The sequence below is a fragment of the Roseobacter sp. OBYS 0001 genome (assembly GCF_019654895.1).
Classification (GTDB): Bacteria; Pseudomonadota; Alphaproteobacteria; order Rhodobacterales; family Rhodobacteraceae; genus Roseobacter; species Roseobacter litoralis.
In genome coordinates this window covers 1-223,854 of sequence record NZ_BPES01000005.1, presented here as the reverse complement: position 1 = coordinate 223,854, position 223,854 = coordinate 1, and the positions used below count along the sequence as shown (strand labels likewise).

Annotated in this window: 227 protein-coding genes, 2 tRNA genes and 1 pseudogene (1 of these 230 only partly in view); 110 read left to right on the top strand and 120 right to left on the bottom strand. The window is 57.3% G+C overall.

Going from position 1 to position 223,854, the window contains the following annotated elements:
* Positions 1-958: the 3' portion of a peroxidase family protein gene (locus K5Q35_RS12985; protein WP_013960246.1), read on the top strand. It extends 605 nt beyond the left edge of the window; only the last 958 of its 1,563 coding nucleotides appear in the window; the start codon falls outside the window, past its left edge; its stop codon occupies positions 956-958.
* An 8-nt stretch (positions 959-966) separates the two neighbouring features.
* On the opposite strand, the gene K5Q35_RS12980 is transcribed toward K5Q35_RS12985, so the two are convergent.
* The 6 genes from K5Q35_RS12980 to K5Q35_RS12955 all read right to left on the bottom strand — a co-directional run bounded on the left by K5Q35_RS12980 (position 967) and on the right by K5Q35_RS12955 (position 5,256).
* On the bottom strand, positions 967-1,428 hold the full coding sequence (locus tag K5Q35_RS12980; RefSeq protein ID WP_220799855.1) for a low molecular weight phosphatase family protein: 462 nt from the start codon (positions 1,426-1,428) through the stop codon (positions 967-969).
* Positions 1,429-1,908 carry a UPF0262 family protein gene (locus K5Q35_RS12975; RefSeq protein ID WP_220799854.1) on the bottom strand — a complete coding sequence of 160 codons (480 nt, stop codon included), beginning with the start codon at positions 1,906-1,908 and terminating at the stop codon, positions 1,429-1,431.
* A gap of 69 nt (positions 1,909-1,977) precedes the next feature.
* On the bottom strand, positions 1,978-3,291 hold the full coding sequence (gene hisD, locus K5Q35_RS12970) for a histidinol dehydrogenase (RefSeq protein ID WP_220799853.1): 1,314 nt from the start codon (positions 3,289-3,291) through the stop codon (positions 1,978-1,980).
* Between the two features lie 45 nt (positions 3,292-3,336).
* On the bottom strand, positions 3,337-3,804 hold the full coding sequence (locus K5Q35_RS12965; RefSeq protein WP_220799852.1) for a DUF2948 family protein: 468 nt from the start codon (positions 3,802-3,804) through the stop codon (positions 3,337-3,339).
* Complete coding sequence (gene murA / locus K5Q35_RS12960) at positions 3,804-5,072, bottom strand: UDP-N-acetylglucosamine 1-carboxyvinyltransferase (RefSeq protein WP_013960241.1); 1,269 nt, start codon at positions 5,070-5,072, stop codon at positions 3,804-3,806. The genes K5Q35_RS12965 and murA overlap by 1 nt, the downstream gene beginning before the upstream one ends.
* A 4-nt stretch (positions 5,073-5,076) precedes the next feature.
* Positions 5,077-5,256 (bottom strand): hypothetical protein, encoded by a 180-nt coding sequence (locus K5Q35_RS12955; protein WP_220799851.1) that lies wholly within the window; start codon positions 5,254-5,256, stop codon positions 5,077-5,079.
* 86 nt (positions 5,257-5,342) lie between these two features.
* Here K5Q35_RS12955 and K5Q35_RS12950 point away from each other — a divergent pair.
* Positions 5,343-5,417 (top strand) — tRNA-Thr (locus K5Q35_RS12950).
* A 249-nt stretch (positions 5,418-5,666) separates the two neighbouring features.
* On the opposite strand, the gene ppk2 (K5Q35_RS12945) is transcribed toward K5Q35_RS12950, so the two are convergent.
* The 6 genes from ppk2 (K5Q35_RS12945) to K5Q35_RS12920 form a co-directional block, all read right to left on the bottom strand.
* Positions 5,667-6,461: a polyphosphate kinase 2 gene (gene ppk2 / locus K5Q35_RS12945; protein WP_013960240.1), complete on the bottom strand. Its 795-nt coding sequence runs from the start codon at positions 6,459-6,461 to the stop codon at positions 5,667-5,669.
* Positions 6,462-6,666: 205 nt separating this feature from the next.
* Positions 6,667-7,230, bottom strand: a complete 564-nt coding sequence (locus tag K5Q35_RS12940) for a histidine phosphatase family protein (RefSeq protein WP_220799850.1) — start codon at positions 7,228-7,230, stop codon at positions 6,667-6,669.
* Positions 7,231-8,307 (bottom strand): ABC transporter ATP-binding protein, encoded by a 1,077-nt coding sequence (locus K5Q35_RS12935; protein ID WP_013960238.1) that lies wholly within the window; start codon positions 8,305-8,307, stop codon positions 7,231-7,233. It abuts the gene before it with no gap.
* On the bottom strand, positions 8,304-10,523 hold the full coding sequence (locus tag K5Q35_RS12930; RefSeq protein ID WP_220799849.1) for an iron ABC transporter permease: 2,220 nt from the start codon (positions 10,521-10,523) through the stop codon (positions 8,304-8,306). Before K5Q35_RS12930 ends, K5Q35_RS12935 begins: the two co-directional genes overlap by 4 nt.
* A 3-nt stretch (positions 10,524-10,526) precedes the next feature.
* Positions 10,527-11,552, bottom strand: coding sequence for an ABC transporter substrate-binding protein (locus tag K5Q35_RS12925; protein WP_013960236.1), 1,026 nt, complete (start codon positions 11,550-11,552; stop codon positions 10,527-10,529).
* Between the two features lie 59 nt (positions 11,553-11,611).
* Positions 11,612-12,079 (bottom strand): NUDIX hydrolase, encoded by a 468-nt coding sequence (locus K5Q35_RS12920; RefSeq protein ID WP_220799848.1) that lies wholly within the window; start codon positions 12,077-12,079, stop codon positions 11,612-11,614.
* 295 nt (positions 12,080-12,374) lie between these two features.
* Here K5Q35_RS12920 and K5Q35_RS12915 point away from each other — a divergent pair, with 295 nt between their 5' ends.
* From K5Q35_RS12915 to recR, 13 genes are all read left to right on the top strand, one after another.
* A complete protein-coding gene (locus tag K5Q35_RS12915; protein ID WP_259650533.1) occupies positions 12,375-13,166 on the top strand; it encodes a DeoR/GlpR family DNA-binding transcription regulator in 792 nt (263 codons plus the stop codon).
* A gap of 31 nt (positions 13,167-13,197) precedes the next feature.
* Positions 13,198-14,172 (top strand): phosphate/phosphite/phosphonate ABC transporter substrate-binding protein, encoded by a 975-nt coding sequence (phnD, locus tag K5Q35_RS12910; RefSeq protein WP_013960233.1) that lies wholly within the window; start codon positions 13,198-13,200, stop codon positions 14,170-14,172.
* Positions 14,173-14,236: 64 nt separating this feature from the next.
* Positions 14,237-15,028 carry a phosphonate ABC transporter ATP-binding protein gene (gene phnC / locus K5Q35_RS12905; protein ID WP_013960232.1) on the top strand — a complete coding sequence of 264 codons (792 nt, stop codon included), beginning with the start codon at positions 14,237-14,239 and terminating at the stop codon, positions 15,026-15,028.
* Positions 15,025-15,846, top strand: coding sequence for a phosphonate ABC transporter, permease protein PhnE (gene phnE, locus K5Q35_RS12900; RefSeq protein ID WP_013960231.1), 822 nt, complete (start codon positions 15,025-15,027; stop codon positions 15,844-15,846). The genes phnC and phnE (K5Q35_RS12900) overlap by 4 nt, the downstream gene beginning before the upstream one ends.
* A complete protein-coding gene (gene phnE, locus K5Q35_RS12895; RefSeq protein WP_220799846.1) occupies positions 15,846-16,661 on the top strand; it encodes a phosphonate ABC transporter, permease protein PhnE in 816 nt (271 codons plus the stop codon). Before phnE (K5Q35_RS12900) ends, phnE (K5Q35_RS12895) begins: the two co-directional genes overlap by 1 nt.
* Before the next feature lie 189 nt (positions 16,662-16,850).
* On the top strand, positions 16,851-17,576 hold the full coding sequence (locus K5Q35_RS12890) for a GntR family transcriptional regulator (protein WP_013960229.1): 726 nt from the start codon (positions 16,851-16,853) through the stop codon (positions 17,574-17,576).
* A gap of 16 nt (positions 17,577-17,592) precedes the next feature.
* Positions 17,593-18,570 (top strand): TRAP transporter substrate-binding protein, encoded by a 978-nt coding sequence (locus K5Q35_RS12885; protein WP_013960228.1) that lies wholly within the window; start codon positions 17,593-17,595, stop codon positions 18,568-18,570.
* Positions 18,571-18,638: 68 nt separating this feature from the next.
* Positions 18,639-19,133 carry a TRAP transporter small permease gene (locus K5Q35_RS12880; protein WP_013960227.1) on the top strand — a complete coding sequence of 165 codons (495 nt, stop codon included), beginning with the start codon at positions 18,639-18,641 and terminating at the stop codon, positions 19,131-19,133.
* A 2-nt stretch (positions 19,134-19,135) separates the two neighbouring features.
* Complete coding sequence (locus K5Q35_RS12875) at positions 19,136-20,413, top strand: TRAP transporter large permease (RefSeq protein WP_220799845.1); 1,278 nt, start codon at positions 19,136-19,138, stop codon at positions 20,411-20,413.
* 12 nt (positions 20,414-20,425) lie between these two features.
* On the top strand, positions 20,426-21,463 hold the full coding sequence (locus K5Q35_RS12870; protein ID WP_220799844.1) for an L-idonate 5-dehydrogenase: 1,038 nt from the start codon (positions 20,426-20,428) through the stop codon (positions 21,461-21,463).
* A gap of 226 nt (positions 21,464-21,689) precedes the next feature.
* The gene (locus K5Q35_RS12865; RefSeq protein ID WP_220799843.1) at positions 21,690-23,444 is read left to right on the top strand and encodes a DNA polymerase III subunit gamma/tau; all 1,755 of its coding nucleotides are present in this window, start codon (positions 21,690-21,692) and stop codon (positions 23,442-23,444) included.
* 65 nt (positions 23,445-23,509) lie between these two features.
* Positions 23,510-23,854: a YbaB/EbfC family nucleoid-associated protein gene (locus K5Q35_RS12860; RefSeq protein ID WP_220799842.1), complete on the top strand. Its 345-nt coding sequence runs from the start codon at positions 23,510-23,512 to the stop codon at positions 23,852-23,854.
* Positions 23,855-23,912: 58 nt separating this feature from the next.
* Complete coding sequence (gene recR / locus K5Q35_RS12855) at positions 23,913-24,506, top strand: recombination mediator RecR (protein ID WP_220799841.1); 594 nt, start codon at positions 23,913-23,915, stop codon at positions 24,504-24,506.
* Positions 24,507-24,615: 109 nt separating this feature from the next.
* Here recR and K5Q35_RS12850 read toward each other — a convergent pair whose 3' ends face one another.
* Both K5Q35_RS12850 and K5Q35_RS12845 read right to left on the bottom strand, forming a co-directional pair.
* A complete protein-coding gene (locus tag K5Q35_RS12850) occupies positions 24,616-24,957 on the bottom strand; it encodes a RidA family protein (RefSeq protein ID WP_013960221.1) in 342 nt (113 codons plus the stop codon).
* A 136-nt stretch (positions 24,958-25,093) separates the two neighbouring features.
* Positions 25,094-25,870 carry a DUF1013 domain-containing protein gene (locus tag K5Q35_RS12845; protein ID WP_013960220.1) on the bottom strand — a complete coding sequence of 259 codons (777 nt, stop codon included), beginning with the start codon at positions 25,868-25,870 and terminating at the stop codon, positions 25,094-25,096.
* Between the two features lie 137 nt (positions 25,871-26,007).
* Here K5Q35_RS12845 and K5Q35_RS12840 point away from each other — a divergent pair, with 137 nt between their 5' ends.
* Positions 26,008-26,637, top strand: coding sequence for a ribonuclease T2 (locus K5Q35_RS12840; RefSeq protein WP_220799840.1), 630 nt, complete (start codon positions 26,008-26,010; stop codon positions 26,635-26,637).
* Here the strand turns inward: K5Q35_RS12840 and K5Q35_RS12835 are convergent.
* The 3 genes from K5Q35_RS12835 to K5Q35_RS12825 all read right to left on the bottom strand — a co-directional run bounded on the left by K5Q35_RS12835 (position 26,634) and on the right by K5Q35_RS12825 (position 29,391).
* On the bottom strand, positions 26,634-27,608 hold the full coding sequence (locus K5Q35_RS12835; protein WP_220799839.1) for a quinone oxidoreductase: 975 nt from the start codon (positions 27,606-27,608) through the stop codon (positions 26,634-26,636). The two genes, K5Q35_RS12840 and K5Q35_RS12835, sit on opposite strands and share 4 nt — an antisense overlap.
* Before the next feature lie 34 nt (positions 27,609-27,642).
* A complete protein-coding gene (locus tag K5Q35_RS12830) occupies positions 27,643-28,629 on the bottom strand; it encodes an NAD(P)H-quinone oxidoreductase (protein ID WP_220799882.1) in 987 nt (328 codons plus the stop codon).
* Positions 28,630-28,692: 63 nt separating this feature from the next.
* Positions 28,693-29,391 (bottom strand): COQ9 family protein, encoded by a 699-nt coding sequence (locus K5Q35_RS12825; protein WP_220799838.1) that lies wholly within the window; start codon positions 29,389-29,391, stop codon positions 28,693-28,695.
* 113 nt (positions 29,392-29,504) lie between these two features.
* Here K5Q35_RS12825 and rpsU point away from each other — a divergent pair, with 113 nt between their 5' ends.
* Together rpsU and K5Q35_RS12815 are read left to right on the top strand one after the other, a co-directional pair.
* Positions 29,505-29,711 (top strand): 30S ribosomal protein S21, encoded by a 207-nt coding sequence (rpsU, locus tag K5Q35_RS12820; protein ID WP_007118112.1) that lies wholly within the window; start codon positions 29,505-29,507, stop codon positions 29,709-29,711.
* A gap of 270 nt (positions 29,712-29,981) precedes the next feature.
* Positions 29,982-30,524, top strand: coding sequence for a hypothetical protein (locus K5Q35_RS12815; protein WP_220799837.1), 543 nt, complete (start codon positions 29,982-29,984; stop codon positions 30,522-30,524).
* A 21-nt stretch (positions 30,525-30,545) separates the two neighbouring features.
* Here K5Q35_RS12815 and K5Q35_RS12810 read toward each other — a convergent pair whose 3' ends face one another.
* Positions 30,546-31,007 (bottom strand): Lrp/AsnC family transcriptional regulator, encoded by a 462-nt coding sequence (locus K5Q35_RS12810; RefSeq protein ID WP_044025164.1) that lies wholly within the window; start codon positions 31,005-31,007, stop codon positions 30,546-30,548.
* Positions 31,008-31,148: 141 nt separating this feature from the next.
* Here K5Q35_RS12810 and ald point away from each other — a divergent pair, with 141 nt between their 5' ends.
* A complete protein-coding gene (ald, locus tag K5Q35_RS12805) occupies positions 31,149-32,267 on the top strand; it encodes an alanine dehydrogenase (RefSeq protein ID WP_220799836.1) in 1,119 nt (372 codons plus the stop codon).
* A 92-nt stretch (positions 32,268-32,359) separates the two neighbouring features.
* Here the strand turns inward: ald and K5Q35_RS12800 are convergent, their stop codons facing one another.
* The 3 genes from K5Q35_RS12800 to K5Q35_RS12790 form a co-directional block, all read right to left on the bottom strand.
* Entirely contained in the window at positions 32,360-32,767 is a 408-nt protein-coding gene (locus tag K5Q35_RS12800; RefSeq protein WP_220799835.1) for a hypothetical protein, read from the bottom strand.
* A 58-nt stretch (positions 32,768-32,825) separates the two neighbouring features.
* The gene (locus K5Q35_RS12795) at positions 32,826-33,971 is read right to left on the bottom strand and encodes an aromatic ring-hydroxylating dioxygenase subunit alpha (protein WP_220799834.1); all 1,146 of its coding nucleotides are present in this window, start codon (positions 33,969-33,971) and stop codon (positions 32,826-32,828) included.
* 131 nt (positions 33,972-34,102) lie between these two features.
* The gene (locus tag K5Q35_RS12790) at positions 34,103-34,759 is read right to left on the bottom strand and encodes a hypothetical protein (RefSeq protein WP_220799833.1); all 657 of its coding nucleotides are present in this window, start codon (positions 34,757-34,759) and stop codon (positions 34,103-34,105) included.
* A 137-nt stretch (positions 34,760-34,896) separates the two neighbouring features.
* On the opposite strand from K5Q35_RS12790, the gene K5Q35_RS12785 reads away from it, so the two are divergent.
* Positions 34,897-35,793 carry a hypothetical protein gene (locus tag K5Q35_RS12785; protein ID WP_220799832.1) on the top strand — a complete coding sequence of 299 codons (897 nt, stop codon included), beginning with the start codon at positions 34,897-34,899 and terminating at the stop codon, positions 35,791-35,793.
* Complete coding sequence (locus K5Q35_RS12780; protein WP_013960208.1) at positions 35,790-36,686, top strand: hypothetical protein; 897 nt, start codon at positions 35,790-35,792, stop codon at positions 36,684-36,686. Before K5Q35_RS12785 ends, K5Q35_RS12780 begins: the two co-directional genes overlap by 4 nt.
* A 99-nt stretch (positions 36,687-36,785) precedes the next feature.
* Here K5Q35_RS12780 and K5Q35_RS12775 read toward each other — a convergent pair whose 3' ends face one another.
* Genes K5Q35_RS12775 through K5Q35_RS12735 form a run of 9 tightly spaced genes read right to left on the bottom strand, consistent with a single transcriptional unit; the run spans position 36,786 to position 52,265 of the window.
* Positions 36,786-38,345, bottom strand: coding sequence for an SUMF1/EgtB/PvdO family nonheme iron enzyme (locus tag K5Q35_RS12775; protein ID WP_220799831.1), 1,560 nt, complete (start codon positions 38,343-38,345; stop codon positions 36,786-36,788).
* On the bottom strand, positions 38,342-39,538 hold the full coding sequence (locus K5Q35_RS12770; RefSeq protein WP_013960206.1) for a hypothetical protein: 1,197 nt from the start codon (positions 39,536-39,538) through the stop codon (positions 38,342-38,344). The genes K5Q35_RS12775 and K5Q35_RS12770 overlap by 4 nt, the downstream gene beginning before the upstream one ends.
* On the bottom strand, positions 39,538-40,317 hold the full coding sequence (locus K5Q35_RS12765) for an ABC transporter ATP-binding protein (protein ID WP_220799830.1): 780 nt from the start codon (positions 40,315-40,317) through the stop codon (positions 39,538-39,540). The genes K5Q35_RS12770 and K5Q35_RS12765 overlap by 1 nt, the downstream gene beginning before the upstream one ends.
* Positions 40,318-40,326: 9 nt before the next feature.
* The gene (locus K5Q35_RS12760; RefSeq protein WP_013960204.1) at positions 40,327-42,234 is read right to left on the bottom strand and encodes a vWA domain-containing protein; all 1,908 of its coding nucleotides are present in this window, start codon (positions 42,232-42,234) and stop codon (positions 40,327-40,329) included.
* Positions 42,235-42,244: 10 nt separating this feature from the next.
* Positions 42,245-43,252 carry a hypothetical protein gene (locus K5Q35_RS12755; protein ID WP_220799829.1) on the bottom strand — a complete coding sequence of 336 codons (1,008 nt, stop codon included), beginning with the start codon at positions 43,250-43,252 and terminating at the stop codon, positions 42,245-42,247.
* A gap of 29 nt (positions 43,253-43,281) precedes the next feature.
* A complete protein-coding gene (locus K5Q35_RS12750; RefSeq protein ID WP_220799828.1) occupies positions 43,282-45,981 on the bottom strand; it encodes a putative virulence factor in 2,700 nt (899 codons plus the stop codon).
* Positions 45,982-46,011: 30 nt separating this feature from the next.
* On the bottom strand, positions 46,012-49,128 hold the full coding sequence (locus K5Q35_RS12745) for a virulence factor SrfB (RefSeq protein ID WP_220799827.1): 3,117 nt from the start codon (positions 49,126-49,128) through the stop codon (positions 46,012-46,014).
* On the bottom strand, positions 49,128-50,417 hold the full coding sequence (locus K5Q35_RS12740) for a hypothetical protein (protein WP_220799826.1): 1,290 nt from the start codon (positions 50,415-50,417) through the stop codon (positions 49,128-49,130). The genes K5Q35_RS12745 and K5Q35_RS12740 overlap by 1 nt, the downstream gene beginning before the upstream one ends.
* Positions 50,418-50,429: 12 nt before the next feature.
* Positions 50,430-52,265, bottom strand: coding sequence for a trypsin-like peptidase domain-containing protein (locus K5Q35_RS12735; RefSeq protein ID WP_013960199.1), 1,836 nt, complete (start codon positions 52,263-52,265; stop codon positions 50,430-50,432).
* 398 nt (positions 52,266-52,663) lie between these two features.
* Here K5Q35_RS12735 and K5Q35_RS12730 point away from each other — a divergent pair, with 398 nt between their 5' ends.
* Positions 52,664-53,986, top strand: a complete 1,323-nt coding sequence (locus K5Q35_RS12730) for a peptidoglycan-binding domain-containing protein (RefSeq protein WP_013960197.1) — start codon at positions 52,664-52,666, stop codon at positions 53,984-53,986.
* Positions 53,987-54,077: 91 nt separating this feature from the next.
* Here K5Q35_RS12730 and mscL read toward each other — a convergent pair whose 3' ends face one another.
* The 8 genes from mscL to rpmI form a co-directional block, all read right to left on the bottom strand.
* Complete coding sequence (mscL, locus tag K5Q35_RS12725; protein WP_013960196.1) at positions 54,078-54,506, bottom strand: large conductance mechanosensitive channel protein MscL; 429 nt, start codon at positions 54,504-54,506, stop codon at positions 54,078-54,080.
* A gap of 169 nt (positions 54,507-54,675) precedes the next feature.
* Positions 54,676-55,125: a YtoQ family protein gene (locus K5Q35_RS12720; protein ID WP_013960195.1), complete on the bottom strand. Its 450-nt coding sequence runs from the start codon at positions 55,123-55,125 to the stop codon at positions 54,676-54,678.
* Positions 55,126-55,181: 56 nt separating this feature from the next.
* On the bottom strand, positions 55,182-57,581 hold the full coding sequence (gene pheT, locus K5Q35_RS12715; protein ID WP_013960194.1) for a phenylalanine--tRNA ligase subunit beta: 2,400 nt from the start codon (positions 57,579-57,581) through the stop codon (positions 55,182-55,184).
* Positions 57,578-57,901, bottom strand: a complete 324-nt coding sequence (locus K5Q35_RS12710; protein WP_220799825.1) for a hypothetical protein — start codon at positions 57,899-57,901, stop codon at positions 57,578-57,580. The genes pheT and K5Q35_RS12710 overlap by 4 nt, the downstream gene beginning before the upstream one ends.
* Complete coding sequence (pheS, locus tag K5Q35_RS12705) at positions 57,898-58,971, bottom strand: phenylalanine--tRNA ligase subunit alpha (RefSeq protein WP_220799824.1); 1,074 nt, start codon at positions 58,969-58,971, stop codon at positions 57,898-57,900. The genes K5Q35_RS12710 and pheS overlap by 4 nt, the downstream gene beginning before the upstream one ends.
* Before the next feature lie 189 nt (positions 58,972-59,160).
* On the bottom strand, positions 59,161-59,829 hold the full coding sequence (locus K5Q35_RS12700) for a PhoP regulatory network YrbL family protein (RefSeq protein ID WP_220799823.1): 669 nt from the start codon (positions 59,827-59,829) through the stop codon (positions 59,161-59,163).
* 382 nt (positions 59,830-60,211) lie between these two features.
* Positions 60,212-60,577, bottom strand: a complete 366-nt coding sequence (rplT, locus tag K5Q35_RS12695) for a 50S ribosomal protein L20 (protein ID WP_013960191.1) — start codon at positions 60,575-60,577, stop codon at positions 60,212-60,214.
* A gap of 18 nt (positions 60,578-60,595) precedes the next feature.
* Entirely contained in the window at positions 60,596-60,796 is a 201-nt protein-coding gene (gene rpmI, locus K5Q35_RS12690; RefSeq protein WP_013960190.1) for a 50S ribosomal protein L35, read from the bottom strand.
* 241 nt (positions 60,797-61,037) lie between these two features.
* Here rpmI and K5Q35_RS12685 point away from each other — a divergent pair, with 241 nt between their 5' ends.
* A complete protein-coding gene (locus tag K5Q35_RS12685) occupies positions 61,038-61,784 on the top strand; it encodes a hypothetical protein (protein ID WP_220799822.1) in 747 nt (248 codons plus the stop codon).
* 34 nt (positions 61,785-61,818) lie between these two features.
* Here K5Q35_RS12685 and pyk read toward each other — a convergent pair whose 3' ends face one another.
* A complete protein-coding gene (gene pyk / locus K5Q35_RS12680; RefSeq protein ID WP_220799821.1) occupies positions 61,819-63,267 on the bottom strand; it encodes a pyruvate kinase in 1,449 nt (482 codons plus the stop codon).
* Positions 63,268-63,484: 217 nt separating this feature from the next.
* Here pyk and K5Q35_RS12675 point away from each other — a divergent pair, with 217 nt between their 5' ends.
* Positions 63,485-63,796, top strand: coding sequence for a DUF1244 domain-containing protein (locus tag K5Q35_RS12675; protein WP_013960187.1), 312 nt, complete (start codon positions 63,485-63,487; stop codon positions 63,794-63,796).
* 140 nt (positions 63,797-63,936) lie between these two features.
* Here K5Q35_RS12675 and K5Q35_RS12670 read toward each other — a convergent pair whose 3' ends face one another.
* The 4 genes from K5Q35_RS12670 to dgcN all read right to left on the bottom strand — a co-directional run bounded on the left by K5Q35_RS12670 (position 63,937) and on the right by dgcN (position 67,396).
* Positions 63,937-64,383, bottom strand: coding sequence for a MaoC family dehydratase (locus K5Q35_RS12670; RefSeq protein ID WP_220799820.1), 447 nt, complete (start codon positions 64,381-64,383; stop codon positions 63,937-63,939).
* Positions 64,384-64,519: 136 nt separating this feature from the next.
* On the bottom strand, positions 64,520-65,386 hold the full coding sequence (locus K5Q35_RS12665) for a D-amino-acid transaminase (protein ID WP_220799819.1): 867 nt from the start codon (positions 65,384-65,386) through the stop codon (positions 64,520-64,522).
* Positions 65,383-66,348 (bottom strand): N-acetyl-D-Glu racemase DgcA, encoded by a 966-nt coding sequence (gene dgcA, locus K5Q35_RS12660; RefSeq protein WP_220799818.1) that lies wholly within the window; start codon positions 66,346-66,348, stop codon positions 65,383-65,385. The genes K5Q35_RS12665 and dgcA overlap by 4 nt, the downstream gene beginning before the upstream one ends.
* A 46-nt stretch (positions 66,349-66,394) precedes the next feature.
* Positions 66,395-67,396, bottom strand: coding sequence for an N-acetyltransferase DgcN (gene dgcN, locus K5Q35_RS12655; RefSeq protein ID WP_220799817.1), 1,002 nt, complete (start codon positions 67,394-67,396; stop codon positions 66,395-66,397).
* A 259-nt stretch (positions 67,397-67,655) separates the two neighbouring features.
* Here dgcN and K5Q35_RS12650 point away from each other — a divergent pair, with 259 nt between their 5' ends.
* Complete coding sequence (locus K5Q35_RS12650; protein WP_013960182.1) at positions 67,656-68,612, top strand: L-malyl-CoA/beta-methylmalyl-CoA lyase; 957 nt, start codon at positions 67,656-67,658, stop codon at positions 68,610-68,612.
* Between the two features lie 15 nt (positions 68,613-68,627).
* Here K5Q35_RS12650 and K5Q35_RS12645 read toward each other — a convergent pair whose 3' ends face one another.
* Positions 68,628-69,080: an Lrp/AsnC family transcriptional regulator gene (locus tag K5Q35_RS12645; protein WP_220799816.1), complete on the bottom strand. Its 453-nt coding sequence runs from the start codon at positions 69,078-69,080 to the stop codon at positions 68,628-68,630.
* A gap of 72 nt (positions 69,081-69,152) precedes the next feature.
* Here K5Q35_RS12645 and K5Q35_RS12640 point away from each other — a divergent pair, with 72 nt between their 5' ends.
* Positions 69,153-69,749, top strand: coding sequence for a LysE family translocator (locus tag K5Q35_RS12640; RefSeq protein WP_220799881.1), 597 nt, complete (start codon positions 69,153-69,155; stop codon positions 69,747-69,749).
* A gap of 58 nt (positions 69,750-69,807) precedes the next feature.
* Positions 69,808-70,770 carry an acetyl-CoA carboxylase carboxyltransferase subunit alpha gene (locus K5Q35_RS12635; RefSeq protein ID WP_013960179.1) on the top strand — a complete coding sequence of 321 codons (963 nt, stop codon included), beginning with the start codon at positions 69,808-69,810 and terminating at the stop codon, positions 70,768-70,770.
* Positions 70,771-70,804: 34 nt separating this feature from the next.
* Here the strand turns inward: K5Q35_RS12635 and K5Q35_RS12630 are convergent, their stop codons facing one another.
* Both K5Q35_RS12630 and K5Q35_RS12625 read right to left on the bottom strand, forming a co-directional pair.
* Entirely contained in the window at positions 70,805-71,455 is a 651-nt protein-coding gene (locus tag K5Q35_RS12630; protein ID WP_013960178.1) for a GntR family transcriptional regulator, read from the bottom strand.
* Between the two features lie 50 nt (positions 71,456-71,505).
* Complete coding sequence (locus K5Q35_RS12625) at positions 71,506-72,195, bottom strand: M48 family metallopeptidase (RefSeq protein ID WP_220799815.1); 690 nt, start codon at positions 72,193-72,195, stop codon at positions 71,506-71,508.
* A 131-nt stretch (positions 72,196-72,326) separates the two neighbouring features.
* Here K5Q35_RS12625 and K5Q35_RS12620 point away from each other — a divergent pair, with 131 nt between their 5' ends.
* The gene (locus tag K5Q35_RS12620; protein ID WP_013960176.1) at positions 72,327-72,653 is read left to right on the top strand and encodes a TIGR02300 family protein; all 327 of its coding nucleotides are present in this window, start codon (positions 72,327-72,329) and stop codon (positions 72,651-72,653) included.
* Positions 72,654-72,722: 69 nt separating this feature from the next.
* Positions 72,723-72,798: transfer RNA gene (locus tag K5Q35_RS12615), tRNA-Ala, on the top strand.
* Positions 72,799-72,902: 104 nt separating this feature from the next.
* Here the strand turns inward: K5Q35_RS12615 and K5Q35_RS12610 are convergent.
* Positions 72,903-74,036 carry an oxidoreductase gene (locus K5Q35_RS12610; protein ID WP_374758620.1) on the bottom strand — a complete coding sequence of 378 codons (1,134 nt, stop codon included), beginning with the start codon at positions 74,034-74,036 and terminating at the stop codon, positions 72,903-72,905.
* 149 nt (positions 74,037-74,185) lie between these two features.
* The gene (locus K5Q35_RS12605; RefSeq protein ID WP_220799813.1) at positions 74,186-74,500 is read right to left on the bottom strand and encodes a helix-turn-helix transcriptional regulator; all 315 of its coding nucleotides are present in this window, start codon (positions 74,498-74,500) and stop codon (positions 74,186-74,188) included.
* Between the two features lie 218 nt (positions 74,501-74,718).
* Here K5Q35_RS12605 and K5Q35_RS12600 point away from each other — a divergent pair, with 218 nt between their 5' ends.
* Positions 74,719-76,047: a c-type cytochrome gene (locus K5Q35_RS12600; RefSeq protein ID WP_220799812.1), complete on the top strand. Its 1,329-nt coding sequence runs from the start codon at positions 74,719-74,721 to the stop codon at positions 76,045-76,047.
* A gap of 6 nt (positions 76,048-76,053) precedes the next feature.
* Here the strand turns inward: K5Q35_RS12600 and K5Q35_RS12595 are convergent, their stop codons facing one another.
* Positions 76,054-76,992, bottom strand: a complete 939-nt coding sequence (locus tag K5Q35_RS12595) for an aminotransferase class IV (protein ID WP_220799811.1) — start codon at positions 76,990-76,992, stop codon at positions 76,054-76,056.
* Between the two features lie 219 nt (positions 76,993-77,211).
* Here K5Q35_RS12595 and K5Q35_RS12590 point away from each other — a divergent pair, with 219 nt between their 5' ends.
* Entirely contained in the window at positions 77,212-79,323 is a 2,112-nt protein-coding gene (locus K5Q35_RS12590; RefSeq protein WP_013960171.1) for a DEAD/DEAH box helicase, read from the top strand.
* 7 nt (positions 79,324-79,330) lie between these two features.
* Here the strand turns inward: K5Q35_RS12590 and K5Q35_RS12585 are convergent, their stop codons facing one another.
* The 4 genes from K5Q35_RS12585 to K5Q35_RS12570 all read right to left on the bottom strand — a co-directional run bounded on the left by K5Q35_RS12585 (position 79,331) and on the right by K5Q35_RS12570 (position 83,792).
* The gene (locus K5Q35_RS12585; RefSeq protein WP_044025161.1) at positions 79,331-80,383 is read right to left on the bottom strand and encodes a fatty acid desaturase; all 1,053 of its coding nucleotides are present in this window, start codon (positions 80,381-80,383) and stop codon (positions 79,331-79,333) included.
* Between the two features lie 227 nt (positions 80,384-80,610).
* Positions 80,611-81,879: an ABC transporter permease gene (locus tag K5Q35_RS12580; RefSeq protein WP_013960169.1), complete on the bottom strand. Its 1,269-nt coding sequence runs from the start codon at positions 81,877-81,879 to the stop codon at positions 80,611-80,613.
* Entirely contained in the window at positions 81,876-82,682 is an 807-nt protein-coding gene (locus tag K5Q35_RS12575) for a taurine ABC transporter ATP-binding protein (RefSeq protein ID WP_013960168.1), read from the bottom strand. The genes K5Q35_RS12580 and K5Q35_RS12575 overlap by 4 nt, the downstream gene beginning before the upstream one ends.
* 111 nt (positions 82,683-82,793) lie before the next feature.
* A complete protein-coding gene (locus K5Q35_RS12570) occupies positions 82,794-83,792 on the bottom strand; it encodes an ABC transporter substrate-binding protein (RefSeq protein WP_013960167.1) in 999 nt (332 codons plus the stop codon).
* A gap of 651 nt (positions 83,793-84,443) precedes the next feature.
* Here K5Q35_RS12570 and K5Q35_RS12565 point away from each other — a divergent pair.
* Positions 84,444-85,835, top strand: coding sequence for an aspartate aminotransferase family protein (locus tag K5Q35_RS12565; protein WP_220799810.1), 1,392 nt, complete (start codon positions 84,444-84,446; stop codon positions 85,833-85,835).
* Positions 85,836-85,925: 90 nt separating this feature from the next.
* Here K5Q35_RS12565 and K5Q35_RS12560 read toward each other — a convergent pair whose 3' ends face one another.
* The gene (locus K5Q35_RS12560; RefSeq protein WP_013960165.1) at positions 85,926-86,165 is read right to left on the bottom strand and encodes a YdcH family protein; all 240 of its coding nucleotides are present in this window, start codon (positions 86,163-86,165) and stop codon (positions 85,926-85,928) included.
* 23 nt (positions 86,166-86,188) lie between these two features.
* Positions 86,189-87,079: a polyphosphate kinase 2 gene (ppk2, locus tag K5Q35_RS12555; protein WP_220799809.1), complete on the bottom strand. Its 891-nt coding sequence runs from the start codon at positions 87,077-87,079 to the stop codon at positions 86,189-86,191.
* A gap of 235 nt (positions 87,080-87,314) precedes the next feature.
* Between ppk2 (K5Q35_RS12555) and K5Q35_RS12550 the strand changes: the two genes are divergently transcribed.
* From K5Q35_RS12550 to K5Q35_RS12525, 6 genes are all read left to right on the top strand, one after another.
* A complete protein-coding gene (locus tag K5Q35_RS12550; RefSeq protein ID WP_013960163.1) occupies positions 87,315-88,796 on the top strand; it encodes a PLP-dependent aminotransferase family protein in 1,482 nt (493 codons plus the stop codon).
* A 93-nt stretch (positions 88,797-88,889) separates the two neighbouring features.
* Complete coding sequence (gene xsc, locus K5Q35_RS12545; RefSeq protein WP_220799808.1) at positions 88,890-90,668, top strand: sulfoacetaldehyde acetyltransferase; 1,779 nt, start codon at positions 88,890-88,892, stop codon at positions 90,666-90,668.
* 41 nt (positions 90,669-90,709) lie between these two features.
* Complete coding sequence (gene pta, locus K5Q35_RS12540) at positions 90,710-91,708, top strand: phosphate acetyltransferase (RefSeq protein WP_220799807.1); 999 nt, start codon at positions 90,710-90,712, stop codon at positions 91,706-91,708.
* Between the two features lie 30 nt (positions 91,709-91,738).
* On the top strand, positions 91,739-94,552 hold the full coding sequence (locus K5Q35_RS12535; RefSeq protein WP_220799806.1) for a molybdopterin oxidoreductase family protein: 2,814 nt from the start codon (positions 91,739-91,741) through the stop codon (positions 94,550-94,552).
* A gap of 85 nt (positions 94,553-94,637) precedes the next feature.
* Positions 94,638-95,396 carry a 4Fe-4S dicluster domain-containing protein gene (locus tag K5Q35_RS12530; RefSeq protein ID WP_220799805.1) on the top strand — a complete coding sequence of 253 codons (759 nt, stop codon included), beginning with the start codon at positions 94,638-94,640 and terminating at the stop codon, positions 95,394-95,396.
* Positions 95,396-96,268 (top strand): DmsC/YnfH family molybdoenzyme membrane anchor subunit, encoded by an 873-nt coding sequence (locus K5Q35_RS12525; RefSeq protein WP_220799804.1) that lies wholly within the window; start codon positions 95,396-95,398, stop codon positions 96,266-96,268. The genes K5Q35_RS12530 and K5Q35_RS12525 overlap by 1 nt, the downstream gene beginning before the upstream one ends.
* Positions 96,269-96,437: 169 nt before the next feature.
* On the opposite strand, the gene dapA is transcribed toward K5Q35_RS12525, so the two are convergent.
* Positions 96,438-97,313, bottom strand: a complete 876-nt coding sequence (gene dapA / locus K5Q35_RS12520; RefSeq protein WP_013960157.1) for a 4-hydroxy-tetrahydrodipicolinate synthase — start codon at positions 97,311-97,313, stop codon at positions 96,438-96,440.
* 126 nt (positions 97,314-97,439) lie between these two features.
* On the opposite strand from dapA, the gene K5Q35_RS12515 reads away from it, so the two are divergent.
* Positions 97,440-99,413, top strand: coding sequence for a lytic transglycosylase domain-containing protein (locus K5Q35_RS12515; protein ID WP_220799803.1), 1,974 nt, complete (start codon positions 97,440-97,442; stop codon positions 99,411-99,413).
* Between the two features lie 25 nt (positions 99,414-99,438).
* Here the strand turns inward: K5Q35_RS12515 and mnmD are convergent, their stop codons facing one another.
* Positions 99,439-100,116 (bottom strand): tRNA (5-methylaminomethyl-2-thiouridine)(34)-methyltransferase MnmD, encoded by a 678-nt coding sequence (gene mnmD / locus K5Q35_RS12510; RefSeq protein ID WP_220799802.1) that lies wholly within the window; start codon positions 100,114-100,116, stop codon positions 99,439-99,441.
* A gap of 63 nt (positions 100,117-100,179) precedes the next feature.
* Between mnmD and K5Q35_RS12505 the strand changes: the two genes are divergently transcribed.
* Positions 100,180-101,211, top strand: a complete 1,032-nt coding sequence (locus K5Q35_RS12505) for an FAD-binding oxidoreductase (protein ID WP_220799880.1) — start codon at positions 100,180-100,182, stop codon at positions 101,209-101,211.
* Positions 101,212-101,257: 46 nt separating this feature from the next.
* Here the strand turns inward: K5Q35_RS12505 and K5Q35_RS12500 are convergent, their stop codons facing one another.
* From K5Q35_RS12500 to K5Q35_RS12490, 3 genes are all read right to left on the bottom strand, one after another.
* Positions 101,258-101,800, bottom strand: a complete 543-nt coding sequence (locus tag K5Q35_RS12500; RefSeq protein ID WP_220799801.1) for an NADPH-dependent FMN reductase — start codon at positions 101,798-101,800, stop codon at positions 101,258-101,260.
* Positions 101,801-101,904: 104 nt separating this feature from the next.
* On the bottom strand, positions 101,905-102,570 hold the full coding sequence (locus tag K5Q35_RS12495; RefSeq protein ID WP_220799800.1) for an OmpA family protein: 666 nt from the start codon (positions 102,568-102,570) through the stop codon (positions 101,905-101,907).
* 126 nt (positions 102,571-102,696) lie between these two features.
* Complete coding sequence (locus K5Q35_RS12490; protein WP_220799799.1) at positions 102,697-103,563, bottom strand: bifunctional helix-turn-helix domain-containing protein/methylated-DNA--[protein]-cysteine S-methyltransferase; 867 nt, start codon at positions 103,561-103,563, stop codon at positions 102,697-102,699.
* Positions 103,564-103,741: 178 nt separating this feature from the next.
* Here K5Q35_RS12490 and nth point away from each other — a divergent pair, with 178 nt between their 5' ends.
* Genes nth through K5Q35_RS12475 form a run of 3 tightly spaced genes read left to right on the top strand, consistent with a single transcriptional unit; the run spans position 103,742 to position 105,968 of the window.
* Complete coding sequence (gene nth, locus K5Q35_RS12485) at positions 103,742-104,386, top strand: endonuclease III (protein WP_220799798.1); 645 nt, start codon at positions 103,742-103,744, stop codon at positions 104,384-104,386.
* Positions 104,383-105,369, top strand: coding sequence for an adenosine kinase (locus K5Q35_RS12480; protein WP_220799797.1), 987 nt, complete (start codon positions 104,383-104,385; stop codon positions 105,367-105,369). The genes nth and K5Q35_RS12480 overlap by 4 nt, the downstream gene beginning before the upstream one ends.
* 2 nt (positions 105,370-105,371) lie before the next feature.
* Complete coding sequence (locus tag K5Q35_RS12475; protein ID WP_220799796.1) at positions 105,372-105,968, top strand: N-acetyltransferase; 597 nt, start codon at positions 105,372-105,374, stop codon at positions 105,966-105,968.
* Here K5Q35_RS12475 and K5Q35_RS12470 read toward each other — a convergent pair.
* Positions 105,965-106,447, bottom strand: coding sequence for an RNA pyrophosphohydrolase (locus K5Q35_RS12470; RefSeq protein WP_220799795.1), 483 nt, complete (start codon positions 106,445-106,447; stop codon positions 105,965-105,967). The two genes, K5Q35_RS12475 and K5Q35_RS12470, sit on opposite strands and share 4 nt — an antisense overlap.
* Positions 106,448-106,663: 216 nt before the next feature.
* Here K5Q35_RS12470 and K5Q35_RS12465 point away from each other — a divergent pair, with 216 nt between their 5' ends.
* Positions 106,664-108,691, top strand: coding sequence for an NADPH-dependent 2,4-dienoyl-CoA reductase (locus K5Q35_RS12465; protein ID WP_220799794.1), 2,028 nt, complete (start codon positions 106,664-106,666; stop codon positions 108,689-108,691).
* A gap of 4 nt (positions 108,692-108,695) precedes the next feature.
* Here the strand turns inward: K5Q35_RS12465 and K5Q35_RS12460 are convergent, their stop codons facing one another.
* Positions 108,696-109,139: a DUF4399 domain-containing protein gene (locus K5Q35_RS12460; RefSeq protein ID WP_220799793.1), complete on the bottom strand. Its 444-nt coding sequence runs from the start codon at positions 109,137-109,139 to the stop codon at positions 108,696-108,698.
* A 452-nt stretch (positions 109,140-109,591) separates the two neighbouring features.
* Here K5Q35_RS12460 and K5Q35_RS12455 point away from each other — a divergent pair, with 452 nt between their 5' ends.
* Positions 109,592-110,497, top strand: a complete 906-nt coding sequence (locus K5Q35_RS12455; RefSeq protein ID WP_220799792.1) for a LysR family transcriptional regulator — start codon at positions 109,592-109,594, stop codon at positions 110,495-110,497.
* A 49-nt stretch (positions 110,498-110,546) separates the two neighbouring features.
* Here the strand turns inward: K5Q35_RS12455 and K5Q35_RS12450 are convergent, their stop codons facing one another.
* The 4 genes from K5Q35_RS12450 to K5Q35_RS12435 are packed head-to-tail and all read right to left on the bottom strand — an operon-like array spanning position 110,547 to position 113,530.
* Positions 110,547-111,506, bottom strand: coding sequence for an OmpA family protein (locus K5Q35_RS12450; RefSeq protein ID WP_220799791.1), 960 nt, complete (start codon positions 111,504-111,506; stop codon positions 110,547-110,549).
* Positions 111,503-112,075 (bottom strand): peroxidase-related enzyme, encoded by a 573-nt coding sequence (locus tag K5Q35_RS12445; protein ID WP_220799790.1) that lies wholly within the window; start codon positions 112,073-112,075, stop codon positions 111,503-111,505. Before K5Q35_RS12445 ends, K5Q35_RS12450 begins: the two co-directional genes overlap by 4 nt.
* Complete coding sequence (locus K5Q35_RS12440; protein ID WP_220799789.1) at positions 112,068-112,808, bottom strand: GNAT family N-acetyltransferase; 741 nt, start codon at positions 112,806-112,808, stop codon at positions 112,068-112,070. Before K5Q35_RS12440 ends, K5Q35_RS12445 begins: the two co-directional genes overlap by 8 nt.
* The gene (locus K5Q35_RS12435) at positions 112,805-113,530 is read right to left on the bottom strand and encodes a molybdopterin-binding protein (protein WP_220799788.1); all 726 of its coding nucleotides are present in this window, start codon (positions 113,528-113,530) and stop codon (positions 112,805-112,807) included. The genes K5Q35_RS12440 and K5Q35_RS12435 overlap by 4 nt, the downstream gene beginning before the upstream one ends.
* Positions 113,531-113,580: 50 nt before the next feature.
* Here K5Q35_RS12435 and sfsA point away from each other — a divergent pair, with 50 nt between their 5' ends.
* Together sfsA and map are read left to right on the top strand one after the other, a co-directional pair.
* Positions 113,581-114,288, top strand: a complete 708-nt coding sequence (gene sfsA / locus K5Q35_RS12430) for a DNA/RNA nuclease SfsA (RefSeq protein ID WP_220799787.1) — start codon at positions 113,581-113,583, stop codon at positions 114,286-114,288.
* A 59-nt stretch (positions 114,289-114,347) separates the two neighbouring features.
* The gene (map, locus tag K5Q35_RS12425) at positions 114,348-115,226 is read left to right on the top strand and encodes a type I methionyl aminopeptidase (RefSeq protein WP_259650538.1); all 879 of its coding nucleotides are present in this window, start codon (positions 114,348-114,350) and stop codon (positions 115,224-115,226) included.
* On the opposite strand, the gene K5Q35_RS12420 is transcribed toward map, so the two are convergent.
* Genes K5Q35_RS12420 through K5Q35_RS12410 form a run of 3 tightly spaced genes read right to left on the bottom strand, consistent with a single transcriptional unit; the run spans position 115,223 to position 117,184 of the window.
* On the bottom strand, positions 115,223-115,405 hold the full coding sequence (locus K5Q35_RS12420) for a hypothetical protein (protein ID WP_220799785.1): 183 nt from the start codon (positions 115,403-115,405) through the stop codon (positions 115,223-115,225). The two genes, map and K5Q35_RS12420, sit on opposite strands and share 4 nt — an antisense overlap.
* Positions 115,406-115,421: 16 nt before the next feature.
* The gene (rsmD, locus tag K5Q35_RS12415) at positions 115,422-115,979 is read right to left on the bottom strand and encodes a 16S rRNA (guanine(966)-N(2))-methyltransferase RsmD (protein WP_220799784.1); all 558 of its coding nucleotides are present in this window, start codon (positions 115,977-115,979) and stop codon (positions 115,422-115,424) included.
* Positions 115,976-117,184: an NAD(P)/FAD-dependent oxidoreductase gene (locus K5Q35_RS12410; RefSeq protein WP_220799783.1), complete on the bottom strand. Its 1,209-nt coding sequence runs from the start codon at positions 117,182-117,184 to the stop codon at positions 115,976-115,978. The genes rsmD and K5Q35_RS12410 overlap by 4 nt, the downstream gene beginning before the upstream one ends.
* Positions 117,185-117,279: 95 nt before the next feature.
* On the opposite strand from K5Q35_RS12410, the gene K5Q35_RS12405 reads away from it, so the two are divergent.
* Complete coding sequence (locus K5Q35_RS12405; protein ID WP_220799782.1) at positions 117,280-117,768, top strand: peroxiredoxin; 489 nt, start codon at positions 117,280-117,282, stop codon at positions 117,766-117,768.
* Positions 117,769-117,824: 56 nt separating this feature from the next.
* On the opposite strand, the gene K5Q35_RS12400 is transcribed toward K5Q35_RS12405, so the two are convergent.
* The 5 genes from K5Q35_RS12400 to K5Q35_RS12380 are packed head-to-tail and all read right to left on the bottom strand — an operon-like array spanning position 117,825 to position 121,426.
* Positions 117,825-118,670: a mechanosensitive ion channel family protein gene (locus tag K5Q35_RS12400; RefSeq protein ID WP_220799781.1), complete on the bottom strand. Its 846-nt coding sequence runs from the start codon at positions 118,668-118,670 to the stop codon at positions 117,825-117,827.
* Positions 118,671-118,676: 6 nt separating this feature from the next.
* Positions 118,677-118,973, bottom strand: coding sequence for a 4a-hydroxytetrahydrobiopterin dehydratase (locus K5Q35_RS12395; protein WP_013960133.1), 297 nt, complete (start codon positions 118,971-118,973; stop codon positions 118,677-118,679).
* On the bottom strand, positions 118,970-120,157 hold the full coding sequence (locus K5Q35_RS12390; RefSeq protein WP_220799780.1) for a GNAT family N-acetyltransferase: 1,188 nt from the start codon (positions 120,155-120,157) through the stop codon (positions 118,970-118,972). The genes K5Q35_RS12395 and K5Q35_RS12390 overlap by 4 nt, the downstream gene beginning before the upstream one ends.
* 49 nt (positions 120,158-120,206) lie before the next feature.
* Entirely contained in the window at positions 120,207-120,971 is a 765-nt protein-coding gene (locus K5Q35_RS12385) for a glycerophosphodiester phosphodiesterase family protein (protein WP_220799779.1), read from the bottom strand.
* Positions 120,968-121,426: a RidA family protein gene (locus tag K5Q35_RS12380; RefSeq protein WP_220799778.1), complete on the bottom strand. Its 459-nt coding sequence runs from the start codon at positions 121,424-121,426 to the stop codon at positions 120,968-120,970. Before K5Q35_RS12380 ends, K5Q35_RS12385 begins: the two co-directional genes overlap by 4 nt.
* A gap of 505 nt (positions 121,427-121,931) precedes the next feature.
* On the opposite strand from K5Q35_RS12380, the gene K5Q35_RS12375 reads away from it, so the two are divergent.
* Positions 121,932-122,663 (top strand): VacJ family lipoprotein, encoded by a 732-nt coding sequence (locus tag K5Q35_RS12375; protein WP_044025154.1) that lies wholly within the window; start codon positions 121,932-121,934, stop codon positions 122,661-122,663.
* A gap of 14 nt (positions 122,664-122,677) precedes the next feature.
* The gene (locus tag K5Q35_RS12370) at positions 122,678-123,277 is read left to right on the top strand and encodes a phospholipid-binding protein MlaC (RefSeq protein ID WP_220799777.1); all 600 of its coding nucleotides are present in this window, start codon (positions 122,678-122,680) and stop codon (positions 123,275-123,277) included.
* 11 nt (positions 123,278-123,288) lie between these two features.
* On the opposite strand, the gene K5Q35_RS12365 is transcribed toward K5Q35_RS12370, so the two are convergent.
* Positions 123,289-125,475 (bottom strand): transglycosylase domain-containing protein, encoded by a 2,187-nt coding sequence (locus tag K5Q35_RS12365; RefSeq protein ID WP_220799776.1) that lies wholly within the window; start codon positions 125,473-125,475, stop codon positions 123,289-123,291.
* Positions 125,476-125,732: 257 nt separating this feature from the next.
* On the opposite strand from K5Q35_RS12365, the gene K5Q35_RS12360 reads away from it, so the two are divergent.
* The 3 genes from K5Q35_RS12360 (at position 125,733) to K5Q35_RS12350 (ending at position 128,238) form a co-directional block, all read left to right on the top strand.
* Positions 125,733-126,071, top strand: coding sequence for a P-II family nitrogen regulator (locus tag K5Q35_RS12360; RefSeq protein WP_013960125.1), 339 nt, complete (start codon positions 125,733-125,735; stop codon positions 126,069-126,071).
* Positions 126,072-126,098: 27 nt separating this feature from the next.
* Positions 126,099-127,409, top strand: a complete 1,311-nt coding sequence (locus K5Q35_RS12355; RefSeq protein WP_013960124.1) for an ammonium transporter — start codon at positions 126,099-126,101, stop codon at positions 127,407-127,409.
* A 232-nt stretch (positions 127,410-127,641) separates the two neighbouring features.
* Positions 127,642-128,238 carry an NAD(P)H-dependent oxidoreductase gene (locus K5Q35_RS12350; protein WP_220799775.1) on the top strand — a complete coding sequence of 199 codons (597 nt, stop codon included), beginning with the start codon at positions 127,642-127,644 and terminating at the stop codon, positions 128,236-128,238.
* A gap of 23 nt (positions 128,239-128,261) precedes the next feature.
* Here the strand turns inward: K5Q35_RS12350 and K5Q35_RS12345 are convergent, their stop codons facing one another.
* The 3 genes from K5Q35_RS12345 to smpB form a co-directional block, all read right to left on the bottom strand.
* Positions 128,262-129,446, bottom strand: coding sequence for an amino acid aminotransferase (locus K5Q35_RS12345; protein WP_220799774.1), 1,185 nt, complete (start codon positions 129,444-129,446; stop codon positions 128,262-128,264).
* Entirely contained in the window at positions 129,446-130,300 is an 855-nt protein-coding gene (sseA, locus tag K5Q35_RS12340; RefSeq protein WP_013960121.1) for a 3-mercaptopyruvate sulfurtransferase, read from the bottom strand. The genes K5Q35_RS12345 and sseA overlap by 1 nt, the downstream gene beginning before the upstream one ends.
* An 86-nt stretch (positions 130,301-130,386) precedes the next feature.
* Positions 130,387-130,875 (bottom strand): SsrA-binding protein SmpB, encoded by a 489-nt coding sequence (gene smpB, locus K5Q35_RS12335; protein ID WP_013960120.1) that lies wholly within the window; start codon positions 130,873-130,875, stop codon positions 130,387-130,389.
* 355 nt (positions 130,876-131,230) lie between these two features.
* Here smpB and K5Q35_RS12330 point away from each other — a divergent pair, with 355 nt between their 5' ends.
* The gene (locus tag K5Q35_RS12330) at positions 131,231-131,611 is read left to right on the top strand and encodes an HIT domain-containing protein (protein WP_013960119.1); all 381 of its coding nucleotides are present in this window, start codon (positions 131,231-131,233) and stop codon (positions 131,609-131,611) included.
* Positions 131,612-131,626: 15 nt separating this feature from the next.
* On the opposite strand, the gene K5Q35_RS12325 is transcribed toward K5Q35_RS12330, so the two are convergent.
* The 4 genes from K5Q35_RS12325 to K5Q35_RS12310 form a co-directional block, all read right to left on the bottom strand.
* Positions 131,627-132,274, bottom strand: a complete 648-nt coding sequence (locus K5Q35_RS12325; RefSeq protein WP_044025492.1) for a DUF1523 family protein — start codon at positions 132,272-132,274, stop codon at positions 131,627-131,629.
* A gap of 13 nt (positions 132,275-132,287) precedes the next feature.
* Complete coding sequence (locus K5Q35_RS12320; protein WP_013960117.1) at positions 132,288-132,551, bottom strand: hypothetical protein; 264 nt, start codon at positions 132,549-132,551, stop codon at positions 132,288-132,290.
* Positions 132,552-132,699: 148 nt separating this feature from the next.
* Complete coding sequence (locus K5Q35_RS12315) at positions 132,700-133,923, bottom strand: M24 family metallopeptidase (RefSeq protein WP_220799773.1); 1,224 nt, start codon at positions 133,921-133,923, stop codon at positions 132,700-132,702.
* 125 nt (positions 133,924-134,048) lie between these two features.
* The gene (locus K5Q35_RS12310) at positions 134,049-134,831 is read right to left on the bottom strand and encodes an alpha/beta hydrolase (RefSeq protein WP_220799772.1); all 783 of its coding nucleotides are present in this window, start codon (positions 134,829-134,831) and stop codon (positions 134,049-134,051) included.
* Between the two features lie 81 nt (positions 134,832-134,912).
* Between K5Q35_RS12310 and K5Q35_RS12305 the strand changes: the two genes are divergently transcribed.
* From K5Q35_RS12305 to K5Q35_RS22930, 13 genes are all read left to right on the top strand, one after another.
* Positions 134,913-136,391: an NAD-dependent succinate-semialdehyde dehydrogenase gene (locus K5Q35_RS12305; protein ID WP_220799771.1), complete on the top strand. Its 1,479-nt coding sequence runs from the start codon at positions 134,913-134,915 to the stop codon at positions 136,389-136,391.
* Positions 136,392-136,764: 373 nt separating this feature from the next.
* On the top strand, positions 136,765-136,950 hold the full coding sequence (locus tag K5Q35_RS12300) for a PLD nuclease N-terminal domain-containing protein (RefSeq protein WP_013960113.1): 186 nt from the start codon (positions 136,765-136,767) through the stop codon (positions 136,948-136,950).
* Positions 136,951-137,033: 83 nt separating this feature from the next.
* Positions 137,034-137,231: a CsbD family protein gene (locus K5Q35_RS12295; protein WP_013960112.1), complete on the top strand. Its 198-nt coding sequence runs from the start codon at positions 137,034-137,036 to the stop codon at positions 137,229-137,231.
* A gap of 146 nt (positions 137,232-137,377) precedes the next feature.
* Entirely contained in the window at positions 137,378-137,872 is a 495-nt protein-coding gene (locus tag K5Q35_RS12290) for a ferritin-like domain-containing protein (protein ID WP_013960111.1), read from the top strand.
* A gap of 330 nt (positions 137,873-138,202) precedes the next feature.
* On the top strand, positions 138,203-138,418 hold the full coding sequence (locus K5Q35_RS12285; RefSeq protein WP_013960109.1) for a DUF2945 domain-containing protein: 216 nt from the start codon (positions 138,203-138,205) through the stop codon (positions 138,416-138,418).
* Entirely contained in the window at positions 138,415-139,377 is a 963-nt protein-coding gene (locus K5Q35_RS12280; RefSeq protein ID WP_220799770.1) for a DNA topoisomerase IB, read from the top strand. The genes K5Q35_RS12285 and K5Q35_RS12280 overlap by 4 nt, the downstream gene beginning before the upstream one ends.
* 57 nt (positions 139,378-139,434) lie before the next feature.
* Positions 139,435-140,817 (top strand): MATE family efflux transporter, encoded by a 1,383-nt coding sequence (locus K5Q35_RS12275; RefSeq protein ID WP_259650532.1) that lies wholly within the window; start codon positions 139,435-139,437, stop codon positions 140,815-140,817.
* A gap of 327 nt (positions 140,818-141,144) precedes the next feature.
* Positions 141,145-142,521: an NAD-dependent succinate-semialdehyde dehydrogenase gene (locus K5Q35_RS12270; RefSeq protein ID WP_220799768.1), complete on the top strand. Its 1,377-nt coding sequence runs from the start codon at positions 141,145-141,147 to the stop codon at positions 142,519-142,521.
* A 56-nt stretch (positions 142,522-142,577) separates the two neighbouring features.
* Complete coding sequence (locus K5Q35_RS12265; RefSeq protein WP_220799767.1) at positions 142,578-143,189, top strand: glutathione S-transferase family protein; 612 nt, start codon at positions 142,578-142,580, stop codon at positions 143,187-143,189.
* Positions 143,190-143,234: 45 nt separating this feature from the next.
* Positions 143,235-143,741, top strand: coding sequence for a lactoylglutathione lyase family protein (locus tag K5Q35_RS12260; protein ID WP_013960104.1), 507 nt, complete (start codon positions 143,235-143,237; stop codon positions 143,739-143,741).
* Positions 143,742-143,774: 33 nt separating this feature from the next.
* Positions 143,775-144,713, top strand: a complete 939-nt coding sequence (locus K5Q35_RS12255; RefSeq protein ID WP_220799766.1) for an NADP-dependent oxidoreductase — start codon at positions 143,775-143,777, stop codon at positions 144,711-144,713.
* Positions 144,714-144,921: 208 nt separating this feature from the next.
* On the top strand, positions 144,922-146,103 hold the full coding sequence (locus K5Q35_RS12250) for an FAD-dependent oxidoreductase (RefSeq protein WP_220799765.1): 1,182 nt from the start codon (positions 144,922-144,924) through the stop codon (positions 146,101-146,103).
* 44 nt (positions 146,104-146,147) lie between these two features.
* Positions 146,148-146,270 (top strand): hypothetical protein, encoded by a 123-nt coding sequence (locus K5Q35_RS22930; protein ID WP_374758617.1) that lies wholly within the window; start codon positions 146,148-146,150, stop codon positions 146,268-146,270.
* A gap of 564 nt (positions 146,271-146,834) precedes the next feature.
* Here K5Q35_RS22930 and K5Q35_RS12240 read toward each other — a convergent pair.
* Positions 146,835-147,815 carry a PRC-barrel domain-containing protein gene (locus tag K5Q35_RS12240; RefSeq protein ID WP_220799764.1) on the bottom strand — a complete coding sequence of 327 codons (981 nt, stop codon included), beginning with the start codon at positions 147,813-147,815 and terminating at the stop codon, positions 146,835-146,837.
* Between the two features lie 294 nt (positions 147,816-148,109).
* On the opposite strand from K5Q35_RS12240, the gene K5Q35_RS12235 reads away from it, so the two are divergent.
* Entirely contained in the window at positions 148,110-149,405 is a 1,296-nt protein-coding gene (locus K5Q35_RS12235) for a mechanosensitive ion channel family protein (RefSeq protein ID WP_013960099.1), read from the top strand.
* Positions 149,406-149,611: 206 nt separating this feature from the next.
* Here the strand turns inward: K5Q35_RS12235 and K5Q35_RS12230 are convergent, their stop codons facing one another.
* Positions 149,612-150,016 carry a hypothetical protein gene (locus tag K5Q35_RS12230; RefSeq protein WP_220799762.1) on the bottom strand — a complete coding sequence of 135 codons (405 nt, stop codon included), beginning with the start codon at positions 150,014-150,016 and terminating at the stop codon, positions 149,612-149,614.
* Between the two features lie 497 nt (positions 150,017-150,513).
* Here K5Q35_RS12230 and K5Q35_RS12225 point away from each other — a divergent pair, with 497 nt between their 5' ends.
* The gene (locus tag K5Q35_RS12225; RefSeq protein WP_220799761.1) at positions 150,514-151,101 is read left to right on the top strand and encodes an exopolysaccharide biosynthesis protein; all 588 of its coding nucleotides are present in this window, start codon (positions 150,514-150,516) and stop codon (positions 151,099-151,101) included.
* A 220-nt stretch (positions 151,102-151,321) separates the two neighbouring features.
* On the opposite strand, the gene K5Q35_RS12220 is transcribed toward K5Q35_RS12225, so the two are convergent.
* From K5Q35_RS12220 to K5Q35_RS12205, 4 genes are all read right to left on the bottom strand, one after another.
* Complete coding sequence (locus K5Q35_RS12220) at positions 151,322-151,438, bottom strand: entericidin A/B family lipoprotein (protein WP_220799760.1); 117 nt, start codon at positions 151,436-151,438, stop codon at positions 151,322-151,324.
* 254 nt (positions 151,439-151,692) lie between these two features.
* Positions 151,693-152,580 carry a mechanosensitive ion channel family protein gene (locus tag K5Q35_RS12215; RefSeq protein WP_220799759.1) on the bottom strand — a complete coding sequence of 296 codons (888 nt, stop codon included), beginning with the start codon at positions 152,578-152,580 and terminating at the stop codon, positions 151,693-151,695.
* 68 nt (positions 152,581-152,648) lie between these two features.
* Positions 152,649-152,822: a hypothetical protein gene (locus tag K5Q35_RS12210; RefSeq protein ID WP_220799758.1), complete on the bottom strand. Its 174-nt coding sequence runs from the start codon at positions 152,820-152,822 to the stop codon at positions 152,649-152,651.
* Between the two features lie 138 nt (positions 152,823-152,960).
* On the bottom strand, positions 152,961-153,689 hold the full coding sequence (locus K5Q35_RS12205; protein WP_220799757.1) for a Crp/Fnr family transcriptional regulator: 729 nt from the start codon (positions 153,687-153,689) through the stop codon (positions 152,961-152,963).
* A 173-nt stretch (positions 153,690-153,862) separates the two neighbouring features.
* Here K5Q35_RS12205 and gdhA point away from each other — a divergent pair, with 173 nt between their 5' ends.
* Together gdhA and K5Q35_RS12195 are read left to right on the top strand one after the other, a co-directional pair.
* A complete protein-coding gene (gdhA, locus tag K5Q35_RS12200; RefSeq protein ID WP_220799756.1) occupies positions 153,863-155,209 on the top strand; it encodes an NADP-specific glutamate dehydrogenase in 1,347 nt (448 codons plus the stop codon).
* Positions 155,209-156,840, top strand: coding sequence for an acetolactate synthase large subunit (locus K5Q35_RS12195; protein ID WP_220799755.1), 1,632 nt, complete (start codon positions 155,209-155,211; stop codon positions 156,838-156,840). The genes gdhA and K5Q35_RS12195 overlap by 1 nt, the downstream gene beginning before the upstream one ends.
* A gap of 81 nt (positions 156,841-156,921) precedes the next feature.
* On the opposite strand, the gene K5Q35_RS12190 is transcribed toward K5Q35_RS12195, so the two are convergent.
* From K5Q35_RS12190 to K5Q35_RS12180, 3 genes are read right to left on the bottom strand one after another with little or no spacing between them, the layout of a single operon-like run.
* The gene (locus K5Q35_RS12190; RefSeq protein ID WP_220799754.1) at positions 156,922-158,607 is read right to left on the bottom strand and encodes a sensor histidine kinase; all 1,686 of its coding nucleotides are present in this window, start codon (positions 158,605-158,607) and stop codon (positions 156,922-156,924) included.
* 56 nt (positions 158,608-158,663) lie between these two features.
* Positions 158,664-159,212 carry an RNA polymerase sigma factor gene (locus K5Q35_RS12185; protein ID WP_220799753.1) on the bottom strand — a complete coding sequence of 183 codons (549 nt, stop codon included), beginning with the start codon at positions 159,210-159,212 and terminating at the stop codon, positions 158,664-158,666.
* Positions 159,209-159,382 (bottom strand): NepR family anti-sigma factor, encoded by a 174-nt coding sequence (locus K5Q35_RS12180; RefSeq protein WP_158308130.1) that lies wholly within the window; start codon positions 159,380-159,382, stop codon positions 159,209-159,211. The genes K5Q35_RS12185 and K5Q35_RS12180 overlap by 4 nt, the downstream gene beginning before the upstream one ends.
* A 99-nt stretch (positions 159,383-159,481) precedes the next feature.
* On the opposite strand from K5Q35_RS12180, the gene K5Q35_RS12175 reads away from it, so the two are divergent.
* Positions 159,482-160,294, top strand: a complete 813-nt coding sequence (locus K5Q35_RS12175; protein WP_013960087.1) for a response regulator — start codon at positions 159,482-159,484, stop codon at positions 160,292-160,294.
* 48 nt (positions 160,295-160,342) lie between these two features.
* On the opposite strand, the gene K5Q35_RS12170 is transcribed toward K5Q35_RS12175, so the two are convergent.
* Positions 160,343-160,993, bottom strand: a complete 651-nt coding sequence (locus K5Q35_RS12170; RefSeq protein WP_220799752.1) for a TrkA family potassium uptake protein — start codon at positions 160,991-160,993, stop codon at positions 160,343-160,345.
* Between the two features lie 2 nt (positions 160,994-160,995).
* A complete protein-coding gene (locus K5Q35_RS12165; RefSeq protein ID WP_259650531.1) occupies positions 160,996-162,417 on the bottom strand; it encodes a TrkH family potassium uptake protein in 1,422 nt (473 codons plus the stop codon).
* 174 nt (positions 162,418-162,591) lie between these two features.
* Between K5Q35_RS12165 and K5Q35_RS12160 the strand changes: the two genes are divergently transcribed.
* On the top strand, positions 162,592-163,440 hold the full coding sequence (locus K5Q35_RS12160; protein WP_220799751.1) for a formate/nitrite transporter family protein: 849 nt from the start codon (positions 162,592-162,594) through the stop codon (positions 163,438-163,440).
* 202 nt (positions 163,441-163,642) lie between these two features.
* Here the strand turns inward: K5Q35_RS12160 and K5Q35_RS12155 are convergent, their stop codons facing one another.
* On the bottom strand, positions 163,643-163,795 hold the full coding sequence (locus K5Q35_RS12155; protein ID WP_169315064.1) for a hypothetical protein: 153 nt from the start codon (positions 163,793-163,795) through the stop codon (positions 163,643-163,645).
* Between the two features lie 296 nt (positions 163,796-164,091).
* Here K5Q35_RS12155 and K5Q35_RS12150 point away from each other — a divergent pair, with 296 nt between their 5' ends.
* Positions 164,092-164,301 (top strand): hypothetical protein, encoded by a 210-nt coding sequence (locus tag K5Q35_RS12150; protein WP_220799750.1) that lies wholly within the window; start codon positions 164,092-164,094, stop codon positions 164,299-164,301.
* Between the two features lie 7 nt (positions 164,302-164,308).
* Entirely contained in the window at positions 164,309-164,686 is a 378-nt protein-coding gene (locus tag K5Q35_RS12145) for a DUF4112 domain-containing protein (protein ID WP_220799749.1), read from the top strand.
* Positions 164,687-164,844: 158 nt separating this feature from the next.
* On the opposite strand, the gene K5Q35_RS12140 is transcribed toward K5Q35_RS12145, so the two are convergent.
* Positions 164,845-165,099, bottom strand: coding sequence for a hypothetical protein (locus K5Q35_RS12140; RefSeq protein ID WP_220799748.1), 255 nt, complete (start codon positions 165,097-165,099; stop codon positions 164,845-164,847).
* Between the two features lie 150 nt (positions 165,100-165,249).
* Here K5Q35_RS12140 and K5Q35_RS12135 point away from each other — a divergent pair, with 150 nt between their 5' ends.
* The 7 genes from K5Q35_RS12135 (at position 165,250) to K5Q35_RS12105 (ending at position 170,304) form a co-directional block, all read left to right on the top strand.
* Positions 165,250-165,438, top strand: a complete 189-nt coding sequence (locus K5Q35_RS12135; protein ID WP_013960080.1) for a PLDc N-terminal domain-containing protein — start codon at positions 165,250-165,252, stop codon at positions 165,436-165,438.
* A 73-nt stretch (positions 165,439-165,511) separates the two neighbouring features.
* Entirely contained in the window at positions 165,512-166,633 is a 1,122-nt protein-coding gene (locus K5Q35_RS12130) for an AI-2E family transporter (protein WP_220799747.1), read from the top strand.
* Positions 166,617-168,158, top strand: coding sequence for a phospholipase D-like domain-containing protein (locus tag K5Q35_RS12125; protein WP_220799746.1), 1,542 nt, complete (start codon positions 166,617-166,619; stop codon positions 168,156-168,158). The genes K5Q35_RS12130 and K5Q35_RS12125 overlap by 17 nt, the downstream gene beginning before the upstream one ends.
* Before the next feature lie 123 nt (positions 168,159-168,281).
* Positions 168,282-168,782 carry a hypothetical protein gene (locus tag K5Q35_RS12120; RefSeq protein ID WP_220799745.1) on the top strand — a complete coding sequence of 167 codons (501 nt, stop codon included), beginning with the start codon at positions 168,282-168,284 and terminating at the stop codon, positions 168,780-168,782.
* Positions 168,779-169,198, top strand: coding sequence for a phage holin family protein (locus tag K5Q35_RS12115; protein ID WP_013960076.1), 420 nt, complete (start codon positions 168,779-168,781; stop codon positions 169,196-169,198). Before K5Q35_RS12120 ends, K5Q35_RS12115 begins: the two co-directional genes overlap by 4 nt.
* Complete coding sequence (locus K5Q35_RS12110; RefSeq protein WP_220799744.1) at positions 169,191-169,952, top strand: DUF3618 domain-containing protein; 762 nt, start codon at positions 169,191-169,193, stop codon at positions 169,950-169,952. The genes K5Q35_RS12115 and K5Q35_RS12110 overlap by 8 nt, the downstream gene beginning before the upstream one ends.
* Before the next feature lie 52 nt (positions 169,953-170,004).
* Entirely contained in the window at positions 170,005-170,304 is a 300-nt protein-coding gene (locus K5Q35_RS12105) for a hypothetical protein (RefSeq protein WP_013960074.1), read from the top strand.
* A gap of 621 nt (positions 170,305-170,925) precedes the next feature.
* Here the strand turns inward: K5Q35_RS12105 and K5Q35_RS12100 are convergent.
* A complete protein-coding gene (locus tag K5Q35_RS12100) occupies positions 170,926-171,405 on the bottom strand; it encodes a CreA family protein (RefSeq protein WP_220799743.1) in 480 nt (159 codons plus the stop codon).
* 852 nt (positions 171,406-172,257) lie between these two features.
* Between K5Q35_RS12100 and K5Q35_RS12095 the strand changes: the two genes are divergently transcribed.
* The 3 genes from K5Q35_RS12095 to K5Q35_RS12085 are packed head-to-tail and all read left to right on the top strand — an operon-like array spanning position 172,258 to position 174,071.
* Positions 172,258-172,590 (top strand): hypothetical protein, encoded by a 333-nt coding sequence (locus tag K5Q35_RS12095; protein WP_220799742.1) that lies wholly within the window; start codon positions 172,258-172,260, stop codon positions 172,588-172,590.
* Positions 172,591-172,615: 25 nt separating this feature from the next.
* Positions 172,616-173,416: a DUF2145 domain-containing protein gene (locus K5Q35_RS12090; protein ID WP_220799741.1), complete on the top strand. Its 801-nt coding sequence runs from the start codon at positions 172,616-172,618 to the stop codon at positions 173,414-173,416.
* Positions 173,417-173,456: 40 nt separating this feature from the next.
* On the top strand, positions 173,457-174,071 hold the full coding sequence (locus K5Q35_RS12085) for a TetR/AcrR family transcriptional regulator (RefSeq protein WP_013960068.1): 615 nt from the start codon (positions 173,457-173,459) through the stop codon (positions 174,069-174,071).
* A 217-nt stretch (positions 174,072-174,288) separates the two neighbouring features.
* Here the strand turns inward: K5Q35_RS12085 and K5Q35_RS12080 are convergent, their stop codons facing one another.
* From K5Q35_RS12080 to K5Q35_RS12060, 5 genes are all read right to left on the bottom strand, one after another.
* Positions 174,289-174,756 (bottom strand): Hsp20 family protein, encoded by a 468-nt coding sequence (locus K5Q35_RS12080; protein WP_220799740.1) that lies wholly within the window; start codon positions 174,754-174,756, stop codon positions 174,289-174,291.
* Positions 174,757-174,969: 213 nt separating this feature from the next.
* On the bottom strand, positions 174,970-175,791 hold the full coding sequence (locus K5Q35_RS12075) for a serine protease (RefSeq protein ID WP_220799739.1): 822 nt from the start codon (positions 175,789-175,791) through the stop codon (positions 174,970-174,972).
* Positions 175,792-175,887: 96 nt separating this feature from the next.
* Positions 175,888-177,213, bottom strand: coding sequence for a glycolate oxidase subunit GlcF (gene glcF / locus K5Q35_RS12070; protein ID WP_220799738.1), 1,326 nt, complete (start codon positions 177,211-177,213; stop codon positions 175,888-175,890).
* Positions 177,214-177,216: 3 nt separating this feature from the next.
* Positions 177,217-178,356 carry an FAD-binding protein gene (locus tag K5Q35_RS12065; RefSeq protein WP_374758616.1) on the bottom strand — a complete coding sequence of 380 codons (1,140 nt, stop codon included), beginning with the start codon at positions 178,354-178,356 and terminating at the stop codon, positions 177,217-177,219.
* Positions 178,357-178,395: 39 nt separating this feature from the next.
* Positions 178,396-179,844, bottom strand: coding sequence for an FAD-linked oxidase C-terminal domain-containing protein (locus K5Q35_RS12060; protein ID WP_220799736.1), 1,449 nt, complete (start codon positions 179,842-179,844; stop codon positions 178,396-178,398).
* Between the two features lie 79 nt (positions 179,845-179,923).
* Here K5Q35_RS12060 and K5Q35_RS12055 point away from each other — a divergent pair, with 79 nt between their 5' ends.
* The 3 genes from K5Q35_RS12055 to K5Q35_RS12045 all read left to right on the top strand — a co-directional run bounded on the left by K5Q35_RS12055 (position 179,924) and on the right by K5Q35_RS12045 (position 181,713).
* A complete protein-coding gene (locus tag K5Q35_RS12055) occupies positions 179,924-180,622 on the top strand; it encodes a DUF599 domain-containing protein (RefSeq protein WP_220799735.1) in 699 nt (232 codons plus the stop codon).
* 12 nt (positions 180,623-180,634) lie between these two features.
* Entirely contained in the window at positions 180,635-181,009 is a 375-nt protein-coding gene (locus K5Q35_RS12050) for a hypothetical protein (RefSeq protein ID WP_220799734.1), read from the top strand.
* Positions 181,010-181,128: 119 nt separating this feature from the next.
* Positions 181,129-181,713 carry a DUF502 domain-containing protein gene (locus K5Q35_RS12045; protein WP_013960060.1) on the top strand — a complete coding sequence of 195 codons (585 nt, stop codon included), beginning with the start codon at positions 181,129-181,131 and terminating at the stop codon, positions 181,711-181,713.
* A 16-nt stretch (positions 181,714-181,729) separates the two neighbouring features.
* Here the strand turns inward: K5Q35_RS12045 and rlmH are convergent, their stop codons facing one another.
* From rlmH to K5Q35_RS12025, 4 genes are all read right to left on the bottom strand, one after another.
* Positions 181,730-182,200, bottom strand: coding sequence for a 23S rRNA (pseudouridine(1915)-N(3))-methyltransferase RlmH (gene rlmH / locus K5Q35_RS12040; protein WP_220799733.1), 471 nt, complete (start codon positions 182,198-182,200; stop codon positions 181,730-181,732).
* 15 nt (positions 182,201-182,215) lie between these two features.
* Positions 182,216-182,584, bottom strand: a complete 369-nt coding sequence (gene rsfS, locus K5Q35_RS12035; RefSeq protein ID WP_013960058.1) for a ribosome silencing factor — start codon at positions 182,582-182,584, stop codon at positions 182,216-182,218.
* A 156-nt stretch (positions 182,585-182,740) separates the two neighbouring features.
* Positions 182,741-183,481 (bottom strand): hypothetical protein, encoded by a 741-nt coding sequence (locus K5Q35_RS12030; protein ID WP_220799732.1) that lies wholly within the window; start codon positions 183,479-183,481, stop codon positions 182,741-182,743.
* Positions 183,482-183,554: 73 nt separating this feature from the next.
* A complete protein-coding gene (locus tag K5Q35_RS12025; protein WP_013960056.1) occupies positions 183,555-184,871 on the bottom strand; it encodes a mechanosensitive ion channel family protein in 1,317 nt (438 codons plus the stop codon).
* Positions 184,872-185,104: 233 nt separating this feature from the next.
* Between K5Q35_RS12025 and leuC the strand changes: the two genes are divergently transcribed.
* Both leuC and K5Q35_RS12015 read left to right on the top strand, forming a co-directional pair.
* Complete coding sequence (gene leuC / locus K5Q35_RS12020) at positions 185,105-186,511, top strand: 3-isopropylmalate dehydratase large subunit (protein ID WP_220799731.1); 1,407 nt, start codon at positions 185,105-185,107, stop codon at positions 186,509-186,511.
* A gap of 260 nt (positions 186,512-186,771) precedes the next feature.
* Positions 186,772-187,416 carry a VPLPA-CTERM sorting domain-containing protein gene (locus K5Q35_RS12015; protein WP_013960054.1) on the top strand — a complete coding sequence of 215 codons (645 nt, stop codon included), beginning with the start codon at positions 186,772-186,774 and terminating at the stop codon, positions 187,414-187,416.
* 166 nt (positions 187,417-187,582) lie between these two features.
* On the opposite strand, the gene K5Q35_RS12010 is transcribed toward K5Q35_RS12015, so the two are convergent.
* The 6 genes from K5Q35_RS12010 to K5Q35_RS11985 all read right to left on the bottom strand — a co-directional run bounded on the left by K5Q35_RS12010 (position 187,583) and on the right by K5Q35_RS11985 (position 194,344).
* A complete protein-coding gene (locus tag K5Q35_RS12010) occupies positions 187,583-188,428 on the bottom strand; it encodes an SDR family oxidoreductase (RefSeq protein ID WP_220799730.1) in 846 nt (281 codons plus the stop codon).
* Between the two features lie 53 nt (positions 188,429-188,481).
* On the bottom strand, positions 188,482-189,261 hold the full coding sequence (locus tag K5Q35_RS12005) for a carnitinyl-CoA dehydratase (RefSeq protein ID WP_220799729.1): 780 nt from the start codon (positions 189,259-189,261) through the stop codon (positions 188,482-188,484).
* Positions 189,248-191,335: an acetate--CoA ligase family protein gene (locus K5Q35_RS12000; protein WP_220799728.1), complete on the bottom strand. Its 2,088-nt coding sequence runs from the start codon at positions 191,333-191,335 to the stop codon at positions 189,248-189,250. Before K5Q35_RS12000 ends, K5Q35_RS12005 begins: the two co-directional genes overlap by 14 nt.
* A 5-nt stretch (positions 191,336-191,340) precedes the next feature.
* A complete protein-coding gene (locus K5Q35_RS11995) occupies positions 191,341-192,504 on the bottom strand; it encodes an acyl-CoA dehydrogenase family protein (protein WP_013960050.1) in 1,164 nt (387 codons plus the stop codon).
* 105 nt (positions 192,505-192,609) lie between these two features.
* Positions 192,610-193,599 (bottom strand): sterol desaturase family protein, encoded by a 990-nt coding sequence (locus tag K5Q35_RS11990; RefSeq protein ID WP_220799727.1) that lies wholly within the window; start codon positions 193,597-193,599, stop codon positions 192,610-192,612.
* The gene (locus K5Q35_RS11985) at positions 193,589-194,344 is read right to left on the bottom strand and encodes a class II aldolase and adducin N-terminal domain-containing protein (RefSeq protein WP_220799726.1); all 756 of its coding nucleotides are present in this window, start codon (positions 194,342-194,344) and stop codon (positions 193,589-193,591) included. Before K5Q35_RS11985 ends, K5Q35_RS11990 begins: the two co-directional genes overlap by 11 nt.
* A 107-nt stretch (positions 194,345-194,451) precedes the next feature.
* Between K5Q35_RS11985 and K5Q35_RS11980 the strand changes: the two genes are divergently transcribed.
* Positions 194,452-195,351 carry a LysR family transcriptional regulator gene (locus K5Q35_RS11980; RefSeq protein WP_308443349.1) on the top strand — a complete coding sequence of 300 codons (900 nt, stop codon included), beginning with the start codon at positions 194,452-194,454 and terminating at the stop codon, positions 195,349-195,351.
* Here the strand turns inward: K5Q35_RS11980 and K5Q35_RS11975 are convergent.
* Positions 195,321-195,740, bottom strand: a complete 420-nt coding sequence (locus K5Q35_RS11975) for a VOC family protein (protein ID WP_220799724.1) — start codon at positions 195,738-195,740, stop codon at positions 195,321-195,323. The genes K5Q35_RS11980 and K5Q35_RS11975 overlap by 31 nt on opposite strands.
* Before the next feature lie 50 nt (positions 195,741-195,790).
* On the opposite strand from K5Q35_RS11975, the gene ade reads away from it, so the two are divergent.
* The 3 genes from ade to K5Q35_RS11960 all read left to right on the top strand — a co-directional run bounded on the left by ade (position 195,791) and on the right by K5Q35_RS11960 (position 199,478).
* On the top strand, positions 195,791-197,593 hold the full coding sequence (gene ade, locus K5Q35_RS11970) for an adenine deaminase (RefSeq protein WP_220799723.1): 1,803 nt from the start codon (positions 195,791-195,793) through the stop codon (positions 197,591-197,593).
* Positions 197,590-199,053 carry an AMP nucleosidase gene (locus K5Q35_RS11965; protein WP_220799722.1) on the top strand — a complete coding sequence of 488 codons (1,464 nt, stop codon included), beginning with the start codon at positions 197,590-197,592 and terminating at the stop codon, positions 199,051-199,053. The genes ade and K5Q35_RS11965 overlap by 4 nt, the downstream gene beginning before the upstream one ends.
* A 137-nt stretch (positions 199,054-199,190) precedes the next feature.
* Positions 199,191-199,478 (top strand): HU family DNA-binding protein, encoded by a 288-nt coding sequence (locus tag K5Q35_RS11960; protein ID WP_011566925.1) that lies wholly within the window; start codon positions 199,191-199,193, stop codon positions 199,476-199,478.
* 154 nt (positions 199,479-199,632) lie between these two features.
* Here the strand turns inward: K5Q35_RS11960 and K5Q35_RS11955 are convergent, their stop codons facing one another.
* Positions 199,633-200,262: a LysE family translocator gene (locus tag K5Q35_RS11955; protein WP_220799721.1), complete on the bottom strand. Its 630-nt coding sequence runs from the start codon at positions 200,260-200,262 to the stop codon at positions 199,633-199,635.
* Positions 200,263-200,398: 136 nt separating this feature from the next.
* Here K5Q35_RS11955 and K5Q35_RS11950 point away from each other — a divergent pair, with 136 nt between their 5' ends.
* A complete protein-coding gene (locus K5Q35_RS11950) occupies positions 200,399-201,268 on the top strand; it encodes a DMT family transporter (protein WP_013960042.1) in 870 nt (289 codons plus the stop codon).
* A gap of 63 nt (positions 201,269-201,331) precedes the next feature.
* The gene (locus K5Q35_RS11945; protein WP_220799720.1) at positions 201,332-202,315 is read left to right on the top strand and encodes a GlxA family transcriptional regulator; all 984 of its coding nucleotides are present in this window, start codon (positions 201,332-201,334) and stop codon (positions 202,313-202,315) included.
* Here the strand turns inward: K5Q35_RS11945 and K5Q35_RS11940 are convergent.
* Positions 202,312-202,953 carry a class I SAM-dependent methyltransferase gene (locus K5Q35_RS11940; RefSeq protein ID WP_220799719.1) on the bottom strand — a complete coding sequence of 214 codons (642 nt, stop codon included), beginning with the start codon at positions 202,951-202,953 and terminating at the stop codon, positions 202,312-202,314. The two genes, K5Q35_RS11945 and K5Q35_RS11940, sit on opposite strands and share 4 nt — an antisense overlap.
* Before the next feature lie 3 nt (positions 202,954-202,956).
* A complete protein-coding gene (locus K5Q35_RS11935; RefSeq protein ID WP_220799718.1) occupies positions 202,957-203,505 on the bottom strand; it encodes a glutathione peroxidase in 549 nt (182 codons plus the stop codon).
* Positions 203,506-203,641: 136 nt separating this feature from the next.
* Between K5Q35_RS11935 and msrB the strand changes: the two genes are divergently transcribed.
* The 9 genes from msrB to K5Q35_RS11890 all read left to right on the top strand — a co-directional run bounded on the left by msrB (position 203,642) and on the right by K5Q35_RS11890 (position 214,523).
* On the top strand, positions 203,642-204,091 hold the full coding sequence (msrB, locus tag K5Q35_RS11930; RefSeq protein ID WP_220799717.1) for a peptide-methionine (R)-S-oxide reductase MsrB: 450 nt from the start codon (positions 203,642-203,644) through the stop codon (positions 204,089-204,091).
* On the top strand, positions 204,088-204,609 hold the full coding sequence (gene msrA / locus K5Q35_RS11925) for a peptide-methionine (S)-S-oxide reductase MsrA (RefSeq protein WP_013960037.1): 522 nt from the start codon (positions 204,088-204,090) through the stop codon (positions 204,607-204,609). Before msrB ends, msrA begins: the two co-directional genes overlap by 4 nt.
* 130 nt (positions 204,610-204,739) lie before the next feature.
* Positions 204,740-207,688, top strand: coding sequence for a LamG-like jellyroll fold domain-containing protein (locus K5Q35_RS11920; protein ID WP_220799716.1), 2,949 nt, complete (start codon positions 204,740-204,742; stop codon positions 207,686-207,688).
* Positions 207,689-207,753: 65 nt separating this feature from the next.
* On the top strand, positions 207,754-209,412 hold the full coding sequence (locus K5Q35_RS11915) for an ABC transporter transmembrane domain-containing protein (protein WP_220799715.1): 1,659 nt from the start codon (positions 207,754-207,756) through the stop codon (positions 209,410-209,412).
* Entirely contained in the window at positions 209,409-211,646 is a 2,238-nt protein-coding gene (locus K5Q35_RS11910; RefSeq protein WP_220799714.1) for a peptidase domain-containing ABC transporter, read from the top strand. The genes K5Q35_RS11915 and K5Q35_RS11910 overlap by 4 nt, the downstream gene beginning before the upstream one ends.
* 1 nt (position 211,647) lies before the next feature.
* The gene (locus K5Q35_RS11905) at positions 211,648-213,009 is read left to right on the top strand and encodes an HlyD family type I secretion periplasmic adaptor subunit (protein WP_220799713.1); all 1,362 of its coding nucleotides are present in this window, start codon (positions 211,648-211,650) and stop codon (positions 213,007-213,009) included.
* A 227-nt stretch (positions 213,010-213,236) separates the two neighbouring features.
* Positions 213,237-213,578 (top strand): transposase, encoded by a 342-nt coding sequence (locus tag K5Q35_RS22925; RefSeq protein WP_374758615.1) that lies wholly within the window; start codon positions 213,237-213,239, stop codon positions 213,576-213,578.
* 613 nt (positions 213,579-214,191) lie between these two features.
* Positions 214,192-214,317, top strand: coding sequence for an IS66 family insertion sequence element accessory protein TnpB (gene tnpB / locus K5Q35_RS22920; protein ID WP_220799711.1), 126 nt, complete (start codon positions 214,192-214,194; stop codon positions 214,315-214,317).
* 11 nt (positions 214,318-214,328) lie between these two features.
* Complete coding sequence (locus tag K5Q35_RS11890; RefSeq protein ID WP_220799710.1) at positions 214,329-214,523, top strand: hypothetical protein; 195 nt, start codon at positions 214,329-214,331, stop codon at positions 214,521-214,523.
* A gap of 321 nt (positions 214,524-214,844) precedes the next feature.
* On the opposite strand, the pseudogene K5Q35_RS22915 reads toward K5Q35_RS11890, so the two are convergent.
* The 5 genes and pseudogenes from K5Q35_RS22915 to fliF form a co-directional block, all read right to left on the bottom strand.
* Positions 214,845-215,072: pseudogene (locus K5Q35_RS22915) on the bottom strand (IS3 family transposase); the annotation flags it as partial.
* Between the two features lie 585 nt (positions 215,073-215,657).
* On the bottom strand, positions 215,658-216,389 hold the full coding sequence (gene fliP / locus K5Q35_RS11885) for a flagellar type III secretion system pore protein FliP (RefSeq protein WP_013960030.1): 732 nt from the start codon (positions 216,387-216,389) through the stop codon (positions 215,658-215,660).
* A 1-nt stretch (position 216,390) separates the two neighbouring features.
* On the bottom strand, positions 216,391-216,684 hold the full coding sequence (locus K5Q35_RS11880) for a FliM/FliN family flagellar motor C-terminal domain-containing protein (protein WP_220799709.1): 294 nt from the start codon (positions 216,682-216,684) through the stop codon (positions 216,391-216,393).
* On the bottom strand, positions 216,677-217,276 hold the full coding sequence (locus tag K5Q35_RS11875; RefSeq protein ID WP_220799708.1) for an ABC transporter ATP-binding protein: 600 nt from the start codon (positions 217,274-217,276) through the stop codon (positions 216,677-216,679). Before K5Q35_RS11875 ends, K5Q35_RS11880 begins: the two co-directional genes overlap by 8 nt.
* Entirely contained in the window at positions 217,276-218,895 is a 1,620-nt protein-coding gene (gene fliF / locus K5Q35_RS11870; RefSeq protein WP_013960027.1) for a flagellar basal-body MS-ring/collar protein FliF, read from the bottom strand. Before fliF ends, K5Q35_RS11875 begins: the two co-directional genes overlap by 1 nt.
* Before the next feature lie 122 nt (positions 218,896-219,017).
* Here fliF and fliL point away from each other — a divergent pair, with 122 nt between their 5' ends.
* The 5 genes from fliL to K5Q35_RS11845 all read left to right on the top strand — a co-directional run bounded on the left by fliL (position 219,018) and on the right by K5Q35_RS11845 (position 223,684).
* A complete protein-coding gene (gene fliL, locus K5Q35_RS11865; RefSeq protein ID WP_013960026.1) occupies positions 219,018-219,509 on the top strand; it encodes a flagellar basal body-associated protein FliL in 492 nt (163 codons plus the stop codon).
* A gap of 10 nt (positions 219,510-219,519) precedes the next feature.
* Complete coding sequence (locus K5Q35_RS11860; RefSeq protein ID WP_013960025.1) at positions 219,520-219,888, top strand: hypothetical protein; 369 nt, start codon at positions 219,520-219,522, stop codon at positions 219,886-219,888.
* A gap of 11 nt (positions 219,889-219,899) precedes the next feature.
* Entirely contained in the window at positions 219,900-220,493 is a 594-nt protein-coding gene (locus K5Q35_RS11855; protein WP_013960024.1) for a MotE family protein, read from the top strand.
* A 66-nt stretch (positions 220,494-220,559) separates the two neighbouring features.
* Entirely contained in the window at positions 220,560-221,429 is an 870-nt protein-coding gene (motA, locus tag K5Q35_RS11850) for a flagellar motor stator protein MotA (protein WP_013960023.1), read from the top strand.
* Positions 221,426-223,684, top strand: a complete 2,259-nt coding sequence (locus K5Q35_RS11845) for a hypothetical protein (RefSeq protein WP_220799707.1) — start codon at positions 221,426-221,428, stop codon at positions 223,682-223,684. The genes motA and K5Q35_RS11845 overlap by 4 nt, the downstream gene beginning before the upstream one ends.
* Positions 223,685-223,854: the final 170 nt, after the last annotated feature.

The following is a 223,854-nucleotide window of genomic DNA, read 5'->3' as shown; positions in this document are numbered from 1 at the left end:
GGGTGCAGATCAAAGCCCTGAGAAACAGGCGAAACTCTTTGCCGTGGGCGGGGACCGGGTCAATTCGGTGCCGCAGGTTGCCATGCTCAACACGCTGTTTCTGCGTGAACACAACCGGCTCGCGGGCGAGATCGAAGTCGTACATCCCGATTGGGATGACGACCGCGTTTTTGAAACAGCGCGCAATACGGTCATCGTGATTTTCATCAAGATCATCGTTGAGGACTACATCAACCACATCTCTCCCCTGCCCTTCACGCTGCGCGCGGACCCGTCCGTGGCGTGGAATGCGCCGTGGAACAAACCCAACTGGATCACCACTGAATTCAGCCTTTTGTACCGCTGGCACGCGCTGATCCCCGATCAGATCCAATGGGGCGATGATCTGCACCCGGTTCATACGACGTTCATGAACAACGACCTGCTGATCCGTGATGGCCTGCTGAAAGGGTTTGCCGGTATATGTGCAACGCAAGCGGCTGAGCTTGGGCCGCGCAACACGGCTGAGCCTTTGTTGAAGGTCGAATTGGCCTCAATCGAGCAGGACCGCTTTTGTCAGCTGGCGGGGTTCTCGGATTATTGCAATTACATGAGTCAGCAAAGACCTGCGTCCTTCAAGGCCATCTCATCTGATCCGGAAATCAGCGATACGCTCGCCAAACACTATGGCGGACCCCGCGATGTCGATTTTCATGTGGGCCTGTTTTGCGAAGACAGGGTGCCCAACAGCCCGTTGCCAAACCTCATTTTGGTCTTTGTCGCGCTGGATGCGTTCAGTCAGGCGCTGACCAACCCGTTGCTGTCACAACATGTCTTTAAACGCGGCACGTTTTCGGCACCGGGATGGAGCGCGATCCGGCAAACAGAATCCCTGCGTGATGTTCTGGACCGCAATGTGGCGGGCGGCGCAGGCGATACATTTATTGCGATGACGCGCAAGGAATGGGTGCCGGAGTAAACGCGCCCTCAGATCAATTCACTTGGGGGGCCAAATCGCGCGATCAGCCGCTCTTTGATCTGATCGCGGGCCTGCCGATACCCAGCCAGCTTGCTCTCGCGCGTCTCACCCAACCCGGTCGGGTCAAGGATCGGCCAGTATTCCACATCAAGGTGATAGAACCGCGTCAATTCCAGCGCGCGGCGCTGGCTGGCCGGGCTCAGGGCAATCACCAGATCGAAAGAACCCAGATCATCGCCCCAGTTTTCCATCTCGTCAAAGCTGCGGGACCGGTGACGCGATAATTCCACATCCAGTTCCTGACAGACCGCGATCGAGAATCCGTCAATCTCAAGATCATTCGTCACGCCGGCGGATTGAACGTATGTGCCGGTGCCGTAGAGCTTTTTCATTATGCCCTCCGCCATCGGAGAGCGCACAGCGTTATGATCACAACAAAAAAGAACGGACTGTGGCGGTTCTTGTGTCATTTAACCGCCAAAGTGCAGAACGCAAATCAGTGTGAACAAACGCCGTGCGGTGTCAGTGTCGATATCGGCCTTACCTTCGAGGCGTTCCTGAAGCACACGACTGCCTTCATTGTGGATACCGCGTCGTGCCATATCGATGGTTTCAATCTGGCTCGGTGGCAGTTTCTTGACCGCATCGAAATAGCTTTCGCAAATCTGAAAGTAGTCTTTGACAACCTGCCGGAACGGCCCGAGCGACAGATGGAATTCCGCCGCTTTTTCTGCTGTTTCCGTGTTCACGTCAAAGACGAGACGCTTGTCGCGGATCGCAAGGCTTACGTGGTAAGGACCGTCGAGAACCGGGCGCCCCTCGCGACTGGGCAGCACAAAAGTATTGTCCTCAAGAAGATCAAACATCGCGACTTTCCGCTCCTGTTCGATTTCAGGCGTCGGCGGCGGAAGGCCGCTGTCATCAAGGGTTATATGCGAGATGCGGGACATTTGAGTACTTCTTGCCGATGGATGTAAGCCGCGCCTGAGTAGCGCGGAAACACCGTTCGGGGCAACCTTTTAGAGCGCTTCACTGTCGTTTAGTTTGCGCAGGCGCGCCGTCACAGAAAGGCCGTGCGCCTCAAGGCTTTCCGAGTTGGCCAGCGTCTCTGCCGCCGGACCGACGGCGCGCAATGCCGCCGGTGTCATCCGCGCCAGTGTTGTACGCTTCATGAAATCAAGCACGGACAGGCCCGATGAGAACCGGGCAGAGCGTGCCGTTGGCAAAACATGATTGGGTCCCCCGACATAATCGCCAATCGCCTCTGGCGTCCATTGCCCCAGAAAAATCGCCCCGGCATGCGTGATCTGCGCGCTCAGGGCATCCGGGTCCGCCACGCAAAGCTCAAGATGTTCAGGGGCGATCCGGTCGGACAATGCAGCCGCTGTCGCCAGATCAGGGACCGTGACGATCGCCCCAAAATCCCGCCAGGACGCACCCGCGATCGCGCGCCGCTCTAGGGTTTCCAACCGCTTTTCAACCGCCGCCGCCACCGCCTGCCCGAACGCAGCATCGGTCGTGATCAATATGGATTGCGCGCTTTCGTCATGTTCCGCCTGGCTCAGCAAATCGAGGGCGATCCAGTCCGGGTCATTCTGCGCATCTGCAATCACCAGTATTTCGGATGGACCCGCAATCATATCAATGCCGACTTTGCCAAACACACGCCGCTTGGCCGCTGCAACAAAGGCATTGCCCGGACCCGTGATTTTATCCACCGGCGCGATTGTCGCCGTGCCGTAGGCAAGTGCCGCCACGGCCTGTGCCCCCCCGATGCGGTAGATTTCATCAACCCCCGACAGACGTGCTGCGGCCAGCACAAGCGGGTTCAAAACACCGTCGGGTGCCGGCACGACCATGGCAAGGCGGGAAACCCCCGCGACCTTGGCAGGGATGGCGTTCATCAGCACCGAGGACGGGTAGGACGCAAGACCACCCGGCACATAAAGCCCAGCTGCCGCCACAGGCGTCCAGCGCCAGCCCAGCATTGCGCCGCTGTCATCGATCCACTCTGCGTCCTCAGGACGTTGGCGTTCGTGGTAGGCGCGGATACGTTGCGCCGCCAGTTCCAGTGCGGCCACCTGATCGCCGGGCGCCGTAGCAACCGCAGCATCCACCTCATCAGGCGTGATGGCGAGGCGATCCGGCGTCAACGTCAGCCGGTCAAACTTTTCCGTCAGGTCGATCAGGGCCGCGTCACCGCGCGCACGGACATCCGCAATGATCTGCGCAACGGTGGCGTCTACATCGGGGCTGTCTTCGCGCTTGGCGCTCAGCAAAGCGCTGAAGCGGGTCTCAAAATCTGGATCGGCAGCATTCAGAAATACGGGCATGGCAGTTTACGACTCGTCTGGGAAAGGGGCAGTGCCGGGGATAGGTCACTCAGGATGCGATGGCGTCGTCTTGGACGGTGCCAGATAGGGTTTTGTGACGTCTTTCAAGGTCGCTTCAATTGCTTCAACCTCAAGACGAATGGCCCCATCCCCCGCAAGCGTGATGACGATATGACCCGAAGGCGCGTCTGCGGCGACAAATTCTATCGTGAGCACAGACAGAATTGTGTCCTTGTCGCCCCGGTCGATCCCGCTGCTGGCAACAGCGGTCACCGTGTCGAAGGCCAATACAGATTGCACCCGTTCAGGGGACATCGCACGTGCCGTGCCCTCTTCCCAGCGAAAACGGTTGAGTAGCAGAGCGAACCGCTGCGCGGCCTTGTCCCAGCGCATTTCGGTTGCCGGAAAAACCGCATCCTGCGTCAGGGACGCCATGACCTTGAGGTCTTCTGCATCGACCGCACCAAGGTTCAGGGGCGCTTCACGCCCGTCTTCGAAACGTGCATCGGTCATTATTCCGCGATCCTTTCGATCTGCGCCCCAACAGCGGAGAGCTTGCGCACCACATGCTCATATCCACGGTCGAGATGATAGACGCGGGACACTTTTGTCTCGCCCTCAGCGGCAAGCCCCGCAAGGATCAGGGAAACGGACGCCCGCAAATCGGTGGCCATCACCGGGGCCCCCTTCAGGCGGTCAACCCCCTTGACTGTCGCGGTCCCGCCATGCACCTCGATATCAGCGCCCATGCGAATGAGCTCAGGCGCATGCATGAACCGGTTCTCGAATATCTTTTCTTCCAGAACAGAGGTCCCTTTGGCGGTGCACAACAGGGCCATCATCTGCGCCTGCAGATCAGTGGGAAACCCCGGAAATGGCTCCGTCGTGACATCGACCGCGCGGATATCCCCATTTGCGCGGGCGACACTCAACCCATTCGCAGTTTCGGTCACCGTGACACCCGCCGCATCCAGCTTGTCACAAAACGCAGCCAGCAGGTTGATGCGTCCCCCCAGCAGTTCCACCTGTCCGCCGCAGATCGCCGGGGCGAGCATATAGGTGCCAAGCTCAATCCGGTCGGTCACAACGCGGTGGGTGGTGCCGCCCAGTCGGTCAACGCCCTGCACCGAGATAGTCGAGGTCCCTTCGCCTTCGATTTGTGCTCCCATGGCGCGCAGGCATTCAACAAGGTCCACAATCTCGGGCTCGCGCGCGGCATTGTTAATGACGGTGGTGCCTTTCGCCAGTGACGCGGCCATCACGATATTCTCGGTCGCCCCAACAGAGGCAAAGGGAAAGTCGATGACAGCCCCCTTGAGCCGTCCGCCCTTGGCCTTGGCCAGCAGATAGCCGTCTTTCAACTCGATCTCGGCGCCCATCTGGCTCAACCCGTCGGTGTGGATGTCCATGGGGCGCGCCCCAATTGCACATCCCCCGGGCAGGGAAACCTGCGCGTGACCTTCGCGCGCCAAAAGCGGCCCAAGCACGAGGTTGGACGCGCGCATCTTGCGCACGATGTCATATTCCGCACGCGTGTTGATCGCCCCGTGACAGGACATTGCCAGCACCTTACCATCCTGCAGCGAGGTCACTTCCGCGCCCAGCGACTGAAGCAGTTGCGTCATTGTGCGGATGTCCGACAAGCGCGGTGCATTGGTTAGCGTCAGTGGTTCTTCGGACAACAATGTTGCGGGCATGAGGGCAAGGCAGGCGTTCTTTGCACCTGCGATCGGGATCTGCCCCTTCAGGCTGCCGCCCCCTTTTACCAATATCGAATCCATGCGCTTATGCGTCCTTATCCTGCCCGGAATTGCCCGGTGTATTGTTTGTTTCCCCATCTGACTGCGCCCGCTCGCGCGACTGCGACTTGCGCCGCGCAAGGTTGGCTTTCAACGCCGCTTTCAGCCGGTCTTCGCGGGAGCCATCGGTTGTGCCTTTGAATTTCGATGGGGTTTTATCTGCCATAAAGGCTGTCTATCGCAGCCACGCGCGCGGGTCCAGATTAGGCTTGCACCAATGTGAGTTTGCGTCTAACCAGCACTCGCACAAAGGCTGCAGTAGCTCAGTGGTAGAGCGCGTCATTGGTAATGACGAGGTCGGGAGTTCAATCCTCCCCTGCAGCACCATTCATCTGTACAAATTTCACGGCTCAAATGAACCGGTAGGGTCGGGTGCCTGTCGACGAAGTACACGTGCTCCAGCCCTCGGCGGGATCGACGGAAGGCTGACAAAAGAATTGGTTCGCGCGTGGTTCCTGAACAGCAGGCGAAACCGGCTCACATTGCCATATTCATTTAGTGGCGTCCCGGCTCACAACCTGTTTAGGGAACACAGCCGTGGGTCTGGTTCTGCAGAACCTTTGCCGAAACGCTGTCCTATTTAAGGTCCAGGTGGACTTCGGGCACGAAGGTTTGGTCCGCCATCGGGGGTCTGACATAGCCCCGTTGCGGCGGGCGTTCTTCAAGGACGACCGGGGGGCGTTCGATTTCCTTGTAAGGGATCAATGACAAAAAGTGATTGATGCAGTTGATCCGGGCGTGCTTTTTCACATCCGAATTTACCACGTACCAAGGCGCCTGCTTGATGTCCGTATGCGAGAACATATCGTCCTTCGCTTTCGAGTAATCCACCCAGCGCTTGCGACTCTCCAGATCCATCGGGCTCAGCTTCCACTGTTTCGTGGGATCGGTCAGGCGCATTTGAAACCGACGTTCCTGCTCTTCGTCGCTGACGGAAAACCAGTATTTGATAAGCTGTATACCTGAACGCACCAGCATGCGCTCAAACTCAGGGCAACTGCGCATGAATTCCTTATATTCCTCTTCGCTGCAGAAACCCATGACACGCTCAACACCCGCCCGGTTGTACCATGAGCGATCAAATATGACGATCTCACCCGCCGCCGGAAGATGCGCGACATATCGTTGGAAATACCATTGCGACTTTTCGCGCTCCGTCGGGGCCGGAAGGGCAACCACCTGACAAATCCGCGGGTTCATGGCTTCGGTGATGCGTTTGATCGTGCCGCCCTTGCCCGCAGCATCGCGCCCCTCAAAGATAACCGCAACCCGATGACCGGTATGTTTGACCCATTCCTGCAGTTTGACCAGTTCGATCTGCAGCCTTGCCAACTCGGCTTCGTAGTCTGAATTTGATATTTTTCCCATCATGGTCTCCCAATGCCCGTTGCGTTAATCTGGTGCAGGTTTCGACGCCGCTTGTACAAGTTTAGCATTGTCAGGCGCAGGGTCGGGCAAAAATTTTCAAGCTACCGGTGCCGATCAAGGCCAGCCCGGTCATTACCAGCGGCCTGAGCATGCAAGTAGTGTGGTGCCCTGTACCACAAGATCCACCCCTCCATACGAAGGCCGCGTGTCAGATCAAGATCCAATGGTGTCTTGGCTTGAGGTCGGAAAGATCTGCGGTCCAATAGTGACCTTGAGAAGGTTGATCATATGCGCGGTTGATCGGCAGACCTTTGAAAGCACAATATAACAACGTCCCCACCGCACCATGGGACACGATTGCAAGATCGCCGGTTTCGTGGTGCGCCGCGATACCGCGCACGGCATTTTCAATCCGACCCTGAGCGGCGCGCGCGGTTTCCCATCCTCGGAATGCGGTGTCGGGGTTCGAAAAGAACTCATCTGCGGCGGCTTCAAATTCGGGGGGCGGCAGAAACCCGGTCGCGGTACGGTCGTTTTCGCCCAGATTACTGTCTGTCTGAAGGGGCACACCAGTCTGCCGCGCAATATAGTCGGCTGTCTGTTGCGCTTTGCGCTCTTCGCTGGCCCAGATACTGGTCACATTTGCCAAGAGCGTTGAACGCGCAAACCCCTCAGCGCGCGCGCAGCCAGTTTCGCTTAGTTCCCAATCCGTCACCGAGCGGGCCGCATCGACCTTGACTTCAGGGTGCGTGATGAAAATCAGGGCGCTCACTTATTTCGCCTCAGGCAGCAGGACTGGCCCCTTGGCGGCAAAGGACATGCGCAGCTCGGCACCAATTTCAAGTGGATCATCGACATCATCCTGAACTGCAAACACCTGCCCGAAACTACCTTCGAGAGTGTATTCCATACGTACGCCGACATAGGTGGCCTTGGCAATACGCACGGCAACCCCATCGCCATGCCCCACGACAATACGCGATGGGCGCACGGCCAAAGTGGCCGGTCCTTGCGTCAAACCACGCGCGGGTAATCGGTGCTGATACCCGTCTATGTCGATGGTTGCGGTATCGCCTTCAACCGCGACGATGGTGCAGTTGATCAGGTTCGCCTCTCCGATGAAATCCGCGACGAAACGGTCGTTTGGCGCATCATAAAGCTGGCGTGGTGTGCCGATCTGGGCGATGGCGGCATTGCGCATGACCACGATCTGATCAGAGACGGCGAGCGCTTCTTCCTGATCATGGGTGACGTAGATGACCGTCAGGCCAAGGTTCTGCTGGATCGCGCGGATGTCCTCGCGCACCTGTCGGCGCAGTTTGGCATCAAGGTTCGACAGCGGTTCGTCAAACAGCAGCACCTGAGGTTCCAGCACCAGCGCGCGTGCGACGGCCACACGCTGCTGCTGGCCGCCGGAGAGTTCCGAGGGCAACCGGTTGTCAAACCCTTTTAGTCCGACCAGATCGAGACCATGCAAGGCCCGCGCGCGCGCTTCCTCCTTGCCAAAACCGGAAAATGTCAAACCGTATTTTACGTTCTCGAGCACGGTCATATGCGGAAACAGGGCGTAGGACTGGAACACCATGGATACGTCGCGATCCGTTGCAGGTAATTTTGTAACGTCCTGATCGCCGATCAGAATACGCCCGGAACTCGCCATCTCAAGCCCTGCAATCATGCGCAATGTCGTCGTCTTGCCGCATCCGGACGGGCCAAGAAGTGTCACCAGCGAGCCCGCATCGACATGCAGATCGATGTTGTCGACCGCGATCACATCCTTGCCAAAGACTTTGGAGACCCCTTCGAAGCGAACCGGTGCTGCCTTGCCGCCGAGTTGCGTTTCATTCATGTCGTTTTCTCCGCTACCTGTTGGGTTCGCCGTCCGATCTGCACCCGACCCACGAGCAATTGCAGCATGCCAACAGCCGTCAGCATCACAAAGATCAGCGTGGTGGAATAGGCAATCGCAAGGCCATAGTCATTATTTTCGACCCGCCCGATGATGTAACTGGTGGCCATGTCATATTCCGCCGAAACGAGGAAAATCACGGCAGAAATTGCTGTCATCGCGCGCACAAAGGAATAGACCAATGCCGCGAGAATGGCAGGCCGCAGCAAGGGCAGGATCACGCGCCGGAACGTCTGCCACGAATTTGCCCCAAGGGTGAGCGAGCTTTCGTCCAGTGATTTATCCAACTGGCTCATCGAGGCGATGCCAGCGCGCACGCCAACGGGCATGTTTCGGAAAATGAAGCTGATGACGAGGATAACGCCGGTGCCGGTAATCTGGATCGGCGGAACGTTGAAGGCCAGAATGTAGCTAACACCGATCACCGTGCCGGGGATTGCGAACGACAGCATCGTGCCAAATTCAAACGCGTTTTTGCCTGCAAAATTCTGGCGCGTCAGCAGATAGGCCGTGACCAGACCCACCGCCGCGGTGAGCGGTGCGGCAATCGCAGCAATGGTGATCGTCGTCCAGAAACTGTCCCAGGCGGCGCCGGTCCAGCGGATGCCTTCCTCTTCGAAACGGACGGAAAAGGCGGTGATGTAGTGTTTGAAGGTCAGCGAATTATTCACGCCCCAGAGTTCGACCACGCTGCCGTAGATGATCATGCCATAAACAACGGCGGTAAATATGGCCCACCCCAGCGCGATCACCATGACAGGCACGGCCAGACCGGTCGGCATCAACGGATGAACCCCTGAATCGCCCTTGCCCGACACGGTGGTGTAGCTTTTCTTACCCAACCATGCGCGCTGCGCGTAAAACGCCGAGAGCGTGAAAAATAACAAAACCATCGCCAGAACGGCCGCACGGCCCTGATCGTATTGCGCGCCGACGATGGCAAAGAAAATCTCGGTCGACAAAACATCGAAATTGCCGCCCAGAACCAGCGGGTTGCCGAAATCGGCCATGCTTTCGATGAAGCCGAGCAGGAAGGCATTGGCCAGACCGGGGCGCATCAGCGGCAGCGAAACCGTGCGAAACGTCTGCCAGCGGTTCGCCCGCAGCGTCTGCGATGCCTCTTCCATGGAGGGGCTGACGCCCTCAACCACACCGATCAGCACAAGAAACGCAATCGGCGTATAGGCCAGCGTTTGCGCGATCATCACGCCCGGCATGCCATAGAGCCACCGGGTCGGTTGCACGCCGAACATCTCGGCAAAGAACACCGTGACGGAACCGGACAGGCCGAACAGCAGGATCAGCGCCAGACCAATCACAAACGGGGGTGTGATGATGGGCAGAACCGTCAGCGCGCGGATCGCGCGTTTGTAGCGAAAGCCCGACCGGGTCACGATCAGCGCAAAGCACAGGCCCAGTGCAGTGGTGAGAAATCCAACCGTTATCGCCAAAAACAAGGAGTTCCACGCCGCCCCGCATTTTGCCCCGGCAAAACACCCAAGGCTCCAGAGCCGGTCATCGAACAGTTTATCCGCAAAAACAGCAATGGAGTATGCCCCATCCTCGGTCACGAATGCCGCGAACAGCATCTTGGCAATCGGGAAAAAGACGAAAACGGCGACGATGGTGATCACGCCGCCAATGGCGCTGACCACAAAGACATCGCCATTGATCGCCCCCCGCGCAGCAACACCCTGCGTGAGCAAAAACAGGAAAGCAGATGCGGTGATCATGCCCCCATAGCCCATGCCGAACTGACGATCCCCAAGGTCACCAAAGGCGGCCTCAAGCCAGTCAGAGTTAAACCCGCGAATGCCGATGCTGAAGCCTTGCGCGATCAACCAGCCAAAGCCAATCGCCCCCGAAAGGATCAGCAGCCGGGCAAACCACGGGTCTGATTTGGGACGCCGCAGTGCAATGAGCGGCAGAATAAGCGCGATCAGCAGAGGCGCCAGCCAGAGCTTTTTGCCCTGCGCGATCAGGAACGCGGCAGGGGCGTAATCCTCATCAAACGGATAGCCATCACGCAGCCACTCGAACGACAGCAGGCCGTCTTCCACCATGTACCATGGCAGAAGACAAAACCCGACCCACCCTGCAATGACCCAGAAGGTCAAAACCGGATGCGTGGTCCGTTCGGATGTGGCGTTTCGCACGGATTACTGCGCGAGCACAGAGACCTCTTCGTCCCACTTTTGCAGCAGCCGCTTGCGTTCATCGGAGGAGCCGTACTTCTTGAAGTCGTAATCAATCAGTTTGATCGTGCTCATATCAGGCGCGCTTTCGGAAGTTTGCGCACTTTTGTTGGATGGCACCTGAAAGGCATCGACCTGCAAAGCAAGGTTCTGCGCCTCGGCACTCAGCGCCCAGTCATAGAACTTTTTCGCTTCTTCAAGGTTGCGGGAGCCATCAATGATCGACATCGATCCGATCTCATACCCTGTGCCTTCGCACGGGGCGACAACCTTGATCGGGAAGCCGGAGACTGCCTGTTTGACCGCGTCATGCATGAAAACGATGCCGATTGTATTCTCGCCACGTCCTGCCGCCTTGATCGGGGCCGAACCGGATTTCGTATACTGGTTCACATTGGCATGAAGCCCTTTCATGAACTCGAAACCCTCGTCCTCGCCGAAAATCTGAACCATAGAAGCCAGTGTCGTGTAGGCCGTCCCCGATGAATTCGGGTTCGCCATCTGCACGTGGCCCTTGTATTCAGGCTTCAGCAAATCCTTCCAGCATGCGGGTTCCGGCAGATTGTTCGCCGCGATCAGGTCGGTGTTATACCCATAGCCCAGCGCACCGGAATAGATGCCAATCGTCTTGTCATCCGCGCTTTCGGCCTGGCTGATTGCCCAGTCGTGTAACTGGTCGCGCATTGGCGAAATATAGGCCATGGTCAGCCCTTCCTCGGCTGCCTGAAGGTGTGGATCGCCCGTACCGCCCCACCACACGTCTCCTTTGGGGTTGGAGGATTCCGCGCGTATCTGGGCAAAGGTCTCACCCGAAGACTTGCGCGTCATGTTGACATCAATGCCTGTCGCATCCTCGAAACTACGCGCCATAAGCTGGCACCATTCTTCCTGCGCGCTGCAGTAGAATGTCAGCTTGTCGGCCTGCGCCGCAGTCATTGACGCGGACAGCGCGATCAAGGACCCCGCCAGCGTGGTTGTAAATTTCTTCATTTTCTTCCTCCCAGTTTATTCGTATGTCCCGGTTTTTCCGGTTCTGATCGGTCAAGCGCCTAGGACGCTTCCCGCAGGTTTTGCATTATCTTCAATTCTCCCGCCCGATCTGCAAGCATTTTGAGGATGCGGGACAGATCTTTTTCATCAACCAGTGTCGCAGCTTTGCCCGGCGAGAACCAATGCCGCTTGCGCTGAAGGCGTTCTTTCCATCGCTTATTCAGCTTTTCGACCACCATTGGATAAAGGGTCACCTCACATGGCATCAGGTCTGTATCGGAGAGACGTTTGTCGTAGTGATAGGTGCCAATCGCATTGTGTGAGATGAAACCGACAGCGCCGGCTTCTTCCAACGCTTCGATCTCCGCCGCGTGCCAAGGCTTTTTGCCATCCATCAGCCAGCCCTTTGGCATGACCCATCTGCCGGTATCGCGCGATGTCACCATCAGCACGCGCAACTTGCCTGTCTTGTCCCACCGTACCGGCAGGGCCGCGATCTGTTTGGCCGTTACCAATTGATCACTCATGGGCAAGTCCGCGCGGTTATGTCGTCACCCGACAAGATTTGTACAAAACACTGGGCCCGGGCTGGTGAAGGCAAAGCGATAAAAGTCATATCGCACCATCATCTTGTGAAATTTCATATTTCAAAACTGTTTAAACACATCTGTTGTTTGATCGTTTATCCCCAAGGTTCAGCACTGACTTGTGGTTTATGCAACAAAATAATTGCAAATCAGACCGAAACACCACAATCATCAGGCCAAATTTAAGTGGGTCAGGTAATTGGCAAAGGCAACTAAACGAGACGCAGGCCCCGATGTGCGCCCGGGCAAAGTTAAGAAATCAGAACGTCGCCGAAAGATTCTTCTGGAGCTAAAATTACGGCCCCATGTTCGGATCAGTGAGCTTGCAAGGCAGTTCAACGCGTCCACGGAAACCCTGCGCCGCGATTTTGACGCGCTTGCCAAGGACGGCCTGATAGACCGCGCACATGGCGGTGCCTCGGCACTGTCGCAGCGCCATTATCCAAATCTCGATACACGCACGGCGGCACGTATTGCAGAAAGGGAAAGCATAGCCCTTGCTGCGGCGTCTCAAGTGCGGGACGGCGAAACGATAATGATCGATTCCGGATCAACAACGATTGAGCTGGCCAAAGCGCTCGCCTATCGCGATGTGTCGTGCACGGTTATTACAAATTCGCTGCCGGTAGCGATGACGCTTGGTTCACGATCCGCAGATGTCATGCTGTGTCCGGGGGAGTATCAGGGCGACGAAAATGCTGTTGTTGGCACTGAAACGCTGGAGTTTCTGCGCGGATTTCGAGTGGATCGCTGCATGATTGGTGCATCGGGATTGTCCGTGGACGGCGTGTCCGAGACCGTTCGGGGGTTTGCGGCAGTTAAAAGGGAGATGCTGCGTCAAGCATCACTTCGCCAGCTGTTGATCGGATCCGAGAAATTCAATCAAAGCGGATTGGCCCGCGTCGTCGGCATCGACGAGCTTCACAGTATTTTTGTTGATGTGAGACCGCAAAACGAATTACTCGCAGCATTAAAGCGTGGTGGCGTTGATATTCACGTTGCAGACACGCCATCACCGAACGCATAATCACGTAAAGAAAACTCAGGGAGGAAATGAAATGAAACTCAATCTTAAACTGCTGCTTGGCGCTTCTGCCATCTGCATGCTGTCGCTGTCCACGAGCGCTTTGGCGCAAGACTGCCCACGCGGTGATCTGGATTCGCGCTTCTGCGATGTTGACGGGGACCTGATCGCTGATACGCCAACTGACCCTGCCGAGCAGCTCGACCCCGACACGCTGATCTTTGCATACACGCCCGTCGAAGACCCGGCCGTCTATAAAGAGGCATGGTCCGATTTTCTGACCCACCTGGAATCAGAGACCGGCAAAGATGTCGTCTTTTTCCCCGTGCAAAACAACGCAGCCCAAATCGAGGCCATGCGCTCAGGTCGTTTGCACATCGCCGGTTTCAACACCGGGTCGAACCCGCTGGCTGTGAACTGCGCGGGCTTCAACCCCTTCACGATCATGGCGTCCAAAGACGGCAATTTCGGGTATGAGATGGAAATCATCACCTATCCCGGTTCCGGAATCGAAACGGTTGAAGACATCAGAGGCAAATCCCTTGCCTTTACGTCGCCCACGTCAAATTCCGGTTTCAAGGCACCCTCTGCGATCCTCAAGGGCGACTTCGACATGCTGCCCGAACGCGATTTCGAGCCTGTGTTTTCCGGCAAGCACGACAACTCCATCCTTGGCGTGGCCAATAAGGACTACGTTGCCGCCTCCATCGCCAATTCGGTCAAATCGCGCATGATCAGCCGCGACGTGATCTCCGAAGACGACGTGAAGGTCGTGTATAAATCGCAAACCTTCCCAACCACAGGATTTGGCACGGTCTACAACCTCAAGCCGGAGCTGAAAGAGAAGATCCGCAATGCGTTCTTTAATTTCGAATGGGAAGGCACCTCACTGCAGGCAGAGTTCGAAAAATCGAACGAAGGCCAGTTCCTTGAGATGACCTATCAGGAATTCTGGGACGTGATCCGCAAGATCGACACCGCAAATGGCGTCAGCTACGCCTGCGAATAAACACTGATCGGGCGGGTCTGTTATGGCCCGCCCTGTCCAATCAAAAATGGTGGGGGGCATGGTGATGCTGCGGCTTGAGAAGCTAGTGAAGACGTATAAAACCGGCGATCAGGCGCTGAAGGAAGTCGACCTTGAGATACCACAGGGTCAGGTGCTGGCGTTGATCGGCCCGTCGGGCGCTGGCAAATCAACCCTTATCCGCTGCGTCAACCGACTGGTGGAGCCGAGCTCCGGTCAGGTTTATCTGGGCGATGTCGAGCTGACCGGGCTGTCATCTGGCGCATTGCGTCGCGAACGCCGCCGCATGGGCATGATCTTTCAGGAATACGCGCTTGTGGAACGTCTGACCGTCATGGAAAACGTGCTGTCCGGGCGTTTGGGCTATGTTGGCTTCTGGCGTTCTTTCCTGCGTAAGTTCCCGCAAGCGGATGTGGACGAAGCGTTTCGCCTGCTTGATCGCGTGGGCCTCGCGCATATGGCCGACAAACGGGCTGACGAGCTTTCTGGCGGGCAACGCCAACGTGTTGGTATCTGCCGCGCCCTCATTCAAAACCCCGCGCTGCTGCTGGTGGATGAACCAACCGCCTCGCTTGATCCCAAAACATCCCGTCAGATCATGCGGCTGATTTGCGAGTTGTGCCGCGAGCGCGGGCTTGCCGCCATTATCAACATTCACGACGTGGCTTTGGCGCAGATGTTCGTGCAACGTGTCATTGGCTTGCGCTTTGGTGCCATGGTTTACGATGGTCCACCCGAAGGACTGACCCCGGACAGGCTGACCGAAATCTACGGTGAAGAAGACTGGGAAGCGACCATCGAACAAATCGACGATGACGAGATCGAGGCAGCCGAATGAGCGTCCCAAATTCCGAGCTGGAAACACTTCTGGGAAAGCCGTGGAAAAAGCCACCTTTCATCCAGCGTCCGTGGCTACGGTGGACCCTTGTCCTTGGGTTCTTCGCCTATCTGATTGCTGCCTATATGACGATCGAGGTCAATTGGGCCCGCGTCTATGTTGGGCTTGAACGCGGCAAACAATTCGTGCTCGCTTTTACAAGCCCGGATTTCACCACCCGGTCCAGCGACATCTATTCGGGGATGCTTGAAAGCATCATCATGACCGTTGCGGCCTCTGTTGTCGGCATCATCATTTCGATTCCAATTGCCCTTGGCGCTGCGCGAAATGTTGCACCCTTGCCGGTCTATTTGATCTGCCGGGGCATCATCGCGATCTCACGTGCGCTGCAGGAAATCATCGTAGCGATTTTGCTGGTTGCGATCTTTGGCTTCGGCCCGCTGGCAGGTTTCCTGACGCTGAGTTTTGCGACAATCGGCTTTCTGTCCAAACTGCTCGCAGAAGACATCGAAAGCATGGACAAGGTGCAGGCAGAGGCGATCAAAGCTTCTGGCGCGCGCTGGACACAGTGGATCAATTACGGCGTGCAGCCGCAGGTCATGCCGCGCCTCATCGGCCTGTCGATCTACCGCATCGATATCAATTTCCGCGAAAGCGCTATCTTGGGTCTGGTGGGTGCCGGGGGCATCGGTGCGACGCTCAACACAGCCTTTGACCGCTACGAATATGACACTGCCGCTGCGATCCTGATCATGATCATCGTGATCGTCATGGCGCTCGAATATATCTCCGGCATTGTCCGGGCGAGGGTACAATAATGCCGATCCGCGAGACAGACAGCCAGAAAACCTGGCAAAGACGCACCGGGCGCGAAAGCCTCTCGCACTGGGCCATGTGGCTCGTTGGCCTGATGATTTTCGCCTATTGCTGGCAGCAGATTTCGCAAGCCACCACATGGTTTTTCGTCTGGGACGCGCCCCGCATTGCGAATGATATCTGGACGCGCGCAACACCGCCGAAATGGGATTACATTGCGCAGCTGGGCGAGCCGATCTGGGATACGCTGAACATTGCGACCCTCGGCACGATCATCGCCCTGTTTCTTGCTGTCCCGGTTGCGTTCTTTGCCGCGCGCAATACCACGCCTTCAGCGCTGTTCGTGCGTCCGATTGCCTTGCTGATCATCGTTTCGACCCGCTCGATCAACTCACTGATCTGGGCATTGCTGCTTATCGCGATTATCGGTCCCGGCGTCTTTGCGGGTGTGATCGCCATCGCGATCCGCTCCATCGGGTTCTGCGCAAAGCTGCTCTATGAGGCCATAGAAGAGATCGACGAAATTCAGGTCGAGGCGATCACCGCGACCGGTGCATCGCGCTGGCAGGTCATGGCATATGGAATTGTGCCACAAATCCTGCCTGCATTTGCTGGCATTGCCGTGTTTCGCTGGGACATCAACATCCGCGAATCGACGGTGCTGGGACTTGTCGGGGCCGGCGGTATCGGTCTGCAATTGTCGGCATCGCTGAACGTGCTGGCATGGCCGCAGGTCTCGCTCATCCTGCTGGTGATTCTGGCGGCTGTTGTGATCTCCGAATGGGTGTCGGCCAAGGTGCGCGGCGCGATCATATAATTAGATCCGGTGTGGCGGCAGTATATGCCGCCCCGCGATCTGGTCTGTACATCGCCGCTAAACACCACTGATTTTACAACATTTACAACGCGATACATCGCGAAACCTATGCGTATTTCCACATGGTACGCTTACTCATGTTGACATGTATGGAAGTATACAAGTAGCTTTCCCGCAAAGGGAGCGGTGATGACGTTGGTGCTGGATGATCTGAGCAAATGGAAGCTTGACCCGCTAGTCGCGGTCAGCCCGCAACTCAGGTTGATCTTGCGCAGCCGCATCATCCGCAATGACCTCAAACCAGCCAGCAGGTTGTCGGAACCGGAGCTTGCAAGAGAATATCACGTCAGTAGGCAACCCGTCCGCGAAGCGTTCATCACCCTCATGAACGAAGGCCTGCTTGAGATCAGACCACAACGCGGCACCTTTGTGAAACTCATCGATTATGATGCGGTCTTGAATGGTCGTTTCGTACGCGAAGCGGTGGAAGCGGATATCGTCAAAAGACTGGCAGACACGCCGCCGGACGGGTTGGTCAAAGACCTGCGCACACAGTTGGACGCGCAAAAAGCGGTTGGCGCGCGCGACCCTGCGAAATTCATCGAACTGGACGAAAGGTTCCACCACACCCTTGCGGATGCCGCCGGTGTTGGCAAAGCCTGGAGTATTCTGGATGCCATCAAGACACAGATGGACCGGGTGCGCTTCCTGACCTTCGAAGAGTTTCCGGTCGCCAAGCTGATTGATCAGCACACCGCGATTGTTGATGCGATCGAACAGCAACACGTGGCAGGGGCCGAGGTCGCGATGCGCACCCACCTGATGGAAATCCTAAGCTCGCTCCCAAAGGTGCAGGCCCTCTACCCCGCGTATTTCGACGGGTCTGCTCAAACAATACCCGATCCCAAGCCTTAACACTGGAGGAAACATCATGAGGCTCTTTACAAAAATCAAAGGACTGGCTGCGGTGACCTGCGTTGCAGCGCTCGCGTCTTCGGCCGCATTTGCACAGGAGATGACCCTGAAACTGGGGCATCTGGCAAATGAGCAAAACGCATGGCACCTCGCGGCCGTCAAATTCGGCGAGGAACTCTCCACGCTGACCGATGGCCGCATTGCCGTCGAGGTTTTCCCGAACGAATCCCTCGGTAAGGAAATCGACCTGATCAACGGCATGCAGCTTGGTACGGTGGACATGACAATCACTGGTGAAAGCCTGCAAAACTGGGCCCCTATGGCTGCGTTGCTGGCCGTGCCCTATGCCTATAAATCCCTCGATCACATGGACGAAGTCGCCTCTGGTGACATCGGCACGCAGATCAAACAGCAGATCATCGAAAAAGCCCAGGTGCGTCCGATTGCATTCTTTGCCCGTGGGCCGCGCAACCTGACATCGCAACGCCCGATCACATCGCCTGCAGACCTTGATGGCATGAAAATGCGCGTCCCGAACGTGCCGCTTTTCGTGGACGTCTGGAGCGCTCTGGGCGCATCGCCAACACCGATGGCATTTTCCGAAGTCTTCACGTCCCTGCAAAACGGCGTGATCGACGGTCAGGAAAACCCGCTTGCCCTGATCCGCTCGGCCAACTTCAACGAAGTGCAGGGCTATGTGAACCAGACCGAACATGTCCGGTCCTGGATTTACCTGACGATCGCGGAATCCACCTGGGCCAAACTGTCCGAGGACGATCAGAACGCGGTCATGCAGGCCGCAGCAACGGCGCAGGAATATGAGCGTGGTCTGCTTCTGGAAAGCCTCGCCGAAGATCGCGGCTATCTCGAAAGCAAGGGCATGACCTTCGTTGAGGTGGATGGCGCCGCGTTTCAGGCCGCTGCCAAGGACGCGGTTCTTGCCAACGTAAGCGAAGAAATCCGCCCCGTCGTGGAATCGCTGTTTTCTGAGTAAAACTTCCGCGAGAGCCGTCGGACCTATCTCCGGCGACTCTTGCACCTCTTTTAATGAAAGTATGACGGATGCAGCGGATAGAACGGATCATCGTGGGTGTCGCCAGCGTCGGTGTTGGCCTGTCCTTTTTCGTTCTCATCTGTGCTGTCCTGACACAGGTTCTGGGCCGGACATTCGGATCGTCGCCCGTCTGGACCGAAGAGCTGACGCGCTATGCGATGCTATACACGGTGACCTTCGGGGCCGGGCTTGCCCTGCGCTCCGGCGATCTGGTGAATGTAGACGTCGTCTGCGAAGCACTCCCGGGCAAGGGGCCATGGCTGTTGCGACTGTTGTCTGCGACCGCAACGCTCGTCCTCTGCATTATCCTGATCCCTGCGGCATGGAAATATGTGTCCATCGGGGCTTTTCAAACCTCGCCCGCCTTGGGCGTGCGCATGGATTATATCCACTTTTCGGTTCTCGCATTGCTAGGCTGCCTCGCGGCTTTCGCCCTGCTCAGGATCGTTTCGATGATCTTTTTCTCCGGCACCGGTGAGCCAGTCAATCGTATGGACAGCTGAACATGGGCTTGCTTATTCTCGTCACCGTTTTCGCCATCGGGCTGGTCGTGGGCATCCCCGTAGCCATCACTCTCGGCCTGAGTTCCCTCTGCTATCTGCTGGTGACGGGCATTCCCGTGGTCGTCATGCCGCAGAAAATGTATGCGGGCATGGATGTTTTCGTATTGCTCAGCATCCCCGGCTTTATTCTCGCAGGCAACCTGATGAACCGGGGCGGTATTACGGAACGGATCATCCGCTTTGCAAATGCGCTGGTCGGTTGGATCAGAGGGGGCCTTGGCCTCACAAACGTGGGCGCGTCGATGCTGTTCGGCGGCATCACCGGCACGGCGGTTGCCGATGCGGCATCCATCGGCGGCGTCATGATACCGGGCATGAAAAAGGCCGGATACCCTGCCGACTTTTCAGCCGCCATCACCGCCGCCTCCTCCACCGTCGGGCCGATCATTCCGCCAAGCGTGCCGATGATCATTGTCGGGGCCTTGTCCGGTATCTCGGTCGGAAAGATGTTTCTTGCCGGGGCGATACCGGGCATTCTGCTGGGTATGGCGATGATGATCACCACCTATGTGATTGCGCGCCGCCGGAATTTTCCGAAACAGGAATGGCAGGGCGTGGGCGAAATCGGGCGGTCCTTCGCGGGCGCGTTCTGGGCGCTCGCGATGACCGCTTTGATCCTTTACGGTCTGCTCAGCGGCGTGGCGACACCCACGGAAACGGCGATCATCGCGAGTGTCTATGCCATGTTCATCGGACTTGTCGTTTACCGCGAACTTCCGTTCCGCGAAATCCCCAAGATCATCGTTGACAGCGCCGTTGCCGCATCGGGGATTCTGGTTCTGGTCGGGTTTGCGAATGTGTTCGGCTGGATCCTCGTCTCTGAGCGTATTCCACAGGCCATCGCCGCCGCTGTCCTGTCGTTCACGGAAAACAAACTCATCATCATCCTGATCATCAACATCCTGTTGCTGATTGTCGGCATGTTCATGGAAACGATTGCGGCCCTGATCATCCTCTTCGTCCCGCTTCTGACGCTTGCCACCTCCGTGGGGATTGACCCGCTGCACTTTGCGACCTTTGCGGTGCTGAACCTGATGATCGGCCTGACAACCCCGCCCCTTGGCGTGTGCCTGTTTGTCTGCGCGGGGATCGCGCGATTGCCATTGACCCCGGTCATTATCGCGATCCTGCCGTTTATTGCGACAAACATCATCGTTCTGTTGATGGTGTCCTACTTCCCCCCGCTGGCGACCTGGTTGCCCTCTGTCCTTATCCCGTAACAGGAGGTTTTCGTGACCACCACAATTTGCCGACTTCACAGCAAAGGTGATCTGCGCGTTGAGGAAATCGCATCACAGCCCCTGGAAACGGGCCAGGTCGCGGTCGAAATCGCGCGCGGTGGCATCTGCGGTTCAGACCTGCATTATTTTCAGCATGGTGGCTTTGGCCCGGTGCGTGTGACAGAACCCATCATTCTGGGTCACGAAATCGCGGGCGTCGTAAAGTCGGTCGCACCGGGCGTCACCGGTTTGGAACCGGGCGACAAAGTAGCGGTGAACCCCAGCCAGCCTTGCAATGATTGCCATTTCTGCGCCCGCGAGGAATACCAGCATTGTCTGCACATGCGGTTTCTGGGCTCGGCCAGAACCTTTCCTCACGTGCAGGGGGGATTTCGCAGTATCTTGCCGGTGCCAGCATCCCAATGCGTCAAAGTGAGCGCGCACACCGAGATCGCACATGCCGCCTGCGCCGAGCCGCTGGCAGTTTGTCTGCATGCTGCAAATCAGGCGGGCGATCTGGCAGGCAAACGCGTTCTGGTCACCGGGGCCGGGCCGATTGGCGCGTTGTGTGTTGCAGTATCCAAGGCACGGGGCGCATCGGATATCGTGGTGACGGATCTCGTCGATTTCACCCTGTCCAACGCGGGTAAAATGGGGGCAACGCACTGCGTCAATATCGCGACATCAGCCGACCTGATGGACGCGTTCAGGTCGCCTGAACAACAATTCGATGTGGTGTTCGAATGCTCCGGCGCTGAGGCCGCGATTGCCATGGCGATTGAATTTGTCCGCCCGCGCGGCACATTGGTTCAGGTCGGCGTCGCGGGGAGCCTGAATATCCCCATCAACGCCATTGTCGGAAAAGAAATTTCGCTGAAGGGCACGCACCGTTTCCACCCTGAATTTGCCGATGCGGTCCGGATGATTGACCAAGGGGTGATCAACGTCGCCCCCATGATCACGCAGGTTTTTCCGGTGGAACAGGCACATGAAGCATTTGCGACCACGCTGGATCGCAACAAATCAATCAAAGTGCAGCTGTCGTTCTAGAGTGTTTGACGAAATACCTGAAATATCAAGCATCACGTAACGCGTTGAAATCTTTCATTTCAGGCAGCATTACGTCATTCAGGTTTTTCGCATGACACTTTAGGGGTGCCACGCAGCGAATTGTCGGGGTCCCTGCGGCACTTCTTTGCCAAGTGGCGTTGTTCTTGGACGCGCTGCGCCTTAGTCTGCAAATCGTCGCTCCGATTCCGTTTCAGCAAGGCTTTTCATGTCCGAGACACCGCACGCCCCCTATCAGGTTCTGGCACGTAAATACCGCCCTGAGACCTTTGCCGATCTTGTCGGACAGGACGCGATGGTTCAGACGCTGAAAAACGCGTTTGAAGCGGATCGCATCGCGCAAGCCTTCATCATGACCGGCATCCGTGGCACGGGTAAAACCACCACCGCCCGGATCATTGCCAAGGGCATGAATTGCATCGGCCCGGACGGCACAAGCGGCCCTACAACCGAACCCTGCGGCACCTGTGAACATTGTACCGCCATCATGGAGGGCCGCCACGTCGATGTCATGGAAATGGACGCCGCGTCCAATACCGGGGTCGCAAACATCCGGGAGATCATCGATTCCGTCCACTACCGCGCCGCCTCGGCCCGCTACAAAGTCTATATCATCGACGAAGTGCACATGCTGTCCACCGGCGCATTCAACGCGCTGTTGAAAACGCTGGAAGAGCCGCCGGAACATGTAAAATTCATCTTTGCCACCACGGAAATCCGCAAGGTCCCCGTGACCGTGCTGTCGCGTTGCCAGCGGTTTGACCTGCGCCGCATCGAACCCGAGGTCATGATTGATCTGATGCGCAAAATAGCAACTGCCGAAGGGGCCGAAATCGCGCAGGACGCCATGGCCTTGATCGCGCGCGCGGCTGAAGGCTCCGCGCGGGATGCGACCTCGCTGCTGGATCAGGCCATCAGCCACGGCGCGGGAGAGACAACAGCCGCGCAGGTCCGCGCGATGCTGGGGTTGGCGGATCGCGGGCGGGTGCTCGATCTGTTTGACATGATCCTGCGCGGGGATACTGCGGGCGCGCTCACCGAACTGTCGGCACAATATGCCGAAGGGGCCGACCCGATGGCCGTGCTGCGCGATCTGGCGGAGATCACCCATTGGGTGTCGGTGGTCAAGATCACCCCCGAAGCCGCCGAAGACCCCACCGTATCGCCCGACGAACGCAGCCGGGGCCTTGAAATGGCAGGCACCTTGCCCATGCGCGTGCTGACGCGGCTGTGGCAGATGCTATTGAAAGCACTCGACGAAGTGGCAAGTGCCCCCAATGCAATGATGGCCGCCGAGATGGCGATCATCCGGCTGACACATGTGGCTGACATGCCAACCCCCGAGGAATTGGTGCGCAAACTGAATGCGGCCGATGCACCTGGAAGCGGCCCCTCAGGCGGCAGTACCCCCACACAGGACACGGCAACGCGCGGCACAACTGCGACGGCCTATGCCTCCGCAAGAAGCCCATCCCCGTCGGGTTCTGGCACCGTTACAGCATTGGCCGAGCAACCGAATGAAGCCCTTGGCCGTTTCATCAGCTTTGATCATGTGGTCGAACTGATCCGCACCAATCGGGACGTAAAGCTCTTGGTTGAGGTAGAAGGCTGCGTGCGGCTGGCGCAATACCAGCCCGGCCGGATCGAATTTGCCCCCACGGAAAACGCGCCCGCCGATCTGGCGCAACGGCTCGGGCAGCGGCTGCAACTCTGGACCGGCAATCGCTGGGCCGTCACAATTGTGAATGATGCATCCGCGCCAACGATTGCCGAAAAGCGAGACGCCGCAGAACTCGACCTGCAAAGCAAAGCGCTTGCGCACCCGATGATGCAGGCGGTCCTCGCCCAGTTTCCGAAAGCCCGCATCACGTCCATCAAAACCCCCCAGCAGATCGCGGCAGCCGCCGTTGCGGACGCTCTGCCAGAGGTCGAGGACGAGTGGGACCCCTTCGAGGACAGTTGAGCCTCTTGCGAGACCGCCCCAAAACACGCATATCAAATGTAACTGAACACATAAGGACACAGCAGATGCTCAAAGGACTAGGCTCACTCGGCGATATGGCCGGCATGATGAAAAAAGCGCAGGAAATGCAATCCAAGATGGCGCAGATGCAGGAAGACATGCAAAATGTGATCGTCGAGGGCGTCTCTGGCGCGGGTCTGGTCAAAGCGACCTGCACCGCCAAGGGCGAGTTGAAAGGTCTGGATATTGACCCGTCGATCTTTAACAGTGACGACAAGGAAGTCGTCGAAGACCTGATCCTTGCCGCGATCAAGGACGCGCAAACAAAAGCCGCCGACAAGGCGCAGGAAAAAATGGCGAAATTGACCGAAGGCATGGGCTTGCCTGCGGATATGAAACTGCCGTTCTGAGCGCCCTCCTCTGCCGCAGACCACTCGCCGCGCGGCCCCCGCAAAACAGGCATGATTTGTGAGCAGCACAAAGGAAATTGACGCGTTAATCGACCTGATGGCCAAGCTGCCCGGGCTTGGGCCAAGGTCTGCGCGCCGTGCCGTGCTGCACCTCATCCGGAAACGCAGCCTGCTCCTGATCCCGCTGGCAGACACGTTGCAAGCGGTCGCCGAGACAGCCCGTGAATGCCTGAACTGCGGCAATGTCGGTACGACGGATATCTGCGACATCTGCACCTCCGAAAAACGCGCCAATGGGGAGCTTTGCGTGGTAGAAGATGTTGCTGACCTCTGGGCCATGGAACGCTCAGGGGTTTTCAAAGGGCGCTATCACGTGTTGGGCGGCACCCTTTCCGCGCTGGACGCGGTCGGACCGCAGGAATTGCGCATTCCCCGTCTGCTGGACCGTGTCCCGAGCGAAGGGATCACCGAAGTGATCCTCGCCCTGAACGCAACGATCGACGGCCAGACCACCGCACATTACATCGCCGACAACCTCGAAGGTCAGGTCCGCCTCACATCACTGGCGCAAGGCGTTCCGATTGGTGGGGAGTTGGATTACCTCGACGATGGCACGATCACCGCAGCGATGCGCGCGCGAAAGTCGTTTTAGAGCGTCTGACGAAACACCTGAAACAACAAGTATCACGTAACGCGTTGAAATCTTTGATTTCAGGCAGCGTTGCGTGATGCAGGTTTTTCGCATGACGCTTTAGACCGGGTCAGTCGTAGGCCGCATCGACAATGATTTCCACCTTCAACTCAGGACGCGCAAGCTTGGCCTCACCACAAGCGCGGGCCGGGGCGTGCCCTTCGGGGACCCACGCGTTCCACACTTCATTCAGCCCGGCAAAGTCACTCATATCCGCCAGCCAGATCGTCGCCCGAAGCATTTTCTCGCGCGATGAACCCGCCTTGATCAAAAGCGCATCCAGACGCCGCAAACACTCTGCGGTCTGATCCTGTATTGTCTCGCCCTCACCAACCTGACCGGTGATGTAAGCAACACCTTGATGTTTCACGATTTTCGATGATCTGATGCCGGTTTCAATACGTTCAATCATGGTGCGTCCTTTTCGATAAGATAGGTAAGGCCTGACCGCTTTCGTGCTGGAACACAAGCCCAAGACAAACCACACAAACGAAAACCCCCGGCGACGGTGCACCGGGGGTTAAACAAGTCAGACGTGACACATGAGTTCAGCGTTTGTCCGCCGCTTCATCTTCGTCTTCATCATCATGCGTGCCATCGGGCAGGTTAAAGAAGCTATCCGCATCGGAGAAATCACCCGCTGACTCTTCGTCTTCATCCTTGGCGCTGTCACCAGACAGAGTAAACGTCTCCAACCCTTCGATGGCGGTCGGAATCTTGGGCTCGGCATCCATGCCGAGGCTTTGTTCCGTGCTGACCAGTTTGCGGCGTTCGTCATCGCTCATCACCGGCGCATCGGCGGCCTTTTTGGCGGCGGCTTTCTGCACGACCATGTCCAGTTCGGATTGCTTGCACAGCCCCAGTGCCACCGGGTCAATCGGTTGAATGTTGCTGATATTCCAATGCGTGCGTTCACGGATCGCCTGAATGGTCGGTTTGGTTGTCCCGATCAGCTTGCTGATCTGGCCGTCTGTCAATTCGGGGTGGAATTTGACCAGCCACAGGATAGATGCCGGACGGTCCTGACGCTTGGACAGCGGCGTGTAACGCGGACCACGGCGTTTTTCCTCGCCCTGTGCGGCAGCGTTGAACTTCAGCTTGAGCTTGTAAAGGGGGTTGCTTTGAGCCGTGTCAATTTCATCTTGGGTCAGCTGGTTATTGGCAATCGGGTCAAAGCCCTTGACGCCCTGCGCCACATCGCCATCCGCAATCCCCTGCACTTCAAGTTCGTGCATTCCGACGAAGTCAGCAATCTGCTTGAAGCTGAGTGTCGTGTTATCCACCAGCCAGACAGCGGTGGCTTTGGCCATAATCGGTTTTGCCATTGTGGTGCTCCTATCAATACGTATTCCCCACGCCGACCCAATCGCCTTGAAGGGCGGTTCCGAAGCTTCGGAACGGTTTCCATTGTGGGGGAACTGCAGCCGTATATAATCAGCAAAATCCTATAAGGAAAGCCCCAATGCGCTGGCTCATTGCCTCACTTATTGCCGCCTTACCGTTTGCCGCTCAAAGCGACACAACAGGCACGTTTGACTACTATGTGCTCTCCTTAAGCTGGTCGCCAAACTGGTGTGCTTTGCAAGGGGATGTGCGCGGTTCAGACCAATGTGATGAGCGCCATGATCACGGCTGGATTCTCCATGGTCTGTGGCCGCAATACGAAAGCGGCTTTCCCGATTACTGTCAGACCTCCGAACGCGCGCCCTCCCGACAGATGACCGCTGGCATGGCCGATATCATGGGCACGTCCGGTCTGGCCTGGCACCAGTGGAAAAAGCACGGCACCTGCGCCGGGTTAAGTGCCGCGCAGTATTTTGACACCTCGCGCGAGGCTTACGCGCGGATAAACCGTCCGGAAATTCTGCGCCGGTTGAGCGAACCTGTGCGCATCGCCCCCCAAGTCGTTGAACAAGCCTTTCTTGAGGCGAACCCCGATTTGCGCCCCGACCAGATCACGATCACCTGCCGCGACGGACATATCCAAGAGGCACGGATTTGCCTGACCCGCGCGCTGGAGCCGCGCCAGTGCGGGCGCGATGTTATCCGGGACTGCAGCGCGAAAAACGCGCTGTTCACCCCGATCCGCTAGAGCGTCAGAATCGTACTGCCCGTGGTTTTGCGTGCTTCCAGCGCGCGATGAGCCTCAGCGACATCCGCGAGGGGAAAGCGCTGATCAATGCGAATCTTCACATCGCCGTTTTGCACCTTTTCAAACAGCTGTGCCGCCATGGCCTGACAGGTTTCATGCTCTGCGATATGGGTGAACAGGGTCGGGCGGGTGATTTTCAGCGACCCTTTCTGGCCCAGAATACCGACAGAAAACGGGGGCACCGGCCCCGACGCATTCCCGAAGGAAATCATCATGCCAAGCGGCTTGAGGCTGTCCAAAGACCCCTCAAAGGTATCTGCCCCGACCGCGTCCATGACCACGTCTACGCCTTTGCCATCGGTAAGCTCACGGACCCGCGCGGCAAAATCCTCGGTTTTGTAGTTGATGCAATGGTCGGCACCGTGCTCCAGCGCGATCGCGCATTTCGCGTCACTCCCGGCGGTCCCGATCAGCGTGATCCCTTCTGATCGCGCCCATTGGCAGGCGATCAGACCAACGCCCCCGGCGGCTGCGTGAAACAACACGGTATCGCCCGCCTTCAGCGGGGTCGTGCGGTGGAACAGATATTGCACCGTGAGCCCTTTGAGCATCATGGCGGCGGCTTCTTCGAAGGAAATCCCATCGGGCAACGGGCAAACCTGTGCGGCGGGCATCACGCGGGCTTGCGCATAAGCACCGGGCGGTGTCGCAGCATAGGCGGCACGGTCGCCGACCTTCAGATGCGTGACACCTGCGCCGACAGCCTCGATCACGCCTGCCGCTTCCATACCGAGGGCATGGGGCAACGCCATCGGATACAGGCCACTGCGTTGATAGACATCGATAAAATTCAACCCGCAGGCTTTGTGGGTGATGCGCACCTCGCCAGCCCCCGGCTCGCCAACAGGTCGGTCCACCACGTGCATCGCCTCGGGTCCACCCGCTTCTTCAATAATTACGGTCTTTACCATCTTTTCTCTCCACTACATCGAATTTGCACGGGCCTCACGAGGCGACTTTCAGAACGATCTTGCCAATATGGCCAGAGCTTTCCATGCGTGTATGCGCCGCTGCCGCCTCTTCGAGGAGGAATTCCTGATCCATCACCGGGCCGATTGTTCCCGCCGATAGCATCGGCCAAACGGTGTCGCGCAGTTCCTGCGCAATGCCAGCCTTTGCCAGATCGCTTTGCGGGCGCAGGGTCGATCCTGTCATCGTCAGACGGCGCGTCATCAGCATCGTGAAATTCACCTCGACCTTGGCCCCGCCAAGGAAAGCAATCTGCACCAGCCGCCCGTCATCCGCCAAGGCCTTGAAATTGCGCGGGATATAATCGCCGCCAACCATATCCAGAATGACATTTGCGCCGCCCTCTGCGCGCATGGCAGCCACAAAGTCATCATCCCGGTAGTTGATCGCGCGCTCGGCACCCAGTTCGACACATGCCGCGCATTTCGCCTCCGAGCCTGCAGTGGCAAACACCCGCGCGCCCAAGGCGTGCGCCAGTTGAATGGCCGTCGTACCGATGCCGGATGACCCGCCATGCACCAGAAAACGCTCTCCCGCTTTGAGGCCACCACGCGTGAACACATTGGACCAGACGGTGAAATATGTCTCAGGCAGGCAGGCCGCTTCGCGCAGGCCCATCCCGTCGGGAACGGCCAAACAATGCGCCGCAGGTGTCGCCACATATTCTGCATAGCCCCCGCCCGGCAGCAGCGCGCAGACAAGATCACCCATCGCAAGGTCATTCACCCCGGCCCCCACAGCGACGACCTCGCCCGAGGCTTCAAGCCCCGGCAAATCGCTGGCCGTGGGCGGTGGAGCATACAAGCCCGCGCGTTGCAGGGCATCAGGCCTGTTCACGCCCGCCCATGCCACTTTGATCACAACCTGATCGTGGGCAGGCTCAGGCATCGGGCGCTGGCACAGCGTCAGAACTTCCGGCCCCCCCGCTTCGCTGATCTCAATTGCGCGCATCATCTGGGCCATGTCATCCGTCCTGTTGTTCATTTTGTGTCCACCATAGACAAGCGCACGACGGGTGCAACGCCATCACTCGCGCGGGGCGGTCCAGCTTCCCGGCAGGTCGGTATTGGGCGTGCTGCGCGGTGCTTTGATCTGGCCCAGCAGCCAATTCGGACCTGTCATCAAACGGCTCAGCGTCGGGCTTTGGCGCACCTTGGCCTTGATTTGTTCAATGGCCATGACGTTCTCGATACGCCGGTCCAGAAAGCCCCATGTGGCCATGTGATCCGGGCTGTCATCGCCCAGCCAATAGAGCACCGTAGACGAATAGACGCCCGACAGGGTGGCGCGTTTCGTATACCAGTTCACATCGTCAGACGTATCGCCCAGCGTCGTCCAGATCGCATCGCAAGTACCCCAGATCAGCTTGGCCCCATCCGCTGCATATTGAGGCAGTGCAAAGAGCGTCGTGCCACGACGCACCGCTTCCTTGTCTTCGATCACTTCCAAACGTATGCGCACCGCCGCTGTCACCTTGTCGCGAAACTTCATCGCGCTGAGGTCGGTTTCGCCCAACCGCTCCAGCATCGCGGCATCACCCGCCTTGTGAAAGGCAATCGCCAGATCAACCGCACCGCGCGGACAGATGGCGCGCGCAACCGATGGCGACAACTCCGCATCCCGCGCGGCAGCCTGAAATGTGGTCTCTGACCAGCCATCGAAAGGCACATGCATCATGGCTGCTTCCAAAAGGGCGGCTTTGGCGGTTTCATACGGCACTGTCATCATCTGGCTCCTGAACGTCGGTATCAACACACTAGACAAGTTAGGGCGTCCTTGCTATATGCCCACTTCCTGCAAATCCTTGCAACTCAACTTAGAAAGGTGGTGAAAACCACATGCAGGTTAGTGTTCGCGACAACAATGTCGATCAGGCCCTCCGGGCTCTGAAGAAAAAGCTACAGCGCGAAGGCGTCTTCCGCGAAATGAAGCTCAAGCAACATTTCGAAAAGCCGTCCGAGAAAAAAGCGCGAGAGAAAGCTGAAGCGATCCGCCGTGCCCGCAAGCTGGCACGCAAAAAGGCACAACGCGAAGGGATGATGTAAATCATCCACGCAATGTGACTTTCAAGAATACGAACCCCCGTGCGGCGCAAGCTGCGCGGGGGTTTCACGTTCTGACGCACCATAATTCTGACGCACCATAATAATGACAAACTCCTGCATAATGGTGCATTGTCTGGTTCTGAAATTGCGAAAGCGTCATACGAAAAACCTGAATTACCCACCGCTACCTGAAATCAAAGATTTCAACGCGTTAGCTGAAATGCGATATTTCTGGCACTTCGTCAGACGCAATAAGGGAGATGTTGCGGCATGACTGAAAACCTGATGCTGCTCGCGCTCTGCGGCCTGATCGGTCTGTGGGTCGCGGTCCTGATCCGGCGCCTTTTGGCGGCGCGTCAGGCTTCGGCCCTCCGGGCCACGCAGAAGTGGGCGATCATCGACGGGTCGAACGTCATGCATTGGAAGGACGGCACACCGCAGATCGCCACCGTCCGCGACGTCGTGTCCCACCTGTCCCAAAAGGGTTTTACCGTCGGGGTCGTGTTTGACGCGAATGCCGGGTATCTTTTGTCCGGAAAATACCAGCACGATGATACGCTGAGCCTTGCCCTGAATGTACCGGAAAGCCACGTCATGGTCGTGCCCAAGGGGCAGCCTGCGGATCCTGCCATTCTGACAATGGCCCGCGATATGAACGCGCGAATCGTGACCAATGACCGTTTTCGGGATTGGGCCGGTGATTTCCCGGAGGTGCGCAAATCCGGTCATTTGATTCCCGGATCGTTCCGGTCAGGTCAGTTGAACCTCAGGCTGTCAAACACCAACAAGCCCCGCAAGAAACGCGCCGCCTGAACCGCGCAGAGGCCCCAAACCTCATGTCACAGGCAAGGCTGTCGTTTTGAACACCGTGCGCAGCGCAAAGCTTGACTGCATTTGCGCCACACCGGGCAGGCGCGCGAGGTATTGGCGGTGGATACGGGCAAAATCATCCGTGTTTTCAGCCACCACTTTCAGCAGGTAATCCGCAGATCCCGCCATCAGGTGACACTCCAGCACATCCGGGATGCGCGCCACTGCTTTCTCGAAGGCATCCAGCACTTCATCCGCCTGCGCCTGCAGCGTAATCTCCACAAAAACGGTTGTCGGCACACCCATCTTGCGCGCGTCCAGAAGGGCCACGTAGTCCTTGATATACCCGTCTTTTTCCAGACGCTGAACACGCCGGTGACAGGCAGAGGGCGACAGGTTGACCGCATCGCTGAGGTCGGCGTTTGACATGCGTCCCGCGCGCTGAAGAGCGCTCAATATACGTTTGTCTGTGGTATCAAGCGTCATTCGCACACAATTCATTCAAATTTGCGTCCATTACCGGTGATTTCTTTCAATTAATCAACCTCAAGCAACGTTTATTTCGCGCCTATTTGCGCCAAAGACGCCGTATGTTTCAGTCACAATGCAACGGAGGAGGAGTGCATCATGATCATCGGGTGCCCAAAAGAGATTAAACCACAGGAGTTTCGCGTTGGCCTGACACCAAACGCCGCCCGCGAAGCCGTGTCACACGGGCACCGGGTTTTGATCGAAACCAACGCAGGCGCCGGTGCCGGGTTTGAGGATGCGGATTACACAGCGGCAGGTGCCGAAGTTCTGCAGACCGCCGCAGAGATATTCGCAACCACCGAGATGATCGTGAAGGTCAAGGAACCACAGGCCGGTGAGCGTAAAATGCTGCGCGCGGGGCAAGTGCTGTTTACCTATCTGCACCTTGCGCCGGACCCGGATCAGACCCACGACCTTATCGCCTCGGGTGCGACGTGCATTGCCTATGAAACGGTGACGGATGATCAGGGCGGCTTGCCGCTTTTGGCCCCGATGTCAGAGGTTGCGGGGCGGCTTGCGCCACAGGTCGGGGCATGGACCCTGCAAAAGGCCAACGGCGGGCGTGGCGTCTTGATGGGCGGCGTGCCCGGCGTCGGGCCTGCCCGTGTTGTGGTGATCGGCGGCGGCGTCGTCGGCACCCATGCTGCCAAAATTGCAGCGGGTATGGGCGCGGATGTCACGGTTTTGGATCGGTCGCTGGCACGCCTGCGATATCTGGATGACGTCTTTGGCGGTCGTTTCAAGACCTCCTATGCCTCTGCGGGCAATACGCTGGAATTGGCACAGGCCGCCGATCTGATCATCGGAGCGGTCCTCATTCCCGGTGCCGCCGCGCCCAAGCTGATCAGTCGGGCACAACTGTCAACGCTCAAACCCGGTGCGGCGCTGGTGGACGTGGCCATTGATCAGGGCGGCTGCTTTGAAACTTCAAAGGCCACGACCCACAGTGACCCGATTTATGACGTGGACGGGATCATGCACTACTGCGTGGCGAACATGCCCGGCGCTGTGGCACGCACGTCAACGATTGCGCTTGGCAACGCCACGATGCCCTTCATGCTGGCCCTTGCCGACAAGGGCTGGCGGCAAGCCTGTCTTGATGATCCGCACCTGTTGAACGGCTTGAACGTACACGCAGGCCAGTTGACCTATTACGCCGTTGGCAAGGCGTTGGGGCTGGATGTCATCTCACCCACCGTTGCGATCAGGCAGTAGGGCGCATGAGGGTTTGGCGACGAGACTTGCGCGTCTGACGGCATGGGCCACGCGTCTGCCACGCTCCGCCGCATGAAGGCACGTGGCCCAACTCAAAGCCCGCCAACCCCCAGGTTCTCCAGCCCCGAGGTATCAATCCCCTTGAGGGCATCGCGCGCATCAATACCATCGGCACCGTGGCTGCTTGACATGCTGCCTGCGAGCGCCGCTCCGATAATGCTTGCCGTCCGTTCATTTTGCGCTTCGGTTTCGCGACAGGTCAGGAAACCGTAATCCCACCCTGTTTTGTAATCGCCCCCGGCGGCATAGGCCACATCATCGCGCGCCGCTTGCTGAAAGCTGTCACCGCCCGCCCGTTTTCCACTTGGGCATCCGTCATGATAGCCCGCGACATAATCCTCCGAATACCCATGCTGGCGAAGTGTTTTTTCGCTGGAGTGTTGTGTCGCGCACCCGGCCAACACAAGACCGGCCAATATCATGGTTCCCGTACGTATCATTTGGTTCCCTTTGACTGTGGTTCGCATGCCAGACGCGGAAATACGGACGCGCATCGTGTCAACTGGCCCGCCCGGCGTCAATCTTGGCCATCAGATATTGCGCGAAATCATAGTTGGGTCGTTCCAGATGGCTCAGGTGTCCGGGCGTTGCTGCATCCGAACAAAGACCACGATAGACCTTTTCGGTGCAGCCGCGATCCTCGACGTTCACATCATCCAGAAGAGCCTTGAGCGCGGCAAAGTTCTCTTCTGTATCGGGGTCATCGGCAAAGTCATTGGACATGCCGCCACCAAAGCGGATGTGTACCTGCCCCGGTCCTTTGGGATGCAGGGAAAGATACCAGAAATAGCCCGGCGTCAGCGTGATCATCAGGCTGGGATAGAGCGCCAGCAAATAGGTCGTGCGCCGCGCGTCCCCCTCCAGCCGGTCATTCTTGGTGGGGTGCGCCATGGCGATGCGCAGCGATTCATCCTTGAGGATCGTGTGATAGTTGAACGCGGCACCACCGGGCGGACAGATCATATCCTCCAGCCTCGACAGACCGCCGATCGTGCCCGCGTGGCACACCGGCAAGTGATAGCTTTCCATGAAGTTCTCGGCCAGAACCTTCCAATTGGTGTCCCAGACATGTTCTTCATAAAACGCTTCGGAATAATTGGTCATGTCATAGCCCGCGATCATCAGCGCGACATCCGATAACTGTTCGGCCACCGGTGCGGCGTTGGGGTCAAGGCAGACAAAGACCCAGCCCAGCCATTCCTCACAACGCACCTGCGGCAGCTTGTACTGATCCCTGCAAAAGCCCTCGTTCCGGGTCATCGCAGGTGCACCGCGCAGCTTACCATCAAGGTTATATGTCCAGGCGTGATACGGGCAAACGATGGTTTTGGCATTTCCGCGTCCGTGCAGCAGGGTGGACATGCGGTGCAGGCACACATTGCTCATGGACCGCAAATCGCCCTCTCGGTCACGCAACACCACAATCGGCTGACCCGCGAGTTCGCAGGATATGTAGTCACCGGGGGCCACCAGCGAATCCGCCCGACCGACGCAGTACCAATCCTTGCGGAAGATATGCTCAAGCTCAGCATCCACGAAGGCCTGCGAAGTATAGACTTCGGTGGGCATGGCCCGTGCACGCTCGAAAGGAACGGACGTATTGTCCCGCAGCGCGGCAATCGGGTCTACATGATCCTTGGGCATCGGCGCACCTCCTTTGGCATTTCTGCACTTACGTTTGAGCGATATGATGCAGCCGCCTGCCCCCAAAGGAAAGTGGTCGTTGGCTTACTCTGGCTTAACCAAAAGATAAGCTGCAACCGGCGCGGCGGTTTTTATTGCCAGCGGCTGAAAGGAACGTCTGCAGCCCCTTCGGTCTCGGGCTGAAGGGTCGCGCAGGCCACGCTGCCCCCCTCGGCGGTGCAGGCGATATCGCGGCGGTGGATATAGCCGCCATCGCTGCACGCAAGGTTACCCCCTTCGCCAAGGATCAGGCGCGCGGGGCTTTCCATACGCGCCTGCACTGGCCCCTCACAGGTGGAGCCATCAACACCCTGCATGACCTGTTTCCCGCGCCCTTGCGTGTCAAAACACATCCGCCACGTGGGGTAAGAGACGATCTTGCCCGTATCCACATCGCGGGTCTGATAGCTGCTGCCCAAGGACCAGCAGCCATAAAGCGCCTCAAGATCATTGGCCGCCAGTTGCGGCTGCGTGATCGGCGCGGTGGAGGACGGCGGCACGGCCTCACATTGGCGCGCGGCCAGCACCGTTTCTCTGTTGAATATCTCATTGCGCAACGCCGCATGTGTCGCGGCGAGCGCTGCCAATTCCGCCTCCAGTGCCAAATCGGCATCAGTCGGGCAACCGCTCACGTCCGAGAGAAACTCAAGGCGCACAGCACAGCTTTGCAAAGCTGCATATGCCGCCGCACCGCTAGCCACGACAAGCACCACTGCGCCAACAGCCGAAAATATTTTGAGCGCGCTCACAAATAACGCTCCTTTTGCTTGGCTGCGGCGCCCGCAGCCTGTGCTGGTTTTTAATAAGGTGTCCGCCCGTAAAGAAATTGGACAAACACAGCCCCAAGGGCCATTCTGTTCCTAACCACCTAAACGGAATTTCTAGGATGCGTAAATATTTAACCGCCACTTTCGGCATTTTTGCTTTGTTTATCGGCTCACTTGCGGCGCAGGCGGAACAAACGGCTGTGCTTTGGTGGGATGGGTCGCCCACCTATGACGGCGCTACCAACGCGCAAGACCGCGCAGCAATGGCAAATTACATCAACCAGTTCGACGGCGGCGCAAGCTATGCTGTCACGTTCAAACATGCGACCCAACGCGGGGCGCTTGCAGCGGCTTTGGCGGGCGCGCCTTTCGATATTATCGTTCTGGACGTGACAACCACGAGCAGAAACTTCACCAACGCGGACCTTGATGCCCTGCGCGCGCATTATGCCAGTGGCAAACGCGCCTTGATGCTGGACGGCACGCTTTGGGTGCGCAACGCGCGGCCCGGACCCAAGACCGTTTTCCCCGGACCAAATGGGGCCAGCGCGGCCCTTTTGATCAATCAGATCGCTGCGCTTGCCGATGCTGGCGGCGGGATCCTGATCGGAACGGATCACCGCGAATTTCAGGCGGGGGCAAATCAATTGCTCGAAGCGATCGTGCCACGCGCGCGCTTTTCGGGTCGCACGAACCCGTCGCGTGATGGGGAGTTCATCGGGGGCACGCTGTTGAATGCGGCCGTGCCGGTGCGGCCATTGGATATCCTGCAACACTGGGAAGAGATACCCAGTCAGGCCGAAGCGCCCGTGGGCCAGTTTACCGATTTCATGGGCAATCCGGTCACGCTCCATACATTGGTCGAGACATCCGACAAGCCGGGCGGCAAAGCCAAACGGCCCTATATCACGGCCAGTTTTGCGCCGGGCGAAGGGCGCACCGCGATTGACAGCAACGCGGAGCCTGAACCCGTGCGCGACTACATGCCGACACGCAAAAGCAAGGTGAGCGAATGAAGTCTCTTTTTCACATATTGGTCGCCCTGATGACCGCCTGCCTGATCCTTGTGGCAAGCACTGCCATGGCGCAACCGATGAAGGTGCTATGGTGGGATGTCAGCGTCGAAGAGCCCTCAACCAAATCCTCGCACAGACAGCGGGTGGCGCGCTTTGTCGATGACTATCAAGGCGGCGCTGTTTTTGATGTCACCTACAAGTTTGAACCACGACGCGGTTCTCTGGCGCGCCATCTGGCGACGCAGGGCGGATACCGGATCATCGTGATGACCGCCACAAACACCAACCGCACGTTCAACGATGCCGACCTTGACGCGCTGCGTGGCTTTTATGCCAATGGGCCGAAATCGCTGATGCTGGATGGGACGCTGTTCATTCGCAACACCAACGCCCATAAACTGGCGAACTGGCCGGGGGTAAATGACTCTTCGGCCAATCTGGTGATCAATCAGATGGAAGCCTTGCGCGCGGCAGGGGGCGGCATCTGGATCGGCACCGATCATGGCCAGTTTCAGCGCCCCGCCAATCAGGCGGTCACCGCCCTTATGCCCGAAGCCAGTTTCAGCCGCACGACGAACCCCTCGCGAGATGGCGAGTTCTTTGGCGAATTGCTATTGGCCTACAAGCAGCCGGTCAAACCGATTGATATCCTGCGCCATTGGGAATCGATCCCCAGTCAGGGGCAGGCCCCGACGGGGACATTCACCGATTTCATGGGGCAGCCGGTCACGCTGTATACGCTGGTTGAGGCGTCGGACAAACCGGGGGGCGGCACGCGGCGCACCTATATTTCGGCCACGCTTGATCCCGGTGACAAGCGGTTTGACATCGCAGGCGATGATGTCCCGGTCATCGACCGCATGCCCACGCGCAAAAGCCTGCCGCAGAACTAAAGCGTCTGACGAAATACCTGAAACATCACGTAACGCTTTAAAATCCTTGATTTCAGGCAGCGTTATGTGATTCAGGTTTTTCGCATGACGCTTTAGGGTTTATCGTACCGCAAGCGCCAGCAAATCCTGTTGGCTCATGTCGGGCTGTTCGCGATATGCTTCCAGATCGCGCCAGAACAGGCGCAGCATCTCAAGAAACGGGACCTGTTCGGCCTCGATCAGGTCCTGCGACAGGGTCTGATAGGCGGTATCCAGCGTTGCACCCTCCACATCATTGGTGAGCGTCTCAAGAGCCGCCCGATAGGACAGCAGATAGGTCGCCTGCCCTTCGCGCAACTGACCCAGACGTTCCAGAGTGTTTCGAAACGCGACCATCAATTGCGGGTGCTGCGGCGTACCGACGGCCACGCGGGCCTGATCGCGCAGTGCGCGCAATTGCAGATCAAGCTGCTGGATCGCCCGCGCGTCTTCGACAAGGGTTTCCACAAAAGCCGCACCGCTGATCAGGGTTGATTTCGCCGCCTGCCGCGTCGATGTCTCCGCCGCTTCACTGGCCAGTCGGAAGCTCAGTTGCAGATCGCTCAGCGCCTGTTTGCGACGTGGGTCGATCTCTTCTTCGAGCAAGGCGGCAAGCGCTGTCAGGGGTTCGGCACTTTCCGACGTTTCACCGGTTTCAACGCGGGCCAGCCAGCCATCCCGGATCGCATCATAATCGGCATCCGTCACGATATGCGCGCCGATCACCGGGCGCAGACCAAAAAAACCGCCGCTTTGCGCCATGCCCGAACGCGGGTTGAACATCGGATATTCGCGTCGCTGTGCGGAATAGATGTTCTCGGGCGTTGTATCAATCGAACCGCCGCGCGTTACCACGCCGCCCGCCTGCCCATGCTGACGGCCGACCGCATTCAGACGAAAGGGCTCAAGCATCAGCTCTTCGGCATTGCCATAGACATCAAACAGCCCCACGGGATTTGGCGCGCGCAGCCCCACGGGACGCAACTTGCCACGCCCCTGACCTGCGGCCTGAAAATGGGCATAGTCAGACAATGCACCGTCCTCAAAAAACCGCCGACCCGGGAACAGCGTCGGGTCCACCTTTGCCCCACCCCGCGTTGCATATTCCCATTCAACCTCAGTTGGCAGCCGCACGAAACCCTTGCGCGTACCCTGCGCAGGCAGGCTGTCGGCTGCGTTTTGCAAAATCCATTCCGTCATCAGGCGGGTCAGGTTCACCGCCTCGAACCAGCTCAAATCGCCTTGGGCAAAACGATCCCTGCGTTCGAACGGCGCATCGCAGTCCCCCGTCAGCGCGCGGTATTGCGCGACATTCATCTCATAGCGCGCGATATAGTAATACGAACCCTCCTGCGTATAGAACGCGCCGCGCAGGAACGCCGGGGTCAGGTAATCTGAAAAGCCGGTGGATTCCTGCGACTGGCCCATGCGAAACGGCCGATCATCAATCGGGTCCGCCACATCGACCGGCACCGCGACCCGCTGAAACGCCATGCCACCGCCACAGGGCAACGGCAGGATCAAATCCGCCCCCCCGGCCGGATCAATCAGATCCGCATCCCATGTCGCGCTGTCCGTTTCCTGTCCAACAGATGCCCCCGCGCTCAGCAAGAGCATCAACAGACCTATGACATGTTTCATGTTGCCCCTTCTCTCAACACCGTTGCCGGATCAATGCGCAGAACCGCACGCGCCGCAAACAGCGACGAGGCGATCACGAAAACACTGACGGCAACCACAATCGCCATGACCTGCCCCGTTGTTATCTGCACCAGTCCGCCTGCGGCCAGACCGGTATCGAACATCTGCTCTGCCACCAATGCAGCAAGGCCCAGCAAGGCAAAGGAGACCACCAAAGCCAGCGCAGAAGACACCAGCGCCTGCACCATCGGAAACAGCCACAAGCGTTGCCCACCCAGCCCCATCAGCGCAAGTGACGCCAAAACCTGCCGCTTGCGTTGCACTTCGCCCCAAAAGCCAAACACCAGCGCTGCGGCCAGTCCCAGACTGGCAACTGATGCGGTCAGCAAGAGCGCAAGGTTGAGGTTGCGCCCAAGGTTCAGGACACCCTGCACCTCAGCGGTGCGGGCTTCGGTGCGGATTCCGAATTCACTTTCAATCCGGTTTTGAAGAGGCGCAAGTTCTTGCAGACCAACGGCGTACACGCGCATACCCTCGAAAACTGCCGCGCGATCCGACAGTGGCTTGCCCTGCGTGATACCATATTCCGGCAGGGCGTAGGCGTCGTAAAACGCCTCGACCAGATCAAGGATATCGATCTGCGCCAGCACGGCGCGACCGGAGGCGCGTTCAGCCGGCAATACCGCCACCACGTCCAGCTGGATACGCAGTTGCCGCGGGCGGTCCTCTGCCTGTGTGATGACATCAATCCGGTCCCCGACGCTGATCTCAAGCTGATCGGCCAGTTGCGCGCTGATCACGGCAGCGCCTGCATCCAGCGCCAAACCTTCGGGCAGGTTGGGATCGCCTGCACCACTGGGGATCAGGATCGCGTCGCGTTTTTGCCGCCCGCCCTCCAGCCGTACATTCACGAAATCGAACTGGCTGCGTGTTTTCAGCGTTACAAATCCAGCCTCGGGCCAGCCTCGAACTGTTTCGGCGTCCGCTGTGGAGAAAGTGGCATTGCCGGAGGTGTCGATCTGCACGGACCTTGGGTTGCTCAGCAACTCCCCGATCAGCGCGTTGTAAACGCCGTTTTTGACACCGAACAAAACCAGAAGCGGCACCAGAACCCCGGCCAGCACCGCGATGTTGCAGATCAGATGAACCTTCTGGAAAAACAGATCACGCAGGGCAAGACGCAGGATCAGCATCAGACGTCTACCCGATCAGATGGCGATGTCGCCCGTTGTTTGTCCATGGCCACAAGGGTGCTGACCACATTCGGGTCATGCGGTGCCGAGGTGATCTGCAACCCCATGCGCCGCATCTCGAATTTTTCCAAGGTGGGGTAGTCGTGGCTCGACAACAGGGTCGCCGTGCCTCCGGCGCGCGCGGCCTCAATCAACAGACCCATGGCGGCTTGTGCATTTTCCGGGTCGAGCGCTGCGGTCGGCTCATCCGCGATCACGCAAAACGGGCGATGCGCAAGCGCGCGTGCAATGGCCACCCGCTGGCGTTGACCGATGGACAGGGCACCGGGGCGCAAATGCGCGATCTGGTTCAGACCCAATTCGCCCAACAACGCCTTGAGCCAGCTTTCGTCAGGACGCTGCGCAATCCGCTGCGTGATTTCGACGTTCTCGGTGACGGTCAGAAACGGCAACAGCCCGCCCGCCTGTGGTACAAAGCCAAAGAACCCCGCACGCGCCCCGGCACAAAGCGCCATGGCATTCGCGTCCCGCCAGAAGCTGTGAAATTCCTGCCGCGTGCCAGCAGTGCCTGTCAGTGGCGTGGCGATATAGCTGCCGCGATCGGGCGCGCGCAACATGCCCAGAAGTTCAAGCAGCAGCGTCTTGCCGGTTCCCGATGGTCCGGTCAACCCAATGACCTCCCCCGCCGCAATCGACCACTGCCCCGCTTGCAGCGTAAAGCGGCGTTCTGCATCGCCAAGCGTTACCGTCAGATCGTCAATTGCGAGCGAATAGGCCATCGCCGCGCCTCAGGGCAAAACGTCAAAGGGCATGGCAAAGACCAGCTCCCCATCATCTGCCCCTTCGTGCAGTGCGGTCCAGACCTGCGGGTCAAACAACCACTTGCGGTATTGCGTCAGCTTCTGGCGCATCCCGTCGATGATGGACCGGCGCAGCATGGCACTTTGCGCCCAGCGGTCTTCGGTCATTTGCAAAAGCTGGCTGCGATAGGGCAGTTGTTCAAGGTATTCCAACGCCCCGCCCAGCGTATCGGCTTGCGTGTTCAGCCGCCGGTCCGGGTTGGTTGCCATATCCGCAATCACGCCCCGCACCTGCGTAAAGAAGTTCATCGCGTCATCACCACCCTGACTTTGCTCCCCCAGACGGATCAGGTTGTCCAGCAGTTCCGCCATTGTCGCCATCTCATTTTTGGTGATCAGCAAGCGCGGTTCAACGGCGAGCGATTGCGGCGCTTCCACCGCCTTGTCACTGACCCACCCGCGGATCACATCGGGGGCCTGCGTGCCGCGTTGTGATCCCAGATAGGCCAAGCGCATGGCGCGGCCCAAGGCCACCAGATCTTCGCCGGCCTCGTCCTCGCTCAGGACCGAGGTTTCACCGCGCGCGGTGCGCACGTGATCGGTGATGGCCGTGACCAGCCGGGTTGCGACACCCTCGAACGCTTCCTCTGATCCGCCCTCGATGGGGAAATAGAACTGACGGCCCGCAAAGGTCGACAGCGCACGGTAACGACCTTCGGCATAGGCATGGTTAGCCTCGCCCCCGGTCGGCGTTTTGAGATGCAGCGTCATCGTCACGATGTTCTTGCCCTCTGCATCGGCTTGCAACTCCTCAACCCCGATCTGCGAGCGTGCATTCGGATCACGCGGGTCTTTTGGCCCGGCATCCGTGACCAGAATGATATAGCGCGCATCAATAGGGTCGCCCGATCCCTCTTGCTGCCAGTCAATCAGGTCAATCGCATCCTCGATGCCAGCCAGACTGTCTTCGTTGAAACCGGGCGAATTGGCGATGGCAACCCGTGTGTTGGCAATCGCGTTCAACACTTCGGACTGGTCATCGCGCCGTTTGATATCTGCAAGGACCTTGGTGCGGTATTCCAGTTCAGGCACAACATCGGTGTTGTCGCGAAACCCGATGGCCCCAAAGTTCACCAGCTTGCCAATCTCGGTCCCTGAAATCTCCTGAACCGTGTTTTGCAGCACTTTCTGCGTGCGCGCGATATAGGTCTCCATCGACTGGGTCGTGTCGAACACAAAGACGATACCGACGTCAAAGGCCGCATTGCCCTGATCCGCGTTGTTTTGCACGCCACTTTCCGCCTTGAGCGGGACAGAGGCCACCTCCATCAACAGAATATCCTCGTAGTTGAGCGGATGCAGGTCTTCGACAAAATCGAGGATCGGCATCACATAGAGGTCTTCGCGGATGTTGACGAACTCTTCCGGCTCAACAGAGACAACACCGTTGTTGCCCTGCGATATCCCCGCCGAGGCCTCGGCCAGCAAACGCTCCTGCACCTGCGGCAAGGCTTCGTGGTTCAACAGCCAGCGCAAATCCTCTTCGCTCTGAAACACCAGCTGGCGTTCTCGCCCGGCGGCATTGGTAAAGGCACCGACGATATTCTGTTTCCATTCAACGGTCTGATCCGTCTTAACCCATCCGGTTGGCTCCTTGGAAATGGACGGTCCGATCTGTTTCCATTCCCCCTGATCCGCAAAGACGTAAAACGGCTGAAACGCGGGGATCTGTTCGATCACAGCGCCGTCAACGGCACTGTGCAGGGTGGCGGCGGGGCGTGTCAGCACGCGCTGAAACACCGTATTGGTGCCCTCCATCAGCAAGGGTTGAGCCGCCAGTGCAGAGGCCCAGAAAGACAGGGCCGCCATGACCATCACCACCAACCGCATGCGCATACCCATCTCCCTAATTGCCACAATAATCGGTGACGGCACCCTGCACCAATGTGTCTGTCATATCGGCCATCCGTGTGCACAAGGCAGCCAGCTTCTCACTTGCCTCAGTGGATCCTGCCGCGACAGCGCGCGCATAATACTCCGCCGCCGTTGCCGGTTCATCCCCGAAGGTCAGACCAATCTGATCCTCGATCACCGCATCCACCGCTTCGCCGTCATAGACCGTGCCGAACAGCACCAAGGCATCCGCGTCCCCTGCCGCCGCCGCACGCTCAACCAGACCAAGGGCCGTATCGGCTGATGCCGTACCCGCACACCCCCGCAGCGCTGCTGATTGTGCCACAAACCCCTCAAGAGCGCGCAGCGCATCTGCCGCGCAGGAATCGCTCGCCTCAGCCACTGGCGCAGGCGCGATCACTGGTTCGGCCACGGGTGTGACAGGTGTGTCGTCCGTCGCAAGCAACCAATAGGCCAGAGCAGCCGCCAAAAGCAGCACAACCACCAGACCGGCGATCAGGCCGCCTTTGCCCTTGGACGGAGGCGTTTCCACCGGTTCCACTGTCGGGGCTGGGGTCGGTTCCGGGATAGGTTCCACCTCGGCAGGTTCAGGCTCCGGTTCCGGCATTTTGGCGCTCAGCGCACTTGCGGCTGTGACTTCTGCGGCTTTCGTGCCCATGATGCCGCCGATTTTCGCAGCGCCCGGTGCAGGAACCACATCATCGGGCCAGCTTACATCCTGTTCGGCATCACCCACCATCAGCTTGACGTTCGCGTATTCCTCGATCTGGTTCACGATCTCGGGGCCGATCACCAGATGCGCCTGCCCCCCTTCGCGCCGTACCGCGTAGGGGCCGAACATAACCTTGACCGGCTGCCAGCCTGATTCCCCCAGAAAGCGTTCGGAATAATTGTCGAAAACAGCAACCTGCGCGGTCTCGCCGACCAGTTTGTCCTCTGGTACCGAAAGCTCCGCATGGCCCCCGCGGGGGTGCGCCGGATCGGGTTTGACTGAAATCACCGCTTTACCTCTCTCGTATTCATCGACCCTTACGCGGCCTGTTCAGCATCAAGCCCATTGACCACGCGCCCGATGGCCATGTTCTGCTCGATGTTGATTTCGCCCGCGTCGCCATCTTTGGCGTTTCCGACAAACAGCGTCTCCAGCATATATACCCAATCCGTCCAGAAGTCTTCGGCGGCAGCGCGTTGTTCCTGCGGCAGATCAAACGCCGTATCAGAGGCCGGGCGCGCTTCAAACGCCATCCGGCTGTTGCCGTCTTGCAATTCGATCACCGGGCGGTCTTTGTCCGACAGCTTTTCCGCACCCAGAGAATGTACGAAACTATTGATTGTCTCGGCGCAGACGATGGCGGCGGGTGGTGCCTGTTTGTCAACGGTCAGCCCGTAATCAATCGCCTTGAGCAGGGTTTTCATGTCCGATGCAACATCAGTGCGCCGGAACCCATGCACCAATTCGCGCACCAGATCCGCCGCCGCTTCAGGGGTCAGACTGAAGGTCGCCAAGCGGTCTGCATCCTCGCGCAACTGGCTTAAGTGTTCGATCCAGATATCAATGGCGGTGTTAGCCTGAAAATCCTCTGACGACATGGTGCGGATCAGCGACGCTGTCTTGGCGGTTGCATCCGTGTCGACCTCAACTGCCACGGGCGCTGGTTTGCCCGGGCGGTTTGGCCTACCGGGGCGCGAGGGGCGTGATGCGCCACCGGGGCGTGGCGGGGATGCAGCCCCGCCGGTGGATGTGCTTTCCATTGCGGAAGAACCTACCGCCTGACTGATCCGGATGGAGCTTGGCACCCGGCTGATCCGATCCTCAATTGCATCCTGATCCACACAGAGCGCGTTTATGAAGGCCCCGAAACGGTGACTTTGCAGCGTCAGCTCAAGGCAGTCGATGATCTGCGCCGCAGCATCCCGCTTTTCTTCAATCCGCGTTTCGATATCGTCAGATACATAGAGATCGCGCAATTCCCCCAGAACGTCGTTCGTCATCTTATCCAACTGAGCCGAGATTTGCCCCATCTTGCTTTCCGGCTTGCAGACCTTCGTCAGCTCCTGCGTCAGATAGCCCACACCCCCATCATTCAGGGTCAGGGCCGCGTCCCATGCGACCTCCGGCTCTTTGAAATGCGATGTCACTGCTTCTGTTGACAGACACCCTTCCTTGAGTTCCGCCACCCGGTCCAGTTTTTCCGCGCGGATTTCCTTTTCCGTCTCATCCTCGTTGTAATTGATCAGACCTTCGACGAAATAGTTCGGATTGCGCAGCCAATAACAGTTCTGGAACGGCTGGCTGGGCGTCCATTTATGCACCCAACTGTCGCGTAATTTGCCAAACGCCTTGAGCAGGGACGCGTCCATCCGCCTTTCGAAGCGTTCTGTCGAAGAGCCGCCGGAGGCGCTTTCGCCCAAGTGTTTGTCAAACTTGGTCATGACAAAAAACAGGATGCAGTCGTTCTTGGCCCGTTCCTGCGGCGTGGCACCATGGGTCATGGAAATCCAGTTTTCGACCAGCCCCGGCAGGCTGACCGTGTCCATATTGCTGTCGGGCACGCAGAGCAGCATGGAAGTGATTTCCTGATTGGCCACGTAGCGGTCGAAGAGATAGGCAACCTTGCCGCGCAAAAGCATGTTGGTCACGCCCTCTTCGGGATTTTCCAGCGTCTTGGTCAGCGGCAATTCAAACCGGTTGCGCGCTCCGGGGAAATCCAGCAAGTCGGTTTCGGCAAAGAAATCTGACGGCTGCTCCGCCATCGGAAAAACCAGTTCGGCTGCGAGCGCACAGACCACCGCGCGGTTCATCTGCGCCACTTTACCCGAGGGTGTGCGGATCGGCAGCGTGTCCTCATTTTCAGGCCCGAAAAGCCCGCTGAGCGTGTTGACGTCAATGATTGACGTCTCGCGCGGTTGCAGCGCCTCAAGGGGGGCATAGACCTCTTCGGCGTTGTCGATCAGCGTCAGGGCGGAGGACAGTTTGACATAAAGGTCCGTCAGCGGCTGATACCCACCCCAGAGGATCGACAGAAAATCGCCACGGTCCTTGATCGACATATTGGGCGCAAGGCTCGCCGCCTCATCCCAAAACCCACGCAAATGGCTGGCATAGGCGACCTTGCCGAATGTGTTTTCGACATATTCGGCGATTTCATAGACCTCTTCGAACGACAGGCCTGGCACCTCTCCCGCCCCGGCCTTGCTGGTATGGGCAGCGAAATGTGCCTTGAGGTCTTCGGGTTCGGGCGGTGTTTCGGACTGATCGCCATCCTCATAAAAACTGTTGATGATGGTGCGCGCGATATCGGCCTCGGACAAGAGGTTCAGCTGGATCGGAAAACCATCGGGCGTCGCGGCCTTGGTCATCGTGAACCGTGTGACCAGACCGGTCGATTCCCCATCCCCCGCCGGGTTCACCTGAGAGATGTAATCAAGCTGCCCGCCGGGTCCGTTGAATTCGGCGGCAAGCCGTCCATCCGTCGGGCGCGCGAGAACCGACACCAGAAAGGATTTACCCGCCTGCGAGGGGCCAAAAACGCTCACCGACATATTGGTGCGGGCCGATTTGCCCAGCCGTTCGGCGCGCCGCGCGCTCTTGCGCAGCAGCTTGGTCAGGCTTTTGTGCCGCGGCCCGACAGTGTCGCTGTTTTCCTCGTGGTTGACCCAGGCAAGCGCGTCGCGTGTCAGTTGCGACACCTCTACGCAGCGATCTGCAAGTATATTATTCTCAGACATCGGACCGCACCATTTCTATCTTGCACATTCTCATATTCTATAGACCCCGGTATCGATCCAATAGTCATCGTCAAAGCCGAGAGTTTGCAGTTTCAGCACCAATTCACTGACCTTCATTTCATCGCCCTCCCCATCCAGCAGCTCAGCGATCTTGAAGGCCTCGCGCAGACTTTCACGGCGCAGCTTGGCGACCGATGTCTGCTCGTCGTCGTCATCACCTTCGTCTTTTTCCAGCGTCACCTGATACGGTGTTGGCCGTTTCTGCGCCCCCGGTGCATTGCTGTTGTTGAAATCCAGTCGGAACAGCGGCGTCGTGGTCCAGCGTTCCAGATCCAACTGGCGTGATCCGATATGAACCGGCGAAAACATCTTGAGTTCCGCCGTCTGGTCCCCGGATTTGCCCTTTTTATCTAGATCAATGTCGGAAAACAGCACGCGTTCCCGCAGGATTTGCCCGTTGCGGTCCATCTCACCAATGAACCGCGCGGTTGAGCGCATCTGAAACGCTTCGGTCGTGACCTTAAAGTTGGGAATACGGCTTTCGGAGAGCGCAATCAGCATGCCGCCCACGGCAACGGTGGATTTCGGATCACCGATGCGTTGCGTGATTGGATCGCGGAACGGATACCAGCGCCCGGTCTTATATTTATGCATCGAGATCAGACGGTGCGGCGGTACGACCATCATCTCTTCTACGATCGAGCGCACAGCCGGCAGACGCGATGGCCGCCCGGTCAGCAACACGATATCACAGCCCAGATGATCTATGACCTCGCACATATTGCTGAGGACCTTCTGGAACACCTCGCGCGAGATCGCGTCCACGTCCTCGCGGGAGGTGCTGAGTACGATATCGGACAGATGCCAGTTTTCAGCGCCACAATCCGCCGCCGCGCGCTCAAGGTAGCTGAGCACCTCAAGCGGGGTAAACGCCTCTAGCTCTTCTTCGGTCGCATCCTCGTCAGGCACCTCAAGTCCGAGCACCTCTGACAGGTTCAGATCAATCCGGTCAAATTCTTCGGAAGCCTCGGAAACAGACAGGATCGCTTCAGCCAAAGGCACCAGCACACGCACGGAAAACTGACGGCGCCGCTGCACGGCCTGTTGGTCCTGACCGCCCCGGTCCCCGCCAAAGAGTTCCCGCATCTTTTCCGCGACATAAGAGCCACCGGCCGCTTCGATGCTTTCCTGCAGGCGCGGGATCACGATGGCGCTGACCACCCGGTGGACCAGATCATCACCCGCCACCCGGAACCCCTCGCGGAAGGTCTGTTCGGGGTGCAGCACGCGGTTGGCCTCGCCCCGGTAGGTCGTGACCATCAGATCGGTTGTACCGCCGCCAATATCGACGCATGCCAGCCTGAGCGTTGGCACCGCCTCCTTTTGCCCTTCAAGCTGACGTTTCTTGCCTTTGAGGGTCAGGAATGTGTCGATGCGGCCTTCAAACTTTTGCGTCAGTTCGCTGTAGAGATAGACAAGCTGCGTGCAACTGGCTTCGTCCCATTCGATTTTCAATTCGGGCTTGCCGGAAATCGAATTCTTGGTGCTGTCCGTAATGCCCAGCATGGACCACACGAGCTGCAACGCCCCTTCGGTGCGGGACCGCATGATCGCCTGTTCCTGAATGGAGGTCGCCGTGGGCAGGCTGAGGATGATCCGGTTGAGTTTGCGCGGCAGATCGCTTTGTGCGCGGCGCGACCTGGACGCCGGATCGTTTACCTGAATAAGCGCATGGGCAATGATTTCCGCCAGCATAAACCCATAGAGCGACGAGCGTGAAAACCGGGGCCGGATCGCCGCCGTGGTGCTGGCGGTCCCGGCGGTGCGCAGACCGCTCTCAATGTCTTTTTGCAACTGCTTGATAACATCGCCCGCTTCATTCAGGTGGCGCATGGCCGCGCGCACCGCCTTGGGCAGGTTGTTGACATCCATGTGATCGTGAAACCGCCAGTCCTGCGAGACCGCCGCATCATCCCAAAGATAGCGTTTGGGCGAGGAGAGACCCGATACCGTTTCGGTTCCTTCTTCTCCCTGCACCAGTCGCACGGCTTCAGGGCCAAGGCGCACAAAGCTTGGCCATAAAAACCCGTTGCGTCGCCCGGACCGGCTGGCAAAGCGTTCATCGCCAAAGCGCAGTTCGGCAAACTCCACCCGGCTTTGGAACAGACCGGAATACATGAATTCGGGGCGCGACAGGTCGCGAATTTCCAGCGGAAAGGAGCGCGCCAGATCAACGCGGCTTTCACCCGCGAACTGCTCGATCAGAATGCCGCAGGTGCGGCTGTTGCCGATGTCGAGCACCAGATCGACGCCGACCGGCATGACCGCATCCCGGTCCGCGACCGTATTCACAAACCGCATCTTGGGCGGCGACACGGCCTGCTGCACGAGGTTGAGATAGGCCAGATACCGCGCCCAGTGCTCAAACTGATGCGGCAGGTTTTCTTCCAGCACAGTGCGCCCCGGACGCGCTGCGCGTTTGAAACTCATGAAGAGTTCCTTGAGCCAATCCGACACCCAGACCTGCAAATCAATCAGGCTGCCGTCTTCGGCTTCCTCAAGGCGGCGCAGGAACCAGTCCATATGCGCAGGCTCCGACACAAGGCGGAAATCGCGCGGCTTTTCGGCATCCGCAACTTCGGGTGCGATGTAATGCGAGGGCTGCCCCCCCGCCATCAGGTTGGTATCAAGTGCGAGTTGCACGCGGTGCGTATGGCCCGTTTCGGGATCGGGGGTTTCAAGTTCAACAATTCGCATCCGCGCCCAGCTTGAGGGGCCGGGATCAAAACGCTCTTCGCCGCTGGGTCCCCGCTGGCTTTTCATCCGCAGCACAGGCACCGGAACCCATTTCTCCAGGAATGGCTCCAGCGCCGCGATGGGCCGGATCGAATAGGCATCATCGGTTTCCAGCGCAGCCTCAAGGATCGGCAGATCACGTTCGTCATTGCCGCTGAGCGGGATCAGCGTGCGTTCCACCTCGCCTGCTTCCTCGCGGGTTACACGCTCGATGAACTTGGATGCCTTGATCTCAAGCGCGTCCAGATCAAAGCCGAAATCGAGCATCTGCACCCCGCTATAGGGCACCAGCGCGATCTCTTCTCCGAAATCAACCAGCTGCTTTAATTGTCCGACACTCTCTTCAAACATCATTTTCCCCCGTACCGGTAGGTATACTGCCAGTTTTCTGCACCCACCGAAACCGTTCCTTTTTGCGTGGTGACCCGGTCCCCTTCGCGGATTTGCAGCGTAAAGCTGCGGGGCGCGTTTCCGTCGCGTTGACGATAGAGATGCACCCGCACGCGGTAATCGCCCGGCAGCGGATCCGTAAAATAGGTATTCTCAACCGGGTCGGGCACAACCTGAAAGCCGTTCATGTCCAGATCCATCTCACCGTTACACTGAACCTTGTCGAGGAAAAACAGCGTATCACCCGCCGGGCAGGTGGTGTGCAGGTCCAGATCATCAGACCCTTCCCAGATCAGCGTGAAGGACAAATCCCCACGTTCCGCACCCGCCCGGTCTGCGCGGTCATCGACCTCCGGGTCAATCGGCAGGCTGGGTTGCACGCCGGTCTCGGGTGGCACCACCGCGTCAGGGTCCGGGATCGGCAGCAGGGCAAAATCAGGCTGGCAGAGGCGATCTTTGATGTGGATTTCCTTTTGCACCTGCGTGATCTGATCCTCCAGCAGCAGCCGCTCTTCATAGAGCGTGTCGGGGATTTCCTCGACACGCTCACAGGTATTGGGCAGCCAGGAAATCCGCAGCGCGCAGGGTTCGATCATCAAATAGATGACCGAAGCAATCAGCAGCGCCAGCAGCAACCAGCCGAGCCAGACCAGCCACCACCAAATGGCGCTGACACCGGCCACCGCCGCTGTTCCCGCGCCCGCCGCCAATGGCATCGCCGCAGCCGCCGCAGGAGGCGGCACATATCCGGGACGTTGTGCCGGGGCGCGCGTGTCCATGCCCGTCAGCACGCCGCGCACCGCCACTTGCGCGTCTTTGGTCCATGCCCAGTTCACCAGAACCGGTTGTGGTGCACCGCCGTCCGCGCCCTGAATGACAAAAATCGCGTCTTCGTCCGGGATTTCGAGCGCATTGGCCAATGCTTCGCCGAGGCGCTGTTTTTCGGCCAGCTTTGAGGCCATCAGCTCATCAGCCAAATCCTTGATCTTGGCCACAAGCCCGGCAAGGACCTCGCGCACCGGCTCGGGATCTTCCAGTGCGGCAAGCGGAACCGCCTGCCCGTCCACCGTGGCGTACCAGTCAAACCGATCCCCGTATTGCGTCGGTACGGGCTCCGCAAAAAGCGCGGCGGCGGCCTCACCGCAAGCTTCGCGCACGGTGTCGCTGACAAGTTCATAGGACCGCTGAGGGGCCGTGCCCAGCGGCTGCAACCCTTCGGTCGAGGTGTTGGTCAGAAAGGATTCATTCATACCATTAACCCGTCACTGCCCCGCCGAAGCAGAAACAGGCGCAGGTCGCGCAACCAAAGGCTCGCAAACATCGCTCGATATGACGGGGGCCGCAGGTGTACCCGCCAAAAATTCCAGCAAGTCATCGATGGAAAGCGCGAAGTTCAGGTTCCGAAGTTCGCCCTGATAGACGAAGGTATTGACGCCCACCACGCGGCCACACATGTCAACCAGTGGCCCCCCTGAATTGCCGCCCGACAAAGGTGCTGAATGGATCACAGCGCGCGCCTGATCCGAAAGCGATTGCTCTGAGTTCACGGTGCCGTCGGTGACGATCAAATCTGGTACGTCAAAATTGTTGCGGCTGCTGAGCGCCTGAAAGTCGCTGTTGATCCGCAATACATCGCCGGGATAGCCCGCAGCAATGACCGATTGCAGCCGCATCGACTGATCGCTTTGCCGCAGCGTATAAAACGGCTGGTTCACATCAAGCACCCGCAGCAGGGCAAAATCCGCACCGACTTCGGCCACAGGGCCCAACGATTTCAACACTTCGACACGCTTGAGCCCATCCATCGCCTTGCTCACCACGAAGATATTCTGCGCATCCGCCCCTTCGACCACATGAAAGTTCGAAACAAGCAAATCCGGACCCACGAAAAACCCCGTGCCCGTGCCTGTGCCCTGATCGGAGACGGCGACCACCATCGCGGTGCGGTCATCAATGTGGTTGAGCAAAGTCGCGGTGTCGGGAATAACCCCGTCCGCCGGAGGGATCATCACCCGATCAGAGGCGGGGGGCAGGATCGGTGTGCGGTCCGCTTTGATGATCTCGCCCGCACGCAACGTGCCTTCATCGAAACCCGGTGGAAGCAAACCTTCAATGGTCATCCCATCCGGCATCAGCAACGTGCCATCCGCACGACAGACAGCGCCCTCAAGCGCCACGTTCAGATCGGCCAGCCGTTGTTCCAGCGCGCGGTTGATCTCGCGGGCGGCCCGCAGTGTATCCTCATCCGTGATTGCAGGTTGCACACCATCATCCGCAAAAATGCGGTTCCCCGGCACCAGCAGCCAGGCCAGAGCCCCCCCGAAAAGCAGCAAGAGCAGAACCAGCGGCACCCAGGCGATCAGCGGTACGCGCCCCCGGGCAGGTCTTTGCTCTGCAACGGGTATTGACGGATCATCGGTTGATCCGCCTGCGGAGGCGCCTGCGCCGGTCGCCACATCCGCCTGCGCGTCAGGCTGGGCTGCATCGGACGTGCCAGCGCTCACTGCGCTGCCCGCCGCCACGCCAGCGATGGCTGAGGCGGCCGCGACCGCGGCGACCTTGTCACCCCGACGCTGTTCCTGTTCCTGTTCCGTCAGGGGTGGTGCGCCATCCATTGCCAGATAAGGTCCGAGCGTGCGCGCGTAATGCATCGAACGGGTCGCAGCGTCTGACCCTTCCGCCGGCATCAAACCCCAGTTCACGATGACAGGATGACCGCCTACCGCCCAGATATCGCCCGCACCGCCGATGTGTAATGCTGCAGCCACAAAAGGCGCGGCCTCGGGATCATCCAACAGGTCCTTCAACGTGGACAAACGCGCGCGCAGGGCCGTTGCAACTTCGTTTTGCTCAGCCGTATCAAGTTTCGACAGGGGCACGCCCTGCCCCGCCCGATCACAATACCACGAGACTGTCGACGCGGCCTGATCATTGCCCTTGCTGACCAATGGTTCAGCAAAAAGCTTGGCAACATCAGGGCCTGCCTTGGCCATCAGCAGCGCGTTGAATGCCTCGTATTGTTCGACCGCAGGTGCCTCGCCCGCATCAATGCAACGGCTCAGGTCAATGCGCGTCTTGGTCAAAAAGTGTTCGGCCATGTCAGGCTCCGCAAAATAACTGGCGCACCGGTAAGCGCCGGTACAAAATCAAAACTGCGCGGTTGAATGCTCCGACCTGCTGTCAGACGCTTAAAGAATGAAGAAAAACAGACGCATGTCACCATGCACAAGATCTACTCCCTTGCTCCCGCGCCTCCAGATAACGGCATAAAAAAATTGACGTCAATCGTCGTGTGGCAATCAGTCGGTGCAATAGGCGCCCACCCGGCCTTTTGGACAAGCGCGGGGTAAATTGGGCGCGGTTTTCGACAGATATCACTTAAATCAGGTGATATTTTGCCGATCAAATCCCCGTAACTGTGGAAAAAAACCGTGCAGCGGAGGGGCGAATCTGATTTAATCAGGCAAATTAAAGATTTTTCTGTGGGGTATTGGATATGAAAAAGCGAAATGGAATTGCGGCTGTTGTGGCAGCTACTTTGATGATCACATCAACAAGCGCAAAGGCAGACAGCACAATCGGGGGCTTTGTCGCCGGGGCCGCCTTGGGCGCTTTGCTCAACAATCAGATTGGCAAAAACCAACGCGCGCAGAAACAACAAAAGCAACGATCATCGATCAGCAACTACCAACGCCAGCAGAACCGTGAAGTGCAGGCATCCCTGAACGGCTTCGGATTTAACGTCGGCGCCGCCGATGGATCCCTTGGGCCGCGCTCGCGTGCCGGAATTTCCGAATACCAGAACTACATGGGATGGCAGCCCACCGGCAGATTGGATGACTGGCAGCGCTCACAACTTGTCGGTGCGCATCAGCGGCTTCAGGCAGGCGGCGGTGCCGCCTATCCGGAGGTTGTCGCGAATGAGGGCACACGGGGCCTGCTCAAGGCCTTCGCTGACCCGAACTACGCCAACCGTTTCCGAAACAATGGTGGTCAGGTAGACAACGTTCAGAATAACAATGGCGTCGTTGACCGCAATGCCAACAACGGCGGCTTCAACAACAATGCGGGCGTACAGCAAGCTCAGGCGCCGCTTTCAATCGCACCGATCACCTTTGGCGCGCAGCAGGCTGTCACCTCCATGGCCAGCCATTGCGAACTGGTATCTGGCATGACGCAAGCCAATCAGGGTGTGATCCTTGCAAACAACATCAACGACCCCGAACAGGCCCTTGGAGAGCAATTCTGCGAGGCGCGTGCGTTCTCAATCACACAAAGTCAGGGGTTGATCAGCCAGACAGGTCAAAACGAAGACGTCTTTGCGGGACAATGCAGTCAGATCGCGCAAGCGATGGCACCGGCAATTGCGCAGATCGGCACTGGCGACGTCAAACTTGTCGCAACACAAGCGCAGCAAGTGGCGGGAAGCGTTTTCCAAGGCAATATGCAGACCGCTGGCGCTTACGGGCAGATTTGTCTGGGCCTCGGCTATCGTCAGGACGACGCGCAGATGGCGCTTGGCGGTGCAGCTTCGATGCTTGCCGCTGGCCAGATGCCTTATAGCGAAATCATGGGCCATCACCTGCGCTGGGGCTTTGGCACTGCGAAGTCACCTGCCGCATCGACCGGCTGGTACCAAACGGCCATCGCCTCAATGGAGCAAGGCGCGCAACCAGTGTTCGTGCCCAGTAAGACAGCCGAGCGCAACGCCATCATCAAGGCCTCAATCACAAGCGCGCCTGTTGGCGGTGTGGCCCCGCTTCAAACCTCGGGACAGGGCGGGCTTGCATTGCCTGCGCTTAACTTGGGCGGGAACTGATACGCCGGCTTTCCGCAGCGCGCGCCCCAGCACATAGCAAAGGGCCTGCCGGTAATTGCCGGCAGGCCCTTTTTTTTATCATGTAGAACGATCAGCTTTGTTTGGCCAAAGCGTCGCGGATTTCCTTGAGAATATCCAGCTCGGTTGGACCGGCGGGTTCTTCGGCGACAGCTTCCTTTTCACCCTCAGCTGCATCTTTTATGCGGTTGACGGTCCTGACCAGCATGAAAACCACAAAGGCGATGATGATAAAGTTGATCACGGCCATGATGAAGTTGCCAAAAGCAAAGACCGGCGCACCTGCTTCAGTCGCCGTTGCAAGTGACGCATATGTTTCGCCGTCCAGCGCATAGAACCACCCGGAGAAGTCGATGCCACCGGTGAAAAGCGCGATAAACGGGTTCACAAGGTCAGCGACCAGAGACGAAACGATGGCAGTAAAGGCAGCACCAATGATGATACCGACCGCCATATCCATGACGTTTCCCTTTGAAATAAAGGTTTTAAATTCGTTGAGCATTTTTCCCTCGTACTGTTAATGACGGCCCTGAACATGGCCGTTAACCTTTGGTTAACATATGAGAGCCGTGTTGTAAGGCGCATCCACGGGGGAAAAACAGGCCCGGCGCGTCAATGAGCGCCGGGACCAGAAAACAGAGCGCAGATCACCTGCGGCTCGGGGCTTTCGGTTACGAAGGCAAAGTGCTGGTCAACACATACCGCAGAATATCAACGACCTGCTTGGGATCTTCCGCGACGGCAAGTGCTGCGGCATCGACCTCTTTCAAAGCATGCGCGTGGTCTGGCCCATGCAGGATAATCAGGGATTTTCCCAAGGCAGACGCATAGCCCGCATCAAAGGCCGCGTTCCACTGTTTGTATTTCTCGCCAAACCGCACGACAACCACATCGGCATCTGCAATCCCCTTGCGCGTCCGGATCGCATTGACCATCGCACCCTTGTGGTCATGCCAGTATTTATTGTCCTCTGCGCCAAGGATCGCAACGCCGCAGTCGTCGCTCGCCGCGTGGTCGGTCACCGGGCTGTTGAAGCTCACATCGAGACCCTGCGCGCCTTCCACGATCTGCTCGCGCCAGTCAGTGTGGATTTCCCCCGACAGATATACTTTCAATGCCATACTGCACCTCCTTTGAATTCATTCACGTATCGCAGCGCCCCACGGGCACAGGCGCATCAGGCGCGCAGCACACCACCCGTAGCCTTGATCACCTTTTCCACGACCTTTGCGCTGACCGCTTCGATGTCTTTATCGGTCAGCGTCTGGGTCGCGGGTTGCATCCGCACCGTCAACGCGAGGGATTTCTTTCCCTCCCCCAAAGAGCCGCCGATAAATTCATCAAAGACGCGCGCGTCCTCGATCAGCGCTTTATCAGCCCCCATTGCTGCGTTGACGAGGGTCAGTGCCTCGACACCGCTATCGACGACAAAGGCAAAATCGCGTTCCACCGCTTGCAGGTCACTGATCTGCAATGCAGCACGGGTCGCGCCACTCTTGCGGGGCAAAGGCACCTCGGCGGGCCAGATCGTAAAGCCCATCGCGGGCCCTTTGACGTCCATCGCCGCCAGCACCCGCGGGTGGATTTCACCGAATACACCCAGGACTTTCTTGGGCCCCAGACAGATCATCCCATGCCGACCGGGATGCCACCATGGGGCCGCACCGCGCAATATCTGCACCTTGGCAGGTGCACCGATGGCCGCCAGAACCGCTTCCGCATCCGCTTTGACATCATAGACGTCAACAGCGCGGGACGCGCCATGCACATCCTTGGGTTCCGTCCGCCCGATCAGCAATCCACTGACCAGCAAATGCTGTTCTCCGGGTTCGCCGCCATGAAAGGCAGGGCCGACCTCAAACAGCGCGAGGTTCATATTGCCCCGCGCCTGATTGCGCGCTGCCGCCTGCAAAAGACCGGGCAGCAATGCGGGACGCATGTGGCTCATGTCGCTGCTGATCGGGTTTTCCAGCCGGGTGACGTCCTCTCCGCCACCGAACAGCTTGGCAGAGGCCTGATCAATAAAGCTGTAGCTGACACATTCGTTGTATCCCAAGGCCGCGCAGGTCCGCCGCGCCATGGCTTCACGCCGCTGGATCGGCGACAGGATCGGGCGCGACACGCCTTCATCCAGCCGGGGCAGCGGTCTGCCTTTCAGCTTGGTCAGCGAGGCAATCCGCGCCACCTCTTCGACCAGATCCGCTTCGCCCTGCACATCGGGGCGCCAGCTTGGCACATGGGCCATGTTGCCTTCAAGGCGGAACCCCAGCGCGGTCAGCGTCTGGCGCTGATTGCTTTCGGGGATGTCCATGCCCACCAGCGACTGCACCCGCGCGGCATCCAGTTTATAGGCCCGGTTGGTGTCAGGTATCTTGCCCGCCACGATCACCTCGGAGGGCTCACCGCCTGCATGTTCAAGGATCATATGCGTTGCATGTTCAATCCCGTAGGGCGTCCATTCCGGGTCGATGCCCCGTTCAAACCGATACCGCGCGTCGGAATTAATCTTGAGCGCGCGACCGGTATAGGCCGTGCGGACCGGGTCGAAATAGGCCGCTTCGATAAAGACATTCGTGGTCTCTGCCGTGCAGCCCGTCGCAAGGCCACCCATGACCCCCGCGATGCTTTCCACATTGGCCGCGTCAGAGATCAGCGTCATGCCTTCTGCAAAGGTATATTCCTTTTCGTCCAGCCCCACGAGGGTTTCGCCACCCTTGGCGCGATGGACCCGCAGGGTGTTGCCTTCGATCTTGTCGGCGTCAAAGACGTGCAGGGGGCGGTTGCGATCATAGGTGAAAAAGTTCGTCACATCGACGAGGAACGAAATCGGGCGCAACCCAATCGCGCGCAGCTTATCCTGCAGCCACTGTGGGCTTGGGCCGTTCTTGACACCCCGGATCACCCGGCCAAAAAACACCGGACACTGCTCCAGCGTATCGGCCTCGATGGTGATGCTTACCGGACAGGGGAAGACCCCTTCGACGGCCGCAACATCGCGCGGCTTCAACGTGCCAAGGCCGCGCGCCGCCAGATCACGCGCGATCCCGCGCACACCCAGCGCATCGGGCCGGTTCGGGGTGATCGCGATCTCGATCACCGGATCAACCTTGGCCGGGTCATGCTCTGCCAGCCAGTCGACGAAAGACTGCCCGACCTCGCCCGAGGGCAATTCGATGATGCCGTCGTGTTCTTCGGACAGCTCCATCTCGCGCTCGGAGGCCATCATGCCAAAGCTTTCGATCCCGCGAATTTTGCCCACGCCGATGGTCGTATCAATACCGGGCACATAGACGCCGGGCTTGGCCACGACGACGGTGATCCCCTCGCGCGCGTTCGGGGCGCCGCAGATGATCTGCTTGTCGCCCTCATCGGTCGCCACCTGACAGACCTTGAGGCGGTCCGCATCCGGGTGTTTTTCCGCTGACTTGACGTAGCCGATGGTAAAGTCCCGTAGTTTGCCCGCGCGGTCCTCAACGCCCTCGACCTCAAGACCAAGGTCGGTCAGCGCATAGGTGATCTCGTCCAGCGTGGCGGTGGTGTCGAGGTGCTCTTTGAGCCAGGAGAGGGTAAATTTCATTGTTTATTTCTCCAATGGTAGAGCCAGTTAACAATCCAATCGAAGCCGCCAATGATATGCCGACGAAAATAAAATCCTATACCGATAACAGCGGCAATGGGCACTAAAATCCACCAAAACAAAGCAACGAACGTCGCGGAAATGAAGGTCCCTGCTATGTAGCCAGAACCCCCGGTCAAAAGGACACCACCCGAGGTATGAGCGACAAGCGAAATTCCAAAAAAGTTACTCAATGCCCAAGTAGCGCCAACCGCGCCAACGCCTGCCCCCCGCCTCCGTGAAGCAATTTTTTTCAAAGACTCGATCAGGAAATCCCTCACCTGCTCAACCCACCATGCAGCGTGGGCTGATCCAGCGATGCGAAACCGTAATGCCGCAGCCAGCGCAGGTCGGAATCAAAGAAGGCCCGCAAATCGGGGATGCCGTATTTCAGCATGGCGATGCGGTCGATGCCCATGCCGAAGGCAAAGCCCTGCCACTGGTCGGGATCAATCCCGCCGGCGGCCAGCACCTTGGGGTGCACCATGCCGGAGCCAAGAACTTCGAGCCAGTCGTCCCCTTCGCCGATGCGCAACTGCCCATCAATCCACGAACACTGGATGTCCACCTCCGCCGAAGGTTCGGTGAAGGGGAAATGCGAGGCGCGGAACCGCGTCTTGATCCCGTCGATTTCAAAGAAGGCGGCAAAGAACTCCTCCAGCACCCATTTCAGGTTCGCCATGGAGATGTCCTTGTCCAGCGCCAGCCCTTCGACCTGATGGAACATGGGCGTATGCGTCTGGTCGTAATCCGCGCGGTAGACGCCACCCGGACAGATGATGCGCAAGGGCGCGCCCTGCGCCTCCATCGTGCGGATTTGCACGGGGGACGTATGGGTGCGCAGCACATGTGGCGGGCGTTCGTCCCCTTCGGCGCGCGTCATGTAAAACGTGTCCATCTCGGCCCGCGCCGGGTGGTGGCCCGGAATATTCAGCGCGTCAAAGTTATACCAATCGGTATCAATGCGCGGCCCTTCGGCGACCGAAAACCCCATCTCGCCAAAGATGGCGGTGACCTCTTCGGTGACCTGACTGACCGGGTGGATCGTCCCGCGCGGACGGTCGCGCGCGGGCAGGGTCACATCCAGCCACTCGTCGCGCAGACGGGCATCCAGTGCAGCATCCGCCAAGCCTGCTTTTTTAGCAGCCAGAGCCGAATTGATCTCATCTTTCAGGGCATTCAGGGCAGGCCCGGCAACCTGTCGTTCTTCCGGGGTCATCTTGCCCAGCTCACGCATTTTCAGGGCGACCTCACCCTTCTTGCCGACAGCCGCCAAGCGGATCGATTCCAGCCCCGCCTCGTCTTGCGCCGCCGCAATCTGGCTTAAGTATTTTTGCTTGAGATCGTCCATATTCCGCGCGTCCCTTGATTTGCCCTGTTTCCTAGCAGAACAGTCCCTGATGGCAAGCCAGCAGTTGCGCGGGGCCGAGGCGTTGACGGCTGAGGCACATTCACACGCAGCTGTGCGCGTCACGCAAAGGACAGCGATCAAAAGAAGCGCCCGGAACCCCTATATGCCCTTTCGACAGCCGGAAATCACCTAACCGGAATTTGAAAAAGCACGCTGATCCGAATTCCACGTGAGACCTGTCTTTCGTGCGATCGTCGCAAACTGTCGGTCCAGCGAACGATCATTCATTCGCCTGGACATGCTGCGAAATGGGATCAGGTTGCGCTCACCATATCCGTCGATCAGGAAACAGGCCGCGCCCGCACCGCGTGTCCCGTAGACAATATTCGAAAAATTGATGTCGCGCGCCACGATGTGCAGCTCAAACATGCTGTCGACGAAAACATTCAGCGCTTCCAACACCGGTTCGTCCATGCGCCCACGACGGCAAAGCCGATTGAGCCGTTGCGCAAGATCGCCGTCCAGCCCATCGATACGTTCCACGACAACGCCGACGCCCCGGTCGGTCTGCACAATACCGAGCATTCTGGAAATCGGCATGTTTTCGATATCCGCACCAAGCTTGAGCGAAGCCAGTAGCTCACATTTCAACTCATTCAGAATGGTGCGAAATTTCAGCATGGGGAATAATTTCCAGGCGAGGCGCTTGAGTGGCCTGCGCGAGGAACGTTTTTCGAACGCATGGAAAACCTTGATCAAAAGGTTGGGCTGATCGGGAAACGCGTAGACAATGCGCACGGTGCCGTTTGCAATGCTGTGGTCGTCGGAAAGCTTGATAACGCTTGCTGTGAACAACATTTTTCATCCCATTCGAACCGCGGCTTTTTCCGCGCTAGCCGTTTTTTGCGATCGTCACCGATGATACCGCGGGTTTCCACCGCTGCGATGATGGGCGCCAACAGGCAGTTTATCCGCCTTTTGCATGACCCAGAGCCCGGCTGAATTACCCTTGCCGCACAGGCGATGCTTTAGCGTTGTTTATGAAATCAAGGCAAGTGCTTTGCTTGATAAGTCGACAGTGGTTGCATCGCAGCTTCAGCGCGAGGGCAGGCTTTGTTTTGCAGCTGCATGGGCGAGCAAAACCTGTCCTTCCAACAGGACTTCGCGCAACATACCGTCTGTCCAGCAAAAAAGCCGCCCTCAAGGAGAGCGGCTTTGAACTGTTGAGCCTGGCGCAGGATTATGCGGCCAGCGCGTCCTGTGCCTGCTTTACGATTGCACCGAATGCTTCGGGTTCGTGTACGGCAAGGTCCGCGAGAACTTTGCGGTCGACTTCGATACCCGCGAGCGACAGGCCGTTGATGAACCGGCTGTATGTCAGCGCTTCATCATGGCTGCGCACAGCGGCGTTGATCCGCTGAATCCACAGCGCGCGGAAATTACGCTTGCGGTTCTTGCGGTCACGCGTGGCGTATTGGTTGGCCTTATCGACCGCCTGACGCGCGACTTTGAAGGTGCTCTTGCGGCGACCGTAGTAGCCTTTTGCAGCCTTGATGACTTTCTTGTGACGGGCGTGGGTGACTGTTCCACCTTTGGTACGGGACATGTCTGTATTCCTTCTGGCTTAGCGGTCGTAGGGCATGAAGCCCTTGATGATCTTTGCATCGGGCTCCGACAGAACTGTCGTGCCGCGCGCGTCGCGAATGAACTTTTTGCTCCGCTTGATCATGCCGTGGCGTTTACCCGCCTGGCCGCCGATAACCTTGCCAGTGGCCGTTATCTTGAAGCGCTTTTTGGCGCTCGATTTGGTCTTCATCTTGGGCATTTCCGTCTCCTGGTTTGTAGATCGGTTAAAGCGCGACTCGGCATGCCACATTGGCCGGTCGCGCGGGCGAGAAGCCGCTCTTTAGGGGATCGAACCGCGTATGGCAAGACATCTTCGGCCCAATCCCCAGTTTCATGGCCGGACTGAGCATCTGTGACCACCTCATTCAGGCAACGCCCTACATCGGAACTGCAAAACGTGATACGCTTTGTGTCTACGACATCGTTTCAGGTCAAAAACTGTGAATTTCATCAAGTTTTTCGAATTAGAAAAATTTTCGCTTGGCGATCTGCTTGATACGCTCGGTCTCGTTCTGAGCCGCCCATGGAAATTAGCAGAAGTGGTCTACAATGGGGGCAACTCGGTACAAAATGCCCTTGTTTACTACTTTGTGCTCTTTTCCGTATCGCTGATGGCGTTCCTTCCGTTCGGATTGAACGATGAGTTTCGCAATTTCGCGCAGCATTTCACGGTCACGGCTTTCCTTATTCTCGCCGTGACATCCGTGACACTGTTTTGTGGGCTTCGTCTCGCCGGCGTAGACCTGCCATTTCATAAAGCCCTGTCACTCAAGGCCTTCATCGCAGGCGCTTACGTACTGGTAATCAACGCATTGGTCGCCATGGCACTGGGCATCATGTCGATATTCATGCCTGAAGAAGTCCCGACCTTCAGCGCGTTCGCCATGGGGTGTCTTCCGGTCCTGGACTTCGGCTCCGGCACTCCTCGGTTTACCGTGTCGCAGCCAACCCTCTCGATCTACCTATGCCTCACTTTATTGAGCTTCTTGCTCAATCTGTTTCTCTATATTGGAATCTTCGTTGGACTCGCCCCGTTTCGCAAACGCAGCCGCTGGGCATACATCGTGATCGTCACAATGATCTACCTGCTCGACTATACGATTTCGGCTGCCTATGCCGGGCGCAATCTCAACGTCTCTTCCGAATATTGCTCCAGCGCGCGGGCCGCCGAAGGCATCGCAGATTAGGAATGACGCCCGTGTGCGATCAGTCTGCCATGCCCTATTCCGGATCGGTGTTAAAGATCAGCCGTTCATCACAGGGGGCCACACGCAGGATGTTCGTACTGCCCGGCACATTGAAGGGCACGCCTGCTGTGACCACGATCAGGTCCTCTTTGGTGGCATAGCCCTGACGGGTCGCCACGCGCGCAGAATTGACCACCGCCTGTTTAAAACGCTCCAACTGGTCGGTGATGACGCAATTGCACCCCCAGGCCAGCGTCAGCCGTCGGGCCGTGCGGGCCTTGGACGTCATGACGATGATCGGTACGCGGGGACGTTCGCGCGCCGTCAGCATCGCCGTTGTGCCGCTTTGGCTGAAACAACAAATCGCCTTGATGTTCGTCGTTTCTGCAATCTCGCGCGCCGCGGACACGATCCCATCGGCAACGGTTCGTCCTTTGGCCTCGCGCGAGGCTTCGATGATCTGCGTGTAGGTCGGGTCCTGCTCGACCTCGATGGCCACGTTGTTCATGGTGGTCACTGCTTCGACCGGATAGGCCCCCGCCGCAGATTCTGCTGAGAGCATCACCGCATCCGCGCCTTCGTAAATTGCAGTGGCCACGTCCGAGACTTCGGCGCGCGTAGGCACCGGGCTTTCGATCATGCTTTCCATCATCTGCGTGGCCACAATCACCGGTTTGGCGGCGCGGCGGCACCTGCGGACCAATCGCTTTTGGATCGGCGGCACATTCTGAACCGGCAATTCCACACCCAGATCACCGCGCGCAACCATGATACCATCGCTGGCCTCAAGAATTTCATCAAAATTGTGTACGGCTGCCGGCTTTTCGATCTTGCTGAGGATGGCCGCGCGGCCATTGGCCAGATCAGAGGCCTCCAGCACGTCATCCGCACGCTGCACAAAAGACAGCGCGAGCCAGTCGACACCCAGCTCACAGGCGAATTCAAGGTCCTTGCGGTCCTTGGCAGAAAGAGCCGCAAGCGGCAGCACCACGTCAGGCACATTGACACCCTTGCGGTTCGAAATCACGCCACCCGCGACCACGGTGCAATTGGCATGGCTGTCGCTGCAGTCCTCGACCCTGAGGCGAATCTTACCATCGTTGACCAGCAAGCTGGCACCGGGTTCGAGCGCTTCAAAAATCTCGGGATGGGGCAGGTTCACGCGGGTCTTGTCGCCAAGCGCCTCATCCAGATCCATGCGGAAAGCATCGCCTTCGACAAGCGTTTCACCTTCTTCGTTGGCAAAGACCCCCACACGCAGCTTTGGCCCTTGCAGATCAGCCAGAATACAGATGCTGCCGCCTGTATCCTCTTCGATCTGGCGGATAATCCGGTGGCGCTCACGCATTTCCTCGTGACTGCCATGGCTCATGTTCAGTCGAAACACATCTGCCCCAGCCTCATGCAAAGCACGGATCATGTCGTAGTCACTGGACGCAGGCCCCAGAGTGGCAACGATTTTTACATTGCGATGGCGTCTCATAGCGGTCCGGCCCCTCTTTTTCTAAATTCATTCGCTTCCGTTATCGCTAACGGGTTTTGAGCTTTATGGGTCATGCAGCGCGCGAGGGCAACCATGAGACCGTGTAAGTCCATTATTTAACACCTTGATGACATGACACTTAGCTGAACTGCAATGGTTGACAGCACGTCCATCAGAACCAATCTGTTAACAAAGCCCTGATGCCAAGGAGTACCCCATGCCAACCCAAACCGAGATCGAACTGCAAGCCGCGGCCTTTCGCCGCCTTCAACAGCATTTGATGCAAGACCGCGTCGATGTGCAAAACATCGATATGATGAACCTTGCGGGTTTCTGCCGCAACTGCCTGAGCCGCTGGTATCAGGAAGCGGCGGGCGAGAAAGGCATTGAAATGAGCAAGGACGAAGCCCGCGAGCTTTTCTATGGCATGACCATGGAAGAGTGGAAGACAAACCACCAGACAGAAGCGTCGCCCGAGAAACAGGAGGCATTCAAGACTGCCTTCGCCGAAAACGTCGGCAAAGCCTGACCTTCGTGACGGCCAGCTTGGGGCGTCGGCGCTCACCAAATGGATGTCTCCACCGCGTCTGAGCTCATATGCAACCTTTGATTGTCACAGGCTGCATGTCATTTCATAGCCCAGGTCAGATCGCGGGCGACGGCAGCGTATCAGAACAAGTAGTATGCAAGCCAATCGGCCGTCAGTGCCGGTTTTTCCGCACCATCTATTTCCACCGTTGCGGCCAGTCGCAACATCCAGCCCTCTCCCCGTGGTGCCGCGTCGACGAGTTCAAACTGCGTTCTGATGCGCGCACCAGCGGGCACCGGCGCGATAAAACGAACGCGGTCAAATCCGTAGTTGATGGAAGCGCTCTCCCCTTCAATCTTGGGGAGCACGTCATAGCTCATCGCTGAGAGCATCGACAGGGTCAGAAACCCATGCGCCACAGTACCGGAAAAACCCGCCGATTGCGCGGCCACCGGATCAAGATGGATCGGCTGCCAATCTTCCGTAAGGTCGGCGAAGGCATCAATCCGTGCCTGCGATATCTCAACCCACGTCGATGTGCCCAAAGGCTTGCCGACGGCCTGTGGCAAAGTCTCTCTTGTCAGCATGGCACTCTCCCCTTCGCCCGACCGCAGAATACGAGGCATCATTGCGCTTCGGCATAGCGAATTTATGGGGCATCAAATAAAAACGCCTGACCATCTCTTTAGGAGCGGATAGGCTGAAAAGACGCAAAACCAAACGTCAGATCGCCTTTTTAAGGCTCTCTTCGAGATAGATTTCACGCAACCGCTGCGCCACGCGCCCCGGCACGCCATCGCCCAAAGCCACACCGTCGATCTCAACCACGGGCATCACGAAAGTACTGGCCGAGGTGATAAAGGCCTCATCCGCGTCCTTTGCCTCATCAATGGTGAAATTGCGCTCTTCGACTTCCATCTGCGCTTCACGAGCAAAGCGCAGCACGGAGGCGCGCGTGATCCCGTGCAAGATGTCATTGGACAAGGCGCGCGTGATGATCTTGTTGCCCTTGACGATATAGGCGTTGTTGGATGTCCCTTCGGTCACGAACCCGTCTTCGATCATCCATGCATCATCGGCCCCGGCTTTCTTGGCCATCATCTTGCCCATGGAGGGGTACAAAAGCTGCACCGTCTTGATATCGCGGCGGCCCCAGCGGATGTCTTCGATGCTGATGACCTTGATGCCCTTCTTGGCAGCCGGGCTGTCTGCCAGACCGGGCTTGTTCTGCGTGAACAGTACGATCGTCGGCTCGGTTGTGTCGGGGTCCGGAAACGCGAAATCACGATCGCCGGGCGCACCGCGTGTGATCTGCAAATAAATCATGCCCTCATCGACCTCATTCACGCGGACAAGTTCGCGGTGCACTTCCAGCAAGTCTTCTTTTGAGATCGGGTTCGCCATATCCAGCGCATCCAGCGACCGTTGCAGGCGCACCGCATGGCCGTCAAAGTCAATCAGCTTTCCGCCCAGAACCGATGTCACCTCATAGACACCATCCGCCATCAGGAACCCCCGATCAAAGATCGAAACCCGTGCTTCATTCTCGGGCACGTATTCGCCGTTCACGTAGACAGTCCGCAATGTCATCCCCAAAGCTCCCTTACAGGCGGGTGAACGCCTTTTTCATCAAATTCCAACGGGTGTTGCCGATCTTCGGCCAAAAGCAGCGGCCCATCAAGGTCCACTACTGACGCACCCTGCGCCACAAGCGTTGCCGGTGCCATGGCAAGGCTGGATCCAACCATGCACCCAACCATCACGCCGTAACCCATTGCTTCCCCTTCGCTACGCAAGGCAAGTGCTTCGGTCAAGCCGCCGGTCTTGTCGAGCTTGATGTTGATGACATCGTATTTGTCTTTCAAACCGGCGAGGCTGGCCCGGTCATGACAGCTTTCATCCGCACAAACCGGCACCGGGCGGTTCATGCCGATCAACGCCGAATCCTGACCCGCAGGCAAGGGTTGTTCGACCAGTGCGACCCCCAATGCCACCAGATGCGGGGCCAGATCCGCGTAAACCTCGGCAGACCACCCTTCATTTGCATCCACGATGATCTTTGGCTGTGGCGCACCGGCCCGCACCGCCTTGAGCCGTGGCATATCATCAGGCGTACCCAATTTGATTTTCAGCACAGGGCGATGGGCGTTTTTAACCGCCTGCTGATGCATGTTTTCGGGGCTGTCCAGCGACAGCGTGTAGGCCGTAATCTGCGGTTCCGGTGCCGCCAGACCAGCCAGTTCCCAGACCCGTTTGCCCGCGCGTTTCGCTTCCAGATCCCAAAGGGCGCAATCCACCGCATTGCGCGCAGCCCCTGCCGGTAACATGTCTTGCAAGGCAGCGCGGTCAATCTGCGGCGGAAGGCCGAGGATTTCGTCTGTCACACTGTCCAGTGTTTCGCCGTAGCGCGCATAGGGCACGCATTCGCCCCAGCCGCTGTGCGCGCCATCGCTCACACGCACGGTCAGGACATGTGCTTCGCTGCGCGATCCACGACTGATGGTGAACACCTGAGCCAGCCTGAACACGTCACGCGAGACGTCAATTTTCATTGTATTCCCTTCCCGGGCTGAAAGAATCCCCGCCGCAGGTCGGCTTTTACAATGCGGCCAGTGCCTGCGCCAGACGCCCCGCGCCATGCCGGAACGGATCAACTGTCGGCAACCCCAAACGCGCCTCGATCTCCTCACAATAGGCTGTCGCCTCTGCGTCACTGAGATGTTGGGTATTGATGGAAACCCCGACGACCTGACAGGACGGGTTGGCCACATGGGCCAGTTGCAACGTTATGTCACGCACCGCTTCCATCGAAGGCACCGCAAAATCCGGCAAGCCGCGCATGTGTTTGCGCGTCGGCTCGTGACAGATGATCAGCGCATCAGGCTGCCCGCCATGGATCAACGCCAGCGTCACCCCCGAATAGGACACGTGGAAAATGCTGCCCTGCCCTTCGATGATGTCCCAATGGTCCGCGTCATTGTCTGGCGTCAGATATTCGACGGACCCGGCCATGAAGTCTGCAATCACAGCATCCAGTGGCACACCTGAACCGGTGATCAGAATACCCGTCTGCCCGGTGGCCCGGAACGTGCTTTTCATGCCAAGCTCGCGCATGGAGGCATCAAGGGCCAGTGCCGTATACATCTTGCCGACCGAACAATCGGTTCCGACGGCCAAAACACGCTTGCCAGAGCGTTTGACACCGCTGGCAATCGGATAGGCATCCGTTGGAACACGTACGTCATGCAACGTCCGCCCATGCACCTGTGCTGCCGCAACAAGTTCACCCTCATCACGCAGCAGATTATGCAGACCGCTCGCCAGATCGAACCCCGCTTCAAGCGCCTCAACCAAAACTGCGCGCCATTCCTTTGAGATAAAACCACCCCGGTTTGCCACGCCAATGACAACCGTCTTCGCGCCCGCCTCCTTGGCCTGTTGCAGCGTCATGTCCTGCAGGCCGACGTCTGCCTTACAGCCCGGCAAGCGCAATTGACCAACTGCGTTTTCCGGCCGCCAATCCTTGATGCCCTGTGCAACCTTGGCTGCGAGCTGGTCCTGCGCGTCGCCTAAAAAGAGTAGATATGGTGTCTCGATCATCGCGATGGCCCCCTGTGATCCTGTTTCACTGCAATTTCACCGGTTTGGGCTGCAATGACGTCGCGTTATCTGTTGCTCTGCAACGTTATGCACAAGATTCTTCGTAGGTTTTACGTTTTTGTCGAATATCCTTGCATCAACACCGAATCCGCGCACTCAGATTACTTTCTGCAGGTGCGAAATGCACTTGCAGCATCTGGCGCAATTTAATACCAGAACCGAGATAGTATTCGACATAAAATTACCCATGAGGTCCCACATGAGCTTTCGCCTTCAGCCCACTGCCCCTGCACGCCCGAACCGCTGTCAGCTTTTTGGCCCCGGATCCCGCCCGGCGATATTCGAGAAAATGGCGGCTTCTGCGGCAGATGTGATCAACCTTGACCTCGAAGACAGTGTCGCGCCCAGCGACAAAGACTCAGCGCGCGCCAACGTCATTCAGGCGATCTCCGATATCGACTGGGGCACCAAGACGCTGTCGGTCCGCATCAACGGGCTGGACACGCCCTACTGGTACAAGGACGTGGTGGATTTGCTGGAACAGGCAGGCGAGCGGCTGGATCAGATCATGATTCCCAAAGTCGGCTGCGCGGGCGATATCTATGCCGTTGATGCGCTGGTCACAGCGGTTGAGGCCGCCAAGGGCCGCAGCAAAAAGATCACCTTTGAGGTCATCATCGAATCTGCGGCCGGGATCGCCCATGTCGAAGAAATCGCCGCCGCCTCCCCCCGTATGACCGCGATGAGCCTTGGGGCTGCCGATTTTGCCGCCTCCATGGGGATGCAAACCACAGGTATCGGCGGCACGCAGGAGAACTATTACATGCTGCGCGAGGGCCAGAAATATTGGTCAGACCCGTGGCATTGGGCGCAAACGGCCATCGTGGCCGCCTGCCGGACGCATGGTGTTCTGCCGGTGGATGGACCCTTTGGCGATTTTTCGGATGACGAAGGGTTTCGCGCGCAGGCACGGCGGTCCGCCACGCTGGGCATGGTGGGCAAATGGGCGATCCATCCCAAGCAGGTCGCCATCGCCAATGAAGTCTTTACCCCCTCGGAAGAGGCCGTGACCGAAGCCCGCGAAATTCTGGCGGCCATGGAGCAGGCTAAAGCCAATGGCGAAGGGGCAACCGTCTACAAGGGGCGACTGGTTGATATCGCCTCCATCAAACAGGCCGAAGTGATCGTGCGCCAGTCGGAAATGATCGCCTCCTGAGTAGGGCGATCACCCTCAGGCGCGTTCGTCCTTGGGAGAGCCCATCACCACATAGGACGTGATCGAACTCACCTGCGGAATGGCGCCCAAGGTATCGGTGTGAAACGATTTATATTCTGGCAGATCAGCGCATTCCACCCGCAGAAGGTATTCGATGGTCCCGGTGGTGTTGTGGCATTCGCGCACTTCGGGCGCGCGTGCAATGGCGCGCTCGAACGCTTCCTGGCTGGCCTTGGAATGTTCCCTAAGGCCGACACCGATATAGGCGACAAACCCGCGCCCCAATGCGGTCCGGTCAAGCACGGCGCGATACCCCTTGATCAGGCCCGCGCGCTCCAGATCCTGCACGCGACGCAAACAGGCAGAGGGCGACAGGCCAACACGGTCGGCAAGTTCGATGTTACTGATGCGCCCATTGGCCGTCAGTTCACGCAATATATGTTCGGTTCTTTGGTCCAGATCGCTCATTAGTTGTGATTAATCCGCAAAAACCGTGAAGTTTGCAATCCGAATGTATTTAGAATGCGCCATTCTTTGCGCATGCCTTTTGAAACACTCTCTGCCCTTGTGGTTTTCGCCTTTGTCAGCTCGGTAACGCCGGGGCCGAATAACCTGATGCTGATGGCCTCTGGTGCAAACTTCGGCTTTTCCCGGTCCGTGCCGCATATGCTTGGTATCGCAATCGGCTTTACGCTGATGATCGTGGCGGTGGGTACGGGGCTCATCCAGATGTTTGACGCTTGGCCGCCAAGTTATACGGTTCTGAAAATCTTCTCTGTCACCTACATGACATGGCTGGCGTGGAAAATTGCGCGCGCAGGCCCGGCCAAATCGGGTGAGGCGCAGGGCACGCCGATGACATTTTTGCAGGCCGCCGCCTTTCAGTGGGTCAACCCGAAGGCATGGGCCATGGCGCTGACCGCGCTATCTGTTTATGCAACGGATGCCACGCTGGTTGCGTTTGGCCTTGTGGCTCTGATTTTCGGTCTGGTGAACCTGCCATCCATCACGCTCTGGGCGGTTCTCGGGCAACAAATGGCGCGCATCCTGACGAACCCGCTGCGGCTGCGGGTTTTCAATTTGACCATGGCCGCCCTGCTGATGGCCTCTCTTATTCCGGTGCTCTGGCCCGTTTGATCCCGTTGCAAAGCCCGGCAATGCCCGCCATATAGGACCCGTTCAATCGGAGTGGCTCATGACGCAATATATGGATTTCGAAAAACCTCTTGCCGAGATTGAAGGCAAGGCCGAAGAGCTGCGCGCCCTTGCACGGGCAAATGAGGAAATGGACGTGACCGATGAGGCCTCCGCTCTGGATGCCAAAGCGCGCACCCTGCTTGAGGAGTTGTACAGCACGCTGACCCCTTGGCGGAAATGTCAGGTCGCGCGCCACCCCGAACGCCCGCATTGCCAAGATTACATCAATGCCCTGTTCACCGATTATACGCCGCTGGCGGGCGACCGGAACTTCGCCGATGACCACGCGATTCTGGGCGGATTGGCCCGCCTGCAGGACCGCCCCGTTATGGTGATCGGGCATGAAAAGGGTAATGATACGAAATCCCGCATTGAACGTAATTTCGGCATGGCCCGGCCCGAAGGATACCGCAAGGCGATCCGCTTGATGGAAATGGCGGACCGGTTCGGTCTGCCTGTCGTGACACTGGTGGACACCCCCGGCGCCTATCCCGGCAAAGGGGCCGAAGAACGCGGCCAGTCCGAAGCCATCGCTCGTTCAACCGAGAAATGCCTGCAGATTGGCGTACCGCTGGTCTCCGTGGTCATTGGCGAAGGTGGCTCGGGCGGTGCGGTCGCATTTGCCACGGCAAACCGTGTCGCCATGCTCGAACATTCCGTCTATTCCGTCATCAGCCCCGAGGGCTGCGCGTCGATCCTGTGGAAAGACGCCGAAAAGATGCGCGAAGCCGCCGAAGCGCTGCGCCTGACTGCGCAGGACCTCAAGCAGCTTGGCGTGATTGACCGGATCATCCCTGAACCGATGGGCGGCGCACATCGTGATGCAAAAACGACCATCGCCTCAGTGGGCCGTGCCCTTGCCGATATGGTGGACGAATTGTCATCCAAAGATCGCACAACGCTCATCACCGAGCGGCGCAACAAATTCCTTGAACTGGGGTCAAAGGGCCTCGCCGCCTGAGGCAGGCACCGTTTCGGGACAACTCTGGCACTCCTTAGCTTGCCAGCATCCTCAGGCCTTGTGTCACATCCGAACGCACCGCGAGACGCAGGCCCGGTTCATCGCCCGCGCGCAGGGCCGCGATAATCAAACGGTGATAGTGCGGCGGTTCCTTGCGCCGCAAGCGACCGTAAAGCGCACGCATGGTAGGACCCATTTGCAACCAGACCGTTTCCGCCATGGCCAGCATCGCCGGGGCTTGCGCGCGCAAATAGAGGGTTCGGTGAAACTCCAGATTAGTGCGGATATAGCTGACCGCGTCCCGATGGGCGACCGCCTCGGCGACGGTGGAATTTATGGTCTGCAAGCGTTCGATCAGAGCCATATGCGCCCGCGGCAACGCGCGGCTGGCCAATTCGACCTCGATCAGGGCGCGCAGCGAGGCTAGCTCTTCGATCCGTTCATTGCTGAGTTCCGGTGTCGAAACGCGCCCGGATGACGACAGGGTCAACGCCCCCTCAGCCACCAGCCTGCGCACCGCTTCACGCGCCGGTGTCATGGAAACATCGTAGGCTTTACCGATTCCGCGCAGCGTCAGTGCTTCGCCCGGCGGGATTGCACCTTGCATGATGCGACCGCGCAAGGATCGGTAGACGCGGTCATGTGCAACGGGTGTCGCATCTGCGGGACGTTGGTTTAAAATCATGGCTGCATTTGTGATCACAAACCCCGGGACGTCAAGTGCCGGCCCGAAAATTACCCAAACCGGTAGCGGTGCAGCGAACTGCCCTCGCGGCGCAGCCAGGCCCTCGCAGCAGCGTAATCGCCGTAAATCCGCTCGACCTCCGCCCAAAAGGCGGGCGAGTGGTTCATCTGCGCCAGATGCGCCACTTCATGCGCGGCCACATAGTTCAGCACCTCCGGCGGGGCCAGAATCAATCGCCATGAATACATCAACCGCCCCTGCGCCGTGCAGGAGCCCCATCGCGACCGCGTGTCCCGCAGCGTGATCGCAGCATAGGGCTTGCCCAGCCGCTCAGCATAGTGATCCGAGGCCTCGGCCAAGCGCGTTCTGGCCAACGCCTTGAGATGCGCACCGAGACGTTTACCCACACGATCCACCGCGCCCGGAACATGCACCTGTCCTTGGGCAAAACTGATGCGACGCCCCGCGCCCTCAGTCACCTGATGTGGTATCCCGCCAATCGGCACGACAACACCATGGCCCACATCAACATTTCCCGTACGATTGGCCAGATGCTTTCGAATCCACGCCTCCTTTTCCTGCGCGAAGTGGATGGCTTCGCGTTCCGGAACGCGATCCGGAAGCGTCAGCGTCACGCGACCGTCCAATTGAGAAATGCGCAAAGAGATTCGCCGCGCCCGTCCCGAGCGGCGGATGATCAGCGGGATTGGCGGGTCTCCGGGCAGGTACGGATCGTTCATATGGCTACTCTTGTTGCGATAATCGCCGGTCATGCGCTTTGCCACACGCGGCAGGTCTTTACAGACACCGCCTCATATGGCACTTGCGCTGAATCATCTACACCTTAACCGCAAATTCAAAGGGGGTTTTCATGCCCAAGGAAGAATGGGGAACCAAACGCCTCTGCCCGACCACTGGCAAACGTTTCTACGATCTGAACGCTAGTCCGATCGTAAGCCCCTATACTGGCGAAGTCGTCGAAGTGGACCTGAGCAAGTCGCGTATGATCGCAGCTGACGCCGAAGACGCTGCATCCGCAAAAGCGAAAAAAGCCGATACCGAAGAAGAAGCGGTACTGGACGATGACGATGTGGATGTGGATCTCGACGATGATCTGCTGGACGATGACGACGACGACACGGACAGCGTTCCGCTTGAGGAAATCGCTGACGTTGCAGCTGACGATGACGATAGCTGATCCAATTGCGCAGCGGGTTCGCTTTTACTCTTGATCCCGCTTCGCACTGCCGCTATCCAGCGGCGCAATGGGGCCTTAGCTCAGCTGGGAGAGCGCCTGCATGGCATGCAGGAGGTCAGCGGTTCGATCCCGCTAGGCTCCACCACCCATCCCATGTGCACAGTGACGCCACCGGGCGGTTTCGTCCGGTGCGAAAGCAGTTTCGCTTTCGAGCGGCGAACAGGCCGCGTGGCCTTATCACGGCCTATGTCAGCGGTGAGGTGTCAGGCGGGCGGCACCAAAGCGCTGACGCCAGATATCGCAGCGCAGCGCATCGCGCCTGTCGTAAGCTGCAAGGGCCTCCAGTGGACTTGGATCAAACAGGTGTTCAGCGTCCTCGCCGAGCGCTGTCAGACGCATGGAATACCACGCGGTAACACCACCACGCGGCGGCGAAACGAATCTCGGAAAGGCCGGATCACCCCCCGCAGCGCTTTGCCATGCGTTTGCAATCGCTGGATTAAGCACCATTGCACGGCCGAGGCTGACGGCATCTGCCGCGCTGTCTTCCAGCGCTCTCAGCGCCTGATCGCGCGCTTCAAACCCACCCGACAGAATGATGGGAACAGACGTCACTGTTTTGGCTTTCTTGCCAAAATCGGTGAAATACGGGCCGGAGGTCGCTAATTCATCCGAACTCGATGCGGCGCCGGGGAAATACGTGCCACCACTGATGTCGATCAAATCCACGGATGTGTCGTCCAACAAACGCACGACTTCCAGCGCGTCGTGATGTGTCAGCCCCCCTTCCAGTTTGTCGGTGGCGTTGATCCTGATCCCAACTGGATAAGCCGCCCCGACCGCTTGCCGAACGGCGCTGAGCACTTCACGTATAATGCGGAAACGCGCGCCAATCGTGCCGCCATAGGAATCCGTGCGATGATTGAACAAGGGTGACAAGAACTGGCTCAACAGGAATCCGTGACCTGCATGGATCAGAACGCCACCAAAGCCCGCCTTCTGTGCCAGCATCGCGGCCTGCGCATAGACTTGGGGCAGGTTGTGAATGTCATCCAAGGACATTCCATCGCATTTCAGACCCGCAACATCCAGTGCCGAGGGGCCTTTGGGCCTGCTGATCGGCGCATGTGACAGCGCCCCCGCGTGGCCAAGCTGCGGCCAGATGTGCGCACCGTTGACGGACCCGCGCCTTGCCAATTCCCGCAATACCGGAATGTCCGCATCTGATCCGAAAACCAGATTGCCGGGCTTTTCGGGGAAATCCGGGACCACCTGCACTTCACCAATCAACGACAGCGCAGCGCCTCCCTCGGCCCATCGTTCATAAAGACGCATCTGCGCCCCGGTCGGATTACCCGCACCATCACCAAGGGAATCAGACATGGCAGATTTGATAATTCGATTCTTGAGCCGAACGCCGCAGGGCAGACAAAGCGGTTGGGCCAATGGGTTCTTCATATCATTATCTTTCTATCGGCATATTTCGATATATCACTTTATTAACGCAGGTTACGATGTGACACGCTGCGCCTCTACTTCTGTGGACTCAAGAGTTCATCCTGAACGGCCGCAAGAAACGCGCGAATGTTCTTTTCGTCGCGCCGGTAAAACGTCCACTGCCCATGGCGCTCTGCGCGCACGAAACCGGCCTGTTTCAACACCCCCATGTAATTCGATACCGTAGACTGAGACAGCTTTGCCTTCTCCTGAATATGCGCGACACACACGCCCTCAAGGTCTTCGTGCTCCGGCAGTGCGGGCGGAAAGTTTGACCGGTCTTTCAGCCATTCCAAAATCTGGCGACGCACCGGGTTGTTCAGCGCTGATATTGATCTTTCAATGTCCATAAATCGAGATATCTCGATATAAAGGCAAAAGTCAACACCTGTGTCGGCGTCACCCGCCGCGCAGTGCCGTCAAAACAACAGCCGGACATGCCGATCCATGTTTGCCTCCCGACCTACAGAGCGCGTGGGAATAGACGCATTCACGGTTTCTCTGATAAGGTGACACAACATCGGTGCCACCTTTTGTGAATGCGCCAGTCAGGAAGCCGACACGTCGAATGAACATGATACACACCCTTTCCGCAGCCCGCCATGGGCTGCTGCTTGGCCTTACTGCCTGTGGCCTTTTCCTGTCATCGCTGGCGCAAGCGCAGGAGGCATTCACCCTCAAAGGCCATGGCGGGCCGGTCAAGGGGATCAGCACGCAGACCGATGGCACCATTCTGACCGCAAGTTTCGACAACTCGGTCGGCATCTGGACAGACGGCACACCGCAGTGGCTGGAGGGGCATGAAGCCGCTGTGAATGCGGTCGTCCCCGTGGCCAATGATCAGGTCGTATCCGCAGGGGATGATTATTCAGTCCGGCTCTGGTCCCCGCAAAACGGCACGGTACGCGAACTTGGCAGACATAATGCCAAGGTCATCCGCCTTGCCGCCGCCCCAGACGGGCAAAGCGTCGCCTCCGCCAGTTGGGACCGGACCGTGCGCATCTGGCCGATTGACGGCGCAGCCCCGGTGCTGATCGAAGGGCATGATAACACGGTCAGCGATGTGGCCTTTTCCCCCGATGGCACGCGCGTCTACACCAGCTCAGCCGATGGCACGATCCGGGTCTGGGACGCGCAAACCGGGGCTTTCCTGAAACGTCTGGTGGAACACGGGTTTGGCATCAACACCCTGCTGGTCGCCCCGGATGAAAGCTGGCTGGCCTATGGTGCCGTCGACGGAGGGACGCGGCTGGTCTCCCTGCCCGAAGGCGTTGAAATCGGCGACTTCACTGCTGATCGTCGCCCTATTCTTGCCATGGCCCATAGCGACAAGACGGACCGAATCGCGATTGGCGACGCGCAGGGCTACATCATGATGATCGACAGCAGCGCCCTGCGCATCACTGATGATTTTCAGGCCACCCCCGCCGGGCCGGTCTGGGCGCTGGCATTTTCACCGGACGGCCAGAACATCCATGCCGGTGGGATTTCTGACGTGGTACACAGCTGGCCCGTGGGCAGCCTTGACGGTGCCGAGCAAATGACCGGCACCACCCGCGCCTTCATGACCGACCCCGACCAGATGACCAACGGCGAGCGCCAGTTCAAACGCAAATGTTCGATCTGTCACACGCTGGAACCGGATGGGAAACGACGCGCAGGGCCCTCCCTTTATGACCTGTTTGGCCGCTCCGCAGGCACGATCAAGGACTATCCCTACTCCCCCACGCTGGCCACATCAGACCTGATCTGGACCGAAGAAACCGTTGATCTGCTGTTCGACCTTGGCCCGGATCACTATATCCCCGGCTCCAAAATGCCGATGCAACGGATCACGGGTGCGCAAGACCGCGCCGACCTGATCAGCTTTCTGCAATCCGTCACAAGGCCCGAATAGGCGCGCTCAGGTCCAGCGATGGGCCTGTTCGGCCACGTCCTTGGCGATCCGTTGTTTGTAGACCTCGCGAATGCGCTGCGTAACGGGCCGCGTGCCATCCCCGATTGGCTTGCCATCTATTTCCGCAACCGGGGTCTGCGCCCCGAATGTCCCGGTCAGAAACGCCTCCTGCGCGCCATATGCCTCATAAAGCGAATAGTTCTTTTCAAAAACCGGGATGCCTTCGGCGCGGCAGATATCAATCACCGTCTGCCGGGTGACGCCGTTCATGCAGTAGTCACCAGTAGAGGTCCAAACCTCGCCCCGCCGCACGATAAAGAAATTACAGGCATTTGTGGTGTTCACAAACCCATGCGGGTCCAGCATCAGCCCCTCATCCGCCCCCGCCTGCTCCGCCTGCAAACAGGCGATGACGCAGTTCAGCTTGGAATGACTGTTGTACTTCGCATCCTGCGACATCGGCAAACCGCGCACCTGTGGCACGGTGGCCAGACGAATGCCGCGATCCTGCAAGGCGGTCGCGGGCTTGGAATGTTCCATGATAATGACCAGCGTGGGGCCGGTGCGGCTCAGGGAAGGGTGCTGAAAGGGTTTCGCCTTGAGGCCCCGCGTCAGCATCAAACGGCAGTGCACATCCGTGACCATATTGTTGGCCTTGGCCGTCTGCTTGAGCGCCTCCATGATCCCGCTGCGATCCATCCCCACATCCAGAGAGACCGCTGCGCAGCTGTCAAAAAACCGATCCATATGCGCGTCAAAAAAGCTCCAGACCCCGTCATAAAGCCGCATGCCTTCCCACATCCCATCGCCCAGCATGAAGCCCGCGTCATAGACCGACACCTTCGCCGCATCACGGTGCAAAAGCTGCCCGTTGATATAGATAAGGATGTCGCGGTTGCGCGGGTCATCATCTGCATCATGGGTGGTCAGGGTCTCTGTCGTCATGTGGGTTTCCTTGGGTTATTTTTCGCTCACGCAATCAGAATGAAACGGCTTGCGCAAGCCCGCCCCGCGCGGCGCCAAAGGGTCGTTGCCCCGCGACACCTGACGGCCTGATCGGAAAAGGTGATCGACTCTTGAGCGTCAAAGGCATAACGACGCCTCAACAGGTCGCACTGCGACCGACTGAAGCCACAGATGGTGGCTCTACCGATAGGATATTTCGTGCTCAAGACCCTTTCAGATGCGCTGGCCGAACAAGGCTATGACACCCTCACCCCGGTTCAGGAAGCCGTCACAGCACCCGAACTGGCACAGGCGGACTTGCTGGTCTCGGCGCAAACCGGGTCTGGCAAGACGGTCGGCTTCGGGCTGGCGATTGCGCCCACATTGCTGGACGATCAGGAACGCTTTGGCCCCGCGGGCACCCCGCTGGCGCTGATCATCGCACCGACACGCGAGCTGGCACAACAGGTCGCGCGCGAACTGTCCTGGCTCTATGCCAAGGCGGGGGCGGTCGTGATCTCCTGTGTGGGCGGCATGGATACGCGCACAGAGCGGCGCGCGCTGGATCGTGGCGCGCATGTGGTTGTGGCCACGCCGGGGCGGCTGTGTGACCATATCAAACGCGGCAATATCGAGCTTGCAAACCTGCGCGCTGTCGTTCTGGACGAAGCGGATGAGATGCTCGACCTCGGGTTTCGCGACGAACTTGAATTCATCCTTGATGAGGCACCCAAAGATCGCCGGACATTGATGTTTTCTGCAACGGTGCCCAAGGCCATCGCCAAACTGGCCGAAAGCTATCAGCGTGACGCGCAGCGCATTGCCACCGTGTCCGAAAACCGGCAGCACGCCGACATTGAGTACCGCGCGCTCAACACGCATCCGCGCGATGTGGAAAACGCAATCATCAACGTCCTGCGCTTTTACGAGGCCAAGAACGCCATCGTCTTTTGCAACACGCGCGCCGCTGTTGCGCGGTTGACCACGCGCTTTACCAACCGTGGATTTTCGGTCGTCGCGCTCTCGGGTGAGTTGACGCAATCTGAACGCAGCAACGCGTTGCAGGCACTGCGCGATGGGCGCGCCCGGGTCTGCGTCGCCACCGATGTGGCCGCGCGCGGCATTGATCTGCCCAACCTCGAACTGGTCATCCATGCGGATTTGCCAAGCAATTCCGACACGCTCCTGCACCGTTCCGGTCGGACCGGGCGCGCGGGGCGCAAAGGTGTCTCAGCCCTGATCGTGCCGCCGAAACTGCGCAGCAAAGCAAACCGCCTGCTGGGCTCGGCCAAACTCAAGGCGGAGTGGGACGAGCCGCCCTCCGCTGCCGAAGTCAACGCGCAGGATACAACGCGGCTGCTGTCGGACCCGCTGTGGACGGCCACGGTGGGGGAAGACTCCGAAGAGCTTGTCGCACAACTCGCGCAGGACTTTACTGCGACGCAGTTGGCGCAGGCTGTTGTCAGTTTTTATCAGGCGCAACGCTCCGCCCCCGAAGAGTTGACGGATGCCGGAACGCCCGATGACCGACCCCGCAAAACCTTCGGGCCCTCGGTCTGGTTTTCCGTATCGGTCGGGCGCGACACAGGTGCTGAACCCCGAACCCTTTTGCCGATGATCTGCAACAAGGGCGATATGACCAAGGACGATATCGGCGCGATCCGCATTCGACAGGACCAGAGCTTTGTCGAAGTGCTGGCGTCGCGGGCGGACGGGTTGGTTGCTGCCGTCGGGCCGGACATGACCCTTGAGGCGGGGATCGTCCTGACACGTCTGGCCCAAGCACCTGATCTGGGGCAGGACCGCCCCGGTGGTGGCAAACCCGGCGCGAAACCGTACCGCAAAAAGCGGCCCGAGGACCGAGATGCACGACCCGAACGCGCCGCAAAACCGGCACGCGAGGCACGCCCGTCCTATGACGCACGACCTGCACGTGAGGCAAAACCTCAGGACAAGCCGTATAAACCGGCCGCCGCCAAAGGCAAAAAGCCACCGAAGTCACATAAAACAGAGCGCTCTCCCATGAAACCGGGGGCAACGCCTAAGCCCAAGACTACCGGCGGTGACACCGCAGATCGCAAGCCCGGCAAGGCCAAACCTGTATGGACGAAAGAGGCGCGCGACGGCGCCAAAGCCGAACGGGTGACACGCGACAAAGCCCACCGCGAAGATGGTGGTGCCGCGCGCCCCAATACAAAAGCGGCACCCAAGAAAGATCCGGCAGCATCCAAAAAGCGTGCGGCAGATACGTCGAAACGGTTCGTTCCGCCGCACAAAAGGGGCAAACCAACAGGCAAAGGCCCGAATGCCAAACCTCACCGCAAAGGCTGAGGCGCGGTTACGCGGCCTGATAGACGCGCCGCGCCTCCGAGAATGACAACAGGCGGCGCTGCTTCTCGTCCCAGAGATGCAGGCGCGCGCTCGCAAAGCTTTCTGCGATGCTCAGTCTCTGGGCCTGCGCCAACTCGCGATGGTCGCGCAATACTTCGGTCAGGCGATAAAACGGGATCCGGCTATAGAGATGATGCACATGGTGGATGCCGATATTGGCGGTGAACCATTGCAGCCATTTGGGCATCACGTAATGCGACGACCCATGCAGCGCTGAATCGTACATATCCCAGTCTTCCTGCTGGTCCCAATGGGTCTCTTCAAACTGGTGCTGCACGTAAAACAGCCACACACCCAAAGTCGCCGCAACCATGGTTGTCGGCACAAAGATAAGAAGGACAGGCAGCAAGCCGCCAAACCAGAGAATGGCACCCACAATCAAAGATGCCAGCAGCGTCGTGCCCAAAGAGCTGATCCAGACACGCCAGCCCCCGTCCATCTGACCGAAGGGCAGGCGGTTTTCCACATAGAACACATAGGCCGGCCCGAGCAAAAACAGCACAACCGGGTTGCGATACGCACGATACCGCAAACGGCCCAAAGCGCTGCGGGCGTGATACTCATCAACCGTCAGCGTCATGACGTCGCCAATACCGCGCCGTTCCAGATTGCCGGCACCCGAATGATGCATGGAATGCGACTTGCGCCAGACGTCATAGGGCGTCAGCGTCAGAACGCCCAAGGCCCGGCCCAGCCAGTCGCTCAGGCCCCGATGCGCAAAGAAAGAGCCATGCCCACAATCGTGCTGAATGCAAAACAGTCTGACAAGAAACAAACCGTTCAGACAGGCCAGCGCAAAACTGGCCAGATAGCTGACGGGGATCAGCAGCCATGCAACGGCCCATATGGCGACAAACGGCGCCAGCGTCACGATGACTTCGAAAATCGACCTGCCCAGCTTGGGTTCTCTGTATTGCGCAAGGATACGGACCCAGCCCGCAGAAGTGCCCGGCGAAGGCGACACCGGCGTGGCCTCCCTAAACGGAGTTTCGGATGTCATTGGTGTCTGCCTCTTCGCGATCGTTTCTTACATGTGTCTTGAGTGGGATGATCACACAAGGTCTTTGACCATCTCCCAACACAGTTGTGTTTTCGATGCCCCGGTACCTATGCCCTGAAATTGCCCTGCAAGTCACCCGTTTTTCGCAGTAAACCGGCGCGACACATTCACTTTTGCGAAAACAGGGCCCATACGGCCCCGTTTTTTCTTGTCTGACACCCCAAGGATCAGCCTTTGCCCTTCCACGGCACAAGGATGCGTTCAGCCCAGCGCATCAGCATATCAATGCCAAAGCCGATCACACCGATCAGGATAATCCCCATGATCACGATGTCGGTATTCTGGAATTTGGACGCGGTCATGATCATCATCCCCGCCCCCTGTTCGGCTGCGACAAGTTCAGCGGCCACAACGGTGCCCCAACAAACACCCATCGCAACGCGCGCGCCGGTGAAAATTTCGGGCAGGGAGTTGGGCACGATGACATATCGCATGATCTGCCATTTGCTGGCCCCCAGACTATAGGCCGCGTGCACCTTCGATATCTTGACCCCCGACACGCCTGAGCGCGCCGCAATCGCCATGATCCATAAGGCAGCAAGGAAAAGCAGAATAATCTTGCCGGACTCCCCGATGCCCGCCCAGATGATGACCAGCGGGATCAGCGCCAAGGGCGGCACCGGTCGCATGAATTCAACGATCGGGTCAAACCAGCCACGGAACCAGTCCGACAGGCCCATGGCATAGCCCAGCGGAATGCCCACCAAAGCGCCCAGCATGAAGCCGACAACCACGCGAAACAGCGAATATCCCAGATGCTCTACCAGAGTAAAATTGCGGAAACCCTCTTTGGCGATTTCGATGGAGCGGACCCAGACGGCCTCCGGCGACGGCAGGTAAAGCGGCTCCATCTGCCAGCCCCGGGTCGGCGCAAAATTGGGCGTGCCTTTATCCGTCAGCGTGACCGAACCGCCCTCCACATCCACAGTTTCCCCCGGCGCGATCTTCTCCCCGTTGATGGCAATGACCTGCGCGCCGTCCTGTTTGGTCAGATCATCGTTACGGGCGACATTGATCAGGCCCGTGCGCCATTGCGCAATCGCGGCGGAATCGTTCTTGGCAAAGCCATCCCCCGGCTCGACCTCCGGCGCATCCGTGTCGACCTCGCGCGGATGCACGACGACCGTGACGGTTGCGTCATCCGGGGCCTGCCCTTCGACCTGTGCGGTATAGGTGAACGTCGATGTGCCCAGAAAAGGCCCCGGCGCATGCAGAAAACCCGGCAACAGGTTTGATCCGGTGAAAATGCCCCAGAGCAGGAAGATCGTGAAGATCGAAATAACACCCGCCGCCCGGTTGGGCCGCACGGCACTTTCGTCCCCGAACGTCACGGTTTTAAGCGAGGTGTAATCCTTGGTGCCGGCGCGCTGCACGACTTTGGTGACGATGAAAAAGGCAGCCGTGAAAATGATGATGTAAATGAGCAGAGGGATCATGCCGCGTCCTCCGAACTGCCCATAATTTCTTCTTCCATATCCCAGATCATGTTCAGGATTTCCTCGCGGCGCGGCCCGAATTCGGGGTGTTTCTTGACCTCTCGCAGGTCGGAATCAACGCCAAGATCCGCAAAGGGCAGGCGGTATTCCTTGTGAATGCGCCCCGGGCGCGGGGCCATCACGATCAAACGCTCGCCCAGCAGCAGCGCTTCTTCGACGGAGTGGGTAATGAGAATGATCGTCTTGCCGGTCTCTTTCCAGAGCTTCAGCACAAGGCTTTGCATCTTTTCGCGCGTCAAGGCATCCAGCGCGCCAAGCGGTTCATCCATCAGGATCACATCCGGGTCATTCGCCAGACAGCGGGCAAGGGCCACGCGCTGCTGCATCCCGCCTGACAGCTCGTAAACCGCCTTTTCCTTGAAATCCTGCAAGCCGACAACGTCCAGCAGGTGGTCCACCGTCTTGTCCTTGTCGATCTTTGGCATGCCCTTCATCGATGGGCCAAAGGCCACATTCTCGCGCACCGACATCCACTCGAACAGCGCGCCTTGCTGGAACACCATACCGCGTTCAGCATCCGGCCCGGTAATGCGGTGGCCGTTCAGGATCAACTCACCCGAGGTCGGGGCCAGAAAGCCCGCGACGATGTTCAGCAATGTGGTCTTGCCGCAGCCCGATGGCCCAAGCACGCTGAGCAATTCGCCCGCCTTGAGGTCCAGTGATACATCCTGCAACGCCTGTACGTGATCACCGTTTGGCAATTCAAAACGCATCGACAGATTATTTATGGAAAGTCCGGTCATCGTGTCCCTACCTGTTCCTCTGGTCAGAGCGGCCGGCCGGACAGGATCGGACCTGTCTGTGGCCCCAAAAGTGAAACGGCGCGGGTTGGCCCCGCGCCGTTTCCAACAATTTTACATGCTGCCCGCAGCGGACAACGGACCTGTGTTCACGGCGTCCTCATAGCTATCAAGCGCTGAATCGATGGACCCTGCCTCGACAAAGACATCTGCAACACCCTTCATGAAGTTTGCCGCATTGCCACCGAGCCACGCCTCGGAAAGCTGCTCTTCGACCGATGGGAACTCAAAGGTGGAAATCGAGCTGCGCGCAGCCTCAACGTCCATGCCGGACTGCTCCGCGATCAGGGCCAGCATCTCATCGCTGCCGTTTGCCTTCCACTCCGCATTGGCTGCTGCTGTGACGGCGGCGAATTTCGCCACGGTTTCACTGTTTTCCGCGATGTAGGACGCAGGCGCAGATGTCACATCAAACACCAGAATGCCCAGTTCCTGCTTTTCCGCACCGGTCAACAGCACGTTGCCGTATTCCTTCATGCGCGCAAGACCACCGCCCCAACCGCAGGCGAAATCAACCGCGCCCTGGCTGAGTGCCGCAGCCCCCTCTGGCGGGGCCATATCGACCACCTGCAATGAGGCCAGATCAACGCCGAAATGGTCCATCTGACGCAGGAAGCCATAATGCGCGGCAGTACCAAGTGGCACGGCCACTTTCTTGCCCGCCAACTCGCCCGCGCTGTCCTTGTCGATCTCCAGCGCTTCGGCAACCACGCAGTTGTCGTTTTCCGAATAGGACACGGCCACATCGATCACCTGAATATCCTGTCCGCCCGAGGTTGCGACCACGAAAGGCGGCACACCTTGCGACACTGAAATCTGCACATCACCCGAGGCCATCGCCGCAGACATCGCCGTTCCGGTTTCGAAAGACACCCAGTTCACTGTCATGCCCAGCGCTTCGTCATATGCGCCGGATGCTTTGGCGGCGAGGAATGGCATGGGCCACTCAAGGAAATAGCCGACAGTGATTTCGCCATCGGCGGCGGTTGCAGTTTGCGCGCTCAGTGCCATGACGGCCCCGGCTACAAATGCGCATGCTGTTTTTTTGATCATTCGTTAAGTCTCCCGTTGATCGTTACCCGATCCTGTTTGATCGGCGTTTTTTGTCGTGCGTCCCGGTTTTATACCAGTCTTGTTTTTCGAACACTGCATCATCCAATGTCAGAATGTCTGCTCCTGCAAGGCAATTGTTGCGGCCAGAACCCAATTGGGATGAAACTGCGCGGAATTTGAACTCCTTTGATACTTTGGCCCCGACAGGCACGAACGTTTTTGACTGCGGACGCTCAACGCCGCTGTCGGCCCACGCACAGTGGGGCGTAGTTTGAAGAGAGTGGAATGACCACTTTCGCACTGTCCATGAGTCCAGTTAGCGAGAGTACACCGCTGTTTGCGCGATCTACCCTTTAGATGTGAGACCCCAGCATTCTGTGTGTTTATACGGTGCAGACCTGCAAAAATTACGCATCTGAAATCGGCAGTTTACCAACGGGAATATGCCCGCCCCTGTCCCAGCACATCATGATTTCATCGAAATCAAACCTCAAGTTGTGCTGTTGTGTAGAAACACCCCTCTGTTTTGGCGCTATACTCACGGGCAAACTGGACCTACTGACAAAGGTCAAAAATCTGTCACCTTCTGCTAAGCTGTGGCAGCGTCACCGAATCCCACGACAACGAAGTACCATACGAAAGGTCTTAATCATGGACGGCAATTTCAATGAAAATGATATCTCCCGCGTCGTCGAAGCAGACCGCGCGCACATCTGGCACCATCTGAGCCAGCACAAACCCTACGAGACAACCGACCCGCGCATCATCGTCGAAGGCAAGGGCATGAAGGTTTGGGACCAGAAGGGCAAAGAGCATCTTGATGCCGTCTCGGGTGGGGTCTGGACCGTCAACGTCGGCTATGGCCGCGAACGCATCGCCAACGCCGTGCGGGACCAGTTGATCAAGCTGAACTATTTCGCAGGCTCCGCAGGCTCCATCCCCGGTGCCATGTTCGCCGAGCGTCTGATCGAAAAGATGCCGGGGCTGAGCCGCGTTTACTATTGCAACTCCGGTTCTGAGGCGAATGAGAAAGCCTTCAAGATGGTGCGCCAGATCGCGCACAAACGCTATGGCGGCAAAAAGCACAAGGTGCTCTACCGCGACCGCGATTATCACGGCACCACGATCACCGCCTTGTCAGCGGGTGGGCAGGATGAGCGCAACGCGCAATATGGCCCCTTCACGCCCGGCTTCGTGCGTGTGCCCCATTGCCTTGAGTACCGCGCCTTTGAACAGGAAGGGGCACCACGGGAAAACTACGGTGTCTGGGCGGCGGATCAGATCGAAAAGGTGATCATCGCCGAAGGTCCCGATACCGTGGGCGGCCTGTGCCTCGAACCGGTCACCGCGGGTGGTGGCGTGATCACGCCCCCCGATGGCTACTGGGAACGCGTTCAGGAGATTTGCAAGAAATACGACATCCTGCTGCATATCGACGAGGTCGTCTGCGGCGTCGGTCGGACCGGCTCATGGTTTGGCTATCAGCACTACGGCATCCAGCCGGATATGGTCACCATGGCCAAAGGCGTGGCATCAGGCTACGCGGCGATCGCCTGCCTTGTGACCAATGAAAAAGTCTTCGACATGTTCAAGGATGACGCCTCGGACCCGCTGAATTACTTCCGCGACATCTCGACCTTTGGGGGCTGCACGGCAGGTCCGGCAGCGGCCCTCGAAAACCTGTCGATCATCGAAGAAGAAGGCCTGCTGGACAACACGACCGAGCAGGGCGCCTATATGCTCGACTGTCTGGGCGGCTTGATGGACAAGCACAAAACCATCGGTCAGGTGCGCGGCAAGGGGCTGTTCCTCGGTGCCGAACTGGTCGAAAATCGCGACACACGCAAACCGGTTAACGAAAAGCTCGCGCAGGCGGTTGTCGCGGACTGCATGCAACAGGGCGTGATCATCGGCGTGACCAACCGCTCCCTGCCGGGCAAAAACAACACGCTATGCTTCTCGCCCGCCCTGATCGCCACCAAAGACGACATCGATCACATTTGCGACGCGGTGGATGGCGCAATGGGGCGCGTTTTCGGCTAAATCAGGCCCTGCATCACAGAATGCGAAACGCTGCATGAAAAAGCCCCGGCACTGCCGGGGCTTTTTCCGTCTAACGTGTGTCTTTTGCGCTCAGGCCAATGTCAAACAGGCCGCGATTTCATCCTTGAGCTGCAGCCGTTTCTTGCGCATCTCAAGCATGTGAAAATCATCTGTCGGCTCGACGTTGGTTTCCGCCCTGTGGATCGCGCGGTTCAGCGTGTGATACTCATCAAACAGTTTCGCGAAATGGCCATCTCTGGCTTTCAGATCGCTCATTTCCTGTTGCATATGTGGAAATTCTTCCGCCAGTTCGTGTGGGACATGTGTCATTGTTTTCTCCGTTTGTTGGATTGTCAGGACCTGCGGGTGTCAGGATGCAATGAGGAGGCGAGGATATGATCGGCATCTGTGACCACATGACTGGCCGAGCGCACGATCAACGGATCAGGTGCGGTAGCAACGGATGTGTCCTTGTCCGGATAGTCAAAGGTGGACAGGAAATGCCGCATGCAGTTCAGCCGCGCGCGTTTCTTGTCGTTTGAGCGCACAACCGTCCAGGGCGCATCCTTGGTATCAGTGTAAAAGAACATCGCCTCTTTCGCTTCGGTATAGTCCCCCCATTTGTTCAGGCTGGCGCGGTCAATCGGCGACAGCTTCCAGCGCTTGAGGGGGTCGGTTTCGCGCGATTTGAACCGCGCGCGCTGCTCATCCTGCGTGACAGAAAACCAGTATTTGCGCAGATGGATGCCGCTGCGTGTGAGCATCCGCTCGAATTCCGGCGTCTGGCGCATGAATTCAAGGTACTCTCCGGGCTCACAGAAATTCATGACGCGCTCAACGCCGGCACGGTTGTACCAACTGCGGTCATAGAGCGTGATCTCTCCCGCCGTGGGCAGATGTTTGACGTAGCGCTGGAAATACCACTGACCGCGTTCCTCATCCGTCGGCTTGTTCAGCGCGACAACACGCGCCGCACGCGGGTTCATATGCTCGGTAAAGCGCTTGATCGTGCCGCCCTTGCCCGCCGCATCCCGTCCCTCAAACAGAATGACCGCCTTTTGCCCTGTCTGCTGAATCCAAAGCTGCGCTTTTAGCAATTCAACCTGCAACTCTGCTTTTTGCGTTTCATACTCCGTCCGGTTCATTTTCTCCGGGTAGGGGTATTCCGATTGCTCAAAAACGGCTTTCTGATCTTCGGTAGCTGCGGCCTCTACGGGCAGTGGGTCTTGGGGGGCATCTTTCATCATTGGCTCCTTGACTGTAACTGCCCCAAGTATCGCCGTTATACGGCCCGCGCGCCCTGACTCAGATCAAATCAACACGCTTTACTCTTGATTATTTGTGCGTTTTTGATACTTCTGGTTTCATTATCCGACCGACAACAAGTGAAAACGCGGGATGCCCTCGCAGGCATAGAGGCTTTTGGACTGTGCATAATACCAGATTGCATGGCATATAAGTCCAGTATAGGCTGTATTTATGGCTCTTCCCGTCGAAACGTTCTTTCTGCACCCTGACGCACAGGGAACGCTGCAATCACAGATCCAGCAAATGATCGCTCAGGGCATATTGTCCGGTCGATTTCAGCGCGCTGAAAAGCTGCCCTCGACACGTCGGCTGGCCGCGCATCTGGGCGTCAGCCGGATTACGGTGACCATCGCCTATACCGAGCTTCTGGCGAATGATTACCTGACGTCGCGGGGCCGCTCGGGCTATTACGTGTCGGAAAACGCCCCGGTTCCGCCTGCCTTCGCCCCCGGCCCCATCAGGACGGATGCAGTCGACTGGACCCGCGCGATTGGTCAACGGTTTTCCGGCGGGGACACTGTGCGCAAACCCCCCGACTGGGAATCCTATCGCTTCCCTTTCATCTACGGACAGGCAGACCCCGAGCTTTTTGATCATGCCAACTGGCGGCTCTGCGCGCTCAAGGCGCTGGGGCAAAAAGACTTTACCGCCCTGACCACCGATTACTACGATCAGGACGACCCGCAGTTGATCGAATTCATTGCCCGCCACACCCTGCCCCGGCGCGGGATCGCCGCCCGCCCCGAGCAGGTGCTGATCACCCTCGGCGCGCAAAATGCGCTCTGGCTCACCACGCAGGTGTTGCTGACACAACGGCGGCGCGCCGCTTTGGAAGACCCTTGTTATCATGCGCTCCGGGACATTCTTTCGCAGTCGCGCTGCCATGTAACCCCTGTCCGGCTGGACGCGGATGGTTTGCCCCCCGATGCCATTCCACCAGACACGGATGTGATTTTCACGACCCCCAGCCACCAGTGTCCGACCACCGGCACGATGCCCATGGCGCGCCGCCATGAGCTGTTGAAACGCGCTGCTGACATGGACGCGATCATCGTTGAGGATGATTACGAGTTCGAGATGTCTTTTCTGAAGGGCCCCTCCCCCGCGCTCAAGAGTCTGGATGCGGATGGGCGCGTGATTTATGTCGGCAGCTTCTCCAAATCCCTGTTTCCGGGCCTGCGTCTGGGATACCTCGTTGGCTCCGAACCCTTCATCCGCGAGGCGCGCGCGCTCAGGGCCTCGGTGCTGCGCCATCCGCCCGGCCACATACAACGCACAGCCGCCTATTTCCTCTCGCTTGGCCATCATGACGCGCTGATCCGTCGCATGGGGAGCACCCTGCACGAACGCCGACAGGTGATGAGCACCGCAATTACGCAAAACAAGCTCGAAATCGCAGGGCAAGGCGCGCATGGCGGCTCGTCTTTCTGGATGCGCGCCCCCGAAAACGTCGACACGCAGGAGCTCGCCCGCAGGCTGCGCGCCCGCGACGTGTTGATCGAACCGGGACACTCGTTTTTCGCCGGTGCCGCACAGCCCCGAAACTTCTACAGGCTGGCCTATTCGTCCATTCCCGCCACCCGAATAGCGCAGGGCGTGGGCCGCGTTGCCAAAGAAATCGACGCCATGTCAAATCTGGCCTTAAACAGCTGATCAGATTGGCCCTAACACAATGTAAGCGCATACATTAGATAACAAGCAACCCTAGATTCGCGCATGGATTTCACCCCCGGAGGAACACCCGCCATGAAAATGACTACTGAAGAAGCCTTTGTAAAAACCCTGCAAGCGCATGGTATCGAACACGCCTTTGGGATTATCGGCTCGGCGATGATGCCGATCTCCGACATTTTTCCCGATGCGGGCATCAAATTCTGGGACTGCGCGCATGAAGGCTCCGCAGGCATGATGTCTGACGGCTACACCCGTGCCACCGGCAAAGTGTCGATGATGATCGCGCAGAACGGTCCCGGCATCACCAATTTCGTGACCGCCGTCAAAACCGCATACTGGAACCACACGCCGTTGCTGCTCGTGACGCCACAGGCCGCGAACAAGACCATCGGTCAGGGTGGTTTTCAGGAAGTAGAGCAGATGAAACTGTTCGAAGATATGGTCGCTTATCAGGAAGAGGTACGTGACCCGACCCGTGTCGCCGAAGTGCTGACCCGCGTCATCGCCAAAGCCAAACGCCTCAGCGGCCCGGCGCAGATCAACATCCCGCGTGATTTCTGGACCCAGGTGGTCGACATCGAAATCCCCGACCCGATTGAATTCGAAGTATCCCCCGGCGGTGAAAATTCCGTGGCTCAGGCGGCTGAAATGCTGTCCAACGCCAAGAACCCTGTCATCCTGAACGGTGCGGGCGTGGTCCTGTCCAAAGGTGGGATCGCAGCATCCCGCGCCTTGGCCGAGCGTTTGGGCGCACCGGTTTGTGTCGGCTATCAGCACAACGACGCGTTTCCGGGCAACCACCCACTGTTTGCAGGGCCGCTGGGTTACAACGGCTCCAAAGCGGGCATGCAGCTGATCAAGGAAGCTGATGTGGTTCTGTGCCTCGGCACGCGCCTGAACCCGTTCTCGACCCTGCCCGGCTATGGCATCGACTACTGGCCTGCAGATGCGAAAATCATTCAGGTGGACATCAACCCTGACCGGATCGGCCTGACCAAAAAAGTGTCGATCGGCATTGTCGGCGATGCAGCAAAAGTTGCAAACGGCATTCTTTCGCAGCTGTCGGACACCGCAGGGGATGAGGGCCGCGAAGCACGCAAAGCTCACATCGCACAGACAAAATCCGCATGGGCGCAGGAACTGACCTCGCTCACCCACGAACAGGACGATCCGGGCACCGACTGGAACGTCCGGGCACGTGCGGCCAAGCCTGAATGGATGTCACCACGGATGGCATGGCGCGCGATCCAAAGCGCGCTCCCGGTCGAAGCGATCATTTCATCGGACATCGGCAACAACTGCGCCATCGGCAACGCCTACCCGGCCTTTGAAGAAGGGCGCAAGTATCTCGCGCCCGGTCTGTTCGGTCCCTGTGGCTACGGTCTGCCCGCCATTGTCGGCGCCAAGATCGGTCAGCCTGAGGTGCCGGTTGTGGGTTTCGCAGGCGACGGTGCCTTTGGCATCGCCGTCAACGAACTGACCGCCATCGGCCGTGGTGAGTGGCCCGCGATCACACAGATCGTGTTCCGCAACTACCAGTGGGGCGCGGAAAAGCGCAACTCGACCCTGTGGTTCGAAGACAACTTCGTGGGCACCGAGCTTGACGAAGACGTCTCCTACGCTGGCATCGCCAATGCATGCGGGCTGAAAGGTGTCGTGGCCCGCACGCAGGAGGAACTGACAGATGCCCTCAACCAGGCGATCAAGGATCAAATGGAAAACGGCATCACCACGCTGATCGAGGCGATGATCAATCAGGAGCTCGGCGATCCCTTCCGCCGCGACGCGATGAAAAAGCCTGTCCAGGTTGCTGGCATCAGCAAATCCGACATGCGCCCCCAGACTGTCTGATATCGGGTGCACCGAAGCATCCGCATAAAAGGGAACAGGCCGTGAGCGTATTGCGTGATTTAATTGATCGCGCCGCCTCACGGCCTGCTCACATCGTGATGAGCGAAGGCACCGATCCCCGCGTTGTCGAGGGGGCGGTGACGGCTGTCAAATCCGGCATCGCCCGCATCACCCTGATCGGTCCCGAGGACGCGGTGCAGGCCGCACTTGTGCACGCGGGCCTGCCCAACGCCCCGGCCATCGCAATCGAAGACCCCGAAAACTCCGCCCTGACGGATGAGGTCGCAACCGCCCTGCACGACATCCGCAAGCACAAAGGCATGACGCCACAGGTTGCAGCGCGGCGCGCGCAGGATCCTCTGGTCTTTGCCGCCATGATGGTGCGTCTGGGTTATGCCGACGGCACTGTGGGCGGGGCTGTACACACAACATCCGATACCGTCCGCGCCGCCCTGCAGGTCATCGGCAAGGCAAAAGACGCCCCTCTGGTCTCGGGCTTTTTCCTGATGGCCCTGCCGGAAAACCACCCCTCCGGGCGCGATGCGATGATCTTCAGCGACTGCGGCCTCGTGATTGACCCCACCTGCGAGGATCTCGCGGCAATTGCGGTGGCATCAGCCGCCTCCTGTCGCCACTTGCTGGGCAAAGAGCCCCGCGTCGCACTGCTGTCCTTTTCAACCAAGGGCAGCGCGCACCACGAAAAGGTCAGCAAAGTCACCGATGCGCTGGACCTGTTGAAACAGAACCACCCGACGCTCAAGGCCGATGGCGAGTTGCAATTCGACGCGGCATTTGTTCCTGCGGTCGCCGCCTCCAAAGCCAAAGATTCCGAGGTGGCAGGCACTGCCAACGTCATGATTTTCCCCAACCTTGATGCAGGCAACATCGGGTACAAAATCGCGCAACGCATCGGCGGCTGCGATGCCATCGGCCCCGTCCTTCAGGGGCTGGCCAAACCGGCCAATGATCTGTCGCGCGGTTGCGTCGCCAGCGATGTCACGAATATGATCGCCGTCACCGTCCTTCAGGCCAGAGCCTGAGACCCCGCGTGAACCCATAAGGAGCACCCAATGAACCAGCCCAAGATTGATCTGAGCCCAAAGGTGTCCGACGAGGTCCGCAAGACCACCTGCTACATGTGCGCCTGCCGCTGCGGCATCAACGTCCACATGAAAGACGGCAAGGTCGCCTATATCGAGGGCAACAAGGACCACCCGGTCAATCAGGGCGTCCTTTGTGCCAAAGGCTCCGCGGGAATCATGCAGGTCAACGCCCCGTCCCGATTGCGCAAACCGCTGAAACGGGTCGGCGAACGCGGTGCGGGCGACTTTCAGGAAATCGAATGGGACGAAGCCCTGCAAATCGCCACCGACTGGCTGGCACCGGTGCGCCGCGACAACCCCGAAAAGCTCGCGTTTTTCACAGGTCGCGATCAGTCGCAGTCCTTCACCAGCTTCTGGGCGCAAAACTTCGGCACCTGCAACTACGCGGCCCACGGTGGCTTCTGTTCGGTCAATATGGCAGCGGCGGGCATCTACACTATTGGCGGTGCTTTCTGGGAGTTTGGCCAACCCGATTGGGACCACACCAAACTCTTCATGCTCTTTGGCGTGGCCGAGGATCACGACAGCAACCCGATCAAGATGGGCATCGGCAAGATCAAGAAACGCGGTGCGCGCGTCATTGGCGTCAACCCGATCCGCACGGGCTATAATGCGGTGGCAGACGATTGGGTGGGCATCACGCCGGGCACGGATGGCTTGTTCATCCTCTCGATGATCCACTGCCTGATGAAAGCGGGCCGGATGGATCTGCACTACCTTGCGCAATACACCAATGCGCCGGTGCTCGTGATCAACAACCCCGGCGCCGCCGATCACGGCCTGCTGATGCGCGACGCCAACGGCAAAGAACTTGTGATGGACCGCGCCACCGGCAAGCCGACGCCATTCGATCAACCCGGCGTCAAACCCGACCTCGCAGCCACCTACGAGGCCAATGGCCAAACCCACCGCCCCGTCTTTCACCAGATGGCGGAGATGTATCTTGATGAACAATATGCCCCTGAAAATGTCGCCGACCGCTGTGGCATTTCTGCAGGTCGCATTCGCACCATCGCCGCCGAACTGGCCCGCGTCGCCTTTGACGAAGCCTTCGAGCTAGACCACGCGTGGACCGATTTCCGGGGCGAGAAACACGACAAGATGATCGGGCGGCCTGTGTCCTTCCACTCCATGCGCGGCATCTCCGCCCATGCCAACGGCTTTCAGACCTGCCGCGCGCTCCACACCCTACAGATCATTCTCGGCACCGTCGAAGTGCCCGGCGGTTTCCGCTTCAAACCGCCCTATCCGAAACCGGCGACGGCCCACCCCAAGCCGCATTGCAAGGTCACCGCCGACGCACCACTCGACGGCCCGCATCTGGGCTTTGTGCACGGCCCCGAAGATCTGGCCCTCAAGGACGATGGCACCCCGGCGCGCATCGACAAGGCCTTCACCTGGGAAAACCCCATGTCCTCCCACGGGCTGATGCATATGGTCATCTCCAACGCCTACGCGGGGGACCCTTACAAGATCGACGTGCTCTTCATGTATATGGCGAACATGTCGTGGAACTCCTCGATGAACACGCGCGGCGTGATCGACATGCTGACCGACAAGGACGAAAACGGCGACTATGTGATTCCCAAAATCATCTACTCCGATGCCTATAGCTCTGAAATGGTCGCCTATGCCGATCTGATCCTGCCCGACACCACCTATCTGGAACGTCACGACTGTATCTCGCTGCTGGATCGCCCGATCTGCGAGGCAGATGCGGCAGCCGATGCGATCCGCTGGCCCGTGATCGAACCTGACCGCGACGTCATCGGGTTTCAATCCATGCTCTGCACCCTTGGTGCCAAACTGGGGCTGCCCGGTTTTGTGAATGATGACGGCAGCCAGAAATACGAGGATTACGCCGATTACATCGTCAACCATGAACGCAAACCGGGCATAGGTCCGCTCGCGGGCTTCAGGGGCCTTGATGGTGAGAAATCAGGGCGCGGTGAAGTCAACCAGAGCCAGCTTGAACTTTACATCGAAAACGGCGGCTTTTTTGTCGAACATATTCCCGCCGGAGCGCAGTATTACAAACCGTGGAATACCGCTTATCAGGACTGGGCCGTGGGCATGGGGTTGTATGACAGCCCTCAACACTACCTCTTCTCGCTCTATTCGGAACCGATGCGCAAATTCCAGCTGGCAGCCGAAGGTCATGGCGAGCGCCAGCCGCCCGATCACCTGCGCGCCCAATATGCAGAAAAATTGTCACCGCTGCCGATCTGGTATTCCTGCGAGGCAGAAAACAAGGCCGACGCCTTTCCTGTCACCGCTCTGACGCAGCGCCCGATGGCCATGTATCATTCATGGGGCTCCCAAAACGCATGGCTGCGGCAGTTACACGGGCATAACCCGCTCTATGTCCCCACCAAACTGATGCGCGAAAACGGTCTGTCCGATGGCGACTGGGCCAAAGTAACCTCCCCTCATGGAGAGATCACCGTCCCCGTGCTGGAAATGGCCGCGCTGAATGAAAATACGATCTGGACATGGAACGCGATTGGCAAGCGCAAGGGCGCATGGGCGCTTGAGGAAAACGCGCCCGAGGCCACACGTGGATTCCTGCTGAACCACCTGATCCATGAATTGCTGCCGCCCAAGGGTGATGGTCTGCGCTGGGCCAACTCCGATCCGATCACGGGGCAGGCCGCGTGGTTTGACCTCAAGGTTCGGATCGAAAAAGCCGCCGCACCGGTTGAGGCACAACCCGCCCTTGACCCGATCAAGTCTCCGGTTGGCACAGGTCCCAAAGACTTGACGTGGAAGGTGGGTAAATGATGCGCGCGCCTGCCACCGACGTGATACCGACGCAATACCGACGCTGTACCGACGTCGAAAAACCACTACAGAATGAGGGCCACGCATGACCACTCTGCCAGCCAAAACCGACAAGAAACTCGGCCTCGTCATCGACCTTGATACCTGCGTCGGCTGCCATGCCTGTGTGATTTCCTGCAAAGGGTGGAACACGGAAAACTACGGCGCGCCCCTGTCGGATCAGAACGCCTATGGCGCGGACAACAGCGGCACCTTCCTCAACCGCGTGCATTCTTATGAGGTGCAACCGGACGTCGGTGCCGCACAGCTGATCCATTTCCCGAAATCCTGCCTGCATTGCGAGGACGCGCCCTGCGTAACGGTCTGCCCAACCGGGGCCAGCTACAAGCGCGTCGAAGATGGCATCGTGCTGGTCAATGAAAGCGACTGCATCGGCTGTGGCTTGTGTGCGTGGGCCTGCCCTTACGGGGCGCGCGAGCTTGATCAGGCCGAAGGCGTCATGAAGAAATGCACCCTCTGCGTGGACCGTATCTATAACGAGAACCTGCCCGAGGAAGACCGCGAACCTGCCTGCGTGCGCACCTGCCCGTCAAACGCCCGCCACTTCGGCGATCTGGGCGACCCGGACAGTGCCGTCAGCCAATTGGTGGCAGAACGCGGCGGCATGGACCTGATGCCCGAACAGGGCACCAAGCCCGTCAACCAATACCTGCCACCGCGCCCAAAAGACACATTGCCCGACGCAGGCCCCGAATTCGATGTCCTCGCGCCCTTCCTCGAACCCATCGCCACGGAGCCGAAGGGCTTTCTCAGCTGGCTCGACAAAACGCTGGAGAAGCTCTGATGCACCCCGCCCCTTCTGTTATATTCTTCACGACGTTCAGCGGCCTTGGCTTTGGCCTTTTGGTCTGGCTGGGCATTGACATGCCCGCTGTCACAGGCTGGACAGCTTTTGCTTTTTTTGCAATCGCTTACGTCATGGCGGTTGGCGGACTGCTGGCCTCGACTTTCCACCTCGGGCGGCCGGAACGCGCGATCAAAGCCTTCAGTCAATGGCGTTCCAGCTGGCTCAGCCGTGAGGCATGGTGCGCTGTCGGCGCGCTGGTGTTCATGGGGCTCTACGGCGCCGGTCTCGTCTTTCTGGAAACCCGTTTCGCCCTGCTCGGGCTGATCGGGGCGGGTTTGTCGCTGGCAACCGTCTTTACCACTTCGATGATCTATACTCAGCTCAAAACCATACCGCGCTGGAACATGCCGCTGACGCCTGTCAAATTCATTTCCTTCTCCATCGCCGGGGGCGCGTTGCTCGCCGGGCAGGTCAGTATTGCCATCGTTCTGTTACTCCTCGCAGGCGCCATCCAGCTTTTGACATGGATGCAGGGCGATAAGGCCTTCGCCGCCTCAGGCACGACATTGGCCACCGCAACGGGCCTCGGCTCAGCGGGGAGCGTGCGCGCGTTTGAACCGCCACACACCGGCACCAACTATCTGCTGCGCGAATTCGTGCATGTGGTGGGGCGCAAACACGCCGCCAAGCTGCGCATCATTTCGCTGCTCTTGATGGTCGTCGTGCCGGTCATCCTGCTGATGCTGCCGTTCTCGCACATCCTCGGCGTTCTCGCACTTGTCTCGCATGTTGCAGGTGTTCTGACGGCCCGCTGGCTGTTCTTTGCCGAAGCAGAACACGTCGTCGGCCTCTATTACGGCAAGCGCTGAAAGCCCTGAAACAGCAGGTTGCATGATCAAAGACCCTGAAAAAATGGGCGGAATCCTCTTCCGCCCGCTTTCTTGATAGCGTCATGCGAAAAACCTGAACCACGTAACTCTGCCTGAAATCAAAGATTTCAACGCGTTACGTAATATTTCAGGTATTTCGTCAGACGCTCTAGTTCATCAGACCGGCATGCCTCAGCCCCGCATCGACCAGCGCGCGGGTTTCATCGGACAAGGCGGTCAGCGGCAGGCGCACCTCTTCTGAACACAGATCAAGTTGTGACATCGCATATTTGACCCCCACAAGACCGGGCTCTGTAAAGATCGCCTTGTGTAGCGGCATCAACCGGTCCTGAATGCTCAGCGCGGTTGCATAATCACCGGCCAGACACGCCGCCTGCATCCGGCTCAACAGCTTGGGCGCGACATTGGCCGTCACCGAAATACAACCAACGCCGCCTTGTGCATTAAACCCATGCGCCGTTGCGTCTTCACCGGAGAGCTGCATGAAATCCGGGCCACAGGTGCTGCGCTGATCGCAGACACGCGCCAGATCACCGGTGGCGTCCTTAACGCCGATGATGCGCGGCAGTTCGGCCAGTTTGCCCATGGTTTCAGGGCTCATATCAACAACTGAGCGGCCCGGAATATTATAGATAATGATCGGCAGATCGGCACAATCATGCAGCGCCGTGAAATGCGCAATCAGCCCCGATTGCGTGGGCTTGTTGTAATAGGGCGTCACCACAAGCGCGGCATCCGCGCCGACGGCCTCCGCATGGCGCACAAGGCGGATCGCCTCAAGCGTGTTATTGGACCCGGCCCCTGCAATAACCGGCACACGCCCTGCTGAGGCTTTGACCACTGCCTCAACGACGGCTTCATGCTCTTTATGCGTCAGCGTCGGACTTTCACCGGTTGTACCGACCGGGACCAAACCGTTGCTGCCCTCACCGATGTGCCATTCCACCAGCTTTTTAAGCGTTTCCAGATCCAGCTCGCCGTTCCGAAACGGCGTGACGAGGGCAGGCATAGAACCTTTGAACATATTCACGCTCCTTAAGCATTGTGGCCGGCAAATGGCCTGGGTTAACGAGATGTAAGCAGGATCGTGATTTGATCCCTATCATCGAAGTCATATGTATGAGAGCCTCTAGCCCTCAAACCCTAGGAAATGCAAGTGATCAGGCGTTTATTCATTAGTCTTGTGCTGGTTTTAATCACCGCTTTGCCCGTGTCCGCCGAACGGCCACGCCCGTTGGGCTGGGCATTGGACTCGGCGCGCAGCGGCAATTGGCAGGCAGCATCGCGGATTGCAGCACGCGATGGGCAAGTGGCCGCCGATGTTATTGAATGGATGCGCCTGCGGGATGGGCTTGGCACCTATGAAGAGGTGGCGGCATTCCTTGAACGTCGCCCCGACTGGCCGGGGGAGCGGTATCTGAGGCGGAAATCAGAAACCACGCTGATGACGCAAAGCGATGACCGGGTCATCTCGTTTTTCGAGGAAACACCACCGCAATCGCCGCAAAGCGCGTTGCGTTTCGCCAAGGCCCTCAAAGCGCGCCAACGCACCGATGAGGCGGAAGCTATCGTTATAGGCGCGTGGCGCAACATGGCGATGGGTGCTTCGGATCAGGCAGAATATATTGCTGCTCACGGGCGCATTTTAAGTGCGCATCACGACGCACGCCTTGATTCGATGCTCTGGCAAGGCGCTGTCGGAAATGCACGCCGCATGTTTGATATGGCCTCAAAAGGGGCGGTTGCAGCGGCCAAGGCACGGCTTGCCCTGCGCGAAGAGACACCCGGCGTCGACACCCTGATCGCGGCTGTGCCGGACAGCAATGCAAAGGATGGTGGCCTGCAGTATGAGCGGTTCATGTGGCGCGTCCGCAAAGGTCGCCGCGTTGATGCCAAGGATTTGATGCTAGCCACCTCCGTAAGCGCGGAACGTTTGGGCCGACCCGAATCATGGTCAAACCGCAGACGCTCACTGGCGCGATATGAAATGCGAAACGGCAGCGCAGAAAGGGCATACGAACTGGCCTCGCGGCATTTTTTGACCGGCGGGTCCGCCTATTCCGATCTGGAATGGCTCGCGGGCTACATCGCGTTGCAAAAACTGCAAGAACCGCAAACGGCATTGAAACACTTTGAAAACCATGACGCTGCCGTACGCTCCCCAATATCAAAGGGGCGTGCTGGCTACTGGCGTGGTCGCGCATATGAAGCAATGGGGGATGTTGCAGCAGCAGATCAGGCCTATGCCTCCGCCGCGCAACATCAGACGTCGTTTTATGGTTTACTTGCCGCTGAGCGCGCGGGTCTTCCATTTGATCTAGAACTTGCTGTTTCCGAACCAGCAGAGGATTGGCGCACATCGAACCTTGCCAAAACACCTCTTTTTGAGGCCGGGCTCTTATTGCAGGCCTCCGGTGAACTCAATCTTGCGGAGCGGTTCTGGACACATCTGGCAGAGAGCCTTGATGCACAGGACGGCGCGCTGCTGGCCAAAGCTGCGGTTGACGCCGGGCAGCCTCATCTGGCGGTCATGATTGGCAAACGCCTTGCCCAGCGCGCAATTGTAGTGCCTTACGGGTACTATGCGCTGCACCCGCTGGCGCAACGCGCCTTGCCAATGGCCCCGGAAATGTCACTCGCAATCGCGCGTCGGGAAAGCGAATTTGACGCCCGGGTTCAGAGCGGCGTTGGTGCGCGGGGTCTCATGCAAATCATGCCGCGGACGGGCGCTGAGGTCGCACGGCAATTGGGGCGCGCCTCTGAACACACAACGCAACGGCTGATCTCGGACCCGGTCTACAATGCAGAGTTGGGCGCGGCCTACCTGTCGACGCTCGCGCGGCGGTTTTCGGGCAATGTGATCATGATGTCAGCCGGATATAATGCCGGTCCCAGCAGGCCAGACCGCTGGATGGAGGACTATGGTGATCCACGACGCGGCGATGTTGAAATCGTGGATTGGATTGAGCACATACCATTTCGCGAAACGCGCAACTACGTCATGCGCGTCTCCGAGAGCTTGCCAATTTACCGCGCACAACTTGGTAAAGCCCCTTTACTCTTGCCCTTTAGCGAGGAGTTAACGGGGTCCAGCCTATTGAAGTATGCACCTAAAGGGGAATAAGGCGAGAACTGGCGCGCCCCCTGTCCTAGCCACGTAAAACGCCGCGGCTCATATGCCTTTTGCGGCCGTATCCCGCAACACGCTCAACGTCAAAACCCGCCGCATCCAACGCACGGCGAACAAAACCAGCCGCTGTGTAGGTCGCAAATGTTCCATTCGGTGCGGTGTGTGATGCCACATCCCGCAAAAGCTCTTCGCACCATAACTCCGGGTTTTTTGCAGGCGAAAATCCATCCAGAAACCACGCATCTGCCTGCCCCTGCCAGTGAGCCACGGTTGAACGTGCATCCCCGATGATGACCTCAAGCTGGATGTCGGGCGAAAGTTCAAAAACGCCCCCCTCGGGAGACCATAGCTCAAGTAAGCGATCAACAGGCAGGTTCGTCTGTTTAAAGGTGCTCAACGCCTTGGACATATCAGCGGGTTTCATCGGGTAGGCTTCAAAGCTGGTAAAACGCATCTGCCCACCCGGCGCATGCAGTTGCCACATCTGAGCCGCCGCCAGAAAATTCATTCCCGTACCAAACCCAAGCTCTGCGATATGAAAATTCCCGTGAAACCGCTCAGGCAAACGATTGCCAGAAAGAAAAACATACCGCGTTTCCGCTAAACCATTTTCAAGACTGTAATAAGGGTCATCAAAACGGGCCGACACTGGAACATTCTCCGACTGCCATGTTACATCTGCGGTCTGGTTCTGCACGCGCGCGCCTTGTAAAGGTTACGGAAACTGAAATGACCCTGAGGTAGGAACCACAATTTGGCAATGATTGATGTCACCATTCGCGGTGCGGGTATTCTCGGGTTGTCAATCGCTTGGGTTTGCCTGCAACGCGGTGCAAGCGTGCGGATTGTTGATCCATATGGCGCTGGTGCGGGCAGCAGCGGCGGCGTGGTCGGCGCGCTTGCCCCTCATGTACCTGAAAGTTGGAACCCCAAGAAAGCGTTTCAATTGGACAGCTTGCTCATGGCAGAGCGTTTTTGGTCTGACGTTGCTGAGGCAAGCGGCGAAAACCCCGGCTACATCAGAAGCGGTCGCCTGCAACCAATTGCCGATCAACATGCCCTGACACTTGCGCGCCGCAGATGCGATACCGCCAAGCAGCTTTGGGGCGCGCATGCTCAGTGGCTGGTCGAACCTTCGATGACGTCCGAATGGTCGCCGCCGAGCCCAATAGGTTGGCTGATAAAAGACAACCTCAGCGCCTTGATACACCCTCGACTGGCAACAAACGCGCTTGCCATCGCACTTAAAAATCGAGGGCTCAGCATTGAAACAGAAGCTGCGGACAAAGGGCAGGTCGTCTGGGCCACCGGCGTTCATGGCTTGGAAAAGCTCTCTGAAACGCACCATCGCATGGTCGGGAATGGTGTAAAGGGTCAAGCGGCGGTGTTCGACTATGACGCTGCTGGTAAGCCGCAACTCTTTATCGACGGGTTGCATATCGTACCCCATGCAAACGGCACCGTCGCCATCGGATCCACCTCCGAAAGGGAATATGCCGCGCCTGATACGACTGACGAGCAACTCGATGAACTGATACTGAAAGCGCGCACGGTCTTTCCGACCCTTGGAAAAGCCATGGTATTGGAAAGATGGGCTGGCGTGCGCCCACGCAGCCGAAGCCGCGCCCCGATGCTCGGCGCATGGCCGGGCCGGGACGGGCACTTTATTGCAAACGGCGGCTTCAAAATCGGCTTTGGCATGGCCCCAAAGATCGCCCATGTGATGGCTGATCTATTGCTGGAAGGAAAAAATGCGATTCCAGATGGATTTGAAGTAAGCGCGTCCTTCTAAGACCAAGAGCAGTCAAAGTGGCAATACCGAGATCACACAATGCAGCCTAGCGCGCAGCTTCCTCGCGCAGCTTCGTCATCAACTCCGTCAATGTTTTTTGATAAAACTCCGAGACCAATTGCCCATTGTCGTCAAACTGGTTGCTGCTATCGGCCAAGTGCATTTCAGGACCTTGCAGGATACGTGGCTGGAAAGGCACCATAAACCCGCGAAGCACCATTTGCGCACGCTCCCCGCCTGCGCGACCCGCGGCGGCAGACATGACGGCAACAGGTTTCGATTTCCAAGGTGCGTCTTTGGTCCGTGACACCCAATCCAGAGCATTTTTCAAAACACCGGACGGCCCTTTGTTGTATTCTGGCGTCGAAATAACAACGGCATCGGCTGCTGCGATCTGCTCCGCCAGCGTCTGAACCTCACTCGGCACACCATGCGCTGATTCCGCATCTCCGTCATAAAGCGGCAGTCGCAGGTTGGCTTCGACATAGGTGCACTCCCCAAAGAGCCGCGCTGCCTCACGCAGCAACATGCTGTTGGTCGATTCCTGCCGCAGCGCCCCGGATATTCCCAGAAGTGTAAGTTGAGCCATCTTTTAAAACCTCTTTTTCAATTTTTGAATACAGTGATGCGCCAGCCGGGAAAGGCAAGAGGCCCCGCCCTTGGAGCGAGGCCTTTTTTCATGTGGATGCCCGTTTATGCAGTTGGCAAAATAACGATCTCTACCCGACGGTTTTGCGCCTTGCCTGTTTCGTTGAGATTGCTCGCGACGGGCTGGCTCTCTCCGCGTCCGATTGTCTGTAGTCGGGACGACGTGACGCCAGCATTCATCAGGATACCAGCAACCGATCCCGCCCGCCGTTCGGACAGTTGTTGGTTGTAGGCGGCATCCCCATCGCTATCCGTGTGCCCAATGACCTGAATGGTCGAAGCCGGATAGTTTTGCAGGCTGCCCGCAACCGTATAAAGGTCATTTTGCAAATCTGGACGTACCGAAAAACTGTCGGTCGCGAAAAGCAAATCTTGCGGTAGGCTCACGATCAGACGGTCGCCCGTGTTGGTAATCTGCACGTCGTCATTGCCCAGATCGCGGCGCAACTCCGCTTCCTGTTGGTCAAGATTATAGCCGATGCCTGCGCCAATTGCGCCCCCGACAACCGCGCCAATCACTGCGCCCTTGTCCCGGTTGCCATCCCCACGCGACAAAGCACCCGCCAAGGCACCTGCCCCTGCACCGATCAACGCGCCTTGCTGCGTGTTGGATAAGTTGGGGTTTTGGTTCAGTTGCGCGGGATCCGTACAAGCGGCCAAACCCAAAATCCCTGCCATCGCCAAAGCCATTGGTTTACTGAATAGTCTCATATTTACTGCCTTCTCGGTTGCCTCCCCGTTCGGGCGGGGCGGCGTTATGGTCCGTCAGCTTATATGGGATGTGCAGCCCGGCAAACAAAGGGGAAAAATCGACAAGCGACATCCTGCCGGTAAAAATCACGTTTCCAGTTCAACCGTCTCATAGGCAAGCATGGCGCGTTTCATGGGTATTCCCCAGTGATATCCCCCCAATCCCCCCGATTTACGCAGGGCGCGATGACAGGGAATGATCCAACTGATCGGATTTCTGCCCACGGCAGTGCCAACCGCGCGCACCGCACGCGGCGCACCAACAGCTTGGGCGATTTCGGAATAGGTCGTGACATGGCCCGTCGGAATGGACAAAAGCGCTTCCCAGACTTTTATCTGGAACGGCGCACCAATCAAAAACAACGGTGTGGTATCCAGCGCCCCGTCTTTGGCCCCAAACGCCTGCAACACCCATGGGCGCAGCATCATCGGGTCTTCGACATAGGACGCCTGCGGCCAGCGCGCGGCAAGATCTTCGAATGCCGGTTCCGCGCCCATTTCCGCTGCGAAACCGATGCCACATATGCCTTTTTCCGTGCCCATGACGATTGCCGGGCCAAAGGGGCTTTCGAACCAGCCCCAGTATATGGTCAGGCCAGCCCCTTTGCGCGCGAACTCCCCCGGGCTCATCGCTTCCCATCTCAGGAATAAATCGTGCAGCCGACCGCTGCCGGACAAACCGACCGCATGAGATGCCGCGAGCGTCGAAAACCGTTCGCTCAGCAGCGTCTTGGCGTGCCCTAGTGTCAGATATTGCTGATACCGTTTCGGAGAAACGCCCACCCAACGCGAGAACACGCGTTGGAAATGCGCCGGGCTCATTCCCATATCCGCCGCAATGTCGTCGAGGGAAATGGGATGGTCGGTTTGATCAATCAGATCAATCGCCCGGCGGATCACGTGGTAATGATAAGCGCCTTCGGAATCTTGCGGCAGGGTCTGGTGCTGTGTCATGGCGCATGTTTACGCCGTTATCGAGGCCCACGCGACCCGTTTCATGCGGTTATACGACGTCCCGGTTCACAGAAAATTACGATACTGCATGTAGGCACACAACGACGGTTTACGCCGCACAGTCAAATCGGCGGATCATGCTCTTGCCCGTCCGTAGGAAAGAACGCATACCACCACCATGGCAAAACAACTCGATTATCATACAATCCGAGAGATTTTCACCCGCTTTCAGGCGGCTGATCCTGAGCCCAAAGGCGAGCTGGAGCATGTGAACGTCTATACACTGGTTGTGGCTGTCGCCCTCAGCGCGCAGGCAACGGACGCGGGCGTCAACAAAGCCACACGTGCGCTGTTCAAGATCGCAGACACGCCACAAAAAATGCTGGACCTCGGGATTGACGGTGTCACCGAACACATCAAGACGATCGGTCTCTTTCGTCAAAAGGCCAAGAATGTCATCAAGCTGAGCCAAATTCTTGTCGATCAATATGGCGGCGTCGTCCCAAACAGCCGCGCCGCATTACAAAGCCTTCCGGGCGTGGGTCGCAAGACGGCCAACGTGGTGCTGAACATGTGGTGGCAACAGCCTGCACAGGCCGTGGATACGCATATCTTTCGGCTCGGGAACCGCACCGGGATCGCGCCAGGCAAGACAGTCGATGTCGTCGAACGCGCCATCGAAGATAACATTCCGGCAGATTTTCAATTGCATGCGCATCATTGGATGATTTTGCATGGGCGCTACCACTGTAAAGCCCGCAAACCACTGTGCCGGACCTGCATTATAAACGATCTCTGCCCATTTGAGGACAAAACCGAATGACAAAATACGAAGTGGTCGGCATCGGAAACGCCGTTGTCGACGTGATCAGCCATGCCGATGACAGTTTTCTCGCTCATATGGGCATCGAAAAAGGCATCATGCAGCTGATCGAACGCGACCGGGCCGAGGTGCTTTATGGCGCGATGCAGGATCGCCTGCAAACACCGGGCGGCTCGGTTGCCAATGCCATTGCGGGTGTCGGCGCTCTTGGCCTGCCGACTGCCTTTATCGGGCGTGTGCACGACGACGCCTTGGGCCGGTTTTACGCAGATTCCATGCGCGATGGTGGGACGGATTTCGTGAACGCGCCTGTGCAGGGCGGGGATTTGCCAACCTCACGTTCCATGATTTTCGTCTCCCCCGATGGTGAGCGGTCGATGAACACATATCTGGGCATCTCAACGGACCTTGGCCCGGCGGACGTGCCCGAAACAGTCGCATCCAATGCCAAGATCATCTTTCTTGAGGGGTATTTGTTTGACAAGGACCACGGCAAAGAGGCGTTTTTGCAAGCTTCCCGTCTGGCTTGTGCGGCAGGCGGTAAAGCAGGGATCGCCATTTCCGACCCCTTTTGTGTCGAGCGGCACCGCTCTGATTTCCTGACGCTGATCGAGAACGAACTTGATTACGTGATCGGCAATCAGCACGAAATTGAATCGCTGTTTGAGACCGATCTTGAAACCGCGCTCTCGAAAACGGCCGCGATCTGCCCCTTGGTGGTATGCACACGATCAGGCGACGGCGTCACCGTCGTTTCCGGCAAGGAGCGCATTGATGTTCCCGTGCAAACGGTCACACCCGTGGACGCAACCGGTGCAGGCGATCAGTTCGCCGCCGGGTTCCTCTATGGCATGGCAACGGGCCGCGATCTGACGACCTGTGCACGGATGGGCAATCTTTGTGCGGCCGAAGTCATCAGCCACGTCGGCCCAAGGCCACTGATCGACATGATGGCCGAATTCCGCAAGGCCGGGTTAGTCTGACAATGCTTGGCGATGGCTTTCATACTATCCCCGCTGGCAAGGTGGCGATGATCGTCACCTATCTGGAAATGCGCCAACAGGTCCCCATAACCGAGCGCCCGCTGCCACCCAACCTGACGTTTCGCAGGGTTGAAGCCGATCCGCTCTGGTTTCGCGATGTTTTTAAGCGCGTGGGGTCGCTGAACTGGCTTTGGTACGGGCGGTTGACACTGAACGACACAGATTTGACCGCGATCTTGCAAGACCCGAAGGTCGAACATTACACGCTAACCAAGGATGGCACGGACGAAGCCCTGCTGGAACTGGATTTTCGCGAGGATGGCGTCTGTGAACTGGCGTATTTTGGCCTGACCCCTGCTCTGATCGGCACAGGCGCCGGGCGCTGCCTTATGAACGAAGCGATCACGCGGGCCTGGACCAGGCCCATTTCGCTGCTGCACGTGCACACCTGTACACTCGACAGCCCTCAAGCGCTCGACTTTTACCGCCGCAGCGGTTTCACCCCCGTCCGGCAAGAAATCGAAATAGACGATGATCCGCGTATCGCTGGTATTCTACCCAGAAACGCAAGCCCGAACGTGCCAATCTTTGACCCCTAAAGATGCGCCTCAAAGGCATCCAATACGGCCACGTAAACGTCGCGCTTGAAGGGAACGATATTCTCAACCAAGTCCGCCGCAGGTAGCCAGCGCCACTGTGAGAACTCCGGATGTTCGGTCGCGATGTTGATATCGCTGTCTGCCCCGTGAAAGCGCATCAGAAACCACTTCTGCTCTTGCCCACGGTATCGCCCCTTCCACAGCTTTGGCACCAGATCAAAAGGCAGCTCATAGTGCAGCCAGTCTTCCGTCTCCGCCACCACCTCGGCCAATTCAGGGTTCACACCCGTTTCTTCCCATAACTCACGCAGCGCCGCAGCGCGCGGGTCTTCACCTTTTTCAACACCACCCTGTGGCATCTGCCATGCGGCAATATTGTTGTCGCGCCGCTGCCCGACGAAAACCTCGCCCTGACCGTTCATCAACATCACACCCACACAAGGACGATACGGCAGCTTGGCGATCTCTTCTGGGGTCATGACGGGTCCTTTTCCGCTGGGTCGCATTTTGGTTTTTCATGTGCTTAATGATTTGTCAGGCATACGCAAGAAACCCATCGCACGAAAGCCCGGTTGCGCCAAAAGGGATCGAGACCACCCCAGCATACGCATTTGCGATTGTGACGCGGCGTTGCGCGTGACAGGCTTTGCCGGATAATGCGATGTCACAACAATAACGACCGGGGAGGGTTTCGAATGGCCAACTATCCAAATCTACTGGCGCCGCTGGATCTTGGCTTTACGACGCTGAAAAACCGCGTGTTGATGGGGTCGATGCACACTGGTCTGGAAGAAACCAAGGACTGGAACCGGGTCGCTGAGTTTTATGCCGAACGCGCCAGAGGCGAGGTCGCCTTGATGGTCACAGGCGGCATTGGCCCCAACCTAGAAGGCTCTGTCCTGCCCGGCGCGGCCATGATGGTCAGCGATCAGGATGTGGCAAACCACAAGATCATCACGGATCGCGTGCATGAGGCGGGCGGCAAAATCGCCATGCAAATCCTGCACGCGGGTCGCTACGCCTATGGACCCAAATGCGTCGCACCCTCGGCCATCAAATCCCCGATTTCGCCTTTCGCGCCGACCGAGTTAGACGCCGATGGGATCGAAAAGCAAATCAGCGATATCGTCTCCTGCGCCGCCCGCGCGCAGGACGCCGGATATGACGGCGTCGAGATCATGGGCGCTGAGGGATATTTCCTGAACCAGTTTCTGGTCACCCATACCAACAAGCGCACCGATGACTGGGGCGGGTCTTATGAAAACCGCATGCGCCTGCCTGTTGAGGTCGTGCGCCGCGTCCGCGCGGCTGTGGGCACGGATTTTATCATCATCTACCGCCTGTCGATGATTGACCTGATCCCGAACGGCTCCACCCATGATGAGGTCGCCCAACTGGCACAGGCGGTCGAGGCCGCTGGAGCCACGATCATCAACACAGGCATCGGCTGGCACGAAGCGCGCATTCCGACAATCGCCACATCCGTGCCCCGCGCGGCCTTTGCATGGGTCACCAAAAAGCTGATGGGCAAGGTCGGGATTCCGGTCATTACCTCCAACCGCATCAACACGCCCGAAGTTGCCGAGGAGGTGCTTGCCACCGGATGCGCTGATATGGTGTCGATGGCGCGCCCCATGCTGGCGGACGCGGATTTTGTGCTCAAAGCCATGCGCGGCAAATCGGGCGAAATCGCACCCTGCATCGCCTGCAATCAGGCCTGTCTGGATCATACGTTCAGCGGCAAGATCTCCAGTTGTCTTGTCAACCCGCGCGCCTGTTATGAGACTGAACTGACCATCGAAACTGCGGCACAACCAAAGACCATCGCCATCGTGGGGGCAGGCCCCGCAGGCCTCTCCACCGCAATCACAGCGGCGCAGCGGGGCCATAATGTCACGCTGTTCGATCAGGCGGATGAAATCGGCGGCCAACTCAATATGGCGAAACAAGTGCCGGGGAAGGAAGAGTTCTGGGGCCTTGTGGATTGGTACCGTACCATGCTGGACACCACCGGTGTCACGGTTTCACTGGGGCAGCCCGTAGGTGCGGGCGATCTGACATCCTATGATGAGGTGATCGTTGCGACAGGTGTGGTCCCGCGCGATCCCGGCATCGACGGGCAGGATGCACCTAATGTTGTCAGCTATATCGAGGTGTTGCGCGGCACGGCGCAGGTTGGAAAACGCGTTGTGATCGTGGGCGCGGGCGGCATCGGGTTCGACGTGGCTGAATACCTTGTTCACGAAGGCGAGAGCCCGACGGTAAACCTGCCCGAATGGATGCGTGAATGGGGTGTTTCTGACCCGAGCGAAAACCGGTCGGGTCTTGCACCAGAGGGGCCACAACCCGCGCCCCCTGCGCGTGATGTGACCTTGTTGCAGCGCAAGGCGGAAAAGCCCGGCAAACGATTAGGCAAGACCACAGGTTGGATACACCGAGCGGCGCTGGCAATGAAGAATGTAAAGATGATGGGCGGCGTGAATTACGAAAGTGTTCAGGACGGCGGACTTTTGGTATCCTTTGGCGAGGCCCGCGAAAACCCCACGCTGATCGAGGCCGACACAATCGTGATGTGCGCAGGGCAGCTGCCCGAACGAACGCTCGCTGATGCACTCGATGGCGCAGGCACGCCCTACCATATCATCGGTGGCGCGGATGTTGCGGCTGAACTGGATGCCAAACGCGCGATTGATCAGGGCACGCGTTTGGCTGCGATACTCTAATCGGTCATTCGACCGTGATGGTGATCACTTTAGACACGACGGGTGTTGAGTGTGGAACGTGCCCCGCGTCACCCAAAACCAGCTGCAGCGTATGCCGCCCGACCGGCAAATCTATTTCCGTTTCAGTCTGACCGCCACCGAAATGGATGTGGTTTTCGTCAGACGGGATACCATTTGCCAATTCATCTGCGCCATCTTCACCCTCACCCAAAGGGGGGCGGTTGATAAAAAGGTGGTGATGCCCCGTCATCTCCGCTTCCGATCCTGCAGGGGCGACGCCCATGCCACGCAACCCAAATTTCACGCGGAATGGTGAAGAAACAGTTTGTCCGTCCTCAAGGTTGATAAAGTACACTTCTGCATCGGGATTTGCCGGCGTCTCACCCCCGGCCCATCCAAAAGATGTGGTCAGGATAAGTGCCAAGACAAAGCTGGTAATGCGTTTCATTTCAGAATCCTCCCTTAGATTGTATCCATAGAGGGTAGCCTAAGCCGCCCACACGTCCAGCAATACAGGCAGAACCGCCTCCTCAACACATTGTGTAGCTTCAGCGTTTCCGACGCTGCGAGCAACTCTGGAATGATTCTCAATTGCGGTTTTTCAGCTAGACGCCGCGCCTCATTCGGACCGAATTGCGCCACATTTTCGACAAATTTCAGATCAATTTGACTAAGATTACTCATTTCCCGCTATGATTGAAGCGCTAAAGAACGAACCAAAATCAACCATCTCCGTACCGAAACCACCATAAAATGCGGGCTATCGCATCAGTATTCGCCCCAACGGTTTCCACATAACGAACGATCTGGTCAAAAAACGTGATACTGTCTCAGACCTGCCGCGTTCCTGCCCGAATTGCCCGTCATAAAAGACGGCGAAGTAATTCGAAGGGAAGAGTGATGGACCGGCTCACGGAAATGGAAGCCTTTGCGATGGTTGTGGATCAGGGTGGCTTTACCGATGCTGCCAAGAAACTGGGCATCTCGAAATCCGCCGTCTCGAAACATGTGTCCTCCCTTGAGGCGCGGCTCGGCGCACGGCTTTTGAACAGAACAACGCGACGGGTCAGCCCGACCGAAATCGGTCTTGCCTATTACGACCGCGCACGCCGGGTTTTGAACGACGCAGGAGAGGCCGACGCATTGGTGACATCCATGCAAAGCGCGCCCTCCGGTCTGTTGCGGATTTCTGTCGCCACTGATTTTGGCGTGAACCACCTGTCGCCCGTTCTCAGCGAATTTCTATCGGATTTTCCGGATATCACCGTAAACATGGTGCTCAACAACCGCTACGTCGAACTGATCTCGGAAGGCTTCGATATGGCCGTGCCGATAGGCGAGCTTGAGGACAGTACATTGCGCGCGCGCAAACTGACCGAGACGACCAAACGGATGATCGCAAGTCCGGGTTACTTCGAAAAATACGGACGTCCCGAAAAGATCGATGACCTCAACGCACATAAATTACTGCACTATTCCAACCAGTCCTCGGGCAACGTATGGAAAATCACCGCGCCTTCAGGTGAAAAGCGTCAGGTGCGTACCGCTGGCTGGCTTAGTGTCAATGATGGTCAATCCTTGCTGAACGCCGCCATTTCAGGGCTTGGGATCGCGTATCTCCCCAGCTTTCTGTACGCGGACGCGATGGAAAAAGGTCTGGTTGAAGACGCGATTCCCGATCTCCCCATGGAAACGCAAGGCATTTACGCGGTCTATCCCCCCGGTCGTTTCACCCAACCCAAGGTGCGCGCTTTCATCGATTTTCTGGTCAACTCCTTTGCCGAAAAAGGACCTGCGGAATGGTAAAGCTCCCCGCGCAGTCGGGTGCCGCAGATATTAAGGGCGCGCGATACGACTATTGAGTATTCAACAAAACCACTTCTACGCGACGGTTTTGCCTACGCCCTTCGTCCGTGAGGTTCGTTGCAATCGGTGCCAGATAGCCCATGCCCTCTGCATCAACCTTGTCAGGCGCAACGCCATATACCTCGATCAACCGTGCGCGGACCGATTGCGCCCGCGCGCGTGACAGCGAGATATTCGTGGCAAGCGCGCCAGTCGTGTCGGTATGGCCGACCAATGCGATGCGTATACCCTCTGTAGTCGACAAAAATTCCGAAAGCTCTTTGAGTGCCGGAAACGGGCCCGGCCCGAGATCCGATGTACCAATCGCGAACGCAAGTCCTGGCAGAACATAACGCCCGTCCTGTCGCAGCATCTGAACGCTTTGATCCAAACTTCGCTCTGCAAGAATGGGTTCACGTTCTGCAGGCCGCTCTCTGGGTACAATCACGGACAGATCTGTGTTTTTGTCGATCGAAACGACCTGCACATAGGATGATGATGCCGTCGTGCTGACCAGGATACCGACAGCTTGCCGGGGTCCGTCCGGCTCTGCTGAAAACGCCGTCAGATAGCGGTATTGTGAAATGTTGACGTACATGTTGGGGCCCGGCAGCACCTCAATGTTGAACCGGAAGTCGAAGCCTCCACATGTGGGTGCGTCACATTCGAATGCCAGATCAAACCCCTGCGCCTGCAACTGGGCCCGCAACGGGTTGATCACCTGCAAGGGGGTTAATCCCGGTGAGGATATGCGCCAGCTGCGGCGTAAAACTCTACCCTCCATGGATCGTGCGGGCACAGAAGCGCCATCAAACGGCGCGACGGGCAGATCGAAACTGTCCACAGGTGACGCGCGTTCCAGCGTCAGCGTGGCACTCGCGGGCAATTCCAGTTCAAGTGCCGCAAGAGGGGCGGCCAATCCCGTCAGGGCCAACGTCACCGCGGCGCAAAATGCATGCCATATGCTCATCTGGCCTGTGCGTGATATTCAGCGTTCGGGCGCATATCCGTCGCACTTGCCACCCGGTTGGTCATGTTGAAAAAGCCCGCCACATTGGCAATGTCCCAGATATCGGCGTCGCTGAAGCCTGCATCGCGCAACGCTTGCCTGTCAGGTTCTTCTATGGTCGCGCTTGCCTGCGTCATTTTCGTGGCAAAATCCAGCATGGCCCGGTGACGCGGATCCAGATCAGCCACCCGGTAGTTCATCACCAGCGCTTCGCCCAAAGCCGGATCACCAGAGAGGGCGCGCACCGCCGCACCATGGGCAACAAGACAATAAAAGCACTTGTTGATAGAGGACACGACGACCGCAATCATTTCGCGTTCCAGCTTGCTCAGGCCAGAAGGCGCAAGCATCAGATTGTTGTACATGCCGGTGAACGCGTCCAGTTTTTCGGTGTCAAACGCATAGGCCTTCAGGACATTCGGAATCATCCCCAGCTTTTCCATGCAGACATCAAAGTATTTTTGCGTATGGGCCGGAAGCGGGTCCTGCATTGGCAGGTTCAATGCTGTTGGAAGGGAATGATCAGCCATGACGAAGGTCTCCGGTAAGGATTTTATGACGATAATGGTATTGCGCCGCCGGTTCAAAGCCCAGACTGGAATAAAGGGCCAGCGCTGCGGTGTTCTCTTTAGTGCACAAGACAGCCATGGTTTCCGCCTGCTGCGCGCGCGCCCAAAAGGCAGCCTCGCGCATGATCCACTGCGCTGTTCCCTGACGGCGGTGTTCGGGCAGGACCTCAACGGCATGCACCATCGCCACAGAACCATGTGCGGCCACAAAACCCGTGCCCGCCGGGCGCTGATTGTTGCGCGCCAGAATGGCCGTTTTCACCTTGGCGCGCGCCATGACCTCCAGACGGGCCGGACCGATCCCGCCCTTGGCCCAGATTTCAGCCATGATCGCCAAGGGCTCCCAAATGGTGAAGGCCGCTAAACGTGGCACCGGCTGGCCCGTCAGCGCAGCAACCGGAGACGTCAGGATCACAACCGGATCGACCAGACCGTAGCCGCGTGCATCAAGCGTCGCGTCAAGCGTGTCGTCCGTCTCCCGCAACATGAACAGCGCATCCTGACCAAGCTGTTTCATCTCCGCCTCGGCAGCTTCGATATCCGGGTCAGAAATGCCCGCACGTCGCGTCGCCGCCGAAACACGCTTGCCGCCCCCTTGTCCCTCGCGCAGCACCCAATGATCCGTTTCGATATAGCGTGCCGCAGGCCATGTCGCATCCACCGCGGCAAAGAGTTGCGCCTGCGTCAGGGTCACCGCTGCAGCGCCAGTGCAAGTTTGGACATCGCCTCCTGCACAACAGAGGCATCCGTACCCCGGATCACAATATTTGCCCCATAGCTGCCTGTCGTCTTTTGAAACGGATAGGACCCCATGCTGAGGTCCGGGTATTGCCGCGCCAACTCTCCCAAGGGGCCCGCAATGTCCCCTTCGCCCCGGTCAACCTGCAGCGTTTCAGAAATGATCCGCGCGCCGCTGGTCAGGGTCGGCAGGACCGCCGCAACCATGGCGCGGAAAACCGATGGCACACCGGCCATCACATAGACATTTTCGACGACAAACCCCGGTGCCACGGAAACGGGGTTGTCGATCAGCACACCGCCTTCGGGAATACGGGCCATCCGCAACCGCGCGGCGTTCAACTCAGTGCCCGACTTGGCGTAATGCGCCTCAAGCAGCGCGCGCGCTTCGGCGCGGATATCAATCGCGCGGTCAAAGGCTTCGGCGATACAATCAGCGGTAATATCGTCATGGGTCGGTCCGATCCCCCCGCTGGTGAACACATGTTCATGCCGCTGCGACAGGGCGCGCACGGCCTCGATAATCGTGGCCTTTTCATCCGGCACAACGCGCACCTCACGCAGATCGATCCCGGCTTCGGTCAATTCGCCTGCCAGATGATACATATTCGCGTCGCGCGTCCTGCCTGACAGGATTTCGTCTCCGATCACCAACATGGCGGCACTGGGGTTTGGCATGTCTCAAGCGTCCTTGCGTCTGTCTTCGCGGCAGGTATAGACCTCAGATCATGCGCTTTCAAACCGAACTTGTCCCCGCCCGTCTGACACGCCGCTATAAACGCTTTCTGGCAGATTGCGTGCTTGATGCCGACGGTGCAGAGGTCACGGCCCATTGTGCCAATCCCGGCTCCATGATGGGTCTGGCAGCACCCGGCACCCGTATCTGGCTTGAACCGAACGATGACCCCAAGAAAAAGCTCAAATTCGGCTGGCGTCTGGTGGATCACGAGAACGGGCATTTCACCGGTGTGGATACTTCCCTGCCCAACCGCGTGCTGAAAGAAGCGCTCAAGGCCAGACATGTGGAGGCCCTGTCGGGCTATGGCACCGTCAGACCCGAGGTCAAATACGGTCAAAACAGCCGGATTGACTTTCTTTTGAGCGAGGAAGGCCTGCCGGATGCCTATGTCGAAATCAAAAGCGTGACCCTGAGCCGCCAGACCGGGCAGGCTGAATTCCCCGACAGTGTCACGGCGCGCGGCGCCAAACACCTGCAAGAACTGGCCACTATGGCGCAGGCGGGTCATCGAGCGATCATGCTTTACCTTGTGCAACGCACGGATTGCACAAGTTTCACGCTGGCAGAGGATATCGATCCGACCTATGCCGCGGCATTTCGCAGCGCACGGGACGCTGGCGTTGAAACTCTTTGTCTGGGCACCAATATCTCGGCGCAGGGCATTGAGGTCGCAGACGCGATTTCCATTCGCCTGTGATGTGGTCTGGTTCTCGCACCCAAGGCGCGTTAGAAGGCCGCGAAAGACGCACGATGGAGATGCAGGTGAATCAGGACCTCAAAGGCCGCCAGACCAAGGACGGCATCAGGATATACGACGCCGCAGATTTCGCAGGCATGCGCAAAGCCGGTGCACTGACGGCGCGGATACTGGACGACATTGCCGATCTTGTTTTCGTCGGGCAGACAACGGGTGCCATCGACAAGAAGATCGAAGAGATGGTCGAAGAGGAGGGCGCCACCTCTGCCACGATCAATTACAAAGGCTACAAACACGCCAGTTGCATTTCGGTCAACAATGTCGTCTGCCATGGCATTCCCGGCGCGCCGATCCCGAAAAGTGGTAGCGAAACGATTTCCAAGGATCCGGAAAAGCGCCGCGATGACGATGTGCTGCGCGATGGCGACATCCTGAACATCGACGTCACTGCGATCGTGGATGGCTGGTTTGGTGATTCCAGCCGGATGTATGTGGCAGGCACCGCGCCGAAAAAGGCACAGAAACTCATTCAGGTGACGCATGACGCGCTGATGCTCGGTATCGAAGCCGTCAAACCCGGCAACACATTTGGTGATATCGGATATGCCATCCAGAGTTTCGTGGAAAACAACCGCATGTCAGTCGTGCGGGATTTCTGCGGTCATGGGTTGGGGCGTGTGTTTCATGCACCGCCCAACGTCCTGCACTATGGCCGACCCGGCACCGGCGCGGTTCTGGAAGAAGGCATGTTCTTTACCATTGAGCCAATGGTAAATCTGGGGCGGCCCGAAACCAAAACGCTGGCCGACGACTGGACCGCAGTGACACGGGATAAAACACTCTCTGCGCAGTTCGAACATTCCATCGGTGTGACGGCGGATGGTGCGGAGATCTTTACGCTGTCCCCTGCTGGCAGGTTCCACCCGACATCCGGCTAAGCATCGTCCATACGCTTTGACGCCTCTTCGCGCAGCAAGGCCAGCAACAGTGTTTCACCGCCCCACGGCTGCACCGCATCGCCGATAAACACCGGCCCGGCGCTTTTGCGTGGCGGTTCTGGTTTGGTTGTGTCCCGCGCGGGCATGGACCAAAGATGCGACAGGGAGGTTGCGAACATATCGCAGCCTAGCACATCATGGGGCGGTTTTCGACAACAAGGTGATATGTGTGTCGCCGTATTTCCTGTGATCGACCTCGGTATATCCTGCGGGCGGCGGCATCGTGCTGGCCTCTTCCCAGACCACGAACGCATCCGGTGACAGCCAATTTCCCGCCTCGGCACGCGCAAGGGCGGCCGCGCCAAGGCCCTTGCCGTAGGGTGGGTCCAGAATCACCAGATCAAAGGGCGCCGATTTACACTCTGGCAACTGACGCACATCGCAGCGGTGTATCTGCGTCAGGTCTTCAACCCGCAATTTACGGATGTTTTCCCGCAGCAAACGCCCCGCAACGCGCCCATCATCCACGAAACTCACATGCGCCGCCCCGCGCGACAGGGCCTCAAGCCCCAAAGCGCCAGTCCCTGCAAACAGGTCGAGCACACGCGCGCCGTCGATCACATCGTGATGGGAAAGAACATTAAACAGGCTTTCGCGCACGCGGTCCGTCGTTGGGCGCAGGTGCGCGGCGGCGTCACCTTTGCCCACGCTGGCAAGCGCGACGCTGCGAAACTGGCCTGCGATAATTCTCACCCCTGTAACAGCGGCTTGAGGTCTGCCGATGGGTCCGCAACGAGGGTGCGATCCGCCGTTTTCCCCGCCTCGATCAACCGCTTTCCAATCATGTAGGCGCGCGGGTCGTTCATCGCATCCACAGCCAAAAGCCTGTCGCCTTTATAGTACCAGAATGACGCCGTTTGCCCCTCACCAATGCGCGGGACAACATCTGAATAGCCTGTATTCAACCCGGCGATCTGCAGCTTTACATCGTACTGATCCGACCAGAACCAAGGCTTGGCGGTGTATTCCTTTTCAGCGCCCATGATGTTTTCGGCAACGGTTTCCGCCTGATCGATGGCATGCGGCACGCTTTCGAGCCGGATACGCCCTTGCTGATAGGGAAAAGACGCGCAATCCCCCGCCGCCCAGACATGCGGCGCCGAGGTACACCCATGCTGATCCGTAGCGATCCCGTTATCAATGGTAAGCCCGGCGGCTTCGGCAAGCCCGGTGTTCGGTGAAATACCAACCCCGACAATCACGTAGTCAACCGCGATTTCCGAGCCGTCTGATAATTGGGCACCGGTCACTGTTTCAGCGCCTATCAACCGTTCCAGCCCGATTCCCTCGCGCAGATCGACGCCGTGCCTGGTATGTAGAGTACGGAAATAATCACTTGTTTCCGGCGCGGCAACGCGTTGCAGAATTCTGTCAGACATTTCAACGAGGGTCACTCGCAACCCCAATTTGGACGCCACCGCTGCGGCTTCCAGCCCGATGTACCCACCGCCAACGATCAAGACCCGAGCGCCTGCACGAAAATGCGATGTCATCGCATCAGCATCCGCCAGATCACGCATCACGAAGACATGGCCAAGATCGCCGCCAATCGCGGCAGGCAAACGGCGCGGGGTAGACCCTGTGGTAAAAACCAGATCGTCGAAGTCCAGCGTTTCGCCTGCCAGATGGACCTTGCGCGCACCGGCATCGACGGCATCCACGACCGTGTTCAGACGCAGGTCGATGTCATTTTCCGCATAAAACCGTTCCGGCCGCAGGAACAGACGCTCAAGCGCCATCTCGCCCATCAAATAGGCCTTGGACAAGGGCGGGCGTTGATAGGGTGCAACCGCTTCCGCACCGATCAGGGTCACCTGACCGTCGAACCCGCTGTTGCGCAGCTTGGCCACGCAGGACGATCCCGCTTGGCCCGCTCCTATAACCACGACATGGCTCATATTACTCTCCCCCTATCGGAAACTACTGGTCGCCCAAGACGCCGCACCCTATATCTTTGCCAAGACCAAACGCAAATACCTGAAAGGCTTAGCACATGACAATTTCGCAAGGCGATCAACTTCCCGACGCAACTCTGGTGCACATGGGCGCGGAGGGACCAGCGCCTGTCTCAATGGCCGAGAAAACCAACAACCGTAAGGTTGTAATCTTTGCAGTGCCGGGCGCGTTCACGCCCACGTGCCATTCCGCACATGTTCCAAGCTTCGTGCGCACGAAAGCACAGTTCGACGCCAAGGGCGTGGAGGAGATCATCTGTGTTTCGGTGAACGACCCTTTCGTCATGCAGGCATGGGGCGAAGCGACTGGCGCCACGGCAGCAGGCATTACAATGCTAGGCGATGCGGACAGTTCATTCACCAAAGCGCTTGGCATGGACTTCAGCGCGCCACCCGCAGGGCTGACGGATCGGTCCAAACGCTATGCAATGCTGGTTGAGAACGGCCAGGTGACTTTGCTGCAGGAAGAAGAGAGCCCCGGCACCTGCGAAGTCTCCGCTGGTGAGGCGCTTTTGGCGAACATGTAGAAACAAGTCAGCCCGGGCGATATCTGTCACCCGGGCTGCTTTATGTCGTGGCAGCGTTAACCTGCCGCTTGAACGATGGTTGTTGTGGGGAATGGGATGTCCACGCCGCCAGCATCCAGGGCCTCTTTGACCTTGCGTTTCATATCGGCCTGATAGCCGAACAATTCACCCGCATCGCACCAGACCCGCACCAGAAAATCGACGGAGCTTGCGCCGAGGTTGTTGACCTGAATAAACGGCGCTGGGTCGGCTTTGGAACGTGGGTCAGCCATGATTGTATCGCGAATGATCCTCTCGGCCTCCGCGAGGTTCACGCCGTACCCTACACCAAACGTCCATTCAGCGCGGCGCGTGGCGTTGGCAGAGTAATTCGTGATCACATTGCCCCAAACCTGTGCGTTGGGGATGATAACCTGCGCATTGCTGAGGTCTGCGAGTTCGGTAAAGTTCAGGGTCAGGGATTGAACCGTGCCCATTGTCCCGCCGACATCGACAAAGTCACCCAGTTTGATCGGCCTGAACAGGATCAGCATCACGCCCGCCGCGATGTTGGACAAAGTGCCCTGCAAGGCCAGACCAACGGCAAGACCGGCTGCACCGATAACCGCAACCACCGACGTGGTCTGGACGCCAAAGGTGTTCAGGACAAATAGGATTGCAAAGCCGAGCACCAGATACCTGACAATGGCCGACAGAAAGTCGAACAACATATCATCAAGATTCTTATGCTTGCGCCCAAGCGCACGGACCCGCCCCTGAAGCCAGGCCGAAATGATCCAGCCGAGGATCAGTATCGCAATGGCCGCCACGACAGATCCGACCGCAGACATCAAAAATTCTATCGAAAGCAGATCTGCGACCGTCTTTCCCTGCCATACTTCAGTTTGCAATAATCCCTGCATCTTACCTTATCCTGTCAGACTATCCATTTTACGAGCCAGTTTTGCATCCAAAGTGCTCAGCCCGCCTACATCGTGTGTGGTCAACACCACATTCACCGTTTTGTAAACATTGTCCCACTCAGGATGGTGGTTCCATTTTTCAGCCCAGATCGCAACGCGTGTCATCCAGCCAAAGGCATCGACGAAATTTTCGAAAACAAAAGTCTTTGTAATCGCATCCCGTTCGTCGACCATTTCCCAGCCTGAGGCAAAAAGCGGCTCCAGCAAAGGGCCGCGCGTTTCGGTGCTTAGCTTTTCTGTCATTCCTGTTCCTCAACTTTGGCGCGCTTGAAGGGACCGTAGGTGGTCAGCACGCTGATTTCCTGATCCACGGCCTCGCGCTCAGCCGTCAGATATTGATCAATCGCGTCTCTAAAACCCGGATCAGCAACCCAATGCAATGACCAAGTTGGAGTCGGCAAGTAACCGCGGGCCAGTTTATGCTCGCCCTGTGCGCCCGCCTCCACGCGATCAAGACCAAGCGAAATGGCAATATCCATCGCCTGATAATAGCACAATTCAAAATGCAGGAACGGGTGGTGTTCGGTGCAGCCCCAATACCGACCGAACAGGGTGTTTGCGCCAATGAAATTCAAAGCACCAGCAACCCAACGCCCGTCCCGCTCCGCCAAAACAAGGGCCATATCGTCCCGCAAGGTCTCTTGCGCGACATCGAAAAACGCGCGGGTCAAATAAGGCGTGCCCCATTTGCGCGCGCCGGTATCCTGATAAAACGCCCAGAACGCATCCCACTGCTCTGGCTGCAATTCATCACCTGTGAACATTTGAATAGTGCCACCGAACGCCTGCGCTTTTGCGCGTTCCTTGCGGATGTTTTTGCGCTTGCGCGAGCTGAGCGTGTCCAGAAAGGCGTCAAAATCCGCGTATTTATCGTTGAGCCAGTGAAATTGCTGCGTTTTGCGCCGCATCAGCCCCAGTTCCGCGCCGCGCTCAGCCTCTTGCGGCGTGCAAAACGTCACGTGGAGCGATGACACACGGTTGTTTGTGGCCAACTCAACCGCCCCTTGGGTGAGCGCTGCAAAGCCGGTTTCCTCAAACCCCGGGCGAATCAGGAAGCGTCGCCCCGTCGCAGGCGTATGCGGCACCGCGATCTGAAGTTTGGGATAATATCTGCCCCCGGCGCGTTCATAGGCATGCGCCCAGTTGTGGTCGAAAATATATTCGCCCTGACTGTGCGATTTGGCATACATCGGGGCCGCCGCAATCAGCTTGCCCGATATCCAAGCGGTCAGATACTGCGGCTGCCAGCCGGTGCCGGTGCCGACAGAACCACTTTGTTCCAACGCATCGAGAAAGCGATAGGTCGTGAAGGGGTCGATTGCACGCGCACCGTCAGTTTCTTCGGGACATGCGCAAGCGTCCCACTCTTTTTGGCCAATCTCCCGCAGGGAAGATATCAGCCGAATTTCAACTGCTTGCTCTGACATAATCCCATCCCAATCTTACAAGGGTTATGTGTGGCACTGGCCAATTTGATCAAGCAGCAATCGGCGCGAGATATTGCTCAAAGGTGATATTGTCAGCGATCTGGCGCGCTTGCGCTTCTTCCTCGGGCGATCTGACCGTCCAGCATAGGATTCGCGCACCGTTTCCCTTTAATTCGCTCACACGCGGGCGGGCAAGGTCGTCTTTTTCATGGCTGATAAACGCACAGGCCGCCCGATCATAATCGGGTATCTCGCGCAATGTATCACACACTGACGCATGCAAGTGTACCGATGGTTTATAGGCACTCGTCACCAGCCCCCGCGGGATATCCGGTGCTAATTCTGCTAAACGAACCACCGAATGGGGATTGAACGACATCAGCGCGACGGGCCCGGCATACCCTTGCAAAGCCCGTGCCACACTGGCTTCGAGCGGACCGATTGAGGGACCCATTGCCCCATCCTGATCCTTGATCTCAATCAGCAGAGGCACCTGCCCCGCAACCAGATCAAGGACTTCAGGCAAGCCGGGAATGCCTTCTGCACCCGCGCGCAACTGTGTCTTCTGCAAATCGGCAGCACAGGTATCGCGCACACGGCCCTGCGCCTCTGTCAAGCGCGCCAGATTGTAGTCATGAAACACCATGGCCTGATCATCTGCGCTCAGCTGAATGTCGATCTCAATACCGTAACCGGCAGAAATCGCAGCCTTTATTGCCGCCCGGCTGTTTTCCGGACGGCCCTGTTTGATGTCGTGTAGCGCGCGGTGGGCAAGAGGACGCCTAAGAAACGCCTCAGGTAGAAGAGGAGTCATTGAACTTCGAAAATGCCTTCAATTTCTACCGCGACACCAAAAGGCAGAGACGCCGCCGAAACCGCTGAGCGCGCATGACGCCCTGCATCCCCCAGAGCTTCGACCAGAAAATCGGATGCCCCGTTGATGACTTTGGGTTGATCTGTAAAATCAGCGGTTGAATTCACAAAGCCCGTCAGTTTGACCACCCGGACCAAACGCTCGATATCCCCGTCACAGGCCGCCTGAACCTGCGCCAAAAGGCTGATCGCACAGCAGCGCGCCGCCGCGGCACCCGCCTCGATGTCCATGGTTTCGCCCAGTTTGCCAGTGATCATGCCTTGCGAATCGCTTGAGATCTGACCCGACACGTAGACTGTGTTCCCGGTTTTGACATAGGGCACATAATTCGCCGCAGGTGCTGGCGCACTTGGAAGAGATACTCCAAGTTCTGCAAGTCGGGATGTAAAGCTCATTTTAAACTCCTGTTATCGGGTCTGATCGTATGAGGTAGACCAGTGGCGACGCGACCCTGCAAAACGCACCAAGCCCCACCTTTTAAGGCCCGCGTGTGGCGCGTCCAGTCAAATTTTGGCTCCCTGGCCTCAAAAATCGACAAACTCCGCGAAAGACAGTGATCATCCGGACGACGGTACAGAACCAGTGCGCAAACACCGCCCCGCAGAGCAAAAAGACACATCCGGCAAGCGTCAGGCAATATCCCGCCGCGCTTGTTGACGCGCCAAGGTGACACATGCATCTTGCACAGGTGTTTTTCGAATGACGCCAAGTCGCTTACGGTTTAGTAGGTAAGCCGGATGTACACTTGCGCGCCGAACCCGTGACCGACGTTCGCACGCACCGAAGATTTTAGGACCGTGTCATTCGGATCGCACAGACCAGAGCTCCGTGGGAACGGACCACAACCATAAGGTACCGCAATTGTTAGATTTTGCCCGTATTCAGAAGTTTTTAAAACCCATGTCGTTTATGGTGGTGGCTCTTGCGCTATCTGCATGTGCTACGTCTCAGGATCCGGCAACGCGCACCGATGGAATCAACGATCCCTATGAATCGCAGAACAGAGCCGTTCATCGGTTCAACAAGGGTCTCGATAAAAACCTCGTTCGTCCAGTTTCGAAAGGGTATGCGGCGGTTTTGCCGGTCGAAATACGCGACAGGGTGAATGATTTTTCCGAAAACCTGTCGATGCCCGGTGTTGCGGTCAATAGCCTCTTGCAGGGTGATCTGCGCGGCGCTGGCCTCGCCACCACGCGGTTCCTGGTGAATACAACGGTTGGACTTGCGGGCTTCGTTGATGCGGCCAGCGAATTGAACATCCCGGAACACGATACAGATTTCGGTGAGACATTGGCCGTTTGGGGTGTCGGCGAGGGTGCTTATATCGAACTGCCGATCTTTGGGCCGTCGACGCAGCGTGACGCGGTCGGTTTTGTCACTGACTTCTTTACCAACCCGCTGACCTTTGCGACCATTGATACCAGCCCTGAGCAGTATGTGCCGCCTACAGCGCGCGCGGGGTCTTGGCTGAATACCCGCGACAAGATCAGCGGGACCATTGATTCTATCCTGTACGACAGTGCCGATAGTTACGCCCAATCGCGATCAGTTTACCTGCAAAACAGACGGTTTGAGCTTGATAGCTCTGGCGGAGCCGAAGAAGATCCCTATCTTGATCCTTACGCAGAATAACAAAGAGAGCAGACATGCGGTTTGAACCAACCCGACGCACTTTCCTCGCAGCCACGGCAGGCTTCCTCGGCTTGTTGGGGGCACCGGCCTTCGCCTTGAGCGAACAGCAGGCCCGCACCCTCGTAGATGACGTTGTCGCGCAATTGCAGGCAGTCATCAATTCAGGCAAATCTGATGCAGCCATTCTCGGTGATCTTGAGCGTCTGTTTGTGAAATACGCCGACGTCAACATCATGGCTCAATACGCCTTGGGCAATGACGGGCGCAGCGCCAGCAATGCTGAAAAGCGCGCTTTTGCTGACGCCTTCAAAGGATATATCGCCCGCAAATACGGCAAGCGTTTCCGCGATTTCATCGGTGGCCGGGTCGAAGTTCAATCCGTCAAGGAAATCCGCTCCGGCTATGAGGTCAAAACCAAGGCATACCTGCGCGGAGAAAGCCCGTTTGACGTCTCTTTCCATGTGTCTGACCGCTCTGGCAGTGACAAGTTCTTCAATATTTATATTGAAGGCGTCAATCTTTTGCTGACCGAACGCACGGAAATCGGTTCAATGCTGGACAAACGCGGCGGCGATATCAATGCTGTTGTCAATGACCTGAAAAAAGCAGGGTAATCGGACAGCGATCAACGATCCGAACCGCTGACATTTTTCGGCGGCTGCCCGCCGCCGCCAGTACCGCCTAGAATATCGCGCAGCAGACCTTCCAGCAGGCCGACGGCCCCGCCGCTGTTCCGATTGTTATCCCTGTCGTCCTCGCGTGTGCGACCATTATCGCCCGGTGTCTGTAGCGGAAGCGGCGTCAGCGGCATCCCCTCATGCACGCGGGCCATCGTCTCACGCCAGATCTCTGCAGGCAAACCACCGCCCGTGACACCGGTCAACGGCGTATTGTCATCATACCCCATCCAGACACCGGCCACGTACTTGGCGGAGAAACCCACAAACCAGGCGTCCCGCGCGGCTTGCGTCGTGCCTGTTTTACCCGCCAGCTGCCAATTGCCAAAGGCTGCACGCTGCCCGGTCCCCTCAGAGACGACCTTCTCCATCATATAGACCATCTGACGGGCGGCCTGTTCCTGAATGATCCGTTCACCAATACCGCCACCAGTGCCCATCAACGGCTCCTGATCGCCCATAAGCCGAAGCTCGACCAACCCGTATGGCTGTACAGATGAGCCGCCGTTCAGGATACCGGCATAGGCCCCCGTCATTTCAATCAACGTGCTTTCCGATGCGCCCAACGCAAGCGCGGGCCCCGCAGCAAGGTCGCTCTCCAATCCGAAACCATTTGCAACCTGTCGCACAAGGTCGCGCCCCACAAATTCAGAAACCTTGACTGCCGGGATGTTCAGACTGTCGCGCAGCGCATGGGTCAATGTGACTTTGCCGTAATACTTGTTCGTATAGTTGCGCGGCGACCATGGGCCAGATCCCGGAATATCAATCGTAAGTGGCTCATCCGTAACGGTATCATTCGGTGAATAACCGAGATCCAGCGCTGCGGCATAAACAAACGGCTTGAACGCCGAACCGGTTTGCCGCTTGGCCTGCACCGCCCGGTTAAAGGCGCCCGACACTTTCGTGTTTCGCCCGCCGACCATGGCACGCACCGCACCATCTGCGGACATGACGACAATGGCCGCCTGCGCCTTGCTGCCTTCGCGCACCTTGTTTTCAAAGACCCATTTCAACGCCTCTTCGGCACTGCGCTGAATGCGCTGATCGAGGGTCGTCTTGATGATGACATCTTCCGTCGTTTTACGCGTAAAGAACTCCGGGCCAGAGGACATGACCCAATCTGCGAAATACCCACCTGAACGCGCCTCAGCGGCTTGCGATAATTGCGCGGGGTTCTGCTGTGCGTTGCGCGCCTCAGCATCGCTCAAATAGCCCTGTTCGTTCATAAGCCGCACAATTGTCGCTGCCCGCCGTTGCGAGCGTGTCAGATCATTTGTGGGCGCAAAACGTGTCGGTGCCACCAAAAGGCCTGCCAGCATGGCCGCCTCTGCCGGTTCCACATTTGCAGCCGACTTGCCAAAATAGCGCTCGCTGGCCGCTTCAAACCCGCGCGCGCCCGCACCCAGAAATACCCGGTTCATGTAGATGGTCAGGATTTCATCCTTGGAGTACTTTGCCTCCATCGCAAGCGCATAGATCGCTTCGCTGGCCTTGCGCTTGACCGTGCCGCGGCGGCACTCGCGCTCATATTCCGCTTCGGTCTGCGTTTTGGGGTCAAAAGCCACCCCAAGGCACAAAAGCTTTGCCACCTGCTGTGTGATCGTTGACCCGCCGTGACCTTGCAACGGCCCACGCCCCTCGCTCAGGTTGATGCGCACGGCACTTGCAATGCCACGCGGGCTGATGCCGAAATGACGATAAAAACGGCGGTCCTCGGTGGCGATAATCGCGTTCTTGAGATGTGGCGACACGGTTTGCGCGGTCACCACGCCGCCGAATTGATCGCCGCGCCACGCAAATACCTGACCGTCCTGATCCAGCATCGTGACTGAGCCGCGCGCACGCGCGTCAAGCAACTGATCGACTGGCGGCAGCGTGGTGTAATAATAGCCAACCACCAAGGCAAGCACGAGCCCCGTGACGAACCCAACACGCCACGTAATGCGCCAGATCAGCCGAAGCACCCACCGGATGATCCGTTGGAAAAACCCGATGATGCCGCCGCGTTGCTTGGCCACACGGCGCGGCTTTTTCTTTGCCTGCCGTGGTTTTGGTTTCGCCGTTTTTGCCTTGCGGGACACATAACGTTTATCCGCGACCAAGGGCTTTTTACCTTTGGATGTATTACTCATGAAGAACCTGCCCGGCCCGTTGTTGTTTTCGACACTCTAACCGGCTTTTTCACAAATTGTGACCCGCTCCGGCACGTCATGTTGATCATTTATTTGATTATTTATTAGGCAAAAATATTTGATAGCCTATATTTTAATCGTTTTTCCGGATTAGCGGCTGCAATGTCATGCCGGAAACTTCCAATGCCCTGTGTCCCTGTCGTTTTCTATCGCCACAACCACCGCAGGGAATCCTGCAACAGTTAAGGGGACACGAGGTGAAACTCATCATTGCAACAATCAAGCCTTTCAAGCTGGAAGAGGTGCGCGAGGCGCTCACCGATGCTGGCGTGCGTGGCATGATGGTCACTGAGATTAAGGGCTTCGGCTCACAATCGGGCCACACAGAAATATATCGCGGCGCAGAATATGCTGTCAATTTCGTGCCGAAGGTAAAGATCGAGATTGTCGTGCCGGAACCGGCCGTCGATCAGATCGTCGAAACAATCACCAAGACCGCACACACCGGCAAGATCGGAGACGGGAAAATCTTCGTGCTCGGGGTCGATCAGGCTGTTCGCGTGCGGACCGGTGAAACAAACGAAGACGCGCTCTGAAGCTGCGACAACTTAGGGATAAGTATTATGACAAACATTAAGACATTCGCCACCGCAGCGGCGCTCATTGCGCTGCCGTCGCTGGCAGTCGCGCAGGACGCGGCACCGGGCTTTGACGAGATCGGCCCGTATATCATGACCACTTTGCTGTTCTGCATGGCGGGCTTTCTCGTCTTTTTCATGGCAGCAGGTTTTGCGATGCTCGAAGGCGGGCTTGTGCGGTCCAAGAACGTCACCATGCAGATGACCAAGAACATCGCGCTCTATTCGATTGCTGCGATCATGTATTGGATGGTCGGCTTCAACACGATGTATCCCGGCGACTTCAATGGGTTCTTCGCTCTGGGCGGGCAAACGGTGCTCGACCCTGTCGGTGTTGCCGCCGCTGATGCAGCGCTTGATTACGCGTCTGTCGGGTCGGATTTCTTCTTCCAGCTCGTGTTTGTCGCTGCAACAGCGTCCATCGTATCCGGCGCTTTGGCAGAACGTATCAAACTTTGGCCGTTTCTGGCATTCGTTGTCGTACTCACAGGCTTTATGTATCCGATTTCCGGGTCCTGGCAGTGGGGCGGTGGCTGGTTGTCCGAAATGGGTTTCTCTGACTTCGCGGGCTCCACAGTTGTGCACTCCGTCGGAGGCTGGGCTGCCTTGGCTGGTGCCATCGTACTCGGGCCACGGTTGGGCAAGTACAAAGACGGTCGCGTTAACCCGATGCCGGGCTCTAACCTTGCGCTTGCAACACTGGGTACGTTCATCCTCTGGCTCGGCTGGTTCGGATTTAATGGTGGCTCGCAACTTGCCATGGGCACCGTTGGCGATGTCTCCGATGTATCGCGCATCTTTGCCAACACCAATATGGCCGCAGCAGCGGGTGCTGTCACCGCACTGGTCATGACGCAATTGCTGTATAAGAAACCCGACCTGACAATGGTGCTGAACGGTGCGCTTGCGGGTCTGGTGTCCATCACAGCCGAACCCTTGGCCCCAACGCTCTTTGGCGCGCTTTGGATCGGTGCAGTTGGTGGTATCATCGTGGTTCTTGCGGTTCCAATGCTGGACAAGTTCAAGATTGATGACGTTGTCGGCGCGATTCCGGTTCACCTGTTTGCCGGTATCTGGGGCACGATCGCGGTTGTTTTCTACAACAGCGACGCCAACCTGATGACGCAGCTGACAGGCATTGTTGCCTACGGTGTGTTCACCTTTGTGGGATCGCTGGTCGTCTGGTTCATCCTGAAGGCAGTCATCGGTATCCGCGTCAGCGAAGAAGACGAGATCAACGGTCTCGACGTCTCCGAGCTTGGCATGGAAGCCTACCCTGAGTTTGCAAAAGGCTGACCCCTTCCTCCCCAGAGGGTTAGCAATGACCCGGGCGTGCAAACGCCCGGGTTTTTTTATGTCCACAGAAAGCAGCGACCCAACCCGTGGTCAGAATAACGGCGCATGTTGGTGGGTCGGCCCCTAGACCAAACACAAAAAAGCACTTGACCTAAAGCGAGGTTGAGCATGCAGAGTATCACACGATCAGTCTTTAAAATGGCTGGGCTGAAAGATACTGTGGAAATCACCGATGCATGTCCTGACCGTTCTAGATCACCCCAATCCGACATCCTTTAGTGCCGCCGTTGCACAACGGTTCATGGAGGGCGCGCAGGCGGCTGGCCACACCGTTGAACTAGCTGATCTGCATGCCGAGGGTTTCAACCCGCTATGGTCGATGGAGGACATCGAAAGAGACGCACAGGCAAGGGACCCGGCAGATGTGGTGGCCGAACAAGCCCGCATAGAACGCGCCGATGCGCTGTGCCTTGTGTTTCCGCTGTTCTGGTGGGGCATGCCATCGATGATAAAAGGTTGGGTGGACCGCGTCTGGACATGGGGCTGGGCCTATGACCAGCTGGATGATCCCAACAGGTCACTACTCAGGCCCCGGACAGGCGTGCTGCTTGTTCCTGCGGGCGCAAGGTCAGACGAAATGGACGCGGCTGGCTATAAAGCAGCCTTGGAAACCGTCTGGATGAACGGCACATTCGGCTATTTCGGTCTGTCCCCGCGCCGCCTTGAGGTGCTCAACGGGTCTAGCGGGTCGGATGCGCGGCGGCAGGCACTACTGGATCGCAGCTATGACGCCGGGTTCACGCTGTTGCCACCCGATCCGGCAGTTTAGCCACCGCAGGCCCGCTATAGCGTTCAAACACCTGCATCAACGATCGCCTTGGCGAGCATCGGAATCGTCTGTGCGTTCAGCCCTGCAATATTCATACGGCTGTCCCCCACCATATAAATACCGTTCTTCTCGCGCATCGTTTCGACTTTATCCGCAGAAGTGCCCAGCCGCGAAAACATACCGCGGTGTTGGGCCAGAAACCCGAACCGGTTTGAGCCGGAGAGCCGCTGCAACTCATCCGCCAGTTGCTGGCGCAAACCCAGCATGTTCAGGCGCACGTCTTCCAGTTCCGCCTGCCAATCGGCGCGCAACGCATCGTCGGTCAGGATCATCGTCACCAAGCGTGCACCGTGATCGGGCGGAAAGCTGAAGTTTTGCCGGTTCAGGAATCCAAGCGTATCCTGATGCAGTTTCCGCGCAGCCGTGTTCTGACTGATCGCCATCAGCAGCCCTGTGCGCTCACGGTAAATACCAAAGTTCTTGGAACAACTGGCCGCGATCAGGCATTCCGGCACGGAGGATGCAACAAGACGCGTGGCGGCTGCGTCTTCCTCAAGGCCCTCACCAAAGCCCTGATAGGCGATGTCGATCATTGGGACCGCGCCCGTTTCGAGCAGTGTCGCGACCACAGCCTGCCATTCGGTCAGGTTGAGATTGGCGCCCGTTGGATTGTGACAGCATCCATGCAGCAAGATCACATCCCCCGCACGGGCCGTCTTGAGGTCGGCCATCATGCCGTCGAAATCAACACCGCGGGTCTCACTGTCGAAATGCCGATAGCGCACCACGTCCATCCCCAGATAGTTCAGAATGGAAATGTGGTTGGGCCATGTCGGATCTGACACAAACACCCGAGCGTCCGGCCGCGCCATGCGGATAAGCTCAAAGGCCTGTCGCACAGCACCTGTTCCGCCCGGTGTCGCCACGGATGCCACCGTGTCGCGCGGCACAGCACTGCCCAGCACCAAGGCGATCATCGCGTCCGAAAATGCCGGGTCGCCCGCGAGGCCCGTGTAAACCTTGCTGTCCTGCGTTTCCCACAGGGTGTGTTCGGCAGCCTTGACCGCACGCATGATCGGCGTGAGGCCCGTCGCGTCTTTGTAGACGCCGACGCCAAGGTCGATCTTGTTGTCGCGCGGATCATCCTTGTACATCTGCATCAATGCGAGGATTCCGTCAGCAGGGCGCGTCTTGAGGGTCTCGAACATCATGCGTCTCCCGTGGCGACGGGCACAGTGGGGAACATCCCCCATTCTGCCCAGGACCCGTCATACAAAGACCAGTGCTTATGCCCCATCCGCTCAAGAGCCAGCGCAAGAACGGCCGCTGTGACCCCCGAACCGCAGGAGGTAATGATCGGTTTGTCCAGATCCACGCCGGCCGCCTCGAATATCTGGCGGCATTCTTCGGGCGATTTCATCGTCTTGTCGTCATTTAACAGCGTTGTGTAAGGTAGAGATCGCGAGCCGGGAATATGGCCCGCCCGCAGCCCTTCGCGGGGTTCAGGCGCTTCGCCGCGGAACCGGTTGCCCGCGCGCGCATCGACAATGGCGTGATCCTTGATTTTGGACGCAGCCGACACCTGCGTGACATCGCGCACCAGATGGTTTTGGAACCGCACCGTGATATGGCGATCGCGCACGATCGGAGGCATGTCTTCGATTTCGTGCCCTTCCGCTTTCCACTTGGGCAAACCGCCATCCAGCACGGCAACATTCTGTTGACCCATCAGCCGGAATAACCACCACACCCGCGGCGCCGATAGCAACCCTGCACCGTCATAGACAACCACCTGATGGCCATCACCCACACCAAGTGCGCGCATCCGGGACGTGAATTTCTCGCTGCGCGGCGCCATGTGCGGCAGATCAGAGCGGCTGTCCGAAATCTCGTCGATATCAAAGAAGCGCGCGCCGGGGATGTGGCCTTCGTCATATTCCTGTCTGGCGTTCCGCCCGGCCTCGGGAAGATACCAGGATGCATCCAGTATACGCAGGTCAGGGTCTTTCAAATGCTCTGCCAGCCATTCGGTGGAAACAAGTGTTTTCGGATCGTCAGTCATCAGCTTACCCCTGCGCTCTAGGACCATTTCTGGGTAACGCCACGGGGCTAAACTGGCAAGCCCGCGCACCTAAGATAGAGCGCGGTTCAGCCGTGATCCTTCATCAAGCGGGACTTTTGCCGCGACCAGTCGCGTTTGGCAGCTGTTTCGCGTTTGTCATGCAGCTTTTTACCCTTGGCGACGCCGATCTTGATCTTGGCCATGCCCCGGTGATTGAAGTAGAGCACCAGCGGCACCAGCGTCATGCCTTTGCGCTGCGTGGCATTCCAGAAATCCGCCATCTGCTTGCGGCTGATCAGCAGCTTGCGGCGACGACGTTCCTCATGCTGAAAGGTTTTGGCCTGTTTGTAGGGGGCAACATAGCTGTTGACGAGCCATAGCTCACCGTCCTCGACAGCTGCATAGCTTTCCGCGATGTTGGCACCCCCCTCGCGCAGGGATTTAACCTCGGAGCCTTCCAATATGATGCCACACTCCACATCGCTTTCGATGGCGTAGTCAAACCGCGCGCGGCGATTCTCAGCGACAACCTTGTAGTTCGGGTCAGATTTGGAGGATGATTTCACCTGTGACATGACCGTGATGTAGGCAGTTTGGTGTCTTGGTGCAAGTAAATGACATCAGTCGCGTCAGGCCGCTCCGCAGGATAATTCAGTGACACCTACGGGTCTACGCGTCTTGGGTTTTATGCCGCTTGGACGAGACCCCCATCTATGTGTTTCGCCATGGATGATGTAACGCCGTGACTCTACGCATACGATTGCGACGAGACGCAAGCAGCGTTGCGGGCATAAAAACCCCTGTCAGATGCGCAGAAATGGTGATCAGATCAGATATCGAGGCCACCCTGACGCAGTTTCCCCTGTTCCTCGGGCTATTGCCTGCGATATTGCACAGGATGAAACACTGTTTTCAGATCGAAAGAGACCCATGAGCTATTCTTACGACGACCAGAACATCTTTGCCAAAATCCTGCGCGGCGAAATTCCCAACACAACAGTGCTTGAAACCGAGCACAGCCTCGCCTTTCGTGACCTTTACCCGCAGGCCCCGACGCATGTGCTTATTATCCCGAAAGGGGCCTATGTAAGCTACGATCACTTCGCCAGCGAGGCGTCAGACGCGGAGATCGTCGATTATACGCGCACCATAGGAAAGGTCTGCGAAATGGAAGGCGTCAGTCTGAATACCGGGGATGGATACCGTCTTATTTCAAATGCGGGAGAGCACGGTGTGCAGGAAGTGCCGCACCTGCACGTGCATATTTTGGGTGCGCGTCATATGGGCCGCATGGTCGCCAAAGCAGAATAACGATCCGCTGCAGGTTTACCGACTGGCCCGCATGGCCCACCACCGCCGCAACCTGCTGCGTTTCTCGGCCATGGCGTCTTCGGTCGCTTCCCAACTGTCCTGAAGCTCTTCGAGCTTCGGGTCGATGCGCGCCTCACGAAACCGCCGCCAGCGTCTCCAGATGGCGAAGCCAAAAAAGCCAAGGATGGCAAGAATAATGCCGTTCACCCAAGGCAAGGGTTTACTGGCATCAGGCCCGTCAACAGGCCAAACAGACACGGCATTGGGGAAAACAGACAGGAATTCGATCCGCCAGCCATAGTGGCGCACTGCCGCATATTGCGGGTCCCCGGAAGTTGAACGCAGGTCTGCGGCCTCTGCCTGAAGGTTTGATGTATCGAATTTCAAATAGGGCGGCCAACTCCATCCCGTATCCTCATTCCGATAAACCATGATCCGGTCATTCACCATGCGTGTTTGAATGAAGAATACGTCGCGCCCGGTTGCATCTTCTCCGGTGCCCGCGCCGCCACGCGACCAGAATATGCTGTTGGTTCCGGGTGTTTCACGTTTTTCATAGGTGTCCGTGATGCGTACGATATCCACCTGAGGCAGGGTATAATGCAGGAAGGATCCAATGAGGCCCCAAAAGACCAGAATAAAAACCCATTTCACGTAGAACATCATATCAGTCACCTCAACTCATATTGGTCACATATATCAAGAGAGCAAGTAAACAGCCGGGTATGATATAAACGCCCCAGATCAGCTTGCGCTTCAATGTGCTTTCATACGTGGACAATTCGGCTTTTACAAAGCTTTCCCGTCGTCCGGGGCCTTGATTTTCATCCCACTGCGCTTCCAATTTTTCGCGCCGGGCGGCACGCGCGTAAAACCACAGGCAGATAAAGACAATCGTCAGAGCAACGAGTGCCATTCCCATCAAACGCGCAAATACCACAGATCTGGTCCTTTTCCCTATTCTATCTTTGATATAGGACCGGTTTTGCCTCTTGCAGCCCAAAGGACCGCAATAGTTGCGTCTTTTTACGGCTCAGAACGAAAAGACGCCCGGCGGACCGGGCGTCAATTGGCAAATCGCAGTGATCTTACCCGACGACGTTAAAGCCGGGACCGTAAGGATAGCCTGTGATGTTTTCATTGCCGTCTTCGGTGATGACGAGAATATCATGCTCACGATATCCGCCCGCGCCCGGTTGACCATTTGCGATGGTCAGCATCGGCTCCATCGAGATAACCATGCCCGGCTCCAGAACCGTGTCGATGTCTTCGCGCAGTTCCAATCCGGCTTCACGGCCGTAATAGTGGCTCAGCACGCCAAAGGAGTGACCATAGCCAAAGGTCCGGTATTGCAACAGATCCCGCTCTTCAAAGAAATCGTTGATCTTGTGGGTGATCTCGGCACAGGACGCGCCGGGCTTGAGCAGGCTCATGCCGTATTCATGCGCGGCGACGTTTGCTTCCCAAATGCCCAAGCTGGCTTTGTCGACTTCCTGAACGAACAGCGTGCGTTCCAGCGCGGTGTAATACCCAGAAATCATCGGGAAGGTGTTCAGGCTGAGGATGTCGCCACGTTCCAGAACACGGGACGTCACCGGGTTATGCGCACCATCGGTGTTCAGACCGGACTGGAACCACACCCATGTGTCGCGATATTCCGCATCCGGGAAGCGTTTGGCGATCTCCTGCTCCATTGCATCGCGGCCAGCCATGGCGACGTCGATCTCGCGCACACCGGCCTTGATCGCATCACGAATGGCATAGCCGCCCACATCCGCGACCTGCGCACCATGGCGGATGAGCGCGATTTCGGCTTCGGATTTATGCATGCGCTGCTGCATGGTGGTGTCATAGACATCCACCATGGACATCGGGGAAAGGAAATCCTCCATCTTGTCCCGCTGGATCAGGGTCAGGTGATCGCCCTCATATCCGACAACCTTGTTCTTGCCCGTCACCGACGCAACGGCGCGCCAGAAATTGTCGCGCTGCCAATCGGTGTAGGTGATGTTATCCGCAAAACTGCGCCGCCATGGCTGGCCTGCGTCAATGCCTGCGCTGATGGTCACGCATTCGGATTCCGTTACGACCAGACCATAGGGGCGGCCAAAGGAGCAATACAGAAACCCGGAATAATAGGCGATGTTGTGCATTGAGGTGAAAACAGCGGCTTGTGCGCCAACGGCCTGCATGCGCTCACGCAACTCGGACAGGCGCGCTTCGTATTCTGCAGCGGCAAAAGGCAGCGGCGATTTCTCACCGTTGTGATAGCGGTACATTTCGGGACGTGCGGTTTTGGATTGAGTGGTCATAGACGCATCTCCTTTGACTGAACTGTCCCGGCGTTCAGGACAATCAAGGCGAAGGTTCTCGGGCGACGCCATCGCCCACAGCCTGCAAGCGTCTTGGCCGAAACACGCGCACCGATCAAGCCTTTTTACGTTGTCAGATAACGGACAAGGTCACTTTGCGGATCACACAGCGCGTCGATCACATCGAAATGGTGTTTTGACGGCACGATCACCTTTGGCACCGACCACGCCCCCGCAAGGGCGGCGGCTTGTTGCAGAAAGACCGGGCGTTCCTGTGCCCCGACCCAGATGCACACCGGCGTGTCCGGGGGCGGTTGCAAGACGGGGCTTTCGGCTGCGGCAATGGCGAGGTCCATTTTGAAATCCGCATTCATCGAGGTTTCAAGCAAAGGGCGCAGGTCCGCCACCGGGGAAATCGGCGCGACCTTTTGAATGCGCGCTGCCACATCCGGCGCAAGCATGCCCGGTGCCAGCATACGCGCCACCAGATGCCCGCCCGCTGAATGACCGCTCAGGGTCATCGGGCCATCGAGCCGCGCCGCAAGCGACGTGATCGCTGTCGCGACCTGTCGGGTGATCTGCGCAATCGTCACATCGGGGCACAGATCATATTCGACCATCGCCACATTCCAATTGCGCGCCAATACGCCTTTGGCAAAATGCGACCATGTGGAGCGTCCGAATTTCAGCCAATAGCCCCCATGCACGAAAACCATCGTCCCATGGGCCGGACCCTCTGAATGAAACAGATCATAGGCCTGCCGCGCGCTCGGCCCGTAGGACACACCAAGGTCTGCGCGCGCACCCATCGCCTCGCGAAAGGCGGCGGCCGCCTCGGACCAGCGCGGCGGATACTGCGCCGCCTGCGGAATATAGGCAGCATTGGCATAGGCATCATCCAGTTTCATCCACGCCTCCTGTTTTGTGGAACTGGACAATCATTGTCAGACTTGAAATGCAGACAACAGCCATTTTCGGGAGAACGACAAATGAAAGACATGCCTGCAACCAACCTCAAATCACTGCTGAAGGACCCCAGCCTGCTGGAAACGCGCGCCTATGTGGATGGCGCATGGATTGATGGAGAAAACGGCACCTTTGACGTCACGAACCCCGCACGCGGTGACGTCATCGCGCAGGTCGCGGATCTGAGCCGCGCGCAAGTGGCCAAAGCCATCGCGCGCGCTGAGGTGGCGCAGAAAGAATGGGCGGCTCAAACCGGGAAAGAGCGCGCAGGCGTGATGCGCCAATGGTTTGATCTGATGATCGCGCATGCGGACGACCTTGCGACCATCCTGACCGCGGAACAGGGCAAGCCTCACGCCGAGGCCAAGGGCGAGATCGCCTATGGGGCGAGCTTTATCGAGTTTATGGGGGAACAGGCAAAACGCGTTTACGGAGAGACCATTCCGGGGCACCAGCGCGACAAACGTATCATCGTGCTCAAGCAACCCATCGGCGTTGCCGCCTCGATTACCCCGTGGAATTTCCCCAACGCGATGATCACCCGCAAGGCGGCCCCTGCCCTTGCGGTCGGGTGTACCTTTGTGGCCCGCCCGGCGGCTGAGACGCCGTTGTCCGCCATCGCAATGGGTGTTCTGGCAGAGCGCGCGGGCATCCCCGCGGGTGTCTTCAACGTTGTACCATCGTCGTCGTCTTCGGAAATCGGCAAGGAGTTCTGCGAAAACCCCGGCGTGCGCAAGCTGACGTTCACTGGCTCAACCGAAGTCGGTCGCATTCTTTTGAAACAGGCCGCCGATCAGGTCATGAAGTGCTCTATGGAGCTGGGCGGGAATGCCCCGTTTATCGTGTTTGACGACGCGGATCTTGATGCCGCCGTTGAGGGCGCGATGATGTGCAAGTTCCGCAACAACGGTCAGACCTGTGTCTGTGCAAACCGAATCTACGTTCAGGCCGGGGTCTATGACGCCTTTGCCGAAAAACTGAAAACCGCCGTCGAAGGGTTGCGCGTCGGCGATGGTCTTGAGGACGGCGTGACAACCGGCCCGCTGATCAACACAGAAGCCGTCGAAAAAGTGCAGGACCATATGAACGACGTGGTTTCAAACGGTGGTGCTGTGCTGACGGGCGGCAAACCGCACGATCTGGGTGGCTCGTTCTTTGAGCCGACGATTGTGACTGGCGTGACCCAAGACATGAAAGTCGCGCAGGAAGAGACATTCGGCCCCCTCGCCCCTCTGTTCAAATTCGAGGATGAAGATGATGTGATCGCAATGGCCAATGATACGATCTTTGGTCTTGCGTCGTATTTTTATGCCAAGGACCTCAGCCGCGTTTACAAAGTGTCAGAGGCGCTGGAATACGGCATCGTGGGCGTGAACACGGGTATCATCTCAACCGAACTCGGCCCCTTCGGCGGTGTGAAACAATCCGGGCTGGGCCGGGAGGGATCACACCACGGCATCGAAGACTTCCTTGAGATGAAATACATCTGCATGAGTGTGTGATTTACCCATTAACAACAGGGGCATTTATGAGAAACTGAATGCCCCTGTTTGCACAAAAGCCAAGTACCCGCCCGAGGTTGATCATCCGTGCACGAGTATTTCCGCTCGTCCAACACAGTGATGTTTGGCCTTACGCCCGTCGCCTGCGTGGGCGTCGATCAGTGGTCATAATGCTTCAGGTGCGCAAATACATGCACATGCTGCCGCCGCGCGATTATGAAATAAACAGAAGAAAAAGGACTATATTTCAGTAAGTTGCTAAGCAATAATCACCCGCCAAGGCGCCAAGCGCGTCTCAGCGGGCACGGCGTGATGGAACAAAACAGTCTCCGAGTGGTTAACACCTTGAACCACGAACGGAGGAAGCTCTTCAATGGAATATGGCATTCTCGGACTTTTGATTTTGGTCGCGGACGTTTACGCGATCATCAATATCGTATCGAGCCGCGCATCGCTCGCAGCAAAAGCGCTGTGGACGCTTCTCGTCCTCGTCCTGCCGATTGTCGGCTTCCTCGTCTGGTTCTTCGCGGGGCCACGTGGGACCACCGCAACCACCTAAAACCCACGACTGCTCAGCGACTGAAAAACCCGTTCACACACCGTGTGCGGGCGAACAAACACACCTACAGAAAGGTTATCAACATGAATTGGGATCAAATCGAAGGAAAATGGAAAGAGATGTCCGGCTCAGTCAAGGCCCAATGGGGTGAACTGACGGACGACGAGATCGCCGAAGTCAACGGTGACCGCGACGCGCTGGAAGGCAAAATCCAAGCGAAGTACGGAAAGACCAAAGAAGAAGTCAAAGCTGAAGTGGACAAGTTTCTCAGCAGCCACTGACGGTGTCGACGGGGCGGCGGTGAAATGCTCCCCCAGTCTGTTCAGAATGCAACAGAAAAAGCCGACAAAGCGCAAAACGAGCAGGACGCAATTGTGTATTGCTCGTTCCTCAGCGCGAAAAAACGATCAAGGAAAGGAAATGTCAGATGACAATCAATTCACTCGAAGACGTCTACCATGACCAATTGCAAGACCTTTGGAGCGCGAACAAACAGGCTTTGAGCGTGCTGACGGAACTTGGTCAAGCCGCATCGGACACCGATCTGTCCAAAGCGCTGATCGCGGGGTCCAACGGGATCAACGAGGGGATGGAGAAGGTTGCAGAGATTTGCAGCAAGCACAACATCGACCCTAACGGTGAGCATTGCAAGGGCATGGAAGGTCTTGTTGCCGAAGCCAAAGCACACGTCCTGAATGCGGACTTTGGGGACGATGCGTCACGCGACGCGATGATCATCACGCAATATCAGCGCATGGTGCACTACGCGCTTGCTGGCTACGGCTGCCTGACAGCCTTTGCCAACCGCCTCGGTCATGATGAAGATGGCGCTATCCTTCAAGACTGTCTGAACAAGACATATGACGGTGACCGGACGATGACGAGCATCGCAACAGGTGGCGTGAACGCCAGCGCGGCTTGATTATTCTAACGGTACGAAACGCGTAACGAGTACACAGCGGCGGTGAACGTTATCATCGCCGCTGTTTTTTTGTGCTGCGTCAGGGGTCGCATCGGTTTTCTGGGCCTGAACTACGGGTGTTGGGACAGGTCCAAGAGGCCACGTCGAGGATGCACCCAATAATGGTCTCGTGCGATCGCGCCCAAGGTCGTGCGGCGGAGTTCGGACGCAGCGCAAGTTTGATGCAGAACGAACTGTCAATCCTTCCCTTTTCATATTGGTCGAACATTGTCTTGGAACCTTTAACCGCTCTGGGCCGTTCACAAGGTGTAGCAAAAACCGAGGTTTAAAGTGGCAAAGATCAAAGAAGGGGACGAGGTGCAGTGGGCGTGGGGCAGCGGCACTGCGACAGGTAAAGTGCAATCGATTTTTGCAGAAAAGACCACGCGTAAGATCAAAGGAACCGAGGTTACCCGCAATGGTTCGCAAGATGATCCCGCGTTATACATCAAGCAGAAAGATGGCGACGCGGTTCTGAAGTTATCATCCGAAGTCGACAAATTGTGAGCAGACAACTGGTATATGTGTCGGACGCAGATCCGGGCATTTCTCGGCGTCGCCGTGGGCGGGGTTTTTCCTATATTGCTCCTGATGGCACGACCATCGCGCGCGGCGCTGAACGCAAACGTATCGATGCCTTGGCGATCCCACCCGCATATGAAGACGTTTGGATTTGCGCTCAACACAACGGCCATCTGCAAGCAACCGGGCGGGATGTGCGCAAGCGCAAGCAATACCGCTATCACGTGAAATGGTCGGCCGCGCAGTCTGATACGAAGTTCGGTCAACTCGCAGCCTTTGGTGAGGCCCTGCCCACCATCCGAGCCCGCGTTGATCGTGATCTCACGGCTGATCCTGGTGACATGGAATTCGCCCTGGCAGCCGCCACGACACTGATTGACCGCTCAGCCCTTCGGGTGGGGCATCCGGAACATGCGCAGCAAAACGGAAGCTACGGAGCGCTGACACTGCGCAGGCGTCACCTGTCGCTGAACGATGACAACATCGAGCTTAACTTCAAAGCGAAGGGTGGACAAAAGGTAAGGACAGTTGTGACGAACCGGAAGCTGCAACGGTTGCTGCATCTGGCGCATGACCTGCCCGGCGCGACCTTGCTCACTTGGGTTGATGACGCAGGTGAGCCGCATACCTTGTCCTCCCACCAGCTGAACGCATACCTCAAGGAAGCCGGGGGCGGCGCAGAAATTACCGCAAAGACCTTTCGCACATGGGCAGGCACGCTGGCCGCATTCCTGCGCGCTGAAAAGGGCGATGCAACGATCAAAGACATGGCCACCGCAGCGTCAGAACGTTTGCACAACACGCCGACGGTAGCGCGCAACAGCTACATTCACCCAGCGGTCATTGACTTGGCCGGGCAACCCGCAAAAACGTTTGACGCCGTCAAGCGCAACGGTCTGTTCGCTGCCGAACAGCGGCTTTTGGGTCTTCTTGCCACGCAATAGCACCCCCGATTTCGATTCACCATTGTCTGTTCGACACCTGTTCTGAGGATGCGCCTCTTGGCCAATACCAAAACAAAAATCCTGACTGAGGGCCCCATTTGGAAAGCCCTGACCATTATGTCCGCCCCCATGGCCCTTGGCATCTTCTCAGTCATCGCTGTCGGTCTAGCTGACGCGTATTTCTTGGGTCAGGTCAGTGGTGCGGCCCTTGCTGCGGTGGGGTTCATTTACCCTGTAATCACCGCGCTGACATCTCTTTCCATCGGATTGAGCGCAGGTGCCAACGCAGCCCTATCGCAGAAAGTCGGCGCGGGTTCGAACAAAGAAGACGTACAGCGTTTGGCGCTGCACGCCATTGGGTTGGGCTGCGTGCTCTCTGTGGTTCTGGCCACAGCCGTATGGCTTGCCTTCCCTGTGGCATTCGGGGCTTTGGGCGCAAAAGAAGATGTTGCCAAAGAAGTCGCAGAATACATGCCGCTCTGGTCGCTGTCGCTGCCGTTCCTCGTGGTTATGATGGTCACGAATTCTGTGTTTCGCGCCCACGGAGACGGCGCCACGTCTGCTGCCATCATGATCGTGGCGGCCTTTTTCGGTATCGCCCTGAACCCGATATTTATCTTTGGATGGGGCCCAATCCCCGAAATGGGAACAGCCGGTGCGGCGATGTCCACTTTGATTGGGAGGGTTGTTGCAGTTGGGATAGCACTATGGATCGCGTGGCAGCGCGGCCTCTTAGGTGTCTGCGGGAACGTTCTGACTGGCGTTTTCGCCAGTGCGCGCACCATTCTGAAGGTCGGATTGCCCGCGGCGATGTCTAACGCGATCAATCCGGCGGGTATGGCGCTCGTCACTGCGGCCGTCGCCACGGTCGGGGATGACGCAGTTGCCGGTTTCGGCGCAGCGGGGCGCGTACAATCAATTTTGTTGGTCCCACTTATGGCCTTGTCAGCGGGGATCGGACCGGTTGTGGGGCAGAACTGGGGAGCCAAAGAAACAGAGCGGGCACAATCCGCGACGGTATGGGCCTTTAGGTTCAGTCTCGCCTATGGGGCGGCAATCGCACTTGTTTTGGCGCTGTTCGCAACCCCTATTGCGGGGCTTCTGGCCGCAAGCGAAAGCGATCAGGAATACGCAGCAAGCTATCTGCGCATCGTGGGCTTTACATTGTTTGGGTATGGAATGGTTGTGATCGTGAATGCCGCGATGAACGCCAGAGACAAAGCGGTGTGGTCCATGTCCCTCAGCCTTGGCCGTATATTCGCAGTCTATCTTCCGCTTGCGTGGATCGGCGTGGTGGTGTTTGGGTATATGGGGATCGTCGTCGCTGCTGCTTTGGCAAACCTTTTTGGTGCTGCTGCAGCCGTATTCGCAGCCCGAAGAACCAGTCTTTTGTCATTTGATAAGATATCATCGGCCATTCCGGCACAAAGACCGGGTTGAACGATGATTGCGGTTCTTGTCGCCCAACCCTTAAGTACCATTTATTCAACGGACAGCGCAGAAAACCGCGCAAGGCAGCTCAGGCGACAGTATCGCGAAAGACAACCCGTTACTGCATCCAGATAGCGGGAATCGCGGAAAAGCTGATCGCGAGCCAGCTGCTGTGCCCATCGTCGAGGCACAGTTTGCGTAGTGGGATTGGAGCCGAACCCGGAACGCTTAAGTTGATCCCGAAATTCAGCCTTTCCCGAAATTTATACGTTTGTTTGGAACAACAACAACTGCTCAGCGGTTGTAAATAGACATACAAACGCTTGGAGGCTCAGAATGACGCAGATATCCACTACCAATCCTGCGACGGACAAGACGATCAAAACCTACGAGCTTATGTCCTCCAACGAGGCATTCGATAAACTCGAAAACTGTCACAATGCCTTTCTGGACTGGCGGACCAAAAGCCATGCAGACCGCGCAACCTATCTGCGCGATATCGCATCAGCGTTGCGGAACGACACCGAGGCTCTGGCCGCTCTGATGTCTGAAGAGACGGGGAAACTGCTTCGGGACGGCAAGACGGAGGTGGAACTCTGCGCGCAGATTTTCGAGTATTCCGCTGAGCATGGCCCCGCCACCTTGGCTGACGAAGACCGCACCCATAGCGGCGGCGACAAAAACGGGATCGTCGCCCATTGCCCGATTGGCGTCATTTACAGTATCCAGCCGTGGAATTTTCCGATCTATCAGCCGGTGCGCGTTCTCGCCGCGAACCTGATGGCTGGCAACGGCGTCATCCTGAAGCATGCGTCCGTCTGCACGGGGAGCGGGCTGAAGCTGCGTGACCTTTGCCTCGAAACGGGGTTGCCGGAAGGATTGTTTGATGTCGTGATCGTCGACCATGACACGTCTGACGCCATGATAGAGCACAAGCTGGTGCGGGGCGTCACAATGACGGGCAGCGACGCAGGTGGGCGGCACATCGGCCAGCTCGCCACCAAGAACCTGAAGAAATCAGTGCTGGAGCTGGGCTCAAACGACGCCTATCTGGTGCTTGAAGATGCCGATATTGAACTTGCCGTCAAAACCTGTGTGCAGGGTCGGCTGTACAATAACGGTCAAACCTGTGTGTCTGCGAAACGCTTTGTTGTGACCGAGCCCGTCTACGACGCATTTGTCGGCGCCTTTGTTGAGCAGATGGAGGCGATACGTATGGGCGATCCGACGGATCAGGACACAGAGCTTGGCCCATTATCAAGCGCGGAGCAGTTCGAGACGGTCAGCGAACAGGTCTCGCAGAGTGTCAAAGGCGGCGCTGAAATTCTGTGCGGCGGGACGGCACCGGATCGCACAGGCCAATACTACCCCGCGACCGTGCTGGCGAATTGCCAGCCGGGGACGCCCGCCTATGACGACGAGATTTTCGGACCGGTTGCCGCTGTGATCAAAGCTCGCGACGACGCCGATGCCATGCGCATTGCCAATGACAGCCGGTACGGGCTGGGCGGTGGCATCTTTAGCAAAGACGAGGACAAAGCCCTCAGACTGGCGCGCGACCATTTTGATACCGGCATGGTCCGCATCAATTCGTTCGGCGCCGCAGATCCGAACATGCCGTTCGGCGGTGTGAAAGATTCAGGTTTCGGCCGCGAACACGGCGGCTTCGGCATGAAAGAATTCGTCAACACCAAGGCCATCTACCTGCCCTGAGGCACCACCTCACGGCGGAGAGGCCGCAATTGACCTGAAATCAGAAAGCGCATCCGATGATCAAAATACATTGCCTTGCCTACTCCAGGGCGACCCGGCTTATTTGGCTTATGGAGGATATGGGGCAGCCCTATGATCTGGTCCAATATGATCGAACAGACCAGTTTCACGCACCGGACGCTTTGAAAAAGGTGCATCCTCTGGGCAAATCACCAGTCCTTGAAGACGGCGATTTGATGCTGGCAGAGTCCGCGACCTGCTTGCGGTATCTTGTGGATAAATTCGGCGACAAAACGCACCGCCCCCAGGGTGCACCCGACGATATCCGACACGAAGAGCTTCTCGATTACGTCGAGGGCTCCTTTGCCGGCGTCTGCATGGATGTCATGATCCCCATCCTCAAAGGCGATGAGCCGTCGGATGCCGCGCGCGGCAAGCTGCGCAAGCACCTGAATTACATCGATCAACACCTGCCTCGAACCGGTCTGTTATTTGGCGAAACAGCCTGCCTCGCGGACATCCAGTTTTCCTACCTTCTCGCGAATCTGGACGGGAATGGGTTTCTCGATAGCCACCCACGCATCAAGATGTACTGGGGTGATCTGCAAGAACAGCCCGGCTTCAAAGCGGCAACAATCATTGCGGGCCCAATGGCACCCGATCCCTGAACCCATCCAATCCGACCATGTCACTCACATTTGAAAGGAAGCTTCATGCTACCAACACCCCGCACGTTTTCTCATATTGGACTATCCGTCCCGGACCTTGATGCAGCCGTTAAGTTCTACTCCGAGGTTCTGGGATTTTACACGATTATGCCCCCGACGGACGTGACAGAAGACGACAGTGATATCGGCATAATGTGCACCGATGTCTTTGGCGCAGGCTGGGGCCATTTGCGCATTGCGCATCTGGCTACGGCAGATCGGATCGGGTTCGAGTTGTTCGAATTCGACGGGAACGAAGCGCCGCAGGACAATTTGTCGTTTCGCAAACACGGCATGTTCCACTTTGCCATTCAGGATCCGGACCTTGAGGGTTTACTGGCCAAAATCGTTGCCGCCGGCGGCAAGCAACGAATGCCGGTGCGTGAGTACTTTCCCGACAAGAAGCCTTACCGCATGGTCTATGTTGAAGATCCGTTCGGCATCGTGTTCGAAATCTATAGCCACAGCTATGAGTTGACCTATTCAGCGGGCGCTTATTCCCCGACCGAATAACACTCTATTCACCCAACAAGAGGAGCTTCCGTCATGAAGGCAGCCATTATTCGTGATTACAACACCGAGATCGAAATCGCCGACATCGCGGCACCTGAGTTGCATGACGATTCCGTTCTGGTTGCCGTTCATGCGGCAAGCGTAAACCCTATTGATTACATCCTTCAGTCAGGCGCGATGAAGGACAACATCCCGCTGGAATTCCCGCATGTCATGGGGTTCGATGTGTCTGGTGAGATCATCGCGTTGGGCAAAGACGTCTCTGGCTTCAAGGTAGGCGATGCGGTCTTCGCACGCGCTAACCAGCAAGATGCAGGCGCCATCGCGCAGATCGCACGTGTTAAGGCAGATGAACTGGCCCTGAAGCCCGTCAATATAAGCCATGCGGAGGCTGCGTCGGTGCCGCTGGCGGGTTTGACAGCGTGGCAGGCGTTGATCAGCAAAGGGAGATTGAAGAAAGGCGACAAGGTTCTCATCCATGCCGGGTCGGGCGGTGTCGGCACCCTGGCCATTCAGATTGCCAAACACTTCGGTGCGGACGTCGCGACGACGTGCAGCCCACGCAACGCGGATTTGGTTCGCAAACTGGGCGCAGATACTGTCATCAACTACAGAGATCAGTCCTTTGAGGACGAGCTGTCAGACTACGACATCGTATTGGATATGATGGGCGGCGAAATCCTGAACCGCTCGTTTCAAGTTTTGAAAAAGGGCGGTGCGCTTATCTCGATCAAGGGACAGGACACAGACAACCTCGCGCAAGAGCATGATGTACGCTTCGAATGGTTTTTTATGGAACCGGACGGTGTGATGCTGGCCGACCTTAGCAAGCTTATCGAAGACGGGATCGTCAAGCCCGTCATCGACAAAACCTATCCAATGGAGGCTACGGTCGATGCCTACGCGTACCTGAAAGACGGTCATGCGGTCGGGAAAATCGTGATTTCAATTCCCCCAATAGAGCACTGGTAAGTGACTGCAGTACGCGGATCAGAAACGGCTCGCGTACCGCATCTGAGTTATTTCATAGCCCGGAAAGAGCGTTGAGCGCTGCGGTCAAAAATCCGCACGCAGCCCTGCCCGAAACTAACGCGCGGTTATCAGGTTCTGTGCGTGACAAATGGCTCTGGAGCGTGGAACCAACTCCCTCGCAAATCGTTGTCCATGGTGACACTTAGGGATGGCAGATAGTATGCGGGACGACACGTTTGATACGATTGTAATAGGAGCGGGCTCGGCAGGCTTAGCGTTTGCGCGGACAGCTGCCGATCTTGGCGCACGGGTTCTTTTGATTGAACGTGATGCACTCGGTGGCACTTGCGTAAACCGGGGTTGCGTCCCCAAAAAGATACTATGGGTCGCAGGACGGACCGCGCGGTCCATCGCGCAAGCTGCCGATCAGGGGATCGCAGAATCAAGTTCAATCAACTTCCCGGCGCTAATCAGGAAACGCGACGCCCATATCGCCGATATTCGCGCCTCTTTCGCGGACCAGCTTACGGAAAAAGGCGTTTCTGTCAGACGCGGCGAAGCAACAGTGTGCAACGCCAATACTGTTGTGGTTGGAGATGAAACCTATCACGCGCAGCATCTTGTTTTGGCGACCGGGGGACGTCCAGCCCGGATGGAGATTGAAGGCGCGGAGCATCTGCAGAACAGCGATGATGTGCTGTCATGGGAGGCGCGTCCAGAACACCTCGCAATCATCGGGGGTGGTTACATCGGGTGCGAGTTTGCCGCAATTTTCAGAGCTCTTGGTTCTGAGGTGACGCTGATCCACAACGGACCAAACATTCTTGATAAATTTCCGAAGGACCTCGCCCTACATGCGCAGTCAGGACTGCGCGAAACTGGCATTTCGATTCAAACGAATGACAGCGTAACAGCCATCAAAAAAGACGACACGCTAAAATACTTTTGCAAATCTGGTAGAATGGGTACTGCCGATGTTGTTGTCGCGGCGTCCGGGCGCTCCCCGAACATTGACCAGCTGGGCGAGTTTGTGAAAGCTCTGAAAACCGCAGAAAGTGGTGCTCTGGCAATATCTGACCAATTTCAAACCAGCTGCGCTGGCGTTTATGCTATTGGTGATGTGGCTGACAGGTTGCCTTTGACCCCTGTTGCCACGGCGGATGGTACGACGTTGGCGCATATGTTGCACGGCCAGGGTGCCACTGTTGCGAACTTGGATCTGGTGGCGACGACAGCCTTCGTTTACCCGCCAGCCGCTTTCGTTGGCAGCACGAACAACACTAAAGGGAAGAGCGGCACCGTTACTCCGCTCGCGCAGAACGTGCTGGGCCAGTCCTCACATGATCCCGATTTCTATCAGCTTAGCGTTACGAGAAAAACAAAACGTTAACAGGTGCTGCAATCGCCGCAGAGGGGGCAGAAGACCTCATCGCAATGGCCAGTGCGCTTATCGCGGCCAAGGCTTCGGCAGACGCGTTCACTGACGCGACACCGGTCCATCCCTCATTTGCGGAAGAGTTTTTCTCAAATACACAAACGCAAGAACAGTCTCACTGATGTCATGCAAGCAGGCCGTCATTACCGACGGCTGCTAAACACTCGGTGCACGGTTTTTGGAGCGAAAACAGGGTTGAGTGTCAGGCGCTGTAGTTAGCTGCCAAATCGGGCCGTACGGGCCAGCAACATAAGAACTGGGGGCCTTGTGCAAGACATGGATCGCACGAAGGTCTGCACAGCTATCGGCATAACGGCGCATTCCCTGATCTGAAAACAAACCGGCAACGGCCAAGGCAAAAGCATCGATGAACGGGGGTAGCACAGGCGAAAGCAGCCGGTGGAGATCAGCGCGCCGCTCCGGGCAGGAAATGACGCTGGTGATGTCATCATTCGTTCGCCAAGCTGCCGGACCGGAAATTTGCCCATGACCATGTGAAAAAAAGGACGGCTTACTCGCTCGCCCTGCGGTACGTGGATCTTGGTTCACAACGATTAGCCAAGGCCTGCAAATCCCTATTCAGCGCAGACCCGAACTTGTTAAGCTTTTGCTGACTCTAACTCGCCGTTCAAGCAAAAGACCCGGGGCAAGCCGCCCCAGGTCCTCATGTCTGCGATCAGCTTGGCTTAGCTGCCGTTATAAGTCGGCATTTCTTCCAGCTGTTCTTTCGTGGCATCTACGTAGACGCGCAGTTCACCGCCGTCGCGCGCACGCGTGATGGTTAGGCTGTCCATATTCGTCGCCACCGATTTCTCGCCAAGGCCAAGGAAACCGCCGACGTCCAGTACCGCTTGTTGCAGCTCACCCTTCTCGTCGACGATCAGCTCGGACACTTCGCCGATCCACTCGTCGTTGGTATCGTACAGCGGTGCACCGACCAGCATCTCAGTGGTCAGCTCGCTCGCGTCGAAACGCTCAAAACCGTCGCGGGAAATCTCTGGCGCGGTCAAGTTCTTGGCCGTGCGCTCCACATCGTCTGCCGCTTCGTTTGCAGACTGTTCAATATACGCGGCAGTCGCCAGCGCGGACTCCTTGGCGTCAGCTGCTGTTTCCTCAGCTGATTGGCTGACGTCCTTGGCGGTCTCAGTCACGGACTGTTTGACAGATCCTGCGGTTTGCGTGGCCGTCGCTTTGGCTTCGTTCCACTTGGCCGAAGTCCATGCGCCGATCTGGTCGAAATCAAACGGCTCTGCTTCTTCCAACATCTCCTGACTTGCGGAGAAGGCAAGGAAGTAGCTGCCAGCGTCGTCTTCGTCAGCGATAAACTTCAACTCGTCGAAGTTCACGGCAACAGTCTTTTCGCCGATGCCGAGGAACCCACCAATATCGAGCAGAATGGATTTTGTCTTCCCGTCGCGGGACATGATGACGTCGCTGACCTCACCAATGTCATCCCAGTCGCTGTCGATTTCAGCCATAGGTTCGGTTTCGATATCTGCCGTGCTGGTGTACACGCGCATACCAATCAGGTCAGATGCGAGCAGATCGGCAGACGATGCGCTGCCTTCTTCGTAGTTCATAAACACGCTGTCCGACTTCGCGTCATAGGCCGCGACAGGCATCGCAGTGGCGAGAACAAGGGCTGTTGTTGTCATGAGGTTTTTCATGGTTTTATTCCTCCGTGGTTTGCATTTCCGGCTCAGGGCCGATTACTGTACCAACACGAGGCAAGCCGACATTGTTCCAAACTTTTTTCCGCGATGGTTTTCGCAGAGGTCGCCGCGGGAACATTTCAACCTCTTGGCGCATTGTCCGTATAAGATAGACAGGTGAAGGGTGTTGAGCATTCGCCACGCTGCGGAAAACGAAATGAAAGAAACATGAAATTCAATAGCTTAACTGCTTGCTTGGCACTGGTACTGTCAGTTTTCCTTGCATGCGGGGCAGGTCAGGGCGTTGTTATGGCTCAGACGACCGAGCCCTCTGCCGAAGATACCCCTGTCGCCCCCGAACAACAGGTAGAAATCGAGCCCGTTGCCCCCGACACGGCCATCAAACGCCGCATCGAAAGCATCCTTACTGCGACCGGCTGGTACACGAACCTGTCCGCCGCAGTGGATGAAGGGGTCGTCTTCCTTGATGGCTCCGCAGGGTCGGGCGCGCATCGGACATGGGCCCGCGATCTGGCGCAGAAAACATCAGGCGTCGTGGCTGTAGTTAACCGTATCACCGTCGACGACGGGCCGGTGTGGTCGCTTACGCCCGCTCTCACCGAGCTTGAACGACTGGCTGAGAAGTCGGTCACCGTTTTACCTTTGCTATTGCTCGCCGTCCTGGTGCTGCCGCTGGCATGGTACGTCGCGAGCTTCGTGTCAAAACTGGCCCGCTGGTTACTGCAGGACCGCATTCAATCACCCTTCCTGCGTCAGGTCGTGTCACGTGCCATCGCCTTTCCGGTGTTTCTTTTGGGCCTCTACATCGTATTGCAGGTTGCAGGCCTCACCCAATTGGCTCTGTCGCTGGTGGGCGGTGCCGGGGTTATCGGCATCGTGATCGGTTTTGCTTTCCGCGACATCGCCGAGAATTTCCTCTCCAGTCTCATCCTCAGTGTCCGTCGTCCGTTCCAACGCGGTGATTTCATAAGCGTCGCCGGCCTCAGCGGCACAGTAAAAAGCATGACGACACGCAGTACGCTGCTGACGTCTGTTGAGGGCAATGAGATTCACATCCCCAATTCCACCGTTTTCAAGAACGTTATCGAAAACTTCACGTCCTCGCCCAATCGCCGGGGCGAATTTGTCGTGGGCATCGGATATGATGCGGGGATTGCCGATGCGCAAAGCATCATCCTCGATGCCCTCAACGCCCATGACGCCGTCTTGGCGGAGCCTGAACCGATGGTCCTTGTTGATGTGCTAGGCGCGTCGACTGTGAACATCCGTACTTACTACTGGTTCAATGGGCATATGATATCGCCGATCAAACTGAAATCGGCGCTGCTGCGCGCCGTCAAATCCGCCCTGACTGTTGAGGGGATTTCGATGCCCGACGAAGCACGCGAGGTCATCTTTCCCCAAGGCGTGCGCGTGCTGGAGGGGCGCAGTGAAGACGCCTTGCCCCAGACCACTGCCCAGCCGGACCGACCCGTCGCAGAACCGACCTCAAGCGAAGGCGAAGGTGATCTGCTTAGCGATGAACTCCCGGTTGACACAGACGCGCAGGAAGCGGCTCCAGCGGATTTGCTGGATAACCGTTGAACATCCGATGCAGTCGGTGGTGTACTCAGACCGGCCCATACGTCGTTTTCCGCCATCGCGCCCAGCCCAACAGTGGCATGGAACTTGCACGCGCCTCCGTAAAAAAGGTGTTGCACTGCGCCAGATCAGGGCATCCCAAATGTTGGCCACACGAAGGGGTGGCTTCCCTGGGGTCAGGCGACGGGTCGCACCAGATCATAGGGTGATTAGTCTGTGCGCGCGGCGGGTTGGCCAGATGTTGCGTCGCCCGGCTTGTTCAGCTCATCAGATAGCAGCGATACGACAGCTTGCGTGAGCTCTTCCTGACTGAAGGGTTTGTTCAAATACACCCATCCCCACGTGGACGCTTGGTCGTTCGCATCAAATGCAATGACCCGCCGGTTGACGAGCCATTCGGCATCTTCGGGTGAGACAGAAAAAGTACCGTCGACATTTGCAGAAACAAGGACCAACTGCGGATCACGCTTTTGATTGCTCGCGGACCGCGCCTCAGCGACATTCGTGAATACGGAGCAAACAGCCGACGGCAACACAGCATTGAGCGTCAGGACCATGTCCTGAGACACGAACAGATTCCGTTCAACGACGTAAATATGAAGCTGATCCGTCATGACGATACCCTTTTCTGTGCGCCGCTGACTATCGCGCGCCTGAAAAGGCCCTGCATTAAACTATGACATAGCAAGTGGACTAAACCTGCCAAAATTCGGTTGACCTTGCGGCACCTACGAAGGCTGCATCAGCACTTACAACGGCGGAATGCTGCGGCGTATCGTGCGATCTGGATATCGGGTGCGGTTTGGCTGATGACATCCCGCGTCATGGAACCAATCCCATTATGTTTAAGCATGGATAGATCCGGCCTGCGCGCCGCCTTGGACAACAGCCCCCGATCGCGCCATACTCAGTCGCGAGAGGGATAGCTTTCTGCCTTCTGTAACACACGCGGCCAAGGGCGCGTCACCGTAAGAAATTATTACACTCCCAACAGATGGACTTTTGACAACCGAAGGATGGAACAGGCGCCGTAGCTTGCGCGTTGTCGAGAAAAGGGGTCTGGCCAGATCAGCCGGCTCAATTCTTGATTTTGTGGAAGACGCAGAGCGGTATGGTACAGAATTCTGAACGCAGCAGTTTGACGGAGACGGTTGAGACAATCGTAGAGGCAAGCCAGCAAGGGGATGAAACCACGGTTTCTGAAATCTCCGACGCTGTTGGGCGCACTTCTCACCTCACGGCCATCCTGTTTGCCGCCTCTCTTTCAGCTACTCCGCTCAGCGGCGTCCCTGGGTTGTCTACCGTTTGTGGCCTCATCATAGCCACTTGTGCGGCACAGGCCCTCTTGGGTCGTAAAAAAATCTGGCTGCCCGGTTTCTTGCGGCGCAAGAAAGTTCCCAATAAGCGACTGGGGGATGCGCTGGCGTGGTTGGGCAAAGGCGCCGCCTACCTTGATGGCGCGACGCAAACACGGTTCCGACCGCTGGTTCGTGGCGCTGCCCGAAAGATGCTTTTAAGCCTGTTTTTAGTTGGCGGTCTCATGATGCCCATACTTGAGTTTATCCCCTTTTCGGCCTCAATTGTTGCGGGGACAATCGCGTTTTTCAGCGCGGCCCTGCTGACGCGAGACGGGCTGTGGGTGGCATGGGGGATGGGCCTGATCGGACTTGCAGCGACGGGAGCCGTCTGGGCATTCTGACCTTTTAGCGGCTCTTGGAGCCGAATGCGCACGTATCCCGTGTTTTCTGCTCGGGCAAACCGTCATGCATTGGCCTGTGACCAAGCATCCCAAGGGTGGGCGTTGCGAGGATCAAAGGTTCCGGTGTCTGTCGCGAGTGTGCGGCAGTGGAGTTGTTTATTGTTGCGGGTGCAAAAAAGGCGGCCCTTGCAAGCCGCCTTTCAAACGCACCACACCGGCATTAGATCGCTTGGTCAAGCTCTTCGCCAGCGCTCTGGATGTCTTGGCCAACGCCCTTGGTGGTTTCGCAGGCTGCCAGCGCTGATACTGCGATAACGAGTGCTACAATTCTAAACATGATGTGTTCCTTCTAAGTGTTTGATACCCATAGAACGCTCGATCGTCAGGTTTTGTTCCGTTTGGCGCCGTTTTTTTTGTATTGCGTCAGACGGCGGATCTTTTTCCCGGCTGTCCGGCCGTGATCTATCGGGTGCTCGCGGCCCATCACAGTGTCGGAGCCGGGGTTTGCGCATTGGCTGCTGCGTTCAGTTCAGCAGCCAACAGGGCGGTGTAGCCATGCGCAGGCCGTATCTTGCTTTCCGTGTACTCAGGTTAAGCAGCCTTATCCTGTGCGCCTTGCTCGCGCACCGGGATCGGCTCATTGAACGTGAGCGTGCGATAGGGAAACGGGATTTCGATACCGGCGTCATCAAGCGCGCGTTTTACGGCTGCGACCACTTGGTCGCGCGACGTTCTGATGTCGAGCGGTTGCGAGCCTGTCCACCATGTCACCTCGAAATTGATCGAAGAGGCCGCAAACTCTTGTGCGAAAACCTGAACATCCTTGACGTCATTTCGAACCGAATCCACCTCGCGCACGGCGGCCTCAATCACAGAGCGGGCGTCGTCGACGTTTTCGCCGTACGCCACGCCGCAAATGATGGTGGTGCGCCGCAGGTCGCGGTTGGTACGCACAGTAACCGGGTTTTGAAAAAGAAGATGGTTGGGCACAACAACAAGCTGGCCATCGGTCTGGCGCACGTGCGTGTCGCGGATGGTGATCTCTTCGATCTGGCCTTCGATGTCGTCACATTCAACGTGGTCCCCGATCGCAAATGGTTCGCGCAACAGAATGAGAATGCCGGCGAGAAAGTTCTCGAAGGTGTCTTTGAAGGCGAAACCAATGGCGACAGACCCCAGTCCCAATGTGGTCAGAGCCTTACCGGGCGTTATGGAAGGAAAAACGATTGCAAGCGCGATGAGCGTTCCCATCAACCACAATCCGGTGCCCGCCAGCATGGACAGAACGTCCGTCAGGTTCTTGCGCATGCGCGTCTTGCTGCCCAGCTTGCGGATGAACGCGCGGGCGAGCGTGACCGCACCCCACGTCAAGAATATCAAGAACAAGGCGGCACCAAGTTTCGGCAAAGATCCGACCAAACCATCCCAATAGGTGATCAGACTTTCCTGCGCTGTGGTGAGCATTTCTTCCCAAGACATATTGTATCCTTTTGCTTCTGTGGGAACGCATGGCGGTCGGAATTGTTCCGCTCAACCAAGTAAGAGCGTCATTCAGCATCCTGGGTGAGGGCAACGGAATCGCAGATGTTGAGCAACCCAACAGACGGCATCGCCAGACCACAGGCGATCCCGATGGCTCCAGTGCCGTAGATGGCGGCCCCGCTGAGACCTTGGATCACGCGGGTGGGATCGCTGTTGAGATCCGGCGATGCGCGCGCCACTTGGTTTGTCTTTCCACCTCGCGATCGATACCGACGATCAGACGAAACGCAAAGCAGCACTGAGGCGTGGCATAATTCCCGTTTGCCCGACCCCGAACTTGCGGGTTCTCATGCGTTGGGCGGGCTCTCGCCGGAAGCTCAGATAACGGGACGCACCCGCATCTGTTCCAACTCCATCCCAGCGACATCGGCAAGTTGCTCAACGTCGTGGATCACCAGCTTGCCCTCGGACCAACTGGCCAATTGCCGCTCTCGCAGACGCGCGAGCGTCTTGTTGGTGTGCACGAGTGAAAGACCCAATGCATCTGCCAGATCTTGCTGTTTAAAGGGCAGCGGCATCGTGTCATTTTGCACCATGTTGAGCGCGTCGCCCTTGCGGAACAGCTGCACAAGTGCCCATGCCACACCTGCAATCGCGGAGCGTTGGCCGACAGTCGTCAGTGCTTCGCCAAGAAAATGCTCCTGGGAGGCGGCAAGCCATGTGACATCGAACGCCCGCTCAGTCGAATTGCGAAAAAAGTCATAGAAGTCTTTGCGGTCGAAAACGCACAACGTCATATGTGTTGATGCCTCGACCGAATGGCCCATTTCTCCGATTAAACCCGCCTGCAATCCAATAAAATCGCCGGGGAAAATGAAGTTTACAACTTGGCGACGGCCATTGGACAGCACTTTGTAGCGCAGGCCCATGCCCCGCAGTGCTGTGTAAATTTGAGGCGCGTTAGAACCCTCAGCCAAGATCGGCGTACCCGGATCAACTGCCAGCTCGCCGGATTTGAACCGCTGCGTTTTCTCCGTTTCTTCACGCGTCGTCTTTTGGAAAATCTCATGCCGCCTTAAAGGACATGCCTTGCAGTCAGTAACCATGTGTTCTCCGTTCATTTCAGTCAGTGCAAAACGCGTCACACAGGAATTTGTTCCACCCAATCTCGCTATGGCCCGTGCCGGGGGTCAGGTGTACCGACGCCAAATTTCCGAAGCAGGTCCGGAACATATACAGCGCGTCAGTTGTTGGGGGGTTGAGCAACTTTTGAGGAAGTATGACAGATCGCCATCAATTAACCAAAGAATTCATCGGCCAGATCACCGCCCGAAACCCGAATGAGCCTGAATTCCTCCAAGCCGTTTCAGATGTGACGCAGGACGTTATTACCATTGAGAAAAACAATTCTGACTGGGCTGCTGCGAAGGTGATGGAGAGGTTGACAGAACCCGACCGTGTGATCTCGTTTCGGATCACGTGGATGGATGACGCGGGCATGGTGCGAATAAATCGGGGTTGGCGGGTACAGACATCCAACGTCATCGGCCCTTACAAAGGCGGTCTGCGGTTTCATCCGTCGGTGACCCCGTCCATTCTGAAGTTCCTCGGCTTTGAACAGGTGTTCAAGAATGCACTGACCGGCCTACCGTTGGGCGGTGCCAAAGGGGGCTCAGATTTTGATCCGGCGGGCCGCAGCGATGCTGAGATCATGCGATTTTGTCAGGCGTTCATGGCGGAACTCGCCCGCTACATCGGGCCGGACATTGACATACCGGCAGGTGATATCAACGTAGGCACGCGAGAAATCGGCTGGCTGTTCGGCGCGTATAAAAAGATCAGTGGTGCCTTTCACGGCGCGCTGACCGGAAAGGCGCAGTCCTTCGGCGGCAGCGCAATGCGCACCGAGGCGACAGGCTATGGTCTGATCTATTTCGTGCAGGCGATGTTGTCTCAGGCGAACCGGAGCTTGGAGGGCACGCGCATAGCAATTTCCGGCAAAGGGAACGTGGCATCACATGCCGCCGAAAAGGCTATCTGTGAGGGCGCGCATGTGGTTTCCCTGTCCGACACAGCCGGCACACTGCTGGCTCTTGATGGCATGTCGCTGGATGCAGTCGCTTGGGTTCAAGCGCGCAAGGCAGCGGGCGAGGACATTGCGCAGCCACCGCAACATCTGGGTCTTGAGTTTTTTGAGGGCGCATTGCCCTGGAGCACAACGGACTACGACATCGCATTGCCCTGCGCCACGCAGAACGAGGTGGACGAGGCGGCCGCCAAGGATATCTGCAACGCAGGCGCATGTCTGCTGGCGGAGGGGGCAAACATGCCACTGGAATCCCGAGCGCTGGCGCAGATCCGCAAAGCAGGCTTGATCTACGCTCCCGGCAAGGCGAGCAACGCGGGCGGGGTTGCCATCTCCGGTCTGGAGATGAGCCAGAACGCACATCGGCGCTTTAGCACAGCCGAGGAAGTGGACGCATCGCTTAAGTCGCTGATGCGGGGCATTCATGACCGCATTCTTGCTGAGGAAGACGGCAGCACGATCACTGATTATGCACGCAGCGCCAATGTCGCCGCCTACCGTCGGGTCGCGGATGCGGTATCTGCCATGGGGGCCATGTGATGAACGTTGCAGAATTGTTGGTTGCAGGGTTGGAAGAGGCCGGTGTCACCACCGCCTATGGCGTTCCGGGCGAAGAAAACACCCATTTGATGCAGGCGCTGGAAACGTCGTCCATCGATGTGGTTCTGACCCGGCATGAACAGGCCGCAGCATATATGGCGAGCGTGCATGCCCGGCTTACGGGGCATCCTGCGCTGTGTTTCGCGACACTTGGACCGGGGGCCACGAACCTGATGACAGGAGTGGCCGATGCGCATTTAGACCATGCGCCCATGATTGTCGTGACAGGCCAAGGGGAGCGGGCGCGACTCAACAAGACAAGCTCGCACCAGTTAATTGATCTGGAACGTTTGTTCGAGCCAGTCACAAAGTTCAGCCGCACCCTGATGTGCGCAGAAGAGGTCAACGGCCTGCTCGCCGAGGCGATCCGCATTGCGCAGGAGCCAAACCCCGGCGCAGTGCATCTGTCCCTGCCGGAAGACTTGGCGCAAGCGAACACGACGATGAAACCGGTACCGGCCCCGCATCCTGCAACTGCTACGGCAGCCCCCAAGGCGATGGCGTCAGCACTTGATCTGTTGAAAAAGTCGCAGCGTCCGCTGATCATTGCGGGTGACGGTGTCGTCCGCGCCCGCGCCGCGCGCGACATGGCACAGTTTGCAACTCAGGCGAATATACCGCTTGCGACCACATTCATGGCCAAGGGCATATTGCCAGCAGATCACCCGCTGCATCTGCATTGTATCGGGCAACCTTTTGACGATCACATTGATGATGTAATCGACACACGCGATCTCATCATTGCTGTTGGTTTTGATCCTATCGAGGTGCCGCCCGCCGCTTTGACCTCTGGCGGAGACGTGCCGGTTTTGCATATCGCTGCATTACCAGCGACGTTGGAGCATGACTGGACCATCGCCTGCGATGTAGCCGGCGACATCGGCCAAAGCCTGCGCGGGTTGAGCGCAGCTATGAAGGGACACGTCTGGCCAGAGGATCCGGGCGTTGCCGAGTGTGTCAAACAGATCGCCGAGGCGCGTGGCCGCCCACGTGGCGGGCATGACAACGGGCTGCACCCTGCCGATGTGTTGCGCATTGTCGAACGCACGCTGGCCCGCGATACTTTGGTGTTGTCGGGTGTCGGCACCCATAAAATGGAAGTTGCCCGATATCTGGCGGCCAGCACCACGCGGCAGATCATCATCCCCAACGGTCTGGCGGGGATGGGTATCGCCCTGCCCGGCGCAATTGCGGCAGCCCGTCTGGGCCGTCACGGCCATGTGCTGGCCATTTGCGGGGATGGCGAGTTCATGATGAATGTGCAGGATATGGAAACTGCGGCGCGGCTGGGTCTGTCTTTCACTGTCCTCCTGTGGGAGGACGGCGGCTACGGCCTGATCAAAGCCAAGCAAGAAGCGGACACAGGCGATCACACCCCGCTGTCCTTTGGCAATCCGGACTGGCAGGCGCTGGCGCAGTCGTTCGGGTGGAAACACGTCCGGGTCGAAAACCTTGACGCGCTCGGGACCGCATTGGAGGACTATCGCTCGGGTTTGACGCTGATCACCTTGCCGATCGACTATCGGGATGCTTTGCAGCGCGACGAGACACCAGAGGTGCAGGTTGCGTGACGTTTCCCTTTGCCCGTTTCAAGCACCCGAGCCGCGTATCTGACACGCGGCTCGGTCGTATTTTGACCGGGTAATAGGGGGTTATTCAGCAGCCTGCGCCATGTCCTCATCTTCGGGCTCAAACTGTGAAACCCCGAAGACCAGCTGCAGCGTAAACGTGCCGTCGGCATCCGAAGTGGTCAGCTCTCCCTCGAGTTGGCTGGCGAAGGCACGCAGCAATCGGGAGCCAAGGCCGGTTCCCTCGACGTCATCAATGGCGGCATCAGTTGTATTTGCCACGATCAGTGTCACATGGGTGTCACCATCGCTGGCTCCAATTGCCCCATTCTTCAAACTGACGGTGATACGCGGTGTATCGCTGCCAACGTATTTAAGAGCATTTGTGACCGCTTCGGACACAAACATCGACAGGGGCATTGCCTGATCGGGGTACAGCGCAACCGGCGAAAGATCGACATCGACCTCCACACTTGAATCACGCGGCAGGCCTATTGCGACACCTTGGTTGACGATTTCACGCACGATCTCGGCGGCATCAACGCGGTCCATGGACTGCGCCTGATAAATCGACCTGTGTACTGATGCCAACGCCATAATGCGGTCTTGCAGGCGGCGAACGACGAGCTTTGTTTCGTCACTGCGGGCACCCCGCAGGATCATGTTGATGATCGAATTGATGAGCTGAAGATTGTTTTTAACCCGGTGGTGCACTTCTTTGAGCAGCACGTTCTTTTCGTGAACCGCGTTTTCCAATTGGGCTTCGTCACGAAGGATCATTCCGGACATCTCGCGAAACTCAGCCTCAAGTTCATAAAGCTCGCCGCGTGCAGTGATATCTCCAATCGGTAGAAAGCGGTCGTCTCGGAAATCTCGCAGTTGCCCTCTAAGCCGCTGAATGCCGCGGATTACCAAGAGCTGCATGATGAGAAAGATCACCAAGAGGCTCGCACTCCACATCAATACCGCCAGAATAATCGTGCGCCAATAGGGGGCGTCTGATTGCAACAGACTGGTATCTATGTCCCAGGTGCCCAACGCATAAGCGTTGCCGTCCACCAGCGGTACGACAGCATAGACGCGCTCCTCCCCCAAGGTGGATTGCGCGGTAAAGGTGTAGGGATCGTTGCTTATCAAATCCGTCAATAATACGCCGTCCGGCAGCAGGCTGCGGGCGCGTTTCAGGATGCGTTCACTGGTGAGTATCTCGCCGTTCTCGTTAAACGTGACAAGACCGAGCGGGCGTTCGCCATCGAGGTTGTCTGCTGTCGGCTCAAACCCGACGTGGGGTATGTGCAGGCGCAAATGCCCGGCATAGGTGCCATTCTGAAAAACAGGTGTGGCCACCACCAGCACGGAGTCTTCCGGCATCTCTGGATTGCGTTTGACGTAAAGGCCCGGACGTTCGCTGTCCATAAGCATGACCAGACTGTCATTGTCGGACACCGCCGTGCGCAGGACGGACCCGCAGCCAGTGTAGCCATCAGCGCCGACAAAACCCACAAAGCTGTAAAAAGCACTGCCGCGTTCGAAGTTGCGCATCGTCTGGGCACAAAGCTGCGGCTGATCTGACAAGGATTGCGCCGTATTGCCCAAGGCCGCTGCGGTGCCGATTGCACGCTCAATGATCTGGCGCTCGCGTGCGGCGGCCTTTTCGGTCACGACCAGTAGAACGCGACTGGCCGCCTCGCGTTCGCCTTTCATGATCCGATCCGTTTGCCACAACGCAATCAGCCCCAGCGGAAGCAAAGCAACCGTCACGAGTATCATTGCGCGCGGTGCCAGACCGAAACGCGCAAACCTGTCTTGGAATATCACAAATTACCTCACGCAGCAGCGCCATTGGTTGCAATGACTGCAAGCGTGGAAGCGTCCGTCAATTCCATGGATTCATCGTCGTGCAACTGCATGAGCGCTGAAAGGTTCGCGCGTCCACGGTTCAACCGGCTTTTGATCGTTCCGATGGCGACGCCACACATGTCCGCTGCTTCTTCATAGGAAAAGCCCGATGCGCCGACCAACAGCAGCACTTCACGCTGCTCATCTGGCAATTGGGAAAATGCAGCGCGGAAATCGGTCATCTGCAGACGGCCGTCATGGGCCGGTTTCTCGGCGAGCTTTTCAACCATTACACCTTCGGGGTCCGCGACCTCGCGTTTGGCCCGGCGTCGGTTGGAATAATATGTGTTGCGCAGGATCGTGAAGAGCCACGCGCGCATGTTGGTGCCGGGCTGAAACTTGTCGATGTTCGTCCATGCCTTTTCAACGGTGTCCTGCACCATGTCATCAGCCAAAGCAGGATTGCGCGTCAGGCTCAGCGCGAAGGCACGCAGCGTCTTGATATGCTCGACGATTTCTTCTCTCGGGTCTGTCATGCTCGTTTCCCACGCGTCTCTTGTGTATTCGCAGCGTCTTTGGCGCGCAGTTGTTCAATCAGGTTGGTGAAACGATCAGGAAGCTCGCGGTCCACTTCTTGCTGAAATATCTGTTTCAGGTTTTCGTCGATTAAATCTGACGACTTGCCTGTCTGTTCTTCCTTGGCCATTTTACAGACGTCCTTTCAAAAAAATTTGTTGTGCACGGGAACCAAACGCACAACTGATGCGTTTGGTTCCAGAAGAATTCAAAAAAATCGGAGATTTTGATGCCATACGAAGCAAATGCGACCAATCTTGCAGAAGAAGTAGGCAAGCAGTTGCCGTACTTGCGCCGGTATGCGCGGGCTTTGACAGGCAGTCAGGAAAGTGGCGATACCTATGCCGCCGCTACGCTGGAGGCGCTGCTTACCGATGCCAGTGTGTACGACAGCACGTTGCACCCCAAGCTTGCATTGTTCAAGGTATTTCATGTCATCTGGCATTCAAGCGGTGCCCCGTCCGGTGAAAGCGACACGCAGCTGTCTGCCGCAGCACACGCACATCTGGCAAAGTTGACCGCCAATAGCCGCGAGGCATTGCTGATGTCGGTAATTGAAGGGTTTTCATCCGCCGAGATCGCGCAGATCACGTCATTGTCCAAAGGCGAAGTGGGCGAATTGCTGAACGCAGCTTACAAAGAGATGGAAGCCTCGGTCACCGGCAAGGTCATGATCATCGAAGATGAAGCGCTCATCGCAATGGATCTGGAAAGCATGGTCAGTGACATGGGCCATGAGGTCACAGGGATCGCCAGAACACGCAAAGCTGCCGTAACGCTGGCAGGGCAGAAAACGCCCGATCTGATCCTCGCGGACATTCATCTGGCCGACAATTCATCCGGAATCGACGCCGTCAAAGACATCCTGAGCGATTTGGGCGACCGACCGGTCATTTTCATCACCGCCTACCCTGAGCGGCTTCTGACTGGCGATCGCTACGAGCCTGCGTTCATGATCGCCAAACCCTATACGGAAGAACAGGTAAAAGTCGCCGTGAGCCAGGCGATGTTCTTTTCGTCTACCGAGACTTTAAAAGTCTGACTGTTCGAGATACCGGCCCGCCCTCTGTCGGGCCGGTTTTTTTAAGGCTCAGGTTGCAGCGAAAAGCGCCTTTAGCTCGCGGACTTTCTCTGACCGCACGGCAAAGAGAATTTCTTCGCCCTCGGACAGGGTAACATCGGCGTCGGCAAATTTCTCATGGTCATCTTTCAACAGAGCAACCGGCCGGCAGTCATCGGGCAGGTCAAGGTCGCTCAGCGCACAGCCTTCTTGTTTGACCATCACCGTCACCCGCAAGAGGCGCAGATCACCTGTGAGATTGGTGTCACGGGCAAGCTCGGTCTCTTCTTCGAGCGCGCGGCACAGGCTGCGCGCAACGGTGACATGCGGAGTGATTGTGTCTTTCAAATCAAGTTCGACGCAAACCTCCAACAGTTCCGCTTCGATGATTTGAGGGATCACCCTGGCGAAACCCACGGACCGCGCAGTGAGCGCTGTCAGGATATTGCCATCCGAAGCATTGGTCAGCGCAATCAGAACGTCTTCCTCGCTGGCGAAAGCCTCGCGCAGAATTTTGGGAGAAGACCCATCGCCATGAATCATGCCGCAATCGAGCCGTTGTGACAGATCCTCGAGTTTCTGGCGGTTCTTATCAATCAGTACAACTTCGTGACCTTTGTCGATCAGCTGCTCTGCGGTGGCGACTCCGAATTTGGAACCGCCGACAATAACGGTGCGCATGGCTATCTCCTTTGCGGTGGGGTGACCCATGTGTTGGGCAATATCAGTAAAATGACAGCGACAAATTCCAACCGCCCGAGCAACATCGCAAGGACAGTGGCCGCTTTGAGCGGCGCGGGAATATCGGGCGCGATGACACCTGTGGACAGGCCCACCGTCGAGAAGGCGGAAACGATGTCAAAAAGCGCAGGGAGCGGCGCATAGCCATAGGCCAGAAAGGCAACCCACAACACCATCACGGATGTTACATAAAATAGCAGGAACGAAATCAGTGCAATCAACTGACGGTCCTTGACCACCTGTCCATGCTCACGAAGCGGCGCGATGGCGTTGTCCGGCAGGCGCGGTGCACGGGTCGCATGTTTGGCAGCACGCATGAGCGTGGACAGGCGGGCCAGTTTGACGCCCCCGGCAGTCGAACCCAAATCGCCACCGATCATCATCACGACAATAAAGAACACCAACAGAGCAGGCGCTGCAGGCATGTCACCTACGGAAAAACCCGCTGTGCTGATGGCGCTCAGCAGGTTCCACATGAGAACCGCATAGCCATCTTGGCCCAGAGAATACATGAGAACCACCAGAATGGTGACAGCGCCAACGCACCAAAGGCCCAAGCGCTGCAGAGACCCTATATTCCATGCATCACGCACAGCGCCTCGAAAAGCCAGCGCGATTGCCAGCAACGACACAGCCCCCGCCAGGGATGCCAGAATAACCAACGTTTGGGTCAGACCCGAGTATCCCGCAACTGAATCCGCCCGGTAGGCAAAGCCACCCGTTGAGACCGCAGAAAAGGTGAGCAACATACCCTCTGGCACGGAACCGACGCTCGCGGAGATGGCAAGGCCAAAGACCACTGTCAGGCCAGCGTATGCGCCCAAAAGCTGGCGCGCGCGGCTGCGGGTCGAGGCAATTCTGTCACCTTCATCCAAGCTCACCTTGCCGAGCTTGCGCGCCGTGGCTCCCGGGCCAATCAGCATCGCCAGCACCGCTGTAGCCATCGCCAATCCGCCACACCACTGCATCCAACTGCGCAGGAAAAACGCGGCAAAGGGCCAGTCGTTTGTGCTTCCCGCCATCGACAGACCCGTTGTCGTCAGGGCGCTCATCGCCTCGAACAGGGCATCAAGTGGCGACATGCCGAGCACCGTGAATGCAGGTACGGACATCAGAGGGGTCACGACAAAGAGAAGCGCCAACACCACAACGGCTTCGACCTGCCGCAGATCTTTGGGCAGTGGCAGGCGGATCACCGTTGCCCAAAGCACTGCACCTGCAAGCGCAGGTATCAAAAGTGACAGTGCAAAGGACCACGCGCCCTCGGCTACCGCCCAGACAAAAGGCGGTACGAAAACAAGCGGAAGCAAAACCCCATGTTTGGCAAGGGCCAGCGCCACTCGTTGCAAGCGCGCGGGTTGCATCAATATCTCTGTACCAGATTTCTGGAGCGCGGGCACTTTCATGCGGGACGAGGGCGGCAAGATTTAAACGTGTTTGTCGACATGCAGCCACAACCGCCAAGCAACCTGTTTTGTTCCGCCGTGGAACAATTCACATCGCCAATGCGTATGTCTTTTGACAAACGGAGACACTGAATGACCAAGTCTAATGAAATATCGCACGACCTGACACGCGAACGCGAAGAAAGCGAAGCGGTTGCGGAAGCCGTGGGCCTTTCCCCGCGTCTTGTGTTTGAGACAATTCGCAGAAATGGCGAAGAAGAGCTGGAACGCCCCACGCGCGCCCTGTGGTTTTCGGGAGTCGCGGCCGGTATTCTGATTTCTTTCTCAGTACTGGGAGAGTCGGTCTTACGTGCCTATCTGCCAGACGCACCATGGCGCTATATCGTCGAGAACGCAGGCTACAGCCTTGGCTTTTTGTTGGTCATTCTGGGGCGCATGCAGCTTTTTACCGAAAACACGATCACGACGGTCATTCCAGTGACGCTGAACCCGACCGGTCGCGCATTCGGTCGCATGTTTCGACTTTGGGCAACGGTTCTGGCTGCCAACGTCATCGGCGCGTTTCTGATCGCAGGCTTCTTTGCCTATGGTAATGTGCTTGCAGATGATGTCGCCGCAGCAATGATGGACCTGAGCCGCCATGCCACAGGTATGCCACCGTTTGAGGGTATGATGCGGGGTATTCCGGCCGGTATTCTGATTGCCGCACTGGTCTGGATGTTGCCGTCGTCCCAAGGCAGCGAAGTCGCGGTAATCGTGCTTTTCACGTGGCTGATTGCGCTGGGTGATTTCACGCACATCGTCGCAGGCTCGGTCGAGATGGCATTCCTGATGGTGCAGGGTGAGCTGGGGTTGGGAGAAGCGCTGTTCGGGTTCTTCGTTCCCGTGTTGATTGGTAATGTGCTTGGCGGCACGGTGATTTTCACCATGTTGACTTGGGCACAGGTACAGCCCGAGGTGGTCGAAGACCTCAAGAAGTAAAACCGCCGGGATGAATTGAGAAATGAAAGCCGTGGCGCGTAACGCGCGGCGACTTTCACCACCGCAGATTCTTCCACACGCGATCATGCAGACAGCTCACTTTTGATTATGAGCGGCATAAAAGCCTGACGCGACCACAAAACGGAAAAACGCCGCCCCGATTTGCATCAGAGCGGCGTTTTCATTTGCTCGAGCCTGCGCGTTATTTATCTGGCGCATCTTTTGCCAAAGTGGATTTGCGAGCATCGTCATCCTTCATTCGTTTCTCGGTTCTTGCCTTGCTGACCACGGCAAACACAAGCACGGCGCTCAGCGTTACAAGAAAGAGCAAAGCGACGAGGTAGGTGATATCCATATCAACTCTCCATTCTTTGCCAGCCGGCTGAATTGTTTGGCAAGCAGACGCCGGCTGAATTTCTTTCCGGCCTGCCAAAATCGCTGAAAATGCGCATCCAGAGCACAGTTTTCAACGCTGTTGAAATCACAACGCAATTGGGCCGGGTGAGGTTCCCGCGAATGGGGACACATTTCAGTTTGGTTTGTGAAACACCGCATACCGCGCAGCGCCGAGGGAACAATTGAGCGCGTAATTCGTTGGCCTATCGAAGCAACCTGCGGGGCGAAACCCTGCCACTCCAGAAAGGACACGCCATGAAAAAAACATCGCAAACCGTAAGCCATCCAGACCTGAAAGGGTCCGAACAACACCACCCGCTGAAAAACCGTGACGGCGAAAAAGGCGACTCCGATCATGCAAAAAGTGACGAAGTTTTGACCGGAGATACGGCCAAAAAAGTGAAAGAAACCGACGCGGATACCCAGATTGCAGACCAATTGCGCGATCTCGCGACAGACAAATAGATCAGGCATGGACGAATACCTCACACACAGCCAACGGATGAACCGGCTGGCACGGCTGGAGCGTATTGCACACCGGCTTGATGATCGGTTTCGCATGCCGCTGGTCGGGCTGCGTTTTGGATGGGACAGCGTGATTGGCCTGATCCCGGGGGTTGGCGACATCGCAACGACGCTGCCCAGCGCCTTCATGATTTACGAGGGTGCAAAAATGGGTGCGCGGCGACGGACACTGCTGCGCATGGGAGCCAACACGGCGGTTGATTTTCTGGTTGGCAGTATCCCGGTTCTTGGCGATTTGTTCGATATGCAGTTCAAGTCCCATCGTCGCAACGTCAAGCTACTCCGCGCGGAGGTAGTCGGCCCATACGCCGTGCGATCTGCGTGACGTTGGTCAGCTTTTGAAAGAATGAGACCACCAGCATGGAATGTTGATGGTTTTTTTATGCCTGAACATCCTGGTCCTCGGAAGCATACACATAGTATTCAACAAAAGAACGCCGCCCCAAAATGAGGCGGCGCTTTTTCAACTCATATGCGACGCTGTTACTGGTTATTGGCCGTACGGCTGTCTTCTTCCGGCGTCTGGACGTCAATTGTGGGTACTTCGACAGTAACCTCTTTTGTACCCATTTCGATGTCGCCCGTCTCAACATCAAATTCGGGCATGTTACCCGCTTCGACGGACACATCGACGTCCGGAAGCTCAGCGTTTTCAGTCACGTCGATGTCTACCATATAGACACCAACACCTATGGCGATTGCAGCAGCTACAGCGGCGATTGTAATACCGGTTTTCATTTATCCGTCTCCTTCAAGTTCTGGTTTCTGTTGGCAAAACCGGTAAGGGCCGGAGAAGTTCCCAAAAAGATCAGAATACTTTTCGGAACAATTTCGGGAGCACGCGTGTTTCCTCCTCAGACGAACACATACAAACGGAGGTTCAAGACAATGGAATATGGTATTATCGGACTGCTCGTACTGGTCCTCAACATTTACGCAATCGTGAAGATCTGGACAAGCGGTGTGTCCCTCGGGGCTAAACTGCTCTGGACGCTTTTGATCCTGGTACTGCCGGTTGTCGGTTTCATCATCTGGTTTTTCGCCGGTCCGCGCGGTTCAGGTCACGCTACGGTATAACCCTATCCTCGCAAGTAAGCCGGCCTCAAAACCTGAGGCCGGTTTTTCTATTTCAAACAATCAGGAGTGCACCGTGCAGGATCTTTCCACGACGCCAGACAACAGGAGAGTTGACCTGACGCGGCTGGCGCTTGTCGCTGTCGGTGCCTCGGCCACTGTGTGGCTCCTCGAAAGCGGTACACCTGTTTTCCTGCCATTGGTCTTTGCTCTGGTTGTTGGTGTGGTCTTTGCGCCGCTATCCAACTTCTTTGACCGGCTCGGAGCGCCGCCAGTGGTGGGCGCTCTTGCGGTTCTGATCACGGTGCTGTCGGTGATCACCCTGGGCGTTGTCCTGTTCTACCCGGTAGTCGCTGAGTTTATGACCCGTGTGCCATTCATGTGGACCGAACTGCAGCAATCGCTGAGCGGCCTCAAATCCACCATGGAAAACGTCGAAAATGTGCAAAACCAGGTCGCCATAACGCTCGCTCCCGAAGGCAGCGCAGAGATGGAAGCACCAGGGGCCGTTGCCGTTCCGACGGTCGCGGGAATATTGAGCTATCTGCCTTCTTTCGCCGCGCAGATCATGGTTTTCGTTGGTATTCTCTATTTCTTTCTGTTGACGAAATTGGAACTCTATAAATACATCGCCTCTGTCACGACGCATTTGTCCGAGAAGGTTTTGCGCCGCGCTGAAGTAGAGGTATCGCGTTACTTTCTTGCGATCACCGCGATCAACGCCTGCTTCGGCGCATTGGTCAGCCTGATGCTCTCAGCCTACGGCATGCCAAATGCCGCATATTGGGGACTCGGCGCTTTTCTCGTCAACTATGTGCTTTACCTTGGGCCAATCAGTTTTGCGATTGTTCTGCTGCTCGGAGGGTTGATCGTATTCGACGGGGCAATGAGCGTTCTGCCCGCGCTGACTTATATGCTGATGAACATGACCGAAGGTCAGTTCGTCACACCGACCTTTGTCGGTAAGCAAATGTCGGTGAATCCGCTTTTGATTTTCACCTCGCTGGTGTTCTGGCTATGGATATGGGGACCTGTGGGAGGCATCATCGCGATCCCACTGCTGGTTTGGCTGCGGCAAATCAACAAGGAGATGCATGGACGCGACCCAATTCAAGGTGACAGGGACGAAAGCCGTGATCTTCTCGCAAAAACTGGACGCAATTCAAAGCCGGAGATGCAATATGACGTTGCTGAATAATCTCGAAGTACTTGTCACCGCAGACGAAGGATACCGTGCCTTCGAAAAAGCCGTTGTCGCCGCCAAAACGCGCATCGACATGGGCTTTCGCGTTTTCGATCCGCGTATGCATTTGCTGTCTTGTGAGGCCCGGGAGTTCGGTCCCCGTTGGGTTGACCTGTTACTTGCAAAACTGAATGAAGGTGTTGATATCACGATTGCACTGTCGGACTTTGATCCGGTCGTGCGTCCTGAACTGCACCGCGGTAGTTTCAAATCGCTCAGCATCTTGCTGGGGATCGCCGAGATGGTCACTGGGCATGGCAGGTTGCGCGTCACAGTCGAAGATCATCCTGCTCGTGTCGGGTGGGCGCCGCGCATCGCCTTGTGGCCCAAGGTGCAATCACAAGTCGCGCAGACCTGCGATTGGCTCAACGGGTTGGAGGATGCCGCACGTGCCGAGGCGATCCGCTTCATGCCGCGATTCACTCAATTTACGTTTGAAAAGGACGGTAAAATCCACCCGAAACGGCGTGAGTTCCCACCGATGTTGCCGGTCACGCACCACCAGAAGCTCGCGGTTATCGATGACGAGGTGCTTTATGTCGGTGGCCTGGATCTGGATGCGCGCCGTATGGACACGGTGCACCACGCGCTTCCCGCAGAAAAGACGTGGCACGATGTGCATGTCATTTTGCAGGACAAGAAGCGCGCCCTCTCCGCGCGTGAACATCTTGAGAGCTTCAGTGCTGAATGCGCGGGCGAGGTCAGCATCCGTTCGCCAGAGGGGCTGTTGCGCACCCTGTCTGTGAAACGCAAACGCAACTCCGGATCGCTGTCACCACATGTTTGCGACACCGGAATCATGGATCGCCATCTGGAGCTGATTGAGCAGGCCGAACGGCTGATATATCTGGAAAGCCAGTTTTTGCGCGATCCGGTGATTGCAGATGCGCTCGTTGCCCGCGCCAAAACGGCACCGGATTTGGGATTGATCATTCTCCTGCCTGCCGCACCGCTTGAGGTCGCATTCGAAGGGGCGGAGGGTCTGGATTACAAGTTTGGTGAGTATCTTCAGGCCAAAGCGATCGGACGGATCACAGAGGCTTTCGGGTCGCGGGCATTCATCGCGTCACCCGCACATTGCCGCAAAAGCGAGGCAGGCGACCGCGCGACGCTCTGTGGTGCTCCAATGATTTTTGTGCATTCCAAAGTGTCGATCTTTGATGATCACGCCGGGCTTGTAACTTCCGCCAATCTGAACGGGCGCAGCATGCGCTGGGACACGGAACTTGGTATCGAGATATCCGACCCTGATCAGGTACGCATGCTGCGCAAACGCGTTATGGGCGCATGGCTTCCCAAGGGTGCCGATGATTGCTTTTGCGCCGCCGCCCCCGAGACCGTCAAAAAGTGGCGCGAATTGGCGCAGCAAAACGCAAGTCGCGCGCCCGCAGATCGGTCAGGCTTCCTGCTGCCGCATACCGCCAGTGCTGCGGAAAGCTTTGGAACCCTGTTGCCCGGAATCCCCGTTGAGATGGTTTAAGGTGCTGTAACTGTGAAAATTTATCGGTACGCCTGAAGACGCCAGCTATGTTTCTTCAGGATTTCTCGGAACAATGTGCCGGATTATCCGTTGTGTCAGTAACAGACTTCAACGGAGGATCAGATGACAGACCATCCAACGAAAAACAACGAAAGCGACTTGCGGGACACACTGGATAACACCGTGACCGCAGCGTCGGAATTTGCGCACCGTCAGGTCGAAAGGGCAGCTGACCAAGCCACCGACCAAGCTGAGATTGAGGTAACGCGTGCCGCAGATGCAGCGGTCGCAGCGTCCAAGGAATTCGAACCCGGCAGTTTGCAAGCTCAGGCAGCAGGCCAAATCGCAGCACAGCTGCAGACTGTTGCAAGTTCAATAAGCGACACTGATCTGGCTGCGGCAACGGCCAAGGCCAAAACGTTTGCGCGCGAGAACCCTGCGCTGTTCCTCGGCGGCGCTGTTTTGCTCGGGTTCGCAGCCGCACGTTTCCTCAAAGCTTCCGATCCAGAGGGGCGCGGCGCACTGCTCAGCGATACCGACCCGTGGACCGGCCACGTCACAGGTTCGCCCCGCACAAAACCTGCGCATGAAGCAGGCCTCAGCAATGGGAGTGCGTCGTCATGAGCGACATCCACCCGACGCCACAGGCGCGACCTGATCCGACTGATGCGCCCGCATTGCTCACCGACATTGTGCAGCGCAGCACACGACTGGTTCAGAACGAGATCGAACTTGCCAAGCGCGAACTCGCGCACAATGCGCGAAGAGCTTTCATCGGTATCATGTTGGTATTGGCCGCGATTTTTCTGGTCTTTTCCGCGCTCGACGTGCTTACGGCGGCGGCAGTTGCGGGGCTTGCTGAGGCAGGTCTGCCCGTATCCGTGGCCTCGCTGGTCGTTGCCGGCATCGCCTTGGCGATCGCCGCCGGACTTTTCCTGGCAGGCAAATCGCGACTGGACCCCGACAACCTGAAGCTCAAGAAAACCGCGCGCAGCTTGCGCAAAAACATCGATACGATCAAGGAGAATGCTCATGTCTAACGACGTTCAAGATCTCGAACGAAACATCGAAGCTGACCGGAGCATGCTGGGTCGCACGCTGACACAGCTGACCAACGCATTGTCGCCGGAACAAATATCGACCACGGTTTCCCGCGAGGTACAATCGAAAGGCGGTGCGATCGGCCACACGGTCATAGACGCCGCACGCGCCAACCCTGCCGGTGCGCTTTTGGTTGGTGTCGGCCTTGCAGCGCTGATGGCAGGTCCGAAACGCCCGCAACGAAAGCCCGGATATGATGTGCGCACCGCCGCCGTCGCACCCGGCATGTCCGACAAAGACGTCCTGACGGGCGAATTCGACCGGCGCGTTGAGGCTGCGGATGAGGTGCAAACGCAGGCGTCCAAAGCGCCGGGAATGCGCGCGGCCCTGAACAAAGGTCTTGCCAACCTGCCAGCGCCGGCGCGTGAACGGGTCATCGCAGCCCGCAAGGCCGCGATCAACGTGCAGGAAAAGCTTGACCGTCAGGCGGCAATAGCAGCCCGAAAGGCGCGCAGCTTTCATCATAACCAACCCTTTTCGACCGCTGCGATCGCGGTAGGTGTCGGCGCTGTCGTTGCCGCCTTATTGCCAAGAACGCGGACCGAAGACGATCTGCTGGGTGCAAAGCGTGACGCGCTGATGCAACAGGCAGAACTGACGCTGCGCGACGAGATCGCCACCGCTACGGCTACAGGCGAGGCCGCGTTGCGCGAAGGCATCGAGGCTGGATACGATCGTGTCCGCCACCACTGAACGTAAGAGTTAAGTGCTCTTTTCCGACAATTCGAAACTAAGGAGAACACAAATGTCTACCACCATTCATTCCGCAGACCCCGACACACTGACCAATGCATCCACCTCAGAGGTGGAAAAAGGGCCAAAACAAGTCGCAACTGAAACGGCCGAAAAGGCGCGTGAATTTGCTGTCCAGAAGACGCAAGCCGCAAGCGAGGTAGCCGAGCTTGCCGCGACCGAAGTGCGTGACAACATCGTCAAAGCATCCGACGCCGCCCGCGACTTCACCGCGAAGCAGCCGTTGGTGACCGTTGCCGGTGCGTTGGCAGTTGGCGTGGTACTCGGCATGGCGCTGAACAGCCGGCGCTAAGCAAAGCCAGCGCCTTAGACAAACTCAACTGCAGCTGGCATGATCAGCTGCAGTTTTCTGCTTGCCATCATCGGGTGTGTGTCTCCGCCGCCATTGGTAGCGAATACGCCAGTATGGGCCAGTGCACAGCTAGAAGCGTGACGATAGATCTGCTTTCTGCTGGTGGCCGCAATTGAAATGAAAGCGGGATCACCCATTCGTTCCTGGGATCAACATGCCTTCGGCCACTTGATGGCCGACCGCGACGGTCCCGACAAGAAAACTACTGTCGGTTTTTCATGATCCATTACAGCCGGGAACAATACTATTCCAGAATGCATGGAAGCAGTGGGCAGCTAATAGGGGCTGCCCGACCGCCATGGCAGTCGCCTCAGTCTCCGCCAATCCCGTAACCTTCTGTTCACCTAGAACAGTTGCGCGCGATGTTGGTCCGGGGGGAGACCGTTAAATGATGTTTGTTGGGGGGCCACTGCGACAATGATCATCGCGTTGGTCGCACGGATGATCAATGATGCAGCATGGAAATCACGCTGCAGGCACCGACAGATATAGAGTTTTTGTGAGGTTGGGTCCGCTGAAACAACGCGCTATCGCGATAACTCGCCAGTCGTTGTGAAAGACCTAGGGCTGGTACAGCGGTACGGTAGAAATCGACATCTTCGCGGATCCGTTTTGAACCTCGCGTGCATGCGCAATATAAATGAGCGTCTGATTTTCGCTATCCAAAATGCGTTTGACGTTCAGGCTCTTCCAGATGATCGACCGTCGCTCGGAAAAAACGTTTTCACCTTCATCGGACCGGTCGATTTCGCCCACTTGGATAGGGCCGGTCTGACGGCACGCAATGGATGCGTTTGACGGGTCTTCGAACCAGTTCCCTTTTTGCAGACGGTCGACGAGGCCCCGTTCGAAATAGGCTACGTGACAGGTCACCCCGTCGACGTCTGGGTCAGCGAAAGCTTCGATTACGATGTCATTGCCGAGCCAGTCGACGTCCACGTTTCCCACTTGTTCTGCCGCTGATGTCGATGCGCAAAATACCGAGAAACATGTCGCAAACCAGCGGCCTGCGGTTGGGCAATTGAGTGCCAACCTGATCATCTCAGGCCCAAAAAGGACAGGATGGCAAGGATCACGACAATAAGGCCAATGATATAAATAATACGGTTCATGAGAGGTCCTTTCTAAGACTTGATGCTGCGCGGTCTCATACGATTAATTCGCGCCGCACCTAGACAAACGGACAGACCCAGAAAATGTTCCCTCTACCGGAAACTATTGTGATCTTTCGCAAGGCTCCCTCCGGTAACGAAGGGTACTGCCGCCGTTTCTGTGCGTTTGGTGATGGCAAAGTGCACCGCGAGCGTGCTTCATGCCTTTGTCTTGCAACTTTTCGACCAGTTCCCCGCGAACGTAGCTGGAGCCGGTATCGCTGAGCAGCCTTGGCTTTTGGAAGATGTGAAGTTGGTTGCAACCCGATGCCTGCATTGCGAGGTTTCATGTGACCGTCCCGTCTTGTGTCCGCATACTGGCGGAAACTTCTCACGCGATGATCGCGCGGCTATAATCGTTCTGAATCATGCTGAGATAGAACCATCCGCACCCTATGATTTTCGCATAGGCGGAGCCAGGGATCAGGTCACGGGCCGCAGGGCATAGAGCCTTGACCGCATCGGTTTTTGCAGCACGTACCGCGACGCCGGGCACACGCCGTTTTCCAGCCCTTCAAGAAGTCCCTGTATAATTTGCGGTATCTGAGGGTCGCCTGAGACCGCCAAAAATGATGGACCCCTGACACAGTGGTCCTTTTTGGATTCAGGGTTCAGGCCCGTAGGTTCTGCGCCAAGACAGCCGGACATCGCCTTTTTGTGAACATTGTTCATTTTTTGTGTTGACAGAAATTACCCGACCTCCTATCTGATATGAACACTGTTCACAAAAAAGGAATATCAAATGTTCATACGCTCCACAATCGCCGCTCTCGCTCTTGCTTTGACAGCCACGACTGCTTTTGCAGGCGGCAGCGCACAGCACTCGAATGAGGCCGCTTACCACTCTGGCGAAGCTGCAAGCCATGCCGGTGCCGCAGTTGTATCGGGCGCTGGCACGGTCGCGTCGGTTCCGATTGTCGCCGTTGGCTCAGCCATTGCGGTCACCGGCATGGCCCTCGAAGAAGTTGGCACCAGCGCCATCGAACTTGGGTCTGACATCGGCCACGCCAGCCAGCCCGCACCGCAGACGATCAACATCACCGTGATGCCGAATGCAGCGCCCACGTTGGACTGAACACCACAAGACCGGGAGAGATAAAATGAAACGTATTTTCACCGCAATCGCCGTCATCCTCGCAACCCTGCTGCCGTCCCTATCCTGGGCAGGCAGCGCCGAGACCGGCACCCCGCACCTGCCGCGCGAGGACGTGGCACGCTATGCAAAACAGCTTGAACTTGATCTGGCCCAGAGAGGCGCAAATATCGCCATTGTCGGCCGGATCGGGCGGGACCCGGACACGTTGCCAGCGGGTATAGATTACACCCACGTTGCATATTGGGTCTATTCGCAGATCACCAAGGCGGATGGCACAAAAACCAAAGGGTACCGCGTATACAACCTCTACCAGACCGCAGACGATCCGACCATCAGCACATTGGTGCAGGACAGTCCGGCGGAGTTCTTTGCAGGGGTCTATCAATTAGATGCCGGGGTGATTGTGCCCGATCCTCGGCTGCAAAAGAAACTACTTTCCGTGATCAGCAGCCCCACCTATGCAAGCCTGCACAACAGTGACTATTCCGTGCTCGCCAACCCCAGAACACCGCAATTTCAGAACTGCACTGAACACACCCTGGATGTGCTGATGGCCAGCCTTTACGACACATCGGATCAGGATCAGATCAAGGCAAACATCGCCGCACACTTTGAGCCGCAACCGATCAAGATCAGCGGATTCAAGCGCTTGCTTGCGCCCGCAAAGTCCGCGACCCTCACGACTGCGGATCATGCGTCTCAGATTGGCACGGCGACCTTTGGATCAATCGCACGCTTCATGGTTACGCATGATCTGTCAGATCAGGTCTACCGCTTTACGCCCAACGGCGCCGAGAGGTTCTAGAAATTGACAAAACCACGGTTGTCCCACAAGACACTGGGGTATGAAAAACGAAAAGACAGCATCCCGGCGGGACAAGAACCTCGCGGATATCCGTGAGCGGGCCACGAAAATCGCAGAACGCATCGTCCTCGAACAAGGGGGCGGTGCGCTCAACGCGCGGGGGCTTGCCAAGGAGTTGGGTATCTCTGTCGGGTCGCTCTACAATGCCTTTGGCGATCTGGAAGGGGTCGTGCGCGCGGTCAATGCCCGCTGCGCAGACCGATTGGCCCTCGCCCTGCGCACAGGACTTGCAGCAGCGGACGATGAGGCCCGCGCACGCGTCATCGCCATTGGAGAGGCCTACTTTGACTTTGCCTACTCTGAGCCAAGACGCTGGTACATGCTTTTTGAACGCGACAGCGACCTGCAGCTGGATGTCAAAACCGCCGAGTTGCAGGAAGGACTGCTGGAGATGCTGATACGCGCCGGCGACGGGGACCCCGGAAATGAACAACACCGCCAGTTCTTTCTGCTGTTATGGGCCTCTGTGCACGGGCTGGTGTCACTGGCCTGCCGCCCGAGTATTGTCATGATCAAACCGGAGGTCGCGCGCCACTACATGCATGATCTGATCAAAGCCGCCTTTCGAAACTTCCCCGAAACCGCTCCATCGTGACGCATTGGCTTGCGCGTGACTGTGGGCCTGCGAAAGAGTGGCATTCCAAGCGCATATAAAACGAAAGGAGCGCGACCGTCTGGCCGCGCTCTACAAGATGTCAGAAGTGCGTGGTTAAAGCGTCATGCGAAAAAGCTGAATCACGTAACGCTGCCTGAAATCAAAGATTTCAACACGTTACGTGATACTTCATGTTTCTGGTATTTCGTCAGACGCTCTAGTTCACAGTCTTTGCGTCCACGACATCTTTCTCGATCTGCTTGGCTGAGGTGATCGAGATTTGGCGTGGCTTGAGCGCTTCGGGCACTTCACGCACCAGATCAATGTGCAGCATCCCATCAACATGACTGGCGCCTGTTACATGCACATGATCCGCAAGGTGGAAGCGGCGTTCAAACGCACGCGTCGCGATCCCGCGATGCAGATAGGGACGGTCCGGTTTTTCCTCAGCTTTGCGTGCAGAAATGATCAGTGCATTCTCACGCACTTCCACACTCAGGTCCTGATCTGAAAACCCAGCAACAGCCACCGAAATGCGGTAGGCGTCATCCTCAAGTTTTTCGATGTTGTAGGGCGGGTAAGTTGGCTGAGCACCCTCGTTGGTCAGCACGCGGTCCATCAAATCAGCGATCTGATCAAAGCCAACAGTTGCACGGTAAAGCGGTGCAAAATCATAAGTACGCATAGGTATATCCTCTTTTTTGAGCGATAAGATCGGATGCTCTAACCTTAGACACATCCAGTTTCGGTTTCTGCAAGGACCCAGACAAAGGCATCCTCACGACCATGAGATGGGGATCGATTTTAGCGTTTCAAGACCCTGAAACCCGAGCTTCAACTTATGGCAGGTTTGACGTATCCTGATGCAAAAACGTGGGGCGGTTCAGTGATCGATCGTTCACTGCGTGGGCCGAATGAACTTCGCACCCATGGTACTGCGGCTTTCTTCAACGGTGGTTTGCCGGACGCGCGGCACGGAGCTGACGAAGGAGCGGTTTTGCCGCGCAAGCGCATCATGCAGCGACGCGAGCGCACCGCTCAACTCCGTCCCGAGCGAGATTTTCTGTCCCTCAACCTCCGCTTTGGCGGAGATCACAGACACGATGACTGCCGCCCCGCCCTCGAACGAGAAAATTGGCGCGCCAGACGATCCGAAATCCACCGAACATGTTGTGATCAACACGCCGTTCTGGTGGCCAAGCACCTCGCAAATCTCTTGCAGTGACGCAGCTTCGGCGCGACCGCGTCCATAGCTTACCACGCCAACCTTTTCCCCCTTTGCAGGTTGCGCGGCGGTTTCAAATGGCTCGATTGTGGTGTTGCGGATCGGGCGTACAAGCTGAAGCAACGCCAAATCATGACGCACCCTGTGCGGCGCCACAACGTCACCATATGTATAATCCTGGTGCAAAGCGGCGTGCTTGACCCGCCTGTACGCAGAGGCACGACCATTGCGCCACCCGGCCAGAAACTCGATCCCAGTGGGGTCAATCTGAGCGCCACTTCGTTTATCGAACAGACAATGTGCAGCAGTCAGCACAACATCAGGTGCAATCAAAGCCCCTGTGCAAAAGCCCGTGCCGTCGATATCCAGACGCCCCACAGCTTCCCATGCGCTGGCGTCCACACCGGTTTCCAAGCTGCGCAGTTCTGCATCATCTGCGACTGCCGCACTTGCAAGACATCCCGCAATCGCTGCTGTGTATATCCACCCGTACATACCCACCCTCTCTGATCAGAGCCAGAAATACAGACGGGTTGGGGCGAAAATGAGGCCACCCGGATATGGTCGGCCCATTTCATTTTCAACCGGGGGTCAGCGCAGGATCGGCACGTCGGATTTCGGCGTCGCATCGGCATCCAGCGACGGGGGTCTCGGCCCGCCCGTTGCCCAGTCCAGCAGTTCAACGCTGTGAACAACCGGGATTTTGGTGCCGGACCCGATTTGCATCATGCACCCGATATTGCCTGCCGCGATGACATCCGGGTTTTTCGCCTCCAGCGTTTGCACTTTGCGCGCTTTGAGCTGTTTGGAAATCTCTGGCTGCATCAGGTTGTATGTGCCTGCGGACCCGCAGCACAAATGCGAATCCCGTGGCTCGACCACGGTGAAGCCTGCATGTTTCAAAAGGTCTTTGGGAAAGGTCTTGATCTGCTGTCCGTGCTGCAGCGAGCAGGCCGCATGATAGCCCACGACCATGGCTTTATCGTCACCGGCGGGCATGTCCAGATCGATCAGCACTTCAGACACATCCTTGGTAATCGCTGAAACGCGCGCCGCATCCGCTGCCAGCGCAGGGTCATTGCGGAACATATGACCGTAGTCTTTCACGGTGGTGCCGCAGCCAGACGTATTGATAACTATTGCATCCAGACCGCCCGCGTCCATCTCCCGCACCCATGCCCGAATATTGCGCGCCGCGGTCGCATGGCTTTCGTCCGACTTGCCCATGTGATGGGTCAAGGCACCACAACAACCGGCCCCTTCGGCCACGACAACCTCGCAGCCCAAGCGCCGCAACACCCGGATCGTCGCGTCATTGATGTCTGTGTTCAGCGCCTTTTGCGCACATCCCGTCATCAGCGCCACCCGCTTTTTGCGCGCGATCTGTGGTGCAAAGGTCTGCGGATCGTCATTGCGGCTCACGGGTGGAATGGTCTTGGGCGCCATTTCCAGCATCGCCTGCAAACGCGCATCCGGCATAAAACGCGCAAGCGGACGCCCCATCTTGGCCGCCAGAAGGGCCAGACGAAACCGCATCGGGTAAGGCAGAATACGCGCCAATATCCAACGCAGCGCACGGTCGCTGAACGGTCGCTTGTAGCGTTTTTCTATGTAGTCTCGCGCATGATCGACCAAGTGCATATAATGCACACCCGATGGGCAAGTGGTCATACAGGCAAGGCAGGACAGGCAACGATCAATATGCTTGACCGTTTTGGCATCCGGGTCACGGTCGTTTTCCAGCATGTCCTTGATCAGGTAGATGCGCCCGCGCGGACTGTCGAGTTCGTCGCCCAACACCTGATATGTGGGACAAGTGGCGGTGCAAAACCCGCAGTGCACGCAAGATCGCAGAATCTCATTGCTGCGCTTGATGGCAGGCTGCGCGAGTTGCGCATCAGAAAAGTTCGTTTGCATGTGTTACACACCCTCTGACAGCGCGCGGCCCATCAGGCCCTGATTGAGCATAGCTTTCGGATCGAAACGGTGCCGCAACCCGGCGCTCAGTTGCGCGACACCGGCAGATTCCGGTTGAAACCGTGGCAGGTCTGCGGATGCTGTTCCCCGGACCAATATGGCATGACCGTCATAGCTGCCCAGCCGGGCGCGCAGATCTGTCCCGGCAGGCACACGCATCCACATCAGGGCGCCACCCCAGTCGTAGTAACAAGCCTCGGGTTTTGCCGCATCCGTCAATGCAGGTGCATCACTTGGCTTGCAGGAGATGCGCCATACATCGCCGGCCTTGTCCGCATACCGCAGAACGTCACGCGCGCCAGTCCAGAACCAATCCGACAGTTCCTGACTGGCGACCTGCATCTCTGCCCCGGTATGCCGCAACAAGGATTTCAACTGCTCAATGCGGTAAGCCACGGATGCCTCGAAACCTTCTACTCTGAGGGCCGTTACCGGACCGTCTCCCATCACTTCCGCACAATGCGCCGCGCCGGTGATTTCATATGGAGAGCCGAGTGCTGCGGACATCGCGCCCACGGCAGCAGCCTTGTCGATGTTGCGCAACATCAGCGTGCCTTGCGTTTCGGGTACCGGCAACACCTTGAGTGACACCTCCGTCAGCACGCCCAAAGTGCCATGTGCGCCACACATCAGCTTGACCAGATCATAGCCCGTCACGTTTTTCATGACCCGCCCGCCGTTCTTTGTGATGTGCCCTGCCCCATCGACAAAACGCACGCCCAAAGCGTAATCACGCGCGGCTCCGCCCTGTATCCGGCGCGGCCCACTGGCGTTGGTGGCGATGACGCCACCGATGGTGGAGTGGCCGTGCGTGCCAAGCAATCCCGTCAAATCATGTGGCTCAAATGCCAGCCTTTGGCGTTCACCTGCAAGGGTTTTTTCGATCTCCTTCAGCGGCGTTCCGGCTTTGGCCACGAGTGTCAGCGCACCCGGCTCATAGATCGTGATGCCCGACAGTTTGCTCAAAGACAGCTTCTCGCCCGGCACCGCGCACCCGCGCGTGTTGCCACCCTCAATGCAAATCGGGCCAGTGGCTGCACGTATTATGTCGGCAACCGCCGCCTCGCTGTCGGGTGTCATCATCGTCTTGGGCTCGATTTTCCTGCGGATTTCATACTTCGACTATTCGGCGGCCAAAGGCAGCGCACGTCGACTTTCGGAGACGGCCAAAGGAAAGACCTTGGCCGGATTCAGCAACCATTTCGGGTCAAACACATCCTTGACGATCATCTGCGCTTCAAGATCCTCCGGCTCATACTGGAACGACATCAGGTCGCGTTTTTCAATGCCCACGCCATGTTCGCCGGTCAGACAGCCGCCCACTTCGACACAGAGCTTGAGAATTTCTGCCCCCATCTCTTCGCAGAGCTCCAGATCGCCGGGCTTGTTCGCATCAAAAAGGATCAGCGGGTGCATGTTCCCGTCACCTGCATGGAATACGTTGCCGACCTGCAGGCCGAACTGTTCTGACAACTCTCCGATCCGACGCAGCACATGGGGCAGCGACGACACCGGGATCGTCCCGTCCAGACACATGTAATCATTGATTTGACCGATCGCACCAAAGGCAGATTTGCGCCCCAGCCAGATCAACGCGCTTTCCTCCGCGGAGGTGCTTTGACGCAATTCAACAGGGTCGTGGCGGCGCGCGATTTCCATGATGAGGTCCAGTTGATGATCAATCTCAGCCTCCGAACCTTCGACCTCAACGATCAGCAAGGCTTCGCACATCGGATAACCTGCCTGCGCGAAATTTTCGCTAGTCTCAATGCACAGACGATCCATGAACTCAATCGCGACCGGCAGAACGCCCGCCTTGATGATGTCACTGACGCAAGCGCCCGCAACCTCACTGTCATCGAATCCCATGAGCACGGGGCGCGCGCCTTCCGGTTTGGGCAAAATCCGCAAGGTGGCTTCGGTCACAACGCCCAATTGCCCTTCAGAGCCGCAGATCAGACCGAGCAGGTCCAGTCCTGCCGGGTCCATATGCGCGCCGCCCACCTCAATGATTTCCCCATTCATCATCACCATGGTGACGCCCATCAGGTTATTGGTGGTCACGCCGTATTTCAGGCAATGCGCGCCCCCTGAGTTCATCGCGATATTGCCCGCGATTGCGCAGGCCAGCTGGCTGGACGGGTCGGGCGCATAGAAAAAGCCGTTTTCTTCCACTGCGCCGGTCACGCTCAGGTTGGTGCGCCCGGTTTCCACGCGGATGTAACGATCATCGTAGTTGGTTTCGAGCACATCATTCATGCGCGCCACGCCCAGAATCACGCAGTCTGCCGTTGGCAAAGCGCCCCCCGCCAAAGAGGTGCCAGACCCACGTGGCACGACAGGCACGCCATCCTCGTGGCAAATGCGCAGCACATCAGACACCTCTTTGGTGGATGTTGGCAGCACGACAGCCATCGGCGGACATTTATAGGCCGTCAACGCATCACACTCGTAGGCGCGCGTCTGGTGCGGGTCATGAATAACCGCATCGGCAGGCAGCACGGCTTGCAAACGCTCTACCAGATGCGCCTTACGTGCCATGATCGCGGCATCAGGTATCGGCATTTCCATCCACATACTCCTTTTGGTAAATTAATATGACCAATTTTGGCCATTGGCAAGAATTATCTTACCTGCCATGCGTCTGCCTATGGATATCATGGATCGTTTGGCCCTGTTTACGCGTTTTGACATGGCAGCCGTTGTGCTGCTTTTTGGCCTTTGGTTCGTCATCGGATGGTGGGTTGAGCACGCCCCCAAAACCAGACCGTCGACATCACAGCTTATGGCAAATTACCGCAAAGAGTGGATGAAGCAGATGGTCACCCGCGAACCCCGCGTATTTGATGCACAGATTCTATCGGCTCTGCGGCAGGGAACCGCGTTTTTCGCATCGACCTGCATGATCGCTCTGGGCGGGACACTCGCGTTGATCGGAAACGCCGATCAACTCGCAGGCGTTGCCGAAGACATCACGGCCACAAATTACCCCGCAATCGTTTGGGAAATCAAACTTGTGATGCTTGCCTTGTTCCTGACGAATGCTTTCTTGAAATTCGTCTGGTCAAACAGACTTTTTGGATATTGCGCGGTGCTGATGGCAGCCGTTCCGAACGATCCGGATGCCTCCAACGCATATCACCGCGCCTCGCAGGCGGCCGAAATCAACATAACGGCAGCCAAGGGCTTTAACCGAGGCTTGCGTTCCATCTATTTTGCCCTCGCATCAGCGGCCTGGCTTTTGGGTCCACTGGCTTTGGCGCTGGCTGCATTTGTCACATTCACAGTCGTCTGGCGGCGCGAATTTGCATCCAACTCTCGCAAAATTCTGCTGGATGGCTATGTTTAACCAAGAAGAAAAATGAGCCGATTCCCGAACATGGTCCGACATTTCATTGTTGCGTTGCTGTTTTTGAGCCTGCCAGCAATGGCCGAGCCGCCGAAGATTGATCACGTCTCTGCCCGTCAGGCAGAGAACGGAACATGGCGCTTTAGCGTAACTATTTCGCACCCGGACACCGGCTGGGATCATTATGCGGATGCTTGGCGGGTGCTGGACATGGATGGCAAGGAACTGGGCATGCGTGCTCTTGCGCATCCTCATGTGGATGAACAACCATTCACGCGTTCACTGTCGAACGTGCGCATCCCCGAAGGTGTAAAACGTGTACAAGTGCAGGCACGGGACAAGCCCGGCGGGTGGAACCCAAAGACCGAAATCATCACGCTGAAATAGATCTGCCTGCCCGCAAAGCGTCAAAGCACCGGGGCAACCGTAATGCGATTCGTTCCTCGGCTTGAAGAGTCGTGCAGAACGGTGCACACCCGATGCGACCAGCACGTGAAGGACGTATCATGAAGACGACAATTTTGGGCGGCATTCTGTTTTTGGCACCACTTGCGGTGATCGCGATACTGTTGGGCAAAGTCTATCAGATTGGTCTGCTTGTTGCCGCGCCGGTTGACCAGCTTATCCCGGTCACTCAAATCGGTGGCCTCGCGCTGGTGAATATACTGGCCATTATCATGATACTCGTGGTGTGCTTTCTGGCGGGTCTGGTTGCCCGAAGCCAATTCATGAGAATGCGGGTTCGCAAGATTGACGATCTGCTGATTGATGTGATTCCCACTTACGCGGTTTTCAAAGGGATGCTGGGCAGCATGAGCGGGTCCGAGGACGTCGCTGCACTGATGAAACCGGTTGTCGTGAAGTTCGACGACTACGACCAGATCGCCTTTGAGACGGAGCGGGACGAAACGCAAGCTGTTCTGTTCATTCCCGGCTCGCCTTCAGCATGGTCCGGAACGACGGCCATTGTCACACTGGACAGGGTGCAATCCTTGGACTTGCCCACCCATCAGGCGGTCAAACTGATGCGCGTGATGGGCCGCGGCACGCTCGCCACACGGCGAAAACTGATTGAGAACCAAGTACTCTAGAACTGGCGCGCCTTGGTCAGTTGCGATGGTAAGGTGCCCCAGCCATAATTGACGCTGCGCGATAAAGCTGTTCGGCCAGCATGACGCGCACAAGCATATGGGGCCACACCATCTTGCCGAATGACAGTGCGAAATCCGCCTCCGCGCGCAACGCGGGGTCGATCCCATCTGCGCCGCCGATCACAAAGGCCAGATCACCCCGACCCTGATCCCGCCAGCCTCCTAGCCTGCCAGCGAAATCTGGTGAGCTTTCGACGCGCCCGCGTTCGTCAAGAACTGCGATCAGCGCGCCATCTGGAAGCGCACGGCGCAGCAATACAGCTTCGTTGCTCATACCGCCGTTCTTGCGGTCCTCGACTTCGACAATGCGTGCGGGGCCCAAGCCAAGCGGGCGCCCCGACCGCGCAAAACGCGTCAGATAGTCGTCGATCAGATCTTTCTCAGGTCCGGCACGCAAGCGCCCAACCGCGATGATGTGGATACGCATCGAGGCCGCGTCAGATTAATTTGCCGCCGTTTCGGGACCACCCATGGGCTGCCACATCTTTTCAAGCTGGTAGAATTCCCGGACTTCGGGACGAAAGACATGGACGATGACATCGCCGGTGTCGATCAAAACCCAGTCGCCGGTTTCTTTGCCTTCGGTCTTTGACACACGCCCGAAATCATCTTTTATCTTCTGTACAAGCTTTTCAGAAATCGAGGACACCTGACGGGTCGACCGGCCTGAACAGATCACCATATAGTCGCCAATTTCCGTCTTACCGCGCAGATCAATCTGTACGATATCTTCGGCCTTGTCGTCATTCAGGGAAGTCAGGATTGTCGCCAACAGTTTTTCGCTCGTGGCTATCTCGGTTGCGGCAGCCATTACCGCAGCCTCGGTGTGCGCAGCTTTTGCTGCATCAGCATGGATTGACAGGACATTGTCCTCCTTTGGATGCGCCGCCAGACCCCGGTCGCTGGGTGTAGGCTAAATCTAACAATATGATTGCGACAATTCAATAACAGCTTGAGAAACACATTGTTACGCAGCGCACGTCATGCCGCAGCCCGCAGACCACAGCGCACGCCAGGCGGCATCAAGCCCGGCCAATTCCTGGGCGTCAAATCCGAAATCTCGTTCCCAGTAACGCCCGGTGGCCACGAAATAGCCCAGATCATCTTCGCGCTTCAGCACGGCATCCATACCGCGTATCTCCGGAAGGACAAACGCAGCTTCACGCAGATCAGAAGCCTTTGCCCTTTGAAACATCAACTCGCTCGGCTCAGAAGAAAGGTTCACGCAGCAACACCCCTGCGCCGCCGCCAGCGTCCCCAAACGCGCTGATTTTGCACCTAAATCCTGCAGTGTGATGTCTGCGCGCAACGGGTCAGCGGCACCTGTTCCATAAAAATGGGTCGGGCCTGCCTTGGGATAAACCATGTCACAGCCCAGAAACGCCATCACCTTGGGTCGCAGCGCCTGCAAGGCCCAATAGGCCGTTGTGAAGGCCATCGTGCCGCCCGCATAGACAAACCCACCATAGGCGTTTTGCGTCGGTACGAATTGATCTGCCTGAACAAGCCGCTGGGACGGCAGGACGTTTTGTGGCCGCCGGTCCGCTGGAAAGTCCTCGGGAAAGACCAGATCGTCCCAGTCTTCCCGGATCTGCCAGGCGTTATTGATCGCCACGATTCGGTCAAAATACGCGCGCGGCCACGCTTTGGCCTGCGGTGCATTGGGGCCGCTGCCGAGGATCAGTACAATGTCTGTTTGTTGCGCCATAATCGTCGCTCGCCTGTGTTCAAGAGGTGCAAAAGCTAGTCCCCGATCAGGCAGGGGCAAGGCAGTCCTCGGCTTAATCCTGTTCTTCAAGAACCCGAACCTCGCGCTGAGGGAAGGGAATGGAGATGTTGTTTGCCTTGAAAATATCCCAGAGCGCCAGATAAACCCCGCCGCGGATATTGGTCAGCCCGCCGGTCGGGTCCCTGATCCAGAACCTGAGAATGTAATCAACCGAACTGTCGCCAAAACCCACGATATGACACACAGGCGTCTTTGGCGGCCCCAAAACACGGGACACCCCGCTGGCCGCCTCAACCGCCAATTTGCGCACCACATGCGGATCACAGCCGTAGGAGGTGCCGAAAAATATATCGAGCCGGACATATTCATCCGAATGCGACCAGTTCACCACCTGCCCGGTGATCAAATCCTCATTCGGGATCAGGTATTCGCGCCCGTCCCGCGTCACCACGCTGACGTAGCGCGCGCCCAGACTGTTGATCCAGCCGAATGTTTCACCAAGGCTGATTACGTCGCCGGGCTTGATCGATTTGTCGAGCAGGATAATCACACCCGACACAAGGTTGGAGACGACCTTTTGCAGACCGAACCCCAAACCCACACCAATGGCGCCGGACAAGACCGCCAGCCCGGTGAGGTCCAGACCCAGCGCATTGATCCCCATGAACAGCGCGAGCCCGTAAAAGATAACCTGCACTGCCTTGACCACAAGCACCTGCATGGAGGGGCTGATGTCTTCGTTGCTGCGGATGCGCGATGCGGTGGTGCGGCTGATGAACCGCGCGCCGGTGAACAGCACGCCAACCACCACGGCCGCCGAGAGCACGGAGAGCAATGAAATACGATAATCACCAAAGTTCAGACCGACATCATCCAGAAATCCCGATGCCTCATCGCCGATGCCGATCAGGATCAGCGTCGCATAGATCCACATCCCCCAGACCACGAACCGGCGCAGCAAACGGTTCTGGATAAAACGCCCCAGAAAGCTGATCACCGCCCAGGCGACCGCCAGCGTTGCAGCCAGACCGATTAAATAGGATCGCGAGGGCCATGTAATCTGCTGCATGATCTGATACAAAAGACCGGCCATGAGTGCAAAACAGATCAGACCCAAACGGCGCTTGATCTGAACAATGACCCGGAGTTTCCATTTCTCCCACCCTTCGCGCGCCCGCACACGGCGGTCTATTTCGCGGCCCAAAAGGCGGTGCAGGACCCAGGCCACAAGCACAAGTGCCAGCAGGATGATGATCTGGTTTTGACGCCAGCCCGGGTTCAGAATGCTTACGGCAAAGCTGGTGATCAAATGCCAAATCTCATCGACTGACATCAGAACACGATCAAAGTCCTGCGACTGGTTTTCCATAAGCGGCAGGGTTACATATCGGCCAAACACCCACAAGGCGATGTGCAATTCCCAAGGCTTGATGAAGGGCGCATTTCACGCTATCGGTTCAACGCAATGAAACAGCTGTTTGACATATCGGATCATGCGCGACTGCCCGGCCGCTTTGTGTGCCTCATACGCGCTGTGCCGGCGCACCAATAGGCGCAGCGCGCGGTTGAGTTTGAACATTTCCACAATATGGGAGAGGACTAATGTCCCCCAAGACACTTTACGATAAAATCTGGGATGCCCATGTGGCACATGAGGCCGATGACGGCACGACCCTGCTTTATATTGACCGCCACCTCGTGCATGAGGTGACCTCCCCGCAGGCTTTCGAGGGGTTGCGCATGACGGGCCGGACGGTCCGCGCGCCGGACAAGACGATTGCCGTTCCGGATCACAACGTGCCCACCACGCTGGGGCGCGAAAATGCCGACAACATGACCGAAGACAGCCGCATACAGGTCGCGGCCCTTGATACCAATGCCAAGGAATTCGGCATCCACTACTACCCGGTTTCGGATATTCGTCAGGGCATCGTGCACATCGTTGGGCCCGAACAGGGCTGGACGCTGCCCGGCATGACCGTCGTTTGTGGCGACAGTCACACGGCGACACATGGGGCCTTTGGCGCTTTGGCGCATGGGATCGGTACATCCGAGGTCGAACATGTTCTGGCCACGCAGACGTTGATCCAGAAGAAATCCAAGAACATGAAGGTCGAGATTACCGGCAAACTGCGCCCGGGCGTCACGGCCAAGGACATCACCCTGTCAGTGATCGGACATACCGGTACTGCTGGCGGCACCGGCTACGTGATCGAATACTGTGGCGAGGCGATCCGTGATCTGTCGATGGAAGGCCGCATGACCGTTTGCAACATGGCCATTGAAGGCGGCGCGCGCGCCGGTCTGATTGCGCCGGACGAAAAGACCTATGAATACTGCATGGGCCGGCCCCACGCGCCCAAAGGCGCACAGTGGGAAGCGGCCATGTCATGGTGGAAAACCCTCTATTCGGACGATGACGCGCATTGGGATAAGGTCATTACCATCAAAGGCGATGAAATCGCGCCCGTCGTCACATGGGGCACCTCACCCGAGGATGTGTTGCCAATTACGGCGAGCGTTCCCAAGGCTGAGGATTTCAAAGGCGGTAAAATCGGAGCGGTCCAGCGGTCGCTTGATTATATGGGCCTCACACCCGGCACGCCCTTGTCCGAGGTGGAGATTGACACGGTATTTATCGGGTCCTGCACCAATGGTCGCATTGAGGATCTGCGTGCCGCTGCCGAAATCCTGAAGGGCAAGAAAAAGAAGGACGGCTTGCGCGCGATGGTCGTGCCCGGTTCCGGACTCGTGCGCGCGCAGGCCGAAGAGGAAGGGCTTGCGGACATTTTCAAGGATGCAGGTTTCGAATGGCGGCTGGCCGGGTGCTCCATGTGCCTCGCGATGAACCCCGATCAACTCGCCCCGGGTGAGCGCTGTGCGGCGACATCAAACCGCAATTTTGAGGGCCGTCAGGGCCGTGGCGGACGCACGCATCTGATGTCCCCAGCCATGGCAGCCGCCGCCGCCATCACGGGCCGCCTAACGGATGTACGCGAGCTGATGTGACCCGGCCAAAGCCTGAATGAACAAGCCCGTCGTTCTTTTGAGCGGCGGGCTTTTTTGTTTCACCTCCGTTGCGAAGCACAACCAAAAGATTGCCGCTGATCAAGGCACAATCGCATGAGTTGCAAAATGGAATATCACGGCTTCAAAAGTTAAGAAAACGTTGCCAGATGAGCTTTGTTGCGATACGCGACAGGGTATAGAAACGGATGCATAAAATTGTCCGAACTGTTAAATGTAACAACTGTTAAAAGGTAAGTAATATGAACTTCAAACATTTGATGGCCACAACGGCTGCTGTTATCACACTGGGCGTTTCCGCGGCGAGTGCTGCGTCCTTTAGCTTTGTCGGGACGAACCAGACGCAGGTGATTGCGAAGAATGACCTTGGCCTGGGACTGAACGGTCAGACGATTGACTTTATTTCGGGTGATCAAAAATCAACGTCAAACGGCCTGTCAATCGTCGGTGGCCCTGCCAAAATAACCTTCACTTACTTGGGCTTCGAGGCCGGAAACACCAATTTCTCTGCCAATGTGGGCGGAACGATCTTTACCAACAAAGGTCCCGGCGCATCTGCGCAAAACGCAAGCGTGTCGGTAAATCAATTGCTGGACGGGCTCGTTGCCTTCTCCTTCGGCACAACCGCACCTGTTGGCAGCCAAGGCGAGATTTTCAACAATGCGGGCGCCAATCCTGCATCGAGTGACTATGCTATCGGTTACAAGGCAATAAGCGCGACATCGTATTACGTGTTGTTCGACGACATCGCATCGGGCGACCGCGACTTTGACGATATCGGCATGCGGATTGATATTGCACCAGTCCCGCTTCCTGCCGCCGGGTTCATGTTGCTGGCGGGCATCGGTGGCCTTGCCGCTATGAAACGGCGCAAAAAAGCATCTTAATGGTGTGAATGATCTACGTTAAGATGGCGGCATTTCGGTGCCGCCATTTTTCGTTTATGAAGGGTTGGACCCGTCACAAACAAAGCGTCATGCTCAACTGTGAAACGCAACGGCAATCAAAGGCTGGGTTTCAGGGAACCAACGCGGTTGATTGGCCTGTTTTGCTTTACAGCATCGCCTCAAGCCCCGTTCGATAGTTGGGGTATTTCAAAACGACGCCCAACTCGCGTTTGATCAGATCGTTGCGCACCTTCTTGCTCTCGGCATAAAAGCTGCGCGCCATCGGGGTCATATCCGCAGTTTCAAAGTCAACCTCCGGCGGCAGGGGCAGACCCAAAAGCTCCGCCGCATGACCGATCACATCCTGCGGTGGGGCAGGATCATCATCGCAGACGTTATAGATCGCACCCGGACGCGGCTGCTGGATCGAGGCCATCAACACCTGCGCGATATCCTCCACATGGGTGCGTGAAAAAACCTGACCCTTTTTGATGACCCGCCGGGCAGTTCCCGCGCGCACCTTGGAGAACGGACCACGGCCCGGGCCGTAGATGCCCGCCAATCGAAAGATATGTAACGGCAAATCGGGGATGGCCTGCCATGCGGCTTCTGCCGCGACACGCGCCTGACCGCGCGCCGTCGATGGTGTCAGCGGTGTGTCTTCATCCACCCATGCGCCATCGTGATCACCATAAACACCCGTGGTCGAAAGATAGCCGACCCATTTCAACTGCCGGGCATGGTCGGCAATTTGAGCGTGCAACCGGCGCAAAACGGGATCACCATCCTTGTCAGGTCCGGCAGAAATCAGCAGCGCTGTGGCGTTCCTTATCGTGCCACTGACGTCCGACCCGGGCCAGATCAGCGGCTCAACACCCGTTTGCGCAATGCCTGCGGCTTTGTCGGCGCTACGTGTTGTGCCAATCACGCGCCAACCTGCCGGCATCAACAGGGCGGCGAGCGCCCGCGCACTATAGCCATGCCCAAAGGATAGAAGTGTTTTCTGCGTCATCTTACCAAAATGACGCCTTGATCCGGCAGAGACAACCCCGGACTGCCCGACCGCTATCGGCCTTTCCAAACCGGGTCGCGTTTTTCGGCGAAAGCCGTTGCGCCCTCAAGCTGATCCTCAGAACTATAGAGCACATCGATGGTTTCAAGCTGCCGTTTGGTAATCCGGTTCATGATGTCCTGAAACTTGGCGTCTTCAGCCTCGCGCACCACCTCTTTGATTGCGGCGTAGACCAGCGGTGGACCGGAGGCCAGCAACTCCGCCAGCTCCCATGCGCGGGGCAACAGATCAGCGGAGGGCAGGATTTCATTGACCAGCCCCCAGCCTTTGGCTTCTTGCGGGTCGAACCAGCGCCCGGTCAGCAGCAATTCCATGGCGATATGGTAGGGGATACGTTTGGGCAGCTTGATCGAAGCCGCATCCGCGATGGTGCCAGAGCGGATTTCCGGCAGGGCAAAGCTGGCGTGATCAGCGGCCAGAATCATATCCGCACTCAGGGCCAGTTCCAATCCGCCCCCGCAGGCAATCCCGTTGACAGCTGCAATCACCGGTTTGTTCATCGCGCGCAATTCCTGCAGACCGCCAAAACCACCGACACCATAATCGCCATCAACCGCATCACCCTCCGCTGCCGCTTTGAGATCCCAGCCCGGGCAAAAGAACTTTTCACCCGCCCCGGTCAAAATCGCCACGCGCAGATCCGGATCGTCTCTGAAGCTGCGAAAAACCTCTCCCATCACGCGCGAGGTCGCCAAGTCAATCGCATTGGCTTTGGGGCGGTCGAGCGTAATCTCTAAAATCATGCCCTTTGTACGGGTTCTAATCGGGTCCATTTGGCTCTCCTGCCGGGATTAAAGGTGTGCACCGCACGATGAGGGCATCCGCCGCTATTGCCGCATCAGGGGTACACATCAACGGGTTGATTTCAACTTCTTGCACATGGGCCGCATTGTTTATGACATAATCCTGCAAGCCCATCACCGCGTCAATGACTGCAGGCAAACACGCCGCCTTAGCGCCGCGATACCCGCGCAGCATCGGATAAATCCGCAACTCCGCCAAAACCTGCGCAACATCGTCACGCGATGCCGGCACCAGTAATGACCTTTGATCGTCCCACAACTCGGTGAGCACGCCGCCTGCCGCCAAGGTCAGCACAAATCCATGCGCCGCGTCGCGTGTCACACCTATGAGAAGTTCTGCGACACTGCCCGCAACCATTTCCTCGATCAGAAACTGGTCGCCGGGCATGTCTCGCACCGCCGTGGCGAGGGTCTCCGCCCGCATATTCAGCTTGAGCGCGCCTGCCTCGGATTTATGCGCCAGCCCTATGGCCTTGAGGGCCAAGGGCGCGACGAGCGCAGATGCCATGCCTCCAAGATCAGCCCGTTTCACAACTAGCCCACGCGGGACAGTTATGCCAAAACGCGCAAGGCTTTGTTTGGCCTCCGCCTCTGACAGCATTTCGGTTTTGCCGCTGGGTCCGGCACGCAACGGAGGTGCATCCTGCGGGGCGATGCACCCCGCTGCGGCCTCAACCGCGCCGAGCGCTTCACGCACCCCATGCAAGGGCGTCACCCCCGCCGCCATAAGGCGTGCCGACACATCCGGGGGGAGCAATTCGGGCAAGGTCGCAACCACGGCCACGGGCCGCCCGCTGCGTTTGTGAACAACGATCGCTGCTTGTGTCGCACAGTCCCACGCGGTCGCATCCGTGTGCGGATAGTCCAGAATGATCATCACCAGATCGATATGCGGCGCCGCCATCGGCAACCATGCCGCTGCCATCTTGTCCGCATCACCCCAAACATATGTGTGATAATCCAGCGGGTTAGACAGCGCGACCATCGGCCCCAGGGCGCTGGACAAGGCGTTACGTTGCGCGTCACTCAAGGGTGGAAAGGAAACCGCGTGCTGTGCGGCCATATCGGCAACGAGCGAAGCTTCCCCGCCGGAGCAACTGATCGATGAAAGCCTGCTGCCCGGCAGAACCCCGTGGCAGTGCAGCAGCTTGAGGGTTTCCAGAAAGGTCGGCAAATCCTGCATCCGCGGGATACCGAGATAGCGCAGAAACGCGGAAGCGCCCGCGTCACTCCCTGCGAGCGATGCTGTATGTGACACGGTCGCCTGCTGCGCCTGATCGGACACCCCGATCTTGAGAACGATGATCGGTACGGATTTGTCATATGCCTTTTGCGCCAGTGCGTGCCACAGATGCGTGTCGCCAAACCCCTCCACATGCAGACCAAGGGCCGTGACGCGCGGATCATCCAGCAGGGCCATGGCGATATCTGCCTGCGTGGTTTGCGCCATGTTCCCGCACGTCACCGTATAGGCGATGGGCAAGGCGCGCCGCTGCATTGTCAGATTGATCGCAATATTGGAGCTTTGCGTCAGGATTGCGACACCGCGATCCACGCGCGCACAGCCATGTTGATCAGGCCAAAGCAGTGCGCCATCCACCGCATTCACAAAGCCGTAGCAGTTCGGTCCAAGGATCGGCATATCGCCCGCCGCTGCCACAAGATCCGCTTGCAAACCCGCACTTGCGGGGTCCTCGGCATCTGCTTCAGCAAAGCCCGAGGCGAAACAAACGGCACCCCCTGCCCCCATCGCGGCAAGCTCTGACACGGCCGCAGCCGTGCTGTGACGGTTTATGCCCAGAAATACAGCATCAGGCACATGGGGAAGGTCGCGGACACGGGCCACCGCCGTGATCCCTTCGACGACATCCGATCTGGGATGCACACGCCAAATATCACCTGTAAATCCCATCGCACGGGACTGGCGCACGACTTGCTGGCACCAATATCCACCGCCGACGACCGCGATGGATCGGGGTCGCAGCAAGCGCGACAGATCGCGCGTTGCACCTTTTTTGGCCCTGCTACTTTCAAGGGGCGACATCGTCGTTAGGCCCCCAAAGCCCGCAACAGATCACGGCTGATGATGTGGCGCTGGATTTCAGACGTGCCGTCCCAAATCCGCTCGACCCGGGCATCGCGCCAGAACCGTTCCAGCGGGTAGTCATCCATCAGGCCCATGCCCCCATGTATTTGGATCGCGGCATCGGTGACCCGCGCCAGCATCTCCGAGGCATATAGCTTGGCGGAGGCAATCTCGCGGTTGGCAGGCAGCCCTTTGTCCAGCCGATCCGCCGCGGCCAGCGTCAGCAAATCCGCCGCGTCGATTTCCGTCACCATATCGGCCAGCTGGAAACTCACGCCCTGAAATTTACCGATCTTTTGTCCGAACTGTTCCCGTTCCGCCGCATAGTTCAGCGCATAATCAAAGACACGCCGGGCGCGCCCCACCGACATTGTGGCCACCGTAATACGGGTGGCGTAAAGCCAGGTGTTCATGACCTCAAAACCGCCATCAACGTCGCCGAGGACCTGCGCATCGGGCAGGCGGCAGTCATCGAAATCAAGGATCATGTTTTTATATCCCCGATGACTGACCGATTTATATCCGTCGCGGATGGTGAAACCGGGCGTGCCGCGATCCACCAGAAACGCCGTGATCCGCTTTTTGGGGCCCTTGGCCGTCTGATCTTCGCCAGTTGCGATGAACACGATGATGAAATCCGCATGATCCGCACCCGAGATGAAATGCTTGGTCCCATTCACCACCCAGTCACCACCTTTCCGCACCGCAGCACATTTCATGCCGCGCACGTCCGATCCCGCACCCGGTTCGGTCATGGCCAGCGCATCCATCCGCTCACCGCGCACGGCGGGCATGAGATAGCGTTCGATCTGATCCCCTTCACAGGCCATCAGGATGTTCTGAGGGCGGCCAAAGAAATGGTTGAGCGCCATCGAGCCGCGCCCCAATTCACGTTCCACCAGTGCAAATTCAAGATGGTTCAGCCCGGCACAGCCCACGCTTTCCGGGAAATTACAGGCGTAAAAGCCCAGATCAATGGTTTTGCGTTTGATCTCATCCGCGATCTCTGCAGGCACTTCGCCTGTCCGCTCGACCAGTTCCTCGTGGGGGTAAATCTCTTTTTCAACAAAGCTGCGGACGGACTCCGCAATCATCGTATGTTCGTCGGTTAAGCCGTAAGTTGTCATGATATTTGTCTTTTGGTTGGGAAAGGGACGGGCGACCGCATGCCTTTCTTCCCAACCGCCGTGTGCTGGTCCAGCGTTTCAAGTCCTCGTAAAATGCAAGCGCCATCAGATGTACATCTGCTTTTTGCGTGCGCGTGTGTCATCCGTGGCTTGGGCTGATCCATCATGATAACTGCCGAACCAACGATCCCAGGGCATCTCAACCGTGCCATAGTTGCATTCAAAATACCGGTGATGCAGCTGGTGGAAAAACACACCTGCCTTGGCCTGACGTTTGTCGTTCACGACAATCTCTTCAAACCCGGAATGGGAAAAGACAGGGTGCGTGGATTGGACATAGCCATGAAACAGAACGTGCAACGGATGGCTGGGCACGACGAAATGGATCAGGAAGTTTGTGTAAAACAGCAGATGTTCGACCGGGTGCATCGAAATCCCAGACCACGGCCCGACATTGACGTTCCGGTGGTGCAGGGAATGGGCCAGTTTATAGAGCGGCGGCCAATGTAGCGCGCGGTGTATCCAGTAAAAATGAAAGCTCGACCAGATCGGGATCAGCACGAAAAACGCAACAAACCACAGCGGGTTACCCGGAAACAGCATGGCAGGCGCATAGCCATTCGCCATCGCCCAGAACACCAGCACCTGCGCCGCGGTCCAGAGGGTGATGCCGCTGGCAATATGCCAGAACATATTGTCATGGACCTGATTGCCAAAGGTGAAGGTGCCGTTGCTGCGCGCCTGATCGCGGGGATCGTATTTGGTTTTGTCGCCCTGTCCTTTGCGCATGATCAACCAATAATGCAACGTGCTCGCGCAAATGACCTGCGGGATCAGATTGGCAAGCCAGACCTTGGCCACCCAACCCCATGCCAGCACCTGCATCTCAGCAAGGTCAGGCAGAACGAGGAAATAGGCGATCAGCGCAAAAACCAGACAGAGCGTCGTGGTCGACACCTCAAGCCAGAAAGCCGCATACCACCGAAAGATGGCCGCTGGTTTGGGCGGCCACTGAAACAGGGGATTCTGCGCCAGCGGGACTTGCGGTCGAAAGTTCCAGCGCCCCGCCTCGCGGTTCTCTGGATCACTGGGCATAGGTCGATCCCTCCTCATCCAGAATGGCCTTGAGTTCCGCCAGATGCCGCAGATCCTGTTCGGGGTATTCTTCGATCTCGCGCGCGGTTTTCTCGGCGACATCATCGGGCAGCACCCGCAACGGCCGCCCTGTTTGCAAGGCGAGCAGATAGGTCTGGCAGGCGCGCTCAAAATAGAACATCCGGTTGAAGGTATCGGCCACCGTATCGCCAATCACCATGATGCCGTGGTTGCCCATGACCATGACCTTTTTCCTTAGGTCATCAAACATCTGCGCACAGCGCACGCCCTCTTCTTCAAAGGCCAGCCCGCCGTAATTTTCATCGACAACAACGCGATCAAAGAACATGCAGGCGTTCTGATCGACGGGCGGCAATCGGCTGTCAGCCAGTGCTGCAAGCGCGGTCGCATAGGGCGAATGCACATGCATCGCGCAGCGCGCGTGGGCACAGTGCCGGTGCATTCCGCCATGCAGCCCCCAAGCCGTGGGGTCGGGTGCATCCGGCCCGTTCATCGCTTCGGGATCATCGACATCCACAACCAACAGATCCGACGCCTTGATACGTGAAAAATGCATCTGATTGGGATTCATCAGAAATTTCGTGCCACTGTCGTTGATCGCAAGGCTGAAATGGTTGGCGACGGCTTCATGCATGTTCAGCCGTACGGTCCAGCGAAAGGCCGCCGCAAGGTCTACGCGCTCCTGCCAGTTGTCCATATTGGGGTGCAGTTCAGTTACAGACATGGGTCAAGTCCTTTGATCGGGTCGGACATATGACAACACCCAGACGCCTTGTTTGACCAACGAAAAAAACGTACACCATTCATAAGTTAAACTAATGGATGCGTTATATGACTGATCTGCCGCCCTTAAACTGGCTGCGGGCCTTTGAGGCTTCAGCACGCAACCTCAGCTTTACCGGGGCTGCGCGCGATCTGAACATGACGCAAAGCGCGGTCAGCCAGCAGATCAAATCCCTTGAGGGGTTTCTGGGCCGCCCGCTTTTTCACCGTCACGCAAGATCACTTGAACTCACCCAAACCGGCCAGAGCTATCTGCCAGTTGTCAGGGATGCGTTCCGCACTTTGGCGCATGGCACCCGTGCGCTGACACGAAACGAAACAAACGTGCTTCATGTTCAGAGCAACCTGACGTTTGCGGTGAACTGGCTGTCACCGCGACTTTCGACCTTTCGGGCAAAGCATCCCGAGGTGCAGCTCAGTATTTCCACCGAATTATGGGAGCCGCGCGATATGGCCGACGGGGCGGATGTGGAAATCCGCTATTCCTTGCGCCCATCGGACCAAGTCTATGCTGAGCTTTTGGCAACCGATTATTACTATCCGGTCTGTCGGCCCGATTTCCCTGCTCACTTGGAAACGCTGCACGAACAGCCGCTTTATGACTGTCTGAACATGATGGGCACATGGGCGGTCTGGGTAGAGGAGTGCGGGATGGACTGGCCGAACGCGCCGGTCACCTATGCCTCAACCTATTTATTGCCGTTGGCGGTGGCACAGGCAGGGGGTGGCATGGCTTTGGCCCATGACCTGATCGCCAAAAGACTGATCGACACCGGCGCGCTGATTGCGCCCTTTGCACATCGCGCCCGGATGCAGGAGGCCTATTACCTCATCCAATCGCCCCAGGCTCAGACCATGCCCGCCGCGCAGGCCTTTACCCACTGGCTGCGCGACGCATTGGCGATGGAACAGATCGCTCAAAGCGGCCGGCTGGGCACCCAGGCATAACCGTCGTCGCACAGGATGTAAGCCTCGCGCAGGCCGTGCGGCTTGTCCGCAGGCTCTTGCAAAACCATCGCGCCGCGCGCCGAGGCCCGCGCAACCGCCGCATCAGGGTCGGTGTCGTAAAACCTGATCTCGACACCTGCACCGCGCGGGGGGTTTTCGGGCAGCAGACCCAGCAAGGGATTGGCAGAATAAGTGGCATCACTATGGAGCTGAAATACGTTGCTCCCATAGGTCACAATCGCAAAATCATCGCTCAGGCGGTGAATGCCGACGTCAAAGATATCCACAAGAAACGCGCTGGTCACCCGCACATCGCGCACCAGCAAGTTCAGTCCGATGCCGCGCAAGGATTTGCCGAAATCCTCCGCTGACACTGTTTCATAGTCCATCTTTGGGCCTCCCGTCTTGAACATCGTCATAAGCCATGGCACGGAAGGACATGACGCATCACATTTTTTCCTCCTGGCCCGACACAGCGGCAGATCTGATTGCCGTCGCGACCGGCAGAATGGCTGCCGATATGCTCATTAGGGGCGGCAAATGGGTCAATGTCCATACCCGCGAAGTGCTGGATGGATATGACATTGCCATCATCCACGGGCGCATCGCCTGCGTGGTTCCGGATGCCACGAACTGCACAGGGCCAGACACGCAGATCATCCGGGCAAACGGGCGCTACATGATCCCCGGCCTGTGCGATGGTCATATGCATATCGAGTCCGGGATGCTGACGCCCGCTGAATTTGCCCGCGCGGTAATCCCGCATGGCACCACATCCATGTTCACGGACCCCCATGAGATCGCCAATGTTCTGGGACTTGAAGGTGTGCGGATGATGCATGACGAGGCGCTGATGCAACCCGTCAACATTTTCACCCAGATGCCATCCTGCGCGCCCTCGGCACCGGGGATGGAAACCACCGGGTTTGAGATCACCGCCGCCGATGTGGCCGATGCCATGACATGGCCCGGTATCGTCGGTTTGGGTGAGATGATGAATTTTCCGGGCGTGTCGAATGCCGATCCGAAAATGCTGGCGGAAATTGCGGCAACGCAGCGCGCGGGCAAGACGGTGGGTGGACACTATGCGTCACCAGACCTTGGACCAGCGTTTGCAGGTTACGTCGCGGGGGGACCCGCCGACGATCACGAAGGGACCTGCGAGGCGGACGCCATCGCGCGCATGCGGCAGGGGATGCGGTCGATGATCCGGCTTGGCTCTGCGTGGTATGACGTGGAAAGCCAGATCACGGCGATCACCGAAAAGGGTCTCGATCCGCGCAACATGATCCTGTGCACGGACGATTGCCATTCCGGCACGCTGGTCAATGACGGTCATATGAACCGGGTCGTGCGCCACGCTATTGAATGCGGTTGTGACCCGCTGGTGGCGCTTCAGATGGCGACGATCAACACCGCCACCCATTTTGGGCTGGAACGCGAGATCGGGTCTATCACGCCGGGGCGGCGCGCGGATATTATCTTGACCTCAGATCTGAGAACCCTGCCGATCGAAACGGTCATTGCCCGTGGACAGGTCGTGGCGGAAGATGGTCACTGTCTTGTCGAATGTCCGCACTTCGACTGGCCCGCTGCGGCCCGCCAAACCGTGCATATGGGCAAGACGCTGGGGCCGGATGATTTCACGATCAACGCGCCCAAAGGCGCCAATGCGGTGACCGCGAACGTTATCGGGGTGGTGGAAAACCAAGCGCCGACCAAGGCGTTGAAATTCGAACTGCCAGTGACCGAGGGGCGGGTGCAAGCCACCGGTGACGTCGCACAGATCGCATTGGTTGAGCGGCACCGCGCCACCGGGTCTGTGACCAATGCCTTTGTGTCGGGCTTTGGGTATGAGGGCCGGATGGCCATGGCCTCGACTGTGGCCCATGACAGCCACCACATGATTGTTGTCGGTACCGATGCCGAGGATATGGCGCGCGCGGCCAACCGGCTGGGCGAGGTCGGCGGCGGCATTGTGCTGTTCAAGGACGGTGTTGAACTGGCGCTGGTCGAATTGCCCATCGCAGGTCTGATGTCAGATCGCCCCGCTGCTGAAGTCGCCGCAAAGGCCGACAAGATGATGCAGGCCATGCGCGACTGTGGCTGCACCCTGAACAACGCGTATATGCAACATTCCCTCTTGGCGCTTGTTGTGATCCCTGAGCTTCGGATTTCCGATCTCGGCCTTGTGGATGTGCGCACCTTTGAGTTCATACCTGTGATAGAGTCCCCCACATGAGCGAAACCATCACCCCCGACAGCCCGGCCGCCGAGGTCTTTCATGATGCTGCAGCCGCAGTGGCCCGGCTGGAAGAACTTTACACACAGGCGACCGGCTTTCTCTGTACGCATTTTGCGCAGGCCATGCGCGAAGGCGCACCCGCGTGCCGCGTCCGGGCCTTTTATCCGCAAGTGGAGTTTGAAACCTCAAGTTATGCGCATGTGGACACGCGATTGTCCTTTGGTCATGTTTCTGCGCCCGGACGCTATCGCGCGACGATCACGCGCCCTGATCTGTTTCGCAGCTATCTGACACAGCAAATCGGTCTGTTGATTGAAAACCACGGGCAGCCAGTCACGATTGGCCCATCTGAAACGGCAATGCCGGTGCATTTCGCCGTCGCAAGAGATGCAGCGATCACCGTCCCGCAAGAAGGGGCCGCCGAATTCACGCTGCGCGACGTTTTTGATGTCCCTGACCTCAGCACCACGAACGACGATATCGTCAACGGCACATATATTCCGACCGACGGGATCGCGCCGCTCGCGCCCTTTACCGCGCAACGTGTGGATTATTCGCTGGCGCGGCTGGCGCATTACACGGCCACCGATGCTGAGCATTTTCAGAACCACGTGCTGTTTACCAATTATCAGTTCTATGTCTCTGAATTTGAGGCCTACGCCCGCGCGCAGCTCAAGGATGCAACCTCCGGCTACACGGCGTTTGTATCCACGGACAATGCCGAAATCACCGATTGCGATGGGGTACTGCCGCCCAGCAGTAAAACGCCCCAGATGCCGACCTATCACCTGAAGCGGGCGGATGGGTCGGGGATCACGCTGGTCAACATCGGTGTTGGACCCTCCAACGCGAAAACCGCCACGGACCATATTGCCGTGTTGCGTCCGCATGCGTGGATCATGGTCGGTCACTGCGCGGGTTTGCGCAATTCGCAAGCGCTCGGGGATTTTGTGCTCGCCCATGCCTATCTGCGCGAGGACAAGGTGCTGGACGATGACCTGCCGGTCTGGGTCCCGGTGCCCGCGCTGGCGGAGATACAGATCGCTTTGGAGCAGGCGGTGGCCAAGGTCACCGAACTCGAAGGCTATGAGCTGAAGCGCCTGATGCGCACCGGCACCGTGGCCAGCCTTGATAACCGCAATTGGGAATTGCGCGACCAATCCGGCCCGGTGCAACGGCTCAGCCAGTCGCGCGCGGTCGCACTTGATATGGAAAGTGCCACGATTGCGGCGAATGGGTTTCGCTTCCGGGTGCCCTACGGCACGCTTTTATGTGTGTCAGACAAGCCGCTGCATGGAGAGTTGAAACTGCCCGGCATGGCGTCAGACTTCTATAAAACGCAAGTTGTGCGCCATCTGATGATCGGTATCCACGCGATGGAACAGCTTCGTTCGATGCCGCTGGAACGCATTCACAGCCGGAAACTACGCTCATTTGAGGAAACAGCGTTCCTCTGAGGGGGGCAAACCGTTAAAAACAACGAAAATCGGCATGTTTTTCGTTAATTTTGGCACCTAATCGTTGTGTTCGTCCACAACATACGGGTAGATTCGCGAAATGAGGCCCTACTCATCGGGCAGCGAAGGAGAATAAAATGGCGAAACCAATGACAAAGACCCAACTCGTTGCCGCACTGGCAGAAGAGATGGACACAGACAAGAAATCTGCAGGCGCAGCACTGGACGCAGTTTGCAACCTCATCACCAAAGAAGTGTCCGGCGGTGGTGCTGTGACGCTTCCCGGTGTTGGCAAAATCTATTGCCGCGAGCGTCCAGAGCGTATGGTTCGCAACCCGGCAACCGGCGAACAGTTCAAGAAAGACGCTGACAAAGTGGTCAAGATGACCATTGCAAAAGCGCTGAAAGACAGCGTGAACGGCTAATCGCCAAACACGCGAACTCTTGAAGGGTCACCTGCGGGTGGCCCTTTTTTATGCCTGCAGCATCTTGCGTTTTATCTGAGGCACGAGCATCGCAAGACGCCTCCGACCAAAGAAACGGGCAGCGACTTGTGATTCAAATTGAACGCAAAGAGCCTTAGCGCTCAGCCAGAACCAGACGCAGCGCGAGCCCCAGAAACACCACACCCGCCACCCGGTTCAGCGCGACCTGCGCCCTCGGGCTGTTTGAGAGCCACGTGCCAAGAAAACCTGCCGCCCCGGCAATTGTGCAAAACACGACAAAGGCACACAGCACGAAGATTGCCCCGAACAGGAAAATCTGAGCCGTGACCGCACCGCGCAGCGGGTCTGCGAATTGCGGCAGGAATGCGAGGAAAAAGATCGCAACCTTGGGGTTCGTCAGGTTCATCACCACACCGCGCCAATATAAGCGCGCCAGGGGCGTCCTCGGTGCCTGCGTCTGATCAACAGGTGTTGCGGGGGCGCGAAAGGCCATGATCGCCAGATAGACCAGATAGCCCGCCCCCACGAGCTTGAGCACGGTAAAGGCAATCACTGACGTCTGAAAGATCACGGCAACGCCCAATGCGACCAATGTCGTATGCACCATCACGCCTGTCATCAGCCCCAGCGTGACCATGACGCCCGCCATCCGCCCGTAAAGCGCGGATTGAGTCAGTACAAAGATATTATCCGGCCCCGGAGCAAGCGCCAGAGCCACGCTGGCCGCTGCGAATATCAGGACTGTGTCAGGGGGTATCAGCATGGCGGCCTTTCGTTTACACATCAGCGGTGAAACTTTGATCTGCAGCTGATGTCAAGGGCAGCCCCGCCTGCTTGTATCCCGGTGCTTTTTCGGAAATGGTCCGCTGGAAAGTCACTCATCGGTGTAACGAACAAAAATGGACATCCGCGCAATACTGATGGGGCTGGCTTTTTCGCTGATGTGGTCATCGGCCTTCACATCCGCGCGCATCATCGTCGCCGACGCTTCGCCACTGGCGGCCTTGACCCTGCGCTACCTGATTTCAGGGCTGTTGGGCGTCGCAATTGCCCGTGCCTTGGGTCAGTCATGGCACCTCACCCCCGCACAATGGCGCGCCACGATCATTTTCGGAGTGCTGCAAAACGGCGTTTATCTGGGCCTGAATTTTGTGGCGATGCAAACCGTGCAGGCCTCGGTCGCTGCCATCATCGCGTCCACCATGCCGCTTTTGGTTGCCATGGCGCTTTGGATTGTGCTGGGTGAACGGTTGCGTCCGCTGGGTATCGCGGGGCTGGCGGCGGGCATTGTCGGCGTCGGGCTGATCATGGGCGCGCGCATCACAAGCGGTGTGGACCCCTTTGGCCTTGTCCTGTGTTGTATTGGCGTTGTGGCCCTGACAATCGCGACCCTATCGGTGCGCGGTGCCACGTCTGGCGGTAATTTCTTGATGATCGTCGGGTTGCAGATGCTCGTGGGCTGTCTGGTGCTGGCCCTTGCGACCGCGATTTTCGAAACCCCGCATGTCACACCAAGCTGGCGGCTTCTGGCGGCATTCAGCTACACGACACTCATCCCCGGGCTGGCGGCCACATTCGTCTGGTTCTGGCTGGTGAACCGGATCGGGGCAACCCGCGCGGCGACGTTCCACTTTCTCAACCCGTTCCTTGGCGTCGCAACCGCCGCGCTGTTGCTGAGCGAGCCACTGGGCCAGCAAGACATACTGGGCGTTGTGGTTATCACGCTTGGAATTTTGGCGGTCCAACTGTCGCGACAGCAAAAAACATAAAAACCTTTTCAGGCTGCGAAAAATCTCGTTAGCCTTCTCTGTGATCTTTTGAAAGTCACCGAGATGCCTGAACCCAGCAGCACCAGAGCCTATGCATTCGTCCTAATCCCGGGGTATTCGCAACTTGGGTTTGCCTGCGCACTCGAAGCACTGAGCCTTGCCAATCGCTATCCCGCAGGTGGCCCGTATTACAGGTGGCGATTGCTGAGCGAAACAGGTGAACCCGTTGCAGCTTACAACGGGGTGAAAATCAGCGTAGACGGCGCGCTCACTGAGTTGGACCGACATGAAACCATCGTCATTTGCGCAGGTGAGGATGTTGGTAACGCAACATCAAAAAGGCTGATCAACTGGCTGCGGCGCGAGACACGACGCGGCATGGACTACGGTGCCTTATCCTCCGGCACCTATGTGCTGGCCCTTGCCGGGTTGTTATCAGGCAAACGCGTGACAACCCATTGGGAGTACCGCGCCGCCCTCACCGAAAGCCTGCCAGATGTGATTGTCGAAGATGCGATCTTTTCCGTTGATGGGTCGACATTTACCACGGCGGGTGGGGCCGCATCCATGGATATGATGTTGCAACGCATTCAGGCAGATCATGGTGTTGAGTTGGCGACATGGGTTGCTGACCAGATGGTCTATACCGATCCGCGCCTGCCAAACCACACCCAGCGCGCGGCACTGCATACAAGGTCACAGGTGCGTAACGGCAAGCTGGCAATGGCGTTGCAAGTCATGGAAAACAACATCGAAGACCCGCTGACCCCCGAAGAAATCGCAACCATTGTTGAGTTGTCCACCCGCCAGTTGGAACGATTGTTTTCAAAGTACATCAACGTGTCCCCCAAGCGGTACTATCTGAAACTGCGGCTTGAGAAAGCGCGCGACCTGTTGCGCCAAACGGACCTCTCGGTCACGGATGTCTGCGTGGCCTGCGGGTTCAAATCCCTGTCACATTTTTCAAAAAGCTACCGCACAGCCTATGGCATCAGCCCCGGCCTTGAAGATGGAAGTGCCAAACTGGTCTGGCGCGGCGGCCTCTAGACCTTGCGAAAACAGGCAATTACCCCCGCATCCAGCGCATGGGATATCTGCGCCCCTGCGCCGTAAATCGGCACTTCTTGCGTTTGAAAATCGTAGATTTGAGCGCCGAGCCCGCCGAATTTCGCGCCAAAGCCACGTGTCTCGTAAAGCTCCGCCTTGATGGTCAACACAAACAGCGCCCCACTTGCGGCCACACGCATCAATTCGCCAAGCGCTTCGGGGCCGACATGCCCATGGGTAAACGTCCCGGCGCTGACAACTGACCCATAGCTACCGTTGGCAAAAGGGAGCTTTCCCGTCAAATCACCCTGAACCAGTTTACGGTAGACACCTTTGGACCTCGCAACAGACAGCATCGCAGAGGAGATATCGAACGCATCTATCAAACAGGTCTTGCGCGCGGCGATGGCCTCAGCCACCAAACCAGTCCCTGCCCCTGCATCCAGAACCGGACCATGACCACCTTGTTCGTGGAAAACCTGCGCGACCTGCTGGGGGAATACATAGTCGCTCGCTGCGGCAAAGCTCTCGTCATATGTCTTGGCCCAGGACGCATAAAGTGCTGCATTCTCCGCCGGGGTCCGGACGGAGTACGCAGCTTCAAGATCCAAGCGTTCGTCTTCTATTTCCTGCGTCAAAACTCACCCCCGACCTGCTTTTTCCAGAAGCCCCTCAACCGTCTCGGTTATTTCACGTGACATCGGTTTGGTCTGCGAACCCCAGGTTTCCACGACTTCCCCGTCCAGCCCGATCAAAACCTTATTGAAGTTCCAGCGCGGCACAAACCCGGTTTCCGCGCGTACTTCCTGATAAAACGGATGTGCGTTCTTACCCCGGATGCGCGTGATGTCCGCCATCGGCATGTCCAGTCCATAGTTCATCTCGCAGAACTCCTTGACCTCTTGTGCACTACCAAGCTCTTGGTTGAAATCATCTGATGGAATCGCGAAAACCACAAGACCCGCGTCGCGGTAGGTGTCGTAGAGCTTCTGCAGCCCTGCGTATTGGCCCGTAAACCCACATTGCGATGCGGTATTGACGACCAGCACGGGCTGTCCCGCCCAATCCGCCATTTCCAAATAGCCGCCGTCGATGGATGCAAACTGGTGATCACGCGCGCCGGCCCAAACCGAGCCTGCGGCAAATACGGCGGATACGACTGCCGCCATTGCTCTTTTCGAAGTCCTCATCGTCGCCTCCTCCAGTGTTATCTGGAATATAGGGTGCCCCGACAAAAAGGCACGTCGGGCCGCTTGTGTCAGTTCCCCCCTTTTCTTTACGGGTTTTACGCCCATTTATTAAGGCAACAATCAAAAGGAGTATTCCATGGCCAAATATGCCAAAACGCAGGAGGCGATAGACCGTCTGTCCCCCGAGGAATATCGCGTTACCCAGCAGGATGGGACGGAGCGTCCGGGCACGGGTCCGTTACTTGGAAACAAGGAACCCGGTATTTATGTCGATATCGTTTCAGGCGAACCACTTTTTGCCTCCGCTGACAAATATGAAAGCGGGTGCGGATGGCCCAGCTTCACCAAACCCATTGAGCCTGCAAACGTAAATGAACTGAAAGATGCGAGCCTCGGCATGGTACGCACTGAGGTCCGATCCCTGCATGGTGACAGCCATCTTGGCCACGTCTTTCCCGATGGGCCGCGTGATCGGGGTGGACTGCGGTACTGCATTAACTCAGCATCGCTGCGGTTTGTGCATCGCGATGACATGGAGGCTGAAGGCTATGGGGACTACATCAATCAGGTGGAGGACGTAATATGACACAGGAACGCGCAGTACTGGCCGGTGGGTGCTTTTGGGGCATGGAGGATTTGATCCGCAAGCGAAAGGGCGTCATCTCGACCCGCGTTGGATATACCGGCGGCGATGTGGCACACGCAACATACCGTAATCACGGCACCCACGCCGAAGGCATTGAGATCATGTTTGACCCCGCCGTGCTGAGTTACCGTGACGTGCTGGAATTGTTCTTTCAGATACACGACCCGACCACACTGAACCGGCAGGGCAATGACGTCGGTCTCAGCTATCGCTCTGCGATCTACTACGTGGATGAAAACCAACAGCGCGTGGCGCTCGATACGATTGAAGACGTGAACGCCTCTGGCATCTGGCCGGGAAAAGTCGTGACGGAAGTCGAACCAGTGGGTGACTTTTGGGAAGCCGAGCCTGAGCATCAGAATTATCTGGAACGTTTTCCAAACGGGTATACCTGCCACTTCCCGCGCGCTGACTGGGTGCTGCCAAAACGAGACAGCGCAACACAAGCAGCCGAATAACAGCGCGCGAGAGGCATCCAGAATTGGAGGCCTCTCGCGTTATCTGATCCGAAAACAAACACGATCTGTTAACGAATGCCTGTCATAACCACTCTCGGGTAGGGGTGCCCACGAGTGAGGTGTGAGGGTTATGGGGTCCATATTTTCAGGGTTTCGGTTCAAGGTTGGGCGTAAGAACGAACCGGCGGAAAACGCAGGCCCCTCCAAAGCAGATCAGGCACATCTTGATGCGATCCAAGGCGCTGAGGCGTCAGGGAGCGGAACTGCCGTTGGTGGCGCATCTGTAACGCTGGCCGCCTTGACCGGCTACATGCGCCCCCAACAGGCCGAGGCGCAAGCGCCCGTTACCGAGACATCCGCGCCTGCCTCCGGGGGGGGCACCGCAACCGCAACGCCACAGCAGCCGGTCTCAGAGGGTTCATCAGAACCGACTGCGCCCCCTCAAAGCGATTCCGTCAACCTCAGCGAAGGGTCGGCCGCCTCCGCAGGCTCTGGCCGCACCCCGGCCTCTTTGGATCTGGAGCAGCCCGCGCAAACTGCGCCAAGGTTTGACACGGCAGCAGATCAGATCACCGACGCCCCTGCACCCGCAAGCCCGGGCGTCCGGAACGGGTTGCCCGAAGGAGGATCAGACGGCTCTGCGAAACCTCAGCCCACCGCGTCGCGGACGGCCACCGGGCAGGAAACGCCTCAACTTTCCACAGAAACGGAGACTGAACCCACAGCCCAGACTGTAGAGGTCGACGACACGCCTGCCCTGTCCGCAGTGGGCGGCACAGTTGACGAAAACGTCGCGGGCGCCGTTGTTGGCACCGCTGTTGGAGTGGCAGCCGACCCAAGCGACGCCGTGACTTATCACGTCGATGACGCACGTTTCGAGGTTATTGGAAATCAGTTGAAGCTGAAAGATGGCGTCGATCTTGACTACGAAACCGATGGGGCTGTGGTTAATGTCGCGGTAACCGCCACAGACAGTGAAGGTGCCAGTTCCACTCAGACGGTATCGGTCACCATCGGCGATGTAGCAGAGACGGTTCAGTTGGCCGACAACGGTGTCACCTTCGCAGATACCGGGACCGCAGAAACAATGATTTTGGGCGGCAGCGGCGATGATGTGATCACTGCGAATGCCGATGGCCCTGAGGCCAAAGACGGAACAGATGCGGTGCTGTTGATGAATTTCACCGATACCGGAACAACGGCAGCAGACAGCAGCGGCAACGAGCGGGATGGCGTTTACCGCGGCGATGCAACGCCTGGCGCGACGGGTTGGGACGGTACCGGCACAGCCGTCACGCTCGACGGAGACAACGACTACGTCGAAGTGCCCCCGAATACCGCTTACGCACTCGACGCAGGTACTATTTCGATCCGGTTCAATGCGGATAACCTGAACGACCAGCAGTCGATCTTCTCTCGCGATTCAACGCATTACGATGGCGGCGGCCATATTTCTGCGTGGCTTAAGTCGGACGGTTCCGTCGAAGTCAGGCTGCAGTCCGACAGCAGCAATACCTACCTGCGCTCTGAACCGGGCACCGTGGAGGCTGGCGACTGGGCGCATGTCGCCTTTAGCTTTGGTCCCGAAGGTGCTGCGCTGTTCCTTGACGGCGTGCAGGTTGATACAGACAGTTATACAGGCGGCCTTGTCGGCAACGACGAACCCTGGACACTTGGCGCTTCGCAAAACCGGAGCGGCGACGGCGTTGCAACTAATCTCAGAGACCACTTTGAAGGGTCAATTGATGAATTCGCCCTTTTTGATCGGCAGTTCGATACCGCAGAAATGGCGGAGTTGGAAAGCGAAGGCGTAACATCGTTCGAACGCTACCAGATTTCCGGCGGTGCGGGCGATGACCAACTGATCGGTGGTGCGGGTGATGAGCGACTATATGGCGATGCCGGTGACGACACGATCAAAGGCGGTGCTGGCGATGACAGGCTGTACGGGGGTGACGAGGTCGGTGCCGACGCCGTTGTCTTAATGCACTTCGAAGACGTTGGAGGCACGTCAGCTGACAGTAGCGGCAATGCCCGGGATGGCCTTTACCGTGGCGGAGCCACGCCCGGCGCGACAGGTTGGGACGGTACAGGAACGGCCGTGGCCCTCGATGGGACTGATGACTACGTCGAAGTTCCGCCCGACTCCGCCTATGCCCTTGATGCAGGGACGGTTTCTATTCGGTTCAATGCGAATAACCTTGACGACAAGCAGACCATTTTTTCGCGCGATTCCACTCATTTTGACGGGGGCGGCCACCTGACAGCCTGGCTCAATACCGATGGCTCGATTGAAGTTCGTCTGCAATCTGACAGCGGCAACACCTTCATGCAGTCCGACTCCGGCACAGTGACAGCCGGCGACTGGTCCCATGTCGCAGTCAGCTTTGGCCCGGAAGGTGCCGCACTATTTCTTGACGGTGCCCGGGTTGATACGGACAGCTATACAGGCGGCATCACCGGCAACAACGAGCCTTGGACGTTGGGGGCATCCCAATGGAAAAGCAGCGATGGAGCCGCTGACAATCTGCAGCATTTCTTTGACGGTGCCATCGATGAATTCGCCGTCTTCGACTACCAGCTTGAGACATCAGAGGTTGCGGCAATCGAAAGTGGCGGCATAACCATGGGCGGTCATGACAACCTCTTCGGGGGCGATGGGAATGACTATCTGAAAGGCGGGGGCGGGAATGATGTGCTCTCTGGCGGTGCGGGGAACGATACCCTCTACGGTGACGGTGGCGACGATATCCTGTCGGGGGGGCTTGGCGACGATGTCTTGTACGGGGGGGCAGGCGAAAACACGTTTCTGGTTGCCGCATCCGAAGGGTCTGACATTGTTGCTGGCGGTGCGTCTGGCTGGACACAAACCATCGAACTTCTGGACACCTCCGGCGGTGCAAATGTCGCGGGCAACACCGTAACTGGCAATGGATGGACAATGGTTCTGGATGCAGGATCAAGTGTTGAAGGCCAAAGCGCTGAGGCATTGGCGCTTTCCGAGGATGCCGCCGGGGTGATCACCTTTGATGCCGGTGGGATCGTGGAGTTCACGGAGATCGACAAGATAACCTGGTAGCGGGTAACCCAAAATTATCTGTTTGTGCGTACCGTAAGCCCCTCGAATTAGGAGTTTACTGGCGCATGGAACGTGGATTGGACTTACGCCGCCTGCGGCGCAACCCACATATCGTGGTCGCTTCCTTGTGCGCAAATTTTCTTGGTCTTGCGCTGCCTTTGGCGATGATTCACGTCTATGACCGGATCATCCCAAGAGAAGGCTATGCGACATTGGCCGTGTTGGCCGCAGGCCTCGCGACGGCGGCACTCGCCGACTTCATGATCCGACTGGCACGTGGCAGATTGATGGCCACCGCCAGCAACCGGTTCGAGACTGAGGCATACCACCGCGCCTTTCGCAACCTTCTGGAGAACAGTACACGCCTTAAAAACGTCGGCCCCGGTGTGCTGCACGACCACGTGGAAAGCATTGAGCGCGTGCGCAAACACCACGCGAGTGAAGCCGCCGCAGCAATGCTTGATCTGCCATTCATTGTGCTTTTCATTGCGGTGATGGCTCTGATATCGCCTCTTTTAGGGGTAAGTGTCTGTGTACTCGCACTTCTGTCGATGGGCATTGTCTGGTTTCAGCGGCGCAAGATTCTGGAACTCAACACTTTTCGGCAGAACAGGGACCAACAACGCCATTCCTTTCTGATGGAGGTGATTGACGGTGTCGAGATGATCAAGAGCCTCGGGATCGAGGATTTGATGCAACGCCGTTACGAGCGGCTGATGTCGGTCAACGCCATCATCACCCATGATCTCAGTCGCCGCGTGACGCTCACGCAAGGCATTACGTCTTCGATCGGGTTGATGGCGCCAGTTCTTATGGCCGGGGTCGGATCGTTTCTGGTCATTGGCGGGCAGATGTCTGTTGGCGGGGTCGCCGCCTCGGTATTGCTCACCGGGCGCGTCATACAGCCAATGCTGCGCATAGAAGCCCTGCTGGCCGGTGAAGCAGATGTTAAAAGGTCTGAAAAACAAACCAATGAACTGTTGCAGACAGATGCTGGTTCTTCGGGCGTCAAAAAGATAGATCAAATTGACGATATCGTTCTGCACGACGTGACGATCGCCCCTCATCCCAACCAAAAGCCTCTTTTCGAAAACGTCTCGCTCAGTCTGCGACGCGGCGACTGCATAGCATTGGTCGGCGCTGACGGATGCGGTCGAAGCACTCTGCTGTCAGTCTTGGCGGGCAGAATTCGCCCGACCTCGGGAACAGTGCACATCAATGGGTTGACGCTCGACGATATCAATCCGGAGGCTCTGTGCGACCGGATCAGTACCTTGTCACCAGATTATACAATGCTCGACGGTACCTTGCTGGAAAACCTCACTGCATTCGATGTGCCGCGACATCAGACACAAGCCTTCAAACTCGCCGAAGAGCTTGGAATATCGAGCTTCATTTCCCATCATGCCGACGGGCTGTCCCTGCAAGTTGCCGCCCGCAATGCCAATAGCCTGCCCAAGGCGATTCACGACGGTGTCGTCCTGATTTCAGGATTGGTCCGGTGTCCTGATGTCATCCTCTTCGATGAAGCGAATGTGGGTCTTGACCGCAGCATCGATCAAAACATGTTGCAAGTCCTACGTCGACGGATACCCGACGCGATAATCGTCATGGTCACCCACAGACCCTCATACATGGCTCTCGCGAACCGTGTCCTGCGCATCAAAGATGGTCACCTCATCGAGGATGAAGTCGCGCCCTCAGAGAGGTCGATGGCTGGATGACACACACCGCTCCTCTCAAAGCAGCACCCGACGCTCAAGGCACTGCCTCTGTCTCAGTGTCTGACAGCGACCTGATCGCTTCGGCCACTGTGAAATGGGAAAATGATAGCAATTACGATGCATTGAGTACCGGTTTGCAAACCGGACGATTTGGCGGATTACCGTCGCACACAAATGCTGGCGAAGCGGTCGTTGAAGTCTTGCGCCGCTGCAACTGGCCGGTTGATTTCCGAGACTTTGCTGCGGCCATCCCGCATTTTTCGCCTGAGCTCAATCTAAACTCAGCCCGCGGCATCCTGCGCCATCTCGGTTTCGAAACGAGTGAAGACAGCCTACGCGGACGCAACTTGCAGCACTTGCCGAACGGATCTTTCGTCGTCTCTGCCAGTGAGGATATCTGGTTTGTTGCCGCCGGCGACGATGGTCGATTTGTGTTACGCGACCCTGCGACCGGACAAGAGCGACCTATCCGGCAACGGCGCCTCTATCGCTGCTTGCGCATAAAAGAATCCGCCTTGAAACCCAACGCCACATCTTGGTCAGGCAGTTGGATCAGCAACACGATCCATCGGTTCGCGCCCGAGAACCGGACAATTCTGCTCATTATTTTCCTGTCCAATACACTTGTCGTCATTGCGTCACTTTCTGTCGGATTCATTTTCGATAAGGTCCTGCCTGCCAAAGCATTCGATACCCTCGTGGCTTTGCTGGTTGGTATCGGCATATTACTTTGCGTCGATCTGCGTCTGCGTCGGATCAAATCGAGGATAATCGCACAGGTATCTGGACGCATAGAGTATATTGTCAGCAGCACCCTGTTTGAACGTCTGATGGCCTTTCCGCTGGAGATGGTGACCGGGTCCTCTGCAAGCGATCAGATGAACCGTCTCAAACATTTCGAAACGGTACGTGATTTCTACGCAGGACCATTTGTCGCCGTTATCTTTGAATTGCCATTTGTGGCGATTTTATTGGCTGCGATGTTCTTTCTGGATCCGGTCATTGGGACGATTCTGCTCAGCTTTGTCGCGCTCTATGCAGTGGTGGGCGTCGTTTTTTACCCAAAAATTTCGCGCGGTTCCAGAGAACTGGGTCAGCTGCACAACGAATGTATGCGTCTGCAGGAGGAAACTCTCAGCCAACGCCATCAGATCGTCGCACGCGGTTTGGGTGCGGTATGGAGCGCGCGGATCACGCCACGTTTTAGCGCTTTGAGCCAGGCGCGGCACCGACTGGACGCGATCTGGCGCATACTCAACAGCCTGATTACAGTTGCAACGCCACTGGCAATTGGCTGCGTAATCTTCGTTGGTGCGCTGCGTGTGATATCCTCCGATTTAACCGCAGGCGTTCTGATCGCCTGTACAATCATATCCGCCCGACTGCTGAGCCCGGTGCAACAAGCATTGCTGCTCGCGGTTCGTGCACCTGATCTTTTGAACCTCTTCAAACAGATCGATGTCATGATGCGTATCAAAGGTCGGCACCAATCGGGTCATTCACAGTTGGCGGTCGGATTGGACCACGGTCGCATCGCACCTGATATTCACATTGACAGCCTGGTCTTGAGATACCCACGGTCGGTCACGGCAGCACTCAAAGGGATAAGCGTAAAATTTGATGGCGGGTCATTCACCTGCATCACCGGAGAGGCAGGATCGGGTAAGTCATCTCTGCTGCGCGCGATCACGGGACAGTATTCTGCACAAAACGGGACCGTGATGATTGGGCAATCTAATGTAAACCAGTTTGACACGCGAATGCGGGCCAAATTGATCAGTTACCTTGGCCATCAATCCTTGCAAATACATGGCTCACTGGCTCAAAACCTTCGCCTTACAAAGCCTGATGCTACGGACGCAGAACTGCGTGCCATCACGCAAGAACTATCACTTCTGCAGAGTATTGAAGATCTTGCCGATGGCTTTGACACCAGATTCAGTCACGCAGATCGGCATCGGTTTTCTCCTGCTTTCCGCACCAAATTTGCAGTCGCTCAAATTCTCCTGAATTCCCCCAAGGTTCTCTTGCTCGATGAGCCAGAAGCAGGCCTGTCAGACGAGGATGAAACCGCGATCCTGAATGCAATCAGGAGGCGGGCAGGCCAGGTAACCTGTCTGCTGGTTACCCATCGACCCAGTATCATGCGCCAAGCCGATAAGGTCTTGCTTCTCAATGCTGGCCAAATTGCGTTTTTTGGCGGGCCCGAAAAACTCCAATCGAGGAGCGCTTAACATGCTGAACAGATTCTCCCGCCGCACAAAAAGCGAAAAACTGGGCAATGTTCCATCGTCCGCCATCGCCAGTTCTTCCAATGTCACTGCGAGCCCACATTTGAGCGAGACACATGATGGCGGCTATGCCAGGTCCGTAATCTGGACAATCGTTCTCGCCGTTGGAGCTTTTTTCTATTGGTCATCTATGACGCCTGTTTACGAAGTTGTGACCGGGGAGGGGACCATCAAGCCCGAAGGTTTATCCACCCGGATTGAACACCTTGAAGGAGGCATCGTTAACGAAATTGCTGTGCAGGACGGGGATATCGTGCAGCCTGGGCAGCTCATACTGCAACTGGACACGCAGATCATCCAATCCGAGTTAGCGCAAATCGACACGCTTTTGACACAAGTACAGGAGAGTATTGCTCGTTATGAGACGATCAGCGCCATTAGTTTCGTTACGCTTGATGACGCGGAGTTAAGACAAATGACGTCAATCTCGATCATCAGCGAAGTCAACTACCGTCTGTCGCAAATACAAACGATCCGCTCGCAAAAATCGGTTGCAAGCACCGAACAACACGCCATCCATGCTAATATGGAGAGCCTGCGTCAAGAACTAGCAATCCAACAAGCACAATTTGACCGCTACCAACGCGCCGGATTCAATGGAAGCGTGTCCCTGAACCGTCGCGAAGAATTGCAGCGCGAGAATTTGAGGTTGGAAAGCAGTATCGCGCAATTGTCCGGTGAGGTACGCATTTTGGATGCAAGGATCGATCAGCTGGAATCCAGCGAGAGGGAACTGATTGCACAGTTTCGAAGAGATGCAGCGCTTCAACTGGACGAAAAGCGTACAGAACTAGCTGGGTTGCTGGAAACCCGCACAGCGCTGAACTTTCAAATACAGCGAAGCCGAATTGTGAGCCCCGTCTCTGGTATGGTGAACGCGATTTCGGTTCAAAACCTCGGAGAGGTGGTTCAGCCAGGCGAAGTCATTGTCGAGATCATCCCCTCGACAGGCCAGACTTTCGCAGAGATCGAAATCGCCGCCGATAGAATTGGTGGGGTAACACCTGGCAGTTCTGCCAGCGTCAAAGTTCTGACATATGATTTTACCAGATATGGCTCGCTGGAAGCCGTAGTTGAGCATATCTCACCCTCGAGCTTTACAAAGGAGAATGGTCAAACTGTATTTCGCGTCCGGCTTGGCTTTCAATCTCTGACAATTACCAATGTCGGTCAGATGCCAGACGGGCGCAAGGTAACGCCCGGAATGACCGTAGTGGCTGACATAAAATCTGAGGGTAGAACAATTTTATCCTTCCTGCTCAAACCTTTACGTATAATTTCGGATCGCGCTTTGACCGAGGCATAAAAAGCCAGCACTAAAAATGGAACAGAATTCAATACAGTAAAGCGCAGCGCTCGGCACTTGACCTTCAGTCACAAACACCAAAGTAAATCACGTGTCTAAAGCGGCACCCAACCTCTTCAGTGACTAATCTTACAGCACGCAGAAACTTCTCGCCTAGAACGAATTCAAGCTGGCCGCTGGGTGATCGCTCCGAAATTTGGGCACAACTACATATCGAATTTTCTCGAATGATTTCGGAGAAGTTACTCGTAAAGAGGTCAAACTACGGCAATGTGCAGATGGCGAAGATACTAAGCGAGGCTGAAAGCGGCGTCTCAGTTGCTGATTTGTACCGTGAACACAACATAAGCTGTAAACGCTTTCACAAATGTCGGTTCAAATACAGTAGGATAGGTGCGAGCCCGATAACGCCGGCGAAAGCACTCAATGAAGAAGGCAAGCGGCTCAAAAAAATTTACCTAGAAGAGCCGGCAACGCTCTTTTCGCAGGGAAGCGCTTTGAAAAAAGCAGTGAGGCCATCCATCATCAATAGGACTCGCAACCAAAGTGTAAGCCATCATTCAAGTTAACACGGCTAAAAACTGAGGCTACCTCTATCTGCGCGATACAGCGGTTCCAATTGAGTGAAACCACCCGAATGAGACCGCTTGCCTGACTGCCGATTAGAAATGTAAGAGACATGCATAACGACGGGGTTAAGATGCGTTTTGAGCGGAGGGTGTAACGCGAGCCAGAGTTCTGGGGAGCTAAAGACGGTGGCAATGGAGTGATACGAGACGCCGTTGATTATATCATTCGTCGGGTTTGATGGGCAGCAGCCATTAGGCTTGCTCAAAGGAACGACGTGACGCGCCAGCAACTTTACGCATCGCGGCTTGGTCCGAAGCAGTAGGGACTTTGGTCGCCGGAGCAAGGCACGGCATCCGCGCCAGTCGATTTCCAGCTTGCCGACATCGCGCCACCTGATCCGAAAGCAGAGCGGCCTACTCCGGTCAAGCTTTGCTTGTCAAAACGGGCGCGGTCTTGGGTTTGACAGGGCCAAGGACAAGATTGTGTTGAAGCGGCTGATGCACGCGGTGAAAAGAGCATAATCGGGCAAGACACCGGGGTTCAACGACATTTGACCTCTCGAGTGACGGCTATCGTCCAAAAGGACTGTGGTGTTGGCGACATTGAGTCAGCATGTCCTGCACTGGAAGACCGACCATCGGGGCGGTATTTGCGTTCTCGGGCAAACGCGACGGTCGGACCAAACTGCTACATTGGGATGGCCAAGGCTTCTGCCTGATTTACAGAGTTTTACAATAGAGCCGGTTTTCATGGCCGAGCGCCAAAGATTGCTCTGCCCATCTGTCCTGCCCGCAGCTTTTGATGCTGTGGGAGAGGATCAATCGACGTTGTCTTTAATGGGGCGTATCGCCTGCACGTGTTGGGTGGTTTCGCGTCCGTATTTACGTTTTTTACATGGCGATCTGACCTTGCTTTTTGGTACTGAAACGTATGTTGAAGCCTGATAAAACCTCTCCTCCTCGGGACAATGGCTTCGCTCAATGCCCTGCTGGGTAAACGGGTAACCCACAGAATGGAGCGCGATGAGCGCTGCATTGCAGGCCAAAAATGCCCGGATTGCACCTGAAGCCGCCAAAATACCGGCGACTTCGAGGATCCATGTTTCAATGGTTCAAGCGCTTGTCTTGTGGTGAGCGAAGATGTCAGCGAACTTCGCGATATGATCGCTGCCCCTCTTTGGCGTTCGTGGTCACTCGGTAAGTAGAGGGCTGAGTAACACCAGCCCCGGCCAATGATTTCGAAGTCGGTAAAATCTGTTTGCCCAACCGATAAAACGTGCTGCACTGGATGCCCAACATGCCGAGCGTCTGTTTGACCGGAAAATGCGATCCCTCAACCGTTCGAACGATCTTCAGTTTCTCGGACGCGGTGTATCTAAGTCTTCGAACTCCCCAGCCCCTGTCATGCTTTTTTTGGAGTAGGCGGTTCTCAGCCGCCAGGTCCGCCTCACGCTCATTCAATACCAGCGAGTCTGAACGAAGGTCTTTCACTTCCCGCGATGCGCTCTTCGCCGCGCAGTCTCGCTAGATCAATACAGAACCTCTCTCCCGCGGAATGGGTTTGCCGCGTCCTACGGTGAATGTTCTTGACCACTTTCTTGGCGGCGTCAGGGGTCTCCTGCCCATTCCCGTTTCGCAATCGATGGGATGAACCAAAAAACCTGCGTCGTCCAAACCCGCAAACCTACCACACAGGTGTTGACGGCAGATACACTAACCCAAGCTGCTGCGTTCTGGGCAGCCAGTCTTCTCAAAGTAAACCAGAGGCGAAGAAGGACACAGCACGTATTGGATTGATCATTGTCGCCACGTTGTCAGGTTGACGTTGTTTCAACAGTCTCGCGACGGCTATTCGAACGGTGAAATTCCGTTCGAGTTGACAGAGTTGCAGCATCACATTTGGTTGTGTGGGATTGAACGTTTCAGTTCTGGCGAAAGGGTGCAGTCGTTGCTCAGGCTTTTCAGCATACCAATCAGCAGCCCTTGAGTGAGCTACCAACCTGTGCTTTGCGCGTTAGGGCAAAGGCTGATCCGTTTCGCAGGAGAGATTAAAGCCTACGCCTTCGGCTTTTCAGCCACTTAAAAGTAGCTTTGAACCAGACTTCCGGCAATCAAATTCCATCCGTCGGCCAGCACGAAAAAGGCGAGTTTGAAAGGTAAAGATACAATGACAGGCGGGACCATCATCATACCCATCGACATAAGAACAGCAGCGACAACAAGGTCAATTATCAGGAATGGCAAAAACACCAAAAAACCGATCTGAAAAGCCCTTGAAATTTCGGAAAGCAGAAAACTCGGAACGAGCACGGACAAAGGCGCCTCTGCCGTCGGGGTCGCGTCAATTGTTTCTGATCTCAGTTCGGCCATTGCAAAGAATGTATCAGGGTCCAGACGAGCTGCCATAAAGCTCCGAAAAGGCTCAAGCGTGCGGACGAATGCAGTTTCTGCGTCAATTGCATTGTCAGTTAACGGTTGAATACCGTTTTGCCATGCGGCCTGAAAAACAGGTTCCATTATGAAATACGTCAGAAACAATGCGAGACTGACGATCAGCATATTGGGGGGCGATTGCTGCAATCCGATTGCCTGGCGCAATATCGACAGCACCGTCACCAAGAAAGGAAAACAGGTGATCATTATCGCCAGCCCCGGCGCCAGGCTCAGTACAGTAATCAGAATAAACAGCTGAATGGTTCGCGCACTTAACGAACCATCATCGCCAAGAGAGATCGAGAGGTCTTGCGCAAAACTTACCGACGGGATGAATACTCCGGTCAGAAAAACTGCCAGTAGAACTACACGTGTCATTTTAGAGGCCAGATTTGAGATCAATCACTTCCGTCAATCGGACAATGAGCTGACCACTTTGATCTCCTTCTTTTTCTTCAAGCATACCGCGGGCAATGAGCCGGTCGCCGATATAGAGATCGACGGGATCGTCAACCGATTTATCCAAGGACAACACCGCGTTTTCACCAAGCGTCACCAAATCGCGGATGAGTGGGCGCGCTTTGCCAACGCAAACAGTCACCTCAATAGGAACCGATGTAAAAGGGTTATTGGCGTCGAGACCGCCGACACTATCCATAGGAACTTCATCCATTTTCGATCTCCCTATGCGCTTCGTGGAAGAAGGCTTCAACAGCTTTGGACACACCTTCTATCAACGTATTAAGATCGATTTGTCGTTCCGTCGTGCCCAAACGAACAAATGCTTGCCCTTCACCCAAAGACGCCTCTGCGACAACATTTATTGAATCTTGAGAGGTCGTCGCGATAAGACTTGTAACGCGCTCGACGTTATCCGTGCTCACAACCACCTCAATCGGCCGGTCCGTTTGTGCGTCAACCAACGATGCCACCTGATCAAGAATATGCGCACTCAGAGCGGCGCGCATAGCTTCCGGTAATAGCTTTTCGACGATGACCTTCATAATCGGCTCAATGGACACCGTTAGTTCAGATAGCGCTTCCTGATATGTAAATTTCATATCGATCAGGTTCTGTCCCAACTCTGCCGTGATCCGCTCCTTTTCATCGGTCTGCGCTTTTGTCGCATCGTCCCAGCCAGCTTGATACCCGGTCTCAAACGCCTGCAGCTTTTGATCTTCGGTCGCCTCTGAATGTGAGTTCGATTTTTCGGTTGATGTTTGTTTGGTACCGGCAAAATTCTTGTATCGATGTGAAACGGCCATTACACGCTCTCCTCTTTGTCTTCCAACCAGCTGCGCAAAATCTCAACGGTCTCATCTTGCCGCTCACCGATCATTGTTCTGAGCCGGTCTACTGGATCATCCGACATTCCTGAGCCGATGTTTAAATCGGGCAACTCGCCGCCTGCGTCTCCGAAATCAGAAATGACGGGGAGATCCGGCAGTTGAAAATCATCGCCGTCAATTTCCCCATCAAGGCCCTGGCCGTCCGTTTGGCCCTCAGCAGCAGGTAAAGCAGCGATAGCAGGCGCGTCGTTCAAACCATTGCGGGAGAGCAAAGGTCGCACGACAAAGAGGCCGAGTATAAGCGTAACCAGAGCCAAAATCGCCATCTGCACGGCCGACATAACATCAATGTTGAAATTGCTCATCAAGGATGTTCCCGCCGCAGTTCCTTGCAGCGGCACGCTCTGCAATCCCATTGACTTGATTGTAATAATATCCCCACGCGCCTCGTCAAAACCTACGGCCGAGGCAACAAGATCGCGTAGCGCTTCCAACTCATTTTCGTCTCTTGGCGCAACAGTTTGCTCTCCGGCTTCATCCGTAAGTGTCATCTCGTTTACAAGAACGGCGACAGTGACGCGTTTTATGGCCCCAGGCTCACGTAGAACTTCCCTCTCAGTCTCAGAAACTTCGTAGTTAACGCGCTCTCGTGTTTCATTATTTTGAGACGAGCTGTTTTCTCCACCAGCGCCATCTTCATCTGGCAAATTGGACGCGACCGTTACATCGCCGCCACCCGCTTCGGATGAAGATGTGTTTCGTTCCTCTGTGTCAGTGCTGATCGCCACGCGGCTCTCGGGGTCAAATGTTCGTTCTCGAATCGATTCACTTTCAGTCACCGTATCGACGCTCACTTCGACGACCGAATTGCCGAAGCCAACCCGGGCTTCCAGCAAACGCTGAACCCTCGCTTTTAGAACATCAGCCTTATCTTCACCACCAATCGTCGGCGCTACTTCGTCCGCATTACCAATCAAAGCGCCGTTGGCATCAATCACTGCGACATCTTCAGACGCCAGACCTGCTACGGCTGAGGAAACAAGAAACCGAATTGCCTTGCCCTGCTGCGGCGTTATCGCTGCACCACTTGGGGTGACTGAAATGGATGCCTTGGGTGTAACCCCACGTTGGAAAGGGTTGGATCCTGTACTTGCAATATGCACGCGAGCCATCGCGATATGGGGGCTGGACACGATGGTACGTGCCAACTCACCCTCTTTTGCACGCCAATATGCTGCATCAAACATTTGCGATGTCGTGCCGAAACCGGACAACGTATCAAGCAACTCATACCCACGTGTCGAATTCGCAGGTAATCCTTCGCTTGCGAGGGTCATGCGCAATTCATCTCTTTGGCTCGAATCAACAAATATTGAGCCCCCGCGCACTTCAAACACCGCACCGCGCTGTTCCAACGCTGTCACAACATCGCCTGCCGCGCCATTTTCCAACCCGGCATACAGCAATGTCATATTTGGCGCGGTCGCCATTCTGGACATGGCCAGAATGGCAAAAAACATCGCACCAGTTGCCAAGGCAACAATCACTTGTCGCCGCAATGGCAAGCCTGTCCAAGCCGTCACAATTTGCTGCACTTTCGCCTCCGGTCAGATGAACTTTCTGTTCAACGGTGACATCAGCAATGAACCATCTGCCTTAACAATCGGTTAGTGCAAATGCGTCTATAACAAGTTTCGTAAACATTGACGGGACGAGTATGACTGACGCAACCAATGAAGAAAGCACTGAACCACCAAAATCGGGCAAGCTGCCTTTAATCATTGGTGCTGTTCTGGCGTTAATTGGCGGCGGTGGTGGGTTTTACGCTGCCAGCAGCGGCATGATCTTCGCTACCGAATCAAAGGAAGAAGTGGTGGAAGAGGAAAAGAAATCTTCCAGCGAATTCAGCGATATTTCGTTTTTGCCACTCGAGCCAATGACGATCTCCATGCCGCGTGGCAGCGCGTACAAACACCTTCGGTTTCGCGGCGAATTGGAAGTACCCAAGGAGTACGCCGAAGATGTTAAAAAGGTAACGCCGCGCGTCATAGACGTGTTGAACGGGTATCTACGCGCCCTGCAGGTCTCAGACATTGAGGAGCCAGCATCGCTGACAAGACTGCGATCGCAAATGCTTCGTCGCATACAGATAGTTGCAGGTCCCGGACGCGTTAACGACCTGCTGATCATGGAATTTGTTTTAAACTAAGGAGAGCGATATGGACATTATTGCTGACATTCTTCTAGCCGCCGGAGCTTTTGGCGCCGGAATTTACTGTTATATTTTGGGCCGGCGTCTCAATAGGTTTAACGATCTGGAAAAAGGTGTCGGCGGGGCGGTCGCGGTCCTGTCTGCGCAGGTTGACGATTTAACCAAAACGCTTGCAGCGGCTCAAAGTACAGCATCAGTTTCGGCAGAAACGCTCACCCAACTCACCGTTCGAGCGGAGGCAATGTCACAGCGGCTCGAGCTTCAGATGGCATCGTTGCATGATATTCCACCTCAGGAGAGTACAGTGGCTGCTGTTGAGACTGGCAAAGCGCAGCAAACCGCAAGCGAACCAATGTTCATCAGACACCGCGCTTAAGGATTGGCCTCATGAAGATTCCTATGTTCCGCCGCAATGGGCGCGGCTCTATACTTTTGATTTGTTGTTTGCTGATCGGCTCGGCAGCTATACGGATTGGCAGCGAGGCGGGGAAAGCGGTCGCAACAGAGAGTCCTTTTCCCGTGCCTGCAAGCTCGGAAGCAACGGGTGAACCGGCCGTTTCAGAAGGAAGCAAGGCTGACTTTGCTCAGATGTTGCTCGCATTTCAAGAGCGTGAAGCACGTATTGAACGGCTCGAAGGTCAAATCGACATGAGACAGAAGGCCCTGGAGGTCGCAGATGCTGAGATTGAGAAACGGTTGCAAGTGCTTCAAGACGCGGAAAACGCTTTGAGGTCGATGCTGGCCATTGCCGACACGGCTGCAGAAGATGACGTCGTCAGACTCACTTCAGTTTATGAGAACATGAAACCAAAGGTTGCGGCCGCATTGTTCGAAGAAATGGAGCCAGCTTTCGCCGCGGGTTTTTTGGGGCGCATGCGTCCTGATGCAGCGGCAGGGATAATGTCCGGTTTGACTCCAAACAAGGCCTACACAATCAGCGTAATCCTCGCAGGAAGAAACGCAGACGCGCCAAAAGGCTGACTCTCGTGAAGGTTTTTTAACCTCCTTTTGCAAATATACCGAAGTAACGATTTTTTGGGGAACGGCATGATCGGAATCATCGGCATAATCACCGTATTTGCAATGGTCTTTGGGGGCTACCTCGCCGCTGGCGGCAAGATGGGCATCATCTTTAAAGCGCTACCATTCGAGATGACAATGATTGGAGGCGCAGCCGTCGGTGCTTTTCTGATAAGCAACGATATGTCAGCGATCAAGCACACGATGCGCGATCTTGGTAGGGTCTTCAAAGGACCGAAATGGTCACATTCAGACTACAAAGACCTCCTCTGTTTACTGTTCGAACTGATCAGATTGGCGCGTCAAAACCCGGTTGCAATCGAAGAGCATATTGAATCCCCCGAAGAGTCGTCGATCTTTTCGAAGTACGAGAAAATCGTGAAAGATAAGGAAGCAGTGGCTCTGATTTGTGACACCCTTCGGTCTGCTTCTATGAATTACGATGATCCTCACCAAGTCGAAGAAGTTCTTGAAAAGCGCATGGAGGCAAACATGCACCATGCAATGCACTCCAGCCACGCGCTGCAAACCGTAGCCGACGGGCTTCCTGCACTCGGTATTGTTGCTGCTGTTCTGGGCATCATCAAGACGATGGGCTCGATTGATCAACCGCCTGAAGTATTGGGTAAACTCATCGGCGGCGCTCTTGTCGGTACTTTCTTAGGAGTGTTCCTGGCATATGGCTTCGTGGGCCCATTCGCTGCGAAAGTAAAAAGCGTCACAGAAGAAGATGGTCACTTTTATCAGCTTATTAGAGAAGTTCTGGTGGCGAACTTGCATGCACATGCAACGAATATCTGTATTGAAGTTGGCCGGCAGAATACACCATCACACCATCGCCCCAGCTTTGCGGAACTGGAAGAAGCTCTGAAATCAGTCAAGCAGAATGCTGCATGAAAAAGCTAAAGTTACTGTCCATAGTTTTTGCGATTTTACTTCCGATGCCGTTGGCCGCGGAACCAATCGTAGTCCGTTCGGGCGAACACGCTTCCTTTACCAGATTGGTAATGCAACTGCCGGCCGGCGTTCAATGGAGCATGGAACAAGAAACTAACACCCCAGTTCTCCGTTTGATAAATCATAACGAGGGCTTTGATCTAAGCGTCGCTTTTGAAATTATCCCCAGAACGCGCTTGCAGGCTTTGGTGGCGAAAGCCTCACAATTGGAGCTTCAACTGGCGTGCAATTGCACTGTGAATGCTTTCCTAGAACAAAACAGTTTTTTGGTCATTGATATCACGAACTCAGAGGCACCTGTGTCCGAAGTTCTAACGGACGTTGACAACAGACCGGAGGCCCTTGGGGTTCCAGTATCCGGCTTTACTTATGGTGAATTGCTTTGGTCGCAAGCTGATCGGCAAAGTGATCAAGACTCTGTAGACCTCATGCAGGAAGGATCAAGCGAAGCGGTCAATTCGAACGGCGAACAAACGAACCGGACGGAAAACGAACTTGTTTCAGAGACTCAAGAAAGGCTCTTGGCAGCGTTTTCGTCTGCGGCGTCCAGAGGAATATTGAGGCCGAAGCCTGATATTTCGATAGCCAGTTCAGCAGAAAGTTCTGAAGCACCGCCTGCGGAAATATTCGATACGTCAGAGCAGATACCAGTTGCTGCTATTCCTTCAACTGGAAACATGAGGATTTCCAATAGCAGTGACATACCCGAAAGCGGGCGAGAGCAGGACATTGTTGCGTCCAGCCCTGTTTGTGCGGATCCGTCGATAGTTGACTTTGCATCTTGGGGCGCTGAAGAGGACATGGGAAAGCAGATTGGTGCTTCGGTTCTTGATCTCTATGATCCGTCAGGTCGTTTGGTGCCGGAAAAAGTTCTGCATCACGCGCGCTTGCAGCTTTTCTTCGGACTAGGTCAAGAAGCGAAACAGACACTGGAAATGGCTCCAAACCTGAAGGCCGAGTATCCGGAATTGTTGGACATAGCTAACATTTTAGAGTTTGGCCACGCTCACAACCCCCGCAGTTTGCACCGCTTTGCAGATTGTGACTCAGATTTAGCGCTTTGGGCCCTTTTGGCAGCGTCGGAAATTCCAATGGACCGAACAGTCAATGCGCTCGCAGCTTTACGCGGGTTAGAAAAATTGCCAAACCACCTCAAGCCTCATTTTGCTCAAAAAGTAAGTGAGCGTTTGTCAGCGCGCGGCGATGTGGCAAATGCCAGCATCGCAATTCGGAGCTTTCAAAGGCTAGCTGACAACGATGCGCAGCCCAAAATGGTTCAAGCAGAGTTGTCGGACCTTCGTAACGAGTCCACGAAAGCCGACGCGATCATAAACGAAATAGTAAATAGCGAAACGAACGAAACGCCTGAGGCCATCATTGAGCTCATAGAACGACAAGTGGCTACAAGAAAGCCGGTGCAAGCAGACTTAGCTTTGCTCGCTGAAACCTATGCATTCGAACTAAGGAACTCAGAACAAGGACCAAAAATGTTTCGTTCCTTCGTTTTAGCGGCTGCCAGTTCAGGGCAATATGGCAAAGCGTTCGCATCTATAGAAGAACAGAAATCAAAACTTAATGCTGAGACTGTAACCGAACTTACGAGTTTTGCTTTCACCGAATTTGCCAATGGCGCAAGGGATGTGGACTTTTTGGCAGGCTACTTCGAGCAGTTTCCGACTAGCAAAGAAGCTTTGAACCAAAAAGCAATACTAGCGACTGCCGAAAGACTGTTCGACCTGGGCTTTCAAAATGAGGCTGAAGCAGTGCTTTTAAACCTTCCTGGTCAGCTTCTTTCACAAGACGTGAGAATGCTCAGATCAAGAATCTCGCTTTTTCAGAACAACTATCAGCGAAGCTACGACCTGATCAGTGACATAGACGGTCCGGAAGCAGCACTCATTAAGGGGCAGGCGATGCAGGGTCTGGGCAAGCCCGAAATCGCCGCTCAGTACTTTTCATTGGCGGAAGCTGAAACAGTCGCCAGAGATATGGCTTGGCTGTCAGACGATTGGAACAACCTTTTGACCGAGGAAGATCAGACGTTTGGGCAAGTGCGTGCGCTGGCAAACGAAGCCGTCGACAAAATACCACAAGACAATAGAATGATAGACAACAGCAACCGAGCGTTAGCTGCGAGTGCAAATGCAAGATTGGCTTTGGAAGGACTTCTGACCGAGCTTGAATTCAATAATTAAGACTAAAGCGTCATGCGAAAAACCTGAATCACGTAACGCTGCCTGAAACCAAATATTTCAACGCGTTACGTGATACTCGATGTTTCAGGTATTTCGTCAGACGCTCTAGTCGTGTTGACCTGCTCCCCTGAAAAGTCCGGTGTTTTGAGTTAGCCTGTTCTCCAAGTAAG

Bases quoted from the DNA above. Each gene is read 5' to 3' on its own strand.
- K5Q35_RS12075 (WP_220799739.1), bottom strand. From the start codon at position 175,791: ATGTACGGGTGGATATACACAGCAGCGATTGCGGGATGTCTTGCAAGT.
- K5Q35_RS12225 (WP_220799761.1), top strand. From the start codon at position 150,514: ATGGTACAGAATTCTGAACGCAGCAGTTTGACGGAGACGGTTGAGACA.
- K5Q35_RS12610 (WP_374758620.1), bottom strand. From the start codon at position 74,036: ATGTCTGATTCCCTTGGTGATGGTGCGGGTAATCCGACCGGGGCGCAG.
- K5Q35_RS12585 (WP_044025161.1), bottom strand. From the start codon at position 80,383: ATGACATCCGAAACTCCGTTTAGGGAGGCCACGCCGGTGTCGCCTTCG.
- K5Q35_RS12010 (WP_220799730.1), bottom strand. From the start codon at position 188,428: ATGACGCAGAAAACACTTCTATCCTTTGGGCATGGCTATAGTGCGCGG.
- K5Q35_RS11880 (WP_220799709.1), bottom strand. From the start codon at position 216,684: ATGGATGAAGTTCCTATGGATAGTGTCGGCGGTCTCGACGCCAATAAC.
- K5Q35_RS11890 (WP_220799710.1), top strand. From the start codon at position 214,329: ATGGCCGAGCGCCAAAGATTGCTCTGCCCATCTGTCCTGCCCGCAGCT.
- fliL (WP_013960026.1), top strand. From the start codon at position 219,018: ATGACTGACGCAACCAATGAAGAAAGCACTGAACCACCAAAATCGGGC.
- K5Q35_RS12535 (WP_220799806.1), top strand. From the start codon at position 91,739: ATGAACCAGCCCAAGATTGATCTGAGCCCAAAGGTGTCCGACGAGGTC.
- K5Q35_RS12935 (WP_013960238.1), bottom strand. From the start codon at position 8,307: ATGAATGAAACGCAACTCGGCGGCAAGGCAGCACCGGTTCGCTTCGAA.
- K5Q35_RS12165 (WP_259650531.1), bottom strand. From the start codon at position 162,417: ATGCAACCCGCGCGCTTGCAACGAGTGGCGCTGGCCCTTGCCAAACAT.
- K5Q35_RS12000 (WP_220799728.1), bottom strand. From the start codon at position 191,335: ATGTCGCCCCTTGAAAGTAGCAGGGCCAAAAAAGGTGCAACGCGCGAT.
- phnE (WP_013960231.1), top strand. From the start codon at position 15,025: ATGAGCGTCCCAAATTCCGAGCTGGAAACACTTCTGGGAAAGCCGTGG.
- K5Q35_RS12760 (WP_013960204.1), bottom strand. From the start codon at position 42,234: ATGCGCATGCGGTTGGTGGTGATGGTCATGGCGGCCCTGTCTTTCTGG.
- K5Q35_RS12005 (WP_220799729.1), bottom strand. From the start codon at position 189,261: ATGGACCCGATTAGAACCCGTACAAAGGGCATGATTTTAGAGATTACG.
- glcF (WP_220799738.1), bottom strand. From the start codon at position 177,213: ATGCAAACGAACTTTTCTGATGCGCAACTCGCGCAGCCTGCCATCAAG.
- K5Q35_RS11915 (WP_220799715.1), top strand. From the start codon at position 207,754: ATGGAACGTGGATTGGACTTACGCCGCCTGCGGCGCAACCCACATATC.
- K5Q35_RS12630 (WP_013960178.1), bottom strand. From the start codon at position 71,455: ATGATTTTAAACCAACGTCCCGCAGATGCGACACCCGTTGCACATGAC.
- K5Q35_RS22930 (WP_374758617.1), top strand. From the start codon at position 146,148: ATGGCCAGTGCGCTTATCGCGGCCAAGGCTTCGGCAGACGCGTTCACT.
- K5Q35_RS12495 (WP_220799800.1), bottom strand. From the start codon at position 102,570: ATGAGACTATTCAGTAAACCAATGGCTTTGGCGATGGCAGGGATTTTG.
- K5Q35_RS12850 (WP_013960221.1), bottom strand. From the start codon at position 24,957: ATGATTGAACGTATTGAAACCGGCATCAGATCATCGAAAATCGTGAAA.
- K5Q35_RS12195 (WP_220799755.1), top strand. From the start codon at position 155,209: ATGAACGTTGCAGAATTGTTGGTTGCAGGGTTGGAAGAGGCCGGTGTC.
- rpsU (WP_007118112.1), top strand. From the start codon at position 29,505: ATGCAGGTTAGTGTTCGCGACAACAATGTCGATCAGGCCCTCCGGGCT.
- K5Q35_RS12310 (WP_220799772.1), bottom strand. From the start codon at position 134,831: ATGAAACTGGATGATGCCTATGCCAATGCTGCCTATATTCCGCAGGCG.
- rpmI (WP_013960190.1), bottom strand. From the start codon at position 60,796: ATGCCCAAGATGAAGACCAAATCGAGCGCCAAAAAGCGCTTCAAGATA.
- K5Q35_RS12115 (WP_013960076.1), top strand. From the start codon at position 168,779: ATGAGCGACATCCACCCGACGCCACAGGCGCGACCTGATCCGACTGAT.
- K5Q35_RS12380 (WP_220799778.1), bottom strand. From the start codon at position 121,426: ATGAGCTTTACATCCCGACTTGCAGAACTTGGAGTATCTCTTCCAAGT.
- ald (WP_220799836.1), top strand. From the start codon at position 31,149: ATGATCATCGGGTGCCCAAAAGAGATTAAACCACAGGAGTTTCGCGTT.
- K5Q35_RS12390 (WP_220799780.1), bottom strand. From the start codon at position 120,157: ATGTCAGAGCAAGCAGTTGAAATTCGGCTGATATCTTCCCTGCGGGAG.
- K5Q35_RS12045 (WP_013960060.1), top strand. From the start codon at position 181,129: ATGAAGACGACAATTTTGGGCGGCATTCTGTTTTTGGCACCACTTGCG.
- K5Q35_RS12975 (WP_220799854.1), bottom strand. From the start codon at position 1,908: ATGTCCCGCATCTCGCATATAACCCTTGATGACAGCGGCCTTCCGCCG.
- K5Q35_RS12860 (WP_220799842.1), top strand. From the start codon at position 23,510: ATGCTCAAAGGACTAGGCTCACTCGGCGATATGGCCGGCATGATGAAA.
- K5Q35_RS12730 (WP_013960197.1), top strand. From the start codon at position 52,664: ATGAAAAAGCGAAATGGAATTGCGGCTGTTGTGGCAGCTACTTTGATG.
- K5Q35_RS11910 (WP_220799714.1), top strand. From the start codon at position 209,409: ATGACACACACCGCTCCTCTCAAAGCAGCACCCGACGCTCAAGGCACT.
- K5Q35_RS11855 (WP_013960024.1), top strand. From the start codon at position 219,900: ATGAAGATTCCTATGTTCCGCCGCAATGGGCGCGGCTCTATACTTTTG.
- K5Q35_RS12110 (WP_220799744.1), top strand. From the start codon at position 169,191: ATGTCTAACGACGTTCAAGATCTCGAACGAAACATCGAAGCTGACCGG.
- K5Q35_RS12400 (WP_220799781.1), bottom strand. From the start codon at position 118,670: ATGCAGGGATTATTGCAAACTGAAGTATGGCAGGGAAAGACGGTCGCA.
- phnC (WP_013960232.1), top strand. From the start codon at position 14,237: ATGCTGCGGCTTGAGAAGCTAGTGAAGACGTATAAAACCGGCGATCAG.
- K5Q35_RS12780 (WP_013960208.1), top strand. From the start codon at position 35,790: ATGAAGTCTCTTTTTCACATATTGGTCGCCCTGATGACCGCCTGCCTG.
- K5Q35_RS12295 (WP_013960112.1), top strand. From the start codon at position 137,034: ATGAATTGGGATCAAATCGAAGGAAAATGGAAAGAGATGTCCGGCTCA.
- K5Q35_RS11995 (WP_013960050.1), bottom strand. From the start codon at position 192,504: ATGACAACTTACGGCTTAACCGACGAACATACGATGATTGCGGAGTCC.
- K5Q35_RS12170 (WP_220799752.1), bottom strand. From the start codon at position 160,993: ATGCGCACCGTTATTGTCGGCGGTTCCAAATTCGGAGTCGCCACCGCA.
- K5Q35_RS12060 (WP_220799736.1), bottom strand. From the start codon at position 179,844: ATGGAAATGCCGATACCTGATGCCGCGATCATGGCACGTAAGGCGCAT.
- K5Q35_RS12745 (WP_220799827.1), bottom strand. From the start codon at position 49,128: ATGTTTGAAGAGAGTGTCGGACAATTAAAGCAGCTGGTTGATTTCGGA.
- K5Q35_RS12435 (WP_220799788.1), bottom strand. From the start codon at position 113,530: ATGCCAAACCCCAGTGCCGCCATGTTGGTGATCGGAGACGAAATCCTG.
- K5Q35_RS12145 (WP_220799749.1), top strand. From the start codon at position 164,309: ATGGACGAATACCTCACACACAGCCAACGGATGAACCGGCTGGCACGG.
- K5Q35_RS12240 (WP_220799764.1), bottom strand. From the start codon at position 147,815: ATGAAAAACCTCATGACAACAACAGCCCTTGTTCTCGCCACTGCGATG.
- pheT (WP_013960194.1), bottom strand. From the start codon at position 57,581: ATGAAATTTACCCTCTCCTGGCTCAAAGAGCACCTCGACACCACCGCC.
- K5Q35_RS12815 (WP_220799837.1), top strand. From the start codon at position 29,982: ATGACTGAAAACCTGATGCTGCTCGCGCTCTGCGGCCTGATCGGTCTG.
- msrB (WP_220799717.1), top strand. From the start codon at position 203,642: ATGGCCAAATATGCCAAAACGCAGGAGGCGATAGACCGTCTGTCCCCC.
- K5Q35_RS12700 (WP_220799823.1), bottom strand. From the start codon at position 59,829: ATGTTGTTCACAGCAAGCGTTATCAAGCTTTCCGACGACCACAGCATT.
- K5Q35_RS12825 (WP_220799838.1), bottom strand. From the start codon at position 29,391: ATGACAGTGCCGTATGAAACCGCCAAAGCCGCCCTTTTGGAAGCAGCC.
- murA (WP_013960241.1), bottom strand. From the start codon at position 5,072: ATGGATTCGATATTGGTAAAAGGGGGCGGCAGCCTGAAGGGGCAGATC.
- K5Q35_RS12150 (WP_220799750.1), top strand. From the start codon at position 164,092: ATGAAAAAAACATCGCAAACCGTAAGCCATCCAGACCTGAAAGGGTCC.
- pyk (WP_220799821.1), bottom strand. From the start codon at position 63,267: ATGAGACGCCATCGCAATGTAAAAATCGTTGCCACTCTGGGGCCTGCG.
- K5Q35_RS12885 (WP_013960228.1), top strand. From the start codon at position 17,593: ATGAGGCTCTTTACAAAAATCAAAGGACTGGCTGCGGTGACCTGCGTT.
- K5Q35_RS12595 (WP_220799811.1), bottom strand. From the start codon at position 76,992: ATGACGACAGAGACCCTGACCACCCATGATGCAGATGATGACCCGCGC.
- dgcA (WP_220799818.1), bottom strand. From the start codon at position 66,348: ATGAAAATTGACGTCTCGCGTGACGTGTTCAGGCTGGCTCAGGTGTTC.
- K5Q35_RS12215 (WP_220799759.1), bottom strand. From the start codon at position 152,580: ATGTCTTGGGAAGAAATGCTCACCACAGCGCAGGAAAGTCTGATCACC.
- K5Q35_RS12255 (WP_220799766.1), top strand. From the start codon at position 143,775: ATGAAGGCAGCCATTATTCGTGATTACAACACCGAGATCGAAATCGCC.
- K5Q35_RS12565 (WP_220799810.1), top strand. From the start codon at position 84,444: ATGGACGGCAATTTCAATGAAAATGATATCTCCCGCGTCGTCGAAGCA.
- K5Q35_RS12370 (WP_220799777.1), top strand. From the start codon at position 122,678: ATGCGGTTTGAACCAACCCGACGCACTTTCCTCGCAGCCACGGCAGGC.
- K5Q35_RS11875 (WP_220799708.1), bottom strand. From the start codon at position 217,276: ATGGCCGTTTCACATCGATACAAGAATTTTGCCGGTACCAAACAAACA.
- K5Q35_RS12160 (WP_220799751.1), top strand. From the start codon at position 162,592: ATGACCAAGTCTAATGAAATATCGCACGACCTGACACGCGAACGCGAA.
- K5Q35_RS11945 (WP_220799720.1), top strand. From the start codon at position 201,332: ATGCCTGAACCCAGCAGCACCAGAGCCTATGCATTCGTCCTAATCCCG.
- K5Q35_RS12775 (WP_220799831.1), bottom strand. From the start codon at position 38,345: ATGAAACATGTCATAGGTCTGTTGATGCTCTTGCTGAGCGCGGGGGCA.
- K5Q35_RS12620 (WP_013960176.1), top strand. From the start codon at position 72,327: ATGCCCAAGGAAGAATGGGGAACCAAACGCCTCTGCCCGACCACTGGC.
- K5Q35_RS12720 (WP_013960195.1), bottom strand. From the start codon at position 55,125: ATGGCATTGAAAGTATATCTGTCGGGGGAAATCCACACTGACTGGCGC.
- phnD (WP_013960233.1), top strand. From the start codon at position 13,198: ATGAAACTCAATCTTAAACTGCTGCTTGGCGCTTCTGCCATCTGCATG.
- K5Q35_RS12460 (WP_220799793.1), bottom strand. From the start codon at position 109,139: ATGAAACGCATTACCAGCTTTGTCTTGGCACTTATCCTGACCACATCT.
- K5Q35_RS11975 (WP_220799724.1), bottom strand. From the start codon at position 195,740: ATGGACTATGAAACAGTGTCAGCGGAGGATTTCGGCAAATCCTTGCGC.
- K5Q35_RS12920 (WP_220799848.1), bottom strand. From the start codon at position 12,079: ATGAGTGATCAATTGGTAACGGCCAAACAGATCGCGGCCCTGCCGGTA.
- K5Q35_RS12155 (WP_169315064.1), bottom strand. From the start codon at position 163,795: ATGGATATCACCTACCTCGTCGCTTTGCTCTTTCTTGTAACGCTGAGC.
- K5Q35_RS11980 (WP_308443349.1), top strand. From the start codon at position 194,452: ATGACTGATCTGCCGCCCTTAAACTGGCTGCGGGCCTTTGAGGCTTCA.
- K5Q35_RS12830 (WP_220799882.1), bottom strand. From the start codon at position 28,629: ATGGCCCAGATGATGCGCGCAATTGAGATCAGCGAAGCGGGGGGGCCG.
- K5Q35_RS12385 (WP_220799779.1), bottom strand. From the start codon at position 120,971: ATGACTCCTCTTCTACCTGAGGCGTTTCTTAGGCGTCCTCTTGCCCAC.
- K5Q35_RS12955 (WP_220799851.1), bottom strand. From the start codon at position 5,256: ATGGCAGATAAAACCCCATCGAAATTCAAAGGCACAACCGATGGCTCC.
- K5Q35_RS11935 (WP_220799718.1), bottom strand. From the start codon at position 203,505: ATGAGGACTTCGAAAAGAGCAATGGCGGCAGTCGTATCCGCCGTATTT.
- K5Q35_RS12500 (WP_220799801.1), bottom strand. From the start codon at position 101,800: ATGGCTCAACTTACACTTCTGGGAATATCCGGGGCGCTGCGGCAGGAA.
- ade (WP_220799723.1), top strand. From the start codon at position 195,791: ATGACGCATCACATTTTTTCCTCCTGGCCCGACACAGCGGCAGATCTG.
- K5Q35_RS11985 (WP_220799726.1), bottom strand. From the start codon at position 194,344: ATGTCTGTAACTGAACTGCACCCCAATATGGACAACTGGCAGGAGCGC.
- ppk2 (WP_220799809.1), bottom strand. From the start codon at position 87,079: ATGAAAGATGCCCCCCAAGACCCACTGCCCGTAGAGGCCGCAGCTACC.
- K5Q35_RS12330 (WP_013960119.1), top strand. From the start codon at position 131,231: ATGAGCTATTCTTACGACGACCAGAACATCTTTGCCAAAATCCTGCGC.
- K5Q35_RS12350 (WP_220799775.1), top strand. From the start codon at position 127,642: ATGCATGTCCTGACCGTTCTAGATCACCCCAATCCGACATCCTTTAGT.
- K5Q35_RS12405 (WP_220799782.1), top strand. From the start codon at position 117,280: ATGACAATTTCGCAAGGCGATCAACTTCCCGACGCAACTCTGGTGCAC.
- K5Q35_RS12025 (WP_013960056.1), bottom strand. From the start codon at position 184,871: ATGGAAAACCAGTCGCAGGACTTTGATCGTGTTCTGATGTCAGTCGAT.
- K5Q35_RS12765 (WP_220799830.1), bottom strand. From the start codon at position 40,317: ATGGCCTATTCGCTCGCAATTGACGATCTGACGGTAACGCTTGGCGAT.
- pheS (WP_220799824.1), bottom strand. From the start codon at position 58,971: ATGGACGATCTCAAGCAAAAATACTTAAGCCAGATTGCGGCGGCGCAA.
- K5Q35_RS12175 (WP_013960087.1), top strand. From the start codon at position 159,482: ATGCCATACGAAGCAAATGCGACCAATCTTGCAGAAGAAGTAGGCAAG.
- K5Q35_RS12475 (WP_220799796.1), top strand. From the start codon at position 105,372: ATGCTTGGCGATGGCTTTCATACTATCCCCGCTGGCAAGGTGGCGATG.
- K5Q35_RS12810 (WP_044025164.1), bottom strand. From the start codon at position 31,007: ATGACGCTTGATACCACAGACAAACGTATATTGAGCGCTCTTCAGCGC.
- rplT (WP_013960191.1), bottom strand. From the start codon at position 60,577: ATGTCCCGTACCAAAGGTGGAACAGTCACCCACGCCCGTCACAAGAAA.
- K5Q35_RS11845 (WP_220799707.1), top strand. From the start codon at position 221,426: ATGAAAAAGCTAAAGTTACTGTCCATAGTTTTTGCGATTTTACTTCCG.
- K5Q35_RS12125 (WP_220799746.1), top strand. From the start codon at position 166,617: ATGACGTTGCTGAATAATCTCGAAGTACTTGTCACCGCAGACGAAGGA.
- K5Q35_RS12080 (WP_220799740.1), bottom strand. From the start codon at position 174,756: ATGCGTACTTATGATTTTGCACCGCTTTACCGTGCAACTGTTGGCTTT.
- K5Q35_RS22925 (WP_374758615.1), top strand. From the start codon at position 213,237: ATGATTTCGGAGAAGTTACTCGTAAAGAGGTCAAACTACGGCAATGTG.
- K5Q35_RS12315 (WP_220799773.1), bottom strand. From the start codon at position 133,923: ATGACCACTCAATCCAAAACCGCACGTCCCGAAATGTACCGCTATCAC.
- K5Q35_RS12090 (WP_220799741.1), top strand. From the start codon at position 172,616: ATGAAACGTATTTTCACCGCAATCGCCGTCATCCTCGCAACCCTGCTG.
- K5Q35_RS12795 (WP_220799834.1), bottom strand. From the start codon at position 33,971: ATGCCCAAGGATCATGTAGACCCGATTGCCGCGCTGCGGGACAATACG.
- K5Q35_RS12625 (WP_220799815.1), bottom strand. From the start codon at position 72,195: ATGAACGATCCGTACCTGCCCGGAGACCCGCCAATCCCGCTGATCATC.
- K5Q35_RS12410 (WP_220799783.1), bottom strand. From the start codon at position 117,184: ATGAGCCATGTCGTGGTTATAGGAGCGGGCCAAGCGGGATCGTCCTGC.
- mscL (WP_013960196.1), bottom strand. From the start codon at position 54,506: ATGCTCAACGAATTTAAAACCTTTATTTCAAAGGGAAACGTCATGGAT.
- K5Q35_RS12095 (WP_220799742.1), top strand. From the start codon at position 172,258: ATGTTCATACGCTCCACAATCGCCGCTCTCGCTCTTGCTTTGACAGCC.
- K5Q35_RS12925 (WP_013960236.1), bottom strand. From the start codon at position 11,552: ATGAAGAAATTTACAACCACGCTGGCGGGGTCCTTGATCGCGCTGTCC.
- K5Q35_RS12205 (WP_220799757.1), bottom strand. From the start codon at position 153,689: ATGGTTACTGACTGCAAGGCATGTCCTTTAAGGCGGCATGAGATTTTC.
- K5Q35_RS12640 (WP_220799881.1), top strand. From the start codon at position 69,153: ATGCCTTTTGAAACACTCTCTGCCCTTGTGGTTTTCGCCTTTGTCAGC.
- K5Q35_RS11950 (WP_013960042.1), top strand. From the start codon at position 200,399: ATGGACATCCGCGCAATACTGATGGGGCTGGCTTTTTCGCTGATGTGG.
- rsfS (WP_013960058.1), bottom strand. From the start codon at position 182,584: ATGGCTGCCGCAACCGAGATAGCCACGAGCGAAAAACTGTTGGCGACA.
- xsc (WP_220799808.1), top strand. From the start codon at position 88,890: ATGAAAATGACTACTGAAGAAGCCTTTGTAAAAACCCTGCAAGCGCAT.
- fliP (WP_013960030.1), bottom strand. From the start codon at position 216,389: ATGACACGTGTAGTTCTACTGGCAGTTTTTCTGACCGGAGTATTCATC.
- K5Q35_RS12580 (WP_013960169.1), bottom strand. From the start codon at position 81,879: ATGATCCCTCTGCTCATTTACATCATCATTTTCACGGCTGCCTTTTTC.
- msrA (WP_013960037.1), top strand. From the start codon at position 204,088: ATGACACAGGAACGCGCAGTACTGGCCGGTGGGTGCTTTTGGGGCATG.
- K5Q35_RS12300 (WP_013960113.1), top strand. From the start codon at position 136,765: ATGGAATATGGCATTCTCGGACTTTTGATTTTGGTCGCGGACGTTTAC.
- K5Q35_RS12835 (WP_220799839.1), bottom strand. From the start codon at position 27,608: ATGGTAAAGACCGTAATTATTGAAGAAGCGGGTGGACCCGAGGCGATG.
- K5Q35_RS12530 (WP_220799805.1), top strand. From the start codon at position 94,638: ATGACCACTCTGCCAGCCAAAACCGACAAGAAACTCGGCCTCGTCATC.
- smpB (WP_013960120.1), bottom strand. From the start codon at position 130,875: ATGTCACAGGTGAAATCATCCTCCAAATCTGACCCGAACTACAAGGTT.
- K5Q35_RS11990 (WP_220799727.1), bottom strand. From the start codon at position 193,599: ATGCCCAGTGATCCAGAGAACCGCGAGGCGGGGCGCTGGAACTTTCGA.
- K5Q35_RS12645 (WP_220799816.1), bottom strand. From the start codon at position 69,080: ATGAGCGATCTGGACCAAAGAACCGAACATATATTGCGTGAACTGACG.
- K5Q35_RS12055 (WP_220799735.1), top strand. From the start codon at position 179,924: ATGGATATCATGGATCGTTTGGCCCTGTTTACGCGTTTTGACATGGCA.
- K5Q35_RS11965 (WP_220799722.1), top strand. From the start codon at position 197,590: ATGAGCGAAACCATCACCCCCGACAGCCCGGCCGCCGAGGTCTTTCAT.
- leuC (WP_220799731.1), top strand. From the start codon at position 185,105: ATGTCCCCCAAGACACTTTACGATAAAATCTGGGATGCCCATGTGGCA.
- K5Q35_RS12845 (WP_013960220.1), bottom strand. From the start codon at position 25,870: ATGGCAAAACCGATTATGGCCAAAGCCACCGCTGTCTGGCTGGTGGAT.
- sseA (WP_013960121.1), bottom strand. From the start codon at position 130,300: ATGACTGACGATCCGAAAACACTTGTTTCCACCGAATGGCTGGCAGAG.
- K5Q35_RS12665 (WP_220799819.1), bottom strand. From the start codon at position 65,386: ATGACATTGCGGACTGTCTACGTGAACGGCGAATACGTGCCCGAGAAT.
- K5Q35_RS12800 (WP_220799835.1), bottom strand. From the start codon at position 32,767: ATGATACGTACGGGAACCATGATATTGGCCGGTCTTGTGTTGGCCGGG.
- K5Q35_RS12875 (WP_220799845.1), top strand. From the start codon at position 19,136: ATGGGCTTGCTTATTCTCGTCACCGTTTTCGCCATCGGGCTGGTCGTG.
- K5Q35_RS12635 (WP_013960179.1), top strand. From the start codon at position 69,808: ATGACGCAATATATGGATTTCGAAAAACCTCTTGCCGAGATTGAAGGC.
- K5Q35_RS12325 (WP_044025492.1), bottom strand. From the start codon at position 132,274: ATGTTCTACGTGAAATGGGTTTTTATTCTGGTCTTTTGGGGCCTCATT.
- K5Q35_RS12305 (WP_220799771.1), top strand. From the start codon at position 134,913: ATGAAAGACATGCCTGCAACCAACCTCAAATCACTGCTGAAGGACCCC.
- K5Q35_RS12445 (WP_220799790.1), bottom strand. From the start codon at position 112,075: ATGGCTGATCATTCCCTTCCAACAGCATTGAACCTGCCAATGCAGGAC.
- K5Q35_RS12015 (WP_013960054.1), top strand. From the start codon at position 186,772: ATGAACTTCAAACATTTGATGGCCACAACGGCTGCTGTTATCACACTG.
- K5Q35_RS12480 (WP_220799797.1), top strand. From the start codon at position 104,383: ATGACAAAATACGAAGTGGTCGGCATCGGAAACGCCGTTGTCGACGTG.
- K5Q35_RS12190 (WP_220799754.1), bottom strand. From the start codon at position 158,607: ATGATACTCGTGACGGTTGCTTTGCTTCCGCTGGGGCTGATTGCGTTG.
- K5Q35_RS12560 (WP_013960165.1), bottom strand. From the start codon at position 86,165: ATGACACATGTCCCACACGAACTGGCGGAAGAATTTCCACATATGCAA.
- K5Q35_RS12670 (WP_220799820.1), bottom strand. From the start codon at position 64,383: ATGCTGACAAGAGAGACTTTGCCACAGGCCGTCGGCAAGCCTTTGGGC.
- K5Q35_RS12085 (WP_013960068.1), top strand. From the start codon at position 173,457: ATGAAAAACGAAAAGACAGCATCCCGGCGGGACAAGAACCTCGCGGAT.
- K5Q35_RS12250 (WP_220799765.1), top strand. From the start codon at position 144,922: ATGGCAGATAGTATGCGGGACGACACGTTTGATACGATTGTAATAGGA.
- K5Q35_RS12230 (WP_220799762.1), bottom strand. From the start codon at position 150,016: ATGACGGATCAGCTTCATATTTACGTCGTTGAACGGAATCTGTTCGTG.
- K5Q35_RS12420 (WP_220799785.1), bottom strand. From the start codon at position 115,405: ATGTTCGCAACCTCCCTGTCGCATCTTTGGTCCATGCCCGCGCGGGAC.
- K5Q35_RS12490 (WP_220799799.1), bottom strand. From the start codon at position 103,563: ATGACACAGCACCAGACCCTGCCGCAAGATTCCGAAGGCGCTTATCAT.
- K5Q35_RS12120 (WP_220799745.1), top strand. From the start codon at position 168,282: ATGACAGACCATCCAACGAAAAACAACGAAAGCGACTTGCGGGACACA.
- K5Q35_RS12550 (WP_013960163.1), top strand. From the start codon at position 87,315: ATGGCTCTTCCCGTCGAAACGTTCTTTCTGCACCCTGACGCACAGGGA.
- K5Q35_RS12135 (WP_013960080.1), top strand. From the start codon at position 165,250: ATGGAATATGGTATTATCGGACTGCTCGTACTGGTCCTCAACATTTAC.
- K5Q35_RS12880 (WP_013960227.1), top strand. From the start codon at position 18,639: ATGCAGCGGATAGAACGGATCATCGTGGGTGTCGCCAGCGTCGGTGTT.
- K5Q35_RS12235 (WP_013960099.1), top strand. From the start codon at position 148,110: ATGGCTCAGACGACCGAGCCCTCTGCCGAAGATACCCCTGTCGCCCCC.
- K5Q35_RS11920 (WP_220799716.1), top strand. From the start codon at position 204,740: ATGGGGTCCATATTTTCAGGGTTTCGGTTCAAGGTTGGGCGTAAGAAC.
- K5Q35_RS12965 (WP_220799852.1), bottom strand. From the start codon at position 3,804: ATGACCGATGCACGTTTCGAAGACGGGCGTGAAGCGCCCCTGAACCTT.
- K5Q35_RS12290 (WP_013960111.1), top strand. From the start codon at position 137,378: ATGACAATCAATTCACTCGAAGACGTCTACCATGACCAATTGCAAGAC.
- K5Q35_RS12185 (WP_220799753.1), bottom strand. From the start codon at position 159,212: ATGACAGACCCGAGAGAAGAAATCGTCGAGCATATCAAGACGCTGCGT.
- K5Q35_RS12180 (WP_158308130.1), bottom strand. From the start codon at position 159,382: ATGGCCAAGGAAGAACAGACAGGCAAGTCGTCAGATTTAATCGACGAA.
- K5Q35_RS12105 (WP_013960074.1), top strand. From the start codon at position 170,005: ATGTCTACCACCATTCATTCCGCAGACCCCGACACACTGACCAATGCA.
- dgcN (WP_220799817.1), bottom strand. From the start codon at position 67,396: ATGATCGAGACACCATATCTACTCTTTTTAGGCGACGCGCAGGACCAG.
- K5Q35_RS12890 (WP_013960229.1), top strand. From the start codon at position 16,851: ATGACGTTGGTGCTGGATGATCTGAGCAAATGGAAGCTTGACCCGCTA.
- K5Q35_RS12505 (WP_220799880.1), top strand. From the start codon at position 100,180: ATGATTGATGTCACCATTCGCGGTGCGGGTATTCTCGGGTTGTCAATC.
- gdhA (WP_220799756.1), top strand. From the start codon at position 153,863: ATGACAGATCGCCATCAATTAACCAAAGAATTCATCGGCCAGATCACC.
- K5Q35_RS11905 (WP_220799713.1), top strand. From the start codon at position 211,648: ATGCTGAACAGATTCTCCCGCCGCACAAAAAGCGAAAAACTGGGCAAT.
- sfsA (WP_220799787.1), top strand. From the start codon at position 113,581: ATGCGCTTTCAAACCGAACTTGTCCCCGCCCGTCTGACACGCCGCTAT.
- K5Q35_RS12265 (WP_220799767.1), top strand. From the start codon at position 142,578: ATGATCAAAATACATTGCCTTGCCTACTCCAGGGCGACCCGGCTTATT.
- K5Q35_RS12735 (WP_013960199.1), bottom strand. From the start codon at position 52,265: ATGGCCGAACACTTTTTGACCAAGACGCGCATTGACCTGAGCCGTTGC.
- K5Q35_RS11860 (WP_013960025.1), top strand. From the start codon at position 219,520: ATGGACATTATTGCTGACATTCTTCTAGCCGCCGGAGCTTTTGGCGCC.
- hisD (WP_220799853.1), bottom strand. From the start codon at position 3,291: ATGCCCGTATTTCTGAATGCTGCCGATCCAGATTTTGAGACCCGCTTC.
- ppk2 (WP_013960240.1), bottom strand. From the start codon at position 6,461: ATGATGGGAAAAATATCAAATTCAGACTACGAAGCCGAGTTGGCAAGG.
- dapA (WP_013960157.1), bottom strand. From the start codon at position 97,313: ATGTTCAAAGGTTCTATGCCTGCCCTCGTCACGCCGTTTCGGAACGGC.
- K5Q35_RS11955 (WP_220799721.1), bottom strand. From the start codon at position 200,262: ATGCTGATACCCCCTGACACAGTCCTGATATTCGCAGCGGCCAGCGTG.
- K5Q35_RS12675 (WP_013960187.1), top strand. From the start codon at position 63,485: ATGCCAACCCAAACCGAGATCGAACTGCAAGCCGCGGCCTTTCGCCGC.
- map (WP_259650538.1), top strand. From the start codon at position 114,348: ATGCAGGTGAATCAGGACCTCAAAGGCCGCCAGACCAAGGACGGCATC.
- K5Q35_RS12365 (WP_220799776.1), bottom strand. From the start codon at position 125,475: ATGAGTAATACATCCAAAGGTAAAAAGCCCTTGGTCGCGGATAAACGT.
- K5Q35_RS12260 (WP_013960104.1), top strand. From the start codon at position 143,235: ATGCTACCAACACCCCGCACGTTTTCTCATATTGGACTATCCGTCCCG.
- K5Q35_RS12600 (WP_220799812.1), top strand. From the start codon at position 74,719: ATGAACATGATACACACCCTTTCCGCAGCCCGCCATGGGCTGCTGCTT.
- K5Q35_RS12980 (WP_220799855.1), bottom strand. From the start codon at position 1,428: ATGACACAAGAACCGCCACAGTCCGTTCTTTTTTGTTGTGATCATAAC.
- K5Q35_RS12575 (WP_013960168.1), bottom strand. From the start codon at position 82,682: ATGACCGGACTTTCCATAAATAATCTGTCGATGCGTTTTGAATTGCCA.
- K5Q35_RS12140 (WP_220799748.1), bottom strand. From the start codon at position 165,099: ATGAAAACCGGTATTACAATCGCCGCTGTAGCTGCTGCAATCGCCATA.
- K5Q35_RS12470 (WP_220799795.1), bottom strand. From the start codon at position 106,447: ATGACCCCAGAAGAGATCGCCAAGCTGCCGTATCGTCCTTGTGTGGGT.
- rlmH (WP_220799733.1), bottom strand. From the start codon at position 182,200: ATGCGTATCCACATCATCGCGGTTGGGCGCTTGCGTGCCGGACCTGAG.
- nth (WP_220799798.1), top strand. From the start codon at position 103,742: ATGGCAAAACAACTCGATTATCATACAATCCGAGAGATTTTCACCCGC.
- K5Q35_RS12515 (WP_220799803.1), top strand. From the start codon at position 97,440: ATGCAAGTGATCAGGCGTTTATTCATTAGTCTTGTGCTGGTTTTAATC.
- K5Q35_RS12220 (WP_220799760.1), bottom strand. From the start codon at position 151,438: ATGTTTAGAATTGTAGCACTCGTTATCGCAGTATCAGCGCTGGCAGCC.
- K5Q35_RS12355 (WP_013960124.1), top strand. From the start codon at position 126,099: ATGACAAACATTAAGACATTCGCCACCGCAGCGGCGCTCATTGCGCTG.
- K5Q35_RS12050 (WP_220799734.1), top strand. From the start codon at position 180,635: ATGAGCCGATTCCCGAACATGGTCCGACATTTCATTGTTGCGTTGCTG.
- K5Q35_RS12345 (WP_220799774.1), bottom strand. From the start codon at position 129,446: ATGTTCGAGACCCTCAAGACGCGCCCTGCTGACGGAATCCTCGCATTG.
- K5Q35_RS12840 (WP_220799840.1), top strand. From the start codon at position 26,008: ATGCGCTGGCTCATTGCCTCACTTATTGCCGCCTTACCGTTTGCCGCT.
- K5Q35_RS12785 (WP_220799832.1), top strand. From the start codon at position 34,897: ATGCGTAAATATTTAACCGCCACTTTCGGCATTTTTGCTTTGTTTATC.
- K5Q35_RS12270 (WP_220799768.1), top strand. From the start codon at position 141,145: ATGACGCAGATATCCACTACCAATCCTGCGACGGACAAGACGATCAAA.
- K5Q35_RS12650 (WP_013960182.1), top strand. From the start codon at position 67,656: ATGAGCTTTCGCCTTCAGCCCACTGCCCCTGCACGCCCGAACCGCTGT.
- phnE (WP_220799846.1), top strand. From the start codon at position 15,846: ATGCCGATCCGCGAGACAGACAGCCAGAAAACCTGGCAAAGACGCACC.
- motA (WP_013960023.1), top strand. From the start codon at position 220,560: ATGATCGGAATCATCGGCATAATCACCGTATTTGCAATGGTCTTTGGG.
- K5Q35_RS12525 (WP_220799804.1), top strand. From the start codon at position 95,396: ATGCACCCCGCCCCTTCTGTTATATTCTTCACGACGTTCAGCGGCCTT.
- K5Q35_RS12065 (WP_374758616.1), bottom strand. From the start codon at position 178,356: ATGATGACACCCGACAGCGAGGCGGCGGTTGCCGACATAATACGTGCA.
- K5Q35_RS12740 (WP_220799826.1), bottom strand. From the start codon at position 50,417: ATGAATGAATCCTTTCTGACCAACACCTCGACCGAAGGGTTGCAGCCG.
- K5Q35_RS12450 (WP_220799791.1), bottom strand. From the start codon at position 111,506: ATGAGCATATGGCATGCATTTTGCGCCGCGGTGACGTTGGCCCTGACG.
- K5Q35_RS12100 (WP_220799743.1), bottom strand. From the start codon at position 171,405: ATGATCAGGTTGGCACTCAATTGCCCAACCGCAGGCCGCTGGTTTGCG.
- K5Q35_RS12865 (WP_220799843.1), top strand. From the start codon at position 21,690: ATGTCCGAGACACCGCACGCCCCCTATCAGGTTCTGGCACGTAAATAC.
- K5Q35_RS12030 (WP_220799732.1), bottom strand. From the start codon at position 183,481: ATGGCGCAACAAACAGACATTGTACTGATCCTCGGCAGCGGCCCCAAT.
- K5Q35_RS12605 (WP_220799813.1), bottom strand. From the start codon at position 74,500: ATGGACATTGAAAGATCAATATCAGCGCTGAACAACCCGGTGCGTCGC.
- K5Q35_RS11960 (WP_011566925.1), top strand. From the start codon at position 199,191: ATGGCGAAACCAATGACAAAGACCCAACTCGTTGCCGCACTGGCAGAA.
- K5Q35_RS12395 (WP_013960133.1), bottom strand. From the start codon at position 118,973: ATGACAGAAAAGCTAAGCACCGAAACGCGCGGCCCTTTGCTGGAGCCG.
- tnpB (WP_220799711.1), top strand. From the start codon at position 214,192: ATGTCCTGCACTGGAAGACCGACCATCGGGGCGGTATTTGCGTTCTCG.
- K5Q35_RS12570 (WP_013960167.1), bottom strand. From the start codon at position 83,792: ATGATCAAAAAAACAGCATGCGCATTTGTAGCCGGGGCCGTCATGGCA.
- K5Q35_RS12375 (WP_044025154.1), top strand. From the start codon at position 121,932: ATGTCGTTTATGGTGGTGGCTCTTGCGCTATCTGCATGTGCTACGTCT.
- K5Q35_RS12455 (WP_220799792.1), top strand. From the start codon at position 109,592: ATGGACCGGCTCACGGAAATGGAAGCCTTTGCGATGGTTGTGGATCAG.
- K5Q35_RS12465 (WP_220799794.1), top strand. From the start codon at position 106,664: ATGGCCAACTATCCAAATCTACTGGCGCCGCTGGATCTTGGCTTTACG.
- K5Q35_RS12750 (WP_220799828.1), bottom strand. From the start codon at position 45,981: ATGTCTGAGAATAATATACTTGCAGATCGCTGCGTAGAGGTGTCGCAA.
- K5Q35_RS12770 (WP_013960206.1), bottom strand. From the start codon at position 39,538: ATGCTGATCCTGCGTCTTGCCCTGCGTGATCTGTTTTTCCAGAAGGTT.